Genomic DNA, 230,686 nt, shown 5'->3' on the forward strand with positions numbered 1-230,686 from the left:
CCAATCCCGCGGCCGTTGCGCAGACAGGGTCTGACCCTGCGGGTCAGACCCAGACTTTCCGGTTTTAAGGAAGCTGTAAGCAAGTTAAGTTACCCTCTGGTATATTAGTCCTAACACGTACTATCTACCAAGGGTCACAATGGAACGCTACACACGAACTGCTATCGCGCTGCACTGGCTGATCGCCCTGCTGATCGTAGCCGCGTTCATTCTCGGCCTGGTGATGACCGACATCCCCGGCCTGACCCCGACCAAGCTCAAATACTATTCCTGGCACAAATGGATGGGCATTACCGTGCTCGCCCTGGCTGCCGGCCGCCTGCTGTGGCGCCTGAAGCAGCAACCACCCGCCTTCCCCCGCTCCATGAGCCAGAGCCAGGTGAAGGCCGCCGAAGCCGGCCACTGGTTCCTCTACTTCCTGATGTTCGCCGTGCCGATTTCCGGCTACCTGTACACCACGGCCGCCGGTGTGCCGGTGGTCTACCTCGGCCTGTTCAAGATCCCATCGCTGTTTGAAGCCAGCCCGGCCCTCAAGGCAATCCTGAAACCGGTACATTACTGGCTGAACATGCTGCTTGCCGCCGTCGTCATCGGCCATGTCGGCGCAGCGCTGAAACACCAATTCATCGACAAGGACGGCCTGCTCAAGCGCATGCTGCCATAACCTGGAGCCACACCCATGAAGAAAAGCGTATTACTGGCCGCCCTGCTGGCCGTGGCGGCTGCAGCCAGCGCCGCAGTCCTGAAAGCCGATCCTGCCAAGAGCAGCGTATCGGCCGTGTTCAAGCAAATGAACGTGCCGATCGAATCGAAGTTCAAGAAGCACAATATTGTCATCGACTACAACGCTGCCGCGCCGGACACTTCCAAGGCCACGGTCGAAATCGAAACCGCCAGCCTGGACCTGGGCGAAGCCGAGATGAACGCCGAAGTGGCCAAGAAAGACTGGTTCAACTCGGCCCAGTTCCCTAAAGCCACCTTTGTCTCGACCGCAATCAAAAGCGCCGGCCCGGGCAAGCTGAATGTCAGCGGCAAGCTGACCATCAAGGGCAAGGCCGCCGACGTCACCTTCCCGATCACTGTCAAAGCCGACGGCGGCAAGCAAGTGTTCGACGGCGCGCTGCCGATCAAGCGCCTGGCCTTCAACGTTGGTGAAGGCGAATGGAAAGACACCGGCATGGTTGCTGACGAAGTGACCATCAAGTTCCACGTAGTTGCTCAATAACCCCCTGGAGACACCATGAAACTGAAGTTCCTGACCGCCGCCCTGCTGGCCGTATCCGCTGTTGCCGCCAACGCCGCGACCTACAACATCGACCCGACCCATACCTTCCCAAGCTTTGAAGCCGACCACATGGGCCTGTCGGTATGGCGCGGCAAGTTCGACAAGACCAGCGGCACCATCCAGATGGACCTCGCCGCCAAGACCGGCAGCATGGACATCACCATTGACGCGGCCTCGATCGATTTCGGCATGGACAAGATGAACACCCACGCCAAGTCGCCTGACATGTTCAACGTCGAGAAATTCCCGACCGTGACCTACAAGGGCAAGAACTTCAAATTCGAAGGCGACCAGCTGGTAGCCGTGGAAGGCGAACTGACCATGCTGGGCGTGACCAAGCCGGTGACCCTGAAGGTCAACAAGTTCAAGTGCATCATGCACCCGCGCTACAAGCGCGAAGTCTGCGGCGCCGACGCCTCGGCTGAATTCAAGCGCACCGACTTCGGCCTGAACTACGCCACCCCAGCCTTCGCTCCCGAAGTGAAGCTGGCAATCCAGGTCGAAGCCATCAAGGCCGACTAATACTCCAGCCCGTGTCACACCCGAGAGCCTGACCCCATGGTGTGACACGAACGCGGCCGTTACGGGAGTTCCCGCTCGTAGGCCGCGCGCACCGCATCCCTGGCGTGTTCCCATGCCATGCGCGATTTGCCCTTCACCGTTTCCCAGTCACGTTCCAGCTGGTCTTTCAGCTCCTCCCACGTGCCGCGATAGCGTTGGCGTGCGGTGTAGCCGAGCATGTAGGCTGGCTCGTAATCGTCGTAGTCGAAGGTCGGGTTGAAGTAGGCTTCGTTGCGGTAGTGGTCCTGCCAGTAGACCCGTTCTTCGCTCGGGTTGAGCAGGGTGCCGATGCCCTGGCCTGCCATGCCGCCTGCCAGCGCGCCGATGGCGCCGCCCGCAGCCATGCCGACCGGCCCGGCCGCCGCACCGGCTGCAATGCCGGCTGCCGCTCCGCCGCCCGCACCGACGCCGGTGGCGAGGTTGTGGTCATCCTCATCGTCCTCCGCTTTCGGGTTGACGATTTCCGCCGTCCCCTTGCCGACAAAGGCGCCCGCTACGCCGCCGATCACGGCGCCGGCCACCATGCCCGGCAGGCCCGCAGGTGAGCCGGCAGCAGCGCCAGCCAGCGCGCCGCCGGTGGTGCCGACGCCGACGCCCACCACGTGCTCGCCTTCACTCTCTTTCCACGCGCTTTCAATATCGGCCGCGTCGACCGAATCGCGCGTATGCACGCCCATCAGGATGCCGCCGGAGCGGATGCCTTCTTCATAGTGCTTGATGCGTTCTTCAGGGATGCCGGCGCCGATCAGGGCGCCCACCAGGCCGCCGGCCACGCCGCCAGCGCCGGCGCCTGCCAGCGCGGCTGCCAGCGGACCAGCCACCACGACGCCAAGGCCGGGCAGCACCAGAGTGGTGCCCATGGCCGCCACGGCAGCGAGGGCGGCGCCGATCGCACCGCCAACGCTGGCGCCAATGCCGGCGCCTTCCCCTGCTTTCGAACCCAGCTCCGTACCCGGCTCGCCGCTGAAATAGCGCTGGCGAGTATCGTCGCTCATGACGACGTTGATGTCGTCCTTGCCGTAACCGCGGGAGGTGGCGTGCTGCCAGGCACGCTCGGCGCTGTTGCGGTCACGAAACAGGCCGGTCACCATGCGGGATTGCTTGTCTGCAGTGTTCATGGGAATTCCCCCTTTTTGCATGAGTCCCGGACACGATAGGCCGCGGCGCCCTGCATATCTGTACGTTCGCGCACGGAATATCCGTCCGCGCATGTCCTACACTGGAATCATCAACAATAAGGGGGGCGGATATGAACTTCATTATCTGGATTGTGATTGGCGGCATCCTGGGCTGGCTGGCCAGCCTGGTCATGAAAACGGACGCGCAACAGGGCATGTTCCTCAACGTGGTGGTCGGTATCGTCGGCGCTCTCCTGGGCGGCTGGCTGTTGTCGCCGCTATTCGGAACAGGCACCATCAATACGGACGATTTCAGCGTACTGTCGCTGGCGGTCTCGTTCCTCGGGGCGGTGATCCTGCTGGCGATCGTGAACCTGGTCTTCCGCGGACGGGTCAGATAGGGCGTAAAGATTCCTCACAGGCCAGCGCTGCGGCGCTGGCTTTTTTTTCGCCTTTGCGGAACTTCCCGTGGTATCTGGCGTCCCACGCAGCACCAATAGCAAGGGAGGCTGCGATGGCACAGGGACCGACGGAGCATGACCGTATCAGCAATGTCGAAAAAGCGCTTGATGGACAGAACTTACTCGGGAGCAATTTCGAGACATCCTGAAGCGGATGGATGCTGCGCAAGTGCAGGCCGACGCGAAATACGAGCGCCAGTTAGCCCGGATGGATGCCGAGCACGCGCAGGGCGAAGCGAAATTTGAACATCAGCTAGCACGCAGCGATGCCCTGAATGCGGAAGGGCGGCGGCGCCACGATGAGCTGATTGCGCGAATGGATCGCAAATTCGACCGCCTGACGATCCTGATCCTTACCTCCTGGCTCTCGACGCTAGCCACCGAACTCTACCTCCACTTGCGCTGATACAACCAATGCCGCAGCGCAACAATTCAACATCCCGGCAAATTTTCTTCAGTTTTGGGCCGCTTTTTTGGTGTTGACGCCAGGCGCTGCCGTGCCGATACTCTAGGGCGCCTGCAACAAAGGCCGCTACAACAACCAATTCAAGATCCATGAAAAAATCACTCCTCGCGCTCGCCGTCCTGAGCACCACCTCCGCAGCTTTCGCAGACGAAGGCATGTGGATGCCGCAGCAACTACCACAAGTAGCCAAGCAACTGAAAGCCGCCGGCCTGAAGCTGGACCCAGCCTCGCTGACCAAGCTGACCGAGTTCCCGATGAACGCCATTGTCAGCCTGGGCGGCTGCTCCGCGTCCTTCGTGTCGCCGCAGGGCCTGGTCGTGACCAACCACCACTGCGTGTACAACAGCGTGGCGGTCAACTCGACCAAGGAACGCGACCTGCTGGCCAACGGCTTCGTGGCGCACAGCCTCGACCAGGAACTGCCGGCCGCGCCGGGCAGCCGCGTGTTCGTGACCAAGGAAGTGCTGAACGTCACCGACAAGATCATCACCCCGGAAGTGGCCAAGCTGCAGGGCAAGGCGCGCGTGGACGCGATCGAGAAGAACCAGAAGGCCCTGGTAGCGGAATGCGAAAAGGATGAAGGCCACCGCTGCACAGTGTCGTCCTTCTACGGCGGCCTGGAGTTCTACCAGATCAAGCAGTTGGAAATCCGCGACGTGCGCCTGGTGCACGCGCCGGCAGCCGGCGTCGGCAAATTCGGCGGCGACACCGACAACTGGATGTGGCCGCGCCACACCGGCGACTACGGCTTCTACCGCGCCTACGTGAGCAAGGACGGCAAGGCCGCCGACTACTCCAAGGACAACGTGCCTTACCAGCCCAAGTCGTTCCTGAAGCTGGCGAAGGAAGGCGTGAAGGAAGGCGACTTCGTGATGGTGCTGGGCTACCCTGGCCGCACCAACCGCCACCGCCTGCCGTCCGAAGTGTCGAACACCTTCGGCTTCGAATACCCGGCCTTCATCCAGAACTCGAACGAGACCCTGGCCATCATCGACCGCGAAACCAAGGGCGACCGCGATGCGGCCCTGAAGGTAGCCGGCCGCGTCGCCAACATCAACAACTACTACAAGAACCGCAAGGGCATGTTGAACAGCTACGAAGGCAGCGATGTCCTCGAGCGCAAGACCGCCGAACACGCAGCACTGAAGGCATGGGTAAACGCCGACGCCAAGCGCAAGGCAAGCTTCGGCGCCGACCTGGAAGCCGTGGAAAAGCTGATCGCCCAGCGCGACGCCGAGAACAAGCGCGACTTCTTCTACGACCGCTCCTCGCCAGCCATGCTGACCGTGGCGCGTGCGATGTACCGCCTGGCCAACGAAAGCACCAAGCCTAACGCCGACCGCAAAGCCGGCTACCAGGAACGCGACGTCAAGCGCATCGAGCAATCCGTCAAAGGCGTCAACAAGACGTATGTGGCCAAGGTCGACAAGGCGATCGTGCTGAACAACCTGAAGCAATACAACGCACAGCCGGCGGCGGAGCACAACGCTGTATTCGACTCCGTGCTGGGCATCAAGGCCGGCATGAGCGAAGCCGAACTGTCGGCGGCGCTGGACAAGCTGTACGCCGGCTCCAAGCTGGAAGACGGCGAGTTCCGCGCCTCCTGGCTGGGCAAGAAGCCGGAAGACTTCAAGGCCAGCGACGATGCCTTCATCAAGGCAGCCGTGGCACTGTACGACGAAGGCATGAAGCAGGAAGCCGCCAGCGAAGAACTGGCCGGCAAGATCCAGCAGTCCTACGCGAACTACATGAAGGCCAAGATCGCCTTCATGAATTCGAAAGGCCAGGCGGTATATCCTGACGCGAACAGCACCCTGCGGGTGACGTTCGGCAAGATCGCCAGCCGCGCGGAAGGCGCTGACGGCACCACCGGCTGGTCCGCCTTCACCACCGTGGCAGGCGTGAAAGCCAAGGCCACCGGCGAAGGCGAGTTCAACGCCCCGCAAGCGCAGCTCGACGCGATCAACAAGAAGCAGTTCGGCAAATACGTCGATCCCAAGCTGAAGTCGGTGCCGGTGAACTTCCTGGCCACGCTGGACATCACCGGCGGCAACTCCGGTTCCGCCGCGCTGAACTCGAAAGCCGAGCTGGTAGGCCTGGCGTTCGACGGCACGCTCGACTCGATCATCTCGGACTGGGACTTCAACAAAGCCAAGACCCGCGACATCCAGGTCGACCTGCGCTACATGCTGTGGAACATGAAGTACATCGACAAGGCCGACAACCTGCTCAAGGAAATGAACGCCGAGTAATCCACGGCCCAGCTCGTGTCACACCTTGGGGTCACACCCCAAGTGTGACACGAACACAAGCATTACACGGCTGAGCCCGTGTCACTCTCGGGGTGTGACCCCATGGTGTGACACGGGCTCAGCCGTTTGTGAGCTTGAGGCCGGCGATGCTGGCGATGATGGCGGCGATTAGCAACAGCCGCAACGGTGTGGCACTTTCGCCGTATGCGACGATTCCTACCAGGGCGGCGCCTGCCGCTCCAATTCCCGTAAAGACCGCAAACGCTGTGCCGACCGGCAGTTGGCGCAGGGCCATCGCCAGCAGCACGATCGCGCCGTTGGCGAACGCCAGGCCGAAGAGGCTGGGCCAGAGCCGGGTCCAGCCTTCGGCGTGCTTGAGCGCTACGGCCATGGCGATGTCCACTAGCGCCGCTGCCAGCAACAGGCCCCACGCGGCAATCATGGCTTTGCTGCGGCCAGGCCGCGCTGCACGGCCGGACGCGCGCCTATGCGCTCGACCCAATCCGCCACCGCCGGGAAATCAGCCAGCGTGACGCCCAGCTCGTGGTGCGAGCGTATCCACGGGAAGCTGGCAATATCGGCAATCGTGTATTCGTCGCCCGCCAGGAAGGCCTTGTCGTGCAGGCGTTCTTCGAACACACCCAGCAAGCGCAAGGTCTCGCGGCCGTAGCGTTCCAGCGCCTGCTCGTTGCGCGGACTTCCCTTGGCAACGCCATGGCGGAAGAACCACAACTGCCCTAGCATCGGCCCGATATGTCCCACCTGCAGGAACAGCCATTGCAGCGCCACGCTGCGCTCCACGCCGGAGGCCGGCAGCAGCTTGCCGGCCTTGTCGGCCAGGTGGATCAGGATCGCGCCCGATTCGAAGACCGGCGTGGTGTCGTCCACCAGCAGCGGAATCTTGTGGTTCGGGCTCATGGCACTGAACGGCGGCTGGTGTTGCTCGCCCGCGGACAGGTTCACATGGTGTACCTTGTGCGGCAGGCCCAGTTCTTCCAGCGCGATGGTGATCTTTTGCCCGTTGGGCGTGTCGGCGGTGTACAGGGTTAGCATGGTCGGCTCCTTTCGTGTTTTGATGGAGCCCAGTGTATGCCCCGCAAAAACGCATTAAAATTCCCTAAAACAGCAGAACGGTTAAGCAAATATGCAGAAACTTGACTGGGAGGACTTGCGCTACTTCGCTGCCGTCGCGCGCGGCGGTTCCATCTCGGCCGCAGCCCGTGAGCTGGGCGTCAACCATTCCACCGTGCTGCGCCGGATCGATAGCCTGGAGCAGTCGCTCGGCGTGCGTCTGTTCGAACGCCTGCAGTCCGGCTATGTGATGACCGGCGCTGGCGAGACCCTGCGCGGCCGCCTTGGCCCCATCGAGGAGGAAATCGGCAGCGCCCAGCGCGAAGTGGGCGGCCTGGATGAAGAACTGCGCGGCGCCATCCGCCTGACCACCACCGACACGCTGGCGCATGGCCTGCTGATGCCTTACCTGCACCGCTTCCAGGAAGCCCACCCTGCGGTGCAGCTGCAACTGGTTGTCAACAACAGCTTCCTTAACCTCACCCAGCGCGAAGCCGACATGGCGCTGCGTCCGTCGAACACGCCGCCGGCCAACCTGGTCGGACGCAAGGTGGGTGCCCTGGCGACGGCGCTGTATGCCTCCCACGCCTACCTGCGCCGCGCCGATCGCGAGGGCATCGCACGCGATGACTGGGCGGCGCACCGTTGGGTGGCGCCGGACGACAGCCTGTCCCACCTGGCGGCTGCCCAATGGCTGGCCGAGCGCGTGCCGCCGTCGCAAGTGGCGGTGCGCACCGACAGCCTGGTGACCATGGTCGACGCCGCGCGCAACGGCATGGGCGTGGCGCCCCTGCTGTGCATGCTGGCCGACCGCGAGCGCGCGCTGGAGCAGTTGGCGCCGCCGGACCCGCGCTTCCACACCCAGCTCTGGGTCCTGAGCCACCGCGACTTGCGCAACGTGGCACGGATCAAGGCCCTCAGCCAGTTCCTGTACGACACCCTGCGACAGGACGCGCATGTTTTCCCCGCTTGATGTACATTGTCTGTTTTACAAGGAGCTACACCATGACCAAGAAAATCGCCCTCATCGTCGGCAGCCTGCGCAAGGATTCGCTGAACCGCAAATTCGCCAACGCGCTGGTGGAAGTGGCGCCAGCCGAGCTGCAATTCGAGTTCGTCGACATCGGCGACCTGCCGCTGTACAACCAGGACCTGGACGACGCCAACACTCCGCCTGCCGCCTGGACTGCCTTCCGCGACAAACTGCGCAATGTGGACGGCGTGGTCTTCGCTACGCCGGAATACAACCGCGGCACGCCCGGCGCCCTGAAGAACGCCATCGACGTCGGCTCGCGTCCATGGGGCAAGAGCATCTGGGCTGCCAAGCCGGTAGGCGTGATTTCCGCCTCCATCGGAGCGGTGGGTGGTTTTGCGGCCAATATGCAGGTGCGCCAGTCCATGGTGACGCTGAACGCGCCCGTCATGGCCGGCCCGGAGGTCTACATTGGCACCGGCCAGAACCTGCTCGGCGAAGACGGCAAGGTCAATAACGACAAGACCAGGGAAGTGCTGGCCGGCTGGGCCGCCGCTTTCGCGAAATGGGTGGAGGCTAATGGCCGCAAGGGCTGAACCTGGGGCCAAATGGTAAAATCGCTGATCCCCCCACATGCAGAAACCTGAGATCCAGACCATGCAAGAAATGCTCACGCCTTACGAAAAAGGCAATAAGAACCAGACTACCCTCTGGACCGAGTGCATCGCCTTCTACGAAGAACTGGCACGCCGCTTCCCGAATATCCTGAAATTTGAACAGGCAGCCGTGTCGGACGGCGGCATCCCCCTGCATGTGGGCGTGGTCAGCGCCGACGGCGTTTTCGACCGCGAAACGATCAAGCGTGAAGGCCGTACGGTCTTCTTCAACAACAACGGCATCCATCCTGGCGAGCCGGAAGGCATCGACTCCTGCATGGCGACCGTGCGCGACCTGTGCTTCAAGCCGGAGCTGCTGGCAAGCCTGGGCAAGACCGTGCTGCTGTTCGTCCCGGTCTATAACGTGGACGGCTGCCTGAATCGCCAGAACACCTCGCGCGCCAACCAGGACGGCCCGGAGATGTTCGGCTTCCGCGGCAACAGCCGCCACCTGGACCTGAACCGCGACTTCGTCAAATGCGACACGCTGAACGCGAAGTTCTTCAACCAGCTGATCACCGCCTGGGATCCGGACGTGATGGTCGACACCCACACTTCCAACGGCGCCGACTACAGCTACACCATGACCCTGATCCACACCCAGTGCGACAAGCTGGGTGGTGAACTGGGTGCCTTCCTGCGCGACACCATGCTGCCGCAGATCTATGAGGACATGGCCGCCGCCGGCTGGCCGACCTGCCCTTACGTGAACCCTGTGGTGGAAACCCCGGATGACGGCATCGCCGACTTCCTGGAAACCGCACGCTTCTCGACCGGCTTCACCGCCCTGCATAACATCATCGGCTTCATGCCGGAGACGCATATGCTGAAGCCTTACGCCGACCGCTACGAGTCGATGCGCGCCCTGGTCGACACCGTGCGCAACTTCACCGTCAAGCACGGCGAACAGATCAAGGCCTTGCGCGCGGCCACCAAGGCCGCGCAGCGCAAGCAAAAGGAATGGGCCGTCACCTGGCGCATGGACGAAGAGAATCCAGGCACCTTCCACTTCAAGGGCTACGAGGCGCAGCGCAGCCCGTCCAGGCTGGGCGACTACATCCGCCTGTCCTACGACCGCAGCAGGCCATGGGCGCGCGACATCAAGTGGTTCAACCGCTTCCCCGCCGATGCAGTGATCAGGGCGCCGAAGGCCTACGTCGTGCCGCAGCAATGGCGCGAAGCGGTCGAGCGCCTGCAGTGGAACGGCGTGCAGATGACACGCATCGAAGCGCCGACCACGGTGCAGGCCCAGTACTACCACATCAACAGCGTGACATCGCGCCCGACCGCCTACGAAGGCCACATGTTCCACGACGAAGTGGAAGTCGAAAAGCGCGAGGGCACGTTCGAGCTGAGGGCCGGCGACTGGTACATCTCGCTGGACCAGGACAACGCGCGCTACGCCGTCGAGACCCTGGAACCGCAAGGCCACGATTCCTTCTTCCGCTGGGGCTTATTCAACTCCGTCCTGGAGCGCAAGGAGAACATCTCCGACTACGTGTTTGAAGACCTGGCCGCCGACATCCTGGCTGCCGAACCGGAAACCAAAGCCAAGTTCGAGAACTGGAAAGCCGCCAACCCGGCGCTGGTGAAGGACAAGGACGCAGTGCTGCACTTCATCTTCCACAACTGCCAGCGACAGCGCGAGCCGGAATGGCGCCGCTACCCTGTCCTGTCGATTGTGTAAGACGGGGACCATGCACTACGCACTAGACCCCCGCACCTTCTTCTACAGTCACTACTTCCACCTGGGCCTGCGCTTCGGCGCCGGCCTGGTGGGCGTTATTGCGCTGGCCATGTGGCTGACCGACACGCATACCGCGATGTCGATCGGCATTGGCGCGCTGTGCACTGCGTTGATGGACATGCCAAGCCCGCTGCGCCACAAATTCAACGAGATGATGGCATCGGTGCTGCTATGCACCGCCGTCACCCTGCTGATCAGCCTGTGCGGGCCTTATTACTGGCTGCTGATGCCGATGCTGGTGGCGGTGAGCTTCTTCGCCAGCATGATGGTCGTGTATGGCAAGAAGTCGATGCCGCTGCAACTGGCGACGCTGTTCATCATGACCATGTCGACCGAGCATGTGCTGACGCCGGCCCAGTCGTTCGCGCACGCCGGCCTGTTCATGCTTGGCGCACTGGCTTACCTGGCCTATGCCATGGGCATTGCCTGGGTGCTGCGCCACCGCATCAAGCAGCAGGTGCTGGCGGAGGCGCTGTTTGAGCTGGCGGCCTATATCGACATCAAGGCCGACTTCTACGACACGCGCTACAACCTCACCGAGCAGTTCAACAAGCTGGTGCGCCACCAGGCCCTGCTGGCGGACCGCCAGCAGGCCTCGCGCGACCTGATCCTGCGCGCGCACAACAACCGCAAGGATGCGGTGGTGGTGCAGATCCACGTCTGCATGCTGGACCTGTACGAGCAGGTGCTCGCCACGCACACCGATTATGCGTCGCTGCGTACCCACCTGCTCGACTCCCCCGCGCTGCGCACCCTGCACGACTTGGCGTACAAGGCGGCGCGCGATATCGAATCCGTCGCGTATGCCGTGACCCGCAAGCGCGCTTCCTACCCGGAAGTCGACTACACGCCCGAACTGGCGGCGCTCGAGCAGCAGATCGCCGGCCTGCAGGACGACCTGGATGCCGGCAAGCCGCGGCGTGAAGCGGTCACCGTGCTGCGCGCGCAGCGCAACAAGATCACCGCCATCATCCGCATGATCGGCGAGCTGCACGTGTCGAGCCAGAAGGTCTACGAAGACACGCCGTTCTGGCGCGACATGGACATGCAGCCCTTCCTGTCGCAGCAGAAGTACGAACTGCAGCTCATGCTGTCGCACTTCCGCATGGATTCGCCGATCTTCCGTTTCGCCTTGCGGGTATCGATGGCGATTGCCGCCGGGCTGGCGATCGGCGCGATGCTGCCGTACAAGGCACACAGCTACTGGATCGTGCTGACCATCGTTATCATCCTGAAGCCCAGCTTCAGCATGACCAAGCAGCGCCGCTCGGACCGCATTGTCGGCACCATCATCGGCTGCATCATCACGGCCGTGGTGCTGAAGTTCATGGACCACCCGGCGGCAATCCTGACGGTGCTGGTGCTGTCCTGCATCGCCACCCCGACCTTCATCTACCTGCGCTACCGCTACGCGGCGATTGCAGTGTCGGTGATGATCCTGCTGTGGATGTACCTGGTCGCGCCAAGCAGCAACCTGATCTCCGAGCGCCTGGTGGACACCTTCGTCGGCGCCGCGATCGCGACTGCCTTCAGCTTCGTGCTCGCGAACTGGGAATACCAATCGCTGCCGCACCTGATCAGGCAAGTGCTGTCGGTGAACCTGAGCTATATGGAAGCCAGCTTCGACCTGCTGCAAGGGAAGTACCGCAACGACTTCATTTATCGCATCCAGCGCAAGCGGCTGATGGATTCGCTGGCCGCGCTGAGCGCCGCGCTGGTGCGCATGCTGGATGAGCCGGAAAGCAAGCAGCGCGCGGCGGAGGACATCAACCTGTTCATCGTGCAGAACTACTTGCTGGTGGCGCACGTTGCCGCCCTGCGCGCGATCCTGCGCCGCCACGTGCGCGACATCCCGAGCGATGCGGTAAATGCCATGCTGGATGCCAGCCACGCCTCCGTATGCCGCACGCTGACGGTGGCACTGTCGCGCCATACCGGCGCCACGCCTCCGGCAGCACCGCTGCGCCGCGAGCCGCTTGCCGAGCCGGAAGTCGCCTGGTCCGGCTGGCCGCTGGTGCAGCGACGCATCCGCCTGCTCCAGGCAGATGCGGATAAAATCATCGTTCATAGTGAAGCGATTGTTCGCAACGTTGCAAACGGTGATTGAGGAATGGGATGTCGCACTGCCAAAGCTGCGGCGCATGCTGCGCCAGTTTCAGGGTTTCGTTCTACTGGGGCGAAGCTGTTCCCGCACACCTGACGGTACCCATCACGCCTCACCGTGCCGCCATGCGCGGCACGGAATCCAGGCCGGTGCGCTGCATCGCGCTTGAAGGGGAGGTGGGCAAGGCTGTCGGCTGCAGCATCTACGCCGAACGCTCCTCCACCTGCCGCGACTTCACCGAATACACCCCTGAATGCAACAAGGCCCGCGCCATGCACGGGCTTCCGCCAATTTGAGGACATCATGAAAAGCCAGCTTGAGAAATCGAAGGAGTTCGAAGCACTGCATAGGAACGGCGCCTGTTTTGTCATTCCCAACCCGTGGGATTGCGGCTCGGCGCGATTGCTGCAGCATCTCGGCTTCAGGGCGCTGGCCTCCACCGGCGCCGGCTACGCTTTTTCCCAAGGGCGCAGCGACCTGAGTGTCGACGCGCAGGCCATGATGCCGCACTTGGCCGAGCTGGCCGCCGCCACCGACCTTCCAGTCTCTGCGGACCTGCAGAACGGCTTCGGAGACGCACCGGAAGCGGCAGCCCGGGCCATCATCGAAGCTGCCAGGGCGGGTGTGGTCGGCGGTTCCATCGAGGATGCCAGCGGCAATGCCGGCCAGCCGGTCTACGATATCGGCCTGGCTGCCGAAAGGATTCGCGCAGCGGCACAGGCAGCCCGGTCGCTCGGCTTCAAATTCATGCTGACGGCTCGCGCGGAAAACTACCTATACGGGCGCCCGGACCTCAGGGACACGATCCAGCGCCTGCAGGCCTACCAGGAAGCGGGCGCGGACGTGCTGTTCGCGCCTGGCATCCAGTCGAAAGACGATATCCGTGCCATCGTGTCCTCAGTTGACCGGCCGCTGAACGTGATCATGGGATTCCAGGGTGTCCAGCTCACTGTTGACGAACTGCGCGAGCTTGGCGTGGCCCGCGTGAGCCTGGGCGGTTCGCTGGCCCGCGCAGCTTATGGCGCCTTGCTGCGCGCGGCAACCGAAGTGCAGTCTTCCGGCACTTTCAGCTATGCAGAAGAGGCCATTCCGGCCAAAGAGATGAACCGCATCTTTTCTGCCGGCGACTTATTTGCCCGCTAGCCGTTCGCGAATCTTGCCGTCGACATACAGGGTCCGCTTCTCACCGGACACGACGTATTTGATCTCGCAGTCGCGGGGAACAGTGCCGAACGAGCGCCCGTTGACGTAGACGATACGGTCCTTCAGCTCCACCGTTTCGCCGTTCATGACTGCGATTCCGGTCTCGCCGCGGATGACCGCCACGTTGTCGCCATGCTCCTGGCGAATCGATGCCGAGTTTGCCGCCGGCTCCGCCGCATGTGACGGCAACAAGGCGAGCGCCAGGATCAACGCCGCAGGATGGACAATTTTCATTCGGTTTCCAATCAAGCCTTGTTCGGTGCGACGTACAACTTCCCGCCTTTCACATCAAACACAACGCGATGACCGCGGAAAAAGGGCGCGCCCAGGATTCCGTCAAACGGTGCGCCATCGAGGTTGGTGTGATAGACCTTCATATCCAGCATCAGCGATCCGCTGATGTCGCGCAACTCGCAAGCCTGAGCCGTGTTGCAAGCCAGGCCGCGCTTGACAAGGTTGACCTGCGCGCCGGTATCCAGCACGAACTTGAGCTGCTTGCCGCCCGCGACCAAGGTTACCACCGGACCTTCTCCGCCGTATCGCAGATCAAGCGAGCGCCACTCCGGCGTCCCGAGCAGGGCCGCCTGTTCGGCATCGAGGATCGACATGGTCCGCCTCTTGTAATCGAACAGCAGCGGGAAGTTGGCGAATGCCTCAAGGCCGATCGAACCGCCTTCACGCGCCCGTGTCAGTTCAGCTTCGGGTCCTTCCGGAGCGCCTCCCCATGTCGTGTGGACCTGGCCGGCCACCGGCGCGAGCAGGGTCGAACCAACAATGACTTTTTCAGCCAGGAGGCGCGGCACCTCATAAACGTTACCGTGAATGTCCTTGAACTTCTTCTTTTCGTCGAGGACCTTGACCGTGCCCGCCTTCTCGATGACCGCGGCAGGCAGCGATATGCCAAGCTTGCCGCCGGAATCGAACATGGCACGGGTCGATGCAGCCCCGACCGCGACGTTGATGAATGGAAGTCCGTTAATCAGTTCGACCGGAACGACATCAGGCGCTGCGAAAGCATGCTGGCTGATTGCTGCGGCGAGAACAAAGCTTGAGACGATACGCACTGGTTCGTGTCCTATGCATTGATGAAAGGGCAAGGATACCACCTGGCTTCAAGCGTGGCAGACCCGGTTGCGGCCCGATTCCTTTGCGCGGTAAAGCAGCGCATCAGCCTTTTGCAGCATGGTCTCGGCGCTGCCGGCCGCGATGTCGGCGTAGACGCCCATGCTCATGGTCACCTTCAGGTCCGGATGTACTTCATGCCATGGGAAGCCCTCAATCAGCGCACGCAGCTTGTCGCATAAGGCAACAGCTTGCGGTCCTCCGGTTTCGGGGAAGGCCATGACGAACTCCTCGCCGCCGTAGCGCGCAACCAGGTCCGACAGGCGCATATGCTTGCGCAAGATGCTGCCGACGTGGCGCAGCACAGTGTCGCCGGTGGCATGCGAATAAGTGTCGTTGATCTTCTTGAAGTGGTCGATATCGCAGATGACCAGCGCCAGCGGGCGCTTGTGCCGCACCGCCTGGTTGAACAGGGTGTTGGCCTGCTCGTCGAAGTGACGGCGGTTATAGAGTTGCGTCAGGGCGTCGCGGATACTGAGTTCGCGCAGCTGCTCCGCCTGTTCGAGGATAGTGGCGTGCGAGGTATTGAGCTCTTCGTGGCTGTGCGCCAGTTGCGCGCTCATGGCGTTGAAGGCAGTTGCCAGTGCGGCTACTTCGTCCTTGCCCTGCACCGGCACCTCCTGCCGCAGCTCGCCTTTCTGCATGCGCTTGGCGGCCCTGGTAAGGCCGCTCAGGCTGCGCGACAGGCCGCGGCTCAGCAGCACGCCGAGCAGCGTTGCCAGGCCTGCCGCGGCGGCAATGCCCCACAACAGCGAGTTGTACAGGGCATCCAGGTATTTCTGTTCCTGCGGCGTCGGTGCCAGCGTGCCCTCCGAGGACATGTAGGCGACGGTCTGGTTCTTTACCACGATGGCACGCGCCGAAGAACGCAGGTTTTCGGGCAGTGCTTCGCCATAGTGGAGCTGCCCGCCGCCAAGCAGCACACGGTAGCCAGCATCGGTCAGGATGAAGCGGAACGGAGGCGGTCCGTCGCGGCGCGGCGGCGGACCGGGAATCTCGCCCGGCGGGTGCTGCTCTCGCGCTTCCGGCATAGGACCAAAGCCATCGCGCGGCGGGCGCCGGACAGCGGGCAAGGTGGGATCTGGCGGCGCACCGCGATAATCAGGCGGCGGGAAGCCTCCATCCGGTGCGGGGGTGCCGCTGCTGCGGCGCGCGGCAGGCAAGTTCGGATCCGGCGGTGGTCCGCCGCCTTCGCGCGGCACATAGATGCCGGCCTGCGGCGGCGGCGCATATCGCGCCTGGTTGTTGATGCGCGGCGGCATGCGCTCCAGCATTTCGCTGGGCAGCTCGGCGCCGCCACGCCGCTCGCCTTCCTGGCGCCGCACGAAGCGGTCGAAGGATTCCGTTGCGATGGCGGTCTGCCAGTCGCCATACTCGGCCAGGTAGGCCGTCATGTAGGTATGGAAATGCTCTGCCGCCTGCTGCCGGCGCAGCGAGTCGACCTTGTAGTTTACGCTGACGTAGGCCACCGCGCCCACCAGGGCCACAGAACCAAGCCCTGTCGCCAGCAGGGCCGTCATCATCTTGTACCGCAATCGCATCGCTCGCTTACTCGCCCAGGTAACGTCCAAACCATTCGATGGTGCGCTTGCGCAGGTCCTGCTGGTGCTCCGGCTCGCGGATGCTGTGGCCTTCGCCCTCGTAGATCACCAGCGAGGTCGGCACGCCCATCGCCTTCAGGCCGTGCCAGAACTCCATCGACTGCACGGGCGGGCATTCGACATCGCGTTCTCCGACGTACACCAGCGTTGGGGTGCGCGCCACCTTGATCGACTCGATCGGCGACAATTGGCGGTAGATCGCCGGGTCGTCGTAAGCGGAAGCTCCGAAGAATGGAATCATCCACTGGTCGATGCCGTTCTGGCCGTAGTAGGAGATCCAGTTCGCGATGCCGGCGCCGGCAACGGCGGCCTTGAAACGCTGCGAATGCGTCACTCCCCACATGGTCATGAAGCCGCCGTAGGAGTGGCCCATGAGCCCCAAGCGATTGGCATCGACCGGTGCCGCATCCGCCGCGGCGTCGATGCCGGCCAGGATGTCGCGCAGGTCGCCGCCGCCAAAGTCGCGGCGATTGGCGCGGGCGAAGTCCTGGCCCTGCCCGAAGCTGCCGCGCGGATTGGGCAGGAAGACGAAATAGCCCTTCTCCACCAGTTCGCGCAGCAGCGGGTTGCCCTGCTCGCCCGGCGATATGTAGCGCGGCGATGCCGCGGCAGCAGGACCGCCGTGCACCTGCACGATCATTGGATATTTCTTTCCCGGCACCAGGGTGCGGGGACCGATCAGCCAGCCCTGTACGTTAAAGCCTTCGCTCTTCCAACTGATATTCTGTACCGCGACTTGCGGTGCCAGGTGGGCATTGTCGTCGGTGATCGCGCGCATGGCGCCAACCGGGCCGGCCACGATGGCGGGTGCGTGCTCGAAGTCTTCCTGCAGTGCGGCGGCCTTGCTGCCGTCGTCGCTGAACGACATGCGTCCGTCGCCTGCGCCGGTCGACGCGGCGACGGAGCGCAGGATCGTGCTATGGCCCTGCGGATCCAGGGACAGCACGGTCGACTTCTCGCCCATCAGGGCATTGGCCAGCAAGTCCTTGCCGCGCCATGCGAGCGTATTGAAGGTGCCTTTGAAGCCAGGCGTCAGGTTGACCGGCTCGCCGCCCGCCAGCGGCACCGTGTAGACGTCGCCGCCCACAGAGCCGAAGTCGCTCATCAAGCCGCCAATGAAGGCCACGGTGCGGCCATCGGGCGAGACCCGCGGCATGTTCAGCTGCGTGGCAGGGCTGGCCACGATGCGCAGTGCGCCGCTGGCGGCATCAATTTGGGAAAGCTTGGCCATCCACCAGTTGTTGTCTCCATTGCCTTTGGCGCTGCTGGCAATGAAACCCTTGCCGTCCGGCGTCCAGTCGTATTCGTAGATGAAGGTATCGGCAGGCGACACCAGCTTGAGCGTGCCGCCAGCGGCCGGAATGGTGGCGATGCGCTGCGCATCTTCCTCTGCGCCGATCTCTCCTACCAGGCGCGCGCCGGCAGCCGTCGCGCCGGTTTCCTTTTTCGCGCCGATGGTGGCCAGCAGCGATAGCGTACGTCCGTCCGGAGACCAGCGCGCGGTACTGGCGACACCTTGCACGGTGGCCAGTGCTCGCGCCTTGCCGCCGGTTGCGATGTACAGCCACGCCGAAGAAGCGCGCTTGTCGCTGGCGACAAAGGCCAGCGCCTTGCCGTCCGGCGACCAGGACGGCTTGTCATAACTGCATGTGGAGCAAGGATCGAATTCGGCGGCGATGGCGCCGGTCGCGGCATTGCGAACGACCACGGTGGGGTGCGGGCGCTTGCCATTGCCGGTGTCGATGGATTCCAGCGACACGACGCGGTCGCCGGCTGGGGAAATCGCAACCGAGCGGTAGTCGCGGATGGCGGAGCCCGGAGACCCCGCCTGGGCAACCGCCCCAGAGATTATGGCCGTAGCCAGGAATGCTGTGTGGGCGATTGCTTTGACCTGCATTGTTTATACCTTGTTAAGCCTGGAGTTCCGGATTCCGTAGATGAAGTAGGTTAGCACCGCAACGACCATCCAGATAGTGAAAATCATCTTGGTGGCGTGCGACAGGTTGATCATCAGGTAGCCGCAGGCGACGATGCTCAGGCCCGGCACGAAATACGGGCCGAAAGGAACGCGGAAACCGCCCTTCTTGTATGTGCCAGCTGCGCGCTCCTGCGAACGCAGCACCGGCACCGCAATCGATACCACGATAAAGGCAGTCAGGGTGCCCATCGATACCATGTCCCACAGGAAGGTGGAATCGACGAGGCCGGCGACAATGCCAACCACCACGCTGACGATCAGCGTATTGGCAACAGGCGAATGGGACTTTGGATTCACGCTTTGGAATGCCTTTGGCACCAGGCCATCCTTGGCGATCGCATACAGGATACGGGTCTGGCCGTAGATCGTTACCAGGGTCACGGAGAAGACCGAGATCACGGCGCCGGCCGACAGGATCAGCGCAGGCCAGGCCTTGCCGGTCACGTTCTGCAGGATCACGGACAGGCCGGCGGCCTGGCCTTCGAACATATGGGCCGGCTGCGCGCCCATGGCGGCCATGGCGACCAGCATGTAGAACACGGTCACCAGCAGCAGCGCGGCAATGATGCCGATCGGGACGTTGCGCTTCGGGTTGCGCACTTCCTCGCCGGCGGTTGCGATGGTGTCCAGGCCGATAAAGGAGAAGAACACGGTTCCTGCTGCGGCGGCAATGCCGCTGGCGCCCGGCAGCCATTCGCCTGGCGTCGGCTTCAGGAATGGCGTGAAGTTATTGGTGTCGAAGCCGGTAAAGGCGACGGCACAGAAGAAGATCAGGATCGCCAGCTTGATCATCACCATGATGGCGTTGGCGGTAGCCGATTCCTTGGCGCCGCGCACCAGCAGGAAGCAGCACAGCGCCACCAGGATCACTGGCGGCAGGTTGAAGTGATCCATATGCCACACCGTTCCGTTCGGGGTGGAGACGATCATCGGCGAGCGCAGGTTTTCCGGGATCTGCCAATGGAAGGCGTTGACCAGGAAGTTGTTCAGGTAGTCGGACCAGCCAATCGCCGTTGCACTGGCGGCAAGCCCGTATTCGAGCAATAGGCAAAAGGCGACGATGAAGGCCATGAACTCGCCCAGCGTGCGGTAGGCGAAAGAGTAGGCGGAACCGGCTGCAGGCACACGGAAGGACAGCTCGGCGTAGCACAGGGCGGTCAGGCCGGCGGTCAGCGCGGCCAGCAGGAAAGACAGCACGACGGAGGGGCCAGCTTTCGGCACCGCTTCGACCATGGTGAAGAAAATACCGGTGCCGATCGTGGCGCCGACGCCAATCATCGTCAGCGAAAACAGCCCGATGGAGCGGCTAAGGCCCTCCCCGTGCAGGCTCGTGCCGGCATCCGACTCCACCGGGACCGGCTTGGTACGGGTCAGCTTCTGGACCAGCGATTGATTCACAGGCATATCCTTCAGGACAAAAAAACCCCACGATTATAAGACCTCGCAGTTGCTGTACCTAAAGGATTTTGATGCCGGAATGGCAACCGTGGCGGGCGCCCCACGGAGCCACGTGTTTTAACGCTGCCCGAGGCGCGTTTCGCCGAACAGGTTTGTCAATTCCCGGGGCTGGGAGCGCCAGTACTGCGGCGGTGCAGCAACCTGGGCGCCCAGGGCCGCCGCCGCATGCCATGGCCAGCGCGGGTTGTACAGCATGGCGCGCGCCAAGCCCACCATGTCGGCCTGGTTGTTGGCGATGATCGCTTCAGCGTGCAACGGCTCGGTGATCAGGCCCACGCCAATGGTTGGCATGCCCGTTTCAGCCTTGATGCGCTGCGCAAAATGAACCTGGTAGCCGGGACCGAGGGGGATCTGCTGCAACGGCGAAACGCCGCCGCTGGAGACGTGGATAAAGTCGGCGCCGCGCCGTTTCAACTGATGCGCCAGCGCTACGCACTGTTCGATGTCCCAACCGCCTTCGACCCAGTCCGAGGCCGAAACGCGCATGCCGATCGCCACTTCGCGCGGCAGGGCGCCGCGCACGGCGTCGAACACCTCCAGCGGGAAGCGCATGCGGTTTTCCAGCGAACCGCCGAACTGGTCGCTGCGCTGGTTGGCCAGCGGCGACAGGAACTGGTGCAGCAGGTAGCCGTGGGCGCCGTGCAGCTCGATCGCTTCGATGCCGAGGGCATGCACGCGCAGCGCGGAACTCACGAAATCGGCCTTGACCTTGGCCAGGCCCGCTTCATCGAGTGCCAGCGGCGCAGGATCAGCAGCCGCATGCGGCAGCGCGGAAGGCGCAACCGTCTGCCAGCCGCCGCCCTGCCCCGGCGCCAGGGCCTGCCCGCCTTCGAACGGCGGCGCACTGGAGGCCTTGCGGCCCGCATGCGCAAGCTGCACGGCCAGTTTGATCGGCGAATGGCGGCGAATCGCCTGCACGATGGGCGCAAGCGCGCGCTGGTGCTCGTCCGACCAGAGCCCCAGGTCGGCCGGCGAGATGCGGCCTTCCGGCGAGATGGCTGTCGCTTCCAGGATCAGCAAGCCGGCGCCGGACAGCGCCAGGTGGCCGTAGTGGATCATGTGCCAATCGGTCGCAAGGCCGTCGTTGGCGGAGTATTGGCACATGGGCGCGATGGCGATGCGATTCGCCAGGTCCAGCGGGCCCAGGGCATAAGGGGAAAACAGATGGCTCATAAAGTTACAAGTGCTTACTATTGATACAGGCTTGCGCCTAGCTCGGCGGGGCATGCATTGATAAGCTGCGAAGCATGCAAAACCGCTACTGAGAAGGAGCCTGCCATGTACCGAAAAATCCCGACCGTTTCGACCCGCTTCAATCCGATGAAGGCGATTTCAGTGAGCGTGCTCCTGCTGACCATGGCCGCAACCTACGCCCTGCACGTCAGCATTTAACCCTCGTAAGGCCCCAGGTAATCGATCTTGCCGATCTTGACGCCCTGGTTCCGCAAGATGTCGTGCAGCGTCACGACATGGAAGTAGAAATTCGGCAGCGCGAAAGTCAGCAGATAGCTCTCGCCAGTAAAGGTTGGCCTGAAGCTGCCGAAACTCAGTGCCACCTCGCGCGTTTCGCTGTTTGCGAAATGCTCCTCCCCCACGCTTTCAATGTAAGCGATCGTGTTCGCGATGCGCTGCTGCAGCTGCTCAAAGCTGGCTTCGTTGTCGGGGAATTTCGGTGCGGCGATGCCGCTCAGGCGTTCGATGGAGAGTTTGCTGGTATCGCTGGCGCGCTGGACCTGGGCGGCCAGCGGCAGCATGTCGTCGGCCAGCCGGGCCGACAATAGCGTTTCCGGCACTTTGCCGGTTTCCTCGGCGTGGGCTTGGGCCTTGCGCAGCAGGCCTGCCATCACGTTCAGGCCGCGCACGAAAACGGGCGCGGAAACTTTATACATGGACAGCGACATGCGCTACTCCTTTCCGTTGAGTGTCCGGAAAGTGTAGCGCAATCCATCAATTCACGCGCGTGACCATCATTCCGGCCCGCAGGCCGATGCGGACGTCGGGGTTGGGGAATACCACCAGCTCTTCGTCGTGCTGCACGGTGTAGACGGTATCGCCGTCGCGGGCAATTTCATCGCCCTTCTTCAGCGCGGTGAAATTCTGCGTCTCCTTGCCGAAGGCCATCTTGAAGTTGTCGCTCAGCTTGATGATGTTCTGGGCCACCTTGAAGACGTGCGGTTCGCTGGCGGCTTGCAGCGGCGCCTTGCCGCGCAGCAGGCGGTCCAGGGCCAGCTTGGCGTCTTCGAACTGCGTGAGGTCGTTCTGGCCCAAGGTGCCAATGCGGCCCAGCTCAATCGTGGTGCCGGCGGCGGCGTGGTGCTCGGCGCTGTAGTAGCTGTAGGTGCCTGCCGACGACGGGTTCATGATGATGGCGCCGATGGCAGCTTCGCCCAGCCAGCCGACCAGCTGCTGCTTGGCGTCGTCCGCAATCAGGTCGGGGACGATGGCGAAGGTTGGGTAGACGCTCGGGCGGATGGCCGTGTGCAGGTCGAGGTGCCAGCGTTGTTTGCCGGCACTTTCGAAGAATTCGGTGGTGGCGGCGATCATGACGTCGGCACGTGCGGCTTCGGCGGTACCGGCCAGGGTGCCGCGTTCGGTGCGGAACATGCGGTTCAGGTCCGCGTCGATGAAGCGCTTGGCCTGGCGGATGGCGCCGATGTTGCCGACGCAGAGCATCAGGTCGACTTGCAGCGCTTGGGGTTCTTGCGCGAGGGCGTCGAGCAGGTAGGCTACCAGTTCGATCGGGCCGGTTTCGTCGCCATGCACGCCGACCGAGACCAGGATCGCTGGACGGCCTTGCTGCTTGCTGCGGATGGTGAGGATGCCGTCGGCGGGTTGGGCGACCGCGAAGCCGGCCTGTTCGAAACTGCGTGCAACCGCGCTGAAGTCTGCTTCAGCGAGGGCGCGGACTGCGGGGGGTAAGGTTTGGTTATCTGCCATTCTTTTGTTGCTGTTTACTTTCTGCTCCGCTAAAACCGGTAAACCAGTGTCAGACCCGCAGGGTCTGACACTTATACGCGGCGGCCGCATACTTGCATTGAGGGACGGGGGCTGGACCCAGGGCCAGTCCCCGCCGGTTTACCGGTTTCAGGCCGCCATGCCGACCGCGTTGACCGCTTCCGACAACGCCCACACGTCCAGCATTGCCTGTTCCAGGTCCGCCGACGCCGCGTAGCCCGAAAGGCCCAAGGTGCAGGTCACCAGCTCGACCGCTTCGACCGCGTCATGCCCGTTGGTCGCACGAGCCAGCACCTGCGACAGCAATTTCTGCTGCGTACGGCGCAAGGCCTGCTGCGCGTAGCTGCGCAGGTGTTCCTGCGACTTCGACACAGCCGGCAGTTTCAGCCCGCGCTCCAGCGTATCGATACCGGCCTGCGAACGCAGCGCCATGCCAACCGCCAGGAAGCCCGGCAGGTCCATGCCCGCCGGACGCTTGACCGACAGCGCGGCGAACACGAACGCCGCCACGCCTTCCAGCGCATCGACCGCATTCCACGCCTGCACGAATTCAGCGCGCAGCCCGCTGTGGGTAGCCGCTTCCGACTGCACGTCGGCCGCCATCTTGCGCACGGTGGAAGGATCGGCGAACAGCTTGGTCAGCTCGGCGATACCGGCACCGCGCAGTTGATCCTTCGGCACGCCCAACACGCCTTCCATCACCGCCTTCAACATGGCACGGGTGCGCGCATCGACGCGCATCGCCACGTTGCGCGGCACATTCAATGCATCGGCATCCAGATCGTCGAAGACCGGCGCCAGGTCCAGCGCGGACCATGCCTGGCCCCACGCCAGGATCACGTCCTGCTCGCTGCAGTTGTTGGCAGCGGCCAGGTCGCGCATCATCAATGGGCCGCAACGGTTCACCACTTCATTCGCCAGCACGGTCGCCAGGATGGCATTGGACAGCGGATGGTTCAGCGGTGGACGGGTCGCCACCAGTTGCTCAGGGAAGTAGGGACGCAGCACCTTCTCCGCCCAGCTTTCGTCCGTCAGCGGCATAGCCGACAGCAGGCGCTTGTAGCGGTTCTTCACGTTGGCGATCACCACCGCCAGCTCCGGCGTGGTCAGGCCGCGGCCATCGGCCTTGCGACGCGCCAGTTCGGCCACGCTTGGCAGGTGCTCCAGTTCGCGCGACAGCGCGCCTTCTTCTTCCAGGTCGGCGATCAGGTCGGCATAGCCGTCCTGCACATGGGCTTCCGACTGGGCCTGGAATTCGCGCACCAGCAGACGGGTTTGCTGAGTGTTGTCGCGCAGGACCAGGCGTTCCACTTCCATGGTCATGTCGTTCAGAAGCTGGTTGCGGTCTGCCTCGGTGGTCTGGCCGGCGTTGACTTCCACGTCCAGCCACATCTTGCAGTTCACTTCGTGGTCGGAGCAATCCACGCCAGCCGAGTTGTCGATCGCATCGGTGAAGATGCGGCCGCCGGCCAAGGCGAATTCGATACGGCCGGCCTGGGTCGCGCCCAGGTTGCCGCCTTCCGCCACGACCTTGCAGCGCAGCGCATTGCCGCTGACGCGGATATTGTCGTTGGCGCGGTCTTTCACCTGCGCGTGGGTTTCACTCGAGGACTTGATGTAGGTGCCGATACCGCCGTTGTAGAACAGGTCCACTGGGGCCAGCAGGATGCGGTGCATCAGTTCTTCCGGCGTCAGCGAGGTTTCCTGGATGTCCAGCGCGGCGCGCACTTCAGCCGAGAGCTCGATGGTACGGGCGGTACGCGGGAACACGCCGCCACCTTTCGAGATCAGGTCCTTGTTGTAGTCCTCCCACGAGGAGCGCGGCAGCGCGAACATGCGCTGGCGTTCGGCGAAGGATTTCGCGGTATCCGGGTTCGGGTCGAGGAAGATGTGGCGGTGGTCGAAGGCCGCCAGCAGCTTGATCTGGTGCGACAGCAGCACGCCGTTGCCGAACACGTCGCCCGACATGTCGCCCACGCCCACCACGGTGAACGGGGTGGTGTTCATGTCGTGGCCCATCTCGTAGAAGTGGCGCTTGACCGCTTCGAACGCGCCCTTGGCGGTAATGCCCATCTTCTTGTGGTCATAGCCGTTGGAGCCGCCCGATGCGAAGGCGTCACCCAGCCAGAAGCCGCGCTTCACCGCGATGCTGTTGGCGATGTCGGAGAAGGTCGCGGTGCCCTTGTCGGCAGCCACCACCAGGTATGGGTCGTCGTTGTCGTAGCGGACGGTGTCCTCAGGCGGAACGATCTTGCCCAGCACGCGGTTGTCGGTCATTTCCAGCAGGCTGGCGATGAACAGGCGGTAGACTGCTTCGCCTTCCGCTGCCACCACGTCGCGCGGCGCGTCTTTCGGCATCTGCTTGCAGACGAAGCCGCCTTTGGCGCCGGCAGGAACGATCACGGCGTTCTTCACCATCTGCGCCTTCACCAGGCCCAGCACCTCGGTGCGGTAGTCTTCCATGCGGTCAGACCAGCGCAGGCCGCCGCGGGCGACCGGGCCGCCACGCAGGTGCACGCCTTCGAAGCGGCGCGAGAACACATAGATCTCGCGGAACGGACGCGGTTCCGGCACCAGGTGCAGGCTGCTGGTGTCGAACTTGAAGATGATCTTGTCGCCCTGTCCAGCATTCTGGAAATAGTTGGTGCGCAGGGTTGCCAGCATCAGGTCGATCATGGCCGCGAAAATCACTTCGGAGTCGGCGTGGTTGATCGAGGACAAGCGGCCCTTGATGGCCAGCAGCTTGTCCTTGGCTGCGGTGCGGGTCGCTTCCGGCAGGGCCGGATCGAAGCGCTCTTTCCATGCGTCGACCAGCTCCTTCACCAGCGCTGGATGGCGGCGCAGGATCTCCGCCATGTAGCGCACGGTGAACTGGGTGCCGGCCTGGCGCCAGTAGCTCATGTAAGCGCGCACCAGCTGCACTTCGCGCAGGCGCAGGCCGCCTTCGACAACCAGGCCATTCAGGCGGCCGTCTTCGGCTTCGTTGTTGAACAGGGCGTTGAACAGGTCTTCCGCCACCTGCACCACGCCAGGGCGGGACAGTTCGAGCGCGCTTTGCGCATCGACAGCCAGGCTGGTCACGTAGTGCTTCTTGCCGTCCGCGGTGCGGATGGTATGCGCCGATTCACGCTCGATCGCCACGCCGGCGTTGTGCAGCGCTGGCAGGATCGAGGACAGGGCCGGTACGCCGTCCACCGAGTACAGGCGGATGGTGGTGGCGGCGTTGCCTTCGGATGGCAGTTCGACGCGCACGGCGACGCGCTCGTCCACGCCATTGCGCAGGATCTTGTCCAGGTCGTGGAAGGCAACGGTCGGCGGCGTTGCGGCCACATAGTCGACCGGCAGGGTGGAGCACAGCTTGCGCAGGCTGTTGCGCAGCGGCTCCTCGCCGACCTTGTCGGCCAGCTCGGAGAACTGGTCATGCCAACCGTCCAGCACCGTCAGCAGCGGACGCTGGATATCGCTTTCCAGGTCCAGCGGATAGCGCGCTGCGTGGGCAATCAGGTAGAGGCGGGCCAGCGGACCGTCCGACACCAGGGTTTGCGAGCTGACATGGGTGGCGCCGGAGCTTTCCTGCAGGGCGCGCGCCAGCGCGTGCGCCACGGAGGCCGAATAGCGTTCGCGTGGCAGGTAGACCAGTACGTTCAGGTGGCGGGCGTAGACGTCGCGGCGGGCGAATACCTTGGCACGCGGCTGCTTGTACAGCGACACCACGGCGCCGCAGACTTCGGCCAGCCATTCCGGTTCCGCTTCCAGCGCTTCGGTGCGCGGCAGCGATTCCAGGATCTCGATGAATTTCTCGGCGCGGAAACCGGTTTCGCGCACGCCGGCGATCTTCAGCACTTGCGCGATGCGGCCGCGCGCGAATGGCAGGCGGGCCAGCGGGGTCAGGTTGGCGGCGCGGGTGAACAGGCCGACGAAGCAATGCTCGCCCAGGATGGCGCCCTTGCCGTCGGTGTGGCGCACGCCGATGAAGTCCAGCGACTGGTCGCGGTGCAGCGTGCCGCCCACGTCGGCCTTCACGATCGACAGGGTGTGGGCGCGCTTGGACAGGGTGTCGAAGTCGCCGGGGATATTGGCCAGGCAGGTGCCGTAGATCGGGTGCGCGGTGTCCTGCAGCACGCCGATGCGGCTAGGGATGTCGCGTTCCAGTTCGCGTGCGCCCGGCTTGACCTGGTAGTAGGCATAGCCGTGCACTTCGAAGCCTTCGTCGCGCGCCCACTGCAGGAAAGCTGCGACTTCCTGGCCTTCTTCGCCGTGGCCGGCCGAGTCGGTAGAGACGGCGGTGAGGCGGTCCTTCATTGCAGCCAGGTCGCGCTTCACGACGGCGGCGTCGCGCGCCACCATCTCGATGCGGTCGATCAGTTCTTTCAGTGCGCCGTCTTCCAGCTTTTCGGACAGCAGGCACAGGACCATCGATTCGAGCTTGTCGCCTTTCTGGCCGACGGCTTCCACGCTGCCGTCGGCGCTGCGGCGCACCGGCAGCACGGCGTTCAGCACGCCGTTGGAGCCGACGCGCAGCTTGCGCATGGCGATCACGATGGAGTCGACCAGGTATGGCATGTCGTCGTTGACGATCAGCAGCGCGGTGGCGTGGCCGCCGCGCGCTTCTTCGTATTGGAGCTTGGCGATCTGGCAGCCGGAAGCGGTGCGCTTGGCAAGCTGGGTGAAACCTTCCACAAGGACCGGGGCCAGGCTGCCGGGGGACAGGTCGGCCAGGTCTTCGTCGTCCAGGGAGCCGAGCCAGGCTTCGATCAGTTGGGCGATCGGGCCGCTGGCCTTGACCAGTTCGAGCGTTTGCTTGCGCAACTCTTGTGGCATTTGTTTCATCTGCTTCTCCAAATACGTTGTGGGTATCTTCTTTCTTAAAACCGGTAGCTCGCAAGCCGTTGGCGCTGTTTGCACGACGGCCTTTGCGCAGACAGTGCCTGACCCTGCGGGTCAGGCACTGGTTTACCGGTTTTTACAGATCGTACAGGCCGGGTAAGCCCAGGATCTGTTCCAGCTCTTTCAATGCGGTGTGCACTTCTACAGCCAATTGCGGATCTGCCAAATCTTTCGGTTCCAGATGGTCGCGGTAGTGCTTCTCTACCCACGCGACCAGGCTATGGTACAGCGTTTCGGTCATCACCACACCCTGGTGCATGGCCGCTGCCTCTGCCTCGGTCAACGCCACGCGCAGGCGCAGGCAAGCCGGCCCACCGCCGTTGCGCATCGACTGGCGCAGGTCGAAGTGGATCAGCTCATCGACCGGGCCGCCGGAAGCGACCAGCTTTTCCAGGAAGGCCGCCACGGCCGGAATTTCCTGGCACTCATGCGGCGTGACCAAGGCCATCTTGCCGTCAGGCTTGGACAGCAGCTGCGTGTTGAACAGATAGGAAGAAACCGCGTCGGCCACCGACACCTCGGCCGTCGGTACGCGGATCGCCACCAGCTCGGCGCCCACGTCCTGCATGGCGGCGCGGATCGAAGCCAGCGCGCCCTGCTCGTCTGCGAAAGCCTGCTCATGGTAGAACAGCACATTGCCATTACCCACGGCGATCACGTCGTTGTGGAACACACCCTGGTCGATCACGTCAGGATTCTGCTGCACGAACACGCAGCGCGCCGGATCGAGGCCGTGCAGGCGGGCCACGGCCTTCGATGCTTCCAGCGTATGGCGGGCCGGGAACTTCTTCGGCGCCGGCGCGCTCGGGTCGAACTCCACGCGGCCATATACGAACAGTTCGACGGCCGGATTGCCATGCTGGTCGCACAGGCGGGTATGGTTGGCCGCGCCTTCATCACCGAAGGCCGGAGTACCAGGCAGTGCGTCGTGCACGGCGAAGAAGCGTTCGTCCTTGAAGATGGCGCGCAGGGCGCGAGCCGACTGCACGTGCTCGAACGCGCGGTGCAGCTTGTTGTTCAGGTTTGCAGCGGTGAAGTGCACACGGCCATCGCGCGTGTCGGCCGACGGGCTGACGGTGGCGGCATTGGCAGTCCACATCGGCGAAGCCGAGTAGGCGCACGCCAGCACCACCGGCGAGTCGTTGTACGCCTGTGCGATCACTTCGGCATCGGTGCCGGCGTAGCCCAGGCTGCGCAGCAGGCGGAAATTCGGACGGTCCTGCGGCGGCAGCAGCGCCTGCGCGAAACCGCGCTTGGCCAGCTCGCGCATTTTGGCCAGGCCCTGCAGGGCGGCCTGCTTCGGATTGGACGCGCTCTTGACGTTGTTGAACGAGGCGACGTTACCGAACGACAGGCCGGCGTAGTTATGCGACGGGCCAACCAGGCCGTCGAAGTTGTATTCGCGTGCAGTAGGCATGGCCATCCTCAGAAGTTCATGCCAGGCGACAGCTTGGCAGGCATTTCAAGGGCGCCGTTCTCGATCGAAGCGACCGGGTAGGCGCAATAGTCCGCCGCATAGTATGCGCTGGGACGATGGTTGCCGGACTTGCCGACGCCGCCGAACGGCGCCGAGCTGGCCGCACCGGTGGTCGGGCGGTTCCAGTTAACGATGCCGGCGCGGGCGCGAACCTGGAACTTCTGCCACAGCGATTCGTCGGTCGACAGCAGGGCTGCCGCCAGGCCGTAGCCGGTATTGTTGGCGGCCCGGATAGCGGCGTCGAAATCGTCGACGCGGATGATCTGGGCCAGTGGACCGAACCATTCTTCGTCAGGAATGCCTTGAGCGTCGGTGGTGTCCACGATGCCGGCGGAAACAAAGCCGGTGCCCGGTTCCAGCTGGCGCATTTCCAGCAGCATCTTGCCGCCCTTGGCCACCATGTCGGCCTGCGCCTGCACCAGTTTTTCGGCCACGGCGGCGGAAACCACAGGCCCCATGAACGGCGCCGGTTCGGCAGCCGGAGCGCCTACGCCCAGCTTGGACGCCACCTCCACGAAACGCTTGACGAAGGCATCGCCCTGCTCGCCCTTCTGCACGATCACGCGGCGCGCGCAGGTGCAGCGCTGGCCGGCGGAGATGAAGGAAGACGAAATCGCCATGAATACGGCAGCATCGATGTCCGTCGGGTTCCAAACGATCAGAGGATTGTTGCCGCCCATCTCCAGCGCCAGCAGCTTGCCCGGCTGGCCGCCGAACTGCTTGTGCAGCGCCGCGCCGGTCTGGCTGGAGCCGGTGAACAGCACGCCGTCGATCTCCGCATTCTGGCCCAGCGCGATGCCGGTTTCACGGCCGCCGTTGACCAGGTTGATCACGCCCGCAGGCACGCCGGCCTTTTCCCACAGCGCGACGGTCTTGATGGCGGTGCGCGGTGCGTACTCGCTCGGCTTGAACACCACGGTGTTACCGGCGATCAGCGCAGGCACGATGTGGCCGTTCGGCAGGTGGCCCGGGAAGTTGTAAGGACCGAACACGCCGAACACGCCGTGCGGACGGTGGCGCAGCACGGCTTCGCCATCGGCAACCTTGTTGCGCGATTCGCCGGTGCGGTTGCCGTAGGAAGTGATCGAGATGTCCACCTTGTTGGCCATGGTGGTCACTTCGGTGCGCGCTTCCCACAGCGGCTTGCCTACTTCTTCCGAAATGGTCTGCGCCAGTTCTTCCGCGTTTTCCTTCAGCAGGTCGCGGAACCTGGTGACGATGGCGATGCGCTCTTCCAGCGGACGGTAGGCCCAGGATTCGAAGGCGGCGCGCGCAGCATGCGCAGCTTCCGCCACGTCATCGGCAGTCGACTCTTTCGACGAGTAGATATGCTTGCCGGTGGCCGGGTTGGTGGTCACGATGGTCTCGCCGTGGCCAGCTTTCCATTGGCCGTTGATGAAATTGCTCAGTTCAGACATTCTGGTTCTTCCTCACGTTGAGAGACAGGGTGCGCACGGTGTCGCCGGCATGGCAATGCAGCAGCGCTTGTTCTTCGGACGACAGGTCAATGCCGCCGTCGGATGGATTGGCGTCGGTCAGGATCATGCGGAAGTCCTGCATGACGGTGTTCGACACCAGGTATGGTTCGGTGGTGTGCAGCGCGCAGGCATGCGCGGTATCGGTATCGCGCGTGACGGATGCCAGTTCGCTGTCGCGCATCGCGCGCAGTTCGGAGACGCGGGCTTGCAGCACCGGGCCGGCGTCGAAGATGTCGACATAGCCTTCGTAGTGCAGGCCTTCCTGCTCCAGCAGGCGGCGCGCCGGCGCGGTAGCCTGGTGAACCTTGCCGATCGCTTCCTGCGCATCTTTCGGCAGGTAGTCGACGTACAGCGGCTGGCGCGGCATCAGCTCGGCGATGAAGGACTTCTTGCCCAGCGCGGTCAGGTCGTCCACATGGTGGAAGTCCATCTTGAAGAAGTAGCGGCCCAGGCCTTCGTAGAAAGGCGAGCTGCCGTCTTCCGCCTGGTAGCCGCGCATCTCGGCGATGATCTTCTGCTCGAACAGGTGCGGGAACTGGGCGATGAACAGGAAGCGGCTCTTGGACAGCAGCTTGCCGTTATTGCCCTGGCGGTAGTCCGGGTGCAGGAACAGGGAGCACAGCTCGGAGCAGCCGGTCAGGTCGTTGGACAGGTACAGCGTGTCCATGCGGGTGAACACGTTCAGCTCGCGGCTGGAGTGCACCAGGGTGCCGATGCGGTAGTTGTAGAAAGGCTCGGTCAGGCCGACCGCGCCCTTGATGGCGCACACGCCGGCCAGGCGGCCGGTGTCGGTGTCTTCCATCACGAACATGTAGTCGCGTTCTTCCGGCGGGATGGTTTCGGCGAAGGACGCCACCGCCACGGCGACGCGGTCGCCCATCATCTTCATGTCCGGCTTGAGGGTGGTCATGCCGGTGCCCACCTGGCTGGCCAGGTTGAACAATCCGTCCAGGTCACTCGCTTTAATGGCGCGTACAACTAGCATAGGTTTTCTCGTTCTTAAATGCGGACGCAGGTCACGGTGTCGCCCTCTTCCACGCGCAAGATGTCCTGGGCGTTCTTCGACAGGCAGACGGTATCGGTATTCTCCAGCGGTGCGCAGTTGATGGTCACCGCGCGGAAGCGCTGGTCAGGGCCGGTGGACACGGCGTAAGTCGCCACCGCGTCGCTGGCTTGCGTGCCTTCGGCGCTGGCCACGCGGCGCGGCAGCGAGGTGGTGAAGGTACGCAGCGCATGCTTGTGCGCCTGCAGGATCGGGCCGCCGTCAAAGATGTCGATGTACTCGTCGGCTTCGAAGCCTTCGGAGGTCAGCAAATTGAATGCCAGTTCGCCGCTCGGGTGGATCTGGCCCATCACGGCTTGCGCATCGCCCGGCAGCAGCGGCACGTAGACCGGGTAGTGCGGCATCAGTTCCACGATCAGGGTGCGGTTGCGGGCGCCGCCGATCACGCGTTCGGCATCCAGGAAGTCCATCTTGAAGAACTTGCGGCCCAGCGCATCCCAGAATGGCGAGCCGCCGTTTTCATCGGTCAGGCCGGCCAGCGGCACGAAAAAGCGGTCGCCGAAACGGTGCGGCGCCTGCACTGCGTACAGCAGGCGGGAACGCGACAGCAGGGCCGCTTCCGGACGCTGCGCCACGCTGGCGTCGACGTAAAAGCCGGACAGCTGCGAGTAGGCGGTCAGCTCGGAGCACAGCGTCAAGGCGTGCACGCTGTGGCTGATGTTCAGGTCGCGCGAGACTTGCTGGATAACGTCATTGCGGAAGGAGAAGTAGGTGCCGTTCGAGCCTGCGGAGGCGTGGATGGCGGCGGTGCCGACGATCTTCCTGTCGGCCAGCGACTCCATCACGAACATGTAGGACTCTTCGCTCGGGATGTCGACGTGGGCGGAGAAGGAAGCGATGGAACGCTCGACTGCCTGCTCGATCTTTTCACGCGTCTTCGGCAGGGTATGGACACCCGGCATGCTGACCGCGGCCAGTGATTCGAGGGCGGCGATGTCGGCGGTTTCTACCGGACGGACTACGTACATGGGTGCTCCTCTTTTATTCTTCTCTAAAACAGCAAAACCGGTAAACCTGTGTCAGACCCACGGGGTCTGACACTATGGGTGTCTGACCCTGCGGGTCAGACACCGGGTTACCGGTTTCAGGCCTTGGTCAGCTCAGCAACCGCCAGGCGAATAATGCGATCTGCCTCATCGATCTGCGCATCCGACACCACCAGCGCCGGGGCCAGACGCACCACGTCGGTACCGGCGATCAGGATCATCAGGCCCTGTGCTTCAGCAGCACGCTGGATATCCTTGGAACGGCCCTTGAACGGCTCGGCCACAACCAGGCCCAGCAGCAGCCCGGCGCCGCGCACGGCGGAGAACACCTGAGGGAAATCGCGCACCAGGCCTTCCAGCTTGCCGATCAGCTTCTCGGAAGCCTCTTTCACGCGGGCCAGGAAGGCTGGCTGGTTGATGGTTTCCAGCACGGTCAGCGCCACGGTGGCAGCCAGCGGGTTGCCGCCGTAGGTAGTGCCGTGGGTGCCCACTGCCAGGTGCTTGGCCAGTTCGTCGGTGGTCAGCATGGCGCCGATCGGGTAGCCGTTGCCCAGTGCCTTGGCCGAGGTCAGGATGTCCGGGGTCACACCGTAGCCCTGGTAAGCGAACAGGGAACCGGTACGGCCCATGCCGCACTGCACTTCGTCGAAGATCAGCACGGCGTTGTGCTTGTCGCACAGCTCGCGCAGAGTCTTCAGGTATTCTGGATTGCCCGGCATCACGCCGCCTTCGCCCTGCACCGGCTCAACGATCACGGCGCAGACGTCGTCGCCGATGGCAGCCTTGGCCGCTTCGATATCGTTGTAAGGGATGTGGTCGATCGATGGCGGCAGCGGCTCGAAACCTTCGGTGTACTTGGCCTGGCCGCCGACGGACACGGTAAACAGGGTACGGCCGTGGAAGGAGTTCAGGCAGGACACGATGCGCGGCTTCTTGTCGCCGAACTTGGCGTGGGCGACTTTACGGGCCAGCTTCAGGGCCGCTTCGTTGGCTTCGGCGCCGGAGTTGCAGAAGAAGGCGCGGTCGGCGAAGGTGGCTTCGGTCAGGGCCAGGGCCAGGCGCAGGACCGGCTCATTGGTGTAGCCATTGCCCAGGTGCCACAGGGTGTTGGCTTGGCGGGTCAGGGCTTCCACCACGACCGGGTTGCAGTGGCCCAGGGAGGCGACGGCGATGCCGGAGGTGAAGTCCAGGTAATGCTTGCCGTTCTGGTCCCACAGGTCCAGGCCCGCTGCTCGCACTGGCACCATCTGGGCAGGTGCGTAAGTCGGGACGATTACCTCGTCAAAAGTGGCGCGGGTTACAGGGCGGGTGGTAACAGTCGAGTCAAGCTTGGCGTTCATGGCAAATCCCCATCAATGGTAAGGTGTACTGCATTGTAAAAGCGGGGATGCTAAAACTCTTTTGAATCTGCGACAAGGATTTTCAAAATTGTCCAAGCAGCTTGAAAGTCGGGGTCAGGTCTGGCAATCCGCCACTTTTTCCGCAATGCGGAAAAAGTGGCGGATTGCCAGACCTGACCCCGACTTTAACCTTGCAATTTGCGCTGTCGCTCTTCGCGTGGCGTGTTGCCAAATAAGGTGCCAAAAGCGGTCGAAAAGTGCGACCCCGACGAGAATCCGCACATCAGGCCGACCTGCACTATGGAATGATTTGTTTCTAAAAGTAATTGCCGTGCCCGTTGCAGGCGCAGCTCCAGGTAGTAGCGCGAGGGCAGCGAGCCCAGGTACTGCTTGAACAAACGCTCAAGCTGGCGCCGCGACAAGCCCACCAGCCCGGCGATATCGTCGGTCGACAGCGGCTCTTCGATATTCGCCTCCATCAGGGTCACCGCCTCCGACAGCTTGGGCTGCAGCGCCCCGAAACGCGCCTGCAGGGCCACCCGCTGCCGCTCTTCCGACGAACGCACGCGGTCGATGCACAAGGCTTCCTTGATCTCGGCCTGCACATTGGCGCCGAACAGCGCCTCGATCAGGGTCAGGGAAAAGTCGAGCGAAGCCGCCCCGCCGCAGCAGGAAATCAGCCGCCCATCGATCTCGAACAAGTTCGGTGTAAGTATGGCGCGCTCGGTGACATCCTCGGTTTCCGCATATAGCGCCCATGGCAGGGCAATGCGTGCGCCGCCCGCCGCTCCAGTCTGGGCCAGCCACAACACGCCGGCGCCGACCCCGCCCCAATATTCCGCCTCGCGGCAACACTCGATCACCGCGCGCAGTTCGGCATCGGCCGGGCGAGCCGCCCCCTCGTCCGCGACCAGCAGGGCCAGTTGCCAGTCGCCGGCCAGGCCGGATGCAGCGGCCAGCTGGGACGGCGTCATCACGTCGAGCTGGAAGCCGCCCTTCAGAAGGCGCTGGGCCAGCCGCAAGGGCTGCGCCAATCCGGACCAGGCCAGGCTGTCCGGTTCGCCTGCATTCACCAGCAGCATGCGCAGCGGCTGCTCCCGGGTCAGGCGACTAAGTTGGGCAAATGACATCTTCTATTCAGGGACAAGCGCCGACGCCGGGCGCTCAGGGGTATTCCATTGGCTGACAATCATACCGGAGATCAACAGTACCGCCCCCAGCAGCTGCATCACGCCCATCGTCTCGCCCAGCCAGAAGTAGCCGAAGATGGCAGCGCTGGCGGGTTCGAAGGCATAGATCACTGCTGCCTCGTTGGCGGTGGCGTGGCTCTGCCCCCACGTTTGCAGGGAAATGATGGCCGCCGTGGCGATCACGCCAAGATAGGCCAGGTTCCATTTATAGGTCGCCAGGCCTTGCCAGATGTAGGTGTAGTAGTCCTGCGCATCATGCGGCACGTCGATCACCCCGCGCGGCACTTCACGCAGCAGTATCCACAGCCCGGCAAACAGGGCCACGGTCCAGATCTGGGCCACGGTGAGCGTCATCAGGCGGTCCACCTTGCGCGAGAACTGCTCCATGACCTTGATGTAGAGGCCGAACAGGAAGGCCGCCGCCAGTGCCAGCGAGTCGCCGCGGCTCCAGCTGAAGCTGCCCTCCCAGCACAGGGCGAACAGGCCGCCCACCGCCAGGACCAGGGCCAGCACGATGCGCTTGTCCGGCCACTTGCCCATGGCAATACCCAGCAGCGGCACCACCAGCACGTTCAGGCCGCAAATGAAGGCGTTGCGGTTGGAAGAAGTCAGGCTCAGGCCTTCGACCTGGGTCAGGTAACAGAAGAACAGCAGCACGCCGGCCAGGAAGCCATAGTGCAGGTCACGCCATTTGGCGCGCAGCAGGAAGGGGGACAACAGCACACCGGCAATCGCGAAGCGCGACAACACGATCCAGTTGGCCGACAGGTTGTCGGTCATATCCTTCATGGCCGGGAAGGTGGTGCCCCAGACAATGGTCACCACCAGCAGGGCAAGGATACCGCGTGCGTGCAGGGGCATGGCGTTTAGTACATCTTGTTATGAGTTTGCATATAGTAACCGATGGAGGCCGAGGCTGGCGGGCGCTATAATCCGGTGTCATGGGCGAACGATATTTGAAAAGCATCCGGCTGCTGGCCGAGTGCATGCAAGGGTTTGAGAGGTGGTCCGGCGAACACGTTCGCCAACTTGGCCTCACCCACGCGCAATTCGATATCATTGCCACACTGGGCAACACCCCAGGCATGAGCTACAAGGAGCTGGGCGAACGCACCCTGATCACCAAGGGCACCCTGACCGGCGTCATCGAACGCCTGGAACAGAAGGGCCTGGTGGAACGGGAACGCAATGCCGACGACAAGCGCTCCTTTTTCGTGCGCCTGACCCCGGCGGGCGAGCAGCTCTTTGCCGAAGTGTTTCCTGTTATCGTCGCTAAAGGCGTACAGTTGTTTTCGGACTATAGCGACGCCGATTATGACGCCCTGGAACGCACCCTGGCCGGGCTGAAGGCCACAATCAGTGCCGGTACACCACTATAAAGAACGAGAAGAATGTTAAAGACCACCCTGCTGGACGGCATCAAGCCAGCCAAATTCGACAAGCAAATCACCGGCAACCTGCTGCTGGAAAACACCAGTGCCGACCTGGTGCGCAAGGAAAAACTGCTGATTGGCATCCGCAATGAAGACGGCGAGATCTACCGCCTGATCGGCGCCACCAAGCACAACAGCTTTACCAATGCAGTGGAAGAACTCGAAGACCTGGAACTGGTCGACGAACTGGGGGATGTCGAAGGCACCGTGGAAGGGTGCGACGCCATCTTCGGCGAAGGCTAAGCTGGGCGTATAGCCAGTTTTTTCATCAAAATAACCACCCTGTCCTAGTTCCAAAGGGCAATTTCTGCATATAATTTTCGCATGGACAGACTGGAAGCCTTCAAAGCAATTGCAGCCCAAGCCGGCCGCGGTGAGCTTACATTCCCCACCAATATCGACGCGTCGATCAAGCTTCAGCGCGCGCTGAACGATGACAATTGCCATATCGACCTGGCAGCCAAGCTGGTGCAGGCCGACCCGCTGCTGGCGGCCCGCACGGTGGCCATTGCCAACTCGGTGGCCTACAACCGCTCCGGCATGGAGATTTCCAGCGTGAAGACGGCTGTGCAGCGCCTTGGGGTGCGCACCCTGCAGTCGCTGGTAACCTCGGTGATCGTGCGCCAGCTCGGCACCAAGATCCGCAATCCCCTGCTCAAGGCCAAGGCCAACCAGCTGTGGGAGCACACCGCCCACGTGGCGGCGCTGGCGCAGGTGATTGCGCGGCGCGTGTCCCACGTCGATCCCGATACCGCCATGTTTGCCGGCATCGTGCACGAGGTGGGCGGCTTCTACATGCTGTCGCAAGCCGAAGCCTATCCGGAAGCGATGGAAGGCGATCCGGAAGAATGGACCACCTACGGCGAAGTGCCGATCGGCCGCGGCGTCCTGCAAAAGCTGATGATTCCCGAGAACGTGATGAAGGCCGTGGAAGCCATGTGGGAAGGCATGCGCGCCCTGCCACCCGAAAACCTGGGCGACACGCTGCTGTTGGCCAACGACTTGTCCCCGATCGCCTCGCCGCTGCACGCCCGCCCGGGTGCAACCTCGGTGGCAGCCGCCAGCACCATCGACTTCGCCGTCGGCGACGGCACGCTGGCCAGCATCATGGAAGAGTCGGCGGAAGAAGTGAAATCCCTTACCTCCGCCCTGCTTCACTGAGACGTACCCCTTAAAAGGGGTACGTCCCCATTTATTTTATAAAGTAACCGGAGACGCGCCAGTTGCCGTCCGGCCCTTTCATCGGGGTCACGGTTTCCACGGCGCTGGCCTTGTTCTCGAATTGGGTGGCGAACTGCAGGACGAAGTAGTCGCCTGCCGGGGCGCCCGGCAAGCTGTGCGTGAACTGGGCACTGGCCAGGCGGCGCGACTTTACTGTTCCCAAGGGCATGCGCACATTGCGCAGCGCCTGCTCCCAGCCCGGCTTGCTGATCGCGCCTTTGAATGCCGGGGCTGCCTTGTCCCAGCTCGCACCGTAGCTGCCGGCATCGGTCAGCGCCAGCCATTCGCTGGCGGCGGTTTTGGCGGAATCGCCTGACGGTGCATCTTGCGCAAACACGGCGCCAGACAGCAATAAACCAGCAATCAGCAAAACCGCGCGCATCGTCGTTCTCCAACACTGTTGAGGATTGCCAATTTTACATGCAGGCGCGGGCGATCGTGGCGGCGAATTGACGCAGTTCAGGCACCGCAGTCGCCTCCCAGTAGCCGGCCCGCAGCCAGGGGCCGATGTAATACAGGCCTGGCGTCGGTTTGCCGTCTGCGCCAAGCACGGTGCAGCCGGCGCCGGTTTCCACGCCGAGTCCCAGCGCGTCGGCCTGCATCAGGCCATCGGCCAGGAGCTGTCGCACCAGAGGCATCGATGCGCGGCGCGGGCTGGCGCAGCTGCCGGTACAGTTGATGATGCGGGCGGCGCGCAGTTCGACGACTGCTTCGCTGCCGCGCGGCTGCACCGCCAGGACCGCCAGTTCCACCTCGTCGCGGATGCCCATGACGCGTCCTGCCGACACGCGCAGCGCGCCGCGCTCCAGCGCCGCCGCCAACTCCTGCTGCACCATTGGCGGCAACTGGTGCCGGTGCACGTCCCAATACGGCCGCACATGGCGCAGGAAGCGGCGCCGCTCGACCGCGGGCCAGGCTTGCCAGATGCCCGCGGACTGGTGGCGCAAGGCTGCCAGCGCATCGTGCCAGTCCAGGCCCGCCGCTTCAAGGCGTTCCACCTGCCGCATGAAAGCGTGCAAGGCCGCGCGAACGGTTGGCGCTTCGTCGCGCAGCAGCGGGCTGCCTGCCAGGTGGCCGCAAGGCGGCTTGCTGGGCTGCGGCAGCAGGCCATGGCGCGACAGCGCATGCACGCACTGCGAGGGATTGCGGCGCAGGAGCTGCAGCGCGATATCGACCGCCGTCAGGCCGCTGCCCAGCAGCAGCACCGGGTCGTGAACGCCAACGGTGGACAACAGGTCTGCGCGCCATGGATCCGGCACGTAATGCGCACTGTCGGCCAGCGTGCCGTGCGCCATTTCCGGGGGTGGCGCGGGAAGGTGTCCGAAGGCCAGCACCACCCGGTCCGCCTCGATCCGGCGGCCGTCTTCCAGCATCGCTTCCAGCCTGCCGCTAGTTTCGGTTTGCAAGCGGCATACGCTGCCGCTGATGCAATCGAGGCTGGCGTGGCGTGGCGCCTGGTCTTGCGCCTGGCGCAGTGCCCATTCCAGATAGTCGCCGTACACGCTGCGGGCGACGTAGGAACTCCCGGTCACGCGGCTGTCGCGCAGCGCCGCATAGCGCAGGAAGTGTTCCGGATCATCGGGCAGCACGCTCATTTTTGCCGCCACTACGTTGAGCAAGTGCTGCTGGCTTTGCGTCCCGTATGCCATGCCGCGCGCCAGCCGTCCGCTGCGGTTCAACAACAGCAGGCGCAAAGGCTGGCGTCCCGCGAGGCGCAGCATCTGTATCGCGCACGCTACACCGGAAAAGCCTGCACCTACGATCAGCACGGTGCGCATGCTGCCCTCCTGCATCGCGTATATAGTCGCATCATGGACTCCTTGATCATATCGCGCCGCGAGCGCGAAGAAATGCATGGCCATCGCGGCGCGGTAGTCTGGTTCACCGGCCTGTCCGGCGCCGGCAAGACAACACTGGCCCGCGCCGTCGAACAGCGCCTGTTTCATGCCGGCTGCCAGGTCGTGCTGCTGGATGGCGACAGCCTGCGCCAGGGCTTGTGCGCCGACCTTGGCTTTTCTCCCGAAGACCGCAGCGAGAACCTGCGCCGAGCCGGCGAAACCGCCCGCCTGTTCGCCGAATCCGGCATCATCGTGCTGGCGGCCTTCATTTCGCCGCTGCGCGCCGACCGCGCCCGCGTGCGCGCCATGCAGGCCGGAGACGACTTCATCGAAGCATGGTGCAAATGCCCGCTGGAAGTCTGCGAACAGCGCGATGTCAAAGGACTGTACCGCCGCGCACGAGCCGGAGAGGTGAAACAGTTCACCGGCGTGTCCGCCCCTTACGAAGCGCCGCTGGCGCCCGAACTGTCGCTCGATACCGCGCGCGCGCCCCTGGCCGATTGCGTCGAGCTGGTACTGGCCGGGTTGCGCTCGCGCGGCGTGCTGCGCGCGCCGGGCAGCAGCTCGTCCAGCAGCTCCAGGCAGATGCGGGCAGCCTGGTCGCCCGCGTCCAGTTCCGCGTGCCAGGCCGATACCGACACGGCCACCAAGGGGTAGTCGCGCAGGCTGCGGAACAGCTCCGCCATCTCTTCCACGCGCGGTCCCGCCGGTACATGGTATTTGAGCGCTGGCATGCGCTGGGCTTCGTCCAGCACGTCGGTATCGAAATGCACGTAGAGGGTCTCGTGCGTCGACAGCTTGCCCAGCACCTGGTCCAGGGTGCAACGCACGATCGTCGATCGCTCCAATGCCACGTCTTCGCCAGGGTCAAGGTCGCGCGCATCGGACAGCAGCACCAGCTCTTCCGGGTAGGGACGCATGCCCACCGCTTCGCGCAACGCGGTGATGCTGTCGCGACGGTTCTGGCGCCGGTCCTGGCGGCCGACCAGCATGGCCAGCGGCATGCCGCCCAGGTATTGGGTGTGCGTGGTGGCCCAGGTGTGGAAGTCGCCGTGCGCGTCCAGCCACAGCATGCGTTGCGGTTCGCGGCCGGCACGCTGCAAACCTGCCATCACGCCCATGGTCGAGACGCAGTCGCCGGAAATGCTGACCGGCAGGTCGCCGGCCGCGGCCGCCGCGGCGACCTGTTCGGCCAGCACGGCATACACGCGGCCCATGCTGCGCATCTGTTCATCCTTGTCCACCAGTTCGGTGGCCGTCGATTGCGGCGACTGCAGCACAGCCCAGGGCTGCGAGTCGAGCAACTGCACGCGCTGCAGGCCGTCGCGCCGCTTGCCCATCAAGTAAGGCACCAGCAGGCGGCGGATCATTGCCACTGCTCCGGCGCCGCGCCGTAGCCCAGCGCGTGCATCATGTCGGCCACTTCCGCGCGCCGCGCCAAAGGCAGCAACTGGCTGCTGCGCTTGCGCCAGCGGCCGGGCGCGGGGGCTTCGGTCGCCATCGTCACCGGCAGCTCGGGCGGCTGCGGCATCGGAGGCAGGCCAAGCCATTCGCAAGTCCGCTCCAGCACGCCCGCAGGGTCGGACAGGAAGGATTCGAAGCGCACCGGCAGCGCCGCCACGCCGCTATCGACAATATGGCGGTGGCAGGACAGCCACTGGTTCAGGCACACCTCCTCCAGCGGCGCATTGATAAAACTGCGCCAGTTCGGCGGCAGGTCGAATTTCCACCAGCGCTGGCCGCCCTCGCACTGTTCGGAATAGCCGTGGATGGCCAGCGTCACGCCGTGCTTTTGCATGTCGTGCGCATGGAAGCCGAGCGGCGACAGCCAGCCGTCGATCAAGCCGTTGACGCAGGCGGCAACGCTGCGGACCAGGTGCACATAGCGCACCTGCGCATGCGGGAACAGTTGTTCATAGAAGCCGTGGCGATAAGCGTCGGAAGGGGTCTTGAACAGCAATACCTTGCTGGCGGCATCATCTTCGGTGAAATGCCGGGCACGCATGGCGGGCGAAACAAAGGGCGGCTCTTCGATCTTGGCGGCCTCGTTGAATGGCCGCCGTTCGCCCGGTCCGCGACCGCCGTCGTAGTAATCGCGCCGCCACGGTTCGCGCCAGAACACGGCGCCCAGCACGGCATGCTGCAATTCGTGCTCGCCGGGCGCGTCGGTGCCCTGGCTGGGCAGCAGCGCCTCGTCGAGGGCACGCTCCATCTGGGCAAAGGCCAGCGGTTGCGCGAACAGCGCAGGGAACTGCAGCAGCAGGCGCTTGCGCCAGCGCGCTTTCAACTCCGGCAACGGCGCCATGCCGCCTTCGGGCACGGTCAGGCTGTCGAAGATCTCGTCGGCCAGCGCATCGGGATTGCGCAGGCGTGCGATGGCATCGCTGGTGCATGCTGGATCGTAGCCGAAGCCGTCGCCGCTCAAGGCAAGGAAGGGCTCCGCTTCGCCGTCAAGGCTGGCGATGCCGGGATGGCGCGCCAGCACCGCCTTGAACAGCGTCGACCCGGAACGCGAACTGGTGAGGATGACGGCGACACGCCTTACCTGCGCACGCCAAGGCGCATGCGGCACTGCCCGCAACTGGCGGATGGTGTCAATCAGCCCGTCCATGCCCTGCCACCGGCTTGATCAGGAAAGCAAAGAACTGGCGCTCCTGGTCGCGTTCGGCCGCGCTGCGCGCCATCAGCCGGATGCTGAAGCCGGCCTGTTTCGCCAGCCGCCGCACCTCGTCCACCGCGCCGAAATTCGAGTGCGCGAAGTAGATGCGCCCGCCCGGCTTCAGGTAGCGCGCCGCCTGCTCGAAGAACTGGGTATTGGTGCGGAAATCGGTATCCCACTGCGAGCGCGCCACCACGTCGGGCGCCGGCTTGTCGCGGAACGGCAGGTTGGCGGTGATGACGTCGAACTGTTCATCGCCCACATTCTCGAACAGGTCGGAACGGCGCACCTCCATCACCCCCTCGAATCCGTGCGCCTTCAGGTTGTGGCGCGCGCTTCGGATGGCAGCCGGATTGACGTCCAGCGCCAGCACGCGCGACGCGCCCTGGTAGCAGGCGAAGATCGCAATCACGCCCGAGCCGGTGCCCACATCGAGTACGCTCTCCCCCGGCTTAATGCGGAAATTGCGCACCAGCGGCTGGCTATCGAGGAAGGGCCAGAAAGTATTCGGATAGACGTGGAATTTCTTGCCAAGATAAGTGATGGTGCGCCCGCCCTCCGGTACAGCCTTGAAGGCCTTTTGACGCGTGGCTTGCCAGCGGTCGACTTGTTCTGGCGTGGGAAGTGCAGATGTTCGCATACCTGTCCCCTTGTCTGATGCTTGCCATGCTATCGAGTCTGCCAGGCAAGGGCAAGCACGGATGAACCCGTGCGCGCGAACTGTTGGAACCTTACATTGCTCTCCGGTTGAAAGTCGGGGTCAGGTCTGGCAATCCGCCATTTTGGCGGATTGCCAGACCTGACCCCGACTTTCATCAAGGCAGCCACGCGGCGATGGCGCGGCCGATGGCTTCGGGGTGGTCTTCCTGGATGTTGTGCGTGCCTTCGCCGAGTTCAACCAGCTTGCAGTTTGCAAACTTCTCGGCGTAGCGCTCGGCGACCGGACGTGGCGTCAGCACGCCGTTCGGGCTGAACAGGATCAGCTTCGGATATTGAGCCGTGGCCATGATTGCTTCGTTGCGTTCGATCAGCTGGTACACATCGGCCGGCTCCCCGGCAATCGGCATCATGCGCGGGAAAGCCAGCATCGGCTTGCGCGATGCGGGCGTCGGGAATGGCGCGCGGTAGGCATCCATCTCTTCCGCCGTCAGCGGGCGCAGCGCGCCTTTCGGCAGCATCTGCTCGATGAAGAGGTTCTGCTGCAGCACGAACTCTTCGCCGCTGCCCGGTGCGCGCATCAGCTTGAAGCGCTCGCGCGCCTGTTCGAGCGGGTGGAAGTCTTCCCATGTCGGGCTGGGACGCACGAACTCCATCAGGGCCACGCCGCGCACCTTGGCCGGGTAGCGCGCCGCCAGGTGGATGGCCAGCGCGCCGCCCCAGTCCTGGCCGACCAGCGTGAACTCCTCGATCTCCATCTGCTGCAGGAAGGCCTCGAGGTAGGCCGCGTGTTCGAGGAAGCTGTAGGCGATATCGGGCTTGCCGGAAGCGCCGAAGCCGATCAGGTCGGGCGCCAGGCACCAGGCTTTGACGGCCACGTGCGGCATGATGTCGCGCCAGATGAAGGAGTGCGTCGGGTTGCCGTGCAAGAAGATCACGGCGTGCTGGCTGCGTTTGCCGAGCTCGCGATAAGCGATGGTGGAATTCAGTACGGGGAGGTTCTGCATGAGGTCTCTCTCAGAAAAAAATGCCCACTCCAAAGAGTGGGCCAAGTCCAAAACTAGGGATGTCCTGAAAGAGACGGTTCCATCTTATGTTCGGGACTGGCCGCACTCTGTGCGTCAACTCACACAAGCCTTAAAAAGGCCATGGGGTCTCGGTCTGCTGCCATGCAGGCAGTTGCTGCACCCGTTCGAACCAGGCCAGCAAATGCTGGTATTGCTCGACTGGAATTTTGGCGCGGCTCACATACATCATGGGCGCTGCAACGGCGAAGTCGGCCAGCGTGAGCTTGCCGCCGCTCAGCCACTGGCGTGTGGCCAGGTGCTTGTCGAGCACTGCCGCGTGCTGGTGCACGAAGGTTTCGCCTTTCTTGATCTCGACCGGATCAGGGTCCTGGCCGGTGACGAACTTCTTCCACAGGTACTCCCAGGTCAGGATGCCAATCGCCGGTGCAAAGTGCTGGGCGGCGAAGAACATCCAGCGGTTGACGTCGGCGCGCTCTTTCAGGTCGCGCGGATAGACGTCGTTGGCGCCGGCCTTGTCAGCCAGGTACTGCATGATGGCGCAGGATTCCCACAGCAGGAAGCCATCGTCTTCCAGCACCGGCACTTTGCCGCAGATGTTCACCTCGCTCAGGCGCTTGCGGTCGGCTTCGCTGGCCAGGTCGATGAAGACTTCCTCCAGCTTGATGCCGAGCTGGCTAGCCGCCAGCAATACACGGCGGGCGTTGGAGGACAGTGGGTTGTGATAGAGGCGCATCGCTAATCTCCTTGGTGGTTTGATCGAATGCGCCTATCGTAACCAAGGTCCCCTGACAGTTCCTGTCAGGAGTCGTCCTTAATCGCGTTTTCTTCGCGCCAGACTTTGAGCAATTCGTGGCGCGGTGCAGGGTAGCGTTCTGCAAGTGCTTCGGCGTGCGCGATGCGGTCGATGCGGAAGTGGCGGTTGGCCTTGCGCATCTCGCACCAGGCGGCAAGGATGCGGCGCCCTTCGAAAAAAGCCAGCGCAAACGGCCACACAGTGCGCTCGGACGAAAAACCGCTTTCGTCCTTGTATTGGATGCGCATCTTGTGATGGCGACGGATTGCTTCGCGCGCGGGCTGCACGAATTCATCGTGCTCCGGCGTGTCGCGCATCAGCGGCACCCACAGGCTGGTGTCGGCCATGTCGTCGCGCAGGTCTTTCGGCGTGGCGGTGGCGATCTTGGCCAGCGCGTTGGCTGCGGCTTGCGCCAGCGCCGGGTCGCCCTGGCGGCGCACCCAGCGCGCGCCCAGCACCAGCGCTTCCAGTTCGTCCGTGTCGAACATCAGCGGCGGCAGGAAGAAGCCGCTGCGCAGCAGATAGCCAAGGCCGGCCGAGCCTTCCACCGGCGCGCCGAGTTCGGCCAGGGTTTGCATGTCGCGGTAAATCGTGCGTTCGGATACACCCAGCTTTTCCGCCAGTGCGGCCGCAGTCACCGGACGGCGGCTGCCGCGCATGGCATCCATGAGCTGGAACAGGCGGCCGGTACGGCTCATTGCTGCTCCCCATTTTACGAGGCGTGCAGCTTAACATAGTTATAATCTGGGAATGAGCAAGAACCTCCCTACCAAGAACCCTGCCACCAAAAGCCGCGCACTCGGCAAAGTCACCCTGTCGGATGTCGCCGCCCTCGCCGGCGTCGCCCCCATGACGGCGTCGCGCGCCATCAATCAACCGGAGCTGGTGTCCTCTGTCCTGCGCGAGCGCGTGGAGAAGGCGGTGCAAGATCTCGGCTATGTTCCGAACCGCGCAGCACGCGCCCTGGCCTCGGCGCAGTCGAGGGTCATCGTGGTGCTGGTGCCATCGCTGGCAAACACGGTGTTCACCGCGGTGCTGGCGGGCGTGCAGGATGCGCTTGACCCGTGCAACTATCAGATCCTGATCGGTAACACGCGCTATTCGGATGCGGAAGAAGAGAAGCTGCTGGCGACTTATATGCAGTCGAACCCGGACGGTATCCTGCTGTGCGGACTGACGCACAGCCCGCGCGTGCAGCAGATGCTGGCCACTTCGCGCGTGCCTGTGGTGTCGATGATGGACCTGTCCTCGGAACCGGGCGCAATGTCGGTCGGCTTCTCGCAGGAGGATGCCGGCTACACCATCACGCGCTACCTGATCGAGAAGGGCCGCAAGCGCATCGGCTACATGGCCGCCCAGCTCGACGAACGTACCTTGAAGCGCGGCGATGGCTACCGCAAGGCCATGGAGGAAGCCGGCCTGGCCGACCCGATGCTGGAGCTGATGTGCCCGGACCCGTCCACCATCGCCCTGGGCGCCGAGCTGCTGGGCCGCATGCTGGCCAATATGCCGGGCCTGGACGCGATCTTCTGCTGCAACGACGACCTGGCGCACGGCGCCATCTTCCAGTGCCAGCGGCGCGGCATCAAGGTGCCGGAGCAGCTGGCGATCTGCGGCTTCAACGACCTGCCGGCTTCTGCCTGGATGAAGCCATCGGTCACCACGGTCGGCACGCCGCGCTACCAGACGGGTTTTGAGGCCGCCAACCTGCTGCTGGCGACCATCCGCGGCAACGACGTGCCGGCGCGCCGCATCGACCTTGGCTTCACGCTGATGGCACGCGAGAGCGCATAACGACATCAGTGCAAATAAAAAAAAGCAGCCTCACGGCTGCTTTTTTTTCGAGCGCGGTTGTTTAAACCACCGCGCCGTCGGTCTCGTCTTTTTCCTTGATCGGCTTGATCAGGTCTTCGCGCTTCACGCCCAGCCACATGGCCACGGCAGCAGCAACGAACACGGAAGAGTAAATACCGAAGCAGATACCGATGGTCAGCGCAATCGCGAAGTAGTGCAGGGTCGGGCCGCCCAGGAACAGCATCGACAGCACCATCATCTGGGTGCAACCGTGGGTGATGATGGTACGCGAGATGGTGGAAGTGATTGCGTTGTCGATCACTTCATGCACGGACATCTTGCGCTGCTTGCGGAAGTTCTCGCGAATCCGGTCGAAGATAACCACCGATTCGTTGACCGAGTAACCCAGTACCGCCAGCACGGCGGCCAGCACGGTCAGCGAGAATTCCCACTGGAAGAAGGCGAAGAAGCCCAGGATGATCACCACGTCGTGCAAGTTCGCGACGATGGCGGCCACTGCGAATTTCCATTCGAAGCGGATGGCCAGGTAGATCATCACGCCAACCACCACCATGATCAGGGCGTTCAGGCCGTTCTGCGCCAGCTCATCGCCGACCTGCGGGCCGACGAATTCAACCTTCTGCAGCGACACGCCTTCGGAACCGTCGGCATGGATACAGGCGCTCTTCATTTCATGGGCGCCCTTGTCGGTCACCTTGTCGACCGACTTGACGCTGCCCTGCTCGGCCTTGCACAGCTCGCCGAACACCTTGGCAGCGGTATCGGCAGCGGTGGTGCCTGCAACGTTCGGCAGGCGGATCAAGGCATCGCGCGCCGTGTCGATGCTCGACACCTCAGGGTGGTAGCCCAGGCCATTCAGGGTCTCGCGCACCTTTTCCAGGTTGGCTGCCTGCGCGTACTTCACTTCCATCACGGTACCGCCGGTGAACTCCACCGAGAAGTGCAGGCCCTTGGTGGCCAGGAAGAACACTGCTGCCACGAAGGTCAGCGCCGAAATCACGTTGAAGACCAACGCGTGGCGCATGAACGGGATGTCTTTACGGATGCGGAAAAATTCCATCTCTATTCCTTAGTTCGCAGGTTTCCAGACGGTGCCGATCGACAGCGACTGCAGTTTCTTCTTACGGCCGTACCACAGGTTCACCACGCCGCGCGAAACGAAGACTGCGGAGAACATCGAGGTCAGGATGCCCAGGCTGTGCACCACGGCGAAGCCGCGCACCGCACCGGAACCGAACACCAGCAGCGCGATACCAACGATCAGGGTGGTCACGTTGGAGTCCAGGATGGTGTGCCAGGCGTGCTCGAAGCCGGCGGCAATCGCCGACTGCGGGTTGGCGCCATTGCGCAGCTCTTCGCGGATACGTTCGTTGATCAGCACGTTGGCGTCAATTGCCATGCCCAGCGCCAGCGCGATTGCCGCGATACCCGGCAGGGTCAGCGTGGCTTGCAGGCGGGACAGCACAGCGATCAGCAGCAGCAGGTTCACTGCCAGCGCCAGCACGCTGAAGGCGCCGAACATCATGTAGTAGATGATCATGAAGGCCGCGATGGCGGCAAAGCCGTACATCGTGGAGTGGAAGCCCTTGGCGATGTTTTCAGCGCCCAGTGCAGGACCCACGGTACGCTGCTCGATCACTTCCATCGGAGCGTACAGGGCGCCGGCGCGCAGCAGCAGCGCCAGTTCGGCGGAGTTCTCCGCGCTGCCCATGCCGGTGATCTGGAAGCGGCTACCCAGTTCGCTCTGGATGGTCGCCACGGACAGCACTTCGGCCTTCTTCTTCTCGAACAGCACGATGGCCATCTTCTTGCCGACGCGGTCGCGGGTTGCGTCGCGCATCTTGCGGCCACCGTCGCCGTTCAGGTCGATGCTGACGGCAGGCTGCTGGTTCTGGTCGAAAGTGGCGGTTGCGCTGGAGATGTAATCGCCGGTCAGCACCACGTCCTTGGACAGCACGACAGGCACGCCTTTGCCGACGGTGAACAGCTCCGAGTTGTACGGAATGGCAGCGTTCAGCTCAGTGCCAGGGGTGACGGTTTCGTCGACCATGCGTACTTCCAGGGTTGCGGTACGGCCGATGATGTCTTTCGCGTGCGCGGCATCCTGCACGCCTGGCAGCTGCACCACGATGCGGTCAGGGCCTTGCTGCTGGATCACCGGCTCGGACACGCCCAGTTCATTCACGCGCTTGCCCAGGGTGGCAATATTCTGCTGCACGCCGTTGTCCAGGGTGGCTTTCAGGGCGGCCGGCTTCAGGGTCACGACCAGGCGCAGTTCGTCGCCTTCGGTGGCGTCAACCACGTCCATATCCGGCTGCTGGTCCTTGATGATGCCCTTGGCCTGCTGGCGCAGTGCGTCGTCGCGGAACTTGACGATGATGGTGTCGTTCACGCGATCGATGCCTGCGTGGCGCACGTTCTTCTCGCGCAGCTGGTTCTTGATGGCAGCCTGGGTACCCTGGATACGCTTGGTGACCGCAGCCTTGGTGTCAACCTGCATCAGGAAGTGCACGCCGCCGCGCAGGTCCAGGCCCAGGTACATTGGCAGTGCGCCTACAGCGCGCATCCAGTCCGGGGTATTCGACACCAGGTTGACGGTGACGATATAGGTCGGGTCGTTCGGGTCCGGGTTCAGGCCTTTTTCAAGTGCCAGCCGGCCTTTGAACTGGGCGTCCGTGTCGGAGAAGCGCGCGCGCACGTAGGTGTGCATGCCGGCGCCGTCCAGCGCTACGCCGTCATTCTTGACGTTGGCTTGTTTCAGGAGCGTGTCCACCTGGGTCGCCAGGGCATTGGTGACCTTGACGGTGGCCTTGGCGCTGGTGATCTGCAGTGCAGGTGTCTGGCCGAAGTAGTTAGGCGCCGTGTACAGGGCGCCAAGCAGCACCACCACGACGATAAGGATGTATTTCCAGATTGGATAACGATTCATAGTCTTCAGCGTTCAGGCTATAACAAAACGGGCGGCACTGGCCGCCCGCGCCGGTTATCACAGGCTCTTCAGGGTGCCTTTCGGCAGCTGGGAAGAGATGGCGTGCTTCTGCACCCAGACTTCGGTGCCCTGCGACACTTCGATAGCCACGTTCTGGTCGTTCACCTTGGTCACTTTGCCCATGATGCCGCCGATGGTCACCACTTCGTCGCCCTTGGCGAGGGCTTCCATCATGGCTTTCTGCTCTTTCGCGCGCTTCTGCTGCGGCCGAATCATCAGGAAGTACATCACCACAAACATCAGGATCAGTGGTGCGAAGGTGGTCAGGCTGCCCATGGCGCCGGCGTCGGCTGCGGTTTGGGCGTATGCGTTGGAAATGAACACGGGGACTCCAGATTCTAGTTAGGTAAAACTTATTGGGTAAAAATCAAGCGGTGTATTCTAGCACCCGCCACGCTGCCGACCTACATAAGGGCGGCTTGCCGCTTTTTAAATACCACGCGCGCGATCTGCGTGGAATTGCTGCACCCAGTCCGGGAAACGGTCGGCGTCGAGCGCGTCGCGCATCTGCTGCATGATGTCCAGGTAATAATGCAGGTTGTGGATGGTGTTCAGGCGCGCGCCCAGGATCTCCTGCGCACGGTGTAGGTGGTGCAGGTAGGCCCGGCTGAAGTTGCGGCAGGTGTAGCAGGAGCAGGTCGGGTCCAGCGGTTCCTTGTCATCCTTATAACGGGCATTCTTGATCTTGACGTCGCCGAAGCGGGTGAAGATCCAGCCGTTGCGGGCATTCCGGGTCGGCATCACGCAGTCGAACATGTCGACGCCGTTGGCCACGCCGTTCACCAGGTCTTCCGGAGTGCCGACGCCCATCAGGTAGTGCGGCTTGTTCTCAGGCAGGCGCGGGCCGACGTGCTGCAGGATGCGCATCATGTCTTCTTTTGGCTCGCCGACGGACAAGCCGCCGATGGCCAGGCCCGGGAAGTCGATTTCCTGGAGGCCTGCCAGCGATTCATCGCGCAGGTTTTCGTACATGCCGCCCTGGACGATGCCAAACAGCGCGTTCGGGTTCTCGCCCGCCTTGAACTCATTCATCGAGCGTTGGGCCCAGCGCAGGGACATGCGCATCGACTTCGCCGCTTCTTCCAGCGTGGCAGGACGGCCATCGATTTCGTACGGGGTGCATTCGTCGAACTGCATCACGATGTCGGAATTCAGCACGCGCTGGATCTGCATCGAGATTTCAGGGGACAGGAACAGCTTGTCGCCGTTGATCGGCGAATTGAAGGTCACGCCTTCCTCGGTGATCTTGCGCATTTCGCCCAGGGAGAACACCTGGAAGCCGCCGGAGTCGGTCAGGATCGGCTTGTCCCAGCCCATGAAGCCGTGCAGGCCGCCGAACTTGGACATTACGTCGTTACCGGGGCGCAGCCACAGGTGGAAGGTGTTGCCGAGGATGATCTGGGCGCCGATTTCCTTCAGCTCCAGCGGCGACATGGCCTTGACGGAGCCGTAGGTACCGACCGGCATGAAGATCGGGGTCTGCACCTCGCCGTGATTGAGCTTGACCGTGCCGCGGCGGGCGTGGGTCTTGCCGGTGGTGTCTTTTTTGATGAGTTTAAATTCCAGCATTTCAGTACTTGTTCAGGTTTGTTAAACACCAGCTAGGGTGAGATGATTGATCGCTCGTTGCCAGTCGCTGCAGAGCTTTCGGAATGAGCGGCTGTTCGCGTGCGCACGCTCAAGGTCAATTCCCGCCGAAAATGCCGGCTGGCCTATCACCTCGCGGTAAGAGCCATTCTGGACTTGGGCACTAATCCATTGTTTAGCTGCGCGCACCGACTCTGCGTCTGGAATATCGGGCGGACATACAAAGTCGCGGCAGCCAGTCAATGTCTCCGCCGACGCAATAAACCATGCTTCATATTCGCGATTAGCCAACACCACGGACACGAAATGATTCGGAACGATCGCGGCTGCTCGCTGGAGAATGATTCTTGACAATTCCATGGGGCAGTCATCGTCAGCATCCAGCAAAATCAAGATCCATCCTTCATCCAAACACAACCCTGCCGCCAAACGTAGTTGTTTTTCAAAGACTTCCGCCTTGTTCAGGAACTGGTCACGCCGGACTCTAATCGGCCGCCCGACGTTAATGTATTCGCCTGGAGACAACCATTGGGCCATACGACGCAATAAAACAGGAAGTGCCTCGACTTCACCATCACCTTCAACGATTGACACTACTGATTTCATCAGCGTGGCTCACCAAACAGTTCAGCTTGTTTGAGCGCAGGAGTATCAGGCGAAACGGGATCCGGATTCAGTTGATTCAGGCGCAAAAGTTCGCCGGCCGAGCATAAATGTTGGCGCATGACTTCACGTGAACCTTTACCTAGAGGAACGATTCGAGTAACACCTTCCTCGGCCGCTACGACCAAAAGCGATTCAGGTTCGATCTTCATGTCATCCAGAAGATCCGGGCTATGGCTCGTGACAATCACTTGGGTGCGCTCAGAGGCACGCTCCAGCGCTTCGCGTAGCGCAGCGGATGCGGCTGGGTGCAAAGCAGTTTCAGGCTCTTCGATACCGATCAGCGATGGCGAATGGTCGCTATTACCCTGGAACAGGGCCGTTAATATGCCCAATGCCCGCAGCGTACCGTCCGACATATTTTGGGCAAGGAATCGCCACGGATTCTTGTCGCCTGCCATGTCTTGTTTAAAACTAAGGGACTCCATTGGGCCGACGGTTTCGCGCTCAACGCCATGAACCATTGGCACGACCGCATGCAAATAGTCTTCGATCACCTGTTTGGATGTCGGATTGGTACGAGCCAAGTGGCCAATGACGCTTGAGATGTTTTCGCCAGAGGGCTTCAGCAAACGACCGTCCTGAGGTTTCTGCAACTCGCGAATCACCTTTGGATTCAAATTGTAGAAACCCATTGCGATCAAGGCATCGTACACAGGCCTAAACGCCGAGAGGCCAGAAGCGCTGACCAGCGCAAGCCTGTCCGCAGTCACAGCAGGGAAAGCTGTCTCACTCGACTTGATTATTCTGCCGCGTTCGAGTTCAAAGAAAGGGCCTTTTCCAATGCCGCCAATGCAGCACTCCTCACGTTGAACTTCGTAACCGCTCGGTACAGCGCCCACCGTAAACGCATAATGGCCCGGCTCTCCTGTTGGCAGTTCGAATTCGAGACGGATTCCAAAATGCGTAGGGTGGCCGCGCGAACGACGCCGAACCTCGGAGAGGCCACCGCGTTCGTTCATGGCATTATCTAATGAACCACTTAGGGCATCGCGCACCAAATGCAAGGCATCGAGGAAATTACTCTTGCCCGAACCATTTGCGCCGACTAAATATGTCAACGGCGAGAGTCTTACGTCGCAGCTGGCGATGCTCTTGTAATTGCGAAGACTTACTCGCTTCAGAAATATCGAAGATCTCATTAGTCGCTTTCTATCTTGTCGAAATCACATTCTTGATAGCCATTGTACCTTCGCCGCCCCCGACAGACTGCAACATCAAGTCCGGTTGTGCGTCGTCAGCAGCATGGCGTCGCCATAGCTGAAGAAGCGGTATTCGTTCGCGATCGCGTGCTGGTAGGCGTGGCGGATCTCGGTAAAGCCTGCGAAAGCGCTGACCAGCATCAGCAGGGTCGATTTCGGCAGGTGGAAGTTGGTGATCAGCCGCGTCACCGTCTTGAATTGGTAGCCCGGGGTGATGAACAGGCTGGTGTCGCCGCTGCCCGCTTCCAGGCTGCCACCTTGGGAGGCCGACTCCAGCGCGCGCAGCGAGGTCGTGCCCACCGCCACCACGTCGCGGCCGGCGGCGCGCGCTTCACGCACGGCGTCCACGGTTTCCTGCGGCATGGTGTACCACTCGGTATGCATCTTGTGCTCGGCCAGGTTTTCGGTGCGTACCGGCTGGAAGGTCCCGGCGCCCACGTGCAGGGTGACGTAGGCGAATTTCACGCCCTTGGCACGCAGCTTGTCGAGCAGCGCTTCATCGAAATGCAGGCCGGCGGTCGGCGCCGCCACGGCACCCGGCACCTTGTTGAACACCGTCTGGTAGCGCGTTTCATCCACTTCGCCCGGCGCGTGTTCAATGTAGGGCGGCAGCGGCAGGCGGCCATATTGCTCGATCAGGTCGAACACATCTGCTTCGAAATGCAGGGTGTAGAACTCGCCGGCGCGCTCTCCGACCGTCACGTCGAAGGCATCGGCCAGGCGGATCTTCACGCCGGGACCGGGCGACTTCGAGGCGCGCACCTGGGCCAGCACGGTGCGGGTGTCCAGCACGCGCTCAACCAGCGCCTCCACCTTGCCGCCGCTGTCCTTGACGCCGAAGAAACGGGCCTTCAGCACGCGGGTGTTGTTCATCACCAGCAGGTCGCCAGCCTGGAGCTGGTCGACGATGTCGGTGAACTGGCGGTCGTGCAGGATCTTGCCGTCCACGTGCAGGAGGCGCGACGCGCTGCGGTCCGGCAGAGGAAATTGCGCAATTCGCTCTGGCGGCAAGTTAAAATCGAAGTCGGATAACGAGTACATTGACGGACCACTAAAACTGTTGGGCAACCCTCTATTTTACGTCATTTGCCCAAATTTCACGCAAAAATAGCTCCCGTCAGCGCGGCCTGCCTTGTTTGACGTCCCGCCGGTACCTGGCGCCGAGCGCCGGGTCAACGGCTTCAATCCCGGCAATCAGTTCCTCAATCTCGCCCTCGTACGCCGGCTTGACGCTGAAGTAGACGAACATCCCCACCAGCGTTTCCTTGAAATACGTTCCAGGACACTTGGCGGCAATGCGCGCCCACTTGAAATCCAAATCGTATTTCCCGAGGGCGCCAAACATGTCGTAGGAGGCCAACCGGCGCGCCGCCGCGCAGTCGCCGCGGCTGGCGCGCGCCTCCAGCGAGGGAAGCTTCAAGGCAGGGATACCGTAGACATGGTTGCCCTGGTCGTTCGGCAAGTCTTCGCGCGCCCAGTCGAGCGCCTGCTCGCGCGCGGCTGGCGCCAGGCCGGCAAATTCCTCCGAGCGAATCAAGCGCGCGAAATCCTGCTGCAGCGCCAGTTCGTCTGCCGCCGACACTTCGACTGGTCCACCGCGCAAGATCATCATCCTGTAGAAAGCCATCCGGTCGGCGAATGGAAGCTGCTGCGCATCGACAGCCCGCCCAGGACTGCCCCAGAATTGCGCGCGGAAGACTGTGCGTGCAGCCTTGTTCGCCGACAGCGATGGGCTGCCGGTGCCCCGCGTGATATAGAAGTCCAGTGCGGCGAATCCGCAAAACGCGGCGCCGACAATCACCACTGCACTGTTCAGGCATAGCGAACGCAGGTCAAGTCTCATCGTCTTTCAGTTAGAATCCAAGCCTGGTGTTTATACCATGCCCAACATGCCGGAAACGAAGCCGCCCGCCAAAGCAAAAAAACCAGCCGCCACCGCCGAGAGCAAGCTTGCCAAGCTAGGCCTGCGCACGGACATGGACCTGGTGCTGCACCTGCCCATGCGCTACGAAGATGAGACGGAAGTCCTGACGATCCGCGAAGCCTGCATGCGCGGCGGCGAGGTAGCGCAGGTGGAAGGCGTGGTCACGTCGAACGAAATCGCCTACAAGCCGCGCCGCCAGCTGCTGGTCCATATCGCGGACGAGACGGGCGATATCCAGCTGCGCTTCATGAACTTCTACGGCAGCCAGGTCAAGCAATTGGCGGAAGGCACCCGCGTGCGGGCGCGCGGTGAAGTGCGGCATGGCTTCTTCGGCGCCGAGATGGTGCACCCTGCCTACAAGATCGTGAACGAGGGCGCGCCGCTGCCGACTTCCCTGACACCGGTCTACCCTTCCGGCGAAGGCCTGTCGCAACTGGTGCTGCGCCGCGCGATTGCAGACGCGATGAAGCGCGTGGACTGGACCGACACCCTGCCGCCGGAAATCCTCAAGGCCATGCGCCTGCATCCGCTCGAGTCGGCCGTGCGCACCTTGCATTACCCGCCGGCCGAGATCGATGAGAATGCCCTGATCGATCGCAGCCACCCGGCCTGGACGCGCGTGAAGTTCGACGAACTGCTGGCACAGCAGCTCTCACTGAAACGCGCGCAGCGCGCACGCCGCGCCAAGGGCGCCGCGGTACTGCGCAAGGCCGGCTCGCTGTCGTCGGCGTTTGAAGCCTCGCTGCCGTTCAAGCTGACGAAAGCCCAGCAGCGCGTGCTGAAGGAAATCCGCGCCGACATCAAGCAGCCCTACCCGATGCAGCGCCTGCTGCAGGGCGACGTCGGCAGCGGCAAGACCATCGTGGCCGCGCTGTCCGCGGCGCAGGCGATCGACAGCGGCTACCAGGCCGCCCTGATGGCGCCGACCGAGATCCTGGCCGACCAGCATTTCCGCAAGATTGCCGCGTGGCTGGAACCGCTGGGCGTGAAAGTCGCATGGCTGACCGGCAGCCTGAAAAAGAAAGAAAAGGAAGCCGCTTACGCGCTGGTGGAATCGGGCGAGGCGCAACTGGTGATCGGCACGCATGCCATCATCCAGGACACGGTGCAGTTCGCAAAACTCGGCCTGGTGATCGTGGACGAGCAGCACCGCTTTGGCGTCGGCCAGCGCCTGACCCTGCGCAACAAGGGCAATGGCGACAACGTGCCGCACCAGTTGATGATGTCCGCTACGCCGATCCCGCGCACGCTGGCCATGACCTACTATGCCGATCTCGAGGTATCGGTAATCGATGAGCTGCCGCCCGGCCGCACTCCGATCGTCACCGCCGTGGTCGACCAGAACCGGCGCGATGAGGTGATCGCCCGCGTGCATGCCGCCGCGCTGGAAGGCCGCCAGGCTTACTGGGTCTGCCCGCTGATCGAAGAATCGGAAGCGCTGCAGCTCCAGACGGCAACCGAAACCTACGAGACCCTCGCAGCCGCCCTGCCCGACCTGCGCGTCGGCCTGGTGCACGGCCGCTTGAAGCCAGCTGAAAAGGCGGAGGTGATGGACGCATTCGCCGCCGGCGACATCCATGTCCTGGTCGCGACGACCGTGATCGAGGTCGGCGTCGACGTGCCGAATTCCTCCCTGATGGTGATCGAGCACGCCGAACGCTTCGGCCTCTCGCAACTGCACCAGCTGCGCGGCCGCGTGGGCCGAGGTTCGGCAGCGTCGGTCTGCCTGCTGCTTTACCAAAGCCCGCTCGGCCCGATCGCCAAGCAGCGCCTGATGACGATGCGCGAAACCACCGATGGCTTTGAGATCGCGCGCCGCGACCTGGAAATCCGCGGCCCCGGCGAATTCCTGGGCTCGCGCCAATCCGGCCAGGCCATGCTGCGCTTCGCCGACCTGGAGACCGACGGCTGGCTGGTCGACCAGGCGCGCGACGTGGCGCACGCCCTGCTGCATGAGGCGACGCCCGCCAACAAGGCCACGGTGGAAGCCCACCTGGAACGCTGGCTGGGCGGCAGGGAAGAATTCCTGAAAGTCTGACGAAACGTGCGCCCGGCACCTGGGCCTGCTGATAAATTCTCCACGCGCTTCAAGCGAGGAGTGAATATGCTGATGAAATCGATCTGCGGCATCCTGCTGGCCGCATCAACGACATTAGTGCAGGCCGAGCCGGACCGCTGGGACTTTACCTGGGGCGGATTTTACGACTATATGCAAAACCGCTTCATCGACACTTTGGTCCACGGTTCATTCGAGGGCGTCGATGCAAACGGCAATGCAATCCTGGAGGCATCCGAGCTGACGACCTTCAAGGTAGACGGCCGCGAACTGCTTGGCTGCACTACCACGGCACCTTCGCCGTGCGGCGTCAGCGCATTCTCCTATGCTTTCAACGGCGACCTGTCATTCCGCGCCAACCATATTTCGTACACGGACTACGGTGGCTCGGACTGGTACTGGTCGGAAGTGCGATACGACACCGGCAGCGGCGTGGCCTTCATCACCCGTGCGCAGCAGCACTATGAGGAGAGCGGTTGGATGACGACGCCGCAAACCTTGCTGGCGGTTTCGCCGGTACCGGAACCACAACCCTACGTCATGCTGGCGGCGGGCCTGCTGCTGTTGCCGCTGCTTGCCGGGCGCCGCAACTGGCCGGGTCAGCGTTCGAAAATGCAGCCGACGTAGACCTGCACGACAGCCTGCATGCGATCGGTATTGCCGATCTGCCCTGGGAATCGCGCTGCCGTCTGGTTCGCGCAAAGGTCGCCGCGCTTGCGGATCCGGTCGATGCATTCGGCTTCGGACAGGCCGTACTTATTCCGCGCGCAGGACCTTTCCAGTTTGCTGCCTATGTCCTTCAACATGCTGACGTCGGCGCCGGATACCTGCAGCACTGCATTCGCGGCCGCTTCGCCGGAGCCTGCTTGCTGTTCGTCCTCGAGGACTTGTACTTCTTCCGTCTCGGCAGCTTGCTGGCGATGCTTGACCGCTGTGTTCAAGCCCCATCCCAGCGCAACCAGGACGGCCACTTTGGCCACCAGGCCAATGTTCCAGCTGTGCTTGACCGGGACGGGTTCCGGCGCTGCCCGCATGCGCTCGCGCAGGCCCGGATCCGGCATCGCTTGCGCCGGACTGACTGCCTTGGAATAGCAAACCCCGCAAGCAGGGCACTGCCACTCCGGATTGGTCGCGTCCTGGGGACGCACATGATCGCACTTCGGACAAATGACTTGCTTATCCATGGGCTTCCATTCAGTTCCTGCCGGTCGGCGTGGCGACCAGGGATTCAACTTCCGCGGTCAGGGAGATGATGCGGGGCACGCCGTCGACCAGCGCGATCTCGGCCTTCTGCTTGCTGAGCGACTCCATGCGCTCTCCCGGCAGCAGCACGACTTCTTTCGCGACGTCGCGCGCGGTGGCGCTGTGGCCATTGGCGGCCAACGATACTTCGCGCTTGCTGACCTCATAAGTCGACTGCAGCTGAACTTTCCACAAGCCTTCCAGCATGGCCTTGTACTCGTCCACGCTCATGCGCGAAAGGCCGCCGCCCCGGCCCGGCATGGAGACCATGATCATCGCGTTGGGCGCGAAATTAGCCATCAGGCGGTCGGAATCGTGGCGCTGGACCGAAGTTTCCACGTTTCCCATCACCGTGAGCACTTCGGCCTCGGTCAGCCGTTTGCCACTGCAAGCAGTAGTGGCGGCAAGCACTGTGATAATTGTTGCAATCTTTTTCATATACGCAATGATACATTATGTGACACGTGTCGCATAAACTCCTTGCCTTCGCGCGACACATGTCGCAGAATGCCGTCATACGTCACAAGGAGCTCCCATGGCCATTCCATCCATTACCGAATTAACGCTGCTCAAGGCACTTTGGAAACAGCATCCGCTCAGCGCCCGTGAAATCCATGACCGCGTGGAGGAAGAACTGGCCTGGTCCTTCTCTTCCACCCGCAAGACCCTGGAACGCATGCTGGAGAAAGGCATGATCAGCCAGCATTCCGCCCATGGCATGAACGTATACGCGCCAGTGGCCGAAAAGGTTGAAACGCTGGCTGAATTTGCCCACGATTTCAGCCATCGCGTGATGGAAATGAACGCGCCGCTGCCGGTGAACATGTTTACCGGCTCCAAGCTGGTCAACCAGCATGAGTTGAAAGAGCTGGAGCAACTGCTCAGCGAATGGCCGGAAGACAAGGAGTAAACGATGTTCGCCCTGGTATTCCTGCAGGCGAGCATCGTTAGCCTGCTAGCTGGCGCCGGCGCCTGGCTGTTGCTGCATGCCGCCGCGCGCGCCTGGCCCGGACTTGAGGCGAGGCGCACGCCGTGGCTGCTGGCCGTCGCCGCCATCGCCGGCACCCTGGCGCTCGGCCTGCTTCCCTCGGCCGCCCGGCCGAGCATCGTCCCCGCCATCGAGCTGCCCGGAGTGCGCGCCGCCGCCAATCCCGGTCCCGGCCCTGCCGGCGTGCTGGCCACCGACCAGGGCGCAGCCGGCAACGATGCCGGCTTCGACGACGGCGATGCCGCATTGATCGCGCCGTCCCCCGCCCTGCTCTGGCTCGGCTATTCCTGGCTGGCCCTGTACACCGCCGGACTCGCAGCAACAGCAGCAAAATGGCTGCGCGCCAAGCGTCACCTGGACGCGCTGTTGGCCGCATCGACGCGTCTTGACCGTTCAGCCCTTGCTGCCCATGCAGGCTTTGAATCCCTGCACCGCGACCTGCCGGAAGTGCGCGAAATCGACGCCCCGATCGGCCCCATGCTGGCGGGCCTGGCGCGCCCAGTCCTGCTGCTGCCGCGCCACCTGCGCGACTTCGATCCGGCACAACAACGCCTGGTGATAGAACACGAACTCACCCACCTCGCCCGCCGCGACCCGCTTTGGATGCACGCCAGCTTCCTGCTGCAAGCGATCCAGTGGTTCAACCCGATTGTGGCCCGGCTTGGCAAGCGGCTGGCCTGGGCGCAGGAACTGGGTTGCGACCGCAATGTGCTGCAGGGTCTTCCTCCCGCACAGCGCCGTCACTACGCCGCAGCCCTGGTGACGCAAATGCGCGCGCAATCCTTGCCCGACCACGGTACTGCCCTGGCCTTCGGTAGCCGCACGGTCGATGCCGTCGCCGCCCGCATCCGCATGATCCGCGACGGCGTGCCCGCCATGCCGCGCACCGTCAACTCCGCCCTGAGCTACGCCGTCCTGCCTGCAGTGTTGGCCGCCAGCGTATTGCTGCAGCCGGCGCTGGCGTGGCGCCTCGACGATGCCGTCCCGGCTGCCCAGCCAGCGCCTGCCGCAGCTGCGCAGCCTGCCAGCCTGCCGCATTGGCAAGCCCCCATGGAAAGCATGCGTGTCAGCGCGTTCTTCGGCATCCTGCACGCTCCCACGGGCCGGCTGCACAGAGGCATGGATTTCGCAGTCCCGACCGGCACCCGAATCGTGGCGCCCGCCGAGGGCGTGGTCATCGCCTCGACCAATCACTACGCGGGCGAGGACAAGTGGGGCGAACTGATCGTCATCGAACACGCGAACGGCCTGCGGTCCTTGTACGCCCACATGGACAAGCGCATGGTCAGGCTGGGCGAACGCGTCGCCGCCGGCCAGCAAATCGGCACTTCCGGCGCCAGCGGCAAAGCCACCGGTCCTCACCTGCACATGGAAGTCAGCCTCGATGGCGATAACATCGACCCGCAAGCCGTGCTAGGCAAGCTCGAAGGCAACGCCACCACGACCGCGCTGCGACGCCTGAAGGCAAGCCGCGCCAGCTAATCCACCCCGCCGCCACTGAGCACATGCCGCGCGCTGCCCGGCAGTGGCGGCGCTCGTCCCAAGGAAACGCGATGTATAAGATTTTCATGCTTGCCGCCGCGCTGGCAAGCCAGGCCGCATCCGCACAACAGGTCATCGAGATCAAAAGCGCAAAGCTCGACCAGCGCAAGGAAGACACGGCCAGCACCGTCGTCCTGAGCCGCGAGGAGCTGGCCGCGCATGGCGACCGCACCGTGGCCGACGCCTTGCGCCGCCTGCCCGGCATTACCATCGGCGACAGCGCCGGCATTCGCATGCGCGGCCTTGGCAAGGGCTATACGCAAATCCTGCTGAACGGCCAGCCCGCGCCCAATGGTTTCTCGCTTGACAGCCTGCCGCCGGAAGTGATCGAGCGGGTCGAAGTGCTGCGCACCGCGTCCGCCGTGCTAGGCACGCAAGGCATCGCCGGCACCATCAACATCGTGCTGCGCAAATCCGTCAGCCGCGGCAACCGGGAAATACAGCTCGGGATGGACAGCCTGCACGGCGCATGGTCGCCGCGCCTCGCCGTGCAATCCACCGGCAAGGCGGATGGCTGGTCGCATAACGTCAGCGCCGTACTGTCGCGCAGCAGCACGCCTGCCGAGCGCAGCATCACCGACAGCGCACCCGGCATGCTGCGCACCATCCGTTCACACGAGAACAACGTCGGCGACTCGCTCAACCTCAGTCCGCGCCTGGGCTGGACCAGCGCCGGTGGCGACAGCTTCGCCCTGCAAACCATCGCCACCGTGAACCGCCGCGACATCGGCTACCACTCGCAAGAGGCGGTGCAGCTCGGCGCATCGGGCGACTTTGCGCAGGTGCACAGCCGCTTCCGCATGCGCGGCCATTTCCTGCGCAGCGAGCTGACATGGCAACGCAGCCTGGCCAGCGGTGCGCAATGGGAGCTCAAGATAGGCGGCAACACCGCGCCGCGCGATACCGATTTCGATTTCGTCGGCTTGCCGCTGGCCGGCCCTGGCCCGACCGTGCGCCATGTTGACGGCGACATCCGTGAACACGGCTTTAACTACGGCGGCAAGTATTCCCACCCACTCGGCAACGGGCATGCGCTGGTGGCAGGCTGGGACGGCTCCGCTCTCGATCGCATGCAGACACGCATCGAGCATGAATACAACCATGCCGGCGCGCTCAACTTCCTGCGCGACGACCGCTACGATGGCCGCATCGGGCGCCTGGCGGCTTTCGCGCAGGATGAATGGAAGCGCGATGCCGATTCCTGGTCTGCCGGCCTGCGCTGGGAAACCATGCACACCGAAGCCCGCGGCCGCAACACGGCGCCGGTGCGCCAGCGCAGCACGGTGGTCAGCCCCGTGCTGGAATGGATGCGCAAGCTGCCCGGCGACAGCCAGTTGCGCGCCGGCGCCAGCCGCAGCTACAAGGCGCCCAATATGCTCGACCTGATCCCGCGCCGCTTCACCTCGGACAATAACAACAGCCCGACCAATCCCGACACCCAGGGCAATCCCTCCTTGCGCCCCGAACTGGCCTGGGGCCTCGATGCCGGCATCGACTACTACTTCGCCAAGGACAGCCTGCTCAGCGCCAGCATCTACGCGCGCGATATCGACAACGTGATCCTGCCCACGCTGTACCGCGACGGCGACCGCTGGGTCAGCATGCCGGCCAACCATGGCGGCGCGCGCGTGCACGGCCTCACGCTGGAGTTGCGCAGCCCGCTGACGGCTTCGCTCACCATGCGCGCCAATGCCAGCTTCAACCGCTCGCGCCTCGACAGCGTGCCCGGTCCCGACAATCGGCTCGCGGCACAAACCCCGCTGAGCGGCAGCGCCGCCCTCAGCTACCGTCACGCCGCGCTCACGCTCGATGCCGAGTTCTCCTGCGAAGCCGGCGGCCCAAGCCGCGATTCGGCCAGCTTCGTGTCCAGCGCCCCCTGGCAGCGCAAGCTGGACCTGCGCGCCAGCTGGAAACTGTCGCCGCGCCAGGAACTCCGCCTGGCCCTGTCCGACGCGCTGCATCCCGACCGCGCCAGCAGCGACCGTTACGAAGGCCTTGCCTGGCGCCAGACCACGATCAGCACGCGCGGCGGCACGACCTTGCGGCTGAACTACAAGCAGAACCTCAACTAACGAAAGAAATATTGTCTGTTACTTACGAATTTGCCAGAAAGCACGCTGTTATGCGAAACTCGCCCGCTATGCCAAAGATCACCAACATCCTCCTGATGGCCATGCTGGCCGCCGCCAACATCGTGCAACCCGCCGCCGCAATGCCTGAGCCATTGGACATTCCGCTGCCGCAGGTGGAGAAAGAGCCGAAAGAGTCGCTGCTGCAGCAATGGCGCCTGCCGCTGGAAGGGGGCCGCGTCAGCAGCTTCTTCGGCGCAGCGCGCGGACGCCGCGCGCATGGCGGCATCGACTTCTCCGTGCCGCACAATACGCCGGTGATGGCAACCAACGACGGCACCGTGGTGGCATCCGGCATGGGCTACCTGGGCGACCGCAAATACGGCAACGTGGTGGTGATCGAACATGAAGGCGGACTGCGCTCGCTGTACGCCCACCTGAACAAGCGCAATGTGAGCGTGGGCGACACCGTGGCTGCCGGAGAATTGATCGGCCTGTCCGGCGCCACTGGCCACGCCACCGGTCCGCACCTGCACCTGGAAGCGTACCAGGACGGCACCCGCATCGACCCGAATCGCTTCATGCTGGCCAACCTGGAAGACAACGCCCTGCCGTCCGCGATGAACGCCAAGCGCACCGGTGTCGAAGAAGTCCCGCCGGCGCCGCACAAGGCCGGCAAGGGCAGGAAGGGCAAAGCCGCGCGCGACGCCGGCGACAGGTCTTCAAAGAAGAAAACCCAGGTGGCCCAGAAAACCGGCAAGTCCCGCAAGCAGGCTTAACGGGATTTTGCCTCGTTCAGGGCGGCAATCAATTCGTTATAGTCCAAGCCCTCATGCAGGCGCTTGCCGCGCACGACGAACAGGGGGAAGCCGGTTCCGTGCAAGCGATCGAACCGGTCCTTGCAATGAAGGTCGCCTTCAACGTCGCACTCGGTAAAAGGGATGTCGTTGGCGGCGAAGGTCTCTTTTGCAGCCTTGCAGTAGCCGCACCAAGGCGCGGAATACAGCATGATGTCGGCCCGTTTTGCTCCCGCAGCTGCGGCCTGCAAGCGTTCGTCAACAGTCTCCATGGCCGTGTTGCCCTCAGCATCCGGGCCGCGCATTTGCGAAAGGTACTTGGTAACGCCCCATCCAGCCGCGACGAATAGAATGATCTTGAACAGTGGCCCCCAATTCCAAGCTTGCTTCAGTTGCACAGGCGCAGGAGTATAACGCGCTGCCGCGGAGGCAGAAGGTTCATTGGCCTTGGCATAGACAACGCCGCATGAAGGACATTGCCACTCGGGATTGGTGGCGTCCGGTGGCCGCACCTGGCTGCACTTCGGGCAAATAATGGTCTTGGACATACAGGCTCCGTATAAAGTAACTAGAGTTCGGCCCTCAGGCTGCCGCGTACCGCAAACCGGTGCGCCAGCCCCAGTGCATTGACGGGCGTGTCGCTGCAGATCCTGAAACCGACGTAATCGCCAGCCGGCTCCAGCCAGGCCTGCTTTTGCGCGTCGACTACCCGCCAGGCGCCGTCGATATAAAGTTCGGCCCAGTTATGATAGTCGCCGGGCACCGGCGCCATATCCCGCGGCGCCACATATCCGCCCAGTACGCGCGATGGAATCCCGCTCGCCCGGGCCAATGCGGCCACTAATTGCGCATATTCGGTGCAATCGCCGCGCCGGTGTTCTAGCGCGTACAATGCCCCGTAATCGTCCGACAAATAGCCAGCATAATTCAAATTGTCGCGCACCCACTCGAAAATCGCGCGGGCAGTCGCCAATGGCGCGGCTGCATTCAGCTGCTGCGCAAGTGCTTGGATGGATGGGTGGCTGGTTTCAATATACCGCTCGGTTCGCAGCCATTCGCCTGGCTGGACTGGCGGCGAGGGCATCGATTCATTCGCAATGTCGACAGTCACGGTCAGTCCCAGTTGCTTGCGGCCATAGGGCGGGAACGAGTCCAGGTTAAGCTCCAGCCAATTATGCCCCAGCCGGTCGGTCTGCAGCTTATGCGGTGCCGCCAGGTCGACGCTGCGCAGCTTCTGGCCCCGCTCCAGGTTCGCCGGCAGGTAGCACAGGAACTGCTGCGTCCCAAGCGCCTCGCCGCCAGGGTTGCTCAGCGCAAGGCTAAAGCGCAGGCGGCGCGTCGCACTGGCTGCAATGGCCGGCCCAGCGGGCAGCGCCAGCAGCACCAGCGCTGCTGCCGAGAATACAAGTTGGCGCCTGTGCATGGCGCGTCAACCGCGGCATGGCGGCTTGCGCGGCCCACGGGCGTGCGCCTGCCAGACAGCTTGCTGCTGCCGCAACTGCAGCGCAAATTCGTCTTGCCCGCCCGTATAGGCCAATAGCGGTACCGGCGCCAACGCCTGCCGCAAGGCCTGGATTTCGCCATCTGTTGTCGCAGGAGGCATCGCCAGGACAACGGCATTCAGCGGGCCGCCTTTGGTTTCCTTCTTGCGCCGTTCAAGCACGGCACGGATTGCCTCCGGCGTTGCCTTGGCAATCGGCACCGCAAAAGACAACTCGCGCTTGAAGCGTTCCGGCGGCACTGCCAGCAGCACGACATTATCCAGGTCCTGTCCTTCGGCCCAGAACTCCTCGGCACTTAGCCGTGCCAGCGAGGCAGCCGATGGGGCTGAACCGTTAACGGGAAGGCCGGCATCCATCCAGGCCGGCATGCCGCCCCGCAGGACCCGCACCTGGCTGTAGCCATTGGCACGCAAAACCGCGCAGGTTCGGAAGTCATCGCCCTCCGCCTTGCCTGAGCCAATCAGAAGGACCGGCTTGTCGCGCCAGTGGTTCTGGGTGCGCAACTGGGAAGCCGTGACCCCGATCGCATCCTGCGCATGGAAACGTTCAAATTCCGAGGACGCCCGCAAGTCGGCCAGCACCAGGCCAGGCTGCCGCAGGTAGTTCGCTGCCGCGGCTGGTGCAAGCGCACAAGTGAAGTCCGGCTGCTTTGCCTGGGCCGCCCCGGCTTGCCCTGCAGCCCCTGTCGGTGCTTCCTGGTTCCCGCGGCAGACGGCTGGTGGAATGCCCTTCAACGCGTCCGGCATCTCGCTGCCGGGGCGCACTTGCGCCTGCGCGTCGAAGGAAAAGTGGAACAGCACTGCGGCCAGAAGGCTTCCCGTGTTACGTGCAATCTTCATTTTTTCTCCTGAACCTGCGGTTTTGCTGCCTGCCCTGGCACCGCCGCCTCGTTGAAGTCAGCCGGATAGGTGAACACCCACTCGGAATATTTGCTACGGCCCGCAAAGCCAAAGTCATCCGCCTCGAAGTTGGCTTGCTTGATCGGCCGCCGTTCCGACAGCGAGTGCACGCCGACAATACGCCCCGCCACCTTGAGCAGCCCCCATTCGGCGCGGCCCGTCATCGGGTCGACGAAGACCTTGCGCAAATGGCGGCGCACTCCCGGCACACGCGGATCGGTCAGCAAGTCCTCAAGCGACGCGGGGTACTCCTTCACGTTGCTCGCCTCGTGGTAACGCTCGATCGCCGTGCGGAACTGGCGGCCGATGGCCAGCAACTGCTGTTCCCTGTCGCGCTGCGCGGCGGTAGCGTCGATCTCGGCCGCGACTGTCAAGCCAATGCCCATCAGCGCCACCAGCAACAGCACCCACAGGTAGCTGAACCCGCTTTGGCGCCGCGCCTTAGAAACTCTCATACGGCGTTCCATCCTTGGCCGCTCCCCCGGCGCCGCTGCGCACGTCGCCAATGCCCTGTTCGCCGGGATCACGCGCCGGCAGCGTGACCCAGGTCAGCGCCGAATCGGTCACAGGGTCGACCGGCACTGCGCGCAGGTAGCGGCGCTCAACCAGCTGCTCCAGCGAATCGGGATAGCGGCCGTAGTCCGCGTGGTGCTTGTCCAGCGAGGCACGCAAGACTTTCAGGTTTTCCTTGAGCGCCACCTCGCGCGAGCGGTCAACGGAGCCGAGATAGCGCGGCAAAGCTACAGTCAACAGCACGGCAATGATGGCCAGTACTGTCAGCAACTCGACCAGGGTAAAGGCGCCCTGGCGGGCAGTATGCGAAGTATTCACCATTGCTTGTATGGCACTCCATTCATGCCGACCTTTTCGGAGCGCGAATAGACATCGAATACGTCTTCGCCCGCACGCGGGTCGTCGGGTGGCGATGCATAGCTGCGCAGTCCCCAGCCGTTTGCCAGGCCGTCCTGCATTGGATCGCCAGGCAGCCGGCGCAGGAAATAGAGCTTGCGTCGTCCCAGGCTGCGCTGGTCATCCACGCCTTCCACCAATTGTTCCAACGTCTTGGGATAGCCCGATTCGCCCAGGCGCACGAGGATCCTGCCCTGGTCGGCAGCGCGCTTGTAGGCGTCCAGCGCGTCGCGGATTTGCGTCAGAGCCGCGCGCAACTCGCGCTCACGGTTGCGCTGTGCCGCGACCTGGGCCATCGGCACCGCCACCAGCACCAGCACCGCCATGATCGCCAGGGTCATGAGCAATTCGACGAAGCTAAAGCCGCCCTGCCTGCGCATGGCATGCCTCATTGTACGATGCGCAGCACGTGCTCGACCGGCAGCGGCGCCAGGCTTGCGGGCGCCGGTTCCGGGCTGGCCGACAAGAGCTGGACGCGGCTGTCGCCAGCGCGCAGCGCCTTGAAGGTCACCGCAACCAAGGTTCCCATGCCGTTCACGCCGGCGTCCTTGCCGCCTTGCGACTGGCGCACCGTGGCCGCGAAGATCTTGCCTTGCGCAGCGTCGAGGCGCTGGTTGAAACTGGTCTGGCCCTTGTCCTGGCGGAAGAAGTCGCCTTCCTGTACCCCAGCCACCTGCAATACTTTCGGATCGAAGCCGAGCAGCAGCGGCATGCCGCGCAATGCGTGCTGGCTGGAAGTGCGCAGCACCACGGTGAACTGCTCGCCCACCTTGACCTGCGGCGGCCCTTGCCAGTTGAAGTTCAGCCCTACCGGGCCGCTAGCCGCCGGCTGCGCGCCAGGCGTCGCCGCGGCAGGCGAGGCAGCCGGTACTGCGCCGGCAGATCCTTCGGCCGCCGGTGCCTTGCCGTCCGCCGCAGGTGCCGGCTCCACCTCGGACAGGGACAGCGACGGCGCTCCGACGTTCGCCTCCGTGCCGGAATCGAATTCGGCCGACAGCATGTCCGGACGGCGGATCGCCCGCACCACGTGCGGCGTGATCGACAACAGGATTTCACTACGCTGGGTGTCATCCTTCTGGGTGCCGAACAGGCGGCCTGCGATCGGCAACTGGCCCAGCAACGGCACCTTGTTGCCGCTGGAACGGTCTTCGTCGCTGATCAGGCCAGCCAGTACCTGGGTTTCGCCGTCCTTCAGGCGCAGCACCGTGTTGGCGCCGCGCGTGCCGATCTGGTAAGTCAGCGTGCCGGTCTTGCTGATGATCTCGCGCACCAGGTTGGATACTTCCAGGTTGACCTTGATGCCAACTTCGTCATCCAGGTAGATCAACGGTTCCGCTTCAAGTTTCAATCCGACGTCGACGTAGCTGACCGACTCCGTGACGAAGCCCGTCGCCAGAGAGGTGGTGGTAATCACCGGCACGCGGTCGCCGATCTGGATCTTGGCCTTTTCCTTATTGCGCACACGGATGCGCGGATTGGCGAGGATGTTGCCGTTCTGATCCTCCGCGCGGGCGTTGACAGTGACGCCGCCAATGGTGGCGCCGATGGAGTCGCTGTTCAAGCTACGCAACTTCGACAAGGTCAACGGATTGGTGGCGGACTGGAGCGGCGCCAGGCTTAGCTGGCCCGGCCACTGGATGCCGAGTTCCATCAGGCGCGATCGCTTCACTTCCATGATCTCCACATCCAGAACGACTTCCGGGTCGGCAAGGTCATGCAGCGCCACCAGCTTCTCCGCCATCTGGATCGCTTCCGGCGTATCGCGCATGACGATCACGCCCAGGCGCTCGTCCACCACCAGGTCGCGCGTCTTGAGAATGGTCTTGATCGAGTTCGCCATGGTCTTGGCGTCGGCATTGGTCAGGAAGAAGCTGCGCACGGCCAGGGTCTGGTAGTCCTTCTGCTTTTGCTGCGTGCTCGGATAGATCAGCACCGTATTCTGGTTCAGTACTTTCTGTTCCAGCTGGTTGGTGACCAGCAACACGCGCAGCGCGTCCTCGGTAGTGGTCTGCTTGGCAAACACTGTTACCTTGAGGTCGGGCCGGATATCCTTGTCATAGAAGAAGTTCAGGCCCGACACCTTGGCCACCACTTCCAGCACGGACTTGAGCGGCGCCTCGCGGAATTCGAGCGAGATCGGCTTGCGGAAGGCCGGACCCAGCTTGCCCTCGCCCTGGCGCTCCTTGGCGCGTGTTTCGTCGATGCGGGTCTTGAGCTGCAAAGCTTCGCGCTGCAGCGGATTTTCAGCCAGGACCGGGCGCAGCTTGTCCAGCGCGGCCGTCATGTCGGTGCTGCCGCCCTTGCGCACCAGGGCATCCACTTCAGCCAGCACCAGCTTGTGCCGACGCGCCATGACCACGCTTTCCATGCCCTGGCGCGCCATGGCGTTCTCGGGATCGAAAGTCTGCAATTCACGGTATGCCTTTTCCGCTTCGCTCAGGCGCCCTTCGCGGCGAGCGGTTTCGCCCGCCGCCAGCAAGCCATGGGTTGCCGCCGAACGCTGGCTCGCCAGTCCAATCCTGTATTCCGCATTTTTCGGCGACAGTTTGACCGCTTCCTCCAGCCGGGCCAAGCCCTGGGCATGCTTGCCTTCAGCCAGCAAGGCATTGCCATCGCGGTAGGCCTGCATGGCGCCGCACCCGGCCAACAGCACGGCGGCGAGGAAGGCAACGCACAGGCGCGCCAGGTGGGGGTATGGCATTTTCATTCTCGTATTCATCGTTTACAGCGAACCGCCAAGGTCCAGCGATTGCAATTGATTCAGCGGCAGGTAGCGCAGTTGCATGGTTGTCGGGCCGATGCTTTCCACTTTGTAGTGCTCGGCCACCGTGTCGCCCACCTTCACCGCCAGGTTCTGCTCCTGGTAGAACAGGAAAACAGTCGCCACCGTCCCATCCTGGTGACGGCCAAAGACTTTGAAAGGCAGCGGCGGCATGGACGGCTGCGGCGGCGGTGCGGCGGCGGCCGGAACCGGCGGACCGGGCTGCGCCGCAACCGGCAGCGCATTCCATGATGGCGCCGCGAACAGCGCACGCTCGTCCTGCTCCGCGTCTTCACCGTCGCGCGAGCGCAGCGCCAGCACGTCAAGCTCGGCGCCCTGGGCCGCAACGGCAGGGCGCTCGCTGCGCGCGGTGCGGGCGGCCGGAGCCGATACCGCATTGGCCGGTTCTTCATCCGACGGTGCGAACCACGCCGCCAGCAAAGTCGCCGCGAGGGCGCCGCCCAGCATCATTTGCTTCCGCGTGGCCTTCATCGCGCACCTCCCGGCGGTGCCTGCACCAGCAATACCCACTCCATGCGCGTTTCCAGTTGCAGCGAGTCCGACTGCTGGCGTTTGTATTGCAGCGACTCCAGCGCCAGCATGCGATGGCGGCGCAAGGCTGCCGCGACAAAATTGTTCACGGCCGGTGCCGTGCCCACCACGGGAAGGCTCAGGCGATAGCGTGTAAAGCCTCCCGCGCTGTCATCCTGCAAGCGATACTGGCCGCGTTGCAGGACCAATCCTTCTGCAGCGGCCAGCGCCAGCAGGTCTTCGACAACTTGCGGCGCCTCCTGCACCGGTTTCAAGCCGCTGTCGAAAGCGCGCAAGCGGCTGCGCGCATCGTCCACAGGCGCCTGTACCAGCGGCGCCGCCGGCTTATCCTGCTGCCGCGACTGGAGCTGCGCCAGGTGCGCCGCAACTTGCTGCCGGCCATGCCAGGCCCCGGCAGCCAGGGTTGCGCCCACGATGGCAGCCACGCCGGCCCAACCGGCAATGGCCAGGCCGCGCGCCGCAAGGCGCCGCCCTTCCCACACCAGGCGGGCGCTGGCCTGCCCGAGTTGATACTGCATGTTCATTCCCGCCATACGGCCTCCACGGTGAAGCGGTACGGTTGTCCGGGAGCTTCCGGCGCCACCTGGTGTTCGCTCAAATAGGCATCCTTGAAGTGCTGGCCTTGCGCAACAAAGGCAGCGTAGCGCGCCATGTCGGCGCCGGTCCGGGCTTCGGCCTGGATGCGCAGGCGTCCAGCACCTGCAGCCTGTCCGCCGCCGACGTCGACCCCGAGCACAGCCACTTGCAGTTCCTGCGGCGGCACCAGGGCGCGCAACACCGGGCCTACTGGCTGGTTCAGCTGGCGGATGGCGGCATTGACCGCCGGAATCCGCGCCAGTTCATCACGGTTCCACGCAACTGGCGCTGGTGCGCTGCGCTGCGCGGCGCGCGCCGCCAATTGCTGCTTTGATTCCAACTGCTGCGCGGCCTGCCTGACCTGCCATGCCTGCTGTCCCCATGCCCCAGCCAAGGCCACGCACACCATGGCAACCAGCCATGCCGGGCGGGTGTCCCCTGGCCGCGCAGCGACGCCATCGAGGCTGCCCGCATGCTTCGAGCGTGCCGCCAGCACCAGCGCCGGCGGCACGCCGTCCATCCCTGGCAGGGCTGCCGCTTCAAATGGGGAACCTGGCGCGATCGTGCCGCCAAGGTCGAACAGGCAAACCTGCTCCAGCGTTGCCAGCTGCGGATCGCGCAGGCACGACCTGCGCCATAAGGCCGACAGTTCCTGCCCAGCGCCGGCAGCTCCTGCGGCACGCGTCGTCACCTCGAGGATGTTGCGTGCGCCATGCACCAGCGTCATCGCCGCCCCCTCGAGCACGGCCAAGGCAGCGGGTCCCGTGCCGCGCTTGCGCGGCAGTTGCGACCAGGCCGCAAGCGAGCGAGCCTGCACGGAGCGCAAGGGAGCGCCTGTCCGAGCCGCGAACTGGCGCAGCGCTTCCATGACTTCGGCTGGATAGCACAGCACCATGCGGGGCGCTCCGAACGGCGCATCGTCCAGCACCACGGTGTCGGCCGCCCCGGCCTCGATCCCGGCCTGCACCAGGTGCTGGCGCGCCAGTTGCGCCGCGTGCGCAGGCACTGCCACGACGGAATTCCAGGGCATGACGGCCGAGCCCAACCAGCTGTCCAGCAGGACAACGTGAATGGCTGCCGGCACGGCGCCGGGCTCAAGGGACTCCAACGCTTGCGCCAGGAGCGCGGCGTGGCTCAGCGCAACGCCATCCATCGCAGCAAACGGCAAATGGCGCACGCTGTCGGCCTGCCAGCCATTCGCAGCAGTCACGCCAAGGTCGATGCCTTGCCCGCCGACCGCCAGCACCAGGGTGTTTGGCTTAACCTGTAACACGGCCCACCTCCTCCAGCGTGGTTTCACCGTCCTGCACGGCCTGCAGCGCCGCCGAGCGCAGCGAGATCAGCCCGCTCTTGGCCGCCTGCTCCTTCAGTGCGGAAATCGGCGCCTGCGCCACGATCATTTCGCGCAGCGTATCGTCGATCAGCATCACTTCCGCCACCGCCTTGCGCCCCTTGTAGCCGGCGCCGCGGCACTGGCCGCAACCGCAGCCGGCGCGGAAGCGCCAGCCGTGCACGTCCTGCGGGGTCAAGCCCGCTTCCGCCAGTTGCGCGGCATCCGGCGTCACGTCTTCGGCGCAATGCGGACAATTCACGCGCAGCAGGCGCTGCGCCACAATGCCGTTCAGGGCGGCCGCGAAACTGTAGCCATCCACGCCCATGTGCAGGAAACGTCCCAGCACGTCGAACACATTGTTGGCGTGCACCGTAGTGAACACCAGGTGGCCGGTCAGCGCCGCTTGCACGGCAATCTGCGCCGTTTCATCGTCGCGGATCTCACCCACCATGATCTTGTCCGGATCGTGACGCAGGATCGAGCGCAGGCCGCGTGCGAACGACAGGCCCTTCTTCTCATTGACGGGAATCTGCAGCACACGGGGCAGGCGGTACTCCACCGGGTCTTCGATGGTGACGATCTTGTCGCGTCCGGTGTGGATTTCGGTAATCGCCGCATACAGCGTGGTGGTCTTGCCCGAGCCGGTAGGTCCGGTCACCAGCAGCATGCCGTGCGGCTTGGCTGCCAGCCGGCGGATTGCGGCGATGGCCGGCTGGGCAAGGCCCAGGTGTTCCAGTCGCAGCGCACGCGCCTCTTCGGTCAGCGATTGGCGGTCCAGCAAGCGCAGCACCGCATCTTCGCCGAAGATGTTCGGCATGACCGAGACACGGAAGTCGATCTCGCGCGCGTTGACGCGCACCTTGAAACGTCCATCCTGCGGGACGCGGCGCTCGGCGATATCCAGGTCGGCCATGACCTTGATGCGGGAAACAATCTGCTCCGCCATGTCCTGGCCCTGCACCTGGGTAATCGGCACCAGCACGCCGTCGATGCGGTACAGCACATGCAGGCAGCCGGCGTCGCACTCGAGGTGGATATCGCTGGCCTGCAGCTTCAAGGCGTCGTACAGCGTGGAGTTGACCAGCTTGACCACGGCGCTCGATTCACTGTTGATGCTGGCCAGGGTAATAACGGCCGCGACTTCTTCATCATCGTCGCCGGCATGGTCGGCCTCGAAGCCGTCCATGGCACGCAGCTGCTGCTCCTGCCGCACGAAGAAGGCTTGCAGCTCTTCCGGCAGCACCAGGGCCGGCGCTGGCGCAGCCTGGCCACAACGGCGCAGCGCCCACTCCTCGGCCGCGCCGTCGAATGGGTCCGACAGCAGCAACCAGCGCTGGCCACCGACATCGCTGGCGACGGCCAGGCCGCGCTGCACGCACTCGGTGTATGGAACCAACTCGAAATCGGGCTCCATGGCCTGCAGCTCCGCCATGAAGACAGCGCGATAGCCGAATTGCTGCGCCAGCGCCGCCAGCACCACCTGTGCCGACCAGCCCGAAACCTGGGCCAGCGCAGCGGGCAAGGACATATCCTGCGCGGCGCACAAGGTGCGCGCCTGTTCGAAATGCGCAGCGGTGAGCTGCAGGGGCGGGGCTTCACGCGTCACTGCAAACTCCCCGCCAGGTCAAAGATAGGCATGTACATCAACACCACCACCGAGCCGATCACCAGCCCGATCACCATCATCAATACCGGCTCGAGCAGGCGCGATGCCCAATCGACCCAGCGCGAAAATTCATCGTCGGCAAAGCGCGCCGCACGCTCCAGCATGTCGCCCATCTGGCCGGAACGCTCGCCGACCTTGACCAGCGACTCGGCCACTTCACTGGCCAGTCCGGCCGCCACCAGGGCCACCGACAAGCTTTGCCCCTGTTCGACCGCCAGCCGGCAGCTCGCCAGCCTTGCCTGTTGTTCAGGCCCCAGCAAGCCTTGCACCATGCCCATGGCACGCGCCAGCGGGATGCCGGCCGCCAGCAGCAGGCTAAGCGCGCGGTAAAAACGGGCCAGCCGGAATTCATTGGCGCGCGCCGCCAGCCATGGCATGCGCAGCACCTGTTCCAGCAGCCAGCCACGGCCCTGTGGCCGCGCCAGCGTCCAGACCGCGGCGGCAATCACAGTCGCCAGCACAGCCAGGCCGCCCTGCCAATGCTGGTAAAGCGTCTTGCCGAACGCCAGCAGCATGGCCGACATCCACGGGATCTCGCGCCCGGAGGATTCGTACACCACGGAGAAGCGCGGCACCACGTAGCCAAGCAGGAACAAGGTAACGAAGCCGCCCACGCCCAGCAGCATGGCCGGGTAGATCGCAGCCGACACCAGCTTCTTGCGCAGGGCCTCGAACTGCACCTGGTAGGCGACGTAACGCGTCAGCGCCTGCGGCAGGTCTCCGGTGCGCTCGGAGGCGCGGACGGTCGCTACATAAACTTCGGAAAAATGTTGCGGCATGCCCGACAGGACGTCGGACAGGTTGCGCCCTTCGCGCAGCGCCTCCAGCAGCTGGCCCAGTACGGCGCGATGGGCCTCATGGCGCTCCTTGGCATGCAGCGTGGTCACCGCCTCGGCCAGGTTCATGCCGGCCTCCAGCAAGGCCAGCAGCTCCTGGCTGAAGCGCACCAGCGGGAACGGTGCGCGCGATGAGGTGCCGCCGGCAACCTCCGCCAGCGGCGTTTCGATCGACAGCACGCGCAAGCCTCGTCCCGCAGCGCGGCGCACTGCCTCTGCTTCGGAGAGATCGGTAAATTCCAGCGACTGCCGCCGCCCATCCGCGCCCTGGACTGTCAGGAGCAGGCGGGAGCTGCGCACACCGCCGGCACCAGGACGACTGCTTGCTTGCATCTTGCCAAATATAATTACAAAATAGCAAAGATTATACGCTATCTGTGGCTAGCTCAGCGAGTCACTTGGACGCTCCATTTCAATCCCTTGAGCAAGATTCCAACAATTCCCCCAGCACCTGGGCGTCCCTTGACCGTCACCGTTGCTTGCGTCGCCCCCGTATCCATGGAACCAATCGCACCGAAGGTTAGAGTCCCCGACGCTGCAGTCACGCCAGTGGCGGTCAGGCCCGAACCAGGTACCGGCACAGGCGTTGCGACGGCTCCCGTCAGCGCCGGCCCAAGGTTGCTCAAGCGGCCAGTCACCGTAAATTCAGACTGAGTGGCATCAATTTTACGTTCCGAGATCACCTTGATTTCGCACATGCGCAAGGTTTCATCACCGGTATTCGATGCAATAAAGCTCCAGCTGTTGAATGGGATGTCGACGATACGGCCAGCTACGGCCGTGTCTTCGGAATAGACGCGGAATCTGCTGCCCACCTGGTTTTGCTGCTTGCTGCATTGGTATGGGAAGATCATCGCCGCCGCCATGCTGGTGCTCCCGCTGGTGTTGTAAAGATAGTTATAACTAACGAGATAGGCGGGCCCGCTCGTAGCGTATGAAATATCTTTTCCGGCTTCGATCGTCTGGCTGAAGCCATAGGTGGCCGATAAACCTTCAAAAGCGACACTCGAGCCGCCGATCTTGATTGTCGACGTGCCAGTTGAAGCTGGCACCACCACCGAGCCCGGAGCATAGGCCTTTGCTACGCTCTGTCCATCCTGTACCACCATAAATAGTTGGTACGCACCCGGCGGTGGGGGATTTTGCGTAGGGTTGGCCAAATTCCAGGAGTAACGGCCGCCCGTGGCACCACGGGGCTGACGCAGACCTTCAACTATCGGAGTGCCGACGAAGTCACCACGGGTGGTGCCGTAATACAGGGAAACCAGTTGCTCACGTTCCGGATCAAGCCCCTCCCAGATCAGTTCTTTCGAAACCGTTCCGCGCCGTGCTGGCGTGATCAAGGATGGTGCTGCGAGCTGCATAGGCCCGGACTGGATCGTGAATTGTGCGGTTGCGCTCCATGCACTGGCCATGCCCTCGGCATCGATTGCTCGTGCACGCCACCAGTAGGGAGATTTGTCCTGCAGCGATGCCGGGCAAATCAGGCCGGTGCTACTGGAAATCCCCCCGCACACTCGCTGCGTCAAGCCAGCGTCCTTGTACAATTCGAACTCATAGCGCACAGCGCCGCCTTCCGGATCGCGCGCAGGGAAAATTTCCATAGTCGGCTGCAACTGCGAAGTCCAGGCGCCATTGCCAGGGTTCTTCAATACCGGGACTGAGGGCGCGTCGTTGGCTGCACTAACAAAGAAATTCGCTGTGCCCCAGTCAGACTCCGCCTTGCCGTCACTTGCCTTCGCACGCCACCAGTAACGGGTATTTTCCTGCAGGCCGTCGACGATCCATTCCGTGTTACTGCTGCCCGCAGCGACCGCGCCCGAGACGCGCTTTGCGGCCGAGTCGAAGGTCTTCACATTGTCGATCTCGAAGATATATGTCAATGGAGCACCCTCTGGATCGACCGCGTTTGCCACCGACAAGGCCACGCTATTCGTACCAAGAACACTCCCGGCCAACGGAGCATTAGTCTTCGGGGTTGTTGGCGTTTTATTGCCCGTACGAACTGTAAATGCCCGCGCAGTCGAGACGCGGCGCACACCGTCAGCTGATGCGATAACGCGCCAGTAATAGGTAGTGTTGTCGGTCAGGGTGCCGAACTGAATACCCCCGCTAGCGATGTCGTCCGACGGCTCATGCCCCATGGGATCTGCCATTACGAAGCCGGTTCGAGCAATGGTCGTCAGCGCCGCATCCTTATAGACCTGGATCGTATATTCCGTCGCCCCCATCAAGCCAGTTTGCTTGGGCCCGGTTCTGAACCATGTAAAGCCTGGCGAGACGCTCGACACTTCGGCACCGGGAGCCGGGCTGACCAAGTTGAAGGGAAGCAGTTCGTCATTGACGACAGGATTCTCGAAGCGGCCATAGAGCCATGGGCTGTACAGCGTTCCGTTAAAGCTACGCACACGCCACCAGTACTTGGTCGACATGTCGAGATCCACCGGCACGGTCCAATTGGTTGCAGCAGGAACCACCGTACCGCCAGCATCGCTAGCGAAAGGCGCTTTGTCAACCATGGCTGTTGCCAGCAATTGAGTATGTCCTGCGTCGGCGTAGAGTTCAAACTGAAGCTTGGTGGTGGAATCATCCGGCTTGGTACCCGGCATAACCGCGAAGGTCGGCTTTGCCAGGCCCACGTGAGCGCCAGGCAGCGGAGACACGATCGTTGGCAGCGCTGGGCCCGCAGTGACAGGGGCGGCGGTAACGGTGATCGCCGCCGTGCGCTGTGCAGTACGGGCACCGTCGTTGGCGGTATAGGTGATCACGTAGTCACCTTTGCTGCCGTTGGCGGGAGTCCAGTCAAACACGCCACGCGCCAAGCCTGGATACTGCGGATCGGCAGGCTGCTGGGTGAAGCGGGCGCCTGCCGGCAGCGGTGCAGCGCTCAGCGCAACCGGCTTGCCCGCAGCGCTGCTGCCTTCAACGATAAAGGAAACCTGCTTGCCCTCTTCCACAGTATGGTCCGCAATGAACTGCAGCTCTGGCGGGCGGTCGTTGGCCGATGGCGGATCGAAGTCGGTGCTATACACGCCGGTGGTCGCTACGTCGAAGAAGTTGACGTAGTACTCCCACTTCTTAGTGTCCTTGTTGCGGGTCTTAGACAGCCATGCATTTTCCGGCGCCATGATTTTGGCGTCCGAGCGGATGATGCGGCCAATTGGACGAGTGCCATTGTACGGATCTTTCAGGCGCACGTAGGCAAAGCCCGGCGTCGCAGGGAAATTCAGCGCGTAGGTATCGACACCGTTGGCACTTGGGCCGACGACCAGGCTTGCTGCGGCACTGCGATCCGTTACGTCGGAATCAGGGCCGTTGGACTCGAACACTTTCACACCGGTCGGCTCCGACGCGAGATAGTCGCGCACCGCGTCGCGCCCCGGCAGGTCAACGCGCACGTCGTGCAGCAGGATGTGCGCGTTCGTGGCCTGCATGAGCGAGGTCAGCGAACCGCCCAGTTCATCGGCGTGCGAGAACTTGGCGCCGAACTCGGTGAATTTGCCGGCCAGCGTGGTCTGCATGATCCAGCGTCCCATCTTGCTGGTGCCGCCGGCGATATCGCCAAACTTCATCAGCAGGGAATTCTGCGCGGGCGAATCATCGACGAAGCTGCCCAGCAGCTGGAAGCCGATCAACAGGCCTTGGTTGTTCTCAACGATTTTCGGCTGTGCCGAATCAATGGTCAGGTTGGCGGCCTTGGCCAAGCCGGTGTTCTTTACACGCACGCCAAGGGTAAATGGCTCGGCCGATTCGATGATTGGCGTCAGCGGATCGTCGGCCACCACGTCCTGGGTCATGAAGTAATCCAAGGTCAGCGAAGGCAGTGGCTTGACGGTGATCACGTCCGGATCGACTTCCAGCGTCTGCACTTCGCCCTGGAATTTGTACTTCAGGGTGGCGCCGACCAGGTACTTCTTGCCAAAAGGCGTGGTGCCCGCTGCACCTGGAGCGGGGATCATCAGCCAATCGATGGTGGCCGTTGTCTTCGGCTGGACGACACCGGTGCCATCGACCGAAGCAATGCCGTCCAGGTTCGAAATACGAACGAAGAACTTTGCGCTGGTGTCGCTCGAATTCGATGTAACGGCAACCGGCAAGCCCAGTTCATCGGTCACCCGCATCGACACGCTGATGTCGGAGATCTGGTCACCGTCAACGTTGTTAGTGATGCGCATGGTCGCATCAAACGCCTGCCTCTCGAGCGTCAACTCTTGCTTGATTTCGATTTTGACTTTGGCGCACGAAGTCTCCTGCGCACGAAGGGCGGGGGCACAGATTAGAACGATTGCGCCTGCGAATCCAAGGAATGTATTACGTGACCAGCTAAAATTCATCATTATCAGCAATTAAAAACTATCTTCAGAAACGCTTAAGGTCGGCTACAGAGAAAAATAGCTAACAAGAAGGAAAGAATCGCCCAAAGCCGTACTTCCTATAAATTCATGCGACGACTTGGCGATAGCCATCTCATCCTCACAGTTACTATTCAGGACCACATAAACCATGAAGCTATTACGGCAAACGCCGACGATATCAATGCAATCTGAGTCAAGCGAGCTCCACTACCTTTTGCGGTTTTTTCAATGGATTTCCACACACCCCAAGCGGTTACAACTTGGAAAATTATGAACATCAATAACGTTAGTAATGCGCCGATATCAATTTCCGCCAATCGAAATCCCGTTGCGCCGACCTTCGCATAACGGCCTGTAAGGATCGAAATAGCGCAAAATGGAAGATAATAGCCAAAAAGCGCCAATTGCGGAGACAATCGGCCGGCCAACAATTTTTCCATGTAATTTTCCGAATCTTTGCCCGGGCTCGGGCGGGCGCGCTCCTTGCTCCCTTTGGCAATTCCTACCCCAAGAGAAACCAGAATAATACAGGGTATAAATCCGAGTAGATATTGGGCAAGATCGAACGAAATGTTATGCCCCAGGCACCAATCGCGCAGCGGAATGCTGATAAATTCCTTAAATAAAACTACGTAAATTGCCCCAAAAAAAATCACGAGCAATCCTCTTAAAATCTGCATATCTCGTCTTTCTTTCTACAGATATTCCTTTTCGGAAAATAGAGGGAAATCATACCCGCTGTGAAATCTTGCGCAAGCCCTCCCACGAATCCGCCCCGCACACCCACCCAGGCATTTTGGATGAAATTGCCGCCCCTGTTCAATCCGTATGGACTCGCTGATTCAGCAATTCCAGCGCCAACACCACCGATAAATCCACCAATAGCTCCGCCAACCGCATTTTTAAAGTCACCCGTATTAGCTGCGTCTCCGCCCATATAGTTCCCAATACCGCCTGCCACTGCCCCGCCAATCCGCCCGGCCCAGCTTCCTGTAATAGCGCCGCCAAAGCCCGAACCAGCGCCAGCAGCGGAGATTCCCCCAGGGTTGGAACCTGAACTGTCACCTGACGTCAAATAACTGCCTGCAGCACCCAATATGCCGCCGGCAATTGCCCCCCATGGTCCGCCGCCACCAGCAAATCCCCCCACTGCGCCGCCAACGCCACCAGCTATGGCATCCAGCACTCTTTGGCTCACACACCATAAACCCATCGGGTCAATATTATTTAAAGGGTTTCCAAACACGTAGGTGTAGCGATTTTGTCCACCAATCAGGCCGGCTGGATCGTTTGTTATATATCGGCCAAGGTCAGGATCGTAGTAGCGGTGCCAGTTATAGTGCAATCCTGTTTCAGCATCCTCAATCTGTCCCGGGAGTCGCAGATTATTTTCAATAGTGACGCGGTCAGCTGTTGGCGGAGGGGAAGTGATTGTTGCTCTGCCAAAAGCATCATAGTCGGCAGACCAGACCAAATTGCTCTGCTTGTCAAACGCCTGGATCGGCGCTCCCACTCCATTATGGTGAAAATATGCAAAGATAGGGTTACCATCACTTCCCCTAGTCTTCATGAAAAGAGCACCAGTAGTGAATTCGCTACCTGGGCGTGGGCCATATTGCGAAACGATAGCCGGTGAATTAACGTCGGTAGTTGCTCCATCTCCTCCAAGGACGATTTCCTGTTCAGCCTCAGCAATTAATCCTTCATCCGCGTATAGGTAGAGAGTACGCTTAGCTTTCGGCAAGCGACTAAGATCCTTGGCGCGGAACTGCTCACGCCAGACTCGACGATTCAACGAGTCATAACCGTAGCGCGCAATCAATTCGGCATTGGCGCCGAGGACTGCGATTAAGCGGTTTCTAGCATCGTACGAATATGTGGTGAAGGCTCCGTCGGCTTCGATCTTTTTGACTAGATTTCCAGCGTCATCATATTCGAAGCGCACGGCACTTAAGTCTCGGCCTTTTCTCAGCAGGCGATCATTCGCGTCATACGTCCAACTCCCTGAAGTAGAACTATCCCAAATGCGGTTACTTAACCCATCGTAATCGAATGCTTGCGACATCGCCCCAAACAATCCCCCATTGTCGGTCTTAACCTTTATGAGACGATCAGTCGCGTCAAACTCAAAAGATCTGGCTTTAGCCGAAACTTTACCGTCCACAATATCGGTTTTGTTTTCAGAGATAGGGCGCCGGCGCGAGTCAAAAGCGTAAGCCAAGTTAAGTGTTGTTTGCTGATCAACTGTGGCTGACAAGACTTCGAGACCTAAGAGCCCATCATATCGTTGTTGTCGACGAAGCCCGCCCGGAAATACAGTTTCGGTAGGAGCATCTACCTTATAAGCCGAAAACTGCAAATTGCCCTCGCTGGGAATCGTAACATTCTCCAGGACAGAATGCTGGGAGTATCTATATGTAATGAGGGTGCCGTCTGGCCAGGTAAGGTTGGTTTTAAGGCCGGCTGCACTATAGCCATATTCATAGCTGAGTTTATAACCGTTGGGATAGGTTACGGTTGCGCCAGCTTTTCGCCCAAGTTCATCATATGCAAACGTGGCATCATTTACCAAGTTGCGGAAGTGATCAGTCTCCCGGTAGGAAGCAAGAGTGTTATCAAGGTTCCAGAAGAATTGCGTGGTTGCCGACTTTTCCCCATCGGGTCTGGCTGAAATGGATTGGATAAGCCGATTTAGCTCATCATAAACATAATCCGTCCGGCTTCCATTTTGGTCAATTATTGATTTAACATTCCCTACCTCATCGTAATGCACCAGCTTTGATTGCCCAAGTGGCAACACCTCCTTCACCAAACGCCCGTTGCGATCATATTCAAATTTGGTGACACGTCGCTCTGCGTCTTCCAATTGAATGGAATTTCCCCTTGCATCCCGTACAAATTTTGTCACCTTGCTGAGATGATCGGTCAGCTCAATTGGTTGTGCAAATGCATCATATGAATAACCAGTGAAACTATTTCCCTGAATCGTACGATTTAACAAACCACGTCGATCATATTCCTGTTTTTTTACAATTTCCTTGATACCATCTTGTGTGTCGAATTTAGCTATGGTGCGGACCACGCGGTCCGCCGCGTCAAGTTCCAAATTTGTCGTGAATGTCGGTGATACGATTTCAATTGGCAGCCAATTGATCCCTGCTACTACATTGGAGGACGGGTCGGACTGCGCGGTCCGTTGATAGCGATATTCTGTCGCATTGCCAATACCGTCAACGACTTTAACCAGACGGTCCAGGTTATCATATTCAAACACGGCGGCACGGCCGTCAGCGTCGACCGCTCGCGTCTTTTCTCCGGCATTGTCATATTCGTATTTAACAATGCCTTCCTTCGCGTCAATACGCTGTACTAGACGCCCGTTCGTATCATAAGTGAGGCGGGTAGTTCGGCCTAACGGATCGGTTTGGGTAATAAGGTTGCCGGCCTTATCGTACCCGAAAGTGGTGGTTTGGCCGAGCGGTGCTCTGACGGCAAGTGGACGGCCAACACCATCGAAATCAAACAGCGTTTTGTTATTGCGCGCGTCTACAAATTCGGCGACAGTCTCATCAGGCCTGACCATGTACTGTTTTGAAAAACCTTCCGGATCTACGGCGGTCCGCACGCTCCCCCTGCTATCGTATGTAAAATGCCAAACAGCATCGGGCGTTACCGTACCTGTCGATTCTGTCCGGCCATGCGTAGTTACAGAAAGTGGAAGGCCATTCGCATCGTTAACGTAAGTAGTCACCCGTTCGGAGGACGTGCCGGATGCTTGTACGTATTTGACAAGATTGCCTTTTTCATCATATTCATAGTTGGATATCACTCCAGCTGCATCAACTTGCTTTGTAATCCGCAGATTGGACGGCGAGTACTCCATCGAAACACTGGTGGAGTCTGGACTATCGATACGAGTTACCATTTCGTATTCGTTTCGTGTTGTCCTGGTCGTACGCCCAGCTGAGTCCACGCTGATTAACTCACGTTCATCGTCCTTAACAGAGCCTGCGAACTGGCCATTTATCTCTTGGCGAATTCGCCTGCCATCCGAGTCGTAGATTTCTTCCAAAATGCGGCGACCTGCCGCGGTTGGCGGTAACGTACTACGAACCGTGTATAGCTTTTTTGTCTTATCGTAGCTGTACTCAAAGGTAGTTTCGGCACCATCAGCGGCGACTTCCTTGACCCTGCGACTGCTTTTACCCTGATACGCGATATGGCTGGTATGTCCTTCACCATCAGTCGTCGAAGTCAGTCGATACATCTCGTCATAGCCAAAGGACGTGGGATTGCCTGCCGCATCAGTGACACTGGTCAGCAGGCGCGCGCCGCTAGCCTCATGGCTGAAGTCATAGTCGTACTTGACCACGCGGGGCGTAAAGTTTTCGCCAGGAAGCAATACCTCTCGCACCTCGCGAACCGCAGTTGGATGTGCCTGGTCATAGACGAAGGTAAGCACGACGTTGCCATTACGATCCTTGACCGCTTTCAGCCTCTTGCCTTTCCTGCCGTTGATGGCAGGTCCGTCCTCGTATTCCATAGTGGCCGTCAGGCCATTGGCATTCCCGTAAGAATCAATCCATCCTTTGACGTCATATATGAGCCACTCACCGGCCCGGTCTTGCCATCGATAGAAAACCCCTTCACGGCCTGGAATGCTGATGCTCTCGATAAAGTAGCGGCCAGAGGTGGTGCCTGTTTGCTGGAATAAGTTGGATTTTTCAACAGCCTCAAATTCTGCGCCATTGCGAATAATCCGGTCTAGCGATGCAAGCGGAACCGAAACAAGGTTAGGATCGGGTTCATACACTACAAACGAGCCGACATAACCAAACGATTCCGGCACTGGCGCGGGCGGCATTGGCGTAGCCACGGAAGTACCACCGCCTCCGCCACTGCCACCTCCACTACCCGATCCCATCCCAAGGACCATCAGTTTGCCATCAAAGCGCAACGGCGACAAATGCGGCGAGAATCTCCAGCCATTACCGTCGTACGTGCGGCTCCAGGTGAAATAGCCATTGGCGATCTTGATGCGCATATCCACCGTGTTGACGGTGAATTTCCCGCCCGGCATATTCGCGTTGATGCGAAGGCTTTCTTCGTAAGCGGCGAGTGGATCTACGGTGCTAGTCTGCTGCGCGCCGCATACGGGCGCGAGTGCCACCATGGTTGCCAGTCCGACGATTCGGCAAAAATTGTATTTGTTCTGCTTGTTCATATTCTTCAATTTCTCACTGATGCGTCACAGACGGGGGCCGTTACCACCGGCTCCGCCGCCGCCGCCACCGCCGCCACCACCACCGGGGCCGTTACCGCCGCCGCCGCCGCCGCTGCTACTGCAAGTGCCAGCACCTGGGATACAGCCGGAAGGGGAGCCAATCGTCTGGGGCGCGGTCGATACACCACTTCCGCCCCAGCCGCCGCCGCCACCACCGCCGCCGCCCCCACCACCACCGCCGCCGCCGCCGACTGAGCACACGCCGCTCTGGCCAAACCAGGAGCTGGTCGCGAAGCCAGTGGTTACCACGCCGTTTTTACAGGTGCACTGGTGGCTGGTACTCATCGAAGTGCTGTAGGTCGAGCAACCGCCGCCCGATGCCGTGCCGATGTTGGCCGCGCCATCAAGCGACTGCAATGCCACCACGCGGTAGTGCAGCGTCACACGCTGTTTCGCTTCCAGTGTTTCCGGTACGTCCTCCAGGAACTCAAAGCGGAAGTAGTTATCCGATGCAGGCAGCTTCGGTTTCACCTTGTCCGCGCGGAGCAAGCCGTAGTTGGTGATATTCAGCTCGCCATGGAACACATCACCTGGATTCATCTTCGGCAGGTTGGTGCTGAGCGGCTCGATCACCACCACTGCGGTCGGCACGTCGGTCTCGTAAGTCGCATTCAATACGATCTCGTAACGGTCCTGCAGCGTGATCTCCTTCACGCTCCACTCCACCGTCACCGAGGTGTAATCAAGGAAGACCGGCATCGTGGTCGTCATGCCCGGCTTCACCTGCACGCGGCCGCCCAGTTCCTGGTGGTTGGCTGCGCGGATGCGGTACTTGTAGCGGCCGGCCGGCAGGTTGGCGCTCATTGCCTCGCCCACCACGTCGGTCTTCAGGTCGGCCATCACGGCCGGCACGTCTTCGTTCTGCAGCGTGATCGATGCATTCGCCAGGCCTTCAATCAGCTTGCCGTCTTTGCCCACCGTCGCGGTGTAGATGTCCGATGCCTTGAACAGCAGCTTGCCTTCACCGCTCTGGGTCAGGTTTACGTACACGTTCAGTGCTTGCTGGCCAAAGTTGTCGCCAACGATATTGAGCTTGTACTCGTAGACACCTTCGACAGCATTCGCTGGCGGCGTGAACGACAGGTCGATCGCGCGCGCTTCGCCGACTGGCAGCGTGCCGTCGGCCTGGCTGGCGATGGTGACCCATGCCGGTGCCGGGCTGCCGTCCGCTTTGCTGAGGGTAAAGCGCAGGTTCTTCGCATCCTGCGTACCGTTGTTACGCAGCGTGAACGATTCGATCTGCGTGCTGCCTTGCGCCAGACCGGTCTCCACGAAGGTCGGGGACGCGATCAGGAATGGCTTCGCTTCGGACAGCGTGTAGTTCACGTTGACCTTGCCGATCGGCGTACCCATGCTTTCGTCGCTCACCACGTCGAACACCAGGCTGCCGGATGGTTGCGCCGTTTCGCTGGCTTTGAAGGTGACAGGCGTATTCAGGGTCTGGCGTTCACTCAGGGTGACCGGAGCTGCGGTCTGCACTTCAATACCATCCGGCAGCGTGCCAGTGGACTGGCTTGCTGCATTCAGCACCAGGCGCACATTGGTGGCGGAGGTGCCGGAGCCTGCCTTGGCTACGAATGGAATCGTGAACGGCATGTTCTTCGCCAGGTCCAGCTTATAAGGCGTTGGGCCGACAGTCACGCGGTTGATGGTAAAGGCCTTTTGCTCCGGACGATCGGTGATGTCCGGGTGCACGGCGCTGACCTTGAACAGGCCCGCATCAGTCACGGTCGGCGTGAACTCGTAGCGGAAGTTGCCGGAGGCATCTGTCATCACCGAGAAGTTACGCTCGAAGCCTTGCTGGTTGAAGATCACCTTCAGGCGGGTGAACGGCAGCGGTGCGCTACCGGCGCGGTCCAGTGCACGGCCGCTGACGGTGATCTTGTCGCTGCCAAAGGAGCTGACCGGCGAGACGCTGGTCACTTCACCGACATACATGGTGTCGACCAGAGAGATCGCTTTCTCGCTGCCGCGGCCGCTGACAATCACTTCGTCTGCCTGGCCGGTGTGGTAGCGCAGCTTGTCCACTTCCAGGCGCACGCGCACCTTGGTCGGGCTGGATGCCGGAATATTCAGTTCGAATACGTCCGACACGTAGCTTGCGCCAGCAGGAATCCGGGCGACAGTCATGCCGTTCGGCAGGGTCACTACGTTGGCGCCCAGTGCCTGCTTGTATGGCTGGGTGGCCAGGATGTTGCCGTCGTTGTCGACAATCTTGAAGCGCAGTTCGGATGACGGATCGGTGCCGTTGGCGATAGCCGTCAGCAGTTCCACGTCCACGGCACTGGTGTTCTCAATGGTCAGTTTCAGCTTGCCGGTACCGCCGCGCGTGAATTCGTCGGTCGACATGCCAACCACCAGCGAGCCTTCCAGCACGTCGATGGCCTGGTCGCGCGCGATCTTCACTTGTTCGCCTTCGTTCGGCGCAATCTCCAGGCCGACCACGGCTTGCGGTGCGCCCGGCATTTCGGCGTAACCGCCCACGATCACCGGCACCAGGCGGGTTTCGTTGGCAGCCAGGGTGAAGACATCGGATTTATGGTCCTTGAACTGCGTCGCTTCCTTGTTGACCGGCACACGCACCGTGGCGCGCACGCCCTGGATGGCGCTGGACGAGGAATTGCCAACCTGTACCTGCAGCTTGTTCATGATGCCGCGCTGCAGTGGCAGGCCACCGGCGATCTGCGCGAACACGTTCGGCATGGTCAGGCTGCGCGCCAGTTCCATATTGTTGGCATCGACTGCGGCAACGGTGTAACGGCGTTCGCCGCTGGTGTAGCCGGTGTCGGTCAACGTCGTCGCAGTAATCGGCGCAGGGGTCAGCTTGACCTTGCTCGCATCCGGACCGACATAGACCTGGTAGCCCTTGATGTTGCCGTTCGGCGCCAGCCAGTTCAGCACCGGCAGGTTATTGCCATACTGTTCTACGCTCAGGTTACGCACTGGCAGCAAGCTGGCGTTCAGGTAGTCCGAATTGGAGATCGCGGACTCGTTGCCGGCTGCGTCAACTGCGGTCACCACGTAAGCGCCTTCGGTCGGCGACGGGTTGCCGTCAACGGCTGCGGTGCCCTTGATGCCGGTCTTGATCGGCGTCAGGCCTGTGATGCTGCCAATGCTGGTGCCGCTGCTGCGGTACAAGCGATAGCTGTCGACCGTGCTGGCCACTGGCGCCTGCCAGCTCGCCTGGATACCCTGGCCGGTGAGCAGCAGGGACAGATTCTGCGGTGCGCCTGGCGGATTGGCAATGGCAGTGACTTCGGCAGGAATGCTCTGCTCGGACAAGGCTTCCTGGCCGTTGGAGGAGCGCACCGAGGCGACTGCGTAGGTGTACACGCCGTCTTGCGCAACCTGGTCGATGTACTCGGTGCCGCTGCTGCGTACCAGGGCTTCCAGTGCTCCCTGGTTCGGGGCGCGGCGGTAGATCTGATAGGACAGCGCGTCCGGCACGGCTTTCCATGCCAGCTGTACTTTACCGCCCGGCAGTGCCTTGGCAGTGAAGCCGAATGGCGATGCCAGTGGCGGCAGGCTGCCTTGATAGACCTGGAAGCGGTTCAGTGCCGACACGGTGGTCGATACGTTATTCAGGTCGTCACGCGCTTCGTTGGAGAAGCTCAGGGTTTCCAGGCCGGCGGCACCGGCGTCGGAAGGCAGCGTGAAGGTGACCTTGTAGGTCGTTGCGTTCACAGGCACCAGGGTGCCCACGCTCTGGTAGGAGCGCACAGGGCCAGACAGCAGGTATTTCACGACCGGCGTGCCGGTTGGTGCCTTGTTGTAAGTAAAGGTTGCCTGGATGGCCGGCGAACTTTCATTCTTGATCGGCGATGCCGGGTTCAGGACGATGCCGCTCAGTGCCGGACCCTGGGTATCGATCTTCAGCGTGGCGCCCTGCTGGATTTCGGTGCCGCGGTTGCCGGCGGCGTCACGTGCCGAGAACAGCGCATTGGCGGTACCGGCCGGGGTCGACGCGTCAATCGTGAAGCTGCCGGTGTAACGCGTGTCGCCGGCCTTGAACAGGGTCACCGTGATCGGCGCGCCGCCTTGCGGCACGATCGACAGGTATGGCATCGTCGGCAGCACTTCGCTGACGGTCATTTCCAGGTTGACCTTTCCCTGGCCAATACGGCCGGTGGATGCATCGACCATGCCCAGCGGAGTATAGGTGATACTCACCGCTTTCGGCGCGGTCGTATCCGACGTTGCCGCCACGACGTTGCTTGGTGCCGATGGCGTGCCGATGCTGTTGACCGCGACAACGCGGTAATACCATACGCCGTCAGCTGGCGGCATGTCTTCATACGATGCCGTGGTCAGTGGGGCGCCATTGATACGGGTGGCACTCTCAATCGTGGTGAACGCGTAGTTGCCGCGGTAGACGTGGTAGCCGACTGCGTTGGCGTCCGTGGTGCGCACCCAATTCAGTTGCACCTTGCCGGCTGCCTGCACGGTTGCCGACAGGCTACCTGGGCTGGATGGAACGCTGCGGTCCAGCGTCATGCGCAGTGCGCCGGAGGCGGTGCTGGTGCCGTATTGGTCGTTGGCGGTTGCAGTAATCAGGTTCTCGCCGTCCACCAGGTCGACGGTGGCGTTGAAGCGGCCATCGCTGCCGGCCTTCACGGCTGCGCCGGATGGCTGGCCGTTGACCAGCAACTGGATGTTGCGGCCTGCCTGGGCGGTACCGCTAATGCCTTGCGTGACGTTGCGGGTCACGATGCCGTTGCCGGTCATCGACAGCACCGGTGCATCCGGTGCCGCGTGGGCGACGGTCACGCTGTAATTCAGCGTGCTGGAATTACCCAGCGAATCGTAGGCGCGCAGGCCAAGCGCATGGGTGCCGTTGGCGACATCTTCAAGGTTCAGCGACAGCGAGAACGTGCCGCTGCCACTCGCTTGCGTGCGCACCACACCGTCCAGCAGTAATTCAATGCGCGAGACGCCGCTTGCATCGGTCGCGGCAAGCGCGATGGTGCCATTGCGGGCCAGGATGGCGCCTTCTGTCAGGTCAACACCGGCAATCTTGATGGCGCTCATTTCCGGGCCAGCGGTGTCCGGTGGCACGACCACGTGCGACACGGTGACCGGCACGCTGCGTTCGGTGCTGCGGCCTGCCACGTCGTTGGCAATGACCCTGACGGTATGGTCGCCATCGGCGACGCCTTCGATGTCCCAGGTATAGGTGTATGGCGCGGCGGTGCGCGTTGCCACCAGCGTGCCGTCGATGTAGATCAGCACATTGCGCATGCCGCCCACATCGCTCGCGTTGGCGGTAATGGTGGTGTTGCGCTTGATGATGGCATTGGCCATTGGGCTGGCCAGCTCCAGCACTGGTGCCGAGGTGTCGACCAGTTGGGCAGGCAAGGAGACGGCACCAATCTCGCCGTTCGCGCTGCGGTACTGGACGGTGATGTTCTTGCTGCCGTCGCCAGCCGAGGTGTCGAACGGGATTGCCGTGCCGTCTGCAGGCATCGGCAGGAAGTTCACGCCCGCAAAGGCGCCATTCTCGGCGATACGGTATTCAACTGCATTGACGCACGCCAACGCCAGCTGCATGCGGTGCTGCACATGGTATGGAGCAGGATTCAGCAGCGTTACGCGAGGATTCAGCAGCGCTGCTGTCGCAACGAAACTGCCAAAGTTGACGCCAGCCGAAATCTTGTCGCCCTGGCCGGACGGGTTGGCGGTGGCATTGCTTGGACCGGTGGAATTGCCCCACCAGTTGCCGGTCGCCTGGATGATGGACGCCGGGGTTTTGTTCTCAATGGCGGCCGTCGTGTTGCCGACGAACTGGCCGCCCGTGATGGATGCAGTGGTGTCGTATGCTTCGACACCGGTGGCGTTGCGCATGAAGCTTGCGCCGCTCAAGACCGGGTTGGCGCCTGCGGCAAGGCGCAGGCCCAGCACGTTGTCGTTCAGCTGCAGGAAAGGAACGGTCGGGCTGACGCCGCGCAGGTTAAGCGCAGCATTGCCGTCGGCGCCAGCGTAACGCACCAGCATGCCGGAACCCATTTGCACGCCCAATGCCTGCGCGGATTTCTCGATGCTGATGCCGCGCCAGTCGCCGGCACGCGGCGCTTGCGAAGAAGGATTAGTACGCCCGCCGGCCGCGTCGTCGTTCTGGCTGGTGAAGGTGGCGTTGTTGCCGATCGTGATCTGGTCACGCACGACCAGTTGCGCGTCCGAACCGAACTTGATGACCACGCCATCGGCGATCCGCAGTTCGGCGGCACCGCTCCACTGGGTCGCGAAGGCGGCCCCAATGCAAACGGCCAGGATTGGGCGGCGCCAGTTCGCCGGCACGCGTTTCAGCCGTGTAGCCAAGGAAACGGCGCGCTCGGCGCCGTCGAGACGGATCTTTGTCATTACCACTCTTTTCTGCATATGACGAACTTTTTGTTCTTTTCCTTAGCTGCACGTGCTGGATCGCGGATCAAATACCTGCGAGGGATGCTGCCGGGACCTTGTATTCCTTGCCGCTGACGGTGATCAGGGTGGCCAGTTGTTCACCGGCGCCCAGAACGGATTCCAGGCGGATCTGGGCAACTTGCTCGTTGCCGGCCATGGGAGCCAATGCCACAGCGTTAGCCTGCGAAACGGTGAAAGTCACGGAAGCCTGGACCACGTTTGCGCCACGGCCAAGATCGACGTTGACGGAAGTCGTGCCGTTCTCATTGGTTCCTGTTGTTGGCGGGGCTGTGAACAGGACGGGATTGCCAATTGGCGGCAGAAGCTTCACCACCACCGTACTGCCTACAGGAATAGCCTTCGTAGAAATAGTCACGGGCAAAGTATTGGTAGGGCTCGATAAGATCAGGTCGTTGTAGCCGTTTGGATTGGCCGGTACTGCTTGGCCAGCCACACTTGCAATCGACAGCATCGGCACCCCACCAGGCATGACGATTGGGCCTGGAACGTCACTGGTGTAGGACGGAGAAGTGTTACTTGTGAACTGCAGATTCACCGCTTCCAGGCGAATCCGGCCAGGCGAACCATAAACGCTTCTTGGGTCTGCTGAACAAACGTTATACCTGGTTCCCGCGTTTTCCACATTTGCGTAACTAGCGATGTTCCCACCGCCTCCGTCCGCTTTCAACGTACCAGTGCCCGAGATGGTCGTTGCCACTAAGCGAATTGCGCCACCACTACCGCCCCCCCCGCGCGAACCAGGTCCGGGGCCCGTAGCACTTGTAGTGAATTCGCCGTTGCCGCCGTTCGCGGAAATCACACCGGTGATATTGATCGTCCCGTCAGCCGCGATGAGGAGTGCCCCGCCGCCGCCGCCGCCGCCGCCGCCCGGCAAGCGCGCACCACCCGCACCACCGCCACCGCCAGAGCCGCCGACCAACGGCATCAGGTTGCTATTGCTGTATGCAGTCACGCCTGGGGTCGTACAGTTATAGGTGGCATTACCAAGAGCAGGAATGTTGCTGCCGAATGCGGCACCGGTTGCAGGGCTAACGTGTATATAGTCTTGTTGCCCCCATCCGAATGCCCCGGGTTTAATTGCGGTCCCAGGCATGCCACCGCCAGGGCCAAAGCCGGCGCGCCCTGTATTGGGACTCTGTCCTCCAAAAGTCCACAACGATGCATCTGCAACAGCCCCGCCTTTGCCGCCGTCATAACCTCCAGGTCCCGCAATTCCGCCGATGCTATAGTTAAAGACGCTAGTTGGGGTTGCACCGTCTATCGATATGGTGCCAGCGATAGTGGCGTCGCCGGAGATCAGCATGGTGACCGGTGTGTTCCGGCCATTCTTCTTGAACGTAACAGTGACGCCGGCGGGAATATTCATGCTCGTGTAGTTCAGCACACCGTTTTCAGGCAATTGCACACTAACGTTGGCCGTTGGGTTGAATGCGCCGTCCGCGCCGGTGCTGCCGCTCGTTACGCCAGCCAAGCTAACGCTCGCGCTCGACAACAGTACTGCGGCCAGGCTGACTTTGGCTATTGGCATGCTTGTTTTCATCTCTGTTCCTTTTCCAAATATTCTGTAATTCATTCGCGCAATTCGACGCTCACTGGCGGCGAAACGATGGTCGTATCGGAGTTGCTCAAATCGCGCAAGAGCACCACGCCAACCGGGCTGGCGTTAATCACGCCTCCTGGCGCGGCCCCCTGATGGAGCAGGACAACACCGACTGGCGGGGCAATTGCGACACCATCTGGTTCAAAGTTCTTCATCAGCACCACGCCAACCGGCCGCGCGAGCACTGGGTCAACGAGGGTGTTATCGGCAACGCTGCCGACGTAGATCTGATAGCTGATCGGCTGCAGCGTGGCCGACGTCATGTTCAGCAATGTGGTGCCCACCTTCAGGCCGGTAACCTGCACGGTGGCCTGCAACTGGCCACGCGGGACAGTGATTGACGCCGGCGTCACCGTGGCGATAGTCGGATCGGACGAAGTCAGTGCGATGGTGTTGTCGATCAAGTCGGCGGCGGAGAGGCGGATCGTTACCGTGTTGTTCTTCCCGTTCGGGAACAGCGAGATCGGTGATGGGTCGGTGTTGATGCGCGGTGCGCCGTCGATGATGGTCAATGCTGCGGTGGCGGTGGAATCTGGCACCGAAGGGTTTGCCACTTGCAGGACTCGCTGGCCCGACACCGCATCTGCAGCGGCTGCAAGCGTGAAGGTTGCCTGCGTTTCGGTCGTCTGCAGGCCAGACAGCGTCAACCCGGAATTCGCCGGCAAGGTTACCGTGGCGCCGTTCAGGTAGGTACCATCCATGCGGAAGCTGCCGCTCTCGCCGCGGCGCAGGACGGATGGCGTCAGCCCTGTCACGCGCACAGTCGGTTTGAATGGCACCACCTCCAATCCTGCCGGGAACTTGACCAGGCCGGAGCTCGTCTGCAGCGACAGGCTAACCTTTCCGACCGGTTGCTCCATTGTTGCGGAAATGCGTATCGGTACCGTCGCAGCCGTTGCGCCGGGGCGAAGAGTCGCAGTGACGCCGGCAGCATCGAAGGAAGCGGTTTCAACGCCGCCCACGCGAAAACCGGTAACAACTGCATCGATGGTCTCGCCCTGCTGGATGGTTGCCGGGACAATGCTGCTGATCGAGGGACGCAGGCCAACCGAGACTTCGCCGCTCGCCACCACGTAAGGAATGCCGCGCAGGTTCCATTTCACATTCCCCGTGATATCGCCAGCCGGCACGCTGATGCCGTTCACCGCATTGCCGGAAGCCTGCAGGCCGACGCCGCTAGGCGACGAGTTCAAATCCACCTGGATCGCGGCGCCGCTGCTATTGCGGATATCGACGTAGTTCAGGATCGGCGACGCGCCCTGGATGCGAATGCCTTTGCCGTAATTGACCTGCACCCACTCCAGTCGCGTGGAAGATGCGGCGCCTTCCATGAAGGTGAGGTTGCCCCATGCGCCAGGAGCGGGACTGCCGCTCGGCACATCGCTGGCAGAGGTCAGGACAATTGGCGTTGCCGCAGAGCCTTCCGCACGCAGGGCGCCATCGCTCACCACCAGGTTCGCGTTCGCACCCAGGCGCACCGTCACGCCAGGCTCAATCGTCAGGACTGCGCCTGCTTCAATCGCGACGTCGGCATCGACAATGTATGGGCTTCCGCTGGCAGCCCATGTCTGGTTCGTGCGGATGGGTCCCGACACGGTGGTCTGGGCATGCGCCAGGCCGGTCAGCAGCAACGCGCCGATCGCGGCCCGCGCCGGTGGCCGCAATGCGGCCCAGATGACTTTCAAAACCAACCAACACCTCGAATTCCGGCCCGAAACGGGCATCCCTATGCGCAATAGATATGTCTTACGCGCAAAAAGTTGCAAAATTCAAAATGCTAGATATTTAGCAATATTTCGTCAAGGAAAAAGATTTAATTTTTGCATCTGTTTTATGCAATTCTCGAAATTGCAACAAAATTACAACTTCGCCTGAAGACAGAGGTAATGCGGGTTGGCCAGGTAGGGGAGCACCAAGCCTGATGCCCCCATTCCCTTATCGGTTCACTTGGACGCTCCACTTTACAGCGCCGCGCAGGATTTGCCCCACTCCGGTATTGCCCGCCTTGGCCTTCACGATCATCGTATTCAGCGCAACGCCGGTTTCGAAGGTATTGATGGCACCAAACTGCAGTGTGCCCGAAACCTCGGTACCGGCAGCCGGCGCCAAGGTCGACGAACCGGGTGCCGGCAGCGACGGCGTCGCGCTCGCGCCGAGTAGCGACGAACCCAGGTTGCTCAGGCGGGCACGAACCGTAAACTCCGACCAGATAGCATCCAACCGGCGCTCGGATACGATCTGGATGTCACAGATACGCAAAGTCTCATCGCCAGTGTTTGAACTCGCGTAAGAAAATCGGCCGGCGTTGCCCATCACCACGCGCCCGGCAAAGTTCAGGTCCTCCGTCAGGATCGGCCCAAACTGGCTGGCAAAGGGCACCATTTGCTTATGGCAGAGCGGCTCACCGAACGCGCCGAACAGCATGGTTCCGCTCGCCCGTGGCTCGGACTGGAACAAGAAATCATAGTTGGCTGTTGAGGCTTTGCCACCGAATGGGAAATGCATCGGTTTGCCGGACGCGCCAGTCCAGGCGAGGCCAAGCGTGGCCGTGCTGCCCTCGTAGATCAGCCCCGGATCGCCTAACGTCAACGTGCCCGTCTGCACCGGGTTGGGAACCACAACCATGCCCGGGGCATAGGTCTTGCTGACGCCCTGGCCATCCTGCAGCACGACGAAGATGCTGTAGGCACCGGGCGCCAGTGCTGATATGTCCCATTCATATCGTCCACCGGTTGCGCCCAGCGGCTGCCGCAAGCCTTCAACCACAGGCAAGCCGCTGAAGCCGGATTTGCTCAGGCTGTAATACAGTGACACCAGAGGCTGGCGGTTCGGGTCCGCCCCTTCCCATGCGATGGTGGCGAATTTCCTGGCTGTCGTGCCGGTCCCGTTAATGACCGGCAAAACTACGCGCGCCGGCTGTACCAGTTCCAGCGCAGCCGGTTGCGCCACGCCGCCATGTACATAGAACCGGGACGGGGCACTCCAGGCGCTAGCCGTACCGCTGCCATCAATGGCGCGCACACGCCACCAGTACCAGGACTTGTCCGGCAAGGCACTAGGGACGATCAAAGCGCTGTTGTGCGAAACACCTTCCGTCACCTTTTGCGTCAAGCCCGAATCCTTGAACACCTCGAAACGGTACTGCACTGGCGAGCCTTCGGGATCCAGAACGGGGCTTGCCTCCAGGCTCGGCTGCTGCAGCGAGGTCCACGCACCATTGCCCGGATTTCGGACCAGCGGCACAGGCGGCGCTTCATTGGTGGTATTCACCATGAACTCACCGACGACCCAAGGCGACTCCGCCTTGCCATCGCTTGCCTTGACGCGCCACCAGTAGCGGCCGTTCTCGGCCAGGTCGGCGACGCTCCAACTAGTGGAAGTGCTTCCTGCCGGCACCACGCCAGACACGCGCTTGGCGCCGGAATCGAAGGTGTTGGTCCTGTCGAGCTCAAACACATAGCTGACTGGCGAACCCTCCGGATCAACGGCGTTGTTGACCGTCAGGCTGGCACTGGCCTGGTCCAGCACGCTGCCCGGCTGCGGCAGCACTAATGTCGGCGTTCCGGGCGCCTGGTTGGTCGTGTTGACCGTAAACGCGCGTGGAATCGCGGTCTTCCATCCCCCTGCGCGGGACTTGGCTACGACGCGCCAGTAATATCTGGTCCGATTGTCCAGCGGGGTTGGCACCGTCCAACTGGTGTAACCGCCGGGCATTTCCGCGATGTCGGCCGACTGCGCTGCAATCGTGGCGAGCTCGGCATCCTTGTAGACTACTACCGCGTATGCCGTCGGCGACCCGTCGACCGATTGCGCATTGGTCCACGACAAGGTTGGTGTAGCGCTCGGCACTTCAGCATCGACAGCCGGGCTGGTGGCGTTGAACGTTGTCGGCTTCACCAAGGCGGAAGCGATCGTGAACCGACCGTACACCCACGCGCTATACAAGGTGCCGTCAAAGCTTCGCACACGCCACCAGTACTTGCCGCTATAGCCGAGCTCGAGCGGCGGCGTCCAAGTCGTCGGTTGGACGACGGTCGCGCCGTTTGCATCCACGGTGGCCGCCGCCTTGTCGACGATACCGGTAGCCACCAGTTGGGCATCCTGTGCATCGGCATACAGTTCGAACTGCACCTGTTTGGTCGCATCGTCCAGCGCACTAGATGTCAGGACTGCGAAGGTCGGCTTCATGGCGCTGATGGCGCCCACCACGCTGCCGGACAACGGCGCGCTGATGGCTGGCAGGCCTGGACCTGCCGGTACCGCTGCGCCGGTAACCGTGACCGTCGCGACCCGCTGTGCATTACGCGCGCCATCGTCGGCGGTGTAGGTGATGACATAGTTACCAGCCGAACCTTTTTCCGGTGTCCAGTCGAACACCGCGCGTGCCAGGCCTGGATACTGCGGATCGGCTGCCTGCTGGGTAAAGCGGGCGCCTGCCGGCAGCGGTGCAGCGCTCAGCGCAACCGGCTTGCCCGCAGCGCTGCTGCCTTCAACGATAAAGGAAACCTGCTTGCCCTCTTCCACAGTATGGTCCGCAATGAACTGCAGCTCTGGCGGGCGATCAATGGCCGATGGCGGATCGAAGTCGGTGCTATACACGCCGGTGGTCGCTACGTCGAAGAAGTTGACGTAGTACTCCCACTTCTTAGTGTCCTTGTTGCGGGTCTTAGACAGCCATGCATTTTCCGGCGCCATGATTTTGGCGTCCGAGCGGATGATGCGGCCAATTGGACGAGTTCCGCTATACGGATCTTTCAGGCGCACGTAGGCAAAGCCCGGCGTCGCAGGGAAGTTCAGCGTGTAGGTATCGACACCGTTGGCGCTTGGACCGACAACGAGGCTTGCGGCGGCACTGCGATCCGTTACATCGGAATCAGGGCCGTTGGACTCGAATACTTTCACACCTGTCGGCTCCAGCGCGAGATAGTCGCGCACTGCGTCGCGCCCCGGCAGGTCAACGCGCACGTCGTGCAGCAGGATGTGCGCGTTCGTGGCCTGCATGAGCGAGGTCAGCGAACCGCCCAGTTCATCGGCGTGCGAGAACTTGGCGCCGAACTCGGTGAATTTGCCGGCCAGCGTGGTCTGCATGATCCAGCGTCCCATCTTGCTGGTGCCGCCGGCGATATCGCCAAACTTCATCAGCAGGGAATTCTGCGCGGGCGAATCATCGACGAAGCTGCCCAGCAGCTGGAAGCCGATCAACAGGCCTTGGTTGTTCTCAACGATTTTCGGCTGTGCCGAATCAATGGTCAGGTTGGCGGCCTTGGCCAAGCCGGTGTTCTTTACACGCACGCCAAGGGTAAATGGCTCGGCCGATTCGATGATTGGCGTCAGCGGATCGTCGGCCACCACGTCCTGGGTCATGAAGTAATCCAAGGTCAGCGAAGGCAGTGGCTTGACGGTGATCACGTCCGGATCGACTTCCAGCGTCTGCACTTCGCCCTGGAATTTGTACTTCAGGGTGGCGCCGACCAGGTACTTCTTGCCAAAAGGCGTGGTGCCCGCTGCACCTGGAGCGGGGATCATCAGCCAATCGATGGTGGCCGTTGTCTTCGGCTGGACGACACCGGTGCCATCGACCGAAGCAATGCCGTCCAGGTTCGAAATACGAACGAAGAACTTTGCGCTGGTGTCGCTCGAATTCGATGTAACGGCAACCGGCAAGCCCAGTTCATCGGTCACCCGCATCGACACGCTGATGTCGGAGATCTGGTCACCGTCAACGTTGTTCGTAATGCGCATGGCCGCATCAAAGGCCTGCCGCTCGAGAGTCAGCTCTTGCTTGATTTCGATTTTGACTTTGGCGCAGGTGGTTTCCTGCGCATGGAGGGAGGGAGTACAAGCCAGAACAATTGATCCTGCAATTCCAAAAAGCGCGCGACGCGACCAGCTATATGTCATCATTTTAAAGAAAGATTAATCTCTTGGACGGAAGAGACGATTCGATTTATTGCGAATCAAATTCGGCGTTTAATATTCAGGCCGCCGAAGGCCGCCGCAGCAAGTGCAGTGTTTCGAAATTACAAATGGTCAACAGGACGCAGTGTCTTAGCCGGATGAAAAGACTCAAATGTTGTACCCGGCTTTCCCTCCCATAGGTCAAGCTCATTAACCTTTCGTCGTATTACCTTACAGTGCCATGCGACAGTCGTACGTGTAGGTACCTCACGGAGAATTGCAGTGGCGGCAATGGATCCATTGATAACTGCTTCGAGCCCTGTTTTTGTTCTTATCAGACCAACTTGATGAATAGTGTTTTCACCCCAAACGTAACCACCGTCAGTCAACCAGAATAATCCGCCATACGTAAAATAACTGCGCAACACGGGTACATGCTCAACTTTGCCAAGAGGCATAGCGGCCTTTATGGGTGCAAGTTCCAGCGTCGCTTTCCACAGTTGCGATCTGTCTGAATTAGATAAGTCCTCCCAGGCGCGAATAGACAACACAGTGCGTGCGCCCGCACCGATCTGGTGACCTACATTGGCGCGCCCATATGGCGGTTCCTCAAAGCTTTTAATTAAAATGGACGCATTTTCAACAAGCACGCATGTTATTGGCAGCTTGGGAGCGGGTTGTTCCTCAACTTTAGCCCCGAGGACATGAGTCGGCCATATTGTTAAAAACATGGCGAAGATCATCAAATGAACTTCCGATCCAATGGATAAACTGGCCATCATTTTTTGCATTTGCAGAGTCTATCTCGCAAGTCCTTGAACTTGTTCCAGCTTTGCTCAGCCTGCGCTCTAGCGAACGGGCGGATAATGTCGTGATAAGAATTCGGCCAAGTAAAATGCCCAGCCTCATGATAATACGTTTCCAAAATCTTGAATTGCATACCTTCGTTTAATGGCTCGAGAAACATCGTATTTATGTGTATATAGCCATCGAAACCAGGTTCACGCCCGGGAATTTGCGCCTCTCCATATGCTGCCATTCCGGTAATATCCACCTTGGGATGGCCCTTACCGAAATTCATGTTGGGCTGGAGCTTTTTCGCGGTTTGCTCGGCAGCATCAATATCGCATTGTTCCAGCCCCCAAGGATCGATTCGGCTTGCCGGGTTGCCGCTCACATAACTATACGTGTTAATCCCCCCACCCAAACCAATCGGATCGCTCTGCACATACCTCCCCGTCTGTGGATCATAATCCCTGAAGTAATTGTAATGCAGTCCAGTCTCGGGGTTTTCAATTTGCCCAGGAAATCGCAGGTTATGGGTAATCGTAGAACGTTCGGGCGAGGCCACGGGCGTGGTAATTGTTGCTTTACCATAGACATCGTAGTCAGCGGACCAAACCAACGTGCCACGTTTGTCAAACGCCTGAATCGGTGCATTTAGTCTATCGTGTTGAAAATACGCAAAGACATCCTTGCCGTCACTGGCTTTAGTTTTAACAAAAAGCAATCCGGTGGCGAAAGTGTTATTGGGGCGTGGGCCAAATTGCGTCACCAGGACCGGTGAGTCAACACTAGTGATTGCCCCATCATTGCCAAGCGCAATGTCCTGCTCCGCTTCAGCTATGACGCCTTCATCACTGTAGAGATATAGCGTGCGCTTCGCTTTAGGCAACTCGCTGAGATCTTTGGCACGAAATTGCTCGCGCCAAATTCGACGACCTAGCGGGTCATAGCCGTAACGGGCGATTAATTCATCATTGGGGCCGTTAACAGCAGTCAACCTGTTTTTTGAGTTATAAGAGAACTTCGTAAAGACGCCATCCGGTTCGATTCTTTTGACCAGATTACCGACATCATCGTATTCATATCTAACAGCTTCAGGATTACTACCCTTTTGCTTCAACCGGTTATTGGCATCGTACAGCCACTTTCCGACAACCACACCATCTGAAACACGGTTATGTACATCGTCGTAACCAAATATTTGAGTGTTCGACGCAAACAATCCACCACTCTCTGTCTTTACCTTGGCAATTCGGCTAACCGAATCGTATTCGAATGACCTGGATCTTGTCGAAATTGCGCCATCTACGTTATCTATTCGATTACTAGATGCGAGCTGCATTCGATCGTTATAGGAATATGCCAGGTCAAGTACTGACGACTGCCCCATTCCAACAGTCAAGCCTTCGAGATTTGAAATCCCGTCATACGTACGTTGCTGGCGAAGACCGCCGGGGAATACAACCTCAGTAGGGCTATTCCACTTATAACCTGAAAACTGGATGGATCCCTCTCCGGGGATGGTGACAGTCTCCAGGCTGGCTAGCTGCGAATAGCTATACGTAATTGGAGTGCCATCTGGCCACGTCAGGCGAGTCTTTCGGCCAGCCGCACTGTAGCCGTAGCCGTAACTGAGCTTATAACCGTTTGGGTAGGTAACTGTTACGCCGGTAACCCGGCCAAGTTCATCGTATGTAAAGGTGGCGCCATTGACAAGGTTTAAAAGGTGATCAGCGTCGATATATGATGCCAAGCTATTGTCTATATTCCAGGAATACGTCGTTGTCGCTGCCTTGATTCCGTCGGCCTGGACCGAAGTCACCTGAATCACACGATTTAATGCATCGTAGTCGTACTCCGTTCGGTTTCCATTCCGATCCACCACAGCCTTGATATTACCTGCTTCGTCGTGTTCATATTTTTTTTCCTGACCTAGCGGCAGGATCTCCTTCACAAGACGGTTATTTGGATCGTATTCAAATTTCGTGATACGACCAACCGCATCAACCACTTGAATAGGATTGCCACGAACATCGCGAACAAATTTTGTTACCTTATTCGCCTCATCGAATATTTCAACGGATTGCGACAATGCATCATACGCGTAACCAATTTGCCCATCCATTTTTTTGAGGCGAACTAATAGGCCATTTCGATCATAATCGAAGTTAGTAACTGCCTCCTTCGAACCAGTCTTGGAGCCGTAGCTGGTCGTAGTGCGAGTTATACGCTCTGCAGCATCACGCTCTACGTGCCTCGTGAATGTCGGGAGTATAAATTCCGTTGGAAGCCAATTAATGCCTCGCGCCGCGTCGCCAATCTGATCGGCCTGCCCCGGCAATTCGTATCGATATTCGGTGGTATTACCCATTCCATCGACATTTTTTACCATGCGGGTCAAGTTGTCATATTGGAACGAGTCGATGTATCCATCCGCGTCTATCGATCGAATCCGCGATCCTGCACTGTCATATTCGTATTTAATAAGACCATTCTTTGCATCAGTGACTTGCACCAATCGATTCATTACGTCATAGCTGCGGCGCATTGTTCGGCCAAGCGGATCGGTCTCCGTAATGTGATTACCAGCCTTATCATAGGTATAAGTTGTGCTTTGGGATAGCGGCGCTCTTTTTGCGAGTATTCGGCCGACACCATCAAAATCAATTACGGTTTTGTTATTACGTGCGTCTATATATTCGGCGACATTTTCGTCAGGTCTGATCAAATAATGTTGTGTAAGACCATTGGGATCCACGACAGTTCGCAAACTGCCCCGACTATCGTATTCAAACCGCTGAACGGCATCAGGCGTCACCATGCCGTTGGATTCAGTCCTGCCATGAACCGTTGACGAGATTGGAAGGCCGTTAGCATCGTTCACATATGTGGTCACTCGCTCAGCCGGCGTGCCGACAGCCTGTATTTCTTTGAGTAGATTGCCTTTCTCATCATACTCATAGCTGGATGCTACACCGGCAGCATCAACGCGCCTGATCATCTTTAAATTTAATGGCGAATACTCCATCGACTCGCTGGAAGAATCTGGATATTCAATTCGTGTGACCAGATCGAACTCGTTGCGAGTCGTTTTGGTTTGACGCCCGACCGAATTCAGTTGAATTGACTCACGGCCATCTTTAGCGAACGCCCCGAAGAGTTGACCATTCATTTCCTGGCGAATTTCGACGCCGTCCGCGTCGTAAATTTCCTCCACGACACGGTTCCCAGCTGCAGTTGAAGGTAAAGTACTCCGAACCGTGTATTGTTTTTTGGTTTTATCGTATGAGTAGGCAAAAGTAGTTACGGCGCCATCAGCCGAAATTTCCTTCACCTTACGGCTAGTCTTACCTTGGTACTCGACTCGGTTGCCATGACCTTCACCATCGGTCATCGAAGTGAGACGACCGATTTCATCGTAGCCAAAAGTCGTGGGATTACCGGCCGCGTCAGTGACTTTAGTGATTGGACGAATTCCATCAGAATCTCGGCTGAAGTCATAGTCGTACTTGACCACGCGGGGCGTGAAGTTTTCGCCAGGAAGCAATACCTCTCGCACCTCGCGAACCGCAGTTGGATGTGCCTGGTCATACACGAAGGTAAGCACGACGTTGCCATTACGATCCTTGACCGCTTTCAGCCTCTTGCCTTTCCTGCCGTTGATGGCAGGTCCGTCCTCGTATTCCATAGTGGCCGTCAGGCCATTGGCATTCCCGTAAGAATCAATCCATCCTTTGACGTCATATATGAGCCACTCACCGGCCCGGTCTTGCCATCGATAGAAGACCCCTTCGCGGCCTGGAATGCTGATGCTCTCGATAAAGTAGCGACCAGACGTGGTGCCAGCTTGCTGGAATAGATTGGATTTTTCAACAGCCTCAAATTCTGCGCCGTTGCGAATGATCCGGTCTAGCGATGCAAGCGGAACCGAAACAAGGTTAGGATCGGGTTCATACACTACAAACGAGCCGACATAACCAAACGATTCCGGCACTGGCGCGGGCGGCATTGGCGTAGCCACGGAAGTACCACCGCCTCCGCCACTGCCACCTCCACTACCCGATCCCATCCCAAGGACCATCAGTTTGCCATCAAAGCGCAACGGCGACAAATGCGGCGAGAATCTCCAGCCATTACCGTCGTACGTGCGGCTCCAGGTGAAATAGCCATTGGCGATCTTGATGCGCATATCCACCGTGTTGACGGTGAATTTCCCGCCCGGCATATTCGCGTTGATGCGAAGGCTTTCTTCGTAAGCGGCGAGTGGATCTACGGTGCTAGTCTGCTGCGCGCCGCATACGGGCGCGAGTGCCACCATGGTTGCCAGTCCGACGATTCGGCAAAAATTGTATTTGTTCTGCTTGTTCATATTCTTCAATTTCTCACTGATGCGTCACAGACGGGGGCCGTTACCACCGGCTCCGCCGCCGCCGCCACCGCCGCCACCACCACCGGGGCCGTTACCGCCGCCGCCGCCGCCGCTGCTACTGCAAGTGCCAGCACCTGGGATACAGCCGGAAGGGGAGCCAATCGTCTGGGGCGCGGTCGATACACCACTTCCGCCCCAGCCGCCGCCGCCACCACCGCCGCCGCCCCCACCACCACCGCCGCCGCCGCCGACTGAGCACACGCCGCTCTGGCCAAACCAGGAGCTGGTCGCGAAGCCAGTGGTTACCACGCCGTTTTTACAGGTGCACTGGTGGCTGGTACTCATCGAAGTGCTGTAGGTCGAGCAACCGCCGCCCGATGCCGTGCCGATGTTGGCCGCGCCATCAAGCGACTGCAATGCCACCACGCGGTAGTGCAGCGTCACACGCTGTTTCGCTTCCAGTGTTTCCGGTACGTCCTCCAGGAACTCAAAGCGGAAGTAGTTATCCGATGCAGGCAGCTTCGGTTTCACCTTGTCCGCGCGGAGCAAGCCGTAGTTGGTGATATTCAGCTCGCCATGGAACACATCACCTGGATTCATCTTCGGCAGGTTGGTGCTGAGCGGCTCGATCACCACCACTGCGGTCGGCACGTCGGTCTCGTAAGTCGCATTCAATACGATCTCGTAACGGTCCTGCAGCGTGATCTCCTTCACGCTCCACTCCACCGTCACCGAGGTGTAATCAAGGAAGACCGGCATCGTGGTCGTCATGCCCGGCTTCACCTGCACGCGGCCGCCCAGTTCCTGGTGGTTGGCTGCGCGGATGCGGTACTTGTAGCGGCCGGCCGGCAGGTTGGCGCTCATTGCCTCGCCCACCACGTCGGTCTTCAGGTCGGCCATCACGGCCGGCACGTCTTCGTTCTGCAGCGTGATCGATGCATTCGCCAGGCCTTCAATCAGCTTGCCGTCTTTGCCCACCGTCGCGGTGTAGATGTCCGATGCCTTGAACAGCAGCTTGCCTTCACCGCTCTGGGTCAGGTTTACGTACACGTTCAGTGCTTGCTGGCCAAAGTTGTCGCCAACGATATTGAGCTTGTACTCGTAGACACCTTCGACAGCATTCGCTGGCGGCGTGAACGACAGGTCGATCGCGCGCGCTTCGCCGACTGGCAGCGTGCCGTCGGCCTGGCTGGCGATGGTGACCCATGCCGGTGCCGGGCTGCCGTCCGCTTTGCTGAGGGTAAAGCGCAGGTTCTTCGCATCCTGCGTACCGTTGTTACGCAGCGTGAACGATTCGATCTGCGTGCTGCCTTGCGCCAGACCGGTCTCCACGAAGGTCGGGGACGCGATCAGGAATGGCTTCGCTTCGGACAGCGTGTAGTTCACGTTGACCTTGCCGATCGGCGTACCCATGCTTTCGTCGCTCACCACGTCGAACACCAGGCTGCCGGATGGTTGCGCCGTTTCGCTGGCTTTGAAGGTGACAGGCGTATTCAGGGTCTGGCGTTCACTCAGGGTGACCGGAGCTGCGGTCTGCACTTCAATACCATCCGGCAGCGTGCCAGTGGACTGGCTTGCTGCATTCAGCACCAGGCGCACATTGGTGGCGGAGGTGCCGGAGCCTGCCTTGGCTACGAATGGAATCGTGAACGGCATGTTCTTCGCCAGGTCCAGCTTATAAGGCGTTGGGCCGACAGTCACGCGGTTGATGGTAAAGGCCTTTTGCTCCGGACGATCGGTGATGTCCGGGTGCACGGCGCTGACCTTGAACAGGCCCGCATCAGTCACGGTCGGCGTGAACTCGTAGCGGAAGTTGCCGGAGGCATCTGTCATCACCGAGAAGTTACGCTCGAAGCCTTGCTGGTTGAAGATCACCTTCAGGCGGGTGAACGGCAGCGGTGCGCTACCGGCGCGGTCCAGTGCACGGCCGCTGACGGTGATCTTGTCGCTGCCAAAGGAGCTGACCGGCGAGACGCTGGTCACTTCACCGACATACATGGTGTCGACCAGAGAGATCGCTTTCTCGCTGCCGCGGCCGCTGACAATCACTTCGTCTGCCTGGCCGGTGTGGTAGCGCAGCTTGTCCACTTCCAGGCGCACGCGCACCTTGGTCGGGCTGGATGCCGGAATATTCAGTTCGAATACGTCCGACACGTAGCTTGCGCCAGCAGGAATCCGGGCGACAGTCATGCCGTTCGGCAGGGTCACTACGTTGGCGCCCAGTGCCTGCTTGTATGGCTGGGTGGCCAGGATGTTGCCGTCGTTGTCGACAATCTTGAAGCGCAGTTCGGATGACGGATCGGTGCCGTTGGCGATAGCCGTCAGCAGTTCCACGTCCACGGCACTGGTGTTCTCAATGGTCAGTTTCAGCTTGCCGGTACCGCCGCGCGTGAATTCGTCGGTCGACATGCCAACCACCAGCGAGCCTTCCAGCACGTCGATGGCCTGGTCGCGCGCGATCTTCACTTGTTCGCCTTCGTTCGGCGCAATCTCCAGGCCGACCACGGCTTGCGGTGCGCCCGGCATTTCGGCGTAACCGCCCACGATCACCGGCACCAGGCGGGTTTCGTTGGCAGCCAGGGTGAAGACATCGGATTTATGGTCCTTGAACTGCGTCGCTTCCTTGTTGACCGGCACACGCACCGTGGCGCGCACGCCCTGGATGGCGCTGGACGAGGAATTGCCAACCTGTACCTGCAGCTTGTTCATGATGCCGCGCTGCAGTGGCAGGCCACCGGCGATCTGCGCGAACACGTTCGGCATGGTCAGGCTGCGCGCCAGTTCCATATTGTTGGCATCGACTGCGGCAACGGTGTAACGGCGTTCGCCGCTGGTGTAGCCGGTGTCGGTCAACGTCGTCGCAGTAATCGGCGCAGGGGTCAGCTTGACCTTGCTCGCATCCGGACCGACATAGACCTGGTAGCCCTTGATGTTGCCGTTCGGCGCCAGCCAGTTCAGCACCGGCAGGTTATTGCCATACTGTTCTACGCTCAGGTTACGCACTGGCAGCAAGCTGGCGTTCAGGTAGTCCGAATTGGAGATCGCGGACTCGTTGCCGGCTGCGTCAACTGCGGTCACCACGTAAGCGCCTTCGGTCGGCGACGGGTTGCCGTCAACGGCTGCGGTGCCCTTGATGCCGGTCTTGATCGGCGTCAGGCCTGTGATGCTGCCAATGCTGGTGCCGCTGCTGCGGTACAAGCGATAGCTGTCGACCGTGCTGGCCACTGGCGCCTGCCAGCTCGCCTGGATACCCTGGCCGGTGAGCAGCAGGGACAGATTCTGCGGTGCGCCTGGCGGATTGGCAATGGCAGTGACTTCGGCAGGAATGCTCTGCTCGGACAAGGCTTCCTGGCCGTTGGAGGAGCGCACCGAGGCGACTGCGTAGGTGTACACGCCGTCTTGCGCAACCTGGTCGATGTACTCGGTGCCGCTGCTGCGTACCAGGGCTTCCAGTGCTCCCTGGTTCGGGGCGCGGCGGTAGATCTGATAGGACAGCGCGTCCGGCACGGCTTTCCATGCCAGCTGTACTTTACCGCCCGGCAGTGCCTTGGCAGTGAAGCCGAATGGCGATGCCAGTGGCGGCAGGCTGCCTTGATAGACCTGGAAGCGGTTCAGTGCCGACACGGTGGTCGATACGTTATTCAGGTCGTCACGCGCTTCGTTGGAGAAGCTCAGGGTTTCCAGGCCGGCGGCACCGGCGTCGGAAGGCAGCGTGAAGGTGACCTTGTAGGTCGTTGCGTTCACAGGCACCAGGGTGCCCACGCTCTGGTAGGAGCGCACAGGGCCAGACAGCAGGTATTTCACGACCGGCGTGCCGGTTGGTGCCTTGTTGTAAGTAAAGGTTGCCTGGATGGCCGGCGAACTTTCATTCTTGATCGGCGATGCCGGGTTCAGGACGATGCCGCTCAGTGCCGGACCCTGGGTATCGATCTTCAGCGTGGCGCCCTGCTGGATTTCGGTGCCGCGGTTGCCGGCGGCGTCACGTGCCGAGAACAGCGCATTGGCGGTACCGGCCGGGGTCGACGCGTCAATCGTGAAGCTGCCGGTGTAACGCGTGTCGCCGGCCTTGAACAGGGTCACCGTGATCGGCGCGCCGCCTTGCGGCACGATCGACAGGTATGGCATCGTCGGCAGCACTTCGCTGACGGTCATTTCCAGGTTGACCTTTCCCTGGCCAATACGGCCGGTGGATGCATCGACCATGCCCAGCGGAGTATAGGTGATACTCACCGCTTTCGGCGCGGTCGTATCCGACGTTGCCGCCACGACGTTGCTTGGTGCCGATGGCGTGCCGATGCTGTTGACCGCGACAACGCGGTAATACCATACGCCGTCAGCTGGCGGCATGTCTTCATACGATGCCGTGGTCAGTGGGGCGCCATTGATACGGGTGGCACTCTCAATCGTGGTGAACGCGTAGTTGCCGCGGTAGACGTGGTAGCCGACTGCGTTGGCGTCCGTGGTGCGCACCCAATTCAGTTGCACCTTGCCGGCTGCCTGCACGGTTGCCGACAGGCTACCTGGGCTGGATGGAACGCTGCGGTCCAGCGTCATGCGCAGTGCGCCGGAGGCGGTGCTGGTGCCGTATTGGTCGTTGGCGGTTGCAGTAATCAGGTTCTCGCCGTCCACCAGGTCGACGGTGGCGTTGAAGCGGCCATCGCTGCCGGCCTTCACGGCTGCGCCGGATGGCTGGCCGTTGACCAGCAACTGGATGTTGCGGCCTGCCTGGGCGGTACCGCTAATGCCTTGCGTGACGTTGCGGGTCACGATGCCGTTGCCGGTCATCGACAGCACCGGTGCATCCGGTGCCGCGTGGGCGACGGTCACGCTGTAATTCAGCGTGCTGGAATTACCCAGCGAATCGTAGGCGCGCAGGCCAAGCGCATGGGTGCCGTTGGCGACATCTTCAAGGTTCAGCGACAGCGAGAACGTGCCGCTGCCACTCGCTTGCGTGCGCACCACACCGTCCAGCAGTAATTCAATGCGCGAGACGCCGCTTGCATCGGTCGCGGCAAGCGCGATGGTGCCATTGCGGGCCAGGATGGCGCCTTCTGTCAGGTCAACACCGGCAATCTTGATGGCGCTCATTTCCGGGCCAGCGGTGTCCGGTGGCACGACCACGTGCGACACGGTGACCGGCACGCTGCGTTCGGTGCTGCGGCCTGCCACGTCGTTGGCAATGACCCTGACGGTATGGTCGCCATCGGCGACGCCTTCGATGTCCCAGGTATAGGTGTATGGCGCGGCGGTGCGCGTTGCCACCAGCGTGCCGTCGATGTAGATCAGCACATTGCGCATGCCGCCCACATCGCTCGCGTTGGCGGTAATGGTGGTGTTGCGCTTGATGATGGCATTGGCCATTGGGCTGGCCAGCTCCAGCACTGGTGCCGAGGTGTCGACCAGTTGGGCAGGCAAGGAGACGGCACCAATCTCGCCGTTCGCGCTGCGGTACTGGACGGTGATGTTCTTGCTGCCGTCGCCAGCCGAGGTGTCGAACGGGATTGCCGTGCCGTCTGCAGGCATCGGCAGGAAGTTCACGCCCGCAAAGGCGCCATTCTCGGCGATACGGTATTCAACTGCATTGACGCACGCCAACGCCAGCTGCATGCGGTGCTGCACATGGTATGGAGCAGGATTCAGCAGCGTTACGCGAGGATTCAGCAGCGCTGCTGTCGCAACGAAACTGCCAAAGTTGACGCCAGCCGAAATCTTGTCGCCCTGGCCGGACGGGTTGGCGGTGGCATTGCTTGGACCGGTGGAATTGCCCCACCAGTTGCCGGTCGCCTGGATGATGGACGCCGGGGTTTTGTTCTCAATGGCGGCCGTCGTGTTGCCGACGAACTGGCCGCCCGTGATGGATGCAGTGGTGTCGTATGCTTCGACACCGGTGGCGTTGCGCATGAAGCTTGCGCCGCTCAAGACCGGGTTGGCGCCTGCGGCAAGGCGCAGGCCCAGCACGTTGTCGTTCAGCTGCAGGAAAGGAACGGTCGGGCTGACGCCGCGCAGGTTAAGCGCAGCATTGCCGTCGGCGCCCGCGTAACGCACCAGCATGCCGGAACCCAGTTGCACGCCCAACGCCTGCGCGGATTTCTCGATGCTGATGCCGCGCCAGTCGCCGGCACGCGGCGCTTGCGAAGAAGGATTAGTACGCCCGCCGGCCGCGTCGTCGTTCTGGCTGGTGAAGGTGGCGTTGTTGCCGATCGTGATCTGGTCACGCACGACCAGTTGCGCGTCCGAACCGAACTTGATGACCACGCCATCGGCGATCCGCAGTTCGGCGGCACCGCTCCACTGGGTCGCGAAGGCGGCCCCAATGCAAACGGCCAGGATTGGGCGGCGCCAGTTCGCCGGCACGCGTTTCAGCCGTGTAGCCAAGGAAACGGCGCGCCCGGCGCCGTTGAGACGGATCTTTGTCATTACCACTCTTTTCTGCATATGACGAACTTTTTGTTCTTTTCCTTAGCTGCACGCGCCGGAGCGCGGATCAAATACCTGCGAGGGTCGCTGCCGGAACCTTGTATTCCTTGCCGCTGACGGTGATCAGGGTGGCCAGTTGTTCACCGGCGCCCAGAACGGATTCCAGGCGGATCTGGGCTACGTTCTCATTGCCTGCAAGCGGAGCGAGGGCAGCAGCCGCCTGTCCGCCAACGGTGTAGGTGATGGAGGCCTGGATAGTGTTGGAGCCGCCGGTGAGGGCGACGTCGATCGACGTGGTCGCACTGGCTTTGGTGCCCGTGGTAGGAGCGCCAACGATCTTGGTTGCGGTGGCGAGGCCCGCCTGCGCGACGGCCAGCGTAACAATACTTCCGACCGGTACTCCGGTGGTGTTGATCACCACGCTCTGGGTACCCGGCTCGTCAAAGCTCAGGTCCCCGTAACCGGTGGGATTTTCTGGAACCGGCTTGCCGCCGATGCTGGCAATCGTCAGGCTTGGCGTACCGCCAGGAATAACGATTGGGCCTGGGAGGTCGTAGGTGAACGAAGGATTGGTGGCGGCGCTACGTTCCATGATCGCGGCTTCCAGACGGATGCGGCCTGGGCCAGCGTAGGTGTAGCTGGTGTCGGGAGACTGGCAAATTCCGAACGCTGTATCGCCTGCCGCAGCCGCACTCCCACTGCCGGTAGTGCCGTTATGCGAGCCGCCCGTGGCGTAGATGGGGCCATTGCCCCGAATGATGTTTGCAACAAGGCGTACGGCGCCGCCGCTGCCGCCTCCCCCTTCAGAGGCACCACCAATGGGGGTAGTGGCGTTGCCGCCGTTCGCGTAAATGACGCCAGTAAGGTTGATCACGCCGGATGACGCAATCAGGATGGCTCCGCCGCCGCCGCCGCCGCCGCCGCCAGCAACGCGGTTGCCGCCTGCACCACCACCACCACCCGAGCCACCAACCAGCGGAATCAGGTTCACATTGCCATATCCAGGAACTTCTGGGTGTGCGCATTTGACGGTGCTTGCCGGAAACGCCACCAACCTGCCGCCATATGCGCCACCAGTTCCATGGCGCAGGAAGGGCACTGTACCCGAACTGTTCATGCCGCTTGGGCCCGGCAGGACCACACCGCCGCCAGCGCCGCCGCCAGGACCAAAGCCCGGGCTGCCCGCATTGAAAGTTGGCTCGCCGTTGGCTTTCCATTGCGAGGCGTCGATGAACGAGCCACCTCGGCCGCCGTCAAAACCACCAGGACCACCTTTGCCGCCTTGCTGGTTGGTGTCGACCGCCGAACCGTTGATATTGATGCTGCCGGCGATCGTGACATCACCGCTCGCCAGGATGGTGACCGGCGTGTTGGCTGCGTTACGCTTGAAGACAACTGAGGAACTAGCGCCGATCGAAACGGTGGTGTAGTTCAACACGCCATCAGGCGGCAGGTCGATTGTGGTAACACCGGATGCCGTTACGACCAGCGCACCGTTGGCGCCGGTACTGCCGCTGTTGAAAGCTGCCATGCTGTTGGCGCTGATGGCAGCCATGATGCTGGCCAATACCAGCTTGACCATCGGCTTGTTCGATTTCATATTCTTTATTCCTTCTTTCGCTTACTGAGTCTTTTTAACTGTTACGCCAACAGTGCGGGAATAGGTTGAGATTTCACCCGCCGCTGCCCCTGCTGTACTGAACACTTGCACGCCGACTGGCCTGCCGCTGAACGTTGCCGTGCCTTCGTATGGATTGCCCGCCCTGAAGACCTGTACACCCACAGGCTTCCCAGTCACCGCGACACCACCGTTAAACACGTTCGGTGCAAAGAACACCCGCACGTCGACAGGTGCAGACAGGATTGGACCGATGACCGTTCCGTCAGCAATGCTGCCGACATAGACCGGGAATTTGATCGTGGCGAGGGTTGGGGAGGTAACAGTCAACATGGTCGTGCCGACTTTCAGGCCACTTAGCGTGACGGCTGCCTGCTGCGATCCGGCTGGAATCGTCAGCCGCGCAGGCGACACAGTCGCAATATCCGTGTCATCCAGCGCCAGGGAAAGGTCATGCGCCATAACGTCCACAGACGACAGTCGCAACGTGACACTGTTGGCTTGCGCGTTAGGCGCGACGGAAATCTGGCCAGGGTCGGTCGAAATGGCAGGCGCACCATTGAACACGCTCATTTTTACGGTAGCCGACGTATCCGGCGCCAAGGCATTGGTCACCAGCAGTGCCTTCTCGCCGATTGGCGCCTGTTGGACCGCTGTCAGCTTGAAGTTGGCCGTGGTTTCAGTCGTTACCAGGTCGCTGAGGGTAATGCCGGAGTCTTGCGGCAATGCGATGTTCGCACCATTCAGGTAGGTCCCTGTCATCTGGAACGATGCACTGGTGCCGATGCGCAGGTAAGACGGTGTCATGCTGGTGACGCGAACAGTCGGCTTGGCCGGAACCACTTCAAGCATCTCTGGCAGCCGGACCAGGCCTGCAGAAGTCTGTACAGCCAGGTTCACCTTGCCAGTTGGCTGGTCGCGCGTGACGGCGACGCGGATTGGCACGCTCGTATCGCTGGCGCCCGCGCTGATGGACGCGGTAACACCTGCGGCATCCGTGCTGACACGCTCCGCTCCAGCCAGTCGCGAGCCACTGAGAACCGCATCGATGGTATCGCCCTGCTGGACAGTCGCTGGCGTCACTGTATTGATGATTGGGCGTGCACCAACCGACAGCTCGCCGGTGGCCACCACGTAAGGAATGCCACGCAGGTTCCATTGCACATTCCCCGTGATATCGCCGGCCGGCACGCTGATGCCGTTCACCGCGTTTCCGGAAGCCTGCAGGCCTACACCGCTTGGAGACGAGCGCAGCTCCATCTGGATGGCGGCGCCGCTGCTATTGCGGATGTCCACGTAGTTCAGCGTCGGCGACGCGCCCTGGATGCGAATCCCCTTGCCGTAATTGACCTGGACCCACTCCAGCCGCGTGGCAGTCGACGTGCCCTCCTGGAAGCTGAGGTTGCCCCACGCACCGGCGGACGGGCTGCCGCCTGGTATGTCGGATGAAGCCGTCAGCACAATGGGAGTGGCCGCGGAACCTTCGGCACGCAGCGTGCCGTTACTCACCACCAGGTTCGCATTCACTCCCATGCGCACCGTCACGCCAGGTTGGATCGTCAGGACGGCACCCGCTTCGATCGCCACGTCGGCATCGACAATGTATGGGCTACCGCTGGCACTCCATGTCTGGTTCGTGCGGATGGGTTCCGACACGGTGGTCTGGGCATGCGCCAGGCCGGTCAGCAGCAGCGCGCCGATGGCGGCGCGCGCTGGTGGCCGCAATGCGGCCCAGATGACTTTCAAAACCAACCAACACCTCGAATTCCGGCCCGAAACGGGCATCCCTATACGCAATAGATGTGTCTAACGCGCAAAAAAAGTTGCAAAACTCGAAATGATAGTTAATTGAAAATATTTCGTCAATGAAAATAATTTTATTTATGCATCTATTTTCTGCAATTTTTAGAAATTGAACGCTCTCAAAGGCAGAGGTAAATGCGGTTGGCCAGGTCGAGCATGAAGGCCGGCCGCAGGTAAGCCATGAACGCCAGCGCCAGCACGGCTGCGCCGAGCGCCCACAGGCCGATACGGATCAGCCGCTGTTTCACCTCAAGCCGCCTTCAGGCCAGGTTCGCTGCGCAGCAGCGGGCGCTCGTCGATCGGCAGGTTGGCCAGGCCGGCGAAGATGCCCAGGCCGAGGGTTATGCCCCACACCACGTCATAGCTGCCAAGCCTGTCGAACAGGTAGCCGCCCAGCCACACGCCGATGAAGCTGCCCACCTGGTGCGACAGGAACACCACGCCCGCCAGCATCGACATATGCTTCAAGCCGAACACGCCGGCGATGATGCCGTTGGTAAGCGGCACCGTGGCCAGCCACAGGAAGCCGATGGCTGCGGCGAACAGGTAGACCGACAACTGCGACAGGGGCGCCAGCAGGAACAGACCGATCACCGCCGAACGGGCGAAATAGATCGAGGAAAGCAGGTAGCGCTTGGGCATGCGCCCGCCCAGTTGGCCGGCGGTGAACGAGCCGAAAATATTGAACAGGCCAATCAGCGCCAGCGCCGTCACCGCCACGCCCGGCGTCGCAATGCCCTTGTCCTTCAGGTAGGCCGGCAGGTGGGCGCCGACAAAGACCAGCTGGAAACCGCACACGAAATAGCCCGCCACCAGCAGCAGGAAGGAACGGTTGCCCATCGCTTCGCGCATGGCCTCGCCCACGCTCTGGTGGGCGGCGCCGCTTGCCACTTCATGCTTCGGCTCGCGCATGAAACTCGTCATGGGGATCATCAACAGGAACACCACGCCCGCCAGTGCGTAGAAGGCATGCTGCCAGCCAATGGTGGAGATCAGCTGCTGCTCGACGGGCATCATCAGGAACTGGCCGAAGGAGCTGGCCGCACCCGAGACGCCGAAGGCCCAGGAGCGCTTTTCCACCGGCGCGGCCCGGCCGATGATGCCGCTCACCGCGCCGAAGGCGGTACACGCCAGGCCAAGGCCGATGAATACGCCGGAGCCGATGATGAACAGCGTCGGCTGGGTCACCGTGGCCATCCACAGCAAGCCAGCCATATAGGAGATGGCGCCGGCGATCACTACGCGCGGGGTGCCCCAGCGGTCCGCCACCATGCCGGCGAAGGGACCGAAGGCGCCCCATAGCAGGTTTTGCAGCGCCAGCGCCAGCGAATAAGTTTCGCGGCTCCAGCCATTGGCCTGCGAAATCGGCTGCATCCAGAAGCCGAAGCCATGGCGCACGCCCATCGACAGCGTCAGCACGACGCCGGTAGTGAGCAGGATCGTCTTGAGATTGAGTTGGCGGTCGTTGCTTGGCATGGCGTGCATCCTGGCTGGCAAAGAAAGCCAGTGTAAAGGATGCCGCCGAATCCTGCTGGCGGCCCGCCAAAACGCTCTAACGCTTCCAGTAGCTCACGCGGCCGCTCATGGTGATCGTGCCGGCGCCGGTCATCATGTCTTCGGTGCCCTGCAACTGGCCGCCGCCGCTGGCGAATATGTACTGGCCGGTGCCGCCGACGATCTGGAAGGTGGCGCCGCTGAAGACGTAATTGGTGCCCTGGCCGGTCGGCACGAACTGGCCGCTGTAGTTGGCGTAGATCTGGTCGCCCGACAGCGTCATGATGATGAAACGGCCGCGGCTGAAGTTGTAGATGGCGCCGTCCTGGGTGATGCAATCGTTGGCGACGAAGGCGACACGGCCCAGCAACGTGCTGCTGCCGTGGCCGGTGATGGTGCCGCCGAACTGGGAGGGGCAACGGGCCGACGGTCCGGGCACTTCCTGGATCACGCCCGTTACTTGAAGATCAGTAGTGACCCATTGTGCCGAAGCGGCGCTGGATGCCAATGCCAGCGCTGCCCCGCCCGCCAGCTTCAGGATTGCTTGATGCATACCACCCTCCCACCAAAGTTAAAAATACGATAATAACTTTATGATAAATGAAAGGGCCAATGGTTTTTTGTAAAGAGTTGTCGCGTGTGGCGCGGGCGACAATCGAGCTTCAATTCCCCGCTTCAATCCACGCTATAGCGCACGCCCAGCTGGGCCCGCAGCGCATCGAGCACGCCCATCAGCTCGACGGTTTCATCGAGCGGCATTTCCGGGCTCTCCAGCAGGCCTTCGCGCAGGCAGCGCCCGACTTCCATCGCCTCGTGGGCATAGCCGTTGCCGATGCGCGGGAAGTGGAATTCGCGCTCGCTGCCATCGTTCATGGCGATGGTGAAGCGTTCGGCGTGGTGGAAGCGGCCGTGCAGGCGCAGGAAGCCCTTGTCGCCGCACACGCTCAAAGTGGCCGGGGTGCGGGTGTTCAGGCTGCAGCTACAGGCGGAAAGCGAGCCGTCCACGTGGTTCAGCACGAAATTGGCCTGCACGTCGACGCCGTTCGGCGCCAGTTCGCCAAAGCCGCGCGCCGCCTTGACCGGGCCGAGGAAGAAGGCGGCCATCGACAGCGGGTAGATGCCCAGGTCGAGCAGCGCGCCGCCGCCCAGGGCAGGATTGAACAGGCGGTGTTCAGGACCGGCATCGGCCGCGAAGCCCAGGTCCGCCTGCAGGTTTCGCACATTGCCGATTTCGCCCATGTCGATCATGCGCTTGGCTTCCAGGATGGCGGGCTGGAAGCGGGTCCACATGGCTTCCATCACGAACAGCTTGCGTTCGCGCGCCAGGTCCACGATTTCCCGGGCCTCGCGGCGATTCAGGGTGAAGGCCTTTTCCACCAGCAGCGCCTTGCCGCCCTTCAGGCACATGATGGCGTTCTCGTGGTGCATGGCGTGCGGGGTGGCGATGTAGATCACGTCCACGCCGGGGTCGTCGGCCAGCGCCTGGTAGTCGCCGTGGGCCCGTGTGGCGCCATATTCCCTGGCGAACTCGGTAGCGCTATCTACGCTGCGCGAGGCAACGGCCGCCAGTTCGATATCGGGGACGTCGCGCAGCGCCGTGGCGAAAGCCTTGGCGATCTTGCCGGTGCCGAGGATGCCCCAGCGGATAATCTTGTCCATTCAAAAGCTCCTTTCAAGCGGGCTTCCGCTTTGGGCGGAATACCGTGTCGTCTGCGTAAAAAGCGTCGTCCTGCTGCGGCCACCAGCCGGGAATGCCCAGCACCGGCAACGGCGTGAAGCCGCCCTTGCCCAGTCCCTCGCCGGCCAGGCGCGCGGCCTCGTCGCGGTCCAGCCATGCGCGGCGGCCGGCTTCGTCCAGCGCCCAGTAGCCGTCGCCGGCCAGCACCACGCGGGTGTGGGCGGTGATCGCCTTGTAGGGCGCCACCAGCTTCTCCATCAGCGCGTGGCCGAACAGCCAGGCTTCCGCGTCGCGGCCGAACATGGCAGAGCGTTCCAGGAAGGCTTCGCGCCAGCGGTGGTTGCGCAAGGCGTCCACCAGGGCCGCGCCTTCGACATCGTCGCGCACAACCAGCAGCGCCGAGTTTTCGTCATAAATAGTAGCAGCATCGCGCGCGGGGCCGCGCGATTTGCCCACGCCATCCTGCGCAATCTGCGCAGCCTGCAGGGCGTTGAGCTGGCGTTTGATGCGGGGGAATGTCAGCCACACCAGGCCGTTGAAGAAATCGTGCAGGTTGTCGCGGGTCGGCACCTGGCCGGTGGCGCCGATGAATTCTTCGTAGGCGGTGCCTTCCGGCAGTGAAGCCTGCGGCACGAAGCGCAGCGGCCGGCCTGCGTGGTTGACCAGCGCCAGGGCGGCCGCTTGTTCGCAGAAAGGCTGGACGACGCTGGGCAGGGAGAGGTCGATGCGGGAAGCGGCATCCCGCACCGAGGCGTACCAGGCGCGGGACCAGTCGATCTCCTGGAACACTTAGGCCATTTTCCAGTTGATCGTTTCGCCGGCGTTCAGCGGGATCAGTTTCGAATCGCCGAAAGGCAGGTCGGCCGGTAGCGTCCACTGCTCGCGCTTCAGGGTGATGGTGCCCTTGTTCGGCGCCAGGCCGTAGAAGGCCGGACCGTTCAGGGAAGCGAAGGCTTCCAGCTTGTCCAGCGCGCCGGCGCGGGCGAAGGCTTCGGTGTACAGCTCCATCGCGTGCAGCGCGGTGTAGCAGCCGGCGCAGCCGCAGGCCGCTTCCTTGGCGCCTTGCGCGTGCGGCGCGGAGTCGGTGCCGAGGAAGAAACGCTCGTCGCCGCTGGTCGCCGCGGTCACCAGGGCCAGGCGGTGTTCTTCGCGCTTCAGCACAGGCAGGCAGTAGTAATGCGGGCGAATGCCGCCCTTGAAGATCTCGTTGCGGTTGTACAGCAGGTGATGGGCGGTGATGGTGGCGGCGATCGGGCCTTCCGCTTCGGCCACGTATTGCGCCGCATCCTTGGTGGTGATGTGCTCGAACACGATGTTCAGGGCCGGCAGGTCCTTGCGCAGCGGGCGCATCACGCGCTCGATGAAGACGGCTTCACGGTCGAACAGGTCGATGTCCTGGTCGGTCACTTCGCCGTGCACCAGGAAAGGCATGCCTACCTCCTGCATGGTTTCCAGCACCTTGTAGCACTTGGCCAGGTCGGTCACGCCGGCGTCGGAATTGGTGGTGGCGCCGGCCGGGTACAGCTTGACCGCGTGCACGAAGCCGCTGTCGGCGGCGCGGACGATTTCGTCCGGCGAGGTGTTGTCGGTCAGGTAGAGCGTCATCAGCGGCTCGAAGTCCATGCCCTGCGGCAGGGCGGCCAGGATGCGGTCGCGGTAGGCGGCGGCCTGCGCCACGGTGGTGACAGGAGGTTTCAAATTTGGCATCACGATCGCGCGGCCGAACTGGCGCGCGGTGTCCGGCAGGACGCTGGCCATGGTGGCGCCGTCACGCAGGTGAAGGTGCCAGTCGTCTGGGCGGGTGATGGTGATGCTGTGCGGGATCTCGAAGTCACTCATGGCGGCAAGGCTTTCTTTTAAAACGAATCCCGCCATTTTACCTGTTGAACCCCACCTGCCGCGAGAATGTGCGATATTGGCGCTTCCCCCCGCAATCCCTTGAGGAGGCAAGCGATGGCTAGCAAGAATACAGTCTGTCTTTGGTATAACGGCGACGCACTGGATGCCGCCACCTTCTACGCAAAAACCTTCCCGGAAAGTGCCGTCGGCGCCATCAACCGGGCGCCGGGCGACTACCCGGACGGCAAGCTGGGCGACGTCCTCGTGGTCGAGTTCACGGTCGCCGGCATTCCCTGCATCGGCCTGAATGGCGGTCCCCTTTTCAAGCACAGCGAAGCCTTTTCATTCCAGATTGCGACGGACGACCAGGCGGAAACCGACCGCCTGTGGAACGCCATCGTCAGCAACGGCGGCCAGGAGAGCGCCTGCGGCTGGTGCAAGGATCGCTGGGGCCTGTCCTGGCAGATCACGCCGCGCGCCCTGATGGAGGCAATTTCCGATCCGGACCGCGCGGCTGCCAAACGCGCTTTCGATGCGATGATGGACATGAAGAAAATCGACATCGCCAAGATCGAGAAAGCGCGGCGCGGCGCCGCTTAAGCGCTGGGCGGCGCCGGATGCTGGTCCGCGTAGCGGCGCGCGGATTCCAGCATCGTATCCAGCTGGCGGCGGTCGTAGACCTTGCCGTGGCTGACTACCATGCGCACCTTGCGGATGTTGGCGATGTCCTGCAGCGGATTGGCGTCCAGCACGAGCAGGTCGGCTGCCTTGCCTTTGTCCACGGCGCCGTAGCGCTCCTGCTTGCCGAGGAAGCGCGGGCCGTTGATCACTGACGCCTGCAGCGCCTGCTGCGGCGTCAGGCCGTATTTGACGAAGATGCCCAGCTCGTCGTGCAGGCCCCGGCCCGGATAATCGAAAGAATTCAGGAAGCCCGCATCGGTGCCGGCGATGATGTTGACGCCTTCCTGCTGCATCAGCGGCAGCAGCGAGGCTGCCTTCTCGTAGGCGGCATGACGGTAGGCGATAGCGGCCGCATCGTCCTTTGCCGCGCGCTGCACGCGCCACTCGTACGTCTTGCGCAGGCCCTGGCCGATGTATTTCAGGTAGGGGTCGCTGGCGTGGTTGTCCTGGTCCAGATAGGCGGTCACTTGCGAGCCTACCAGGGTCGGCGTGATCGACATGCCGGCTGCCGCCATGCGGCGGAAGGTAGCGCGCGCGGTCGCTTCGTCAAAGCTTTCCAGGCTGGCGCGCATCGCTTCGCGGCCAGTGATCTTGCCCTCAGCAACTTGCGCCGTCAGTTCGGCTTCACGCGGCGTTGAGCCGCGCAGCGCATAGGATTGATGTTCGATGCTGCCCAGGCCAGCCTGCATCACCTGGTCCAGCGTGAGCTGCACCGGCAGGTGGCCGGAGGTTTGCATGCCGCGTGCCTTGGCCTGGCGCACCGCTTCCAGGAAGATCTCCGGCTTCATGGTGTTCTCGGTGATCTTCACGAAGTCCACGCTGCGCGACTGCAGGTAGTCCAGCGCCTTGCCGACTTCTTCCGGCGTGCCGACTTCAATGGTGCCTTTCCACAGCGGCTTGTAGCCTTCCAGCTTGGGGCCGGAGGCGAGGATGGTTGGCCCCACCAGCTTGCCCTGGTTGATCAGGTCGCGCCAATCGAGCACGGTGTCGGACAGGTCGCCCGCACAATCGCGCACCGTGGTGATGCCGTGAGCAAGGTAGAGACCGAGCAGCTGCCTGTTTTCTTCGATCAGGGCGGGGCCGCCGCCGAAGTGCACGTGGGTATCCCACAGGCCCGGCATCAGGTACCTGCCAGGCAGTTTGACAGTGCGCCTGGGCGAGTAGTCTTTCAACTTTGCGTTGTCGACAACGGCGATGATGTCGCCACCTTTCAGCAGCACGGCCTTGCCCTGCACCAGTTGGCCGGATGCCACGTCGACAATCACCGCCTGCGTCAAGGCCACATCTGCAACCACGCGTCCCGCAGCTTGCGCGCTGCCGAGCGCCCCCAGCACCAGCAAGGCACCAACCGAAAGTTTCGTCGTCTTCATGCACCACATGGTACACAGCGGGCAACGCACACACTAGCCTAGAAAACAAAGCGCTACATCCCTGCTACATGCCGAAACATTGCGAAAGGCCAAAACCGGCAGGGCTTTCGGTGTGGCTTGCGCACCCCGTCTGTGGGAAGTGCCGAAATTGCCCATTTTGGCGTGCTGAGCAAGCCATTTTCAGCAGTTTTCAGCACCTAAAACAGCGATTTCAGCACCTCCCCCAGACAGCCGGTGCACGGTCACCGGATAATGGCGATGCGGCGCTGCATGCGGCGTACCAGCCAGGACATCAGCGTGCACAGGACGAAATACACCAGCGCTACGAAGATGTACATCTCGACCAGGCGTCCGTCGCGCTGGGCGATCTTGCTGGCTGCGCCGACGAAGTCAGGGATGGAAAGCACGTAGACCAGCGACACATCCTGGAACAGGACGATCGTCTGCGTCAGCAATACCGGCAGCATATTGCGGAAAGCCTGGGGCAACACGACTTTCCACATGGTTTGCCAGTAGTTCATTCCCAGCGCCTGCGCCGCCTGGACCTGTCCTTTCGGAATTGCCTGTATGCCGCCGCGCATGATCTCGCAATAATAGGCAGCCTGGAACAGGGTGAAGGTAATCAGCGCTGACAGGAAGGTCCCTACCTTGACCGGCTCCGACGCGCCGATGATCCAAGCGGCGATATAAGGCACCAGGAAGTAGAACCAGAAGATCACCAGCACCAGCGGCACTGCACGCACCAGGTTCACATAGCCCGCCGCGGCCAATGACAGCACGTGCAGCGACGACAGGCGCGCCATCGCCAGCAAGGTACCCAGCGCCACGCCGCCCAGCATGGCCAGCACGGTCAGCTTGAGCGTGAACACCATGCCGACCTGGAACAGGTAGATCCATGAATTGGCGATCACGCTGAAGTCAAAGTTCGAAAACATCACGCGGCCCTCCGCGCTTCGCCGCCGATCGTGCCTGGCAGCGCAAGGCGCCGCTCGAGCACGGCCATGCCGGCTACGACGATGATGTTGGCGATCACGTAGATCACGGTGGCGGCGGCGAACGCTTCGAAGAACTGGAAGGAGAATTCCTGCATCGAACGTGCGCTGGCAGTCAGTTCCATCAAGCCGATGGTGAGCGCAACGGAGCTGTTCTTTATGATGTTGAGGAACTCGCTGGCCAGCGGCGGCAGCACGATGCGCAAGGCAAGCGGCAGCAGCACGAATTCATAGGCCTGCACGCGCGACAGCCCCAGTGCAAGTGCCGCCAGACGCTGCCCGCCGGCCAGCGCGTTGATGCCGGCCGCCACCTGCACCGCAACGCGGGCAGACGTGAAGAAGCCAAGGCATAGCACGGCCGTGACGAAGGGCGCGTTGGGCAGGGCCTTGAGCCAGTCGCCGGCGGCACGCGGCAGCAGCTCGGGCAGCACGAAGAACCACAGGAACATCTGCACCAGCAGCGGAATATTGCGGAACACTTCCACCCAGCAGATGGCGAAGCGGCACAGCCAGCGATTGGGCGCGGTGCGCAGCGTACCGACCGCCACGCCCAGCGCCAGTGCGATCACCCAACCTGCCAGCGAGGTGGCCAGCGTCCACGCCAGGCCGGACCACAAGGTATCCCAATAACTGTGCACACCGTCCGGGGACAGTTCCCAGAAGATGTGCCAGTTCCAGTTGTAATGCATGCTATCTGTATGCAGCGGGGTCCGGCGAATCGGTCGGCTTGGCCAGTACCGCCTTCAGCGTGGCCGGCATGGGGAAGTTCAGGTTCACGCCGCGCGGCGGGATCGGGCTCATGAACCACTTGTTGTAGATGCGCTGGATCTCGGCGGACTGGTAAACCTTGCGCAAGGCCTCGTCCACCGACTTCTTGAACGGCATGTCGTTCTTGCGCATCATGATGCCGTAGGGTTCAATCGACATCGCCTCCTTGCTGACGGCGAAATCGACCGGCGCCTTGGAGGTCGCCACCTGCGCTGCCAGCAGGATGTCGTCATTGGCCTCGGCTTCGGCGCGGCCCGTCTCCAGCATCAGGAACGATTCCGGATGGTCCTTGCCGATCAGGATCTTCATGCCGAGCTTGCGCTCGTTATTCATGATCGTCATCTGCTTCAACGTGGTGGTGCCGGCAGTAGCGACCAGCACCCTGCCCTTCATGTCGTCCATCGACTGGATATTGGCCGATTTCTTGGCCAGCAGCCGGCTGGAGATCACGAACATGGTCGGCGCGAACGCCACCTGCTGCTGGCGCTCCGCATTATTGGTGGTGGAGCCGCATTCGAGGTCGATGGTCCCATTGGCCATCAGCGGAATGCGGTTGGCGGAGGTGACCGGGTTATAGGCCACCTTCAGCCCCGGCATCGCGAGCTGCGTTTTCAGGTGTTCGACGACTTTCAGGCACAGGTCCACGGAATAGCCCTGGTACTGCTGCTTGTCATCGAGATAAGAAAAAGGGATGGAGCCGTCGCGTACGCCCAACACCACCTGGCCGGTGCGTTTGATCTTGGCGAGGGTGCCGGTGGGCTCCTGGGCGCTGGCCGCGGCGGCCAGGCAGAAAAGGGGAAGCAGGCGCAGAAAGGTCATGGTGTCCTCCGCTGGCGGGGACGATGACCCGCCCTGTTAGTGGATGATACGCGCTAAAAAGTCCCGTGCGCGCTCGGATCGCGGGGCGCCGAAGAATTCGTCCTTGCTGCAGTCTTCCAGGATGCGGCCCTTGTCCATGAAGACCACGCGGTTGGCCACCTTGCGGGCGAAGCCCATTTCGTGGGTCACCACCATCATGGTCATGCCGTCCTGCGCCAGCCCGACCATGACGTCCAGCACCTCATTGATCATTTCCGGGTCCAGGGCGGACGTCGGCTCGTCGAACAGCATGGCGATCGGGTCCATCGCCAAGGCGCGGGCGATAGCCACGCGCTGCTGCTGGCCGCCCGAGAGCTGGTTGGGGAATTTGTCCTGGTGCGCCAGCAGGCCGACGCGGTCGAGATACTTCAGGCCTTTTTCGTTGGCTTCGTCCTTGGAGCGGCCCAGCACCTTTACCTGGCCCAGGGTCAGGTTGTCGCGCACGGAAAGGTGCGGAAACAGCTCGAAATTCTGGAATACCATGCCGATCCGGGCACGCAGGGCCGATAAATCGGTGCCTTTGGCGCCGACCGAGGTGCCATCGACAATAATTTCACCCTTCTGGAACGGTTCCAGCCCGTTGACCGTCTTGATCAGGGTCGATTTGCCCGAGCCGGACGGTCCGCAGATCACCATGACGTCGCCTTTGGCCACTTCGGTACTGCAGTCCGTGAGCACCTGAAAGTTGCCAAACCATTTACTTAAGTCTTTAATTGCGATCATCTTTTTCCGGTTTCAGCAGTTTTATTCTTGCTTGACAGTGGCCTAGAACCGCAAGGATACTTCGGGACTTGCTTAATAGCTCATCAAATAGCTATTCATTCTAACGGCAAATCCGCCCTACTTCAGGAATCTTGCTTATGGCCAACAAAAACCGCCTGACCACTTATATCCTCGTCGGCCTGGCGTTGGGTATCCTCACCGGCTACGCCATCAATGTCTCGCAAGCGGCGCCACAAGCGGCCGGCTTTGCGGAGTACATGACCCTCATCACCACCCTGTTCCTGCGCCTGATCAAGATGATCATCGCGCCGCTGGTGTTCTCGACCCTGATGGTCGGCATCGCGAAAATGGGCGACACCAAGGAAGTAGGCCGCGTCGGCATCAAGACCCTGGGCTGGTTCTTCATTGCGTCCGTGCTGTCGCTGACGCTGGGCCTGATCATGGTCAACCTGTTCCGTCCAGGCGACGCCCTGCTGGGCCACATTCCGGCCGATGGTGGTCTCGCTGCCGCTACGCTGCAGACTTCCAGCCTGTCGCTGAAAGAGTTCATCACCCACCTGGTGCCATCCTCGATCATTGACGGCATGGCCAAGAACGAGATCCTGCAGATCGTGGTGTTCTCGCTGTTCTTCGGTACCGCGGCCGCCGCCGTGGGCAAGAAAGCCGAACCGCTGATCGACGCCGTCGACGGCATTGCGCACATCATGCTGAAGGTGACCGGCTACGTGATGCAGTTCGCACCGTTCGCCGTGTTCGCCGCTGTTGCCGGCACCATCGCCAAGAGCGGCGTCGGCGTGCTGCAGACCTACGGCGTATTCATGGCCGAGTTCTACCTCTCTATCGGCGTACTGTGGGCGATCCTGATCTTTGCCGGCTTCCTGTTCCTGGGCAAGCGCGTGCTGAAGCTGCTATCGGAAGTCAAGGAGCCGACCCTGCTGGCCTTCTCGACTGCCTCTTCCGAAGCCGCCTTCCCGAAAACCCTGGAAGGCCTGGAGCGCTTTGGCGTGCGTAACCGCATCGCCGCGTTCGTGCTGCCGATCGGCTACTCCTTCAACCTGGATGGCTCGATGATGTACTGCACCTTCGCGACGGTGTTCATCGCGCAGGCTTACGGCATCAATATGGACCTGGGCACCCAGATCACCATGATGGCCGTGCTGATGCTGACGTCCAAAGGCATGGCCGGCGTGCCGCGCGCGTCGCTGGTAGTGATCGCCGCCACCCTGACGCAATTCAAGATCCCTGAAGCGGGCCTGGTCCTGCTGCTCGGTATCGACCATTTCCTGGACATGGCGCGTTCCGCCACCAACGTGATCGGCAACTCCATCGCTACTGCTGTCGTGGCGAAATGGGAAGGTGAGCTGACCACCACCGACGACCGCGAACTGTCTGACCGCCCGCTGCCGTAAGGCATCTGCGCCCCAATGAAAATGCCGCCCACCTGGGCGGCATTTTTTTTCACTTGCGGGAACTCCAGGTCAACAGCGTGATCAAAGCAGTCACCCCACGCCAAAGGAGCCTAAAATGAACGCACCTACTCCGAAACCATCAGGTGACGATCTGGAATCCAGGGTCACTGTACTGGAGAAGAAAGTGGATGTGCAGCATCACGAGTTCGTCTCCTTGAAGCAATACATTGACAACAGCGTTGCCCAGTCGGAGTTACGCGTCCGCAACGAAATCCAGGCTGCTGAACAAAGGCTTACGATTCACATCATCAATCGAAACGACTTCACGCAAAAGCGGCAGGAGGAGCAGTTCCGGTGGCTCTTCGGTATGCTCATTGTCATTTTCCTGAGCAATTCAGCGATGATCGTTACTTTCATCAGCCTATTAATGAAACGCTAGGCGCTGTTTTTCAAAAGCTGGTGGTAGAAACGGATCATGTCCGCATAGCCCTTCACCGACATGCGCTCATTGGTGCCGTGGAAGCGCGGCAGGTCTTCCGGCTGGGCGCGCACGGGGCCGAACTTCAGCACGCTGTCGCTCATGCCATCGAAGTAACGCGAGTCAGTGGCGCCAATCATCAGGCCCGGCGCGACGACGACGTCCGGGAATACCTGCCGGATGGTGCGATTCACCGCCGCAAAGGCTGCGCCGTCCTGGCGCGCCACGCGCGAGGCTTCGGTATTGAAGTCGCCGTCCGGCGCGATACGGACCTTGTCGTTGCCGATCACCTGGCGCATGTGCTGCTCAACGCCCGCCAGCGTATCACCCGGCAGCAGGCGGAAGTTGACGGTGGCGCTGGCGGTGCCCGGCAAGACGTTGTCCTTCACGCCGGCGTTGACGATGGTCAGCGCGGTGGTCGTGCGGATCAGCGCATTCGTGCTCGGGGACTTGGCCAGCATCCGTTCCAGCATCGGCTTGAACAGCCAGAAGTTCGACAGCGCCACGCGGTTCATGCCGGTCATTTCCGGCGCCATCATCTCGAAGCTTTGCTGCGGCAGGCCGGCCATGCGCACCGGCATCGGATTCGCTTCCAGCGCAACCAGCGCCTTGCTCATCATGCCGATGGCGGTGTCCTGCGGCGGCATCGAGGAATGGCCTGGCGCCGTCTCCAGTTCCAGCTTGTAGCTGGCATATCCCTTTTCCGCTACGCCAACCATGGCGGCACCTGGTTGCAGGCCGGGCACCATGCCGTGCACGATCATCAGGCCCTCGTCCAGGACGTAATCGAGCTTGACGCCGCGCGACTTCAGCAGCTCGGCGATCTTTGCCGCACCGCGCTTGCCGCCGACTTCCTCGTCGGCGCCGTAGGCCAGGTAGATGGTGCGGCGCGGCTGGAAGCCGGCGGCCAACAACATTTCGATGGCTTCCATCTGGGCGTAGAGGTTGCCTTTGTCGTCCCACGAGCCACGGCCCCAGATGAAGCCATCACGCACCACGCCGGCGAATGGTTGCTGTTCCCAGTTCTTTTCCGTGCCGGGCGCGATCGGCACGACGTCCTGGTGCGCCATCCACATCACCGGCGCGGCCTTGGCATCGCTGCCCTGCCAGGTGTAGAGCAAGGCCTTGCCGTTGATGTTCTCGCGCTTCAGGGCGGCGTGCAGGCGGGGGAAACTGGCTTGCAGGTGGGCGTGCAGCTTGTCGAATTCGGCGGCGTTGGCGTCGGCATTCTTGTAGTCGGAAATGGTGACGAAGCGCAGGGCTTCACCCAGGCGCTGCGCCGCTGCCGCCTCGTCGATCGCCAGGACTGGCACTTTCTCCACCACCAGCTGCTTGCTGCCGCTGCGCGCCGTGTTGACGCCGACCGCAACAGCCAGGACTCCAATTGCCGCAAGGGCTACTGCCAGAACCTTCTTCACCGCCATCCCCATCCTCCTGTCAGTTGACCAATTCGCCGCTAGACGGCGAAACCTGTTCCTGCTCGCCGCGCGCTTGCTGGCGTTCCCACATCTGGGCATACAGGCCTTCGCGCGCCAACAGTGCCGCGTGCGTGCCGCGCTCCACGATCCTGCCGTGATCGAGCACCAGGATCTGCTGGGCGTCGGCGATGGTCGACAGGCGGTGGGCAATCACCATCGTCGTGCGGCTCTTCGCGATCTCCTTCAACTGCGCCTGGATCGCCTGTTCAGCCCTGGAATCCAGCGCGGAGGTGGCTTCGTCGAAGATCAGGATGGCAGGATCCTTCAACAGCGTGCGGGCGATCGCCACGCGCTGCTTCTCGCCGCCGGACAGTTTGAGGCCCCGCTCGCCGACCATGGTGTCGTAGCCGTCCGGCAGGCTGGCGATGAAGTCGTGGATCGATGCCGCGCGTGCCGCGGCGATGATCTCGTCCTTGCTGGCGCCGGGCCGGCCGTAGGCGATGTTGTATTCGATGGTGTCGTTGAACAGCACCGTATCCTGCGGGACGATACCGATCGCATGGCGCAGCGAGTGCTGCGTGATGTCGCGCAAATCCTGGCCGTCGATGGTGATGCTGCCGCTATTTACTTCATAGAAGCGGTACAGCAGGCGCGATAAGGTCGACTTGCCCGAGCCGCTGTGGCCTACCACGGCTGTCGTGGTGCCGGCCGGGATGGTGAAGTCGACGTCGAACAGGATCTGGCGCTTCGGATCGTAGCTGAAGTCCACATGGTTGAAGCGTACCTCGGCACCCTGCGGCTGCAGCGGCCTGGCGTGCGCGGCGTCATCCACTTCGCGGTTCTCGTTCAGCAGCGAGAACAGGCGCTCCATGTCGGCCAGGCTTTGCTTGATCTCGCGGTAGATCACGCCGAGGAAATTGAGCGGGATGTAGAGCTGGATCATGAAGGCATTCACCAGCACCAGGTCGCCCAGCGTCATCGTGCCGTCGATGACGCCCTGCGTCGCGCGCCACAGGATCAGCGTGACCGCAATCGCGATGATGGCCGACTGTCCGGTGTTCAGCAAGGACAGCGAGGTCTGCGATTTCACCGCCGCCTTCTCGTAGCGCTGCAAGCCCTCGTCGTAGCGATTGGCCTCGTAATCCTCGTTGCCGAAGTACTTGACGGTCTCGTAGTTCAGCAGCGAGTCGATGGCCTTGGTGTTGGCCTTCGAGTCGAGGTCGTTCATGGTGCGGCGGAAGTGCGTTCGCCAGTTCGTCACCACGATGGTAAAGGTGATGTAGATCGCCAGCGCCGAGAAGGTGATCACCGAGAACCAGATGTCGTAATGCGTGACCAGGTAGCCCAGCACCAGCGTGATCTCGACCAGCGTCGGCAGGATGTTGAACAGCGTGTACGAAATCAGCGAGCTGACGCCGCGCGTGCCGCGCTCGATATCGCGCGTCATGCCTCCCGTCTGGCGGTTGAGGTGGAAGCGCAGCGACAGCGAATGCAGGTGGCGGAATACCTTCAGCGCAATGGTGCGCACAGCGCGCTGCGTCACGCGCGCGAACAGGAATTCGCGCAGCTCGGTGAACATGGTGGTGGACAGGCGCAGCAGGCCGTAAGCCACCAGCGTTGCCAGCGGCAGCACCAGCAAGGCGTGCGGGTCGCCCGGCTTGATGGTCATGTCGTCGACCAGCTTCTTCAGCACGACCGGGACGCCGACGTTGGCGGCCTTGGCGCCCACCAGCGCCAGCAGGGCGGCCAGCACGCGCCATTTGTACACCCAAAGATAGGGCAGCAATGTTTTCAGAGTGGCAATGTCGCCGCGCGCATTGCTGCTGGACTTGCCCGGCGGAGGTGGTGGGGTATTCGAATAGCGTCGCATACGTGCGTGGGCTGGCTGGTTTAAAATCCCATCAATTGTAGTCCTTCATGAGAATTTGCGATGACCTCCCAAGAACAAACCTCCCGCGGCCTTCCTCCTGGAAAAATGCCTGAACTGCGCGTGATGCCCTCGCCGTCCGACGCCAATGTGTATGGCGACGTATTCGGCGGCTGGATCATGGCGCAAGTCGACATTGCCGGCTCCCTGCCTGCCACCCGCCGCGCCAACGGACGCGTCGCCACCATCGCCGTGAATTCCTTCCTGTTCAAGCATCCGGTCTTCGTCGGCGACCTGCTGACCTTCTACGCCGACATCGTCAAGGTCGGCAACACGTCGATTACCGTCAACGTGGAAGTCTATGCGGAGCGCAACCGCCTGCAGGCCAATATCGTCAAGGTCACCGAAGCCACGCTGACCTACGTCGCCACCGGCCCTGACCGCAAGCCGCGCCCGGTGCCGCCGCTGGAAACGCTGCTGTAATCCGATGCACGACAAGCGCCGCCTCCTGCTCCAGGCTGCGGCCCGCGTCGCCACGCTGGCAGTGCTGGCGCCCCATCTCCCCGCGCAAGCACGCAGCGCCGCCAATGGCGCCTACCCTTTCACGCTGGGCGTCGCCTCCGGCGCCCCCTTGCCCGACTCCGTCATCCTCTGGACCCGGCTGCTGCCCGATCCGCTGAACGCGGCTTCGATGCCGCCGATCGCCCAGCAGGTGCGCTGGGAAGTGGCGCACGATGAAGGCTTCACCCGCATCGCAGCGAAAGGCGCGGCCGTTGCCGCGCCTGCGCTGGCGCACAGCGTCAACGTCGACGTGCGTGGGCTGGAGCCGGACCGCTGGTACTGTTACCGTTTCATGCTCGGCGATGCCGTCAGCCCCGTCGGCCGCACCCGCACCGCGCCAGCCCCCGGCAGCATGCCGGCCGCGTTGAAGCTGGCAGTCGCCTCCTGCCAGCACTGGGAATTCGGCCACTACGCCGCGCACCGCCACATTGCGCAGGCCGCGCCCGACCTGGTGGCCTTCCTTGGCGATTACATTTACGAATGGGGGCCCTACAGCCTGCAGCATCCCGCGACCGTCCTGCGCCGCAACGAGAGCTTCACGCTGGCCGAGTACCGCGCGCGCTATGCGCAGTACAAGAGCGATCCCGACCTTCAGGCCGCGCACCATGCCGCGCCCTGGCTGCTGACCTGGGACGATCACGAAGTGGCCAACGATTACAGCCCGACGCGCGATGAATTGTTGTCGCCGGACTTCGTGCAGCGCCGCGCCGCTGCCTACCAGGCCTACTTCGAACACCAGCCGTTGCGCGCCCAGCGCATCTACCAGCGCTATGACTGGGGGCAACTGGCGCGCTTCCACGTGCTCGACACGCGGCAGTACCGTTCAATCCATGCCTGCCAGCCGACGGGGCGCGGCGGTTCAGCTCGGTCTACCGCCGCTCCTGCGCCGCACTGGCCGACCCGCGCCGCAGCATGCTGGGCAGCGAGCAGGAACAATGGCTGGGGCAAGGACTGAAGGAATCAAGGGCGCGCTGGAATATCCTCGCGCAGCAAACCCTGATGGCGCAGATGTCGCAGCTTCCCCTGGCCAGCGACAGCGACGGCCGCTTCTGGACCGATGGCTGGGACGGTTACGCCGCGGCGCGCGGCCGCCTGCTTGAATCCGTGCGCAGCGCGCGCAACCCGCTGGTGCTGTCGGGTGACGTGCATACATTCTTTGCCGCCGATTTGCGGCGCGATCCCGCGCGCGCCGCCGGCCCCGGCAATGCGGTGGTCGCAACGGAATTCTGCGGCACTTCCGTCACCTCCAGTTCGCGCCCCCAGGCGCGCACGCAGCAATACGTCGACATGAACCGCGACATGCATTTCGGCCGCAGCGACAAGCGCGGCTTCATGCTGCTGGACTTGCGCCCCGAGCGTGCTGCGGTGCTGTTCCAGGGCCTGGACAATGTGCGCGACGCGAACAGCGCGCTGTCCACGCTGGCGTCGTTCTCGGTTGCCGACGGCAAGCCCGGCCCGCGCAGGGAGAGCTAGGCGCGGAAAGGTGCGCTTTCTTCCTTGCGCCGTGCCGCCAGCCCGGCATGCGGCACCAGGCGGCCTTCGACAGGCGCGCTGATATTGCGCAGCATGGCCTCTGCCGCGCCATCAAGGTCGCCGCAATCGATGCGGCGCAGCACCAGCATCGCGCCGCCAGCGCCGAGATTGTGCGTATAGCTGACCAGCGCATCGAACTGCGCCTGCGTGAGGGGGTGATGGCTGACCTGGCGCTGCACGGCGCGTTCTGCGCTGCGCACCGACAGGTCGAACGCTGCTTCGACCTGGTCGGGCGTCATGCCGGGACGGGAGACTTCGTAGTAGCCGCGCAGGCCTTCGCGCTGTCGCAGCGCGCGGCGGCCTTCGGTGCTGAGGGTGAGTGCGAAATTGTAAAGAAGGCCCATATGGTTTCCGGTGGCTGCCAAGGTGGTACGTTCCACTCTACAGCCGGTCCGGAGCCATATTCTGCGCCAGATCAAACTTGCCGGCTTATGCTGCTTTCTTTTCGTCGCGCAGTTGGCGGCGCAGGATCTTGCCGACGTTGGTCTTCGGCAGTTCATCACGGAACTCAATGTACTTCGGCTTCTTATAGGCGGTCAACTCGTGTTTGCAGAACTCGAGCAGCGCTTCCGCCGTCAGGTTCGGGTCCTTGCGGACGACGAACAATTTCACCGCTTCGCCGGAGTTCGCATCGGGTACGCCAACGCAAGCCACTTCCAGCACGCCCGGGTGCGCAGCCACCACGCCTTCCACTTCGTTCGGGTACACATTGAAGCCCGAGACCAGGATCATGTCCTTCTTGCGGTCGACGATGCGTACGAAGCCTTTCTCGTCCATGATGCCGACGTCGCCGGTCTTGAAGAAGCCTTCAGGAGTGATCGATTTCGCGGTTTCGTCAGGACGGTTCCAGTAGCCCGCCATGACCTGCGGGCCGCGGATCGCGATTTCGCCGGCGGAACCGAGCGGCACTTCCTTGCCGTCGTCGTCCAGGATCGCCAGTTCGGTCGATGGAATCGGCACGCCGATGGTGCCGGTGAATTCCTTGATGTCGACGCGGTTGGCGGTAGCCACCGGCGAGGTCTCGGACAGGCCATAGCCTTCGATGATCGGGGTGCCGGTCACTTTCAGCCAGCGGTCAGCCACCGACTGCTGCACGGCCATGCCGCCGCCGTTGCAGATCTTGTAGCTGGAGAAGTCCAGCTTGGAGAAATCAGGATTGTTCAGCAGCGCGTTGTACAGCGTATTCACGGCCGGGAACACGGTCACAGGGTACTTGGCCAGCTCTTTCACGAAGCCAGGGATATCGCGCGGGTTCGGGACCAGGATGTTCATGCCGCCCAGCTTCCAGCCCATGAAGCAGGAAATGGTCAGCGAATAGATGTGGTACAGCGGCAGCGCAGCGACGAACACCATCTGCTTTTCGCTGGGCGCCATCTGCAGCCAGGCTTCGTTCTGCAGCATGTTGGCCACCACGTTACGGTGCAGCAGCACGGCGCCTTTCGACACGCCGGTCGTGCCGCCGGTGTACTGCAGGAAGGCGATATCGTCAGGCTTCTGGTCGGCCGGCTTGAGGGTCAGGCGCGAGCCTTCGGACAGCACCTGCTTGAAGCTGACGTGGCCGGGGATGTTCCAGGCCGGCACCATCTTCTTCACATTGCGCACCACGAAGTTGACGATCATGCCCTTCAGGCCGCCCAGCAGGTCGCCCATCGACGCCACGATCACATGCTTGACCGGGGTCGACGCCACTACCTGCTGCACGGTGTTGGCAAAGTTTTCCAGCACGATCACGGCTTCGGCGCCGGAGTCGTTCAGCTGGTGCTGCAGTTCGCGCGGGGTGTACAGGGGGTTGACGTTGACCACCACGTAGCCGGCGCGGATGATGCCCGCCAGCGCGACCGGATACTGCAACACGTTAGGCAGCATGATAGCGACGCGCGCACCCGGCTTCAGGCCCTTGGACTGGAGCCAGGCGCCGAATTGCTTCGACAGCTGGTCCACCTCGGAGTAAGTCAGGAACTTGTCCATGCAGACGTATGCGTTGCGGCTTGCGTACTTCTGGAACGATTCCTCCATCAGGTGGGTCACGGAGCGGTATTGCGAAATATCGATCTCCGCAGGAACGCCTTCAGGGTAAGACTTCAGCCAGATTTTTTCCATCATGTTGCCTTTCGTGTGCCTTGCCGCTTACGCGGCCTTCTTGTCGTCCGCAGGCTTCTCGTCGCGCAGCATGCGGCGCAGGATCTTGCCAACGTTGGTTTTAGGGAGCTCGGTGCGGAACTCGATATATTTCGGCTTCTTGTAGCCGGTCAGGTTTTGCTTGCAGTGCTCCATCAGCGCTTCCACGGTCAGGTTCGGGTCTTTCTTCACCACGAACACTTTTACCGCTTCGCCGGAATGCTCGTCCGGCACGCCGATGCAGGCGCATTCCAGCACGCCCGGATGGGCCGCCACCACGTCTTCGATTTCATTCGGATAGACATTGAAGCCGGAGACCAGGATCATGTCCTTCTTGCGGTCCACGATCTTGACGTAGCCGCGCTCGTCCATCACGCCCACGTCGCCGGATTTGAAGTAGCCGTCGGCCGTCATGACCTTGGCGGTTTCCTCCGGGCGGTTCCAGTAGCCGGCCATCACCTGCGGGCCGCGGATCGCGATTTCGCCCGGCGTGCCAAGCGGCACTTCGCTGCCTGCATCGTCCAGGATTGCCACTTCGGTGGAAGGAATCGGCAAGCCGATCATGCCGGAGAATTCGGTGCTGTCGAAGCGGTTGGCAGTTGCCACCGGCGCGGTCTCGGACAAGCCGTAGCCTTCCACGATGGTGACGCCGGTTATCTTGAGCCAGCGGTCGGCCACGGCCTTCTGCACCGCCATGCCGCCGCCGTTGGCGACCTTCAGGCCGGAAAAGTCCAGCTTCGTGAAGTCGGGATGGTTCAGCAGCGCGTTGTACAGCGTGTTCACGGCCGGCAGCATGTTGAAGCGGTACTTGGCCAGCTCCTTGATAAAGCCGCCGATATCGCGCGGGTTCGGGATCAGCACATTCAGGCCGCCCTCGCGGATGCCCCACATGGCGCACACGGTCAGCGCGAAGATGTGGTACAGCGGCAGCGCGCAGATGATGGTGCGCTCGTCCGGCGGCAGGTCGGCCAGCTTCGGCGCCGACCAGGCCTGCATCTGCAGCAGGTTGGCGATGATATTGCGGTGGGTCAGGGTCGCGCCCTTGGACACGCCGGTGGTGCCGCCGGTGTACTGCAGGAAGGCGATGTCTTCATGGCGCAGTTCGACGGGCGTCAGCTTCATGCTGCGTGCGTGGCCCAGCGCGTCCTTGAAGCGCACCGCGTTCGGCAGCGAGAACGGCGGCACCAGCTTCTTCACGTTGCGCACCACGAAGTTGACGATCATGCCTTTCAGGCCGCCCAGCATCTCGCCCATGTTGGCGACGATGATGTGCTTGACCTGGGTGCGCGGCAGCACCTGTTCCAGGGTGGTCGCGAAATTCTCGAGGATGATGATGGCTTCCGCGCCGGAGTCGTTGAGCTGGTGCTCCAGCTCGCGCGGCGTGTACAGCGGGTTGACGTTGACGACGGCGTAGCCGGCGCGCAGGGTGGCGGCGATGGCAATCGGGTATTGCAGCACGTTCGGCATCATGACGGCCACGCGCGCGCCCTTTTTCATGCCGCGGCTTTGCAGCCATGCGCCCAGGCGCCTGGAATGCTGGTCAAGGTCGGCATAGGTGATGAATTTGTCCATGCACACGAAGGCATTGCGCGACGCGTACTTCTGGAACGATTCTTCAAGCAGGTGAACCAGGGAGCGGTATTGCGTGGCGTCGATTTCGCTCGGGACGCCGGGGGGATACGACTTCAACCAGATTTTTTCCATCCTGTGCCTCTTTGTCTCAGTTTTATATGTTTTATTTGCGAAAATAGAACGGCCGTGCTTTCCCGCACTCTAGATGCTATCGTGCAGCATGACACAGGGCAAGCTATTTTCCGGGTTTGGAACGGGTACTCTAGCGGGCCTCCGTGCTGCAAAGCAGCATAGATTGTGCGTCAATTGACGGCGCCCGGTTCCTTGGCAGCGGCGGCCGTCGTGGTCTCATTGGCTTGCGCCATAGAGCGCGCCAGTTCGTGCAGCCTGTCATGCCGTTCCACGGATGGCAGGTTGCTCATGCTCCGCACCGCAGCATAAAACTGTGGGAATGCTTTTTCCTTCACCAGCAAAGCGCGGAAACCTGGCAGCAAATCATTATAGGTTGCAACAGATGCCAAATGGGCATTATTCAACGGTTCCGCAAAGAATCGGTCATAGCCGTTGTAGCCACCCCAGTTGGCCTTGAGGACTTTGTACTCTTCCTGCAAGGCGGCAAAGATGCGCACCTTTTCCTCGCGCTTCTTCCTGGCGCTGGCCTTGCTCGCATAATTGTCTGCCAGCATCTGGCGATGCTTCACCAGCAGGTCCATGAAGTCCTGTCGCCGCACGTTGTAGCGAGCATAGGCTTCGCGCATGGCATCGTTGCCATACAGCTCGAGCCAGTGGTTGACGCCGGCCTCTTCCACCGCCGAGGCAAAGGCTTCGTTGAATTTGGAATCGCCCTGCACGTACACCACCTGGTGCGCCAGCTCGTGGAAGATCAGGCGCGCCAGCTCGGCATCGGAGTGGTTGATGAAGGTCGACAGCAACGGGTCGCTGAGCCAGCCCAGCGTGGAATAAGCGGGCACGCCGCCGACCTGCACGTCGTTGCCTTCCTTGCGCAGCTCTTCGGCATACGCTTCGGCATCGGCCTTGTCGTAATACCCGCGGTAGCTGACGCAGCCTGCGATCGGGAAACACCATTGCACCGGGCGCAGCGACAGTTCGGGCGTGGCGACCACATTCCACAACACATACTGCCGGTTCAGGGGGGCGTAATTCTTGTAGCTGGCGTTGTCGGGCAGCCCAAGCTCCTTGACCGCGAATTTGCGGATCAGCTTGGCCTTCTCGAGGCGGGCTTTGAGCTTGGGATCGGTGGACGGGTCGCCGATCCAGTCGTCGACCGGACGGGCGTCAGACCAGAGCGCGTACTGGCCCTGGGCAGCCTGGAAGTAGTACTTGAATTGCGCACAACCCGCCAAGAGGCCGGCGCACAGACCCGCCGTCGCCAGGTATCTGGCGCGCAGTTTCAGGTGTGCTAACGTGCGCATAAATCATTCTCAGGCGGCTTTCTCGACTTGGACCAGTGTATCGTAAAAAGTCGGCGCGCGACCCATGTCAGTCAGCCGTTGGCTGGTGACCTCATTGGCGTTCTTGCCATCGCCGGCCAGCTTCTTCCACCAGATCGACAGCCCTACCACAAGGCCTTTGCGGGCCTTCGGCGTTACGCGGGCCTTGCACACGAAGGAACCGCGATCGTTGAAGATGCGCACCATATCGCCGTGGTTGATGCCACGTGTTGCCGCATCGTCAGGACTGATGTCGAGCTGCGGCTCGCCCTCCGTGGCACGCAAGCTTTGCACGTTGACAAAGGTCGAGTTCAGGAAGTTGCGCGCTGGCGGAGATATCATCGCAAGCGGGTATTTTGCCGCCAGATCGGGGGCAGATGCTGCAGATTCGTAGTTCGCGATATAGGTTGGCAGCGGGTCCAGGCCATCCTTCTTCATGCTTTCTGAGTAGAACTCACATTTTCCGGAAGGTGTGGGGAAATTGCCGCATGCAAAGGGGGCATCGGGAACTTCCAGTTTCTGCCAGCCCTTCTGCTTGAGTGACTCCCAGTCGAATTGCACGAATGCCACCGATGCCAGCGCGTCATCGCTGTCGCGGAAACAAGGGTCGTCAAAGCCCATGCGTGCCGCCAGCAGGCGGAAGATCTCGGTGTTCGGCTTGGCTTCGCCCATTGGCGCGATAGCCGGGTTATTGGCCATCATGTACAGGTGGCCGTAGGCGCCGTGAGCATCGGTATGCTCGAGCTGCGTGGTGGCTGGCAGCACGATGTCGGCATAGTCGGCGGTGTCGGTCTGGAAATGTTCCAGCACCACGGTGAACAGGTCTTCACGCGCAAAACCCGCCTGCACCTTGGACGAATCAGGCGCCACCGCCAGCGGGTTCGAGTTGTACACGATGACCGCCTTGACCTGCGGGCCAAACTCGGGCGACGCCGGACGCAGCAGGTCGTCGCCGATGGTCGTCATATTGATGGTGCGCGGCTGTTTCGCCAGCAAGTCCGGGCGCTGGAGCGCCGCCAGGTTTTTCCTGAAGGTGCCGGATGCCGACAACTGCACGCCGCCCGCCGCGTGGCGCCAGGCGCCCACCAGGGCAGGCAAACAAGCAATATTGCGCACCGCCATGCCGCCGCCATGCACGCGCTGCACGCCGTAATTCATGCGGATGGCGACCGGCTCGCCGCGCTTGGCGGTTTCCCCATATTCGCGCGCCAGGCCTTCCACTTCCTCGACGGTAATGCCGCAGGTGGCCGCCACGCGCTCCGGCGTCCATTCCGCCACGCGCTGGCGCAGCTCTTCGAAGCCGATGGTGTAGTCGGCAATGTATTCATGGTCCAGCAGGTCCTCGCGCATCAGGATGTGCATCAGGCCCAGCGCCAGCGCCGCGTCCGTGCCCGGCAGCAGGGCGATGTGCTGGTGGCATTTCTCCGCCGTCAAGGAGCGGTAGGGGTCGATGGCAATCAGCCTGGCGCCGTTGCGCTTGGCTTCCTGGGCCCGGGTCCAGAAATGCAGGTTGGATGCAATCGGGTTGCCGCCCCAGATGATGAGCAGCCTGGCATGCTGGAATTGCTCGATATCGGTGCCGATCGAGGCGCCGACCGTGTATTTGTAGCCGGTGGCGCCGGCGGTGGCGCAGATGGTCCGGTCCAGCAGCGAGGCGCCGATCTTGTGGAAGAAACGGGACGACATCGATTCGCCCTGCACCAGGCCCATGGTGCCCGCGTAGCTGTAGGGCAGGATGGCTTCCGGCTCGGCCGCAGCCAGCGGTTTCAGGCGTGCCGTGATCTCGTCCAGTGCCTGCTCCCAGCTGATGCGTTCGAACTTGCCCTCGCCCTTCCTGCCGACGCGGCGCATCGGGTACAGCAGGCGGTCCGGCGAATAGGTCCGTTCGGTATAGCGGGAAACCTTGGTGCACAGCACCCCGGCGGTCGTCGGGTGATCCGGATCGCCTTTCACCTCGGTCGCCACGCCGTCTTCGACGGTGACGAGCAGGGCGCAGGTATCGGGGCAATCGTGCGGGCAGGTGGCGCGGACTTGTGTGGTTGACATCTTGATCTGGGTTAGCGACGGCTGAAAACAGTATCGTAAACGATTCCGGAAAACCGCACCGGGAGGCTAGAATGGCAAGACCGATGGAGAACAACAATGAAACTGATCGACCCGATTATCGCGTTTCAGTCCGAGTTGCAGCAGATCCGACGCGACCTGCATGCCCACCCGGAACTCTGCTATGAAGAAGAACGTACCGCCGATGTCGTTTGCGCCAGGCTGACCGAATGGGGCATCCCCTTCGAGCGCGGCCTGGGCAAGACCGGCGTGGTTGGCATCATCCGTAACGGCGCCTCCGAACGCGCCATTGGCCTGCGCGCGGACATGGACGCCCTGCCGATGCAGGAAATCAACACCTTCGCCCACGCCTCGAAGCACCCTGGCAAGATGCACGCTTGCGGCCATGACGGCCACACCGCCATGCTGCTCGGCGCGGCCCACCACCTTGCCAGGCACCGCAATTTCGACGGCACCGTTTACCTGGTGTTCCAGCCGGCCGAAGAAGGCGGCGCCGGCGCGCGTGAAATGATCAAGGATGGCCTGTTCGAGCGCTTCCCGATGGATGCGATCTACGGCATGCACAACTGGCCCGGCATGGCGCAAGGCGCGCTGGGCGCTTGTGAAGGGCCGATGATGGCCTCTTCCAATGAGTTCCATGTGACCGTGCGCGGCAAGGGTGCCCACGCGGCGCAGCCGCACAAGGGCATCGACCCGATCATGATCGCGGTGCAGATTGCACAGGCGTGGCAGACCATCGTCACGCGCAACAAGAGCCCATTGGATACGGCCGTGCTGTCGATCACGCAGATCCACGCCGGCAGCGCCACCAATGTGATCCCGGACGATGCCAGGCTGGTCGGCACCGTGCGCACCTTCACCACCGAGGTGCTGGACATGGTGGAAAAGCGCATGCAGTCGCTGGCGGAAGGCATTGCCGCCGCCTTCGAGGCGGAAGTGGAGTTCACCTTCCGCCGCAACTATCCGCCGCTGGTGAACCACGCGAAGGAAACCCGCTTCGCGCTGGACGTCATGAAGTCGGTGGTCGGCGAATCGATGGTCGATGCCAACGTCGAACCGACCATGGGCGCCGAGGACTTTGCCTTCTTCCTGCAGGAAAAGCCCGGCTGCTACATCTTCATCGGCAATGGCGAGGGCGAGCACCGGGATGGCGGCCATGGCCTCGGCCCCTGCGTGCTGCACAACGCCAGCTACGACTTCAACGACCGCTTGCTGCCGATCGGCGCCAGCTTCTGGGTGCACCTCGCAGAAGCGGCACTGCCGCAAGCCCGTTAAGGAAGCTTGTCGGCCTGCGCGCCGAGTCGCACGCCATCGTTCAGCCGCTCCAGCGCCAGCAGCGCGGCGGAATGATCGGCGCGCGGATAGACATCCTTGATCGACTCATAGCGCTCCGTCACCAGGCTGGTGACGGGCAGCGCCACGCCTGCCGCTGCAGCGGCAGCCAGGATATTGTGCTGGTCCTTCAACTGCGTCAGCACCTGCCCGCCCGGCAGGAAATTCCGCTCCAGCATGCGCTGGCCGTGCACTTCCAGCACGCGGCTCTCGGCAAAGCCGCCGCGGATCGCCTCGCGCACCGCCACCGGGTCTGCTCCCGCCGCCTGCGCCAGCAGCAAGGCCTCCGCCACGATGTTGATGGTGCCGCCGACGATCAACTGGTTGCACAGCTTTGCCACCTGCCCGCTGCCGGCCGGGCCAACCAGCTTGGGCTTGCCCATCGCTTCCAGCACCGGCCGCGCCGCCTCGAAATCGGCCGCACTGCCGCCCGCCATGATGGCCAGCGAACCCGCTTGCGCGCCGCCGACACCGCCCGACACCGGAGCATCGATGAAGCGATGCCCGCGCCCGGTCAGCAGCGCGTGGAATGCCTGTGCCTCGTCCTGCCGCGTCGAGCTCATGTCGATCCACAGCGTGCCGGGACGCAGCGCATCGAGCGCAGCATCGATCACGCCGCCGACTGCATCGCCCGCCGACAGCATCGATACCACCACCGCCGCATCGGCCACCGCGTGCGGCAGCACGTCGTCCGGGTCCGCGCCGGCGGCCGCCAGCACGCCGGCCTTGCCCGCTGTACGGTTCCAGGCCGTGACCTTGAAACCTGCCGCCAGCAGGCGCAGGACCATCGGCTCGCCCATCAAGCCGATGCCAAGAAATGCAATTCGCAGAGGATGCGTCACAATAAGCTCCAGATATGCCAATATTGCAGTGATTCTAACAATTAAGGGGTCGCCTGAAAAAAATTCAGAACGAAAGTAAAATTGCCGGCATTGCCTCAGCAAATATGAAGACTGCGGCAAGGACTAGAGAGAAAAACATGCAAATCAAAAAACTGTTCGCTATTGCTGCCGCTGCATTTGTAGCGCAATCCGCTTTCGCCTTCGACACCAATTCCGCCTACGTGGAGGCCGGCTCCGCTTCCAAGATCCGCATGGTGCGCCTGGGCGCCACGCAGGACTTCAACCCTGAATGGAGCTGGTTCAATTCCAACGGCACCCACGTCACCGGCTACTGGGACGCCAGCATCGGCTTCTGGCAGGCCCGCCAATGGCTCAACGTGCCCGGCGACAAAGAGAACCTCTTCGACGTCGGCTTCACCCCGGTCCTCCGCTACGAGAATACCAGCAAGAAGGGCTTTTACGTGGAAGGCGGCATCGGCGCGCACCTGCTTTCCAAGACCTACAAGAACAACGATGACGGCCTGTCGACCGCCTTCCAGTTCGGCGACCATATCGCCGTCGGCTATGTCTTCGACAACAAGTGGGAAGTCGCCCTCAAGGCGCAGCACTACTCGAATGGCGGCATCAAGAAGCCCAACAGCGGCGTCGACGTCATCATGCTGAAAGCAGCTTACCACTACTGATTCACTTCTTGCGGTAGCGCTGCACGCCCTTTGGCAGCAGGTTAAACACGCGCACCATCGCGTGCAGCTGCCAGGGGAAGATGCAGCGCGCCTGCCTGCCCGCGATGGCGCGGGTAATGCGGCGCACGGCCTCTTCTTCGGTCTGCAGGAACGGCTTGCGCTGCGCGCTTCCGCCATTCAGGTCCCTCAGCTTCTGCGTATCGACATACCCCGGAACCACTGCCGTCACGTCGATTCCGTGCGGCGCCAGCGCCTTGCGATAGGAATCGCTGATGGCAATCGCGGCGCGCTTGCTCGCGCTGTACAGCGAGCCGTTCGGATATTCGTGCAGCAGCCCGGCAATCGACGCCACCACCACCATCTGGCCGCATCCACTGTGCAGCATGGCCTGCGCTCCCGCATCGAAAGCATGGCATAGGCCGGAGACATTGGTGCGCACCACAGGCAGGCTGCGCATGCGGTCCTGCGCCAGCGCCGCGGCATCGGCATACTGTCCTGCTGTGACGATCAGCAGGTCCAGCCCTCCTTGCGCGAAATCGCCGACCGCATCGAACACTGCCTGGCGGTCGCCGATGTCGAAGCCATAGCGCAGCAAGCCGGCTTGCGCGGCGATGGGGTGCCCGTCCAGGCGCGACGGATCGCGCCCGCACAAGGCCAGCTCGGCGCCCTGCTGCGCATAGTGCCCGGCCAGGGCCAGCCCGATGCCGCTGGTTCCGCCGATGATCATTATCCTCATTGTCTTCCCCTGTTGAACCTCGTTGCGTGGCGCAGGCGCAGCCCCGGACTGGCATACGCCTCCATGCCGCGCTGGTAACCGTACTGCCATTGCGCCTCGACGTCGTTCGCATACTCCGCCAGGCTGGGCGGCATCACCAGCCTGATGCGGTTGCCCAGCCAGTCGATGCGCTTTCGCATGCCGCTGCCGCGCAGCGCGCTCGATATGTCGCTGGTGTCGACCCAGGCATGGGCATGCTGCGCGTGCACGTGCTTCAGCCGCGCGTTGCCATCGATGCCGAGAACCTTGCGCAGCGCCGGAATTGCCAGCGCCTGGCCGAACGGCGGCTTGGCTTCCATCGTCACGTGCCGTGCCAGGCCATGCGCGATCTCGATCGGGAACAGGTCGATCACGCCGCCCATATAGTGTTCGCCGCCGTGCTGGTGGCAGGCGAAATAGAGCATGTCCGTGATCGAGCTGCGTACGGCGTCGGCAACCGGCATGGCGCTGTCCAGCAGCAGCCCGGGCGCGACCGCGCCGCAGCTCCATGCGGGTGAACTGGCCGGCGCCTGCCATCCTTGCAGCAGGCTGCATGCGCGGTCGGGGCCAAGCAGGACTTCCGCGAACAGGGCGCGGTCGCCGCGCGCCTGGCCCGCCTGCTCCCGGCCGAACAGCAGTTTCGCAGCGACGATGGCAAGTGCCGGGGACTGCGGGCGCGCCGCCGCCGGCAACGGCAGCGCGCCCGGCAGCTCGAACATGTAGTCGTCGAACACGTCCGGTACACGGCTGGCCCGCCCGCGCGACAGGCCGCGCAGCAGGGCCGCTCCCAGCACCGGCAGCGCACGCACGTGCGGCGCCGCGCGCATGCGGCACAGGAACTGGTACATCTCGGGAGAGGCAAGCCACTGCTTGCGCTGCGCGGCATCCGGCAGGGCATGGATGATGGCTGCCGCCAGCGAACCCCCGCAACTGGCGAGGATGATGTCGGGCGCCATGCCGCTGTCTTCGGCCGCAGCGTGCATGCCAAGGTAATAGCCGAAGCGAAATCCTCCTCCCGCCATCACCATGCAGCGCTCGTACTTTTGATCTTCACTCATATCACGTGACATAATGCCATGAATGCAACTCCTGCACCTGATCATCAACGCCCTGCTATTCGGGCTTTGCTACACGCTCACGAACCTTGCTGCCGAAACGGCGCAGGTCCAGCGCACGCTGGCGCTTCCGTTCGAGCAAGCCATCCCGTTCCTGCCGTGGATGATCATTCCCTATGCCAGTTCGGGGCCCTTGCTGGCCTGGGCTTTCTTCAAGGTCCGCAAAGGAGACGCGCTGCGTGTTTATAGCCGCCGCCTGATGCTCGCCACCGTCGCCGCCAGCCTGGTGTTCGCGATTTTTCCTGCCCGCTTCCCGTCCGCCAGGGTGCTGCCTGAGCACGCGTTCCTGCAGCTGGCCTATGGCTTGCTTGACGCCTCGGACCGGCCCTACAACCAGTTCCCGTCCCTGCACATCACCTACTGCATCCTGCTGTGGCTCGCGCTGCGGCCAGCCATTGCCAGCCGGACCTGGCGCATTGTGCTGGCTTGCTGGCTGCTGCTGGTTGGCGCCAGCACGCTGCTGACCTGGCAGCATGCCGTGGCCGATATCGTCGGCGGCATCGCCCTGGCGGCCGCCGCCTGCCATGCAGTGCGCGCCGGCGCCACCGCCCGCCAAAGCGTCGCGTTCTACTACGCCATCATGGCAGGACTGGCGCTGCTGGCCGCCAGCCTGTTCGCGCCCGCGTGGCTCTGGCTCTACCTGGCCGCCAGCCTGCTGCTGGTGGCCCTGGCATACGTCCGCCGCAACGCGGCCTTCCTGCGCAAGAACCAGGGCCGGCATCCACCCTGGATCTGGCTGCTGTTCTGGCCCTACCTTGCCGGCTACGCCGTCACCTGGCTGCTGGTGCGCTGGCGCCAGCATGGCAAGCCGCCTTTCGCGCAGGCGACCGATGGCCTGTGGGTAGGCCGCCGCCTGAGCGCCAGCGAAGCGCAGCAACTGCCGCCGGGCTGCAGCATCATCGACCTGAGCGCAGAACTCAGCGAAACCGAACTGCTGCGGCGCGGCCGTTACCGGCACCTTCCCCTGATGGACCTGCAGGCCCCAAGCCGCCAGCAGGTTCGTACCATCCTTGCCGCTATCGACACCGAACGCAGCCAGGGCCGCCCGGTCTACCTGCACTGCGCGATGGGTTACAGCCGCAGCCTTTTCATCGCCCGCATCTACCTTAACTCCTACACTTCATGAGCATTTCGATCTACCAGCTTAAACCGCGTTTCCAGCAACTGCTGCGTCCATTCCTCAACCTGCTCACCCGGCTCGGCATTACGCCGAACCAGGTCACCCTGGCAGCCATGGTGCTGTCGGTAGGCTACGGCGCGGCGCTCGCATTGGCGCCGCAATGCCTTGGCCTTTGGCTCGGCCTGCCCTTCTTCCTGCTGTTGCGCATGGCGCTGAATGCCATCGATGGCATGCTGGCCAACGCGACCGGCAACAAGACAGCCCTGGGCGCTTTGCTGAACGAGCTGTGCGACCAGGTGTCCGACGTTGCGCTGTACCTGCCAGCGGCCTTGCTGGCGGGCGTCTTCACGCACCTGCTGGTGCTGGTCGTGGTGTTTGCACTGCTGGCCGAATTCGCCGGGGTGCTGGCCGGCAGCATCGGCGTCGCGCGCCGTTTCGATGGTCCGATGGGCAAGAGCGACCGCGCCTTTGCCTTCGGCCTGCTCGGCCTGCTGGTCTGGGCAGGCGTTGCGCCGGTCTGGCACAACGCCTTGCTTGCGGTGGTGCTGCTGCTGTCGCTGGTGACGGTGTTTAACCGCCTGCGCCAGGCGCTGCGCCTTTCTCCGCAAGTGAAACAGTAAAGATACCTTCCAGCCCGATCATTGTTCGCAGCTTGCGGCAACCGGCCAGCGCGACCAGGCCGTCCATCTCGGCCTGCGCACGCGGGCGCATACGCCACGGCTCGCCGCGGTGGTTGGTCAGCGTGTAGGCGATCATGTCCAGCTGCGGGTGCCATGGCTGGCCGGTGTACAGCAAGCTGCCGCCTTCACGCAAGCTGGCCGAGACGCCACGCAGCGACTGCAGCACCATGGTGTTGTCGCTGAACAGCTCGTAGAGGCCCGATACCACGGCGATGTCGTAGCGGCCTTCCTGGCCCTGGTAGCTGTCGGCGCTGAAGGCATCGCGGCGGCAGTATTCGATGCGGGCGCTGACCTGCAGCTTTTCCGCCAGCTTCCTGGCCTGGTCCAGGTTGTGCTGTTCGTAGTCGCACAGCGTGACTTCGATCTCGCGGTCCTGGAAGCGCTTGACGGTCTCCAGCACGTAGCGCGCGGAACCTGCGGCGATGTCGAGGATGCGCACCGGACCAGGGCCCTGGTGGGCCGCGATCTGCTGCGCCAGCATCTGCTGCATCTGCACCTTGCGCAGGCGGATGCCGCGCCATCCCACGGCATCCAGGTAGCCGCGGTCCATGATGCCGCCGAAGCCAAGCTTGCCGCCCGCCTGGTTGCGATAGACATAGTCCAGCGATTCGCCCGAATCAAATCCGTGGCGCAGGCCGATCTTCATGCCATCGCTCAGCGGGCCCATTAGCTTCAGCATATTGCGCTGCAAGCCGAACCAGGCGCGCGTCAGCGCATTGCCGGTCCGGTTGTCCTGCAGCGCGGCGTAGTGCTGCGCACCTTGTCCTTCCCGGTCGGCAGCCGCGAAACGCACCGGCGATGCCGGCTGCGATGCGTAACATTCGTCGATAAAGCTGCGGCTTGCCTGCATCGCAACGGAAGTGTCTTCCTCGTAGAAGATGGCGTGGCGGCAGCGCTGTAGCCTGACATAACGCTTCATTTGCGAAGACAGGCGCTCGAAGAACAACTTCTGCGGCGCTTCATGCACGACATAGTCCTGGTCGGCGGCCAGCATCAGCACCGGCGTGTCGATGGCGGCGGCATCGTGCACGATGCGTTGCGCCGTATCGGCAAGCTCCAGCAGGATCTGGGCCGAGATGCTCTTGGCGATCAGCGGGTCTTGTTCATAGGCGCGCGCCTGCTCCGCCGAATGCGTCAGCATGGTCGAACGAATATAGCTGGTCACGAACAGCTCCGGCTTGAAGCGCCGCGCAAAGCGCAGGCCCGGCTTTGCCAGCGGCACATACAGCTTGATCGCAAAGGCCGCGGCAGCCATGACCAGGCCGCGCACGCGCGGAGCATAGTCATGCAGCCAGGTCGCCGCCACGACAGCGCCAACGCTGTTGGCGATGACCAGCACATCCTCGATCGCAAAGCCATGCTTGCTGCAGAGATGGCGCACGAAGGTATCCAGGTCTTCCACCATGGTGGCGAAACTTGGCGCGGAGCCGCGCTCACCCGGCGAATAACCGTGTCCGCGCGCATCGTAAGCAAAAGCCCAGTCGCCGTGGAAGCCGAATTGCTCGACCAGCGTGCCGATACGGCCGGAATGTTCATGCCCGCGATGCAGGAATACCAGCGCACGTGGCGCTCCGCTACGCGGCGCCAGCGGCATCCAGCTACGGTAGAACAGGCGCGTGCCGTCGGCCGCTTCAAATCCGGACTGGCTCTCACTCCAGGCAAGGCCTCGTTCAATCTTCATTCTTTTTTCCTTATCGATAATTGAGCAGCAGGTAAAGCAGTGGCGCCGTCACCACCAGGCTATCGGCGCGGTCCAGCATTCCGCCGTGGCCGGGAATCAGGTTTGAAAAGTCCTTGATGCCAAGCTTGCGTTTCGCTGCGGAGAACATCACGTCGCCGGCAAAGCCGCCAAGGGACAACAGCACCGCGATCGCCGCCATCCAGGCTGGCCGGCCCAGGCCGAAGTAGGCGCCCATGGCGAGCGACAGCAAGACGGAAACCACGACGCCGCCCAGCAAGCCCTGCCAGGTTTTCTGCGGGCTAATCAGTGGCACGATTTTCTGCTTGCCGAACAGCTTGCCACTGGTGAACTGGGCGATGTCATTCAAGGCCGTCACGATAAACAGGTAGAACAGCCAGGACAGGTTTTCCCTCGGCCCGAAAGGCAGCTGGACAAAGGCGGGGACGAAGCTGATGCCGAAACAGGTCAGCGCAAACAGCAGCCAGGGCAGGGCAGCCAGTTCGCGGGAGTGCAACAGGTACACAGCAGCGGCGCCAGCGGCCAGGGCGAATGCCATGGGCAGGAAAGCCGGCGCGTAAGTGCCCGCGCATGCGGCCATGAACAGGCTGGCGATGGCAGCGGTCCGGAAGCGGCCGGACGCCTGCCCGCAATAGGGTGCAAGCTCCCGCGCAGCCAGGCCGCAAATGACGAGTGCAAGCAACGGCGCCCCAACCGGATAGAGGATCAGGCCGCAGCTGACAATGGGGAAGATGAACCACCAGGCATTCACCTGGTCACGCAACTGGCTGGTACGCGAGCCAAGCGCCAAACCCACACCCGTTGAAACGATACCCAGCAGCACATACAGGGCAGCCATTGCGTATCCAAGCTGCGCATTGAAGATTCCATTCATGACTTGCATTTTGCCAACAAGTGGACGATGCACAATCACACATTGTCACGACGCGCAAAAAAAAACCGCCAGGTTGCCCCGGCGGTTCCTGTGCATCGCTGCGCGGCTTATTCTGCCACGTCGGCGCCCACGTTAATGGCAGCGTAGGCGCGCTGGACTGCTTTCGCTTCGGCGCTATTGGCGCCGTATAGTTCCTGCGCTGCTGCCAGCACTTTCAAACGAGCGTCCGCGTAGTTGGTCGACGACGTGAACTTGGTGGTGTTCGCGCGGAACCAGATGCGGTAAGCCTTGTCGATGCCGATACCGGTCATGTTCTTAGGCTGCTGGGTCAGGTATTGGGAGTAGTAGTCGCTGCTCGAATTGGAGCTCGAACCCATGGCCAGGAAGTAGAACATGCGGTTGTTCGGGCCGCTGCTGTAGTGCACATCCAGGCGCTTGATGGTGGACTTCCACGCATCAGGCGACTTGCCATCCTTGCTTGGCTTGTACAGCCAGCGCAGCGGCTGGCCGTTCTTGGAAATTTCCTTGCCCATCACCCAGTCGTTGCCCGATGGGACAGGCAGCGAAGTACCGGTGCCGCCAGCGCGGGCGTAGGCTTCCACCGCTTCGCCCGAAATGTCGGACGAGGACTCGTTCAAGCCGCCGGATTCGCCGCGGTAGGTCAGGTTGGAGGTGGCGGCGGTGATGCCGTGGCCCATTTCGTGGCCGATCACGTCGATCGAACCCAGGTTATTGAAATAGGATCCGCCGTCGCCGATGAACATGCACTTGCAGCTGTCGGAGTAGTAGGCGTTGTCGTAGGCGGTGTTGACGTGCACCGCGATATAGGTCGCGGTATTGTTACCGTCGAGCGAAGACCAGTTCAGCACATTCTTGTGCATGTCGTAGGTATTCATCAGGCCCCACAGTGCATTCACCGCAGCGGTCTGGCCGTTGGCGTTGGTGGTACTGCCGCCGGAAATGTATTGCTTGCCGTCGCCCCAGATATTGGTGGCGTTGGTGTACACCGCGCCGGCGCTGGTGCCGTGATTGGCGTTGGTGATCGCCATGGCGCCGAAGGTACCGCCGGTGCCGCGGCTGCCGTCGATCATCTTGTACACGCCGCCGGACAGGGTGGTGTTGATCGGCACGTCGCCGTTGTACTGACTGTGACCGGTGCCGACCACGTTCTGCATTGCGCTCCACTGATCGAGGATACGGCCATCGCGTGCGCTGACGACGGTGTCATGGAAGGCGCCGTGCTTGCGGGTCTTCACAATATAGGCCAGCTCATAGCCGGCAACGACGTCCTGCACGTCAACCGCGTTCAGGTCAGCCTCAGCCTTGTTCTCGGCGCCTGGGGCGCGCACGGTCTTCATCAGCGGGAAAATAACCAGCTCGGCGGATGGCGGATCGATCTCCGCGCCGAAGGCCGACACGCTGCGGCTGGCCTTGGCGATCGCGGCTTTACTGCTGATGGAAGGCTTTACATCGAAACGCTTACCCGACAGGCCCTGGCGGCGTTCGCCGACCGATTCGCTGACGATATTGCCGCCCTGGTCGGTGACCACAACGGTTTCGGATTCAAAGATGCGCACGCCCTTGTAGGTGTGGTTGATGCGGCTGATTGCCCTGCCCTGCTCGCCAGGGTGCTGGCTGGCGATGGCGTAGCCGTGATCGGCATCCAGGCCATATTTGCCCCGCTCACCGTTCAGGGTGGAGACCAGGCGTGCTTTCTCCTGGGCGGAGAAGGCAACAGGGCTGGCCATCATGCTTGGGGCGGCGCTGGCTTGTGCAGCAACCATGGCGATCGCGGCTGCGATCAGGCTTTTGCGAAATTCCATTTTTGTCTCCAAATGTCCCGATGAGGTAGGGTGTTGATGGGAATCTAACACTATCGGGGCCTGGAGGCTGAGTCAAAATTTCTACAAATTGAGACATATTTTTGTTGCTTGTCTCGGATACAACTTTCGAAAGCAAAAAGGCCCGCTAGCTTATGCTTAGCGGGCCTCTTCTAATAAGAGCCTGACGATAACCTACTTTCACACTGGTTGCAGCACTATCATCGGCGCAGAGTCGTTTCACGGTCCTGTTCGGGATGGGAAGGGGTGGGACCGACTTGCTATGGTCATCAGGCATGACTTGTCAACAATCCGGGAAGAAGTAAAGTGGGGTAGTGTTCTCAAACACTGTAAGTGCTACATAACCGTCAAGGTTATAGGGACAAGCCGTACGGGCAATTAGTATCAGTTAGCTTAATGCATTACTGCACTTCCACACCTGACCTATCAACGTCCTGGTCTCGAACGACCCTTCAAGGAGCTCAAGGCTCCGGGAAATCTCATCTTAAGGCAAGTTTCCCGCTTAGATGCTTTCAGCGGTTATCTCTTCCGAACTTAGCTACCCGGCAATGCCACTGGCGTGACAACCGGTACACCAGAGGTTCGTCCACTCCGGTCCTCTCGTACTAGGAGCAGCCCCCTTCAAATTTCCAACGCCCACGGCAGATAGGGACCAAACTGTCTCACGACGTTTTAAACCCAGCTCACGTACCACTTTAAATGGCGAACAGCCATACCCTTGGGACCGGCTACAGCCCCAGGATGTGATGAGCCGACATCGAGGTGCCAAACTCCCCCGTCGATATGAACTCTTGGGAGGAATCAGCCTGTTATCCCCAGAGTACCTTTTATCCGTTGAGCGATGGCCCTTCCATACAGAACCACCGGATCACTATGTCCTACTTTCGTACCTGCTCGACTTGTCGGTCTCGCAGTTAAGCACGCTTATGCCATTGCACTATTAGCACGATGTCCGACCGTACCTAGCGTACCTTCGAACTCCTCCGTTACCGTTTGGGAGGAGACCGCCCCAGTCAAACTGCCTACCATGCACTGTCCCCGATCCGGATCACGGACCAAGGTTAGAACCTCAAACAAACCAGGGTGGTATTTCAAGGATGGCTCCATAGGAACTGGCGTCCCTACTTCAAAGCCTCCCACCTATCCTACACAGATTGGTTCAAAGTCCAATGCAAAGCTACAGTAAAGGTTCATGGGGTCTTTCCGTCTAGCCGCGGGTAGATTGCATCATCACAAACACTTCAACTTCGCTGAGTCTCGGGAGGAGACAGTGTGGCCATCGTTACGCCATTCGTGCAGGTCGGAACTTACCCGACAAGGAATTTCGCTACCTTAGGACCGTTATAGTTACGGCCGCCGTTTACTGGGACTTCAATCAAGAGCTTGCACCCCATCATTTAATCTTCCAGCACCGGGCAGGCGTCACACCCTATACGTCCACTTTCGTGTTTGCAGAGTGCTGTGTTTTTATTAAACAGTCGCAGCCACCAGTTTATTGCAACCTTTTCGCCCTTCCACAGTAAAGTGGTCAAGCTACCGAGGCGTACCTTATCCCGAAGTTACGGTACCAATTTGCCGAGTTCCTTCTCCCGAGTTCTCTCAAGCGCCTTAGAATACTCATCTCGCCCACCTGTGTCGGTTTGCGGTACGGTCTCGTATGACTGAAGCTTAGAGGCTTTTCTTGGAACCACTTCCGATTGCTTCGCGAGCAAGCTCGCTCGTCCCAGTCCCTTGAATTACGCGCCCGGATTTGCCTAAGCGCCTTCTATGAACCAGGAACTGCCTATTCCAACAGGCAGACAACCTTCCGCGATCCGTCCCCCCATCGCATCATACGACGGTGCAGGAATATTAACCTGCTTCCCATCAGCTACGCATCTCTGCCTCGCCTTAGGGGCCGACTCACCCTGCTCCGATGAACGTTGAACAGGAAACCTTGGGCTTACGGCGTGCGGGCTTTTCACCCGCATTATCGCTACTCATGTCAGCATTCGCACTTCTGATACCTCCAGCATCCTTTACAAGACACCTTCGCAGGCTTACAGAACGCTCTCCTACCATATCCTTGCGGATATCCGCAGCTTCGGTGACTGGCTTAGCCCCGTTACATCTTCCGCGCAGGACGACTCGATCAGTGAGCTATTACGCTTTCTTTAAATGATGGCTGCTTCTAAGCCAACATCCTGACTGTTTTAGCCTTCCCACTTCGTTTTCCACTTAGCCAATCTTTGGGACCTTAGCTGGCGGTCTGGGTTGTTTCCCTCTTGACACCGGACGTTAGCACCCGATGTCTGTCTCCCAAGCTCGCACTCAACGGTATTCGGAGTTTGCAATGGTTTGGTAAGTCGCGATGACCCCCTAGCCATAACAGTGCTCTACCCCCGTCGGTGATACTTGAGGCACTACCTAAATAGTTTTCGGAGAGAACCAGCTATTTCCAAGTTTGTTTAGCCTTTCACCCCTATCCACAGCTCATCCCCTAATTTTTCAACATTAGTGGGTTCGGTCCTCCAGTGCGTGTTACCGCACCTTCAACCTGGCCATGGATAGATCACTTGGTTTCGGGTCTACACCCAGCGACTGGCGCCCTGTTCGGACTCGATTTCTCTACGGCTCCCCTATCTGGTTAACCTCGCCACTGAATGTAAGTCGCTGACCCATTATACAAAAGGTACGCCGTCACCCCTTACGAGGCTCCGACTGTTTGTATGCACACGGTTTCAGGATCTATTTCACTCCCCTCCCGGGGTTCTTTTCGCCTTTCCCTCACGGTACTGGTTCACTATCGGTCGATTACGAGTATTTAGCCTTGGAGGATGGTCCCCCCATGTTCAGACAGGATTTCTCGTGTCCCGCCCTACTTGTCGTACGCTTAGTACCACCGCCTGGATTTCATGTACGGGGCTATCACCCGCTATGGCCAGAGTTTCCAATCTGTTCCATTATCCAAACGACTATCACGTACAGGCTCTTCCCATTTCGCTCGCCACTACTTTGGGAATCTCGGTTGATTTCTTTTCCTGCAGCTACTTAGATGTTTCAGTTCGCCGCGTTCGCTTCACACACCTATGTATTCAGTGAGTGATGACCTATAAGGCCGGGTTTCCCCATTCGGAAATCTTCGGATCAAAGCTTGTTTGTCAGCTCCCCGAAGCTTATCGCAGACTTCTACGTCCTTCATCGCCTGTAATCGCCAAGGCATCCGCCATGTGCACTTATTCACTTGTCCCTATAACCTTGACGGCTACAGGTTCAAGCACTTACTACTGTGTTTGATGAGTTTTACTACTACCCTAAGTAATATCTTTCGATATCGCTTAATAAAACTTTTACTTCTTCCAGATTGTTAAAGAACGATGAACATTTAAGCGTTCAAACCTAAGCGGCTACGCTTACGTTTGAAAACTTGGTGGAGGATGACGGGATCGAACCGACGACCCCCTGCTTGCAAAGCAGGTGCTCTCCCAGCTGAGCTAATCCCCCATTGGTTTGGTAGGGCTGGTTGGGCTCGAACCAACGACCCCCGCGTTATCAACACGGTGCTCTAACCAGCTGAGCTACAGCCCCAACATTGCTGTTCTTCGTATTACAACAGTCGATAAGTGTGAACGTTTGAGTCTGATGCCGACTCTAGAAAGGAGGTGATCCAGCCGCACCTTCCGATACGGCTACCTTGTTACGACTTCACCCCAGTCACGAATCCTACCGTGGTAAGCGCCCTCCTTACGGTTAAGCTACCTACTTCTGGTAAAACCCGCTCCCATGGTGTGACGGGCGGTGTGTACAAGACCCGGGAACGTATTCACCGCGACATGCTGATCCGCGATTACTAGCGATTCCAACTTCATGTAGTCGAGTTGCAGACTACAATCCGGACTACGATACACTTTCTGGGATTAGCTCCCCCTCGCGGGTTGGCGGCCCTCTGTATGTACCATTGTATGACGTGTGAAGCCCTACCCATAAGGGCCATGAGGACTTGACGTCATCCCCACCTTCCTCCGGTTTGTCACCGGCAGTCTCATTAGAGTGCTCTTGCGTAGCAACTAATGACAAGGGTTGCGCTCGTTGCGGGACTTAACCCAACATCTCACGACACGAGCTGACGACAGCCATGCAGCACCTGTGTGCAGGTTCTCTTTCGAGCACTCCCAGATCTCTCCAGGATTCCTGCCATGTCAAGGGTAGGTAAGGTTTTTCGCGTTGCATCGAATTAATCCACATCATCCACCGCTTGTGCGGGTCCCCGTCAATTCCTTTGAGTTTTAATCTTGCGACCGTACTCCCCAGGCGGTCTACTTCACGCGTTAGCTGCGTTACTAAGTCAATTAAGACCCAACAACTAGTAGACATCGTTTAGGGCGTGGACTACCAGGGTATCTAATCCTGTTTGCTCCCCACGCTTTCGTGCATGAGCGTCAGTTTTGACCCAGGGGGCTGCCTTCGCCATCGGTGTTCCTCCACATCTCTACGCATTTCACTGCTACACGTGGAATTCTACCCCCCTCTGCCAAACTCTAGCCTCGCAGTCTCCATCGCCATTCCCAGGTTAAGCCCGGGGATTTCACGACAGACTTACGAAACCGCCTGCGCACGCTTTACGCCCAGTAATTCCGATTAACGCTTGCACCCTACGTATTACCGCGGCTGCTGGCACGTAGTTAGCCGGTGCTTATTCTTCAGGTACCGTCAGCAGTCGTGGATATTAGCCACGACCTTTTCTTCCCTGACAAAAGAGCTTTACAACCCGAAGGCCTTCTTCACTCACGCGGCATTGCTGGATCAGGGTTGCCCCCATTGTCCAAAATTCCCCACTGCTGCCTCCCGTAGGAGTCTGGACCGTGTCTCAGTTCCAGTGTGGCTGGTCGTCCTCTCAGACCAGCTACTGATCGTTGCCTTGGTGAGCCTTTACCTCACCAACTAGCTAATCAGATATCGGCCGCTCCAGGAGCACAAGGCCTTGCGGTCCCCTGCTTTCATCCTTAGATCGTATGCGGTATTAGCGTAACTTTCGCTACGTTATCCCCCACTCTTGGGTACGTTCCGATATATTACTCACCCGTTCGCCACTCGCCGCCAGGCCGAAGCCCGCGCTGCCGTTCGACTTGCATGTGTAAAGCATGCCGCCAGCGTTCAATCTGAGCCAGGATCAAACTCTTCAGTTCAATCTCTGTTTTTCGGTATTGCTACCGAGGTCACTCACTCAAAATACTGACGAAATCTCTTTCGAGATTTACGTTTATTTTGTGCGAGCGTTATAACGTATATTTTGAGCATCGAGCCCGAAGGCCCGGGCATATCGTCAAACGCCCACACTTATCGACTGTTGATTTTTAAAGATCGCTGCCTGTTTGTTCGACGAAGCGTTGTGTTCGTCAGCAGCAGAGAAGCGAGATTATGCGGTACAGCGTGCAACTCGTCAACCCCTTCTTTTTCTCGTTTCGCTTTACTGATTTGTCAGCGCTGCGTTGCGAGGGACAGAACTATAACCAAACGCCTGGTGTTTTGCAAGTAAATAGTTCGCCATCACGACTGCGCAAGCGATCCAGGCCGACCACAATGTATGCGTAAGGAAGTGGGCACCGCGCAGTTGCTGCACAAAGCCGACCCCTAATGCAAAGGCCATCGTCAAGGCGCCGACGCCAAAGGCCTTGCGCGGCTGATCCGGCCACCAGAAGGCCGACAATGCAATCAGCCACAAGGCGCTGGACGCGTGCCCGCCCGGCAGGCAGTGGCCCGCTTCGACACCGGCCGGCATCAGTTCGAGCAAGCGGATATAAGGCGCGTGGCCGCCATAGCGTTCCAGGTCCCACGGGCAGTGCGAGGTGCTGGCGCGCTTCAGCAGGCTCACCACGACCGGTACACTGATGGCCGACATGCCTAGAACCCTTACGCCCAGGCGCTGTGCAGGAACCCAATGCAGCTGCGGACGCCAGATGTCCCACAGTGCCAGCACCACGGCGCCGCCGGCCATGCATGACAGCAGGGCCTTGAGGATGACATGGTTGAATTGCTCGGTAAACCAGGTGTGCTGCAAAGGGAAGACACCACGCGCGCGGTCGTACACCAGGTCTGCCAGGCGCAAGTCAACGTCCGTGAACTGGCCGAGCAGCAGGATCAGGACGGCCGACGCTGCCAGCGCCAGCAATCCCCAGGATTTCTTAAGCATCATTGATACACGCATGGAACATGTCTAACTTGGGGTTGTAAACAGCGGTATTCACATTCAGCATGCCGAGCGTGGAATGGAATACGTTATCGTGCGAGAACGGCTGGCTGCTGCGCGCGGCCAGGCAGTTGCGGTCAAGGTGGAAGCGCTGGCTGAAACCGTCCGACAGCCACAGCATCATCGGCACCTTGCGCTGTTCCTCCGGCGAAAAGATGTACGGAGCACCATGCAGGTACATATTCTTCTCACCCAGCGATTCGCCATGGTCGGAGAAATACAGCATGGAAGCCGGCACCCCCGACTCTTTCAGCACCTTGATGGTCTTGTCGAGGAAGTAATCGGTGTACAGGATGGTGTTGTCGTAGGCTGCCGTGATTTGTTCGCGTGTGCACTGCTCCAGTTCATTGGTCTGGCATACCGGGCCGAACTTCTTGAATTCGGGCGGGTAGCGCTTCCAGTACGCAGGGCCATGGCTACCCTTCTGGTGCAGCACGATGACCAGGTCCCTCCTGGCGTCGCGGATCAGCTCCGGCAGTCCTTCGAGCAGGTGTTCGTCGTAGCACTCTTCGGAATTGCACAGCGCATTGCCGGCGACAGGCTTGGACATGTCTTCAAAGCGCACACGGTCGCACACTCCCTTGCAACCGGAATTATTGTCGCGCCAGATCACCTCGAGCCCGGCGTGCTGCAGCACGTCCAGCAGGCCTTCCTTGCTGCGCGCCTTGTCTTCCGAATAATCCTCGCGCGTGAGGTCGGAAAACACACAGGGGACCGAGACCGCCGTGGCAGTACCGCACGAGCTCACATTCGTGAAGTTGACCAGCGACTGCACTTGCGCCAGGCGCGGGTTGGTTTCGCGCCCATAGCCGTTCAAGGAAAAATTCATGGCGCGCGCAGTCTCGCCGACCACGATGATGGTCACCGTACGCTGGCTGGTGCCCGCCGCGGCCCACAAGCTGCCTCTGGCGGCATCCGTGCCGAGGGGCGCAATCACGGTCGCCGTCGCCCATTTGCGTTTGAGGTAGCTGTTCGTAGCCTGGAACACATTGGTAGGCGTCAGCATGAAGCGCAGTTCGCGGTGTTCGCGAATGGCCGGCGCCAGGGTTTTGAACAGCACGATCAACAAGCCGGCAGCAAGCAGCAGCGAACCGGCCACCAGCCCAGTATTGACCAGCACCTCGCGACGCAGGGAACCATAGCGCACCGGCAGCCGCCAGATCAGCCACGACGGGATCACGCCCAGCAGCAGCACCGATTGCACCAGTTTCCAGCTAAACAATTCGCCGGCTTCGCGCACATCGGTTTCCACCACGTTCTGCACCATGGAGGCATCGACCACGATGCCGTACTGGGACATGAAATAGGCCGTCAATGAGGACAGCAGCAATAGCGCGATCACAACAGGCTTGAACAGGCCGCGGAAATTCACCAGCGCCAGCACCCCGTTGAACACCAGCACCAGCAGCAGCGCGGATCCAAGATAGACCAGCAGGTTGGCGAGCTGGAACCCGCCCGTAGCCGACACGAAGCCCTTCCAGAAGCTGATGTTATAGATCAGGACCAGGAAGGAAGCTGTGGCAAGGGGAAGAAAGGCGGAATGAATGCGAGGAAATTTCATCCTCGCACGATAGCTTGCAGTAGGTAAAGGCTACGTCAAGGCGGCGTTAAGATTGCGTTAAATCAGCTGGGAAGCCGATGGAGAAACGGGTACCGCCGCCCTCGCGTTGCTGGACATGCAACTCGGCGCCAAGATACACACAGATGCGCTGCACCAGCCCCAGGCCGAGGCCGGTGCCGGACGAGGCGCCATCGCCTTCCGGGCCCGATTCGCCGCGCAGGCGCGCCAGCGCTGCCGCAGGCAGGCCTGGCCCGGTGTCTTCCACCACGATCGAACGCTGCTCCAGGCGCAGCACGACTTCGCCCCGCTCCGTGTAGGCGCATGCGTTGCGCAGCAGGTTTCCGATCGCGGCCTGCAGCAGCTCGCGCGAGCCGTGGACGGTGAAGTCGGCTCCATCCAGATAGCGCAAGGTGACCGGCTTGCCGGCCACCAGGGGCTGGCAACGCGTGGCTTCGTATTCCGCCAGCTCGGCAACCGACTGCGGCGGCGCTTCCAGGCCTTGCGGCGAACGGGCCAGGCGAAGCAGCACGCTGGCCACGTCGCTGGCTTCGCGCGCGGCGCGGTAGATCCGTTCGGCCGGCGCTTGCAAGCCAGGCTCGCCCTCGGTACGCGCGATCAGCACTTCCGCCGCGCCGCTGATCACGGTCAGGGGCGTGCGCAATTCGTGGCTTACGTCCCCGGTGAAGAAGCGTTCACGGTCAAGGAATTGCTTGAGCTCTCCGGTGCGGCCGGCAAAGGCGCGCGCCAGCACGCCCAGTTCGTCGTTGCGCTCAAGGCAGGGCAATTCTTCCTGGCGCTGTTCGACCGCCTGCGAGAGCAGCGTCATCGGCGTGACAATACGGTTGGCGAGGAAGCGCGCCAGCACCAGCGAACAGATGACAAAAGTGAGGAAGCCTGCAGCGAACATCGAATAGACCACGATCTCGATCGTTTCATATTCGCTATCGTGATCCACCACGACGAATTCCCCATGGCCATCGTTCCCGGCCAGCACGTGCAGGTCGGTTCCATCGACTGTGATCTCGCGCACGCCATGCGGCAGCCCGCGCAGCGAGCGCGGGATGTCGGCGCCGTGGTGGAAGGTCAGGCCGGCCGGCATCTGCACCGGCATGCCGCCGGTATGGCGCGGGGCGGCCCATAACGCCACTTCTTCCAGGCGCTCGTCGACCAGTTTTTCCTCGATGCCTTCCACTGCCAGGGCGGCAATAACGGCAAACACGGCGGAGACTGCGACCGCGAAGGTCATGTAGGCGCCGACGATGCGTCGGCGCAGCGAATCAGTTTTCTTCATCTGCGTTCACCAGCTTGTAGCCGATGCCCGGGATCGTGCGCAGCATGGCAAAAGGATAAGGTTTGTCCAGCGCCTGGCGCAGCGCATGGATGTGGGTGCGCAACGCGTCGCTGTCGGGACGCTCGTCGCCCCACACCTCATGTTCCAGCGCATCCCGCGTAACGACGCGCGGTGCTTCCTTCATCAGGCTTTTGAGGATGGTATAGCCGGTGCGGGTCAGCCCCAACGGGCGTCCGGCGCGGCGCACCTCGTAATTGACAGTATCGAAAGTCAGGTCGCCGAACTGCAGCACCGGCGCCGCTGCCTGCACGCCGCGGGCGCGCCGCACCAGGGCGCGCAGCCGGATTTCCAGCTCCACCAGTGAAAAAGGCTTGACCAGGTAGTCGTCGGCGCCGCTCTCGAAGCCTGCGACCTTGTCTTCCAGCGTGTCGCGCGCGGTCAGCATCAACACCGGCGTGGCCTTTCCAAGCTCGCCGCGCAGCTTGCGACACAGCTCCATGCCGTTCAGGCCGGGCAACATCACGTCCAGCACCACGGCGTCGTATTCATGCTCGGTTGCCAGCGCCAGCCCACCGTAGCCATTGGCTGCCGTATCCAGTACGTAGCCCTTGGGCTCAAGGAAGCCGTACAGGTTGGCGACAATATCCTTATTGTCTTCAATGATAAGTATGCGCATACGGGCATTATAATTCCGCGATGACCATCCCACACATCACCCCACTCAAAGACGAAGCGCTCGCGGCCCGGCTGGATAGCGCCATCAACAACAAGACCAAGCCACTGGGCAGCCTGGGAGCGCTGGAGGCGCTGGCACACAAGGTCGGCATGATCCAGCAGACCACCAGCCCGCAGCTGCGCGAGCCTGCCATCCTGGTGTTCGCGGGCGACCATGGGGTGGTGGCGGAAGGGATTTCCGCCTTCCCGCAGGATGTGACCTGGCAGATGGTGGAGAACTTCCTTGCCGGCGGCGCCGCCATCAATGTCTTCGCGCGCCAGAACGGCTGCGCGCTGAAAGTGGTGGATGCGGGCGTCAAGCATGATTTCGGGACGCGCGAAGGCCTGGTTAACCGCAAGATCGCCCCAGGTACCGCCAATTTTGCGCAACAGCCGGCCATGTCGGTGCAGCAGTGCATGGAGGCGATCGAGTGCGGCATGGACCTGGTGGCCGAGCTGCCGGGCAATGTGCTGGGCTTCGGCGAAATGGGGATCGGCAATACCACCTCCGCCGCCGCGCTGATGCATCGCCTGACCGGCACTCCGGTCGCCGATTGCGTTGGTGCCGGCACCGGCCTGGCGCCGGAAGGCGTGCTGCACAAGCAGCACGTGATCGAAGCCGCCATGGCCCTGCACGCCGATGCGCAGGGCGGGCTGCAGGCGCTGGCTGCTTTCGGCGGCCTGGAAATTGCGATGATGGTCGGCGCCATGCTGAAGGCAGCCGAACGGCGCATGGTGCTGCTGGTTGACGGCTTTATCGTCACCAGCGCCCTGCTGGTCGCGTCGCGCGTGCAGCCGGCGGTGCTGGATTACTGCGTGTTCTCGCATTGCTCCGACGAGAATGGCCACAAGCGCATGCTGGACTTCCTTGGCGGCCGCCCGCTGCTGAACCTCGGTTTGCGCCTGGGCGAAGGCACAGGCGCCGCGCTGGCCGTGCCGCTGCTGCATGCCGCCGTCAACTTCCTGAACCAGATGGCGACTTTCGAGTCGGCCCAGGTCAGCGAGAAGTCCGAGTAAGCGCCCATGCAGCAGTTGCGCCTGTTCTTCATCGCACTGCAATTCTTCACGCGCCTGCCTATTCCTCGCTGGGTCGGTTTCGAGCCGGCCTGGCTGCACCATGCCTCGCGCTACTTCCCTGCCGTGGGACTGGTGGTGGCGGCGATTGCGGGCGGAGTGTACGCGGCGGCGGCGCTGGTGCTGCCGCCGCTGCTTGCCGTGCTGCTTTCCACGGCCGCCGGCATCTATGCCACCGGAGCCTTCCACGAGGACGGTTTTGCCGATAGCTGCGATGGCCTGGGCGGCGGTCACACGCGCGAGCGCGTGCTGGAGATCATGAAGGATTCGCGCATCGGCGCGTATGGAGCCATCGGCATCGGCCTGATGCTGGCAACCAAGGTGGCGGCGCTGGCCAGCATGCCGAAGCTGGCGGTGCTTGGTGCCCTGCTGGCGGCCCATCCGCTGTCGCGCCTCATGGCCTGTTCGCTGATCTGGCGCATGGAGTATGCGCGCGCGGAGGGCAAGGCCAAGCCGCTGGCGCAGGAAATGCGCGGCGGCGAGTTCGCCATCGCGACGCTGACGGCCGCGCTGCCCGCGGCGGGCGCGCTGGTCGTGGGCTGGCTGCCGCCGGCTGCATTGGGCGCCGGCCTGGCCGGCATGCTGCTGGCGACGCTCTGGCTGGCGCGCAAGTTCCGGCAACGCCTGGGCGGCTATACTGGCGACTGCCTTGGCGCTGTCCAGCAATTGACCGAAGCCGTGTTCTACGTCGCGGCACTGGCCTGCATGTGGAACTGATCCTCGTCCGCCATCCGCAGCCCGATGTCGCGCCCGGCCTGTGCTACGGCAGCAGCGACATTCCGGCAGCAGCGGACGCCCTGGCCGCCGGCCACGCCGCCCTGGCGCCGCAACTGGCCAGCGCCCTCGCCCGCGGCTACCGCCTGTACTCCAGCCCCCTGCGGCGCTGCACGGCCCTGGCCTCCCTGCTGGGCGCCTTCACGTCCGACCCGCGCCTGGTGGAAATGGATTTCGGCGCCTGGGAGCTGCGCAGCTGGCCCGACGTCGCGCGCGCCGAGGTCGATGCCTGGGCCGCCGACCTGCTCGATTACCGCCCTGGCGGCGGAGAAACCGTGCGCGAGGTGGCGCGCCGCGTGCAGTCCTTCCTCGATGAGTTGCAGCACGACGCCATTGTCGTCTGCCACGCCGGCACCATGCGCCTGATGGCGGCCATCGCCGCCGGTGAGCCCTTGCAGCAGGCGGCCGCCAAGCCAAACCACATCAAGTATTGCGGGATCCTTCGCTTGTCCTGGCCAGCCAAGTCCGTATAATGGCGGGGTTTTGGTGCCCGCAATCGAATTCTCGAATGCAGTTAAACGGGAAACACGGCGCTGTCCCTGACAGCCAACGTGTGCTGCCCCCGCAACGGTAAGCAAGTGCCGCCTTCAATGTGCGGCAGCGACCTCCCGGCCACTGTGCGCAAGCATGGGAAGGCCAGGCCGCCAGACTTGCCAGCCCGGATACCGGCCAGACCAGGTGGGAACGCGCCCTGCGCCCGTTCCTGTTCATGCCGGCTTACGGGGACGTGGGCCGGCGGCTCGTTACGAAAGTTGTCATGTCCTTTCCCCTTACCCGGCAAGCGGCCATCGCGTCGCTGGCACTGGCCGTTGCCGCACCTGCCGTCGAAGCACAAACCCAGGCTGCCGTACTGAATTCCGTGCTGATCACCGCCACCCGCACGCCGCAAGCAGCACGCGACATCATCAGCGACACGCTCAGCATCGGCCCAGAGGAAATCGCGCGCAGCGGCGCCGGCTCCATCACCGAACTGCTGCAGCGCCAGCGCGGCATCGAAGTGAGCCGCAACGGCGGACCGGGCACCAATGCCAGCGTGTTCCTGCGCGGCTCCAACGGCAACCAGGTCATCGTCCTGATCGACGGCGTACGCATCGGCTCCGCCAGCAGCGGCGCGGCCGCCTGGAATGCCATTCCGCTGTCCGCCGTCGACCATATCGAAGTCGTGTACGGCCCGTTGAGCACCCTGTACGGCGCCGATGCCATCGGCGGCGTGGTGCAGATCTTCACGAAGAATGGCCACGGCAGCCCGGCGATCGATGCTGGCGTATTGGCAGGCACTTACGGCACCCGATCCGGCACCGCAGGCATTGCCGGCAGCGCCGGCGCCTTCAACTATGCCCTCAGCGCGGGCAAGGAACGCTCCGGCGGCTTCTCCGCCACACTGCCGGCCAGCTCCAGCTACAACAGCGATGACGACGGCTACGACCGCAAGCACGCCAACGGCCAACTGGCCTGGCAGGTCGCGCCCGGCCACGAGCTGGGCGTGCAGTTCCTGCATAGCGACCAGGAAGCGGATTACGATAGCGGCACCAAGGTGCGCGCCTGGAGCACGCAGAAGCTCGACACCGCCGCGCTTTACTCGCGCAACCGCCTGAGCGACGCCTGGCAGATGACGACGCAAGCCGCGCAATCGCGCGACAAGTCCGGCAGCTTTGCCGCCACCGCCAGCCAGATCGATACCAAGCAGACCCAGTTCAGTTGGCAGAACGATATCGCGCTGGGCACCGACAGCCTGCAGCTGCTGGCCGAACACCGCAAGGAAGAAATCGAATCCAACACCGCCGCCCTGGTGCGTGAGCGCAGCACCACTTCCTGGGCCGCCAGCTACAACATGAAGCGCGGCGACCACCTGCTGGCCGCCGCAGCCCGAAACGACGACAGCTCGCCGTATGGTTCGAAGAGTACCGGCTCGCTGGGCTACGGCTACCGCATCACGCCGGGCCTGCGCGTCAACGCCAGCTACGGCACCAGCTTCCGCGCGCCGACGTTCAATGAGCTGTACTACCCCGGCTACGGCCTGCCGGCCAATCGCCCGGAAGAAGGCCGCAACCGCGAAATAGGCGTCCACTTCGAACAGGGCGGCACAGCGCTGGGCGCCGTGGCATACCGCAACAAGCTGACCGACCTGCTGGTGAACATCGCCCCTTGTCCGCTGCCCGGCTTCCGCTTTGGCTGCGCCTACAACGTCAACCAGGCCACGCTGGAAGGCATCTCCCTGTCGGCACGCCAGCAGCTGGGCAGCAATTTCACGCTGTCCGCGAGCGCCGACCTGCAGAACCCGCAGGACGACGTCAGCGGCAAGCTGCTGGTGCGCCGCGCCAAGCGCCACGGCAACCTAGCGCTGGAATATACTGCGGGCAGCCTGAGTACCGGCGCCGAGTGGCAGCTTTCCGGCTACCGTTTCGACGATACGGCCAACCGCAACCGCCTGGGCGGCTACGGCTTGCTGAACCTGTATGCGGCCTGGGAATTCGACCGTTCCTGGACTGCCACCCTGCGCTGGAACAACGTGGCCGGCAAACACTATGAACTGGCGCGCAATTACGCCACCGCCGGTTCCACCGTGTATGCTGGCCTGCGCTTCAGCTACAAATAAATGAGATAAGCTGCCCGCTATGCATCCACTTTCCGCCAACCTGCGCATGCGCGCCGTCACCGTCATCATCCTGCTGGTGCTGTTATCGCTGGCCAGCCTGGTTGCCGCCGGCATGATCGGTTCGGTCAGCATTCCGCTGGCCGACATGCCTGGCGCGCTGCGGGAGTTCATCAGCGGGCAGCCTGCCTCATTGCCCGGCCACCTGCTAGGCCTGCGCGCCGAACGCGCGGCGACGGCTTTCGTGACCGGCGCCTCCCTGTCGCTGGCCGGCGTGATGATGCAGGCCTTGCTGCGCAATCCGCTGGCCGATCCTTATGTGCTGGGCATTTCGTCCGGCGCATCGGTGGGGGCACTGGCGGCATTACTGTTCATGTGCGCGGCGTGGATGGTGGATGCCGCCTCCTTCGCCGGCGCGGTCGTGGTATCGATGATGCTGTACTTCCTGGCGCGGCGCGACCTGCGCGGCGGCACCGCCGCGGAAGGCGGCACTGCCCTGCTGCTATTGACCGGGGTGATCCTGTCTTCGGGCTGCATCGCCCTGGTCACCCTGATGCTGTCGATTGCGCCGGAAAGCCGCCTGCGCACCATGGTTTTCTGGCTGATCGGCGACCTGTCCGGTTCCCCGATCCGCTGGCTGCCGTGGATTGTGCTGGCCGGCGGGATGGCGTTCGCCCTGCGCGCTGCACGTTCGCTGAACGTGATGGCGCTGCATGCGGAAGCGGCAGCCACCCTGGGCATCCGCGTGAGCGCGCTGCGCAAGGGCCTGTTCTTCTGTTCCGGCCTGCTGACCGCCAGTGCTGTAACAACGGCGGGCAGCATCGGCTTCGTCGGCCTGATCGTGCCGCACGCTTGCCGGTTCGCCTTCGGCCCCGACCATCGCCTGCTGGTGCCAAGCGCCGCGCTGGTCGGCGGCGCCTACCTGGTGCTGGCCGATACTGTGGCGCGTACCATCATCGCGCCGCAGCAACTGCCTGCGGGCGTGGTCACTGCGCTGGTGGGCACGCCGGTCTTCCTGTACCAACTGCACCGGCTGAGGAAATAAGATGATCGGCACCCATCAACTACGCCTTGCCATGGGCAAGCGCACCCTGGTCGACAGGCTGGACTGGCAGGTCGGCGACGGCGAATGCTGGAGCGTGATCGGCCGCAACGGCGCCGGCAAGAGCACCCTGCTGCGCACCCTGGCCGGACTGCGCCAGCCGGAAGCCGGCCATGTCAGTATCGACCGCCGCGCACTTGGCGAATGGCCGCTGCAGGAACTGGCGCTCAAGCGCGCCTTCCTGGCGCAGGCCCGCAGCGATGCCTTCTCGTACTCCGTGATCGAAACCGTGCTGTCGGCGCGCCATCCCTACCACGACAACCGGTATTGGGAAAACAGCGACGACCACCAGGCCGCCATTGCCGCCCTGGCCGCAATGGAAGTCGACCACCTGGCGGCACGCGACGTGCGCACGCTGTCCGGCGGTGAGCGCCAGCGCGTGGCCATCGCCGCCATGCTGGCGCAGGATACGCCGCTGCTGCTGCTCGACGAACCGGCCAACGCGCTGGACCTTGCGCACCAGGTCAGCGTGATGTCGCTGCTGTCCAGGCTTTGCCGGGAGCAGCGCAAGACCGTGGTGATGGTTGGCCATGACCTGACGCTGGCGCACAGCGTCTCTTCCCACGCACTGCTGCTGATGGGCGACGGGCGCTGGCTGGCGGGCCCGGTCGAGGAAGTGATGCAGCCCGCTGTCCTCAGCGAATACCTCGACCATCCAATCGAAACCGTCCGCCACGGCGAACGCACCATCTTCATTCCCGGGAGCCCCCAATGAGCGATATCAACGACCGCCACCGCGACCGCATGGCGCGCAAGAAGGCCATTATCGACGCCAAGATCGCGGCAGCCGACAAGAACATCGGCGTCCTGATCGTCAACACCGGCAATGGCAAGGGCAAGAGCTCGAGCGGCTTCGGCATGGCGATGCGTGCCATGGGGCACGGCATGAAAGTGGGCGTGGTGCAGTTCATCAAGGGCGCCATGTCGACCGGCGAAGAACAGTTCCTGCGCCGTTTTCCTGAAGAGTGCAGCTTCCACGCCATGGGCGAAGGCTATACCTGGGAAACGCAGAACCGCGAGCGCGATATTGAAAAGGCGCAGCAGGCCTGGCAGCAGGCGCGCGCCTTCCTGCGCGATCCATCCTACGGCATGGTGGTGCTGGATGAACTGAACATCGCCCTGAAGTACCGCTACCTGGACGTGCACGACGTGATTGCCGACCTGCTGGATCGTCCGGAGATGCAGCATGCGGTGGTTACCGGCCGCGCCGCGCCGCAGGAACTGATCGACGTCGCGGATACCGTCACTGAAATGACCGTGGTCAAGCACGCGTTCAAGGCCGGCATCGCAGCGCAGCCGGGCACGGAATGGTAGCCCGCGCCGTCCTCATTGCAGCCGCCGCATCCGGCCAGGGCAAGACCACTGTCACGGCAGCGCTGGCGCGCAAGCTGGCGAGCGCCGGGCGCCGCGTGCGGGTCTTCAAGTGCGGACCGGATTTCATCGACCCGATGGTGCTGGCGCGCGCTTGCGGCTCGCCGGTCGAATCGCTCGACCTGTGGATGGTGGGCGCTGAACGCTGCCGCGCCCTGCTGGCCGAGGCGGCGGAGCAGGCCGATGCGATCCTGGTCGAAGGTGTAATGGGCCTTTACGATGGCACGCCTTCCGCCGCCGACCTGTCGCGCGAATTCGGCTTGCCGGTATTGGCCGTGATCGATGCCGGGGCCATGGCGCAAACAGCCGGGGCGTTGGTGCACGGCTTGCGCGATTATGGGCCGGTGGCCATGGCTGGCGTGGTGGCGAACCGCATCGCCAGCGCTGGACATGCGGCCATGGTCGCGGCCTCCCTGCGCGACATCCCTCTGCTGGGCACCCTGCCCAAGCAGGCCGCATCGCTGCCCGAGCGGCATCTGGGTCTTGTATTGCCGGACGAAGTCGCCGGCCTCGATGCATTGCTCGACACGCTGGCGGACCAGCTGACGCTCGATCTCGCAGCCTGGGACGCCTTGCCAATCATTTCCATTGCGGCTGGCGCCGACGCTGCTGCCGGCAACGGCGCGCCAGGACGGCCTCTTGAAGGCTCCCGCATTGCCATCGCACGCGACGCGGCCTTCATGTTCCTCTACCCGGCCAACCTGTCGACGCTGGAAGCGCTCGGCGCGCAGCTCGACTACTTTTCGCCGCTGGCCGACGAGCCGGTGCCGCGCGAAGCCACGGCCGTTTACCTGCCTGGCGGCTATCCCGAACTGCACGCCGCAGCGCTCTCCGCCGGACAGCGCTGGCAGGCATCGCTGCGCGCCGCGCATGCCGACGGCCTGCCCATCGTCGCCGAGTGCGGCGGCATGATGGGGCTCGCAGACTCGCTGCAGGACAAGGAAGGCAAGGAGTGGCCGATGGCCGGCCTGTTGCCCGGCAAGGTCGCCATGCAGGCCCGCCTTGCCGGCCTGGGAGCGCAAGCGATGCCTACCGCGCAGGGCTCGCTGCGCGGCCATACCTTCCATTACTCGCGCCTGGAGACCTCGGTGCCCGCCGCCGCGACGACGCAAAAGCATCCAGGCGGCGCCGCGGGCGAAGCCGTTTACCGCGTGGGTTCGCTGCAAGCGTCCTACTTTCACGGCTATTTCCCGTCCAACCCGGCCGCGGTGGCGGCCCTATTCTTGCGGAGCGCTGCATGACACGCACACTGGTCTTTGGCGGCGCCCGTTCCGGCAAGAGCGTCCACGCCGAGCAGCTTGCGGCGGCTTCCGGCAAGGAGGTGGTCTACATTGCCACAGCCGCAGCGGGCGATGCCGAAATGTCGGCCCGTATCGCCCAACATCGCGCGCAGCGGCCCCAACACTGGCGCACCGTCGAAGAGCCGGTCGCACTTGCTGCCGCATTGGCCGAATGGCGGGCGGCGCACCGCCTGGTGCTGGTCGATTGCCTGACGTTATGGCTGTCCAATCTGATGTTCAGCGACGGCACGCAATACCCGGAAGTCGGCACGATCGAGCTTCCGGCGTGCTTCCACGAACAGCGCGCGGCCCTGCTCGGCGAGTTGGCGGTCGAGCGCGGCGAGGTCGTGCTGGTGTCGAATGAAGTCGGCATGGGCATCGTGCCCTGGGGCGCCGTCTCGCGCAGCTATGCCGACGAAGCCGGCCGCCTGAACCAGTCGGTTGCCGCCGTCTGCGACCGGGTCGTCTTTGTCGCGGCGGGCCTGCCGCTGATGCTGAAAGGCGCCTGATGCTGCTGGCTGGCCTGGACTGGACCACATTCGCTGCCGCACTGCTGGCTGGCGTGCTGCTCGACGCCATCCTCGGCGAAGTCTCGCGCCTGCATCCGCTGGTCGGCTTCGGCCGCCTGGCCAACGCAATCGAGGCGCGCCTGAACCGCCCCCGCGCCGCGGCCCCGGCTGCACCCATCGCCCGTTTCGCGCGCGGCGCACTTGCCTGGGCACTCGCCGTACTGCCGCTCACACTGCTGGCAGGATGGACCTTCGCACAGCCGCTGCCCGCCGCAGCACAGGCGGCCCTGCACGCCACCCTGCTGTACTTCTGCCTTGGCCTGCGCAGCCTGCGCGACCACATGCTCCCGATCGGCCGGGCCCTGCAATCCAAGGACCTGCCGGCCGCCCGCGCCCTGACCGCCCGCATCGTCAGCCGCGACACCGAACAGGCCACCGTTTCCGAACTCGCCAAGGCCGCCACCGAATCAACGCTGGAGAACGGCAATGACGCCGTCTTCGGCACCCTGTTCTGGTTCGCCATCGCCGGCGGGCCCGGCGCCCTGCTGTTCCGCCTCGCAAACACGCTCGACGCCATGTGGGGCTATCGCACTGAACGTTTCAACCTGTTCGGCCGCAGCGCGGCCCGCATCGACGATGCGCTCAACTATCTGCCGGCGCGCCTGACCGCCATGAGCTACGCCCTGCTGGCGCCCGGCGCCGGAAGCACGCGCCGCGCATTGGCCTGCTGGCGCAAGCAGGCTCCGGCCTGGAGCAGTCCCAACGCGGGGCCGGTCATGTCTACTGGAGCCGGCGCGCTCGGCCTGCAACTGGGCGGGGCAGCAAGCTATGGCGGCCAGGCCGAACAGCGCCCGCCGCTCGGCGAGGGCGCTGAAGCGTCTGCCGCCGACATTACGCGCGCCTGGCGCCTGGTGCGCAATACAAGCGGGCTATGGATTGCCGTCATGCTCGCCATCGCCTATGGAGTACATCATGCTTGAACACGGCGGCAAGCTGCGCGAAGCAGCGCAACGCTACGGCCGCAACGACTGGCTGGACTTGTCGACCGGCCTGAATCCGGGCGGCTATCCAGCGCCAGCCTTGGCCTCCGACGCCTGGCATCGACTGCCCGAGAACGACCCGGCCCTGCTGCAAGCCGCACAGTGCTACTACCGCGCACCGCGCATGCTGGCAGTCGCGGGAACACAGGCGGCAATCCAGGCCCTGCCCCGCCTGCGCGCGCCATCGCGCGTGGTGGTCGCCAGCCCAAGCTATGCCGAGCACCTGCATCATTGGTCGCAGCATGGCCACCGCACCAGCCCAGTTCCTTACAGCGAACTTGACGCCGCCGTGGCCACGGCCGACGTTGTGGTGGTCTGCAACCCGAACAACCCTACCGGCGCCTTCGTACCGCGCGCAACCCTGCTCCGGTGGGCGGAAGCGCTGGCAACTCGCGGCGGCTGGCTGGTCGTCGACGAGGCCTTCGCCGACACCGATGGCGCCCACAGCCTTGCCGACGCCACGCAGGCCGCTGGCCTGGTCGTGCTACGCTCCGTCGGCAAGTTCTTCGGCCTGGCAGGCTTGCGCCTCGGCTTCGTCGCGGCGCGCGACGACATCCTCGCGCCGCTGGCCGACATGCTCGGCCCCTGGGCAGTCAGCGGACCGGCGCAGCAAGTCGCGCGCGCCGCGCTGGAGGACAGCGCATGGCAGGGCGCCGCGCAGGAAAAGCTGCACGCTGCCGGCACCCGGCTGCGCGCGCTGCTGGCCAGCCACGGCATCGCCAGCAACGGCACCTCGCTGTTTCAATGGTGGCCTGAACCGCTTGCCGAAGAATTCCACGACCACATGGCGCGCCGCGGCATCTGGGTACGCCTGTTCCGCGAAGCGGCGCGCGGCATCCGCCTCGGCCTGCCGTCCGACGAGGCAGGCTGGCAGCGCCTTGAACTGGCATTGAACGAATGGACGAACCGATGAAAAGTTACCTGCTGATCTCCGCACTGTGCGCCGCCCAACTGCAGGCGCACGCCGCCATCACCGTCAACGACGATGACGGCAAGCCGGTCACCCTGCAAAAGCCGGCGCAGCGCGTCGTCGCACTGGCGCCGCACGTCACGGAACTGCTATTCGCAGCCGGCGGCGCCGAAAAAATCGTGGGTGCGGTCAGCTACAGCGACTATCCCGAAGCCGCCAAGCAGATTCCCCGCGTCGGCGACAATCGCCAGGTCGACATGGAGCGCCTGCTGGCGATGAAGCCGGACCTGCTGGTGGTCTGGCGCCACGGCACCTCCGAGCGCCAGATCGACCAGCTGCGCCAGCTCGGCATCCCGATGTTCCACAGCGAGCCGAAAAAACTGGACCAGATCGCCGACAACCTGGAAAAGATGGGCAGGCTGCTTGGCACCGAGCCCGCCGCCAACGCGGCAGCGAAGGAACTGCGCCAGAAGCTGGCTGCCCTGCGCGCGCAATATGCGGCGCGTCCGCCGGTGCGCACCTTCTACCAGGTATGGGACAAGCCGCTCTACACACTGAACGGCGAACACATCGTCAGCGACGCACTGAAAGCATGCGGCGGCCAGAACATCTTCGCCGACCAGAAGGTCACGGCGCCGGTAGTCAGCGTGGAGGCCGTGCTGCAAGCCGATCCCGAAGCAGTCTTCGCCACGGCGGAAAAGGACTATGGCGGGGTCGGCCTGTGGCGCCCTTACAAGACGCTCAAGGCGACCAGGCAGGACAACCTGTTCACGATCGACGGCAGCCTGCTCAATCGCGCCGGTCCGCGCATGATCGCCGGCACCGCAGTGCTGTGCGAAAAGCTGGAAGAAGCGCGCAAGCACCGTCCTGCAAAATGAGCTTCCCTTACCGTACCCTGATGGTCCAGGGCACCACGTCCGACGCCGGCAAGAGCACCATTGTCGCGGCCCTGTGCCGCCTGCTGAAACAGCGCGGCGTGCGCGTCGCGCCCTTCAAGCCGCAGAACATGGCGCTCAATAGCGCGGTCACCGTCGACGGCGGCGAAATCGGACGCGCCCAGGCGCTGCAGGCGATTGCCGCCGGCATTCCGTCGCACACCGACATGAATCCCGTGCTGCTCAAGCCAAGCAGCGATATCGGCGCCCAGGTCATCATCCACGGCAAGGTGCGCGGCGACATGAATGCGCGCGACTACCACCAGTACAAGACCGTCGCCATGGCGGCCGTCCTGGAATCCCACCAGCGGTTGTCGGCACAGTATGAGACCGTGGTGGTGGAAGGCGCCGGCAGCCCGGCGGAAATCAACCTGCGCGACCGCGATATCGCCAACATGGGCTTCGCGGAAGCCGTCGACTGCCCCGTCATCCTGTGCGCCGACATCGACCGCGGCGGCGTGTTCGCCCACATTGTGGGCACCCTGTCCTGCCTGTCGGAGAGCGAACGCCGTCGCATCATCGGCTTCGTCATCAACCGCTTCCGCGGCGACATCAAGCTGCTGGAGCCCGGCCTGGACTGGCTGGAACAACAAACCGGCAAGCCGGTGCTGGCAGTGCTGCCCTACCTGCATGGCCTGTACCTGGATGCCGAAGACGCGGTGCAGGCCGTGCAGGCCGAGCGCGGCGCCTTCCGCGTGGTGGTGCCAAGCCTGCCGCGCATGAGCAACCATACCGACTTCGATGCGCTGCGCGCCCACCCCGGCGTCGACCTGCGCTTTGTACGCAAGGGCGAAGCAATCCCGCCTGCCGACCTGCTCATCCTCCCGGGAAGCAAGAACACGCGCGACGACCTGGCCGCGCTGAAGGAAGGCGGCTGGCCGCAGGCGATCGCACGCCACCTGCGCTATGGCGGCAAGGTGATCGGCATTTGCGGCGGCTTCCAGATGCTGGGCACCCAGGTGGACGATCCGCACGGCGTGGAAGGCCGGGCCGGCAGCGAGACCGGCCTGGGCTTGCTGGACATGCGAACGGAGCTCACGCGCCACAAACGCCTGGCGCAAGTCTCCGGCCAATGCGCCTTCAACGCTGCGCCGGTCAGCGGCTACGAGATCCACATGGGCGTGTCGCACGGCCCCGCACTGGCGCAACCAGCCTTCTTTATCGACGGCCGGCCGGAAGGCGCCGTCTCGTCCGACGCCCAGGTGCTCGGCACCTACCTGCACGGGCTGTTCGACCACCCGCAAGCCGGCCGCGCCTTGCTGCACTGGGCCGGCCTGGCAACGCAGCACACCGTCGATACCAACGCCTTGCGCGAAGCTAGCCTGGATCGGCTGGCTGCCGCCTGCGAACCGCTGCTGGAGGCGCTGCTCAAGACGGCGTAGGAATTGCTTTATTTGCAAACACTTACAAGATTGGCTAACATCGTCCTGTTGAGTAACCGGATTTCAAGTCAAGGCCCGCACTACAGTGAAGCTGATTCGGAAAAGCAGCCTGGTTCGCAGGCAAAAAGACGCCACCATCCATTGCGAGATTGAGCTCTGCGAAGCGGCGGGCGCAGTGGCAGGATCTCCTGGCCGCTACCTGGTCAACCTGCGCCAGGGCCGCACCGGCGAAGAGTGGCGCGAAAGCACGCGCACTCCGCAGCCGGTCGACTGGCAAGCCGCCGAAACCCTGTTTGAACTGGCGCTGATCGAACGCGCTGCGCAAGGTTTCGTCGACCCGGCAACCGCGCCCGAACCGGCCCTGCCGCAAAACGCAGCGTCCGTTCCAGCCCCGGCGCAAACGCCATCCGATCCTGCCGCCGTCGCGCTGCTGCAGCAACTGCAAGCGGGAAACTGGAAAAAGCTGGACCAGCACCACCGCAACCGGGTCATCTGGCGCATCGGCGAACGCCGCCTGCGCGGCGCCGTCCCCGCCATGGTCGACCTGATAGCGCGCGGCGACGTCATGCAGGATTACTGCCTGGCCTGGGCGATCGGCCGCTGCGGCGATGCCGGAGCCGCCGTCGCCATGCAGGAGCTGCACGCGCGCGGCCGCAGCGATGCCGTGCGCCGCATCGCCCTGCAAGCCTGGCTGATGCTGGCCGACGGCGCCGCACTGCAGGCGCACGCGGCCCGCTTGCTGGCCGACTGGCCGGCAGTCCTGCGCAACGCCTGGGACCAGCAGGATGAAGAAAAACTTCTGTCGATTGCCGCCGGCGACGACGAGTGGCAAGGCCTGTCGAAGTCGGACTGGCTGGAGCAGTTGCACCAGGTGGCCCTCAGCCAGCCGATGGCGCGCCGCCTGCTGCGCACCCACCTGAAGCGGATGCGCCTGCGCGCCGGGACTTTCCGTGCCGTGCGCCATATCTACAAGGCAGCCGAGATGGCCGGCGATGCCGAGCTGTGGGGCCTGATCCAGCAGCGCTTTGACACCGATACCCATACCAGCAGCAGCCAGTGGATTTATGTGCGCCGCGCCTACGTCAAGTACGCGGAGGAAGCCTCGCGTCCCGACAGCAAAGTGGCTTACGGCCTGCGCACGCGCGACTACCTGCGCCGCCGCGGCTGGCGCACATTGCGCCGGCTTGCGGAGGACGGCGACGCGGCCTACGTCCGCATGGCGCTCGGGGTCCTGGCTGCGATGGATGACAGCGACGCCGGCCAGGCAAGCGCCCGCGGTGGCCGTTTCTACGACAGCTACAGCTACTGGATGGTCTTCAACCGCATGCTGCGCGCGCGCGGCCATTGGCTTAGCAACCGCCCGGGCACGAGCTGGTACCAGCCGCACCCGATCCAGCCCGACGACAGGCGCCAGGAAGCCTTCCCCGAGCTGTGGGATGCGCAGCCGCAGGCCTTGCTCTCGCTGATGCAGCAAAGCCGCTGCGCCGGCGTGCACGAATTCGCGGCGCGCGCGCTGGCCGACAACAAGGCCTTCTGCGCCGCCCTGGAGCCGGACGTGATCCGCGAGCTGTTGCGCAGCCCCTACCTGTCGACGGCACGCTTTGCCTTCCAGGTGGCGCGCCAGCGCTTCGAACCGGGCATTCCGCCAACCGAGTGGCTGCTGCTCCTGATCCAGTGCACCTTGCCGGAAGCGACCCAATACGCGCTGGACTGCATCGTGCGCGACCCGCTGAACTACGCTGCCGACCCGCTGCTGGTCGCGACCATCGCCTGCGCTCCGCTGGAGGCGGTACGCCGCCAGGGCCGCATGTTGTGCCAGGTCGCTGCGACCTTGCCAGGCCAGGCTCCGGCCATTGTCATGCAACTGCTTGACTGGCTGGACAACTGCGCCGACATCGACGATGCGCGCAACGCCGTGCCGCCGATTGGAGCCGACCTGCATTGGCTGATCGAGAATCCGCTGCGCGATGCCGCGGCAGGCGCACCGTACGAACGCCTGCTGCAACTGCTTGGCCACGCGCTGGCTGCGGTGCGGCTCCTGGCCTGCCAATGGCTGATCTTGCATCCCGCGCCCACCGGCATGCTGCCCGGCTCCAGGCTGGCCATGCTGCTGAAGGATGAAGATGCCGAAGTGCGCGGCGCAGCGGTACGCCTGTTCGGCACGCTGCCGGACCAGGTGCTATGCGCGCAGTCGGAGCTGATCATCGCCTTTGCCACCAGCGCCGAGGCAAGCGTACGGCGCGGCGTCGATCCGGTCATCCAGCGCCTGAGCGTCGCCGATGCCGGCTTCCGCCAGGCGCTGCTGGCCGGCCTGCTCGACGCGCTGTTCCGCAGCGAAACCGGCGAAGGCATGCATGCCGACCTGGTGGCCTGGGTCACCGGTCCCCTGAAGGATGAGGAACAACTGGCCGATACCGCCTTGCTGGCGCGCCTGCTGGCTGCGCGCAGCAAAGGCGCCCAGCTGCTCGGTGCGCGCCTGCTGCCCGGCTTCCGCCCCGAACAGTTTGACGTCGCGGCCTGGGCCGCTTTCGGGCGCAACCCCACGGCCAGCGTGCGGCAATGGGCTTTCCAGGCTTATCGTTCCGCTCCTCAGCGCGTACGCAGCCAGATGGAGGCGGCGCTGCGCATTTTCGACAGCCGCTTCGACGACAGCCGCGAGTTCGCCTCGGCCTTCTTTACCGAGGCCTGCACCCGCGACGACTGGACGCCGCTGCTGCTGGTAAACCTGTGCGACCACCAGGACCCGGCGGCGCAACGCTTCGGCCGCGCCATGATCACCAGGCATTTCGACGTCGGCGACGTGACCGAGCTGCTGGATAAGCTGAGCCAGCACCCTTCCGCCAATATGCAGCTGTTCGTCAGCTCCTGGCTGGAAAGCGCCTGCGCCGGCGACGTGCACAAGCTGCAGCGCATGGAACCTTACTTCCTCAGCGTGCTGTCGCAAGTGAATCGCGGCCGCGTCGTGAAAAGCCGCGTGCAGGCGTTCCTGCGCGCGCAGGCCGAACTGTCGGAGGAAATCGCCGCCTTTGTGGCCAGGGTATTTGCACGCCAGGTGCTGACAGTCGCCATCGCCGACAAGGCGCAATACATCGAAGGCCTGCGCACCATCCAGCAGCGTTATCCCGGGCTGCCGGCAGCCATCACGATCCATACGCCAGCAGCCATCGCCGGCCGGGGAAGCAAGACATGAGATTCCAGTACCGCTACTACGGCGAGACCTACGTCAGCAACAGCGCCGCGTCGACCGATATGCGCTTCGTGCCGGATACCCTGCGCGCACCGACCCACTTCGTCGCCGACATCAACAAGCACATTCCTTTCCGCGAGGCGATCTCCGCCCTGCACGATGTCGTGGTCGCCGACCAGCGCTACCAGCCCAAGGACAAGACAGCCTACAAGGAATGGGTAGCGCAAAACGAAGGCATGATGCTGGCGCAGTTCCAGGCCCGCGGCAGCGAGCTGAAAGAGCAGTTGCAGCCGCTGCAAGCTGAAATACGTGCGCTGCGCGAGCGCAAGTCGAAGCTGATGAAGCCCTTCTACGATGCGCAAGCGCGGTACTACAACTACCTGTACCAGACCAACCGCGAACTGTGGATCGCGCTCGACCCGGTCATTACCGTGCATCCGGACCGCGTGTTCTTCGAGTGCTTCAGCCGCGACGAATCGAGCTACGCCTCGCTCAGTTGTAGCCACAATGTGTTCGACCACATCGGCGACTTCGCCTGCGGCACCACCAATATCGACTACTCGGAAAGCCTGTACGGCGAATTCCAGAAGATCCGCGACTACAAAAGCACCAGGCTGTCGATCGATCCGGGCGGCTTCCAGGTCAAGACCGCCGACGATCCCGAATTCATCGAAGAGAAAATCGACGTGCCCGACACCTGGGTGCGCGGCTTCCTGCAGGTCAGCAGCGCAATGAACATGGTGGCGCGCCGGCTGGACCTGCACCCGATGGACGTGCACAACTTCTGCCTGCAGATGCGGCGCAAGAAGGAGCGCGTCGGTCCGCGCTCGATCCGTTTCGTGCTGGCGCCGGGAGAACCGGTGCGCGCGGTGTTCGAACCTTGGAACGAGGAAGTGGTTTGCCGCCGCTCCATCTATCAGGGCAACGTGGCGGAAGAAGTTCGCGTCTGGGGCCGCCGCCGCCTGATGCTGCTGGAGCGCCTGATTCCCGTCGCCCAGAGCTTCACTGTGCACCTGATGGGCAGCGGCCTGCCAAGCTTCTGGATCGCCAATATGCCCGGCATGCAGTTCACGCTTGGGCTTTCCGGCTGGACCGCCAACGACTGGTCGCATGCCGGCCAGTTCGATTTGCTCGCGCCGCGCGGCGAGATCGACAACGACAGCAAGAAAAAAGTCTTTGCCGCGCTGGGCAAGCGCTGGTTCGCCACCAGCGCCCAGTTGTCGCTCGACACCGGCCTCGATCGCATGCTGGTCGAACGCGCGCTGACCCTGTACACCCAGGCCGGCCGCGTGATCTACGACCTGGTGAATGAAGTCTACCGCCTGCGCGAACTGGCGCGCGAGCCGCTGCCGCTGGACACGCTGCGTTTCGCCAGCCCCGAGGAGGAGGAGGCCCGGAAGCTGGTCGCCCTCCATGCAATGAGCGAACACGCCGTGGAAGCGGTTGCAGACGGCAGCATCCGCCTGAGCGCACAGGCAAAGCAAGGCGACCGCCAGTACCAGGTCATGCTGCGGCTGGATGCCGACGAACGCATCGTCGATGGCGCCTGCCAATGCAACTTCTTCACGTTCAACCGCATGCACAAAGGTCCTTGCGCGCACATGCTCGCGCTGCGCATGTCGCGGCAGCAGGCGGCTTGAGGATGACGATCGATATGAAAAAAGCAAATGAACTGATATACTCGTTCCAGCAAACACGGCGGGATGGCTCTTGCAACCCGAACGGTGGATCGCCGTTCACGTATTCAGCTCTTCCCATGCGCCACTGGCACGCTCTTCACAGTGCCATACTGACACCGGTGCCGCAAGACGGTGTGACTGCCCTGCAGTCCATTCGCAGCACCGGTGTCGTATGGCATCGAGTGGAGCGCCCCAGTCTTAAAGGCTCTTCGATGACAATCCCGCCGTGTCTGCATCTTTCGCGCTCGCCTCGCCAGGAGACCATGCAATGAGCGCCACCGAATCCAGCCCAGTCACCACGCGCGCAGAATTGATGGAGCGCCTGCGTAACAGCTCGCGCCAGGAAGTCGTGCTGGGCGAGATGCAGCGCCTCGGCTTCTGGCCTGCCAATACCGGCGAGCCTACCGAACTGGAAGAAGTCGTCAAGCGTGAAGCTGAACTCAGCAGCGCCCTGCACCGCCTTGGCCAGGAACTGCGCACCATCCAGGACCCGGAACAGGCTCTCAAGGCGATGCGCAAGGAGCGCATGGCCAAAGCGCGGCAACGGCGGGAAGAGACCCGCCAGAAGCGTGCGCGCGAACGTTTTGAACGCGCGACGGCCTGGCATCAGCGCCAGTCCACCGAACTGCTCTACCTGGGCGAAGGCGTTTCCGCCGGCCTGAATCACGCCGAGAGCAATGCCGAAAAACTGGCGCGCTGGTCGCTGCCTGCAATGAACAACGCGAGCGAACTCGCAACCGCCATGGGCATCACGCTGCCCGAGCTGCGCTTCCTGAGTTTCGAGCGCCGCGTATCGCGCATCAGCCACTATCGCCGCTTCGCCATGCCGAAGAAAACCGGCGGCGAACGCATCATCTCTGCGCCGCTGCCGCGCGTGAAGCGCCTGCAGTATTGGGTGCTGGACAACATCCTGGCCAAGGTGCCGCTGCACCCTGCCGCGCATGGGTTCATCCCAGGCCGTTCGATTGTCAGCAATGCCCACCCCCACGTGGGCAAGTCCGTGGTCATCAACCTGGACCTGAAGAATTTTTTCCCGTCCATCAGCCTGCCGCGCATCAAGGGCGTGTTCAGGGAGCTGGGCTACAGCGAACAACTGGCCACCACGCTCGGGCTGGTTTGCACGGAGACGCCCGTTGAAGAAGTCAGCGTGGACGGCGAAAGATTCTTTGTCGCCACCGGCGAGCGCGCCCTGCCCCAGGGCGCTCCGAGCAGCCCGGCGCTGACCAACATCCTGTGCCGGCGTCTCGACGCTCGCGTGCAAAGCTGCGCCGCAAAGCTTGGCTTCACCTACACCCGCTATGCCGACGACCTGACCTTCTCCGGCGATGCCGCCGCGCGCAAGCTGGCCGGCAAGCTGCTATGGCGCGTCAAGCAGATCATTGCCGACGAAGGCTTCACGCCTCACCCGGACAAGCAGCATGTCATGAGCGATGCGCATTGCCAGAGCGTGACCGGCATCGTGGTCAACAAGAAGCTGTCCCTCGACCGCGATACCTTGCGCCGCTTCCGCGCGACCCTGTTCCAGGTCGAAAAAGACGGCCCGGCCGGCAAACAATGGAACGGCAATGAAAACGTGATCGATGCGCTCGAAGGTTACGCGCAGTTCATCAAGATGGTCGACGCCGAGAAAGGGGCACCGTTACTGCAACAGGTGCGGGCAGCCCGCGCGAAATGGACTGCGCAAGCGCCGGCAGCAAGCGCACCTGTCGCCCGCCGCAGCAGCGGCTTCCGCGCTTTGTCGGCGCAAGGCAAGGAACCGTGGGCCGGCTTCTGGCAAGCGGCAATACCGGCTGCGCCCGTGCTGGAGAAAACGCAGGAGCAGTTGACGCAGGCAAAAGCCGCTGCAAGGCAAAAGCCTGCTGCGCCCACAGGCTCTCCTTCGAGGCCGGCGGCAAGGCCGGCTACCACGCCGCAGCCTCCTACGCGCGAAAGCCGCGGGATGTTCACCGGACGTCCATGGGTGGCTATCCTCATCCAGCTCTACTTCGCCACGACCTTGTGCCTGAACTTCCGCACGCCGATTCCATTCGTCGCCGCCGTGGTACTTGCAGTGCTGGCATGGCGAAATTTCAGTGCCGGCTGGCCGCGCTATTTCTTCACCATGTTCGTAGCGGTGATTGCGACGGTCGTGCTGCGGCACGCTTAAGCCGAAAAAAAAACCGCCAGGTCACCCTGGCGGTTCTCATGCAGGGACGCGCAGCTTATTCAGCGACGTCTGCACCCACGTTGATCGCGGCGTAAGCGCGCATGGCCGCCTTGGCCTCAACGCTGCCAACGCCATACAGTTCCTGCGCTGCTGCCACGACTGCTGCACGTGCGTCAGCATAGGTCGAGCCGGAAGTCAGCTTGGTGGTGTTGGCCTTGAACCAGATGCGATATGCCTTGTCGATGCCGATGCCGGTCATGTTCTTCGGGGCCTGGGTCAGGTACTGGGAGTAGTAGTCGCTGGTGGACACCGAGCTCGAACCCATGGCCAGGAAGTAGAACATGCGGTTGTTAGGGCCGCTGCTGTAGTGCGGGTCCAGGCGCTTCAGGGAAGTGCTCCATGCATTCGGGCTCTTGCCGTCCTTGCTTGGCTTGTACAGCCAGCGCAGCGGGGTACCGGTCTTCGAGATTTCCTTGCCCATCATCCAGTCGTTGCCGGCGTTGACAACGCTGCCGGTGCCGCCGTTGCGTGCGTAGGCTTCCACCGCTTCGCCGTTGATGTCGGACGAAGATTCGTTCAGGCCGCCGGACTCGCCGCGGTAGGTCAGGTTGGACGTTGCAGCGGTCACGCCGTGGCCCATTTCGTGGCCGATCACGTCGATCGAACCAAGGCTGTAGAAGCTGGAACCGTCGCCGATGTACATGCACTTGCAGGAATCGGTGTAGAAGGCGTTGTCGTAAGCGGTGCCCACGTGTACGGCGATGTAGGTTGCGGTGTTGTTACCGTCCAGCGACTTCCAGCCCAGCACATTGCTCATGGTGTCGTAGGTGTTCTGCAAGCCCCACAGCGCATTGACGGCAGCGGTCTGGCCGTTGGCGTTGGTGGTGCTGCCGCCGGAAATGTAGTTCTGGCCATCGCCCCAGACGTTGGTGCTGTTGGTGTAGATCACGCCCGGAGTCGGGTTGGAAGTCGAAGCGTGGTTGGCATTGGTGATTGCAGCACCGCCGAACTGGCCGCCGACGCCGCGGGTGGAATCGAGCATCTGGTAGGTGGTACCGGACAGGGTGGTCTGGATCGGCACGTCGCCGTTGTACTGGCTATGGCCGGTGCCGACCACGCTCTGCACCATGCTCCACTGGTCCAGCAGGCTGCCGTCCCTGGCGTTCACGATGGTATTGTGGAAAACGGCTTCCTGTCCCTTGGTCATGCGGGTCTTCACCAGGTAGGCGAGCTGGTAGCTGCCCACCACGTCTTTCACGTCCAGTGCATTCAGGTCGGCTTCGGCCTTGGTTTCGGCGCCGGCAACGCGCACGGTCTTCATGACGGGGAAGATGATCAGTTCAGCGGACGGCGGGTCGATGTGGCTGGCGGCTGCCGGCAGGGTTGCCATTGCCTTGGAAATGGCGGCGCTGCCCGACAGGGTTGGCTTCACGTCGAAGCGCTTGGCAGACAGGCTGGCGCGGCGGTCGGTCACCGATTCGCCAACGATACTGCCGGCCTTGTCGGTCACGATCACGGACTCGGATTCGAAAATGCGCACGCCCTTGTAGGTATGGCTCATGCGGCTGATCGCCTGGCCCGAAGCGCCCGGATGCTGGGAGGCGATGCTGTAGCCGTGGTCAGTATCCAGGCCGAACTTGCCGCGCTCGCCGTTCAGGGTTGCCAGCAGGCGTGCCTTTTCCTGGGCGGAGAATGCGACTGGGCTGGCCATCATGCTGGCGGCGCCAGCCTGTGCTGCTACAAGGGTGATCGCTGCCGCGATCAGGGTCTTGCGAATCTTCATTTTTGCTCCATTAGTCCCGTGATTGTCTTGTGTTTTGTCGTCCGGTTTCTCCGGCTCGAATACCAACACTAGCTAGGTTGCATGGAGCTAGTCAACGTTTGCACAAAATTGAGACAACCTTCTGTTGTATGTCGTATTTGAGACTTTCGAAAGAAAAAGGCCTGCCTTGCCTTCATTCGCAAGACAGGCCTGGACCAGTTTGCGGCCCGCGTCAGTGCGGCACCATTCCGGGGAACACATAGGCCTGCAAGACCGTCATCAGGCCCACGATGGCGGCAAACAGCAGACTGTGTTTGAGCGTGAAGCGGAACAATTCGGACTCCCGCCCGACCAGGCCCGTGGCTGCGCAGGCAACGGCAATCGACTGCGGCGAAATCATCTTGCCGGTCACGCCACCGGTAGTATTCGCGGCCACCAGCAAGGTATCGGATACGCCGACCTGGTGCGCGGTGGTGTTCTGCAGGGAGCAGAACAAGGCATTCGACGAGGTATCGGAGCCGGTCAGGAACACGCCGAGCCAGCCGAGGAAAGGCGAGAAGAACGGGAAGGCCGCGCCGGTCCCGGCCAGCACCAATGCCAGCGTGGAGGACATGCCCGAGTAGTTGGCGACGAACGCAAACGCCAGTACCAGCCCGATCGACAGCACGGGACGGCGCAGTTCAAGGACGGTGTCACGCAAGGCCCGCAAGCCGTTGCCCAGGCTAAAGCGCAGCAAGACCATCGACAGCAATGTCGAAACCAGGATCGCCGTGCCGACGGCCGAGACCAGGTCCAGCTTGAAGACCGCCTCATATGCCTTGGGCGCTGCGACGATCGGCGCCATCTTGACCACCATCATGTCCAGGTATGGGACGTGAAATTTCAGCACTGTGCCGGCCAATGCGCCTTTGGCAGCGAACAGCGCCTTGAACTGCGGCAGGCTCCACACCGTCACCACGGCGGTCAGCAGGCCGAATGGCGCCCAGGCACGCACCGTTTGCGCGGTGGTGTATGGCGATTGGCTGCGGCTGCGCGGCTGCGTGCCCGCTGCCGCAGCACCGCCGAACGGCGACATGGCCGCCGTGCCGCCGCCCATCGAAATGGTATTGCGTGCCCCGGCCTTGGCGCTGGCGGGTTGCCATACCTTCAGGAAGCCGGTCAGGGCGCCCAGGCTGACCAGGGCGGAGGTGATGTCCGGCAGTTCCGGGCCTATATAGTTGGAGGTGATGTACTGCGTGACGGCGAAACTGCCGCCGGCCACCAGCGCTGCGGGCCAGGTCTCCTTGATGCCGCGCTTGCCGTCCATCATGAACACCAGCCAGAAAGGCACCAGCAGCGACAGCAGCGGCAGCTGGCGGCCGGCCATGGCGCCGATGTTCATCGCGTCGAGGCCGGTGACCTGCCCCGCAACGATAATGGGAATGCCCATGGCGCCAAAGGCTACCGGCGCGGTATTGGCAATCAGGCACAGGCCGGCCGCGTACAGCGGATTGAAGCCCAGGCCAACCAGCAGCGCGGAAGTGATCGCCACAGGTGCGCCAAAGCCTGCCGCCCCTTCCAGGAAGGCGCCGAAGGAAAAGCCGATCAGCAGCATCTGCAGGCGCTGGTCGTCCGTAATCGATACCACCGACGCGCGGATGATTTCGAGCTGGCCGGTACGCTCAACCACCTTGTACAGGAACACCGCGCTGATAATGATCCATGCGATGGGCCACATTCCGTAAGCAAAGCCGTAGCCCGCAGCAGCCAGCGCCTGCGGCACCGGCATGCCATAACAGAAAATCGCGACCGCAAGCGACAATGCCAGTGTCACGGCGGCGGCGACATGGCCTTTGAGGCGCCAGACCGCCAGCGCGACAAAGAAAAAGAGAATGGGAATGGCGGCGACCAGGGCCGACAGCCCCAAGCTGCCCAACGGGGCATAGATCTGGTTCCAGGTTTGCATTTGACTCTCCTCCAATGGTTTGAAATTTTTCTTATGCCGGCGCCAGGCGCCGTAATGGGTGCAACAATCCTTATTCCGCCTGCCCCCTTTTCCGCAACAGGTCGGACAGGCTGCGCCTGGCCGGCACCAGCGGTGCACGGTGGCGTGTCCACCCCAGTTGGGAGGACGGAGCGAAGTCTCGCAGGCGGGTCGCCAGCCAACGGAACCAGCGATAGGCCGAGGGGCGCGCGAAGGCGCCGCTCCAGAAGCGCCACACCAGCCGGTCACCGCGGCTGAAGCTGGCCCCCTGGCCGCGCAGGGGATGCTCGACCTGCTGCGCAGGATCGCGGTTCGCCTCGGTGCGCAGCCGTACCAGCAACGACGGAATCGGAATGCGCACCGGACATACTTCGGCACAGGCGCCGCACAGGCTGGAAGCTGTCACCAGGTCGGCCGTCTCCTCCAGTCCCAGCAGATGCGGGGAGATGATCTTGCCGATCGGCCCCGGATACGTGGTGCCGTATGCATGTCCGCCCACCCGCTCATATACCGGGCAGTGGTTCATGCAAGCGCCGCAGCGGATGCACTGCAAGGTGGCGCGCAACTGCTGGTCGGCATAGGCCTGTGTGCGGCCGTTATCGAGCAGAACCACGTGCATTTCGCGTGGGCCATCCAGTTCGCCGGCCCGGCGCGGACCGGTGATCAGGTTGAAATAGGTGGTAATGGCCTGGCCGGTGGCCGAGCGTGTCAGCAGGCTCGCCAGCGGCACAATATGCTCCAGCCTCGCCACCACCTTCTCCATGCCCATCAGGGCGATATGCACATCCGGCACCGTGGTCGACAAGCGGCCGTTGCCCTCGTTCTCCACCAGCCACAGGGTGCCGGTATCGGCTGCCGCAAAGTTGACGCCGGACAGGCCGATATCCGCATCGGCGAATTTCTGGCGCAGGCTGCGCCGGCCTGCCAGGATCAGCGTGTCGACATCTTCGGTATAGGGCGTGCCGGGCAGGTGGCGTTCGAACAGGGCGCCAATCTCGGCGCGCGTCTTGTGCAGGGCCGGCATGACGATATGCGAGGGTTTTTCCTGCGCCAGCTGCACGATGTATTCGCCCATGTCGGATTCGATACAGTCGATGCCGCGTTCAGCCATGTAGTGGTTCAGTTCCACCTCTTCGCTGGCCATCGACTTGCCTTTGACGATGCTGCGGGCACCGTGGCGCTGCGCGATTTCATGGATGATGGCGTTGGCTTCGTCCGCCGTGGCGGCCCAGTGCACGTGCACGCCTAGCGCCTGCAGGTTGGATTCGAACTGCACCAGCAGGTCCGGCAGGTTGGCCAGCGCATGCTGGCGTATCGCTTCGCCCAGGTCGCGCAGCTGTTCCAGTTCGCCAGCGTCGGGGAATTGCTTGCTGCGCTTGGCCTGCAGGAAATCCATCGCGCCGCGCATGCTGGAGCGCAGGGCCTGGTCCTGCAAGGCTCCGCTGACCCGCTCACGAAAATCGGCAGGCGAAACAAAGTGCATTGGCCGCGCGTTCATGCCTGCACCTCCCTGTCGTCATCAACGATCACCACCCACAGTGCGGCTGGCCCGTGCGCGCCGTAGGCCAGGGTTTGCTGGATATCCGAAGTTTTTGAAGGGCCCGATACCAGCACCAGGTTGGTCGGCATGCCTGCGCACCAGCGCTCGGCGTGCACGGCCGCATGCAGGTCGGCATGCAGCGTGCTCGCATACACCAGCGCCACGTGCAGCGGCGGCACAAGCGATACGGTACGCGGCGTTCCCGCATCGGGCGCCAGCACCAGCGTGCCGGTGGTGGCGATTCCGGAACGCGCCACGGTAAAGCCTGCATCCACCGAGGAGAACAATGAATCCTTCCATGCTTCCAGCGGCTGCGCGAACGAGAGAGCCTGCATGCCGGCTGGCAGTGCGGCGGCAAGCGCCGTGCCTTCGGCTGTGGCATGGTCGAGCAGCAAGCGCTGCACGCCGGCCCGCCCAAGCTTGTCGGCCAACAGTGCGGGCCATTTCGCGGCGCTGCTGCGCCAGACTTCCGTGCGCACCGAAGCCATGACGCGCTCCATGACGTCCGCTCGCTGCTTCGGAGAGGCTGCGCGCAGGGCGCCATGTGCATGATGCTGGCTGATGCGCGACTCCAGGTCGCGGCTGTCCGGCGTCGCGGCCGGCACGGCAATGCGCAAGGCGCCCAGGATGCGCTCGCGGCTACCCATGCTGCTCATTGCGCACCTCCACCCTGCTCCGGCGCGGCGGCAAGGCCGTTCAGGCGCCGCCACAGGAAGCTGGCCATATGCTCCACTTTGAGCGGCGCTCCCTGGTGCTGGGCCGCATGACCAATATTCAGCAGGCAGCCGCAGTCGGCAGAAACCAGGCGCGTGCAGCCTGTCGCGCAGGCCGCAGCGATCTTGTCGGCGACCATCGCGCCGGAAATGTCGGGATGCTTGAGCGAGAAGGTGCCGCCAAAGCCGCAGCACTCCGATTCGCGCTGGTGCTCCACGCGTGTCACGCCAGGCAAGGAGTCGAGCAATGCCACGCCATGCTCCCTGGTGCCCATTTCGCGCCGGGCGCCGCAAGAGGAGTGCAGCACCACCTTTTCATCGCCCTGCGCAGGCGCAGCCTGGAAGTCGACGTGCAGTACATGCAGCAGGAATTCGCTCAGTTCGTAGATCCGACCTGCAAGCTCGCGTGCCTTGGCGGCAGCCTCCGGATCATCTTTGAACAGTTCGGGCCAGTGATGTCGCATCATGCCCGCGCAAGAGCCGGACGGCACGACGACAGGCCATGGCTGCGGAAACAAATCCAGCTGCGCGCGCGCCACGGCTTGCGCCTGCTCAGGGTTGCCGCTGCTGTAGGCAGGCTGGCCGCAGCAGCTCTGGCCGCGCGGGAAGTGCACGGTCACGCCTTGCTGCTCGAGCAGGCGTACCGCATCGAGTCCCGCTTCCGGCATGAACAAGTCGATCACGCAGGTACCGAACAGGTACACATGTTGATGGCGCTGGCTTGCCAGCGATGGGTAGTGTCGGGGCCTCATGGCGCGTCTCCTCTGTTTTGCTTATTCCGTCGACAGGTCCCATAATTCCCGCATGCCGGCGGCGCCGCAAACTGGTTGGACCATGCGCCGCAAAAGGAGATCGCCAAGATGAAAACAAGCGGGCTGGTAGAAGAGGTTCAACGCCAACTGGAAGTGGCGCTGCTGGATGGCCGCTATCCCGCCAACGCAAAGCTGCCGTCCGAGCGCGTGCTCGCCGAGCAGTTCTCAGTGTCGCGCAATACGATACGCGAGGCGCTGCAAAGAATGGTGGCACGAGGCCTGCTGCGCAGCCGCCCTGGCGCGGGCATGTTCGTGGGCGATCAACTACGCACCGGCAGCGCATCGCCGTGGGCGCAACTGGTCGTCGATCATCCGGTGCTATTGAGTGAGGTGCTGGAGTTTCGCCGTGTGCTGGAAGGCGCTACGGCCTATTACGCCGCACTGCGCGGTACTGATGAAGAGTATGCCGGCATTCGCGCCCTGCTGGCGGGACTTGAGCAAGCGCGCCAGGACGATCACGCCGCGAAGGAAGCGGCACTCGACGCGGAACTGCATGAGGCCATCGCACTGGCATCTCACAACAGCATGTTCCTGCACCTGCATGCCAGCGTGCTGGGAATACTGCGCGAACACATTACGCTGAATGGCTCCAATTTGCGGGCACTGGATGACGAGGTATCCGGCCAGCTATTGCAGCAGCACCGCGCAATCTGCCAGGCCATTTGCGCGCGCAAGCCCGAGGCGGCGCGCACCGCGATGCAAGCGCATATCGACTACGTGGCGGGCAAGCTGGAGGCGGCCTGACTGGTCCAACCAGTAACCCATCGGACGCGCAAAACAAAAAGCCCGCCGGCATTCATGCCTGGCGGGCTTTTCTAATAAGAGCCTGACGATAACCTACTTTCACACTGGTTGCAGCACTATCATCGGCGCAGAGTCGTTTCACGGTCCTGTTCGGGATGGGAAGGGGTGGGACCGACTTGCTATGGTCATCAGGCATGACTTGTCAACAATCGTGGAAGAAGTAAAGTTGGGGTAGTGTTCTCAAACACGGTAAGTGCTACATAACCGTCAAGGTTATAGGGACAAGCCGTACGGGCAATTAGTATCAGTTAGCTTAATGCATTACTGCACTTCCACACCTGACCTATCAACGTCCTGGTCTCGAACGACCCTTCAAGGAGCTCAAGGCTCCGGGAAATCTCATCTTAAGGCAAGTTTCCCGCTTAGATGCTTTCAGCGGTTATCTCTTCCGAACTTAGCTACCCGGCAATGCCACTGGCGTGACAACCGGTACACCAGAGGTTCGTCCACTCCGGTCCTCTCGTACTAGGAGCAGCCCCCTTCAAATTTCCAACGCCCACGGCAGATAGGGACCAAACTGTCTCACGACGTTTTAAACCCAGCTCACGTACCACTTTAAATGGCGAACAGCCATACCCTTGGGACCGGCTACAGCCCCAGGATGTGATGAGCCGACATCGAGGTGCCAAACTCCCCCGTCGATATGAACTCTTGGGAGGAATCAGCCTGTTATCCCCAGAGTACCTTTTATCCGTTGAGCGATGGCCCTTCCATACAGAACCACCGGATCACTATGTCCTACTTTCGTACCTGCTCGACTTGTCGGTCTCGCAGTTAAGCACGCTTATGCCATTGCACTATTAGCACGATGTCCGACCGTACCTAGCGTACCTTCGAACTCCTCCGTTACCGTTTGGGAGGAGACCGCCCCAGTCAAACTGCCTACCATGCACTGTCCCCGATCCGGATTACGGACCAAGGTTAGAACCTCAAACAAACCAGGGTGGTATTTCAAGGATGGCTCCATAGGAACTGGCGTCCCTACTTCAAAGCCTCCCACCTATCCTACACAGATTGGTTCAAAGTCCAATGCAAAGCTACAGTAAAGGTTCATGGGGTCTTTCCGTCTAGCCGCGGGTAGATTGCATCATCACAAACACTTCAACTTCGCTGAGTCTCGGGAGGAGACAGTGTGGCCATCGTTACGCCATTCGTGCAGGTCGGAACTTACCCGACAAGGAATTTCGCTACCTTAGGACCGTTATAGTTACGGCCGCCGTTTACTGGGACTTCAATCAAGAGCTTGCACCCCATCATTTAATCTTCCAGCACCGGGCAGGCGTCACACCCTATACGTCCACTTTCGTGTTTGCAGAGTGCTGTGTTTTTATTAAACAGTCGCAGCCACCAGTTTATTGCAACCTTTTCGCCCTTCCACAGTAAAGTGGTCAAGCTACCGAGGCGTACCTTATCCCGAAGTTACGGTACCAATTTGCCGAGTTCCTTCTCCCGAGTTCTCTCAAGCGCCTTAGAATACTCATCTCGCCCACCTGTGTCGGTTTGCGGTACGGTCTCGTATGACTGAAGCTTAGAGGCTTTTCTTGGAACCACTTCCGATTGCTTCGCGAGCAAGCTCGCTCGTCCCAGTCCCTTGAATTACGCGCCCGGATTTGCCTAAGCGCCTTCTATGAACCAGGAACTGCCTATTCCAACAGGCAGACAACCTTCCGCGATCCGTCCCCCCATCGCATCATACGACGGTGCAGGAATATTAACCTGCTTCCCATCAGCTACGCATCTCTGCCTCGCCTTAGGGGCCGACTCACCCTGCTCCGATGAACGTTGAACAGGAAACCTTGGGCTTACGGCGTGCGGGCTTTTCACCCGCATTATCGCTACTCATGTCAGCATTCGCACTTCTGATACCTCCAGCATCCTTTACAAGACACCTTCGCAGGCTTACAGAACGCTCTCCTACCATATCCTTGCGGATATCCGCAGCTTCGGTGACTGGCTTAGCCCCGTTACATCTTCCGCGCAGGACGACTCGATCAGTGAGCTATTACGCTTTCTTTAAATGATGGCTGCTTCTAAGCCAACATCCTGACTGTTTTAGCCTTCCCACTTCGTTTTCCACTTAGCCAATCTTTGGGACCTTAGCTGGCGGTCTGGGTTGTTTCCCTCTTGACACCGGACGTTAGCACCCGATGTCTGTCTCCCAAGCTCGCACTCAACGGTATTCGGAGTTTGCAATGGTTTGGTAAGTCGCGATGACCCCCTAGCCATAACAGTGCTCTACCCCCGTCGGTGATACTTGAGGCACTACCTAAATAGTTTTCGGAGAGAACCAGCTATTTCCAAGTTTGTTTAGCCTTTCACCCCTATCCACAGCTCATCCCCTAATTTTTCAACATTAGTGGGTTCGGTCCTCCAGTGCGTGTTACCGCACCTTCAACCTGGCCATGGATAGATCACTTGGTTTCGGGTCTACACCCAGCGACTGGCGCCCTGTTCGGACTCGATTTCTCTACGGCTCCCCTATCTGGTTAACCTCGCCACTGAATGTAAGTCGCTGACCCATTATACAAAAGGTACGCCGTCACCCCTTACGAGGCTCCGACTGTTTGTATGCACACGGTTTCAGGATCTATTTCACTCCCCTCCCGGGGTTCTTTTCGCCTTTCCCTCACGGTACTGGTTCACTATCGGTCGATTACGAGTATTTAGCCTTGGAGGATGGTCCCCCCATGTTCAGACAGGATTTCTCGTGTCCCGCCCTACTTGTCGTACGCTTAGTACCACCGCTCTGATTTCGTGTACGGGGCTATCACCCGCTATGGCTCCTATTTCCAGAGGATTCCACTATCAGAACGACTATCACGTACAGGCTCTTCCCATTTCGCTCGCCACTACTTTGGGAATCTCGGTTGATTTCTTTTCCTGCAGCTACTTAGATGTTTCAGTTCGCCGCGTTCGCTTCACACACCTATGTATTCAGTGAGTGATGACCTATAAGGCCGGGTTTCCCCATTCGGAAATCTTCGGATCAATGCTTGTTTGTCAGCTCCCCGAAGCTTATCGCAGACTTCTACGTCCTTCATCGCCTGTAATCGCCAAGGCATCCGCCATGTGCACTTAGTCACTTGTCCCTATAACCTTGACGGCTACAGGTTCAAGCACTTACTACTGTGTTTGATGAGTTTTACTACTACCCTAAGTAATATCTTTCGATATCGCTTAATAAAACTTTTACTTCTTCCAGATTGTTAAAGAACGTTACTACTCAAACCTAAACCCGAAGGCTTACGTTTGACCAGTACCTAACAACAGCCGATAAGTGTGAACGTTTGAGTCTGATGCCGACTCTAGAAAGGAGGTGATCCAGCCGCACCTTCCGATACGGCTACCTTGTTACGACTTCACCCCAGTCACGAATCCTACCGTGGTAAGCGCCCTCCTTACGGTTAAGCTACCTACTTCTGGTAAAACCCGCTCCCATGGTGTGACGGGCGGTGTGTACAAGACCCGGGAACGTATTCACCGCGACATGCTGATCCGCGATTACTAGCGATTCCAACTTCATGTAGTCGAGTTGCAGACTACAATCCGGACTACGATACACTTTCTGGGATTAGCTCCCCCTCGCGGGTTGGCGGCCCTCTGTATGTACCATTGTATGACGTGTGAAGCCCTACCCATAAGGGCCATGAGGACTTGACGTCATCCCCACCTTCCTCCGGTTTGTCACCGGCAGTCTCATTAGAGTGCTCTTGCGTAGCAACTAATGACAAGGGTTGCGCTCGTTGCGGGACTTAACCCAACATCTCACGACACGAGCTGACGACAGCCATGCAGCACCTGTGTGCAGGTTCTCTTTCGAGCACTCCCGGATCTCTCCAGGATTCCTGCCATGTCAAGGGTAGGTAAGGTTTTTCGCGTTGCATCGAATTAATCCACATCATCCACCGCTTGTGCGGGTCCCCGTCAATTCCTTTGAGTTTTAATCTTGCGACCGTACTCCCCAGGCGGTCTACTTCACGCGTTAGCTGCGTTACTAAGTCAATTAAGACCCAACAACTAGTAGACATCGTTTAGGGCGTGGACTACCAGGGTATCTAATCCTGTTTGCTCCCCACGCTTTCGTGCATGAGCGTCAGTTTTGACCCAGGGGGCTGCCTTCGCCATCGGTGTTCCTCCACATCTCTACGCATTTCACTGCTACACGTGGAATTCTACCCCCCTCTGCCAAACTCTAGCCTCGCAGTCTCCATCGCCATTCCCAGGTTAAGCCCGGGGATTTCACGACAGACTTACGAAACCGCCTGCGCACGCTTTACGCCCAGTAATTCCGATTAACGCTTGCACCCTACGTATTACCGCGGCTGCTGGCACGTAGTTAGCCGGTGCTTATTCTTCAGGTACCGTCAGCAGATCTGGATATTAGCCAGACCCTTTTCTTCCCTGACAAAAGAGCTTTACAACCCGAAGGCCTTCTTCACTCACGCGGCATTGCTGGATCAGGGTTGCCCCCATTGTCCAAAATTCCCCACTGCTGCCTCCCGTAGGAGTCTGGACCGTGTCTCAGTTCCAGTGTGGCTGGTCGTCCTCTCAGACCAGCTACTGATCGTTGCCTTGGTGAGCCTTTACCTCACCAACTAGCTAATCAGATATCGGCCGCTCCAGGAGCACAAGGTCCGAAGATCCCCTGCTTTCATCCTTAGATCGTATGCGGTATTAGCGTAACTTTCGCTACGTTATCCCCCACTCTTGGGTACGTTCCGATATATTACTCACCCGTTCGCCACTCGCCGCCAGGCCGAAGCCCGCGCTGCCGTTCGACTTGCATGTGTAAAGCATGCCGCCAGCGTTCAATCTGAGCCAGGATCAAACTCTTCAGTTCAATCTCTGTTTTTCGATATTGCTACCGAGGTCACTCACTCAAAATACTGACGAAATCTCTTTCGAGATTTACGTTTATTTTGTGCGAGCGTTATAACGTATATTTTGAGCATCGGACCCGAAGGTCCGGGCATATCGTCAAACGCCCACACTTATCGACTGTTGATTTTTAAAGATCGCTGCCTGTTTGTTCGACGAAGCGTTGTGTTCGTCAGCAGCAGAGAAGCGAGATTATGCGGTACAGCGTGCAACTCGTCAACCCCTTCTTTTTCGCTTCGCTGCGTTGTCGTTTGACTGCGCTGCGTTGCGAGGGACAGAACTATAGCCGACCGGCTCCCAGAGCGCAAGGGGTATCTGGCATCTTGTTTGCTTGCTTAACAATGCAACGCGTCTGGCAATCTGCTTTTGTTCAGTTTTGACACAGGTGCTACATTAAAGAAAGCCGCAAAGGCTGCTGGGGGAGACATGCAACAGGAAACTGTTCCAAATGTGAACAACGCAATCATCGAGACTGCGCACCTGCGCTCACGCACTTATGGCCTCGATCCGTGCAGCGACGTAGACCTGGGCCCCATCGACCGCTGCTCCCTATCCAATATCATTGAGCAGAACCGCTTGTTGCACACGCATGCCGTGCCGGCAATGGAAACGCTCTACCAGCAGATCGTGAACACTCACAATATGGTGATCCTGACGGACGCCAAAGGTGTGATCCTACACTCCCTTGGCGACGAGGACTTTTTGGAGAAGGCCAATCGGGTCGCCTTGCAGGCCGGCGCCACCTGGTCCGAGCAATGTAAAGGCACCAATGCGATCGGCACCGCCATCGCCGAAGCCAAGCCGGCCCTGGTGCATGCTGATCAACATTTCCTGCAAGCCAACCACTTCCTGACCTGTTCCGCGGCACCAATTACCGACCATGCCGGCAATGTGATTGGCGTGCTCGATGTCTCGGGCGACCAGCGCTCCTTCCATAAGCACACCATGGCCCTGGTACGGATGTCGGCCCTGATGGTGGAGAACCAGCTGTTTGCCGCCGCTTTCGAAGACGTCATTACCCTGCACTTCCACGCCCGTGCTGAATTTATAGGCACCCTGATGGAGGGCATCGCCTCATTTACCCCCGGCGGCCGCTTCATCGCAGCCAACCGCGCCGGCCTATTCCAGCTTGGCCTGTCGTTCGCGGCGCTGCAGTCCCATACTTTCAGCTCCCTGTTCGGCCTTCCGGTGTCGGCGCTGTTCGACCATTACCGCACTGCGGCGCCGGGACTGCTGGACCTGTGCCTGCATAGTGGCGTGCGCGTGTTCGGCCGCGCCCAGCTTCGGTTGGCCAACAACCACTTCCAGCACCCGATCATTTCGGCGCGCGAGGAAAGCCACCCGGCGCAGACCAATCCGGCCCACACGGCGCGCCGCCTGTCCGGCCTGCGCTACCTGCGCACCGGCGACCAGCAGCTTGAGGCGGTCATCGACAAGGTCACCCGCGTGCTGGGCAAAGACATCCCGATCATGATCATGGGGGAGACTGGCACCGGCAAGGAATTGCTGGCGCAAGCCATTCACAACGACTCGCCGCGCGCCCAAGGGCCATTCGTGCCGGTCAACTGCGCCTCGATTCCAGAGACCCTGATCGAGTCGGAACTGTTTGGCTATGAGGACGGGGCGTTCACCGGTGCGCGCAAGAAGGGCGCAGTCGGCAAGATCCTGCAGGCGAATGGCGGCACCCTATTCCTCGACGAAATTGGCGACATGCCCTTCCCATTGCAAGCCCGCCTACTGCGCGTGCTGCAGGAACGGATGGTCACGCCACTGGGCAGCGACAAATCGATTCCGGTAAATGTGGAAGTAATCTGCGCCACCAACCACAACCTGCGCGACCGCATGGCCAAGGGCCTGTTCCGCGAAGACCTGTATTACCGCCTGAACGGGCTGGTTGTGAAATTGCCGCCGCTGCGCGAACGCACCGACCTCGAGACCGTGGTCAACAAGATCCTGACGACCGACAGTGGCGGCAAGCGCTATACCGTCGCGCCAGACCTCATGCAGCTCTTCCTGCGCCATAAATGGCCGGGCAACTTCCGCCAGCTTACCAACCTGCTGCGCACCGGCGTGGTCATGGCCGGCGACGAGGACGAGATCGGCCTGCAGCATATGCCGGACGATTTCCTCGACGACATGCGGGAGGCCCAGGTGGAGTTTCCTGTTGCTGCTGCCGCTGCCCCTGCCGCCGCCAGCGTAGCCGCCACTGCGGCCACCATGCCTTGCACCGGCGCGCGGCTGGAAGACATGGAGCAGGCCCTGATCGTGCGGACCCTGGAAGCGCATGGCGGCAATGTCTCCGCCACGGCACGCGCCCTGGGCGTTTCGCGCAACACGATCTACCGCAAACTGCCCCATCTCAAGTAGGCCGGTTAGAAGAACAGGATGCCGCCGAAAGCGGCGCCATTCATCTTTGCCTCGCCACCGGTGAAGGATTTCGAGCGGGTCTGCCCCACTTCGCCCACCAGTGTTATTGCGCCGGTCAGCGCGTAATAGGCGCCAGCCGTGAGGTTGGCGTTCGACTTCAACCCGTTCGTTCCCGCAGTGTTGTCGTCGTTCTTGCTGATGCCATACCCTAGGCCCAGCTTCAGCTTTTCGCTAGCCTTGAACGTGCCCTGCAACAGCCAGTGCTTGCTGCGCACATTCCCCTGGTCCGCATCCGACAGCACACCGAGGCCCTTGCCGCCCTCGTAGTTCGCCAGCAGTCCGAAGGCACCCTGCTGGAACGAAGCTCCCGCCTCCCATCCGGACATGGTGAAGTCGCTGGCCCCGACTGCGACCGCCTTGAACTTCTGCGACTTCGCCCCGATCCACGCCTTCAGCAGGCCATCGGCGTAAGTCAGCTGGGCCTGGACCTGCGGATTGGAACGCGTCGAATACTGTGCCGCAGACACGATTGGTGAATCCGCCACCGGATTGAACACGCCGGCATCGACGCTGAACCCGGACAGCTTGGGCGAGCTGTATGCCATTTGCCCGTAGTAGCCAACGTAGGCATAGCCCGCACCGATATGGCCCAATGAGACCCGGCCGCGCTGGGTAGCCTGCACCGGTGCGCCGGCGCCGATCAGCGTCATGTCGCCGAAGATGGCGTTGGCGCCGAAGATGCCGTTGTCCCGCCCCAGCTTGAAAGTCCCCAGGTCAGCATTCCCGAAGCTGAAATACGCCTGGCGCACGTCGACTTCACTGTTCTGCGCGATGGCGCTGTCGGTTGCCGTTGCGTGATAGATGCCAATGTGCGCCTTGATGTCGAAGCCGGACTGCTTCGTGGTGGCTGAAGTAACCAGTCCATTCGGCAGCAAGCCGTTGCCGATGGTGGTGCGGCGATCTTCTCCACCGCAGCCGATGCCTTCAGTCGCCAGCGCCAGGCCGCCCACTGCATCGCCGCTGCACGACACATACGTATAGTACGCGTTGACGATGCCGCCAACATTCACGTTCCAGTCGCCGGCCTTGATATCCACGGCATGGACTGCAGGGGCCAGCATTGCGCCGGCAGTGGCGGCAAGCACGATCTTCTTCATTGTTGTCTCCTCGGTTTGATTGATGGATGCTGCACAAGGGACAGGGCAATTTGCGTGCCGGTTCGGCGCGCTAGGGAGCGTATGAAGAATTCGCTCCGACCTGCGCAATATCGGATCAGCGCTGTTCAAAAAAAAAGCGGCCCGCAGGCCGCTAATGCAACACATGGAGATCGTTTATTTCGGCGCCAGCTTGAAGACCCACACCGAGCCACCCTGTTCAAGCAGATTGACTTTCTTCGCCACTTCGCCGCCCCACAGCGGCACCGCACCGCCCCAGCCGGAAACCACGGCCACATATTGCGTGCCGCCGTCCTGCCAGGTAATTGGCGGCGCCACCACGCCGGAGCCGGTCTGGAACTTCCACAGTTCCTTGCCGGTCTGCGCATCAAGCGCCTTCAGGTAGCCTTCCGGCGTGCCATAGAACACCAGGCCGCCGGCAGTCGCCATCGCACCGCCCCACAGTGGAGCGTTGTTCTTCACTTCCCACTTGATCTTGCCGGTTTTCGGATCGATCGCGCGCAAGGCGCCGATGTAATCGTCGAACAGCGGCTTGATGGTGAAGCCAGCGCCGAGGTAAGCACCGCCTTTCTTGTAGCTGATCGGCTCATTCCAGATATCCATGCCCCATTCGTTTGCCGGAACATAGAACAGCTTTGTCTGCGGGCTGTAAGCCATCGGCTGCTGGTTCTTCGCGCCAAGGAAGGCCGGCGCCGCGAAGACCGATGCGCCTTTCTTGCCTTCTTCGCCTTTGGTCGGGTCGCCTGGACGGCCTTCGACGATGTAGTTCGGACGGCCGGTCTTCAAGTCGATTCCGCTAGCCCAGGTGATCTTGCGAACGAAGGGGAAAGCGTTCTGCAGCTTGCCGTCGTTGGCATCGATCACATAGAAGAAGCCGTTGCGGTCGGCCTTGCCGCCATAACGCTTGCCATCCATGTCGAAGGTAACGAACTCGTTGGCGCCATCGAAGTCCCAGGCGTCGTTCGGCGTATTTTGGTAAGCCCATTTGATGGCGCCAGTCTTCGGATCAAGTGCCACGGTGGACGAGGAATACAGATTGTCGCCGGGGCGCAGGTGGCTGTTCCATGGCGCCGGATTGCCGGTGCCAAAGTAAGCCAGGCCAGTCTTCGGATCGTAGGTTCCGCCCATCCAGGTAGACGCGCCGCCGGTCTTCCACAGCTCGCCCGGCCACGACTGGTTGACCGAGCCGGTAACGCCGGTCTCCGTTGCCTTGCCTTCGCTGTCGTACTTGTAGCCCATATGCCCCTCGACCGTCGGGCGCATCCACAGCAGCTCACCCGTCTTCGGGTCGCGGCCTTCCACACGGCCGACGATGCCGAACTCGCCGCCCGAAACGCCGGTCAGCAGCACGCCATTGGCGACCAGCGGCGCGGCAGTCATCGAATAGCCCGCTGCGTAGTCGTCCACCTTTTCCTTCCAGACTACCTTGCCGGTTTCCTGGTCCAGTGCGACCAGCTGCGCATCCAGCGTGCCGAAGATCACCAGGTTGTCATACAGCGCCGCGCCGCGATTGACCACGTCACAGCAAGGCATGATGGCGTCCGGCAGGCGATGCTCATACTTCCACAGCTTGCTGCCGGTCTTGAGGTCGATGGCGAAGATGCGCGAGTAGGACGCGGTCACGAACATCTTGCCGTTGTAGATCAGCGGCTGCGATTCCTGGCCGCGCTGCTTCTCGCCGCCGAACGAGAACGACCACGCCGGCACAAGGCGGCTGACGTTCTGCGTGTTGATCTGCTTCAGCAGCGAATAGCGCTGCCCTTCCGAGCCCATGCCGGAGGAAAGCACGCTGCTGGTGTCCTTCGCAGCGTTATCCAGCATTGTCGTGGTCACGCTGGCAGCCTGCGCCAGCGTCGCCGCCCCCAGCAGCATTCCGATGGTGATGTATTTCACGTCCTGTCTCCTTTTTTATGGTCTATTTGCCCGAGTGCCGTGCACTCCTCGTCGGTGAACAGGCGCGAACGAAGCAGGAAGCGTTTGCCGGTGCCGTTATCGAGCGAGAACATGCCGCCGATGCCGGCCACCACATCCACGATCAGTTGGGTGTGTTCCCAGTACCCGTACTGTTCAAGCCCGATATAGAAAGGCGCGCCGCCCAGGCTGCCGAGGTAGACGTCGGTCTCGCTGACGTCGAACTCACCCGCCGGATAGCACATCGGCGCGCTGCCGTCGCAGCAGCCGCCCGACTGGAAAAACATGATCGGTCCGTGCCGCTGGTGCAGCTGGTCGATGAATTCCAGCGCCGGTGCGGTCGCCGTGACCCTGGCAATTGCGTTATCCATGCTTCGCCCCGCCTTTCCTGCCTCAGAAGAAGCCCAGCGCGTTAGGGTTGTAGCTGACCAGCAGGTTCTTGGTCTGCTGGTAGTGGTCGAGCATCATCTTGTGGGTCTCGCGGCCAATGCCCGACTGCTTGTAGCCGCCAAACGCAGCGTGGGCCGGATAGAGGTGATAGCAGTTGGTCCAGACGCGGCCAGCCTGGATGGCGCGCCCCATGCGGAAGGCGCGGCTGCCGTCGCGGCTCCAGACGCCGGCGCCCAGCCCGTAAAGGGTGTCGTTGGCGATCGCCAGCGCTTCGTCTTCATCCTTGAAGGTAGTGACCGATACCACCGGGCCGAAGATCTCTTCCTGGAAGATGCGCATGGTGTTGTCGCCTTTGAATACGGTTGGGCGCACGTAGTAGCCGCCTTCCAGGTCGCCAGCCAGCACTTGGCGCTCGCCGCCTGCCAGCAGTTGTGCGCCTTCCTGGCGGCCGATGTCCATGTAAGACAGGATCTTTTCAAGCTGCTCCTGCGAAGCCTGGGCGCCGATCATGGTGCCGTGGTCCAGCGGGTTGCCTTGCTTGATCGCTGCCACGCGTTTCAGCGCGCGTTCGATGAAGCGTTCGTAGATCGATTCCTGGATCAGCACGCGCGATGGGCAGGTGCAGACTTCGCCCTGGTTCAGCGCGAACATGGCGAAACCTTCCAGGCATTTGTCGAAGAAGGCGTCGTCGGCCGACATCACGTCTTCGAAGAAGATGTTGGGCGACTTGCCGCCCAGTTCCAGCGTGACCGGGATCAGGTTCTGCGCCGCATAGCCCATGATCAGGCGGCCGGTGCCGGTTTCGCCGGTGAAGGCCACCTTGGCGATACGCTTGCTCGAAGCCAGCGGCTTGCCCGCTTCCAGGCCGAAGCCGTTCACCACATTCAGCACGCCAGGCGGCAGCAGGTCGCCGATCAGCTCCAGCAGCACCATGATGGAGGCCGGGGTTTGCTCGGCTGGCTTGAGCACGACACAGTTGCCGGCGGCCAGCGCAGGGGCCAGCTTCCATACCGCCATCAGGATCGGGAAGTTCCATGGAATGATCTGGCCGACCACGCCGAGCGGTTCATGGAAGTGATAGGCATAGGTCTCGGAGTCGACCTGCGCGACCGTCCCTTCCTGGGCGCGGATGCAGCCGGCGAAGTAGCGGAAATGGTCGATCGCCAGCGGAATGTCTGCCGCCATCGTTTCGCGGATCGGCTTGCCGTTGTCGATGGTTTCAGCGGTCGCGATGAGCTGCAGGTTCTGCTCCATGCGGTCAGCCATCTTGTTCAGGATATTGGCGCGCTCGGTCGGCGAAGTCTTGCCCCATGCAGCCTTGGCGGCGTGCGCGGCGTCCAGCGCCAGCTCGACATCCTCGGCGGTGGAGCGTGCGATCTCGCAGAAAGGCAGCCCGGTGATCGGCGTGATATTGGCGAAGTACTCGCCTTTGACCGGCGGGACGAATTTGCCGCCGATGAAGTTGTCGTAACGGGTCTTGAAGGGATTGGCGACGCCCAGTTTGCTGATGTCGGCGAGATTCATGTCGTCCTCTATATTGAGTGGTTGTGGGTACTGCCTTATTCGCAATTGCCGTGCCAGCGGGTTTTGCTCCTCGGCCGAAGCGACGTGCAACAACAACTGCTCCAAACTTGAACAACTGTTGCGCAATTCAACGGATCACCACGCCCCAGGGCAGCTCACCGACCGGGATATCGGCCACCTTGCGTGCGCTGGCGGTATCGATCACCGAGACATTGTTGGAGCGGCCGTTGGCAACATAGAGCTTGCTGCCGTCCGGAGTGATAGCCATATTCCAGGGACGCTTGCCGACTGCAATCGTGGCCGTGACTTCATTGCGGGCGGTATCGATTCGCATCACGCTGCCGTCCATCCCGTTGGAGACGTACACGCTACGCCCGTCCGGGTGGACGGCGATGCCGTTTGCATTGCGTCCGGCGGGAATGGTGGCCAGCGTGCGCAGCGTGGCCGGGTCGATCACGTACACTGCATTCGCCATCTCGCACGCGACGTACACCCGGCTGGAATCGGGCGCGAAGCCGATCCCGCGCGGGCGCAGGCCTACCGCGACGGAGCCGGACTGGCGGCGCTGCGCCACGTCAATCACGTCGACCTGCTCCGCCTCCTCGGCGCTGACATAGAGGTAGCGGCTGTCCGGGCTGAAGACTGCGTGCTCCGGATTGCGGCCTTGCACCGGGATATCCGCCAGCCGCGCGTGGGTGACGGCATCGAACAGCGCCACGCTATTGCCCTCTTCCACGGCTACCGCCACCAGCTTGCCGTCCGGCGAGACGCTGACGCCCTCCGGCGAGCGCCCCAGCGCCAGCGTTACGCTGCTGCCCGCCATGCTGTCGATGGCCAGCAGGCTGCCGCTGGAGGCATCGCTGACAAAAAGCTGGCGCCCGCCCGGATCAATGCCGATGCCGCGCGGCCGTTTTCCGGCATTCAACTGGCGTACCACGCTATCGGTTGCGGTATCGATGACGCTGATGGTGCCGGACTTCTCGTTCGGCACATAGGCGAATGGCGCGGCAAAAGCGAGGCTGGCGGCGCCTGCAGCACACAATGCTGCGAACGGGTTTGCCTTCATGATGTCTCCTTTGGTATGGTGTGTGCCCGTTAGTTATGCAAGCGATATGCCAGCAAACGTGCGGCCTGTCGTTGGCTTGGCAGGCATATTGCTTATGTGATCGGGAGACCCGCGCAGCGGGCACGCTGAACCGATCCGAGGAGACTGAACATGAACCCCATTCGCTTGAACGCCATCGCCGCCCTGCTGGCCAGCCTGTTTTCCCCCATGCTGGCGCATGCTGCGTCGGCCGAAGCCACGCCGGAAGGCGCTGCGATCGCCGACGTTGTCGTCATCAGCGGCAGCCGCGTCGAGCATTCCAGCTTCGACCTGCCGGCCGCGATCAACGTGCTCGATGCACAGCACATCCGTGACGGACAGTTGCGCGTGAATGCCTCGGAGTCCCTGGCCGCCGTTCCAGGCGTGGTGGTGCAGAACCGGCAGAACTACGCACAGGACTTGCAGGTTTCTTCGCGCGGGTTTGGCGCCCGGTCGGCTTTCGGCGTGCGCGGCGTGCGCCTGATCACAGATGGCATCCCGGCCAGCATGCCGGACGGCCAAGGCCAGGCCGCTACCTTCAACCTGGACATGGCAGAGCGCATCGAGGTGCTGCGCGGCCCCTACTCCGCCATCTACGGCAACCATGCCGGCGGCGTGATCCAGCTCTTTACCCGCGACGGCGAAGGTGCGCCGACGGTGGAAGCCAGCTTTGCCGCTGGCAGCGACGGCCTGCGCAAGACCGACCTGAATGCGCAAGGAAGCGCTGCCGGCATAGGCTATGTGCTGGATGCCTCGCGCTTCGATACCGATGGTTACCGCGACCACAGCGCCGCCCGCCGCGACCAGGCGATGGCCAAGCTGACCATGCAGCCGCTACCCGGTGCGAAGCTGGTGCTGGTCGCCAACGGTCTGCGCCAGGAGGACACGCAAGACCCGCTGGGCGTAACCTGGGCCACTTGGCAACGCGACCCGCGTGCCGGCGAAATCGATGCCACCGACACGCAAGTACCCAAGCGCACGCTGGCGGAGCGCTATAACACCCGCAAGAGCATTGACCACCAGCAGGGAGGCGCCAGCTGGGACCAGCGCTTCGAGTCAGGCCGGCTGCACGTCGGCCTGTGGGGCGGCAATCGCCGCGTGACGCAGTTCCAGGCGTTTTCCAAAGGCTTCCAGGCGCCGGCCAGCCATTCGGGCGGAGTGGTCGACTTCGACCGCGATTTCTACGGCACCGACATCAACTGGCAGGACATGCGCGAACTTGCCGGCGGCAGGCTGACGACCACGGTGGGCGTCGAGTACGGCCGATCGAGCGATGACCGCAAGGGGTATGAGAATTTCATCGGCAATACGTTCGGCGTGCAGGGCAAGCTGCGGCGCGACGAGAACGACGTGGTGTCGAACACCGATCCCTACCTGCAAACGGAATGGCAGGGCGAACGCTGGCAGTTCACCGCGGGCCTGCGCCACAGCCGCATGCGAGTATCAGTGGACGACCATTTCCTGGGCAATGGCAATGACAGCGGCGCCCTGCGCTACAGCCGGACTACGCCCCTGCTGGGAGTTTTGTACAAGCTGTCGCCGGCGGTGAACCTGTATGCGACGGCGGCGCGCGGCTTCGAGGCGCCAACCTTGAATGAGCTGTTCTATTCCGGCACCGGCGCCGGTTTCAACTTCCAGTTGCGGCCAGCGCGCAGCACACACATCGAAGCAGGCATCAAGGCACGTGCCGGCGACACCCGAATCGATGCCGCATTGTTCCAGGTGCGCACGCACGATGAACTGGTGGTCGATGCTTCGAGTGGCGGCCGCACCAGCTACCGCAACGCCAGCGAAACCCTGCGCCAGGGCGCCGAAGTATCGTTGGACAGCAAGCTGGGGGCTGGCTTCAGCGCGCGCGTGGCAGCCACCTTGCTGAAGGCGACTTACGAAAAGCCCTTTGGCAGCGTGCGTGAAGGCGCCCGTTTGCCTGGCGTGCCGCGCGCCAGCCTGTTTGCCGAACTGGCATGGAAGTCCAGCGGCGAGCACTTCACTGCAGCGTTGGAATCGCTTTCGGTGGCGAGCGTGTATGCCGAAGATGCGAATGCCGACAAGCCAGCGCCTGGCTACAGCATCCTGAATGCGCGTGTGGTCGCAAAGCAGTCGACAGGCGGATGGCGCATCAGCGAATTTGCGCGCCTGAACAACCTGGCCGATCGCCGTTACATCGGTTCGGTGATTGTCGGCGACAGCAACAAGCGCTATTACGAAGCCGCTCCCGGACGCAACTGGGTGATGGGCGTCAGCGCCCAGTACCAGTTCTAGTAATTGATGCGCAGCCCGGCTGTCACCGTGCGTGGTGCGCCGGGCGCCACGAAGCGGGCCTCTTGCGCCGGGCCTGTGGAGAAGAAGTCGGCAGCCATCGCGCCGAAGGTTTCATATCGGCGATTGGTGGCGTTATTGATACGCACCTGCCATTCCCATTTTTCATTCGGACGGTAGCTGGCTTGCAAGCCAAGCAGGGTATGGCCGCCAACGCGCCAGCCCGGCCGCGCGCCATCTTCGTTGCCAAGGATGGCCATGCTGGAGGCGGCGTGCAGGGTAGCGCTCAATGACAGTGCCTCCGACACGTGCCAATCTGCGCCAAGCTTGAAAGTGTGGCGCGGCAGGCCTGCCATCCGTGTGCCTTTCCGTACCGTCACGTCGCGGCTACCGGTGAACAGGCTGCCATCTGCGCCGTACACGGCATCGAGGAAGCTGTAGACAATCGTCAACTGCACACTGGCGGCGCGCAAGCTGGCCGTGATGTCTGCCCCTTGATGCCGTGTGCGGGGAAAGTTGGCAAAGTAGCCGTGCTGGGAGACGCCGGCTGTGCGGAACAGGATGTCGTCCCTGTTTTGCGTGCGATAGATGGCCAGCGAAGCTTGCTGACCATCCTGCTTCCAGCGAGCGCCAGCTTCCACGGTACGTGAAAAGACCTGCTTCAGGTATGGGTCCGATTGCAGGCCGACTGGCAAGCGGCAGGGTTGCTCGGGGTCCGCGCATCCCAGTTCGATCACGGTCGGTACGCGGTTGCTTTGGGAGGCATTGGCGAACAGCGTGAGCTTCGGGGCCGCCTGGTAGGTCACGCCGAGCGCTGGATTCAGCTTACGGTAGGTGAAGCGTTCGTGCTGCCCCGCGCCGTCATCGTGCCGGATGGTGTTTGACAGGCGCGACCAGGCGTAACGCGCGGAGGCGGTCAGGGACCAGTCACTGCCAAGCGTCCAGGTATCGCTGGAGAACAGGGAAGCGCTGCGTGCCATACCATCGACAGCTGCTTCCAGTTCCGGCTCGCTGCCGGGCAGCGCCAGCACTTCGCGCCGTGCGCCGAACTCCCCGGCCTGGCTGAACTGCGCGAAGGATACGCTGCTGCGGTCAAACGTCGTCCCAAGCGCCAGCCGGTGCGCACCGAGTGTACGCTGCCAGCTCGCATTTGCGCCCTGGCTGCGCTGCCGTGTCACGGCCGTGTTGAAGCTGGCGGGTACCGGATCGCCGCTACTGCCGTCTTCTGCGTCGTCGCCGACATCGCCGTTCACGCCATCGCGCCGGCTACTGCGGGCGTAAGCGGACAAGGATAGCTGCGCTCCCCCATCGAGATGCCTGAGCAGGCTGGCCTGCACCTGGCGCAACTGGTTGCGGCTGCGGTCAGGACTGGTGTACACCGCCCGCCGGTCGGCTTGGTACAAGCCGTCCGGCAGCAGGCCGTTCCCCACCAGCCGACTGCCGCCTGCCAATACCGATATGTCCCATTCGAAAGGCCCCGCGCTGCGCCCTGCCTTGGCGAACAGCCTGGCCAACTGCCCCCGCGAGTCGGCCCGCCAGCCGCGGTCGTGGAACAAGGTGGCCGCCACATAGCTGTGCCATCCGCCATCGCTATGCGCTCCGTGCGACAGCTCCACTTGCCGACGTCCATAGCTGGCGCCAGTGACGCTGATGCTGCCGCCCGGATCATCCCGTCCATTGCGCGTCACCAGCACCAGCGCCCCGCCCAGCGTATTCAGTCCATACAGCGGGTTCGATCCCGGCGCCAGCAGCACTTTCCCGATGGCGGCTTCCGGCAGCATGTCCCAATTCACGACATCGCCGAACGGCTCGTTCACCCGCACGCCGTCGAGATAGACCGACAATCCCTGCGCAGTGCCAAGCAGCGGCGACGCCCGGAAGCCCCGATACGTCACGTCATGCTGGTAGGGACTGCCGGAAACCTCATTCAGGTTGACGCCCGCTAGCGTGCGCGCCATGGTTTCCGCCAGGGTCTCGCCCTGCAGCGGTACTGCGCCAAGCTGCACGGCATACGGCAGCAGACGGCGGTCGGTGACGAGGGCGGCAACAGGTGCAATGCCGACGATCTCCACCGACGGAATTCCGCCGCCCGCACCGCCTCCCTCGCCACGCGCTGCCGCCGCAAGGAGCGCCAGCAGCCCGCCCAAGGCGCTGCGCTTCATGGCTTTGCCAGTTGCACGCCATGGCGCGCAAAGATCTCCTTCAGCTCACCGCTGGCAGCCAGTTCATTCAAGGCCGCCTGCAGTTTGCGCGCCGCCTCAGTATTGTCCTTGCGCACCGCCATGCCAACCGCCCACCCGGCGCGCGGCAGGCGCTGGAAACTGACCTGCTCCACCGGGAAAGCAGGGTCGCCTCGCAATTCGGATTCGATCTCCGAGCGCGTCGCCAGCACCGCATCCAACTCACCGGCCTTGAGCTTTTGCAGAGCCTCGGCCGCCGTGTGGAACAGATGCACCTGGTCGCGGAAACGCCCATTCCCCTCCCCCAGCATCACCATGCCCGCCAGGGAAACCTGCTCCACCCCAATGCGCTTGCCCGCGAGGGAAGCCATGCCATCGAACACGGGAATGCTGCGTGCACTGCGCACCAGGCGCACTGCCTCCACGTGGTAGGGCGCGAAGATCTCCACCTTGTCGTTGGACGCCATCAGCGCGCGGTCCACCGGTACGTGCAGCATGACGTCCGCCGGGCCGTAGCCCAGGTAGTGCCCCTTCCATACCATATTACGCAAGTCGTCGTTCAGGTTTTCACCCGCAGGGAAAGGCAGCAGGCTCAGTTTCAGCGACAGCTTGCGGGCCAGGGCCGCAGCCAGGTCGACATCGACGCCATGGCCTTTGTCGGAGAACGGGGCGAACTCCTGGTAGACGGCGACCTTCAGGATGCCGGTTTCAGCATGTACCGGCAGTGCAGCCACCAGCAAGGCGCAGCAGATCAGCAGCATAGCGCGGAGGCCGCGCAGGCGCAGGATAAGCATGGCGGCCTCGCGTCAGTTGGTAACGCGACGGGTTTCCAGGTAGGTCTTGATGGCCCACATGGCTTCCTGGTTGAAGACCCCTTCGAACGGCGGCATGTACACGGCGCCGTTACGTACCTTGCCGCCGCGGATCGAGGTCAGGAAGTAACGGTCGATCTCTTTGTAGCACGCCTGCTTCTTGGTCTCGTTGCGCATGCCGACGCAATCGCGGTCCAGCATGCGCAGGTCGGGGGCAATGCCGCCGGAAACTGCTTCCAGGCCGTGGCAGCGGGCGCAGTTCTGGTTATAGGCGGAAGAGCCGATCTTCAGCGCCAGCTTGTTGTCTTTGTAAGGGTTTTCATCGCGCCATTTATCGCCGAGGACTGGCAGGCCGGTCGTGTCGACGCCCTGCGGCGTCACATTTCCGTGTGCGACGGCGAACAATGAGGTGGTAACTGCGGCCGCTGCGGCAACGGCAAGGATCAGGCGTTTCATGGATGTCTCCTGCATGGTGTGGTTGTAATACCCATGCAGGAGCAAACGGCGTGCCATGATTTTCCGCCTTGTGGGGCAGGACAGCTGCTCCAGTTTGGAACACCTGTCACAGGCCAGGTGTCACATCAGGGATAGACGAAGGACTTCACCAGGGTCAGTTCGCCCGCGGCACGCAGCGGCACCATGAAGGTCTGCTGCTTTTCGCTCGGCGTGTTCTCATTGGTGATGATCGAGACGGTGGCCACGGTGATGACCTGCTTCTCGGAGTTGCCGCCGAAATAATTCACATAGACGTGGTAGTTGCCCTTGGCCGGCGCCGGGCTGGAATAGATCTCCGGGCCATAGCCGCCGGTGACGTCGACATCCAGCCCGCTGCCGTCGGGCAGCATGCGCTGGCCAAACCAGGAGTGGCCGCCACTCGGCGTGATCACGTGCAGGTCGACATCGGTGCCCGGACTGTCCCAGGACAGCACAACCCGCAGGCGCGACTTGGTCTTGCCGCTGTAGCTGTCGTAGAACTGGCTGCGCGCGCGGCTCTTGCCGTCCGGCGAACGCACCTCGACGCCGTTCGAGCCGGGGCCGAAGATGTAGGGACGCGCAAAGCTGCCATCTTCCTGCAACTCGACCGGCATGGCGACGCCGTTGACAATCAGCTTGGCCGGCTTGTTCCGGCCGGCGCCCGCGATCTTGCCGCGGATCTGCGCCGTTTCGGCCTGCCCTGGCTGCATGTTCACGACCGATGCCGGGTAATTTACGGTCTGGGTGTACTGCTCCTCGCTGCCGCCCGAATGGCGCCAGCCGCTCTTGGGCGATTCAATGCTCACTTGCGCCATGGCGCAGGCGGGCAACAGCAACAGCGGGAGGCAGAGTTTCTTCATGTGCTCAATATACAAAGGATTTAACAAGGGTCAGGTCGCCGATTTTGCGCAGGGGGACAACGAAATCCTGCCGCTTCTCGCTAGCGGTGTTTTCGTTGAATACCAGGGTGATGCGCGTCGTGATGATGGGGCGCTGGCGCGTAGCTTCGTCAAAGTGGTAGCCCGAGCTGCCAAAGTTGCCCCAGTAGTTCACCCATACCTGGTAGGTGCCGTGCAAGGGCGAGGTCATGGTAAACATTTCCGGACCGGGCCCGTCCACGCTGTCCGCATCCAATCCTCCGCCATTGGTGAGGAATGGGTGCGCAAAGAAGGCGTGCTGGCCATCCGGCGTAATGATGTGCAGGTCGATCTCGGCCTGGTTATCGTCCCAGGCGCCGATGATGCGCAAGCGCGGCTGCGGACGGCTGGTGTCCGCCTCGTAGAACTGCATGCGCTTCAGGGACTTGCCGTCCGGCGAACGGATTTCGACGCTGTTGGAACCGGAACCAAACGCATAGCCGCGCGCATAGCGGCCTTCGTCGTCCGTATACAGCGGCGTCGGGTTGCCGTTCACGATCAGCTGGTGGAAGGGTCGCTTGGTGCTGATCTTGGCCAACTGGCCGCGAATCATGGTGCGGTTTTTCTGCGCGCCGCGGTCGATCAGCGAATATGGATAGCTGACGGCGAGCTCGCCGGATTTGTCGGTCATGCCGGCACGATTCCAGCCACCGACGGGTCCCGTCAGCGTCTTGTCCTGCGCCAGCAAAGGCGCGGCGGCCAGCGCCAGCATCAGTGCGGAACTTAATTGGATGCGTGTTTTCACATAGCCTCCTGTGAGAGGTCATTCAGGCGGCGCGCCAGGCGCTCCACGTAGTCTTCGTCCTGCCCGCGCGGGTGGCGGCGCAGCCCGATGTGCAGGTATTCGTGCGCCAGCGTGATGCGGTCTTCGCGCGTCGCCAGCGGCCGCATGAAGATGCGGTTGCGCGACTGTTCGGAATACGGCGAACCGGCCGTCAGTGCGCACACGGCTGGCAGCTGCGCCGGCGCTTCGTAGCCATCCTCGCGGCGCAGCATGCGCTCCCAGCGCGGCAGCGCATAGGCCAGCCACTGCTCGTTCTTTGCGAGCCGCGCACAGGTGGTTCCGGTATTTCCCGCAATGGCGAGGGTTGTGTGGGGGTAGGCTGCGGCCAGGATGTCGTCAAAACCTTTGCCGGCGCGCGCCTGCGCCTGCGCGTCGCTCCAGGCCAGGACGTTGGCACTGCCTTTGGTGCTGTGGTACTGCACCTGCGCGCCATCGAGCACCAGCTGGTCCGTCCAGCGCGCCACTTCCAGTGCGGCGGCGCTAGCCGGATTGGGACTGACGCGCTGGGTGGCGCTGCTGTCTGTAATGTACTGGCAGGACTCAGCGCGACGCGCGTTCTGCTGCAGGTAAGTCCGGGCCGCGATCGCGAAGGCACGCGCAGCTTCCGGCTCGGTGGTGCCGGCCTCGCGGTCGATCACGCGCGCAACGTATTCGTTCACGCCCATGCGGCCGCGAATCTGCGACTTGCCGTTCGCACCGGTAGCCAGCGTCAGCTCACCGCTGCTGCGGATCGGCAGGCTCTTGCCGTTTTCAAACTGCACCACGTAGCGGCCATTCAGCGCACCGGGCGCCGCCAGGCCTTCCGCTGTGCGCACGGAACGCACCGGGTAACGAGCGAAATAGTCGACCACGACGCAGCCGCTGTCTTCCGCTGCCTGCATGGGCGGCAAGGCTGCGGCAATTTGCGGCGCCCATTTCTGGAAGATGCCGGTGCTGCTGTCGCTGCCGCCAAACCATACCGGCGTGCCGTCGGCAAGCCAACCGGCCGCACCGCCCAGCCTTGCATCCGCGCGCTTGGGGTGATGCCATGAGTAGGTCTTCACGCGCAGCTGGCTGCCGAACCAGCGCACGCTGCCAGCGCCGCGGCCGTCCAGCACCACACGCAGCAGGGCTGCTTCCGCTTCCGTGCGGCTCGCGGGCGGAATGCTGCCCAGCACGCGCAACAGGCTGTCGAGCGTCACAAGGCGGGCCGGCTCCAGGCGAGCTGGATCGGCCAGCCAGGCGAATTCACCGGCGGGCGCGCTGCCAAGCCGGCGCGTCCAGTATTCCTGCCACGGACGCTGTGCGATTCCAAGGCGTTCCGGCGCGAAGAACAGGCCGCAGGATTGGGCCAGCGCGGCGTCCCGGCCGATGCTGCCGCCGGCTTCGCAGCAATATACTTCCTCCTGCTTGCGGCCGCCGCAGTTGTAGTCTGGAGTGGGCAGCTTGCTGTCCACCGCGTACACGTAGACAAACAGCTTCCACAGGCTGCCAAGCGGGATCTCGGCGCTGGCGGCCATCGCTTGCGCCGCCGATGCGCTGCGCTGCTGCAGCTGCACTGCCTGTACCTTGCCGTCGCGCCACCATGCCAGGTCGAGCGAGGCCGCCGCCGCGACAGGCGCAGCGCAGGCCAACAGCAAGGCGGGCAGCAGGCGTGGCAGCATTACTCGACTTTCAGCGTACGCGTGGTCTTGCCGCCGCCTTCAAAGGCTTTTTGCTCCGGCTGGTACATGCGATGGAAGCGGCTCGGCGGCAGGGTGTAGCTGCCCTTCTGGCCGAAGCGCAGCAGGTGGCGCACGACCACTTCGCCGCTCAGCGGCTCGATCGGCACGGCATAGCCGTCGCGGCGCTCGACGTGGCGTGCACGTTCCAGTTGCACAGGCTCGTCGCCTGCCAGCTTCATGCCCCAGGTGGTCGATTCGACCATCGCGCCCGGTGGCAGGGCCACCTCCAGCAAGCCAAAGCGGTGCGTCGCGCTGCCGGCTTTGAGCTTGATCTCGTCCATGTAGAGTTCGTCCGTGCGCAGCGCTTCACCCGGCTTGACCAGTTCCATGGTGTAGCCCTTGGAGCCGGCTTTCATGCGCAGGATGCGGCGCTCGATGCCGACATCCAGCGAATGCGCTTCGACGGCGCGGCTGTCATATTGCACGATCGCGACGGTACCGGCCGGCGCGGCCTGCGCCAGCTTCAGTTGCTCCGGCAGGGCCTTCGCATCGGTCCAGCGCCATACCGGCTGGCCGCTGCGGCTGTCCATCTGCTGCCATGCGCCTTCCAGCGCCGCCACAGGCGGCCTTGCGGCAGGCGATCCACCCAGTTTCTTCTGCACCCAGACCAGGGTCAGGGCACGGTCCATGGTCGGCATGTCGGCACGCACGGCCGACAGCACTGCGTCGGGCTGCGTTGCCGGCAGCTCACCAGCCAGCATCAGCAGGGCCTGGGCCACCGGCGCCGGCGAGACGCGCAGTGCTGCCCATGCCTGCGGCAATTGCTGCTGCAACTGCGTCGGCAGGGCAATGCCGTTCTGCGCTGCGACGACGGACGTCAGCCCGATCGCCATGGAACGGGTCACGCTGTCCTGGCCATCAGCCAGCAGCACGCTGCTGGTGACGCCTTGCTTGCGCGGCGTAGCGCCGACTTCCAGGCTCGACGCATCCGCTACCAGGCTTTCCGCCAGAGTCTTCGTCGGCAAACCCATTTCATGCATCATCCACAGGCTCATGGCGCGCTCCAGCGGCGCGTTGTTCTTGCCATGCTCGCTGTAGACGCTGACCAGGTTGTTCCAGTGCTCGCCCGGCAGCTCCAGGCGCAGGGCGCGCGAGGCATACCAGTCGGCGTAGTAAGCGTAGGACGTCATCAGCGCGTCGCCCTGGGTTGCCGGGCCCCACCAGCTAAAGACGGCGTTCGGACCGGCCATGGATACCAGTCGCAGGCGCTGCGCCTGCATGATGGCCATCAGGCGCTCGCGTACCAGGCCGGCATCCGCCGGCATGCTTTGCGTTGCCATGGTCAGCGGGATCAGGCGGCTGGCCGTCTGCTCCACGCAGCCATACGGGTAGTCGATCAGGTCATCGGCAATGCGGGCGAAGTGGCTCGCCGCGCCTTGCGCGAAGGAGACGCGGATATTGCGTGCATCGGCCGGCAGTTTCAGCGCGTTGTCGGTGCCGGTCAGCGCGACGCTCATGCTGCGCGGGCTGGTCCAGGCGGCAGGCTGCTCCTGCACCTTGGTGTCCAGCGCATCAACCAGCTTGCCGTCCTGCTTCACCTCCAGGCGCAGCGGCGCGGTGCCGACGGCAACCGGGAATTCGACGTAGTTCACGCCCGGCTTGGCCGACAGCTTCTCCACTTTAGGCTGCGGACCGCCGGACAGCGTCACCTCCAGGGATTTCGTATCGCTGGTCTGGTTGAAGATGGCGACGGAAGCGCGCGGCGCGTCGCCGGTGCGCAGCCAGTCCGGCGACGTCCACTTGGCGTAGAACGATTTGTCCGAGCGCAGGTAGCCGGTGCGCTGGCCGACGCGGCCCTGCGCATCCATGGCACGGCCAGTGATGCGCCAACGGGTCAGCGCATCCGGCATGGTGAAGGTGACGCGCGCCTTCCCGTCCGCATCGGTCTTCAGCGACGGCGCCCAGAACGCGGTATCGATATTGTCGCGGCGCGGGCGTTCCAGCACTTTCACGCCACGTTCGTTGTAGTTGTGGCGTGCCGGTACGTTCTCGCGACGGGCTTGCGCCATGTCGTAGCTGATGAAGGACAGGCTGGCCGTGGTGCGCACGTTATTGCGGCGAGGGTGGTAGAAGAAGTCCGCGATATCGGGGGCGATTTCCGGCTGCAGCACGTAGATCATTTCATCCACCACGCCCAGCGCCACCAGGGTGGACAGCGGCTTGCCGTCCAGCTGTGCCGTCACATCGAGCGTGACTTTTTCCCCCGGCTGGTAGACCTCCTTGTCGGTCTTGAAGGTCAGCGCAATGCGCGGCTCAATCACCTGCAAGCCGGCGTTCTGGAACACAAAGTCGCCATTGCGGGTGTACGCCACGGAGAAGGTCATGTTCGGCCCGTGCTCCTCCTTGACCGGAATGCGTACGCGCCACTGGTTCTTCGCCACGCGCTTGGCCTGGTACCAGTCGGCGCTGCCGCCCATCAAACCGTATTGCTCCACCTTGTCGCGTTCCATGGTCAGCAGGGCCTGGTCGACCGCGTCTGAGAAGGTTACCAGCGCTTCGGCAGTTTCGCCTGGGCGATAGCGCACCTTGTCCATCACGATCTCGATGCTGCCTGGTGCCGCCTGCAAGCCTTCGCCGCTGACCCAGTGGCTGGCGCCCGCCAGCAGGTTGCCGCGCTCGTCGCGCAGCGAGAGCTGGTAGGAGCCTGGCTTGGCGAAGTTCACGTCCCAGCCTTTGGCGGCAGGATCGAATTTCCCTTCGGTCTTTTCCTGTTTCTCGAGCTGCACCATCTCCCACCGCACCGGGCGCGCCGCGCCCTGGCCGTCCGCCACCAGGTCGAAGTGCACCTGCTGGCCCGGTTCGGAGAAGGAGCGTGCAGCCTTCAATTGGTAGCTGCTGATGGAGCGTTCGATCATCAGCTCGTGCGTCGCCTTGACGCGGTAGGCCGCGCCGTCGGTCGCCATCACGGTCAGCACATAGCGCGACGGATCGGCGGCCGGCGGCAGCGTGAACGAGTAGTCGCCGCTGCGGTCGGTCTCCGCTTCCTCAGTCTTCAGCTGCACCGGGAACATGCCGCTGTAGCGCAATTCGCCCTCCACCATGGTGTTTTGCTGGCCGCGCAGGGACAGCGACAGCTTGGCGTTCTTTACAGGCTTGCCGTCCGGGTAGCGCAGAGAGATCGTGCCGCTGACTTTTTCGCCGGTCTTGAATTCCGGCTTGGCCGGCTGGACGTTGATCTCGAAGTGAGGCTTGACGTATTCCGCCACGCGGAACGCAGCACCGTACAGGCCATCCTTGTAGCTGAAGCGCAGCTCATAGCCGCCAGCGGTGGCCTGCTCCGGCAGGCGGAAACGGGTTTCCGTGCCAGTTTCCGGCGACAGTTGCAGGGTTTGCGTCAGCACCGGCGTGCCGTTCGGATCGAACACGGTCAGGCCGATCGGCGCCGCAGCGGCAGCCTGCGACAGGCGCGCCGATTTGAATTCGCGGCCGAGGAACTTGACGTTCACTTCATCGCCAGGACGGTACAAGGGACGATCCGTCACCGCATAAATCTTGGTGTTATAGATCTCGCTGTCGTAGTAGAAGTTCTCCGACACGAACACGCCGCCACTACGGTCTTCGCCGATCACATAAGTGTGCTCAGGGCTGCTGCGCTCCATCGACACTACGCCGTCCTTGGCGGTCGTGCCGGATTGCAGAACGCCGGTGCCGTCGGTCCACATCACGTTGGCATCGGCCACGGCGGCGCTGTTGTCGCGGCGCGCGGCCCATACCAGCATCTGGCCGGATGACACCTTGGTCACCGCCATGGTGTCGGACACGAATACCAGCGTGGTCGCACGGTGCTCGCCGATGATGGCTTCCACCAGGTACAGGCCCGGCTTGCGCTTGCCGACCGGGATCATGACATTGCCGCTATTGCCGGCAATGAATTCGCTGCTGGAGCCGTCCATCTTGACACCCTTCGGCGGCTCGATTGCCTTCGCCTGCCAGATCGGATAGCGGAAGCTATCCACCATCTCGAAGCCCTTGATCGGCTTGTACTGCGGGTTGTTGGCGAATACGGTGGCGCGCTTCATCGCTTCGCCGTTCGTCGCCAGCTTGGGCTGGTTGGTGGTCACCGCGTGGCGGGCTTCGGACGAGAAGATCCGGCGCCATGCCAGGCGCGATTGCTTCCACCAGCTGTCCCACAGGAAGCTCAGGGCATTGGCAATGCCCTCGCCCTGGTAATTGCCGTCCACCTGCACCCGGTGCAGGTTGCGCTGCTTCTTCAGGAATTCCAGCGGCTGCGGCACGCGGTACACCACGATGTCCGCACCGGAATACTGTTCAAGCTGCGAGCGGCCGAAGTCGCGGCCGGGCACTTCCAGACGCACGCGCGCCTCGTCCGTGCTGCCATAGCTGGCATCGGACAGCAGGAAGAACGGCTCGCCCTTGAACAGCGTATAACCGCTGGACGGCGCCTCCTGTGCCGACGCGCCGGCCAGCGCGGTCAGCGCCAGCAGGCCTGCGAGGCACAGCTTCAGGACAGAAATGACAGCCGGAACACGCCGGCGAAGTTGGGATTGTTGACCGCTGGTTGCCACCGCGTGTCCTTCCATGTCGTTAGTTGTTGAATATCGACGGTACGGAGACCGTTATCTGTCGGGGTGACGGTGCCAGTGTGGTAAGCGATATGCGCCCCCATCCACACCATCAAATGTTGTTCGTCGCCCTGGTCGTAGAACAGCAGGTCGCCGGGAAGCGCCTGGCTGATTTCCCGCGCCACAAAGCGGCTGTTGTGCTGTACCAGCGCCAGCGCCGTGACGAAGTGGCCTACCTTGCCCTCGCCTTGCACCCAGCGGTTGCGCAGGGCTGCCTGTTGCGGCGTCAGGTCCAGTTCCGGCGGCAGGCGCCGGTCGCTGGCGATGCCGTTGGCACGCATCCACCTGGCGTCGTGCACGGACAAGGCTTCGTTGACGGCAAAGCGCACCAGGCCCGCGCAATCGCGGTGGTGCCAGCGCGGCGAAGGCCCTTGTTCGACCTGGGCGCTGATGATGCGCAGCATCCACGCCTGGAAGGCGCGCGACTGTGCCTGCGACAGGCGTACCTGCGCATCATTGGCACTGGTCAGCGCCAGCACCCGTGGCGCCGCTACAGCAGCGGCGCACGCGGCCAGCAAGCGCAGCGTACTGCGACGCTTCATTTGCCCGCCGCCTGCCATTCCAATGGCTGCCACGCAACGCCTTTGCTTGGCACGGACTTGAGAACCATGCGGTAAGGCGGATACTTCTTCAGCGCCTGCAGGCGCTGCACCAGGTGCGCGTCGACTGCGCCGCGCAGGACCGGCTCGCGCTGGCTTGGCAGGGTATTGAAGCTCTCTTCTTCGATCAGCTTGGCCAGCGAAGCCGGTGCGATCAGGCCCACGGTATGCTTGGCATCCGGCAGCAGGTCCGAGGCGGCAGGCAGTTCCTTGCGCTTCACAGCCAGTACCTGGTCGACCAGCTTGGCGTCAGCCGAGAAAACCACGGTCTTGCCGCTGATCGCCAGCGTCGGCGTGGTATCGCCCTGCGCGGTGGAAACCGCGCCGCTCCAGCGCAATTCACCCTTCTTGCCTTGCTGCTTCTCGATGCCCTTGCCGTCGCGGATCGCCGTCTGGAACAGGCTTTCGAACAGCGCCTCGTTGCCGCCGGCGCGGTTGGCCACGAATACCGGCGTATGCAGGCGGGAGTTGCCATACCAGCAGGCGGCAACCGGACCACTCAACTCGGTTGCCAGCGGCAGCACCGGCTGGCTGGTCTTGCCGCTGATGCTTTTCAGCACCGGCTGCAGGCTGTTCCAATCCACCGGCAGCGTGAAGCAGCTGCTTGGGTTGTAGGGCAGCGCGCTCCACAGGGCGCTGCTGTCATAGCCCTCTTTCGGCAGCTTGGCCGCATCAAGCAGCACCTGCGAGCGCCACGCGCCCTTGCTGAAATCGAAGCGCAGCGCTTCCAGGCCACCGAAGAACGGCTGGTAGCCGAAGGACAGGAAATCTGCCTTGATGGCGATGCTATGGCCGTCCTGTGCGGCTTTCTCGAAGTGGAACTGGTCGTGGAAGACCTTCTGCTGCGCGGAATCCTTCCCCAGCAGCTTGGCGACCGTGGTCTGCGCCTTATCGTCGCTCACCTTGCGGTCGGAGCCGTACAGCATGCCGGGGTGGGACAGGATCACCATGCGGTCGCCGTGGGCTGCGAACAGCAGGTTGCGCTGGTAGGCATAGTTCAACGCGTACACCGGCACCTTGTCGCCATCGACGCGCAATTCGCCGGCGACAGTGAGCTGGGTATCCTTCAGCGCCACCTTGCCCGCTTCTTCCAGCACGCGCGCCAGCTTGCCCCGCGAGACGGAGATCACATAGTGTTTGAGGGAGCCATCGGCATCGCGCCACATGGCCACTTCCGCCGGCTCGTCCAGCACCATGCGGATCAACTGGTCGCCCCATCCCAGCTCATGCTCGTAGGCGATGCGGCGCAGGCTGCCCTTCAAGCCCAGGCGGTCTTCGGTCTGCTCGTAATAGAACAGGAAGTCCTCGCGCAGCACGTCGCGCGCCAGCGGCACGGTCAGCAGATCACGCGGCAGGCTGGAAAGGCTTTTGGTAACGACCAGGGCATCCGGCTTGGATAGGTCGATCTTCAGGCTGTTGACAGGGCCAGTCATGGCGCCCCAGCCAAAAGCCCGGTAGGCGAAAACGCCGCCGGCAACGACAGCAACTGCCGCGGCGATCTTGGCCAAAGTCTTTTTGTTCATGGCGGGTCCGGCAAAGTTATATTAAATACAACGACGCCGAATTTTGCCATGGAGTAATCAAATTAGCTAGTCAAATTCGCAATCGTGCGGGCAGATTGCAGCAATCGCTGGAGCGCCTGGGTACCGTCGTACTCAGGAATCTGCCGCAAGGCAGCGTTTTTTATCCTTCCCAGATGGGACAGGTTTTTCAGTTTCCCTTGCTGGAACAAGAAGATGCAGTCATCCACGAAATACATCATCTCCTTACGTGACAGCGCGTCGCGCGCTTGCAGCTCCGCGTAGCGATCCATACGGCGCTTCGCTGCGTGCTGCTTGCGGCGGCACTCGACGCAACGCACGCAGTCGGCGTCAATGCAAAAGCCTAGCGTCTCGTACCAATAGCGCTGCTCGCGCGCATAAAAGATAAACGTACGGGAGCAATCCTCGCAGGTCTTCAGCATGTCCACATAGTATGGACGCGGATAAATTGTGTAGAGCTGCACGCTCACGTCTGCGCGAAGGGCTGTCTGCGGAAGAATCTGCGCGCTACCGTAACGCCAGTATGATTCGCGCACCTCCTGGTCGGTGAGATTGAGCGGCGAGCGGCGCGGCTTCCCGCGAAATCGCGGGTGCGGCACCACCTTATCCACGCTTTACCTCGCAATGGCAGCATGCATCGCGTTTATCGAAAGTGATCGCCACCGGCAGGAAGCGCGCGATCACTTCCGCGTTGGTGCGGGTGTGCTGCGACAGCACGTCCATGGTGAAGCTGCCGCCGCCGGCCAGCGCCATCGGAACCAGCAACTGGTCAGCCAGATGTTCGCTGACCGCAGCGCCCGATGCGATGAAGCGGCGCGCCTGTGCCACGGCGTCGCGCGCCACTTCTTCAGCGCGCCGGGCTTTTTCGCCGAAGGCGACGAAGACTTCCGTTACGTGCTCGTGGTCCAGCGTGATCAGCAGCGCGTTGCCTGGACCCCAGTTGTCCGGCAGCGTCTTGAAACGCAACTGGTCGCCAGACCAACCCATGGCACTCGCCACGCAATCCAGTTCACGCTTCGCAACACCACCCGGTACGGCAGCAACCAGGCTCTCAGCGAAGGCTTCGCGCCGTTCGCCGCGCGCATCCAATGCCAGGTGGCGCCAGGCTGCCAGCGGTTTCACGGTCGCCCGTACTGCGCCGCCGCCTGCAGGATAGAAGCCCGTGCGCTCCAGGTGGAATTCAAGCTGCGCGCCCATATCGGCCATGGCGCGGCCATAGGCGCGCTGCAGGAATTCGGCGGGCGGCGCCTTGGAGTTATGGGTGCCACCGCTGACGCGTACTACGGACTCACCCGGCGCATACAACAGCGCCGGCACCACGGTTTGCAATACCAGCGTGGAACTGCCGGCCGTACCGATCTGGAATTCATACACGCCGGCCTTGATCGCACCTGGCACGAACGACAGGCTGGTCGAGCCAAGGGCGTCGCCCTCGACTTTCGCGCCGGAGATTTCCGCGGCCGCCTTGACCGAAGCAAGGTGCTGACGCATCAAGCCCGGTTTCGAGCGGTTGGCGCGGATGTTCGAGATACGGAACGGCTGGCCAGTAATCATCGAGAGCGTCAGCGCGGTGCGCAGCACCTGGCCGCCGCCCTCCCCTTGGGATCCATCAATTTCAATCATTCTTGTTCTTATCCTTGTTCTTACCCTTTGACGCACACCACCTGCTTCAGGGTATGCACGACTTCAACCAGCTCTTCCTGCGCCTTCATGACCGCCTCGATGTCCTTGTAGGCCATCGGGATCTCGTCGATCACGCCTTCGTCCTTGCGGCATTCGACGCCTTCGGTCGCCTTCACCTGGTCTTCCAGCGAGAAGCGGCGCTTCGCCTCATTGCGGCTCATGGTGCGTCCGGCACCGTGGCTGCAGCTGTTGAAGCTCTCCGGATTGCCTCTACCGCGCACGATGAAGCTCTTCGCCCCCATCGAGCCCGGAATGATCCCCAGCTCGCCTTCGCGTGCCGACACCGCCCCCTTACGGGTCACCAGCACGTCCTTGCCGAAGTGGCGCTCTTTCTGCACATAGTTGTGGTGGCAGTTCACTGCTTCCACGTGCGTCTGGAACGGCTTGGTGATGACGGTGCGCACCGAGGCAATCAGGTTCTGCATCATCACTTCACGGTTCATGCGGGCGAACTTCTGCGCCCAACCCACCGCCTCAACGTAGTCGTCATAGTGCTGGGTACCTTCTTCCAGATAGGCCAGGTCCTTGTCCGGCAGGTTGGCGATATGGGTACGCATATCCTGCTGCGCCAACTCGATGAAGTGGGAGCCGATGGCATTACCCACGCCGCGCGAACCGGAGTGCAGCATGAACCACACCGAACCTTCTTCATCCAGGCACACTTCAACGAAGTGGTTACCCGAACCCAGGGTACCCAGGTGGCGGTAGTTGTTGGTGTTTTTCAGCTTCGGCGTTTTCTCGCAGATCACGTCGAATTCATCCTTCAACTGCCCCCAGGCGACGTCCACGGCCGAAGGCGGGTTTTCCCACGAACCGCGGTCGCGGCCGCGGAACTTCGGGGTCAAGCCGTGCGGGATCGCTTTTTCGATCGCGCTACGCAGGGGACCCAGGTTATCCGGCAGGTCACGCGCATTCAGCGTGGTCTTGGCGGCCATCATCCCGCAACCGATATCCACGCCGACTGCCGCCGGAATGATCGCACCGAGGGTCGGGATCACGCTACCGATGGTCGAACCTTTACCCAGGTGGACGTCCGGCATCACCGCAATATGCTTGTAGATGAAGGGCATCTTGGCGGTATTGGCCAATTGCTCGCGGGCTCCCGAATCAACCGGCACGCCCTTGGTCCACATCTTCACCGGGCTACCACCCGACACTTCCATCACTTCGAATTCTTTATCTTTCATCATAATTCTCATCTTCTAACGATTAATCTGCGCCGACAAGGGTGGAGACCACGCCATTCCACACCGTGCGGCCTTTGCCGGGGAGCGGCTCGGCATGCCAGCTGAGGGTGGTGTGGCGGCGGCTGGTGGAAATATTCATCGCCGCGTGCACGCCGCCGTAGCTGCGTTTTACGGGTTTCCTGCCGACTGCGCCGGCACTGATGGTCCAAGCCTTGATATTTGATTCCGCCATTTTGATCTCCTTTCGTCTTTGCGTATCTCTTCTATTGCAAAGGGTGTGCCAGCTTGCTAAGTCATTGATAAATATAGATTCATGGAAATCAATGATTGTGGTAAATTATCTGTAAAGATAAATATTTATACGCAATGAAAAAGAAGATCGTCATCCTGGGTTTCCTCGGTTCGCAACTGGACGGCGGCCCGCGCACCCCGGCGCGCTGGGAGAAATGGCGTCCGAGCATCTCCCTCCTGCAGCACGAAGACCTGGTGGTCGACCGCTTCGAGCTGCTGGCCAGCGCCCACCACGACAGCCTGGCGCGGCAGATCGAGGAAGACATGCACGCCATTTCGCCCGAGACTGTCGTGCAGCGCCACACGCTGCCGATCAGCGACTGGTGGGATTTCGAGGACGTCTACAGCCAGCTCTTCGACTTCGCCCGCAATTACCGCTTCGATACCGAGAACGAGGAATACTGGGTACACATCACGACCGGCACCCACGTCGCGCAGATCTGCCTGTTCCTGATGACGGAAGCGCGCTATTTCCCCGGCCGCCTGCTGCAAACTTCGCCGCCACGACGTGCAGTTCCCGGCAAAACCGGCGACTACGTCCTGATCGACCTGGACCTGTCTCGCTACGACCAGATCGCGCAGCGCTTCTCCAACGCGCAGCGCGAAGGCGTGGAATTCCTGAAATCCGGCATCGCCACCCGCAACCCCCATTTCAACCTCCTGATCGATGAGATCGAACATGTGGCGGCACGTTCGCGCGCGCCAATGCTGCTGATGGGGCCAACCGGCGCCGGCAAGTCTTTCCTGGCGAGGCGCGTGTACGAGTTGAAAAAGGCACGCCACCAGGTCGATGGCGCCTTCGTCGAGATCAACTGCGCCACGCTGCACGGGGACGGCGCCGGCTCAACCCTTTTCGGCCACGTGAAGGGCGCCTTCACCGGCGCTGCATCGGACCGTCCAGGCTTGCTGCGCACTGCACACAAAGGCTTGCTGTTCCTCGACGAGATCGGCGAGTTGGGACTGGACGAACAGGCCATGCTGCTGAAGGCAGTCGAGGAGAAGCGCTTCCTGCCAATGGGCGGCGACCATGAAGTACGCAGCGATTTCCAGCTGATCGCCGGCACCAACCGCGACCTGGCGCGCGAAGTGGCAGCTGGCCGCTTCCGCGAAGACCTGTTCGCCCGGATCAACCTGTGGACCTACTCCCTGCCCGGCCTGGGCGACCGGCCGGAAGACATCGAGCCCAATCTGGACTACCTGCTGGCGCAGTTCGGCGCAGAGAACGGTTCGATGGTGCGCTTCAATACGGAAGCGCGCCAGCAGTACATGCGCTTTGCGGCATCGCCGGACGCGCTATGGAACGGCAACTTCCGCGACCTGTCCGCTTCGGTCACGCGCATGGCAACGCTGGCCGATGCAGGACGCATCACGGCGCCGATCGTCGCAGCGGAAGTCGCGCGCCTGCAGCGCCAATGGCAGCCGCTGGCAGAAGGCGTGAAGGCCGTTGTCACGCTCGACGGATTGTTCGGCCAAGAGGCGCTCGAGCAGATCGACCTGTTCGACCGCATGCAGCTTGAATCCGTGATCGCCATTTGCCGCCAGTCGAAGACCATGTCCGACGCCGGCCGCAAGCTGTTCGCGGCCTCGCGCCTCGGCAAGGCAAAACCGAACGACGCGGACCGCCTGAAAAAGTACCTGGCCCGCTTTGGCCTTGCGTGGGAACAGGTCAGCTAGACCTTCGCGCGCACGTGGCAGGTGTTGAAGCGTTCGCCCTGCTCGAAACCTATCGTCACCGGCAGGAAATGCGTAATGACTTCCGCATTGGTGATGGCGTGCTGAGACACGTGGTCCAGCGTGTAGGCGCCTCCGCCTGCCAACGCCATCGGCAGCATTACCTGGTCACCCAGATGCTCCCCCACAGCGGCTCCCGAGGCCAGGTAACGCCGCGCCTCCAGCGCCGGCTCGCGTGCGACTGCCTCGGCGCGGACACCGCGATCCCCGATCGCTGAGAACACTTCCGTCACGGTCTCGCTCTCAATCGTCAGCATGATTGCGTTGCCTGGGCTAGCCGACGACGGCGACAGCACTTCGCGCAGTTGTTCGCCTTCCCACCCCAGCAGGTTACGCACGGTCGCGTATTGGCGTTGCGCCACCTGAGCCGGCAGGCGCGCCGCAATCGCCTGCGCGTAGGCTTGCAGCAAGCCGCCACGGTCGAGGAGGTCGAACCGACGCAACTGCTTGCAGGGCCAGACATTGGCCGAGATACCGCCTCCGCCAGCCGGATAGAAGCCATAACGTTCAATATCAATCTCGACGTCCGCCCCCATGGCCGCGAGCACGCGGCAGTAGGCTCGTTGCAGGAATTCGGCTGGCGGCGCCTTGGGATTATGCGTGCCTCCCGTGACCGTCACGACGGTCGGCTGTTCAGCGAACAGCAAGGCAGGAATCAGGGTTTGCAGCACCAGCGTTGTGCTGCCGGCAGTGCCGATATCGAAGTCGTATACGCCCCCGGTCACACGGCCGGGTGTGAATTCCAATGACGTTGAGCCGACTTCGGCGTGGGTGACAGTCGCTGCGCAGGCAATAGCTGCTGCGCGTACCGCCGACAGGTGCTGGCGCCGCAAGCCGGGTGGCTGGCGATTGGCGCGGATATTCCGGATGCGGAAAGCCTGGCCGGTGATCATCGACAGAGTCAGCGACGTGCGCAGGATCTGCCCACCACCTTCGCCCGTCGAACCGTCCAGTTCAATCATCGCGCACCTCCCTGCCGGCATTATGCTGCTGCCGGAAGGGAGGCGGCGCACGAACATCAGTAAGTGTTAAGTGCCTTCGAGAACTTAATCAACCACAAGCGGCTTGGACGCTCGCGGTCATCGCCGCGCGCAACACGGATCGTGTTGGCCGCGTTGCAGCCGGCTGCATTGCTCGTGATGATGGTGCCGTTCGCATCGACATTGCACTTGGTGACGTCGGCATCCGCAACAGCGTCGCCGGATGGCGTGAAGATCTTGGTCTTGAGACCGAAGTCATTGTCATTGGCCAGAGCCAGCGTGTTGCCGTCAACGATGGTCAGGCCTTCCGCCTTTTCAGCCAGCCAGCCGATGGCGTTCAGATCCAGCAGAAGGGTTTTCTTCAGCGTGACCACCTTTGACCAGTCGGCGCCATTGACCGCCACTGCGCCCATCGAACTCTTTTCCAGGTCGGAGGTGGCCGGGTTGTATGCAGCGGCGTTGATGTCGGTCGCGCCGCCGATTTCCACCAGCATCAATCTGTTGAATACCTTGCCGCCCGGTGCTGCGCCTTGCTCGATCACGATGAACTTGCCGTTGCCCAGTGCGACCATATCGCCCAGCTTCGCGTTGCCCGTGCGGCCATCCGCGTAGTCGGCACCATTCAATGGATAGGCAAACATGCGGCCAGTCGTACCGGTGGCTGGATCGAATTCGATCCAGCGGGTGAAGCGTGCAAAGCGTTCCACCTGCTCGTTCTTGCCGGTCACCGAGTACAAGGCGCTGCCGTCGGTCAAGGGGCTTTGCAGGAAGCCGTGCAGCTTGTCGGTCGCAGTGTCGAGCGCCATGCCCTCCATGCCGCGGTTGGCGCGGCGCTTGGCAAGGATCGCAGGCAGGCCGCTGCCTGGAGCATAGCGCGACTGGATCACGCCGTTCGCGGCATCGATCTTCACGATGAAGGGACCGTATTCATCTGACACCCACAGCGCATTGCGCTTCTTGTCGAAGGCGATGGCTTCGGTATCGAGGCCATTCACGCTATACACCGCCTTGGTCGTGGCATCGTATTTCATCGCATCGAAGACCGGCACTTCAGCGGAGTTGCCCAGCGTGCCGGCCGGGATGGCCAGGCCGGAGCTGTTGGTATTCGCAGAGACCTTGATCGGCAGCGTGGAGTTCAGCACCGCGCCGCCCTTGCCGACCGTGATGACGCCGATCGATGGCGTGAAGCTTGGCGAAGGGAAGATCTTGGCGCCCATGGTGCCGCTGCCGCCGGGATTAGGGACGTTCGGACCATCGCCATTCGGACCGCGGTCGGTCAGGCCATAGAATTCCAGGTCACCGTTAGCGGTCGTGCCTTTGAACGCCAGTGCAGAGCCGTAGGACGGCAGGAAGCCCAATGGGAAATCGGCCTTCACCTTGGCATTGCTGCCTTCGTATGGAATGTAGAAGCTGTTCGCAGCCTGGACCTGGTAGCGCGTTACGGTGACCGTGGCACCCGCCTGGGTAAAGGTTTCCTGCACCGGCGTGCCGACCCTGGATGCCAGCGTGTCTTCGAAGTGTTCGCGCACCAGTTGGCGGCGGTCGTCATCGACGCCGCGCGCAGCATACGCAGTGCCGGCAGCAACCAGGTTGGCAGCCATGGCCTTGTTGAAGTCTGCTGTCGCGGCGCCGAAATCGGCCGACTTGCCGGCCAGCGCAGCCTTCACTTCGGCCGTGATCCTGATGCCATTCGAGGGATCATTGTCTTCATCCAGCAGCTGCAGTGCCAGCAGGCGGTTCACGACCTTCACATCCTTGACGTCGGACGCGCCGGCCAGTTGCAGCGGGGTGATGATGGGCGCGCATGCAGCGCTGCCCAAGGCAAGGCCGCCTACGCTGAAGCTGACGGTGTCGCCTTCCTTGCAGGTGAACTCGCCTTTGGCGCCGGTTGCAGCCTTGGCAGCCGTGCCGGCCACGTAATCCGCGCCTTCCACGGCGCCGTCGACGAAGGCACCGTTGACCGAGAGTTTGACGGGTTCATTGCTGCCGCCGCCGCCGCAGGCGGCAAGTGCGACAGCAAGGGGAAGGAGCGACAGGGATTTCATGCTGGCCTCTGGAGTTTAAAAGGCGCAGCTTAACGAGAGGAAGTGACCTGCCGATGACACAAAAGCAAAAAGGCCCGCTATTCAGCGGGCCTTTTTGGCTTGTTACTTAGTCTGACGATAACCTACTTTCACACTGGTTGCAGCACTATCATCGGCGCAGAGTCATTTCACGGTCCTGTTCGGGATGGGAAGGGGTGGGACTGACTTGCTATGGTCATCAGACTGACCGGTACTTGGTTCGCGCTTGGCGCGTCACCAGGAATTATTAGCTTGACGATAACCTACTTTCACACTGGTTGCAGCACTATCATCGGCGCCAAGTCGTTTCACGGTCCTGTTCGGGATGGGAAGGGGTGGGACCGACTGGCTATGGTCATCAAGCATGACTTGTGTGCAGCGCCTTATGTGAATAAGCGCGCCGCGCAATCTGGGAAGAAGTAAAGTTGGGGTAGTGTTCTCAAACACTGTGTAAGTGCTACATAACCGTCAAGGTTATAGGGACAAGCCGTACGGGCAATTAGTATCAGTTAGCTTAATGCATTACTGCACTTCCACACCTGACCTATCAACGTCCTGGTCTCGAACGACCCTTCAAGGAGCTCAAGGCTCCGGGAAATCTCATCTTAAGGCAAGTTTCCCGCTTAGATGCTTTCAGCGGTTATCTCTTCCGAACTTAGCTACCCGGCAATGCCACTGGCGTGACAACCGGTACACCAGAGGTTCGTCCACTCCGGTCCTCTCGTACTAGGAGCAGCCCCCTTCAAATTTCCAACGCCCACGGCAGATAGGGACCAAACTGTCTCACGACGTTTTAAACCCAGCTCACGTACCACTTTAAATGGCGAACAGCCATACCCTTGGGACCGGCTACAGCCCCAGGATGTGATGAGCCGACATCGAGGTGCCAAACTCCCCCGTCGATATGAACTCTTGGGAGGAATCAGCCTGTTATCCCCAGAGTACCTTTTATCCGTTGAGCGATGGCCCTTCCATACAGAACCACCGGATCACTATGTCCTACTTTCGTACCTGCTCGACTTGTCGGTCTCGCAGTTAAGCACGCTTATGCCATTGCACTATTAGCACGATGTCCGACCGTACCTAGCGTACCTTCGAACTCCTCCGTTACCGTTTGGGAGGAGACCGCCCCAGTCAAACTGCCTACCATGCACTGTCCCCGATCCGGATCACGGACCAAGGTTAGAACCTCAAACAAACCAGGGTGGTATTTCAAGGATGGCTCCATAGGAACTGGCGTCCCTACTTCAAAGCCTCCCACCTATCCTACACAGATTGGTTCAAAGTCCAATGCAAAGCTACAGTAAAGGTTCATGGGGTCTTTCCGTCTAGCCGCGGGTAGATTGCATCATCACAAACACTTCAACTTCGCTGAGTCTCGGGAGGAGACAGTGTGGCCATCGTTACGCCATTCGTGCAGGTCGGAACTTACCCGACAAGGAATTTCGCTACCTTAGGACCGTTATAGTTACGGCCGCCGTTTACTGGGACTTCAATCAAGAGCTTGCACCCCATCATTTAATCTTCCAGCACCGGGCAGGCGTCACACCCTATACGTCCACTTTCGTGTTTGCAGAGTGCTGTGTTTTTATTAAACAGTCGCAGCCACCAGTTTATTGCAACCTTTTCGCCCTTCCACAGTAAAGTGGTCAAGCTACCGAGGCGTACCTTATCCCGAAGTTACGGTACCAATTTGCCGAGTTCCTTCTCCCGAGTTCTCTCAAGCGCCTTAGAATACTCATCTCGCCCACCTGTGTCGGTTTGCGGTACGGTCTCGTATGACTGAAGCTTAGAGGCTTTTCTTGGAACCACTTCCGATTGCTTCGCGAGCAAGCTCGCTCGTCCCAGTCCCTTGAATTACGCGCCCGGATTTGCCTAAGCGCCTTCTATGAACCAGGAACTGCCTATTCCAACAGGCAGACAACCTTCCGCGATCCGTCCCCCCATCGCATCATACGACGGTGCAGGAATATTAACCTGCTTCCCATCAGCTACGCATCTCTGCCTCGCCTTAGGGGCCGACTCACCCTGCTCCGATGAACGTTGAACAGGAAACCTTGGGCTTACGGCGTGCGGGCTTTTCACCCGCATTATCGCTACTCATGTCAGCATTCGCACTTCTGATACCTCCAGCATCCTTTACAAGACACCTTCGCAGGCTTACAGAACGCTCTCCTACCATATCCTTGCGGATATCCGCAGCTTCGGTGACTGGCTTAGCCCCGTTACATCTTCCGCGCAGGACGACTCGATCAGTGAGCTATTACGCTTTCTTTAAATGATGGCTGCTTCTAAGCCAACATCCTGACTGTTTTAGCCTTCCCACTTCGTTTTCCACTTAGCCAATCTTTGGGACCTTAGCTGGCGGTCTGGGTTGTTTCCCTCTTGACACCGGACGTTAGCACCCGATGTCTGTCTCCCAAGCTCGCACTCAACGGTATTCGGAGTTTGCAATGGTTTGGTAAGTCGCGATGACCCCCTAGCCATAACAGTGCTCTACCCCCGTCGGTGATACTTGAGGCACTACCTAAATAGTTTTCGGAGAGAACCAGCTATTTCCAAGTTTGTTTAGCCTTTCACCCCTATCCACAGCTCATCCCCTAATTTTTCAACATTAGTGGGTTCGGTCCTCCAGTGCGTGTTACCGCACCTTCAACCTGGCCATGGATAGATCACTTGGTTTCGGGTCTACACCCAGCGACTGGCGCCCTGTTCGGACTCGATTTCTCTACGGCTCCCCTATCTGGTTAACCTCGCCACTGAATGTAAGTCGCTGACCCATTATACAAAAGGTACGCCGTCACCCCTTACGAGGCTCCGACTGTTTGTATGCACACGGTTTCAGGATCTATTTCACTCCCCTCCCGGGGTTCTTTTCGCCTTTCCCTCACGGTACTGGTTCACTATCGGTCGATTACGAGTATTTAGCCTTGGAGGATGGTCCCCCCATGTTCAGACAGGATTTCTCGTGTCCCGCCCTACTTGTCGTACGCTTAGTACCACCGCCTGGATTTCATGTACGGGGCTATCACCCGCTATGGCCAGAGTTTCCAATCTGTTCCATTATCCAAACGACTATCACGTACAGGCTCTTCCCATTTCGCTCGCCACTACTTTGGGAATCTCGGTTGATTTCTTTTCCTGCAGCTACTTAGATGTTTCAGTTCGCCGCGTTCGCTTCACACACCTATGTATTCAGTGAGTGATGACCTATAAGGCCGGGTTTCCCCATTCGGAAATCTTCGGATCAAAGCTTGTTTGTCAGCTCCCCGAAGCTTATCGCAGACTTCTACGTCCTTCATCGCCTGTAATCGCCAAGGCATCCGCCATGTGCACTTATTCACTTGTCCCTATAACCTTGACGGCTACAGGTTCAAGCACTTACTACTGTGTTTGATGAGTTTTACTACTACCCTAAGTAATATCTTTCGATATCGCTTAATAAAACTTTTACTTCTTCCAGATTGTTAAAGAACGGTACTACTTAAACCTAAGCGTTTGCGCTTACGTTTAACCAGTATCTAACAACAGCCGATAAGTGTGAACGTTTGAGTCTGATGCCGACTCTAGAAAGGAGGTGATCCAGCCGCACCTTCCGATACGGCTACCTTGTTACGACTTCACCCCAGTCACGAATCCTACCGTGGTAAGCGCCCTCCTTGCGGTTAAGCTACCTACTTCTGGTAAAACCCGCTCCCATGGTGTGACGGGCGGTGTGTACAAGACCCGGGAACGTATTCACCGCGACATGCTGATCCGCGATTACTAGCGATTCCAACTTCATGTAGTCGAGTTGCAGACTACAATCCGGACTACGATACACTTTCTGGGATTAGCTCCCCCTCGCGGGTTGGCGGCCCTCTGTATGTACCATTGTATGACGTGTGAAGCCCTACCCATAAGGGCCATGAGGACTTGACGTCATCCCCACCTTCCTCCGGTTTGTCACCGGCAGTCTCATTAGAGTGCTCTTGCGTAGCAACTAATGACAAGGGTTGCGCTCGTTGCGGGACTTAACCCAACATCTCACGACACGAGCTGACGACAGCCATGCAGCACCTGTGTGCAGGTTCTCTTTCGAGCACTCCCAGATCTCTCCAGGATTCCTGCCATGTCAAGGGTAGGTAAGGTTTTTCGCGTTGCATCGAATTAATCCACATCATCCACCGCTTGTGCGGGTCCCCGTCAATTCCTTTGAGTTTTAATCTTGCGACCGTACTCCCCAGGCGGTCTACTTCACGCGTTAGCTGCGTTACTAAGTCAATTAAGACCCAACAACTAGTAGACATCGTTTAGGGCGTGGACTACCAGGGTATCTAATCCTGTTTGCTCCCCACGCTTTCGTGCATGAGCGTCAGTTTTGGCCCAGGGGGCTGCCTTCGCCATCGGTGTTCCTCCACATCTCTACGCATTTCACTGCTACACGTGGAATTCTACCCCCCTCTGCCAAACTCTAGCCTCGCAGTCTCCATCGCCATTCCCAGGTTAAGCCCGGGGATTTCACGACAGACTTACGAAACCGCCTGCGCACGCTTTACGCCCAGTAATTCCGATTAACGCTTGCACCCTACGTATTACCGCGGCTGCTGGCACGTAGTTAGCCGGTGCTTATTCTTCAGGTACCGTCAGCAGTCGTGGATATTAGCCACGACCTTTTCTTCCCTGACAAAAGAGCTTTACAACCCGAAGGCCTTCTTCACTCACGCGGCATTGCTGGATCAGGGTTGCCCCCATTGTCCAAAATTCCCCACTGCTGCCTCCCGTAGGAGTCTGGACCGTGTCTCAGTTCCAGTGTGGCTGGTCGTCCTCTCAGACCAGCTACTGATCGTTGCCTTGGTGAGCCTTTACCTCACCAACTAGCTAATCAGATATCGGCCGCTCCAGGAGCACAAGGCCTTGCGGTCCCCTGCTTTCATCCTTAGATCGTATGCGGTATTAGCGTAACTTTCGCTACGTTATCCCCCACTCTTGGGTACGTTCCGATATATTACTCACCCGTTCGCCACTCGCCGCCAGGCCGAAGCCCGCGCTGCCGTTCGACTTGCATGTGTAAAGCATGCCGCCAGCGTTCAATCTGAGCCAGGATCAAACTCTTCAGTTCAATCTCTGTTTTTCGATATTGCTATCGAGGTCACTCACTCAAAATACTGACGAAATCTCTTTCGAGATTTACGTTTATTTTGTGCGAGCGTTATAACGTATATTTTGAGCATCGGACCCGAAGGTCCTGGCACATCGTCAAACGCCCACACTTATCGACTGTTGATTTTTAAAGATCGCTGCCTTGTATTGTCGACGAAGCGTTGTGTTCGTCAGCAGCAGAGAAGCGAGATTATGCGGTACAGCGTGCAACTCGTCAACCCCTTCTTTTTCGCTTCGCTGCGTTGTCGTTTGACTGCGCTGCGTTGCGAGGGACAGAACTATAGCCGACCGGCGGCGTCCGCGCAAGGGTAAAATGTCAGGTTTCGCAAATCGGTTTCGCTGCTGTCATGACTATCCTGCTTTCCACCCTCAACGCGCGCTACACCCACGCCTCGCTCGGGCTGCGCTACCTGCTCGCCAATATGGGAGAGTTGCAGGCGCAGACGCGCATCCAGGAATTCGTGATCGGCGCGAAGACGACCGAGATGGTGGAGCGCATTCTGGCGGCGCAGCCGAAGATCGTCGGTTTCGGCGTCTATATATGGAACATCGAAGAGACCTGCCGCCTCGTTGCGACGCTGAAGCGCGTGGCGCCACACCTGGTCATTGTTCTCGGTGGACCGGAAGTCTCTTATGAGACCGGCGAACAGGAAATCGCGCGCCTGGCCGACTACGTCGTTACCGGCTGGGGCGACGTGACCTTCCCTAAATTGTGCGGCGAAATCCTGAACGGCCCGAAGCCCTTGATGAAGGTGCACGCAGGCGTGCAGCCGCCCATGGCGGAGATCAAGCTGCCATATTCGATCTACTCGGATGAAGACATCGCGCACCGCACCTTATATGTAGAAGCCTCGCGCGGCTGTCCGTTCAAGTGCGAGTTCTGCCTGTCGTCGCTGGACAAGACCGCGTGGCCATTCAATATCGAGACATTCCTGGCAGAGATGGAGGCGCTGCACGCCCGCGGCGCCCGCACCTTCAAGTTCGTAGACCGCACCTTCAACCTGAATATCAAGACCAGCCTGAAGATCATGCAGTTCTTCCTGGATAAGCTGGCCGCCGCGCCAGACGATCCCGTATATGCCCACTTCGAGCTGGTGCCGGATCATTTGCCGGATGCGCTGAAGGAAGGCATCGCGAAGTTCCCACCCGGGACGCTGCAATTCGAAATCGGCATCCAAAGTTTCAACCCTGTGGTGCAGGCGAACATCTCGCGCAAGCAGGACAACGCAAAGGCCGCCGACAATATCCGCTGGCTTTGCGAGCATTCGGACGTGCACATGCACGTCGACCTGATTGCCGGCCTGCCGGGCGAAACCGTCGAGAGCTTCGCGGAAGGCTTCGACAAGCTGTGGGCCTTGGGCCCGCATGAAATCCAGTTCGGCATCCTCAAACGGCTGCGCGGCACGCCGATCATCCGCCATACGCAGGAATTCGGGATGGTGTACGACCCCTACCCGCCATATACGATCCTGGCCAACCGCGATGTTGATTTTTCAACCATGCAGCGCCTGGTGCGGTTCGCGCGCTACTGGGATCTTGTAGCGAATTCGGGACGGTTCACGCATGCCGTGCCTGTGCTGCTGGGTGACACTCCGTTTAAATCGTTTATGGCGTTTTCTGATTGGCTTTATGCCAACACGGACGCGACGCACAGGATTGCGCTGGACCGGCTGGCAGTGATGGTCGGGCGCTGGCTGGGGGTTGCCGGCATGGACGCTGCGGCGGTA

At 62.0% G+C, this 230,686-nt stretch carries 167 protein-coding genes, 2 tRNA genes, 10 rRNA genes, 1 pseudogene and 1 riboswitch (1 of these 181 running past the window's edge); of the genes and pseudogenes, 54 read left to right on the top strand and 126 right to left on the bottom strand.

The window, feature by feature from the left end; genetic code table 11:
* Positions 1–139: 139 nt before the first annotated feature.
* From ACN9MW_RS30100 to ACN9MW_RS30110, 3 genes are read left to right on the top strand one after another with little or no spacing between them, the layout of a single operon-like run.
* Complete coding sequence (locus ACN9MW_RS30100) at positions 140–664, top strand: cytochrome b (RefSeq protein ID WP_426165861.1); 525 nt, start codon at positions 140–142, stop codon at positions 662–664.
* Between the two features lie 15 nt (positions 665–679).
* Positions 680–1,225, top strand: a complete 546-nt coding sequence (locus ACN9MW_RS30105; protein ID WP_426165862.1) for a YceI family protein — start codon at positions 680–682, stop codon at positions 1,223–1,225.
* A gap of 15 nt (positions 1,226–1,240) precedes the next feature.
* The gene (locus ACN9MW_RS30110; RefSeq protein ID WP_426165864.1) at positions 1,241–1,807 is read left to right on the top strand and encodes a YceI family protein; all 567 of its coding nucleotides are present in this window, start codon (positions 1,241–1,243) and stop codon (positions 1,805–1,807) included.
* 59 nt (positions 1,808–1,866) lie between these two features.
* Here the strand turns inward: ACN9MW_RS30110 and ACN9MW_RS30115 are convergent, their stop codons facing one another.
* Positions 1,867–2,964 carry a hypothetical protein gene (locus ACN9MW_RS30115; RefSeq protein WP_426165866.1) on the bottom strand — a complete coding sequence of 366 codons (1,098 nt, stop codon included), beginning with the start codon at positions 2,962–2,964 and terminating at the stop codon, positions 1,867–1,869.
* A 131-nt stretch (positions 2,965–3,095) separates the two neighbouring features.
* Between ACN9MW_RS30115 and ACN9MW_RS30120 the strand changes: the two genes are divergently transcribed.
* From ACN9MW_RS30120 to ACN9MW_RS30130, 3 genes are all read left to right on the top strand, one after another.
* Positions 3,096–3,365 carry a GlsB/YeaQ/YmgE family stress response membrane protein gene (locus ACN9MW_RS30120; protein WP_130309989.1) on the top strand — a complete coding sequence of 90 codons (270 nt, stop codon included), beginning with the start codon at positions 3,096–3,098 and terminating at the stop codon, positions 3,363–3,365.
* A 214-nt stretch (positions 3,366–3,579) separates the two neighbouring features.
* Positions 3,580–3,831, top strand: a complete 252-nt coding sequence (locus ACN9MW_RS30125) for a hypothetical protein (protein ID WP_426165868.1) — start codon at positions 3,580–3,582, stop codon at positions 3,829–3,831.
* Positions 3,832–3,980: 149 nt separating this feature from the next.
* A complete protein-coding gene (locus tag ACN9MW_RS30130) occupies positions 3,981–6,143 on the top strand; it encodes a S46 family peptidase (RefSeq protein WP_426165870.1) in 2,163 nt (720 codons plus the stop codon).
* Between the two features lie 118 nt (positions 6,144–6,261).
* Here the strand turns inward: ACN9MW_RS30130 and ACN9MW_RS30135 are convergent, their stop codons facing one another.
* Both ACN9MW_RS30135 and ACN9MW_RS30140 read right to left on the bottom strand, forming a co-directional pair.
* The gene (locus tag ACN9MW_RS30135; RefSeq protein WP_426165872.1) at positions 6,262–6,585 is read right to left on the bottom strand and encodes a DMT family transporter; all 324 of its coding nucleotides are present in this window, start codon (positions 6,583–6,585) and stop codon (positions 6,262–6,264) included.
* A complete protein-coding gene (locus ACN9MW_RS30140) occupies positions 6,582–7,196 on the bottom strand; it encodes a glutathione S-transferase family protein (RefSeq protein WP_426165874.1) in 615 nt (204 codons plus the stop codon). Before ACN9MW_RS30140 ends, ACN9MW_RS30135 begins: the two co-directional genes overlap by 4 nt.
* Positions 7,197–7,287: 91 nt before the next feature.
* On the opposite strand from ACN9MW_RS30140, the gene ACN9MW_RS30145 reads away from it, so the two are divergent.
* Genes ACN9MW_RS30145 through ACN9MW_RS30170 form a run of 6 tightly spaced genes read left to right on the top strand, consistent with a single transcriptional unit; the run spans position 7,288 to position 13,837 of the window.
* Positions 7,288–8,187 (top strand): LysR family transcriptional regulator, encoded by a 900-nt coding sequence (locus ACN9MW_RS30145; protein WP_426165876.1) that lies wholly within the window; start codon positions 7,288–7,290, stop codon positions 8,185–8,187.
* A 32-nt stretch (positions 8,188–8,219) separates the two neighbouring features.
* The gene (locus ACN9MW_RS30150) at positions 8,220–8,783 is read left to right on the top strand and encodes an NADPH-dependent FMN reductase (protein ID WP_426165878.1); all 564 of its coding nucleotides are present in this window, start codon (positions 8,220–8,222) and stop codon (positions 8,781–8,783) included.
* A 37-nt stretch (positions 8,784–8,820) separates the two neighbouring features.
* The gene (locus ACN9MW_RS30155; protein ID WP_426165880.1) at positions 8,821–10,530 is read left to right on the top strand and encodes a M14 family zinc carboxypeptidase; all 1,710 of its coding nucleotides are present in this window, start codon (positions 8,821–8,823) and stop codon (positions 10,528–10,530) included.
* A 10-nt stretch (positions 10,531–10,540) separates the two neighbouring features.
* Positions 10,541–12,697, top strand: a complete 2,157-nt coding sequence (locus ACN9MW_RS30160) for an FUSC family membrane protein (RefSeq protein ID WP_426165882.1) — start codon at positions 10,541–10,543, stop codon at positions 12,695–12,697.
* An 8-nt stretch (positions 12,698–12,705) separates the two neighbouring features.
* Entirely contained in the window at positions 12,706–12,990 is a 285-nt protein-coding gene (locus ACN9MW_RS30165) for a YkgJ family cysteine cluster protein (protein WP_426165884.1), read from the top strand.
* 7 nt (positions 12,991–12,997) lie between these two features.
* Positions 12,998–13,837, top strand: coding sequence for an isocitrate lyase/PEP mutase family protein (locus ACN9MW_RS30170; protein ID WP_426165886.1), 840 nt, complete (start codon positions 12,998–13,000; stop codon positions 13,835–13,837).
* Here ACN9MW_RS30170 and ACN9MW_RS30175 read toward each other — a convergent pair.
* The 16 genes from ACN9MW_RS30175 to ACN9MW_RS30250 all read right to left on the bottom strand — a co-directional run bounded on the left by ACN9MW_RS30175 (position 13,823) and on the right by ACN9MW_RS30250 (position 36,293).
* Positions 13,823–14,131: a hypothetical protein gene (locus ACN9MW_RS30175; RefSeq protein WP_426165888.1), complete on the bottom strand. Its 309-nt coding sequence runs from the start codon at positions 14,129–14,131 to the stop codon at positions 13,823–13,825. The genes ACN9MW_RS30170 and ACN9MW_RS30175 overlap by 15 nt on opposite strands.
* An 11-nt stretch (positions 14,132–14,142) precedes the next feature.
* Positions 14,143–14,961, bottom strand: coding sequence for a hypothetical protein (locus ACN9MW_RS30180; protein ID WP_426165890.1), 819 nt, complete (start codon positions 14,959–14,961; stop codon positions 14,143–14,145).
* Between the two features lie 48 nt (positions 14,962–15,009).
* Positions 15,010–16,560, bottom strand: a complete 1,551-nt coding sequence (locus ACN9MW_RS30185; protein ID WP_426165892.1) for a diguanylate cyclase — start codon at positions 16,558–16,560, stop codon at positions 15,010–15,012.
* 7 nt (positions 16,561–16,567) lie between these two features.
* Positions 16,568–18,517: a S9 family peptidase gene (locus ACN9MW_RS30190; RefSeq protein ID WP_426165894.1), complete on the bottom strand. Its 1,950-nt coding sequence runs from the start codon at positions 18,515–18,517 to the stop codon at positions 16,568–16,570.
* Positions 18,518–18,520: 3 nt separating this feature from the next.
* Entirely contained in the window at positions 18,521–19,996 is a 1,476-nt protein-coding gene (locus ACN9MW_RS30195; RefSeq protein ID WP_426165896.1) for an APC family permease, read from the bottom strand.
* A gap of 117 nt (positions 19,997–20,113) precedes the next feature.
* Complete coding sequence (locus ACN9MW_RS30200; protein ID WP_426165898.1) at positions 20,114–21,229, bottom strand: NADH:flavin oxidoreductase/NADH oxidase; 1,116 nt, start codon at positions 21,227–21,229, stop codon at positions 20,114–20,116.
* A gap of 215 nt (positions 21,230–21,444) precedes the next feature.
* Entirely contained in the window at positions 21,445–21,957 is a 513-nt protein-coding gene (locus tag ACN9MW_RS30205; protein WP_426165900.1) for a DUF1993 domain-containing protein, read from the bottom strand.
* Between the two features lie 46 nt (positions 21,958–22,003).
* Entirely contained in the window at positions 22,004–22,993 is a 990-nt protein-coding gene (locus tag ACN9MW_RS30210; RefSeq protein WP_426165902.1) for a succinylglutamate desuccinylase, read from the bottom strand.
* Between the two features lie 147 nt (positions 22,994–23,140).
* The gene (locus ACN9MW_RS30215; RefSeq protein ID WP_426165904.1) at positions 23,141–27,841 is read right to left on the bottom strand and encodes an NAD-glutamate dehydrogenase domain-containing protein; all 4,701 of its coding nucleotides are present in this window, start codon (positions 27,839–27,841) and stop codon (positions 23,141–23,143) included.
* Positions 27,842–27,974: 133 nt separating this feature from the next.
* The gene (gene astB / locus ACN9MW_RS30220) at positions 27,975–29,315 is read right to left on the bottom strand and encodes an N-succinylarginine dihydrolase (protein WP_426165906.1); all 1,341 of its coding nucleotides are present in this window, start codon (positions 29,313–29,315) and stop codon (positions 27,975–27,977) included.
* Between the two features lie 8 nt (positions 29,316–29,323).
* Complete coding sequence (astD, locus tag ACN9MW_RS30225; RefSeq protein ID WP_426165908.1) at positions 29,324–30,793, bottom strand: succinylglutamate-semialdehyde dehydrogenase; 1,470 nt, start codon at positions 30,791–30,793, stop codon at positions 29,324–29,326.
* Positions 30,786–31,838, bottom strand: coding sequence for an arginine N-succinyltransferase (astA, locus tag ACN9MW_RS30230; RefSeq protein WP_426165910.1), 1,053 nt, complete (start codon positions 31,836–31,838; stop codon positions 30,786–30,788). Before astA ends, astD begins: the two co-directional genes overlap by 8 nt.
* A 14-nt stretch (positions 31,839–31,852) precedes the next feature.
* Positions 31,853–32,884, bottom strand: coding sequence for an arginine N-succinyltransferase (locus ACN9MW_RS30235; protein ID WP_426165912.1), 1,032 nt, complete (start codon positions 32,882–32,884; stop codon positions 31,853–31,855).
* 116 nt (positions 32,885–33,000) lie between these two features.
* Positions 33,001–34,242, bottom strand: a complete 1,242-nt coding sequence (locus ACN9MW_RS30240) for an acetylornithine/succinyldiaminopimelate transaminase (protein ID WP_426165914.1) — start codon at positions 34,240–34,242, stop codon at positions 33,001–33,003.
* A gap of 185 nt (positions 34,243–34,427) precedes the next feature.
* Positions 34,428–35,372 carry a GlxA family transcriptional regulator gene (locus ACN9MW_RS30245; RefSeq protein ID WP_426165916.1) on the bottom strand — a complete coding sequence of 315 codons (945 nt, stop codon included), beginning with the start codon at positions 35,370–35,372 and terminating at the stop codon, positions 34,428–34,430.
* A gap of 3 nt (positions 35,373–35,375) precedes the next feature.
* Positions 35,376–36,293 (bottom strand): DMT family transporter, encoded by a 918-nt coding sequence (locus tag ACN9MW_RS30250; RefSeq protein ID WP_426165918.1) that lies wholly within the window; start codon positions 36,291–36,293, stop codon positions 35,376–35,378.
* Between the two features lie 80 nt (positions 36,294–36,373).
* Here ACN9MW_RS30250 and ACN9MW_RS30255 point away from each other — a divergent pair, with 80 nt between their 5' ends.
* The 3 genes from ACN9MW_RS30255 to ACN9MW_RS30265 all read left to right on the top strand — a co-directional run bounded on the left by ACN9MW_RS30255 (position 36,374) and on the right by ACN9MW_RS30265 (position 38,026).
* A complete protein-coding gene (locus ACN9MW_RS30255) occupies positions 36,374–36,811 on the top strand; it encodes a MarR family winged helix-turn-helix transcriptional regulator (protein WP_426165921.1) in 438 nt (145 codons plus the stop codon).
* A 12-nt stretch (positions 36,812–36,823) separates the two neighbouring features.
* Positions 36,824–37,108, top strand: coding sequence for a hypothetical protein (locus tag ACN9MW_RS30260; RefSeq protein WP_130309964.1), 285 nt, complete (start codon positions 36,824–36,826; stop codon positions 37,106–37,108).
* An 81-nt stretch (positions 37,109–37,189) separates the two neighbouring features.
* The gene (locus tag ACN9MW_RS30265; RefSeq protein WP_426165925.1) at positions 37,190–38,026 is read left to right on the top strand and encodes an HDOD domain-containing protein; all 837 of its coding nucleotides are present in this window, start codon (positions 37,190–37,192) and stop codon (positions 38,024–38,026) included.
* A gap of 31 nt (positions 38,027–38,057) precedes the next feature.
* Here the strand turns inward: ACN9MW_RS30265 and ACN9MW_RS30270 are convergent, their stop codons facing one another.
* Together ACN9MW_RS30270 and ACN9MW_RS30275 are read right to left on the bottom strand one after the other, a co-directional pair.
* Positions 38,058–38,468, bottom strand: a complete 411-nt coding sequence (locus ACN9MW_RS30270; RefSeq protein WP_426165928.1) for a DUF4019 domain-containing protein — start codon at positions 38,466–38,468, stop codon at positions 38,058–38,060.
* Positions 38,469–38,502: 34 nt separating this feature from the next.
* Complete coding sequence (locus ACN9MW_RS30275) at positions 38,503–39,864, bottom strand: FAD/NAD(P)-binding protein (RefSeq protein ID WP_426165930.1); 1,362 nt, start codon at positions 39,862–39,864, stop codon at positions 38,503–38,505.
* A gap of 72 nt (positions 39,865–39,936) precedes the next feature.
* On the opposite strand from ACN9MW_RS30275, the pseudogene cysC reads away from it, so the two are divergent.
* Positions 39,937–40,413: pseudogene (cysC, locus tag ACN9MW_RS30280) on the top strand (adenylyl-sulfate kinase); the annotation flags it as partial.
* Here the strand turns inward: cysC and ACN9MW_RS30285 are convergent.
* The 6 genes from ACN9MW_RS30285 to ACN9MW_RS30310 form a co-directional block, all read right to left on the bottom strand.
* Complete coding sequence (locus ACN9MW_RS30285) at positions 40,365–41,294, bottom strand: arginase family protein (RefSeq protein ID WP_426165933.1); 930 nt, start codon at positions 41,292–41,294, stop codon at positions 40,365–40,367. The pseudogene cysC and the gene ACN9MW_RS30285 overlap by 49 nt on opposite strands.
* Entirely contained in the window at positions 41,291–42,535 is a 1,245-nt protein-coding gene (locus tag ACN9MW_RS30290) for a hypothetical protein (RefSeq protein ID WP_426165936.1), read from the bottom strand. The genes ACN9MW_RS30285 and ACN9MW_RS30290 overlap by 4 nt, the downstream gene beginning before the upstream one ends.
* Positions 42,519–43,223 (bottom strand): methyltransferase, encoded by a 705-nt coding sequence (locus ACN9MW_RS30295; protein ID WP_426165939.1) that lies wholly within the window; start codon positions 43,221–43,223, stop codon positions 42,519–42,521. Before ACN9MW_RS30295 ends, ACN9MW_RS30290 begins: the two co-directional genes overlap by 17 nt.
* A gap of 175 nt (positions 43,224–43,398) precedes the next feature.
* Positions 43,399–44,247: a haloalkane dehalogenase gene (locus ACN9MW_RS30300; RefSeq protein WP_426165942.1), complete on the bottom strand. Its 849-nt coding sequence runs from the start codon at positions 44,245–44,247 to the stop codon at positions 43,399–43,401.
* Positions 44,248–44,377: 130 nt separating this feature from the next.
* A complete protein-coding gene (locus tag ACN9MW_RS30305; RefSeq protein WP_426165944.1) occupies positions 44,378–45,001 on the bottom strand; it encodes a glutathione S-transferase family protein in 624 nt (207 codons plus the stop codon).
* A gap of 65 nt (positions 45,002–45,066) precedes the next feature.
* Complete coding sequence (locus ACN9MW_RS30310) at positions 45,067–45,759, bottom strand: helix-turn-helix transcriptional regulator (protein ID WP_426165947.1); 693 nt, start codon at positions 45,757–45,759, stop codon at positions 45,067–45,069.
* Between the two features lie 52 nt (positions 45,760–45,811).
* Here ACN9MW_RS30310 and ACN9MW_RS30315 point away from each other — a divergent pair, with 52 nt between their 5' ends.
* The gene (locus ACN9MW_RS30315; protein WP_426165949.1) at positions 45,812–46,855 is read left to right on the top strand and encodes a LacI family DNA-binding transcriptional regulator; all 1,044 of its coding nucleotides are present in this window, start codon (positions 45,812–45,814) and stop codon (positions 46,853–46,855) included.
* A gap of 61 nt (positions 46,856–46,916) precedes the next feature.
* Here ACN9MW_RS30315 and secF read toward each other — a convergent pair whose 3' ends face one another.
* From secF to ACN9MW_RS30355, 8 genes are all read right to left on the bottom strand, one after another.
* Complete coding sequence (gene secF / locus ACN9MW_RS30320; RefSeq protein ID WP_426165952.1) at positions 46,917–47,936, bottom strand: protein translocase subunit SecF; 1,020 nt, start codon at positions 47,934–47,936, stop codon at positions 46,917–46,919.
* A gap of 9 nt (positions 47,937–47,945) precedes the next feature.
* Positions 47,946–49,805: a protein translocase subunit SecD gene (gene secD, locus ACN9MW_RS30325; protein WP_426165955.1), complete on the bottom strand. Its 1,860-nt coding sequence runs from the start codon at positions 49,803–49,805 to the stop codon at positions 47,946–47,948.
* A gap of 57 nt (positions 49,806–49,862) precedes the next feature.
* Positions 49,863–50,189 carry a preprotein translocase subunit YajC gene (gene yajC / locus ACN9MW_RS30330; RefSeq protein WP_090445410.1) on the bottom strand — a complete coding sequence of 109 codons (327 nt, stop codon included), beginning with the start codon at positions 50,187–50,189 and terminating at the stop codon, positions 49,863–49,865.
* Between the two features lie 105 nt (positions 50,190–50,294).
* Positions 50,295–51,434, bottom strand: coding sequence for a tRNA guanosine(34) transglycosylase Tgt (gene tgt / locus ACN9MW_RS30335; RefSeq protein ID WP_057262553.1), 1,140 nt, complete (start codon positions 51,432–51,434; stop codon positions 50,295–50,297).
* Positions 51,435–51,455: 21 nt separating this feature from the next.
* Positions 51,456–52,046 carry a DUF4276 family protein gene (locus ACN9MW_RS30340; RefSeq protein ID WP_426165958.1) on the bottom strand — a complete coding sequence of 197 codons (591 nt, stop codon included), beginning with the start codon at positions 52,044–52,046 and terminating at the stop codon, positions 51,456–51,458.
* Positions 52,047–52,057: 11 nt separating this feature from the next.
* Positions 52,058–53,257 carry an AAA family ATPase gene (locus tag ACN9MW_RS30345; RefSeq protein ID WP_426165960.1) on the bottom strand — a complete coding sequence of 400 codons (1,200 nt, stop codon included), beginning with the start codon at positions 53,255–53,257 and terminating at the stop codon, positions 52,058–52,060.
* A 75-nt stretch (positions 53,258–53,332) separates the two neighbouring features.
* On the bottom strand, positions 53,333–54,358 hold the full coding sequence (gene queA / locus ACN9MW_RS30350) for a tRNA preQ1(34) S-adenosylmethionine ribosyltransferase-isomerase QueA (protein WP_426165963.1): 1,026 nt from the start codon (positions 54,356–54,358) through the stop codon (positions 53,333–53,335).
* 76 nt (positions 54,359–54,434) lie between these two features.
* Positions 54,435–55,160 carry a hypothetical protein gene (locus ACN9MW_RS30355; RefSeq protein ID WP_426165966.1) on the bottom strand — a complete coding sequence of 242 codons (726 nt, stop codon included), beginning with the start codon at positions 55,158–55,160 and terminating at the stop codon, positions 54,435–54,437.
* A 46-nt stretch (positions 55,161–55,206) separates the two neighbouring features.
* Between ACN9MW_RS30355 and recG the strand changes: the two genes are divergently transcribed.
* Positions 55,207–57,279, top strand: a complete 2,073-nt coding sequence (gene recG, locus ACN9MW_RS30360) for an ATP-dependent DNA helicase RecG (protein WP_426172340.1) — start codon at positions 55,207–55,209, stop codon at positions 57,277–57,279.
* Positions 57,280–57,345: 66 nt separating this feature from the next.
* The gene (locus ACN9MW_RS30365; protein ID WP_426165969.1) at positions 57,346–57,924 is read left to right on the top strand and encodes a hypothetical protein; all 579 of its coding nucleotides are present in this window, start codon (positions 57,346–57,348) and stop codon (positions 57,922–57,924) included.
* Here ACN9MW_RS30365 and ACN9MW_RS30370 read toward each other — a convergent pair.
* Together ACN9MW_RS30370 and ACN9MW_RS30375 are read right to left on the bottom strand one after the other, a co-directional pair.
* Positions 57,897–58,481 carry a hypothetical protein gene (locus tag ACN9MW_RS30370; RefSeq protein WP_426165971.1) on the bottom strand — a complete coding sequence of 195 codons (585 nt, stop codon included), beginning with the start codon at positions 58,479–58,481 and terminating at the stop codon, positions 57,897–57,899. The two genes, ACN9MW_RS30365 and ACN9MW_RS30370, sit on opposite strands and share 28 nt — an antisense overlap.
* A gap of 10 nt (positions 58,482–58,491) precedes the next feature.
* Complete coding sequence (locus ACN9MW_RS30375; protein WP_426165974.1) at positions 58,492–58,977, bottom strand: hypothetical protein; 486 nt, start codon at positions 58,975–58,977, stop codon at positions 58,492–58,494.
* Positions 58,978–59,074: 97 nt separating this feature from the next.
* Here ACN9MW_RS30375 and ACN9MW_RS30380 point away from each other — a divergent pair, with 97 nt between their 5' ends.
* The 4 genes from ACN9MW_RS30380 to ACN9MW_RS30395 all read left to right on the top strand — a co-directional run bounded on the left by ACN9MW_RS30380 (position 59,075) and on the right by ACN9MW_RS30395 (position 63,917).
* Complete coding sequence (locus ACN9MW_RS30380; RefSeq protein WP_426165976.1) at positions 59,075–59,449, top strand: BlaI/MecI/CopY family transcriptional regulator; 375 nt, start codon at positions 59,075–59,077, stop codon at positions 59,447–59,449.
* A 3-nt stretch (positions 59,450–59,452) separates the two neighbouring features.
* Positions 59,453–61,009 carry a M23/M56 family metallopeptidase gene (locus ACN9MW_RS30385; protein ID WP_426165979.1) on the top strand — a complete coding sequence of 519 codons (1,557 nt, stop codon included), beginning with the start codon at positions 59,453–59,455 and terminating at the stop codon, positions 61,007–61,009.
* 71 nt (positions 61,010–61,080) lie between these two features.
* A complete protein-coding gene (locus ACN9MW_RS30390; protein WP_426165981.1) occupies positions 61,081–63,141 on the top strand; it encodes a TonB-dependent receptor plug domain-containing protein in 2,061 nt (686 codons plus the stop codon).
* Between the two features lie 68 nt (positions 63,142–63,209).
* On the top strand, positions 63,210–63,917 hold the full coding sequence (locus ACN9MW_RS30395) for a M23 family metallopeptidase (protein ID WP_426165984.1): 708 nt from the start codon (positions 63,210–63,212) through the stop codon (positions 63,915–63,917).
* Here ACN9MW_RS30395 and ACN9MW_RS30400 read toward each other — a convergent pair.
* From ACN9MW_RS30400 to pyrC, 30 genes are all read right to left on the bottom strand, one after another.
* On the bottom strand, positions 63,914–64,483 hold the full coding sequence (locus ACN9MW_RS30400) for a glutaredoxin family protein (RefSeq protein WP_426165987.1): 570 nt from the start codon (positions 64,481–64,483) through the stop codon (positions 63,914–63,916). The genes ACN9MW_RS30395 and ACN9MW_RS30400 overlap by 4 nt on opposite strands.
* Positions 64,484–64,503: 20 nt before the next feature.
* Positions 64,504–65,358, bottom strand: a complete 855-nt coding sequence (locus ACN9MW_RS30405) for a transglutaminase-like domain-containing protein (RefSeq protein WP_426165990.1) — start codon at positions 65,356–65,358, stop codon at positions 64,504–64,506.
* Positions 65,359–65,364: 6 nt separating this feature from the next.
* Positions 65,365–66,276 carry a rhodanese-like domain-containing protein gene (locus ACN9MW_RS30410; RefSeq protein ID WP_426165992.1) on the bottom strand — a complete coding sequence of 304 codons (912 nt, stop codon included), beginning with the start codon at positions 66,274–66,276 and terminating at the stop codon, positions 65,365–65,367.
* Complete coding sequence (locus ACN9MW_RS30415; protein ID WP_426165995.1) at positions 66,273–66,791, bottom strand: type II secretion system protein; 519 nt, start codon at positions 66,789–66,791, stop codon at positions 66,273–66,275. The genes ACN9MW_RS30410 and ACN9MW_RS30415 overlap by 4 nt, the downstream gene beginning before the upstream one ends.
* Positions 66,778–67,170: a type II secretion system protein gene (locus ACN9MW_RS30420; protein WP_426165997.1), complete on the bottom strand. Its 393-nt coding sequence runs from the start codon at positions 67,168–67,170 to the stop codon at positions 66,778–66,780. Before ACN9MW_RS30420 ends, ACN9MW_RS30415 begins: the two co-directional genes overlap by 14 nt.
* Positions 67,164–67,625 carry a type II secretion system protein gene (locus ACN9MW_RS30425; protein WP_426165999.1) on the bottom strand — a complete coding sequence of 154 codons (462 nt, stop codon included), beginning with the start codon at positions 67,623–67,625 and terminating at the stop codon, positions 67,164–67,166. Before ACN9MW_RS30425 ends, ACN9MW_RS30420 begins: the two co-directional genes overlap by 7 nt.
* Before the next feature lie 8 nt (positions 67,626–67,633).
* Positions 67,634–69,946, bottom strand: a complete 2,313-nt coding sequence (locus ACN9MW_RS30430) for a secretin N-terminal domain-containing protein (protein WP_426166002.1) — start codon at positions 69,944–69,946, stop codon at positions 67,634–67,636.
* 21 nt (positions 69,947–69,967) lie between these two features.
* Positions 69,968–70,498: a hypothetical protein gene (locus ACN9MW_RS30435; protein ID WP_426166005.1), complete on the bottom strand. Its 531-nt coding sequence runs from the start codon at positions 70,496–70,498 to the stop codon at positions 69,968–69,970.
* Positions 70,495–71,076, bottom strand: coding sequence for a hypothetical protein (locus ACN9MW_RS30440; RefSeq protein WP_426166007.1), 582 nt, complete (start codon positions 71,074–71,076; stop codon positions 70,495–70,497). Before ACN9MW_RS30440 ends, ACN9MW_RS30435 begins: the two co-directional genes overlap by 4 nt.
* A gap of 2 nt (positions 71,077–71,078) precedes the next feature.
* On the bottom strand, positions 71,079–72,407 hold the full coding sequence (locus tag ACN9MW_RS30445; protein WP_426166010.1) for a hypothetical protein: 1,329 nt from the start codon (positions 72,405–72,407) through the stop codon (positions 71,079–71,081).
* Positions 72,394–74,073, bottom strand: coding sequence for a GspE/PulE family protein (locus ACN9MW_RS30450; protein WP_426166013.1), 1,680 nt, complete (start codon positions 74,071–74,073; stop codon positions 72,394–72,396). The genes ACN9MW_RS30445 and ACN9MW_RS30450 overlap by 14 nt, the downstream gene beginning before the upstream one ends.
* Positions 74,070–75,302 (bottom strand): type II secretion system F family protein, encoded by a 1,233-nt coding sequence (locus ACN9MW_RS30455; RefSeq protein ID WP_426166016.1) that lies wholly within the window; start codon positions 75,300–75,302, stop codon positions 74,070–74,072. Before ACN9MW_RS30455 ends, ACN9MW_RS30450 begins: the two co-directional genes overlap by 4 nt.
* A gap of 53 nt (positions 75,303–75,355) precedes the next feature.
* Positions 75,356–79,144, bottom strand: coding sequence for a putative Ig domain-containing protein (locus tag ACN9MW_RS30460; RefSeq protein WP_426166019.1), 3,789 nt, complete (start codon positions 79,142–79,144; stop codon positions 75,356–75,358).
* 311 nt (positions 79,145–79,455) lie between these two features.
* The gene (locus tag ACN9MW_RS30465) at positions 79,456–80,004 is read right to left on the bottom strand and encodes a hypothetical protein (RefSeq protein WP_426166022.1); all 549 of its coding nucleotides are present in this window, start codon (positions 80,002–80,004) and stop codon (positions 79,456–79,458) included.
* Positions 79,992–84,548 carry an RHS repeat-associated core domain-containing protein gene (locus ACN9MW_RS30470; protein ID WP_426166024.1) on the bottom strand — a complete coding sequence of 1,519 codons (4,557 nt, stop codon included), beginning with the start codon at positions 84,546–84,548 and terminating at the stop codon, positions 79,992–79,994. The genes ACN9MW_RS30465 and ACN9MW_RS30470 overlap by 13 nt, the downstream gene beginning before the upstream one ends.
* A gap of 24 nt (positions 84,549–84,572) precedes the next feature.
* Entirely contained in the window at positions 84,573–90,965 is a 6,393-nt protein-coding gene (locus ACN9MW_RS30475; RefSeq protein ID WP_426166026.1) for an Ig-like domain-containing protein, read from the bottom strand.
* A 67-nt stretch (positions 90,966–91,032) separates the two neighbouring features.
* Positions 91,033–92,568, bottom strand: a complete 1,536-nt coding sequence (locus ACN9MW_RS30480) for a hypothetical protein (protein WP_426166029.1) — start codon at positions 92,566–92,568, stop codon at positions 91,033–91,035.
* 29 nt (positions 92,569–92,597) lie between these two features.
* On the bottom strand, positions 92,598–94,313 hold the full coding sequence (locus ACN9MW_RS30485; RefSeq protein ID WP_426166032.1) for a hypothetical protein: 1,716 nt from the start codon (positions 94,311–94,313) through the stop codon (positions 92,598–92,600).
* Between the two features lie 250 nt (positions 94,314–94,563).
* Positions 94,564–98,370, bottom strand: a complete 3,807-nt coding sequence (locus ACN9MW_RS30490; RefSeq protein WP_426166034.1) for a hypothetical protein — start codon at positions 98,368–98,370, stop codon at positions 94,564–94,566.
* A gap of 278 nt (positions 98,371–98,648) precedes the next feature.
* On the bottom strand, positions 98,649–99,317 hold the full coding sequence (locus ACN9MW_RS30495; RefSeq protein ID WP_426166037.1) for a hypothetical protein: 669 nt from the start codon (positions 99,315–99,317) through the stop codon (positions 98,649–98,651).
* On the bottom strand, positions 99,305–103,681 hold the full coding sequence (locus ACN9MW_RS30500) for an RHS repeat-associated core domain-containing protein (protein WP_426166039.1): 4,377 nt from the start codon (positions 103,679–103,681) through the stop codon (positions 99,305–99,307). Before ACN9MW_RS30500 ends, ACN9MW_RS30495 begins: the two co-directional genes overlap by 13 nt.
* A gap of 24 nt (positions 103,682–103,705) precedes the next feature.
* On the bottom strand, positions 103,706–110,098 hold the full coding sequence (locus tag ACN9MW_RS30505; protein WP_426166041.1) for an Ig-like domain-containing protein: 6,393 nt from the start codon (positions 110,096–110,098) through the stop codon (positions 103,706–103,708).
* A gap of 67 nt (positions 110,099–110,165) precedes the next feature.
* Complete coding sequence (locus ACN9MW_RS30510; protein WP_426166043.1) at positions 110,166–111,698, bottom strand: hypothetical protein; 1,533 nt, start codon at positions 111,696–111,698, stop codon at positions 110,166–110,168.
* 21 nt (positions 111,699–111,719) lie between these two features.
* Positions 111,720–113,462, bottom strand: coding sequence for a hypothetical protein (locus tag ACN9MW_RS30515; RefSeq protein ID WP_426166046.1), 1,743 nt, complete (start codon positions 113,460–113,462; stop codon positions 111,720–111,722).
* 176 nt (positions 113,463–113,638) lie between these two features.
* On the bottom strand, positions 113,639–113,767 hold the full coding sequence (locus tag ACN9MW_RS30520) for a hypothetical protein (RefSeq protein ID WP_426166048.1): 129 nt from the start codon (positions 113,765–113,767) through the stop codon (positions 113,639–113,641).
* Position 113,768: 1 nt separating this feature from the next.
* On the bottom strand, positions 113,769–114,995 hold the full coding sequence (locus tag ACN9MW_RS30525) for an MFS transporter (RefSeq protein ID WP_426166051.1): 1,227 nt from the start codon (positions 114,993–114,995) through the stop codon (positions 113,769–113,771).
* A 76-nt stretch (positions 114,996–115,071) separates the two neighbouring features.
* Positions 115,072–115,566, bottom strand: coding sequence for a hypothetical protein (locus ACN9MW_RS30530; RefSeq protein ID WP_426166054.1), 495 nt, complete (start codon positions 115,564–115,566; stop codon positions 115,072–115,074).
* 122 nt (positions 115,567–115,688) lie between these two features.
* Positions 115,689–116,672, bottom strand: a complete 984-nt coding sequence (locus ACN9MW_RS30535) for a Gfo/Idh/MocA family protein (RefSeq protein WP_426166056.1) — start codon at positions 116,670–116,672, stop codon at positions 115,689–115,691.
* 13 nt (positions 116,673–116,685) lie between these two features.
* A complete protein-coding gene (locus ACN9MW_RS30540; protein WP_426166059.1) occupies positions 116,686–117,480 on the bottom strand; it encodes a DUF3025 domain-containing protein in 795 nt (264 codons plus the stop codon).
* On the bottom strand, positions 117,481–118,530 hold the full coding sequence (pyrC, locus tag ACN9MW_RS30545) for a dihydroorotase (protein WP_426166062.1): 1,050 nt from the start codon (positions 118,528–118,530) through the stop codon (positions 117,481–117,483).
* A 114-nt stretch (positions 118,531–118,644) separates the two neighbouring features.
* Here pyrC and ACN9MW_RS30550 point away from each other — a divergent pair, with 114 nt between their 5' ends.
* The gene (locus ACN9MW_RS30550) at positions 118,645–119,130 is read left to right on the top strand and encodes a VOC family protein (RefSeq protein ID WP_426166065.1); all 486 of its coding nucleotides are present in this window, start codon (positions 118,645–118,647) and stop codon (positions 119,128–119,130) included.
* On the opposite strand, the gene ACN9MW_RS30555 is transcribed toward ACN9MW_RS30550, so the two are convergent.
* The 5 genes from ACN9MW_RS30555 to ACN9MW_RS30575 all read right to left on the bottom strand — a co-directional run bounded on the left by ACN9MW_RS30555 (position 119,127) and on the right by ACN9MW_RS30575 (position 123,922).
* The gene (locus tag ACN9MW_RS30555) at positions 119,127–120,581 is read right to left on the bottom strand and encodes an amidohydrolase family protein (protein ID WP_426166068.1); all 1,455 of its coding nucleotides are present in this window, start codon (positions 120,579–120,581) and stop codon (positions 119,127–119,129) included. The genes ACN9MW_RS30550 and ACN9MW_RS30555 overlap by 4 nt on opposite strands.
* Before the next feature lie 242 nt (positions 120,582–120,823).
* Positions 120,824–121,516, bottom strand: a complete 693-nt coding sequence (locus ACN9MW_RS30560; protein WP_426166071.1) for an amino acid ABC transporter permease — start codon at positions 121,514–121,516, stop codon at positions 120,824–120,826.
* Positions 121,516–122,262, bottom strand: coding sequence for an amino acid ABC transporter permease (locus ACN9MW_RS30565; protein ID WP_426166073.1), 747 nt, complete (start codon positions 122,260–122,262; stop codon positions 121,516–121,518). Before ACN9MW_RS30565 ends, ACN9MW_RS30560 begins: the two co-directional genes overlap by 1 nt.
* Position 122,263: 1 nt before the next feature.
* Entirely contained in the window at positions 122,264–123,160 is an 897-nt protein-coding gene (locus ACN9MW_RS30570) for an amino acid ABC transporter substrate-binding protein (RefSeq protein WP_426166076.1), read from the bottom strand.
* A 36-nt stretch (positions 123,161–123,196) separates the two neighbouring features.
* Positions 123,197–123,922, bottom strand: coding sequence for an amino acid ABC transporter ATP-binding protein (locus ACN9MW_RS30575; protein WP_426166079.1), 726 nt, complete (start codon positions 123,920–123,922; stop codon positions 123,197–123,199).
* Positions 123,923–124,059: 137 nt separating this feature from the next.
* On the opposite strand from ACN9MW_RS30575, the gene ACN9MW_RS30580 reads away from it, so the two are divergent.
* Together ACN9MW_RS30580 and ACN9MW_RS30585 are read left to right on the top strand one after the other, a co-directional pair.
* On the top strand, positions 124,060–125,331 hold the full coding sequence (locus ACN9MW_RS30580; protein ID WP_426166081.1) for a dicarboxylate/amino acid:cation symporter: 1,272 nt from the start codon (positions 124,060–124,062) through the stop codon (positions 125,329–125,331).
* A gap of 115 nt (positions 125,332–125,446) precedes the next feature.
* Complete coding sequence (locus tag ACN9MW_RS30585) at positions 125,447–125,770, top strand: hypothetical protein (RefSeq protein WP_426166084.1); 324 nt, start codon at positions 125,447–125,449, stop codon at positions 125,768–125,770.
* Here the strand turns inward: ACN9MW_RS30585 and ACN9MW_RS30590 are convergent.
* Positions 125,767–127,233 carry a M20 family peptidase gene (locus ACN9MW_RS30590; protein WP_426166086.1) on the bottom strand — a complete coding sequence of 489 codons (1,467 nt, stop codon included), beginning with the start codon at positions 127,231–127,233 and terminating at the stop codon, positions 125,767–125,769. The two genes, ACN9MW_RS30585 and ACN9MW_RS30590, sit on opposite strands and share 4 nt — an antisense overlap.
* 13 nt (positions 127,234–127,246) lie before the next feature.
* Entirely contained in the window at positions 127,247–129,097 is a 1,851-nt protein-coding gene (locus tag ACN9MW_RS30595) for an ABCB family ABC transporter ATP-binding protein/permease (protein ID WP_426166088.1), read from the bottom strand.
* 60 nt (positions 129,098–129,157) lie between these two features.
* Between ACN9MW_RS30595 and ACN9MW_RS30600 the strand changes: the two genes are divergently transcribed.
* From ACN9MW_RS30600 to ACN9MW_RS30610, 3 genes are read left to right on the top strand one after another with little or no spacing between them, the layout of a single operon-like run.
* The gene (locus tag ACN9MW_RS30600; RefSeq protein ID WP_426166091.1) at positions 129,158–129,577 is read left to right on the top strand and encodes an acyl-CoA thioesterase; all 420 of its coding nucleotides are present in this window, start codon (positions 129,158–129,160) and stop codon (positions 129,575–129,577) included.
* A gap of 4 nt (positions 129,578–129,581) precedes the next feature.
* A complete protein-coding gene (locus tag ACN9MW_RS30605) occupies positions 129,582–130,610 on the top strand; it encodes an alkaline phosphatase D family protein (RefSeq protein WP_426166093.1) in 1,029 nt (342 codons plus the stop codon).
* Positions 130,568–131,128, top strand: coding sequence for an alkaline phosphatase D family protein (locus ACN9MW_RS30610; RefSeq protein WP_426166095.1), 561 nt, complete (start codon positions 130,568–130,570; stop codon positions 131,126–131,128). Before ACN9MW_RS30605 ends, ACN9MW_RS30610 begins: the two co-directional genes overlap by 43 nt.
* On the opposite strand, the gene ACN9MW_RS30615 is transcribed toward ACN9MW_RS30610, so the two are convergent.
* The 5 genes from ACN9MW_RS30615 to ACN9MW_RS30635 form a co-directional block, all read right to left on the bottom strand.
* Positions 131,125–131,532 (bottom strand): lysozyme, encoded by a 408-nt coding sequence (locus ACN9MW_RS30615; protein ID WP_426166098.1) that lies wholly within the window; start codon positions 131,530–131,532, stop codon positions 131,125–131,127. The genes ACN9MW_RS30610 and ACN9MW_RS30615 overlap by 4 nt on opposite strands.
* An 85-nt stretch (positions 131,533–131,617) precedes the next feature.
* A complete protein-coding gene (locus tag ACN9MW_RS30620) occupies positions 131,618–133,288 on the bottom strand; it encodes a long-chain-fatty-acid--CoA ligase (protein ID WP_426172341.1) in 1,671 nt (556 codons plus the stop codon).
* 27 nt (positions 133,289–133,315) lie between these two features.
* A complete protein-coding gene (locus ACN9MW_RS30625) occupies positions 133,316–135,010 on the bottom strand; it encodes a long-chain fatty acid--CoA ligase (protein WP_426166101.1) in 1,695 nt (564 codons plus the stop codon).
* A 170-nt stretch (positions 135,011–135,180) separates the two neighbouring features.
* Positions 135,181–136,311, bottom strand: a complete 1,131-nt coding sequence (locus ACN9MW_RS30630; protein WP_426166103.1) for an aminopeptidase — start codon at positions 136,309–136,311, stop codon at positions 135,181–135,183.
* Positions 136,312–136,320: 9 nt separating this feature from the next.
* Positions 136,321–138,375: a molybdopterin-containing oxidoreductase family protein gene (locus tag ACN9MW_RS30635; protein WP_426166105.1), complete on the bottom strand. Its 2,055-nt coding sequence runs from the start codon at positions 138,373–138,375 to the stop codon at positions 136,321–136,323.
* Positions 138,376–138,471: 96 nt separating this feature from the next.
* On the opposite strand from ACN9MW_RS30635, the gene ACN9MW_RS30640 reads away from it, so the two are divergent.
* Positions 138,472–139,668, top strand: a complete 1,197-nt coding sequence (locus ACN9MW_RS30640) for a M20 aminoacylase family protein (protein ID WP_426166108.1) — start codon at positions 138,472–138,474, stop codon at positions 139,666–139,668.
* Here the strand turns inward: ACN9MW_RS30640 and ACN9MW_RS30645 are convergent.
* On the bottom strand, positions 139,665–140,513 hold the full coding sequence (locus tag ACN9MW_RS30645; protein ID WP_426172343.1) for an NAD(P)-dependent oxidoreductase: 849 nt from the start codon (positions 140,511–140,513) through the stop codon (positions 139,665–139,667). The genes ACN9MW_RS30640 and ACN9MW_RS30645 overlap by 4 nt on opposite strands.
* Before the next feature lie 191 nt (positions 140,514–140,704).
* Between ACN9MW_RS30645 and ACN9MW_RS30650 the strand changes: the two genes are divergently transcribed.
* On the top strand, positions 140,705–141,250 hold the full coding sequence (locus ACN9MW_RS30650) for an acyloxyacyl hydrolase (protein WP_426166111.1): 546 nt from the start codon (positions 140,705–140,707) through the stop codon (positions 141,248–141,250).
* Position 141,251: 1 nt separating this feature from the next.
* Here ACN9MW_RS30650 and ACN9MW_RS30655 read toward each other — a convergent pair whose 3' ends face one another.
* Together ACN9MW_RS30655 and ACN9MW_RS30660 are read right to left on the bottom strand one after the other, a co-directional pair.
* Complete coding sequence (locus ACN9MW_RS30655; RefSeq protein ID WP_426166114.1) at positions 141,252–141,986, bottom strand: SDR family NAD(P)-dependent oxidoreductase; 735 nt, start codon at positions 141,984–141,986, stop codon at positions 141,252–141,254.
* Entirely contained in the window at positions 141,983–143,062 is a 1,080-nt protein-coding gene (locus ACN9MW_RS30660; RefSeq protein WP_426166117.1) for a patatin-like phospholipase family protein, read from the bottom strand. The genes ACN9MW_RS30655 and ACN9MW_RS30660 overlap by 4 nt, the downstream gene beginning before the upstream one ends.
* Before the next feature lie 22 nt (positions 143,063–143,084).
* On the opposite strand from ACN9MW_RS30660, the gene ACN9MW_RS30665 reads away from it, so the two are divergent.
* Positions 143,085–144,245, top strand: coding sequence for a phosphatase PAP2 family protein (locus tag ACN9MW_RS30665; protein ID WP_426166119.1), 1,161 nt, complete (start codon positions 143,085–143,087; stop codon positions 144,243–144,245).
* Positions 144,242–144,859, top strand: a complete 618-nt coding sequence (locus tag ACN9MW_RS30670) for a CDP-alcohol phosphatidyltransferase family protein (protein ID WP_426166122.1) — start codon at positions 144,242–144,244, stop codon at positions 144,857–144,859. Before ACN9MW_RS30665 ends, ACN9MW_RS30670 begins: the two co-directional genes overlap by 4 nt.
* Here the strand turns inward: ACN9MW_RS30670 and ACN9MW_RS30675 are convergent.
* The 12 genes from ACN9MW_RS30675 to ACN9MW_RS30730 all read right to left on the bottom strand — a co-directional run bounded on the left by ACN9MW_RS30675 (position 144,810) and on the right by ACN9MW_RS30730 (position 159,087).
* The gene (locus tag ACN9MW_RS30675) at positions 144,810–146,600 is read right to left on the bottom strand and encodes a bifunctional alpha/beta hydrolase/class I SAM-dependent methyltransferase (protein ID WP_426166124.1); all 1,791 of its coding nucleotides are present in this window, start codon (positions 146,598–146,600) and stop codon (positions 144,810–144,812) included. The two genes, ACN9MW_RS30670 and ACN9MW_RS30675, sit on opposite strands and share 50 nt — an antisense overlap.
* Before the next feature lie 10 nt (positions 146,601–146,610).
* Positions 146,611–147,456 carry a phosphatidate cytidylyltransferase gene (locus ACN9MW_RS30680; protein WP_426166127.1) on the bottom strand — a complete coding sequence of 282 codons (846 nt, stop codon included), beginning with the start codon at positions 147,454–147,456 and terminating at the stop codon, positions 146,611–146,613.
* Positions 147,457–147,599: 143 nt separating this feature from the next.
* Positions 147,600–149,315 carry a M4 family metallopeptidase gene (locus tag ACN9MW_RS30685; RefSeq protein ID WP_426166130.1) on the bottom strand — a complete coding sequence of 572 codons (1,716 nt, stop codon included), beginning with the start codon at positions 149,313–149,315 and terminating at the stop codon, positions 147,600–147,602.
* Positions 149,316–149,494: 179 nt separating this feature from the next.
* Positions 149,495–149,607 (bottom strand): 5S ribosomal RNA (gene rrf, locus ACN9MW_RS30690).
* 83 nt (positions 149,608–149,690) lie between these two features.
* A 23S ribosomal RNA gene (locus tag ACN9MW_RS30695) occupies positions 149,691–152,562 on the bottom strand.
* A gap of 178 nt (positions 152,563–152,740) precedes the next feature.
* Positions 152,741–152,816: transfer RNA gene (locus ACN9MW_RS30700), tRNA-Ala, on the bottom strand.
* A 7-nt stretch (positions 152,817–152,823) separates the two neighbouring features.
* Positions 152,824–152,900 (bottom strand) — tRNA-Ile (locus ACN9MW_RS30705).
* Positions 152,901–152,967: 67 nt separating this feature from the next.
* Positions 152,968–154,498, bottom strand: a 16S ribosomal RNA gene (locus ACN9MW_RS30710).
* Together the 16S, 23S and 5S rRNA genes with 2 tRNA genes alongside form the textbook arrangement of a ribosomal RNA operon.
* A 281-nt stretch (positions 154,499–154,779) precedes the next feature.
* Complete coding sequence (locus ACN9MW_RS30715; RefSeq protein WP_426166133.1) at positions 154,780–155,505, bottom strand: phosphatase PAP2 family protein; 726 nt, start codon at positions 155,503–155,505, stop codon at positions 154,780–154,782.
* Complete coding sequence (locus tag ACN9MW_RS30720) at positions 155,495–157,120, bottom strand: phosphoethanolamine transferase (protein ID WP_426166135.1); 1,626 nt, start codon at positions 157,118–157,120, stop codon at positions 155,495–155,497. Before ACN9MW_RS30720 ends, ACN9MW_RS30715 begins: the two co-directional genes overlap by 11 nt.
* 46 nt (positions 157,121–157,166) lie before the next feature.
* Complete coding sequence (locus ACN9MW_RS30725; RefSeq protein ID WP_426166138.1) at positions 157,167–158,411, bottom strand: sensor histidine kinase; 1,245 nt, start codon at positions 158,409–158,411, stop codon at positions 157,167–157,169.
* Positions 158,398–159,087, bottom strand: a complete 690-nt coding sequence (locus ACN9MW_RS30730; protein ID WP_426166141.1) for a response regulator transcription factor — start codon at positions 159,085–159,087, stop codon at positions 158,398–158,400. Before ACN9MW_RS30730 ends, ACN9MW_RS30725 begins: the two co-directional genes overlap by 14 nt.
* A gap of 20 nt (positions 159,088–159,107) precedes the next feature.
* Here ACN9MW_RS30730 and cobT point away from each other — a divergent pair, with 20 nt between their 5' ends.
* The 16 genes from cobT to ACN9MW_RS30810 all read left to right on the top strand — a co-directional run bounded on the left by cobT (position 159,108) and on the right by ACN9MW_RS30810 (position 179,107).
* Positions 159,108–160,142, top strand: coding sequence for a nicotinate-nucleotide--dimethylbenzimidazole phosphoribosyltransferase (gene cobT, locus ACN9MW_RS30735; RefSeq protein ID WP_426166144.1), 1,035 nt, complete (start codon positions 159,108–159,110; stop codon positions 160,140–160,142).
* A gap of 6 nt (positions 160,143–160,148) precedes the next feature.
* Positions 160,149–160,916 carry an adenosylcobinamide-GDP ribazoletransferase gene (locus ACN9MW_RS30740; RefSeq protein ID WP_426166147.1) on the top strand — a complete coding sequence of 256 codons (768 nt, stop codon included), beginning with the start codon at positions 160,149–160,151 and terminating at the stop codon, positions 160,914–160,916.
* Positions 160,907–161,446 (top strand): histidine phosphatase family protein, encoded by a 540-nt coding sequence (locus tag ACN9MW_RS30745; protein ID WP_426166149.1) that lies wholly within the window; start codon positions 160,907–160,909, stop codon positions 161,444–161,446. Before ACN9MW_RS30740 ends, ACN9MW_RS30745 begins: the two co-directional genes overlap by 10 nt.
* Positions 161,441–161,661, top strand: a riboswitch (cobalamin riboswitch). It overlaps the preceding gene by 6 nt.
* 69 nt (positions 161,662–161,730) lie before the next feature.
* Positions 161,731–163,569 (top strand): TonB-dependent receptor domain-containing protein, encoded by a 1,839-nt coding sequence (locus tag ACN9MW_RS30750; RefSeq protein WP_426166152.1) that lies wholly within the window; start codon positions 161,731–161,733, stop codon positions 163,567–163,569.
* A gap of 19 nt (positions 163,570–163,588) precedes the next feature.
* Positions 163,589–164,611, top strand: coding sequence for a FecCD family ABC transporter permease (locus tag ACN9MW_RS30755; RefSeq protein WP_426166155.1), 1,023 nt, complete (start codon positions 163,589–163,591; stop codon positions 164,609–164,611).
* 1 nt (position 164,612) lies between these two features.
* A complete protein-coding gene (locus ACN9MW_RS30760; protein WP_426166158.1) occupies positions 164,613–165,383 on the top strand; it encodes an ABC transporter ATP-binding protein in 771 nt (256 codons plus the stop codon).
* Positions 165,380–165,982, top strand: a complete 603-nt coding sequence (gene cobO, locus ACN9MW_RS30765) for a cob(I)yrinic acid a,c-diamide adenosyltransferase (RefSeq protein WP_426166161.1) — start codon at positions 165,380–165,382, stop codon at positions 165,980–165,982. Before ACN9MW_RS30760 ends, cobO begins: the two co-directional genes overlap by 4 nt.
* Positions 165,976–167,280, top strand: a complete 1,305-nt coding sequence (locus ACN9MW_RS30770; RefSeq protein WP_426166163.1) for a cobyrinate a,c-diamide synthase — start codon at positions 165,976–165,978, stop codon at positions 167,278–167,280. Before cobO ends, ACN9MW_RS30770 begins: the two co-directional genes overlap by 7 nt.
* Positions 167,277–167,828, top strand: coding sequence for a bifunctional adenosylcobinamide kinase/adenosylcobinamide-phosphate guanylyltransferase (gene cobU, locus ACN9MW_RS30775; RefSeq protein WP_426166165.1), 552 nt, complete (start codon positions 167,277–167,279; stop codon positions 167,826–167,828). Before ACN9MW_RS30770 ends, cobU begins: the two co-directional genes overlap by 4 nt.
* A 2-nt stretch (positions 167,829–167,830) precedes the next feature.
* Positions 167,831–168,808 (top strand): CobD/CbiB family cobalamin biosynthesis protein, encoded by a 978-nt coding sequence (locus ACN9MW_RS30780; RefSeq protein ID WP_426172345.1) that lies wholly within the window; start codon positions 167,831–167,833, stop codon positions 168,806–168,808.
* A complete protein-coding gene (gene cobD / locus ACN9MW_RS30785; RefSeq protein WP_426166167.1) occupies positions 168,801–169,781 on the top strand; it encodes a threonine-phosphate decarboxylase CobD in 981 nt (326 codons plus the stop codon). The genes ACN9MW_RS30780 and cobD overlap by 8 nt, the downstream gene beginning before the upstream one ends.
* Positions 169,778–170,656 (top strand): cobalamin-binding protein, encoded by an 879-nt coding sequence (locus tag ACN9MW_RS30790; RefSeq protein ID WP_426166170.1) that lies wholly within the window; start codon positions 169,778–169,780, stop codon positions 170,654–170,656. The genes cobD and ACN9MW_RS30790 overlap by 4 nt, the downstream gene beginning before the upstream one ends.
* Positions 170,653–172,095, top strand: a complete 1,443-nt coding sequence (locus ACN9MW_RS30795; protein ID WP_426166172.1) for a cobyric acid synthase — start codon at positions 170,653–170,655, stop codon at positions 172,093–172,095. Before ACN9MW_RS30790 ends, ACN9MW_RS30795 begins: the two co-directional genes overlap by 4 nt.
* A 175-nt stretch (positions 172,096–172,270) precedes the next feature.
* Positions 172,271–175,285: a hypothetical protein gene (locus tag ACN9MW_RS30800; protein ID WP_426166174.1), complete on the top strand. Its 3,015-nt coding sequence runs from the start codon at positions 172,271–172,273 to the stop codon at positions 175,283–175,285.
* On the top strand, positions 175,282–176,922 hold the full coding sequence (locus tag ACN9MW_RS30805; protein WP_426166177.1) for an SWIM zinc finger family protein: 1,641 nt from the start codon (positions 175,282–175,284) through the stop codon (positions 176,920–176,922). The genes ACN9MW_RS30800 and ACN9MW_RS30805 overlap by 4 nt, the downstream gene beginning before the upstream one ends.
* 307 nt (positions 176,923–177,229) lie before the next feature.
* The gene (locus ACN9MW_RS30810; RefSeq protein ID WP_426166179.1) at positions 177,230–179,107 is read left to right on the top strand and encodes a reverse transcriptase domain-containing protein; all 1,878 of its coding nucleotides are present in this window, start codon (positions 177,230–177,232) and stop codon (positions 179,105–179,107) included.
* Between the two features lie 55 nt (positions 179,108–179,162).
* On the opposite strand, the gene ACN9MW_RS30815 is transcribed toward ACN9MW_RS30810, so the two are convergent.
* From ACN9MW_RS30815 to ACN9MW_RS30835, 5 genes are all read right to left on the bottom strand, one after another.
* Positions 179,163–180,890 carry a M4 family metallopeptidase gene (locus ACN9MW_RS30815; protein WP_426166181.1) on the bottom strand — a complete coding sequence of 576 codons (1,728 nt, stop codon included), beginning with the start codon at positions 180,888–180,890 and terminating at the stop codon, positions 179,163–179,165.
* Between the two features lie 211 nt (positions 180,891–181,101).
* On the bottom strand, positions 181,102–182,814 hold the full coding sequence (locus tag ACN9MW_RS30820; protein ID WP_426166183.1) for a lactate permease LctP family transporter: 1,713 nt from the start codon (positions 182,812–182,814) through the stop codon (positions 181,102–181,104).
* Positions 182,815–182,884: 70 nt separating this feature from the next.
* The gene (locus ACN9MW_RS30825; protein WP_426166186.1) at positions 182,885–184,330 is read right to left on the bottom strand and encodes a LutB/LldF family L-lactate oxidation iron-sulfur protein; all 1,446 of its coding nucleotides are present in this window, start codon (positions 184,328–184,330) and stop codon (positions 182,885–182,887) included.
* On the bottom strand, positions 184,327–185,028 hold the full coding sequence (locus ACN9MW_RS30830; protein ID WP_426166188.1) for a LutC/YkgG family protein: 702 nt from the start codon (positions 185,026–185,028) through the stop codon (positions 184,327–184,329). Before ACN9MW_RS30830 ends, ACN9MW_RS30825 begins: the two co-directional genes overlap by 4 nt.
* Complete coding sequence (locus ACN9MW_RS30835) at positions 185,025–185,837, bottom strand: (Fe-S)-binding protein (RefSeq protein ID WP_426166191.1); 813 nt, start codon at positions 185,835–185,837, stop codon at positions 185,025–185,027. The genes ACN9MW_RS30830 and ACN9MW_RS30835 overlap by 4 nt, the downstream gene beginning before the upstream one ends.
* 108 nt (positions 185,838–185,945) lie before the next feature.
* On the opposite strand from ACN9MW_RS30835, the gene ACN9MW_RS30840 reads away from it, so the two are divergent.
* Entirely contained in the window at positions 185,946–186,641 is a 696-nt protein-coding gene (locus ACN9MW_RS30840; protein WP_426166194.1) for a FadR/GntR family transcriptional regulator, read from the top strand.
* Positions 186,642–186,721: 80 nt separating this feature from the next.
* On the opposite strand, the gene rrf (ACN9MW_RS30845) is transcribed toward ACN9MW_RS30840, so the two are convergent.
* The 3 genes from rrf (ACN9MW_RS30845) to ACN9MW_RS30855 all read right to left on the bottom strand — a co-directional run bounded on the left by rrf (ACN9MW_RS30845) (position 186,722) and on the right by ACN9MW_RS30855 (position 191,541).
* Positions 186,722–186,834 (bottom strand): 5S ribosomal RNA (gene rrf, locus ACN9MW_RS30845).
* 84 nt (positions 186,835–186,918) lie between these two features.
* Positions 186,919–189,790, bottom strand: a 23S ribosomal RNA gene (locus ACN9MW_RS30850).
* 220 nt (positions 189,791–190,010) lie between these two features.
* Positions 190,011–191,541, bottom strand: a 16S ribosomal RNA gene (locus tag ACN9MW_RS30855).
* Between the two features lie 464 nt (positions 191,542–192,005).
* Here ACN9MW_RS30855 and ACN9MW_RS30860 point away from each other — a divergent pair.
* Complete coding sequence (locus tag ACN9MW_RS30860) at positions 192,006–193,946, top strand: sigma-54-dependent Fis family transcriptional regulator (RefSeq protein ID WP_426166197.1); 1,941 nt, start codon at positions 192,006–192,008, stop codon at positions 193,944–193,946.
* Between the two features lie 5 nt (positions 193,947–193,951).
* On the opposite strand, the gene ACN9MW_RS30865 is transcribed toward ACN9MW_RS30860, so the two are convergent.
* The 5 genes from ACN9MW_RS30865 to ACN9MW_RS30885 all read right to left on the bottom strand — a co-directional run bounded on the left by ACN9MW_RS30865 (position 193,952) and on the right by ACN9MW_RS30885 (position 200,012).
* Entirely contained in the window at positions 193,952–195,103 is a 1,152-nt protein-coding gene (locus tag ACN9MW_RS30865) for a porin (RefSeq protein WP_426166199.1), read from the bottom strand.
* 174 nt (positions 195,104–195,277) lie between these two features.
* Complete coding sequence (locus tag ACN9MW_RS30870) at positions 195,278–196,993, bottom strand: PQQ-dependent methanol/ethanol family dehydrogenase (protein ID WP_426172347.1); 1,716 nt, start codon at positions 196,991–196,993, stop codon at positions 195,278–195,280.
* Between the two features lie 17 nt (positions 196,994–197,010).
* The gene (locus ACN9MW_RS30875) at positions 197,011–197,403 is read right to left on the bottom strand and encodes a DUF779 domain-containing protein (RefSeq protein ID WP_426166202.1); all 393 of its coding nucleotides are present in this window, start codon (positions 197,401–197,403) and stop codon (positions 197,011–197,013) included.
* Positions 197,404–197,425: 22 nt separating this feature from the next.
* A complete protein-coding gene (gene adh / locus ACN9MW_RS30880) occupies positions 197,426–198,946 on the bottom strand; it encodes an aldehyde dehydrogenase (RefSeq protein WP_426166204.1) in 1,521 nt (506 codons plus the stop codon).
* Positions 198,947–199,073: 127 nt separating this feature from the next.
* Positions 199,074–200,012 carry a beta-propeller fold lactonase family protein gene (locus ACN9MW_RS30885; protein WP_426166206.1) on the bottom strand — a complete coding sequence of 313 codons (939 nt, stop codon included), beginning with the start codon at positions 200,010–200,012 and terminating at the stop codon, positions 199,074–199,076.
* Between the two features lie 150 nt (positions 200,013–200,162).
* Between ACN9MW_RS30885 and ACN9MW_RS30890 the strand changes: the two genes are divergently transcribed.
* Positions 200,163–202,292: a TonB-dependent receptor family protein gene (locus ACN9MW_RS30890; protein WP_426166209.1), complete on the top strand. Its 2,130-nt coding sequence runs from the start codon at positions 200,163–200,165 to the stop codon at positions 202,290–202,292.
* On the opposite strand, the gene ACN9MW_RS30895 is transcribed toward ACN9MW_RS30890, so the two are convergent.
* From ACN9MW_RS30895 to ACN9MW_RS30955, 13 genes are all read right to left on the bottom strand, one after another.
* On the bottom strand, positions 202,289–204,451 hold the full coding sequence (locus ACN9MW_RS30895; RefSeq protein ID WP_426166212.1) for a TonB-dependent receptor: 2,163 nt from the start codon (positions 204,449–204,451) through the stop codon (positions 202,289–202,291). The two genes, ACN9MW_RS30890 and ACN9MW_RS30895, sit on opposite strands and share 4 nt — an antisense overlap.
* A complete protein-coding gene (locus ACN9MW_RS30900; protein WP_426166214.1) occupies positions 204,448–205,263 on the bottom strand; it encodes a substrate-binding periplasmic protein in 816 nt (271 codons plus the stop codon). Before ACN9MW_RS30900 ends, ACN9MW_RS30895 begins: the two co-directional genes overlap by 4 nt.
* A 12-nt stretch (positions 205,264–205,275) precedes the next feature.
* Positions 205,276–205,737, bottom strand: a complete 462-nt coding sequence (gene pedF / locus ACN9MW_RS30905; protein ID WP_426166217.1) for a cytochrome c-550 PedF — start codon at positions 205,735–205,737, stop codon at positions 205,276–205,278.
* Positions 205,738–205,862: 125 nt separating this feature from the next.
* Positions 205,863–206,615 carry a YfaP family protein gene (locus ACN9MW_RS30910; protein ID WP_426166220.1) on the bottom strand — a complete coding sequence of 251 codons (753 nt, stop codon included), beginning with the start codon at positions 206,613–206,615 and terminating at the stop codon, positions 205,863–205,865.
* A gap of 4 nt (positions 206,616–206,619) precedes the next feature.
* Positions 206,620–207,417 carry a YfaP family protein gene (locus tag ACN9MW_RS30915; RefSeq protein ID WP_426166223.1) on the bottom strand — a complete coding sequence of 266 codons (798 nt, stop codon included), beginning with the start codon at positions 207,415–207,417 and terminating at the stop codon, positions 206,620–206,622.
* Entirely contained in the window at positions 207,414–209,099 is a 1,686-nt protein-coding gene (locus ACN9MW_RS30920; RefSeq protein WP_426166225.1) for a DUF2300 domain-containing protein, read from the bottom strand. The genes ACN9MW_RS30915 and ACN9MW_RS30920 overlap by 4 nt, the downstream gene beginning before the upstream one ends.
* Positions 209,099–213,685, bottom strand: a complete 4,587-nt coding sequence (locus ACN9MW_RS30925; protein WP_426166228.1) for an alpha-2-macroglobulin family protein — start codon at positions 213,683–213,685, stop codon at positions 209,099–209,101. The genes ACN9MW_RS30920 and ACN9MW_RS30925 overlap by 1 nt, the downstream gene beginning before the upstream one ends.
* The gene (locus tag ACN9MW_RS30930; RefSeq protein WP_426166231.1) at positions 213,622–214,284 is read right to left on the bottom strand and encodes a DUF1175 family protein; all 663 of its coding nucleotides are present in this window, start codon (positions 214,282–214,284) and stop codon (positions 213,622–213,624) included. The genes ACN9MW_RS30925 and ACN9MW_RS30930 overlap by 64 nt, the downstream gene beginning before the upstream one ends.
* Positions 214,281–215,864, bottom strand: a complete 1,584-nt coding sequence (locus ACN9MW_RS30935; protein WP_426166234.1) for a DUF2138 family protein — start codon at positions 215,862–215,864, stop codon at positions 214,281–214,283. The genes ACN9MW_RS30930 and ACN9MW_RS30935 overlap by 4 nt, the downstream gene beginning before the upstream one ends.
* Before the next feature lie 62 nt (positions 215,865–215,926).
* Positions 215,927–216,493, bottom strand: coding sequence for a zinc-ribbon domain containing protein (locus ACN9MW_RS30940; RefSeq protein ID WP_426166236.1), 567 nt, complete (start codon positions 216,491–216,493; stop codon positions 215,927–215,929).
* Positions 216,486–217,505 (bottom strand): RNA 3'-terminal phosphate cyclase, encoded by a 1,020-nt coding sequence (gene rtcA, locus ACN9MW_RS30945; RefSeq protein WP_426166239.1) that lies wholly within the window; start codon positions 217,503–217,505, stop codon positions 216,486–216,488. Before rtcA (ACN9MW_RS30945) ends, ACN9MW_RS30940 begins: the two co-directional genes overlap by 8 nt.
* A 20-nt stretch (positions 217,506–217,525) precedes the next feature.
* Entirely contained in the window at positions 217,526–218,752 is a 1,227-nt protein-coding gene (locus ACN9MW_RS30950) for an RtcB family protein (protein ID WP_426172348.1), read from the bottom strand.
* Positions 218,753–218,774: 22 nt separating this feature from the next.
* Complete coding sequence (locus tag ACN9MW_RS30955; RefSeq protein WP_426166242.1) at positions 218,775–218,984, bottom strand: hypothetical protein; 210 nt, start codon at positions 218,982–218,984, stop codon at positions 218,775–218,777.
* 134 nt (positions 218,985–219,118) lie between these two features.
* On the opposite strand from ACN9MW_RS30955, the gene rtcR reads away from it, so the two are divergent.
* Positions 219,119–220,717: an RNA repair transcriptional activator RtcR gene (gene rtcR / locus ACN9MW_RS30960; protein ID WP_426166245.1), complete on the top strand. Its 1,599-nt coding sequence runs from the start codon at positions 219,119–219,121 to the stop codon at positions 220,715–220,717.
* On the opposite strand, the gene rtcA (ACN9MW_RS30965) is transcribed toward rtcR, so the two are convergent.
* From rtcA (ACN9MW_RS30965) to ACN9MW_RS30990, 6 genes are all read right to left on the bottom strand, one after another.
* On the bottom strand, positions 220,714–221,736 hold the full coding sequence (gene rtcA / locus ACN9MW_RS30965; RefSeq protein WP_426166248.1) for an RNA 3'-terminal phosphate cyclase: 1,023 nt from the start codon (positions 221,734–221,736) through the stop codon (positions 220,714–220,716). The two genes, rtcR and rtcA (ACN9MW_RS30965), sit on opposite strands and share 4 nt — an antisense overlap.
* 56 nt (positions 221,737–221,792) lie before the next feature.
* Entirely contained in the window at positions 221,793–223,799 is a 2,007-nt protein-coding gene (locus ACN9MW_RS30970) for an esterase-like activity of phytase family protein (RefSeq protein WP_426166251.1), read from the bottom strand.
* Between the two features lie 109 nt (positions 223,800–223,908).
* Positions 223,909–224,021: ribosomal RNA gene (gene rrf, locus ACN9MW_RS30975) — 5S ribosomal RNA — on the bottom strand.
* 46 nt (positions 224,022–224,067) lie between these two features.
* Positions 224,068–224,180 (bottom strand): 5S ribosomal RNA (gene rrf, locus ACN9MW_RS30980).
* Between the two features lie 115 nt (positions 224,181–224,295).
* A 23S ribosomal RNA gene (locus tag ACN9MW_RS30985) occupies positions 224,296–227,167 on the bottom strand.
* Positions 227,168–227,387: 220 nt separating this feature from the next.
* Positions 227,388–228,918 (bottom strand): 16S ribosomal RNA (locus ACN9MW_RS30990).
* Positions 228,919–229,306: 388 nt separating this feature from the next.
* Here ACN9MW_RS30990 and ACN9MW_RS30995 point away from each other — a divergent pair.
* Positions 229,307–230,686: the 5' portion of a DUF4080 domain-containing protein gene (locus ACN9MW_RS30995; RefSeq protein ID WP_426166254.1), read on the top strand. It continues 99 nt past the right edge of the window; 1,380 of the gene's 1,479 nt are visible here — the first part of the coding sequence; the start codon lies at positions 229,307–229,309; its stop codon lies off the right edge, out of view.

It is taken from the genome of Pseudoduganella sp. R-34 (genome assembly GCF_049904655.1).
Lineage (GTDB): Bacteria > Pseudomonadota > Gammaproteobacteria > Burkholderiales > Burkholderiaceae_D > Rugamonas.

Excerpts from the sequence above, each read along its gene's own strand:
- ACN9MW_RS30100 (WP_426165861.1), top strand. The coding sequence starts at position 140 with ATGGAACGCTACACACGAACTGCTATCGCGCTGCACTGGCTGATCGCC.
- ACN9MW_RS30105 (WP_426165862.1), top strand. The coding sequence starts at position 680 with ATGAAGAAAAGCGTATTACTGGCCGCCCTGCTGGCCGTGGCGGCTGCA.
- ACN9MW_RS30110 (WP_426165864.1), top strand. The coding sequence starts at position 1,241 with ATGAAACTGAAGTTCCTGACCGCCGCCCTGCTGGCCGTATCCGCTGTT.
- ACN9MW_RS30115 (WP_426165866.1), bottom strand. The coding sequence starts at position 2,964 with ATGAACACTGCAGACAAGCAATCCCGCATGGTGACCGGCCTGTTTCGT.
- ACN9MW_RS30120 (WP_130309989.1), top strand. The coding sequence starts at position 3,096 with ATGAACTTCATTATCTGGATTGTGATTGGCGGCATCCTGGGCTGGCTG.
- ACN9MW_RS30125 (WP_426165868.1), top strand. The coding sequence starts at position 3,580 with ATGGATGCTGCGCAAGTGCAGGCCGACGCGAAATACGAGCGCCAGTTA.
- ACN9MW_RS30130 (WP_426165870.1), top strand. The coding sequence starts at position 3,981 with ATGAAAAAATCACTCCTCGCGCTCGCCGTCCTGAGCACCACCTCCGCA.
- ACN9MW_RS30135 (WP_426165872.1), bottom strand. The coding sequence starts at position 6,585 with ATGATTGCCGCGTGGGGCCTGTTGCTGGCAGCGGCGCTAGTGGACATC.
- ACN9MW_RS30140 (WP_426165874.1), bottom strand. The coding sequence starts at position 7,196 with ATGCTAACCCTGTACACCGCCGACACGCCCAACGGGCAAAAGATCACC.
- ACN9MW_RS30145 (WP_426165876.1), top strand. The coding sequence starts at position 7,288 with ATGCAGAAACTTGACTGGGAGGACTTGCGCTACTTCGCTGCCGTCGCG.
- ACN9MW_RS30150 (WP_426165878.1), top strand. The coding sequence starts at position 8,220 with ATGACCAAGAAAATCGCCCTCATCGTCGGCAGCCTGCGCAAGGATTCG.
- ACN9MW_RS30155 (WP_426165880.1), top strand. The coding sequence starts at position 8,821 with ATGCAGAAACCTGAGATCCAGACCATGCAAGAAATGCTCACGCCTTAC.
- ACN9MW_RS30160 (WP_426165882.1), top strand. The coding sequence starts at position 10,541 with ATGCACTACGCACTAGACCCCCGCACCTTCTTCTACAGTCACTACTTC.
- ACN9MW_RS30165 (WP_426165884.1), top strand. The coding sequence starts at position 12,706 with ATGTCGCACTGCCAAAGCTGCGGCGCATGCTGCGCCAGTTTCAGGGTT.
- ACN9MW_RS30170 (WP_426165886.1), top strand. The coding sequence starts at position 12,998 with ATGAAAAGCCAGCTTGAGAAATCGAAGGAGTTCGAAGCACTGCATAGG.
- ACN9MW_RS30175 (WP_426165888.1), bottom strand. The coding sequence starts at position 14,131 with ATGAAAATTGTCCATCCTGCGGCGTTGATCCTGGCGCTCGCCTTGTTG.
- ACN9MW_RS30185 (WP_426165892.1), bottom strand. The coding sequence starts at position 16,560 with ATGCGATTGCGGTACAAGATGATGACGGCCCTGCTGGCGACAGGGCTT.
- ACN9MW_RS30190 (WP_426165894.1), bottom strand. The coding sequence starts at position 18,517 with ATGCAGGTCAAAGCAATCGCCCACACAGCATTCCTGGCTACGGCCATA.
- ACN9MW_RS30200 (WP_426165898.1), bottom strand. The coding sequence starts at position 21,229 with ATGAGCCATCTGTTTTCCCCTTATGCCCTGGGCCCGCTGGACCTGGCG.
- ACN9MW_RS30205 (WP_426165900.1), bottom strand. The coding sequence starts at position 21,957 with ATGTCGCTGTCCATGTATAAAGTTTCCGCGCCCGTTTTCGTGCGCGGC.
- ACN9MW_RS30210 (WP_426165902.1), bottom strand. The coding sequence starts at position 22,993 with ATGGCAGATAACCAAACCTTACCCCCCGCAGTCCGCGCCCTCGCTGAA.
- ACN9MW_RS30215 (WP_426165904.1), bottom strand. The coding sequence starts at position 27,841 with ATGAAACAAATGCCACAAGAGTTGCGCAAGCAAACGCTCGAACTGGTC.
- astB (WP_426165906.1), bottom strand. The coding sequence starts at position 29,315 with ATGCCTACTGCACGCGAATACAACTTCGACGGCCTGGTTGGCCCGTCG.
- astD (WP_426165908.1), bottom strand. The coding sequence starts at position 30,793 with ATGTCTGAACTGAGCAATTTCATCAACGGCCAATGGAAAGCTGGCCAC.
- astA (WP_426165910.1), bottom strand. The coding sequence starts at position 31,838 with ATGCTAGTTGTACGCGCCATTAAAGCGAGTGACCTGGACGGATTGTTC.
- ACN9MW_RS30235 (WP_426165912.1), bottom strand. The coding sequence starts at position 32,884 with ATGTACGTAGTCCGTCCGGTAGAAACCGCCGACATCGCCGCCCTCGAA.
- ACN9MW_RS30240 (WP_426165914.1), bottom strand. The coding sequence starts at position 34,242 with ATGAACGCCAAGCTTGACTCGACTGTTACCACCCGCCCTGTAACCCGC.
- ACN9MW_RS30245 (WP_426165916.1), bottom strand. The coding sequence starts at position 35,372 with ATGTCATTTGCCCAACTTAGTCGCCTGACCCGGGAGCAGCCGCTGCGC.
- ACN9MW_RS30250 (WP_426165918.1), bottom strand. The coding sequence starts at position 36,293 with ATGCCCCTGCACGCACGCGGTATCCTTGCCCTGCTGGTGGTGACCATT.
- ACN9MW_RS30255 (WP_426165921.1), top strand. The coding sequence starts at position 36,374 with ATGGGCGAACGATATTTGAAAAGCATCCGGCTGCTGGCCGAGTGCATG.
- ACN9MW_RS30260 (WP_130309964.1), top strand. The coding sequence starts at position 36,824 with ATGTTAAAGACCACCCTGCTGGACGGCATCAAGCCAGCCAAATTCGAC.
- ACN9MW_RS30265 (WP_426165925.1), top strand. The coding sequence starts at position 37,190 with ATGGACAGACTGGAAGCCTTCAAAGCAATTGCAGCCCAAGCCGGCCGC.
- ACN9MW_RS30270 (WP_426165928.1), bottom strand. The coding sequence starts at position 38,468 with ATGCGCGCGGTTTTGCTGATTGCTGGTTTATTGCTGTCTGGCGCCGTG.
- ACN9MW_RS30275 (WP_426165930.1), bottom strand. The coding sequence starts at position 39,864 with ATGCGCACCGTGCTGATCGTAGGTGCAGGCTTTTCCGGTGTAGCGTGC.
- ACN9MW_RS30285 (WP_426165933.1), bottom strand. The coding sequence starts at position 41,294 with ATGATCCGCCGCCTGCTGGTGCCTTACTTGATGGGCAAGCGGCGCGAC.
- ACN9MW_RS30290 (WP_426165936.1), bottom strand. The coding sequence starts at position 42,535 with ATGGACGGGCTGATTGACACCATCCGCCAGTTGCGGGCAGTGCCGCAT.
- ACN9MW_RS30295 (WP_426165939.1), bottom strand. The coding sequence starts at position 43,223 with ATGCGAACATCTGCACTTCCCACGCCAGAACAAGTCGACCGCTGGCAA.
- ACN9MW_RS30300 (WP_426165942.1), bottom strand. The coding sequence starts at position 44,247 with ATGCAGAACCTCCCCGTACTGAATTCCACCATCGCTTATCGCGAGCTC.
- ACN9MW_RS30305 (WP_426165944.1), bottom strand. The coding sequence starts at position 45,001 with ATGCGCCTCTATCACAACCCACTGTCCTCCAACGCCCGCCGTGTATTG.
- ACN9MW_RS30310 (WP_426165947.1), bottom strand. The coding sequence starts at position 45,759 with ATGAGCCGTACCGGCCGCCTGTTCCAGCTCATGGATGCCATGCGCGGC.
- ACN9MW_RS30315 (WP_426165949.1), top strand. The coding sequence starts at position 45,812 with ATGAGCAAGAACCTCCCTACCAAGAACCCTGCCACCAAAAGCCGCGCA.
- secF (WP_426165952.1), bottom strand. The coding sequence starts at position 47,936 with ATGGAATTTTTCCGCATCCGTAAAGACATCCCGTTCATGCGCCACGCG.
- secD (WP_426165955.1), bottom strand. The coding sequence starts at position 49,805 with ATGAATCGTTATCCAATCTGGAAATACATCCTTATCGTCGTGGTGGTG.
- tgt (WP_057262553.1), bottom strand. The coding sequence starts at position 51,434 with ATGCTGGAATTTAAACTCATCAAAAAAGACACCACCGGCAAGACCCAC.
- ACN9MW_RS30345 (WP_426165960.1), bottom strand. The coding sequence starts at position 53,257 with ATGAGATCTTCGATATTTCTGAAGCGAGTAAGTCTTCGCAATTACAAG.
- queA (WP_426165963.1), bottom strand. The coding sequence starts at position 54,358 with ATGTACTCGTTATCCGACTTCGATTTTAACTTGCCGCCAGAGCGAATT.
- ACN9MW_RS30355 (WP_426165966.1), bottom strand. The coding sequence starts at position 55,160 with ATGAGACTTGACCTGCGTTCGCTATGCCTGAACAGTGCAGTGGTGATT.
- recG (WP_426172340.1), top strand. The coding sequence starts at position 55,207 with ATGCCGGAAACGAAGCCGCCCGCCAAAGCAAAAAAACCAGCCGCCACC.
- ACN9MW_RS30365 (WP_426165969.1), top strand. The coding sequence starts at position 57,346 with ATGCTGATGAAATCGATCTGCGGCATCCTGCTGGCCGCATCAACGACA.
- ACN9MW_RS30370 (WP_426165971.1), bottom strand. The coding sequence starts at position 58,481 with ATGGATAAGCAAGTCATTTGTCCGAAGTGCGATCATGTGCGTCCCCAG.
- ACN9MW_RS30375 (WP_426165974.1), bottom strand. The coding sequence starts at position 58,977 with ATGAAAAAGATTGCAACAATTATCACAGTGCTTGCCGCCACTACTGCT.
- ACN9MW_RS30380 (WP_426165976.1), top strand. The coding sequence starts at position 59,075 with ATGGCCATTCCATCCATTACCGAATTAACGCTGCTCAAGGCACTTTGG.
- ACN9MW_RS30385 (WP_426165979.1), top strand. The coding sequence starts at position 59,453 with ATGTTCGCCCTGGTATTCCTGCAGGCGAGCATCGTTAGCCTGCTAGCT.
- ACN9MW_RS30390 (WP_426165981.1), top strand. The coding sequence starts at position 61,081 with ATGTATAAGATTTTCATGCTTGCCGCCGCGCTGGCAAGCCAGGCCGCA.
- ACN9MW_RS30395 (WP_426165984.1), top strand. The coding sequence starts at position 63,210 with ATGCCAAAGATCACCAACATCCTCCTGATGGCCATGCTGGCCGCCGCC.
- ACN9MW_RS30400 (WP_426165987.1), bottom strand. The coding sequence starts at position 64,483 with ATGTCCAAGACCATTATTTGCCCGAAGTGCAGCCAGGTGCGGCCACCG.
- ACN9MW_RS30405 (WP_426165990.1), bottom strand. The coding sequence starts at position 65,358 with ATGCACAGGCGCCAACTTGTATTCTCGGCAGCAGCGCTGGTGCTGCTG.
- ACN9MW_RS30410 (WP_426165992.1), bottom strand. The coding sequence starts at position 66,276 with ATGAAGATTGCACGTAACACGGGAAGCCTTCTGGCCGCAGTGCTGTTC.
- ACN9MW_RS30415 (WP_426165995.1), bottom strand. The coding sequence starts at position 66,791 with ATGAGAGTTTCTAAGGCGCGGCGCCAAAGCGGGTTCAGCTACCTGTGG.
- ACN9MW_RS30420 (WP_426165997.1), bottom strand. The coding sequence starts at position 67,170 with ATGGTGAATACTTCGCATACTGCCCGCCAGGGCGCCTTTACCCTGGTC.
- ACN9MW_RS30425 (WP_426165999.1), bottom strand. The coding sequence starts at position 67,625 with ATGCGCAGGCAGGGCGGCTTTAGCTTCGTCGAATTGCTCATGACCCTG.
- ACN9MW_RS30430 (WP_426166002.1), bottom strand. The coding sequence starts at position 69,946 with ATGCCATACCCCCACCTGGCGCGCCTGTGCGTTGCCTTCCTCGCCGCC.
- ACN9MW_RS30435 (WP_426166005.1), bottom strand. The coding sequence starts at position 70,498 with ATGAAGGCCACGCGGAAGCAAATGATGCTGGGCGGCGCCCTCGCGGCG.
- ACN9MW_RS30440 (WP_426166007.1), bottom strand. The coding sequence starts at position 71,076 with ATGCAGTATCAACTCGGGCAGGCCAGCGCCCGCCTGGTGTGGGAAGGG.
- ACN9MW_RS30455 (WP_426166016.1), bottom strand. The coding sequence starts at position 75,302 with ATGCAAGCAAGCAGTCGTCCTGGTGCCGGCGGTGTGCGCAGCTCCCGC.
- ACN9MW_RS30460 (WP_426166019.1), bottom strand. The coding sequence starts at position 79,144 with ATGCGCATCACTAACAACGTTGACGGTGACCAGATCTCCGACATCAGC.
- ACN9MW_RS30465 (WP_426166022.1), bottom strand. The coding sequence starts at position 80,004 with ATGCAGATTTTAAGAGGATTGCTCGTGATTTTTTTTGGGGCAATTTAC.
- ACN9MW_RS30470 (WP_426166024.1), bottom strand. The coding sequence starts at position 84,548 with ATGAACAAGCAGAACAAATACAATTTTTGCCGAATCGTCGGACTGGCA.
- ACN9MW_RS30475 (WP_426166026.1), bottom strand. The coding sequence starts at position 90,965 with ATGACAAAGATCCGTCTCGACGGCGCCGAGCGCGCCGTTTCCTTGGCT.
- ACN9MW_RS30480 (WP_426166029.1), bottom strand. The coding sequence starts at position 92,568 with ATGAAAACAAGCATGCCAATAGCCAAAGTCAGCCTGGCCGCAGTACTG.
- ACN9MW_RS30490 (WP_426166034.1), bottom strand. The coding sequence starts at position 98,370 with ATGCGCATTACGAACAACGTTGACGGTGACCAGATCTCCGACATCAGC.
- ACN9MW_RS30495 (WP_426166037.1), bottom strand. The coding sequence starts at position 99,317 with ATGCAAAAAATGATGGCCAGTTTATCCATTGGATCGGAAGTTCATTTG.
- ACN9MW_RS30500 (WP_426166039.1), bottom strand. The coding sequence starts at position 103,681 with ATGAACAAGCAGAACAAATACAATTTTTGCCGAATCGTCGGACTGGCA.
- ACN9MW_RS30505 (WP_426166041.1), bottom strand. The coding sequence starts at position 110,098 with ATGACAAAGATCCGTCTCAACGGCGCCGGGCGCGCCGTTTCCTTGGCT.
- ACN9MW_RS30510 (WP_426166043.1), bottom strand. The coding sequence starts at position 111,698 with ATGAAATCGAACAAGCCGATGGTCAAGCTGGTATTGGCCAGCATCATG.
- ACN9MW_RS30525 (WP_426166051.1), bottom strand. The coding sequence starts at position 114,995 with ATGCCAAGCAACGACCGCCAACTCAATCTCAAGACGATCCTGCTCACT.
- ACN9MW_RS30530 (WP_426166054.1), bottom strand. The coding sequence starts at position 115,566 with ATGCATCAAGCAATCCTGAAGCTGGCGGGCGGGGCAGCGCTGGCATTG.
- ACN9MW_RS30535 (WP_426166056.1), bottom strand. The coding sequence starts at position 116,672 with ATGGACAAGATTATCCGCTGGGGCATCCTCGGCACCGGCAAGATCGCC.
- pyrC (WP_426166062.1), bottom strand. The coding sequence starts at position 118,530 with ATGAGTGACTTCGAGATCCCGCACAGCATCACCATCACCCGCCCAGAC.
- ACN9MW_RS30550 (WP_426166065.1), top strand. The coding sequence starts at position 118,645 with ATGGCTAGCAAGAATACAGTCTGTCTTTGGTATAACGGCGACGCACTG.
- ACN9MW_RS30555 (WP_426166068.1), bottom strand. The coding sequence starts at position 120,581 with ATGAAGACGACGAAACTTTCGGTTGGTGCCTTGCTGGTGCTGGGGGCG.
- ACN9MW_RS30560 (WP_426166071.1), bottom strand. The coding sequence starts at position 121,516 with ATGTTTTCGAACTTTGACTTCAGCGTGATCGCCAATTCATGGATCTAC.
- ACN9MW_RS30565 (WP_426166073.1), bottom strand. The coding sequence starts at position 122,262 with ATGCATTACAACTGGAACTGGCACATCTTCTGGGAACTGTCCCCGGAC.
- ACN9MW_RS30570 (WP_426166076.1), bottom strand. The coding sequence starts at position 123,160 with ATGACCTTTCTGCGCCTGCTTCCCCTTTTCTGCCTGGCCGCCGCGGCC.
- ACN9MW_RS30575 (WP_426166079.1), bottom strand. The coding sequence starts at position 123,922 with ATGATCGCAATTAAAGACTTAAGTAAATGGTTTGGCAACTTTCAGGTG.
- ACN9MW_RS30580 (WP_426166081.1), top strand. The coding sequence starts at position 124,060 with ATGGCCAACAAAAACCGCCTGACCACTTATATCCTCGTCGGCCTGGCG.
- ACN9MW_RS30585 (WP_426166084.1), top strand. The coding sequence starts at position 125,447 with ATGAACGCACCTACTCCGAAACCATCAGGTGACGATCTGGAATCCAGG.
- ACN9MW_RS30590 (WP_426166086.1), bottom strand. The coding sequence starts at position 127,233 with ATGGCGGTGAAGAAGGTTCTGGCAGTAGCCCTTGCGGCAATTGGAGTC.
- ACN9MW_RS30595 (WP_426166088.1), bottom strand. The coding sequence starts at position 129,097 with ATGCGACGCTATTCGAATACCCCACCACCTCCGCCGGGCAAGTCCAGC.
- ACN9MW_RS30600 (WP_426166091.1), top strand. The coding sequence starts at position 129,158 with ATGACCTCCCAAGAACAAACCTCCCGCGGCCTTCCTCCTGGAAAAATG.
- ACN9MW_RS30605 (WP_426166093.1), top strand. The coding sequence starts at position 129,582 with ATGCACGACAAGCGCCGCCTCCTGCTCCAGGCTGCGGCCCGCGTCGCC.
- ACN9MW_RS30610 (WP_426166095.1), top strand. The coding sequence starts at position 130,568 with ATGCTGGGCAGCGAGCAGGAACAATGGCTGGGGCAAGGACTGAAGGAA.
- ACN9MW_RS30615 (WP_426166098.1), bottom strand. The coding sequence starts at position 131,532 with ATGGGCCTTCTTTACAATTTCGCACTCACCCTCAGCACCGAAGGCCGC.
- ACN9MW_RS30620 (WP_426172341.1), bottom strand. The coding sequence starts at position 133,288 with ATGGAAAAAATCTGGCTGAAGTCTTACCCTGAAGGCGTTCCTGCGGAG.
- ACN9MW_RS30625 (WP_426166101.1), bottom strand. The coding sequence starts at position 135,010 with ATGGAAAAAATCTGGTTGAAGTCGTATCCCCCCGGCGTCCCGAGCGAA.
- ACN9MW_RS30630 (WP_426166103.1), bottom strand. The coding sequence starts at position 136,311 with ATGCGCACGTTAGCACACCTGAAACTGCGCGCCAGATACCTGGCGACG.
- ACN9MW_RS30635 (WP_426166105.1), bottom strand. The coding sequence starts at position 138,375 with ATGTCAACCACACAAGTCCGCGCCACCTGCCCGCACGATTGCCCCGAT.
- ACN9MW_RS30640 (WP_426166108.1), top strand. The coding sequence starts at position 138,472 with ATGAAACTGATCGACCCGATTATCGCGTTTCAGTCCGAGTTGCAGCAG.
- ACN9MW_RS30645 (WP_426172343.1), bottom strand. The coding sequence starts at position 140,513 with ATGGTCCTGCGCCTGCTGGCGGCAGGTTTCAAGGTCACGGCCTGGAAC.
- ACN9MW_RS30650 (WP_426166111.1), top strand. The coding sequence starts at position 140,705 with ATGCAAATCAAAAAACTGTTCGCTATTGCTGCCGCTGCATTTGTAGCG.
- ACN9MW_RS30655 (WP_426166114.1), bottom strand. The coding sequence starts at position 141,986 with ATGAGGATAATGATCATCGGCGGAACCAGCGGCATCGGGCTGGCCCTG.
- ACN9MW_RS30660 (WP_426166117.1), bottom strand. The coding sequence starts at position 143,062 with ATGAGTGAAGATCAAAAGTACGAGCGCTGCATGGTGATGGCGGGAGGA.
- ACN9MW_RS30665 (WP_426166119.1), top strand. The coding sequence starts at position 143,085 with ATGCAACTCCTGCACCTGATCATCAACGCCCTGCTATTCGGGCTTTGC.
- ACN9MW_RS30670 (WP_426166122.1), top strand. The coding sequence starts at position 144,242 with ATGAGCATTTCGATCTACCAGCTTAAACCGCGTTTCCAGCAACTGCTG.
- ACN9MW_RS30675 (WP_426166124.1), bottom strand. The coding sequence starts at position 146,600 with ATGAAGATTGAACGAGGCCTTGCCTGGAGTGAGAGCCAGTCCGGATTT.
- ACN9MW_RS30680 (WP_426166127.1), bottom strand. The coding sequence starts at position 147,456 with ATGGCTGCCCTGTATGTGCTGCTGGGTATCGTTTCAACGGGTGTGGGT.
- ACN9MW_RS30685 (WP_426166130.1), bottom strand. The coding sequence starts at position 149,315 with ATGGAATTTCGCAAAAGCCTGATCGCAGCCGCGATCGCCATGGTTGCT.
- ACN9MW_RS30715 (WP_426166133.1), bottom strand. The coding sequence starts at position 155,505 with ATGATGCTTAAGAAATCCTGGGGATTGCTGGCGCTGGCAGCGTCGGCC.
- ACN9MW_RS30720 (WP_426166135.1), bottom strand. The coding sequence starts at position 157,120 with ATGAAATTTCCTCGCATTCATTCCGCCTTTCTTCCCCTTGCCACAGCT.
- ACN9MW_RS30725 (WP_426166138.1), bottom strand. The coding sequence starts at position 158,411 with ATGAAGAAAACTGATTCGCTGCGCCGACGCATCGTCGGCGCCTACATG.
- ACN9MW_RS30730 (WP_426166141.1), bottom strand. The coding sequence starts at position 159,087 with ATGCGCATACTTATCATTGAAGACAATAAGGATATTGTCGCCAACCTG.
- cobT (WP_426166144.1), top strand. The coding sequence starts at position 159,108 with ATGACCATCCCACACATCACCCCACTCAAAGACGAAGCGCTCGCGGCC.
- ACN9MW_RS30740 (WP_426166147.1), top strand. The coding sequence starts at position 160,149 with ATGCAGCAGTTGCGCCTGTTCTTCATCGCACTGCAATTCTTCACGCGC.
- ACN9MW_RS30750 (WP_426166152.1), top strand. The coding sequence starts at position 161,731 with ATGTCCTTTCCCCTTACCCGGCAAGCGGCCATCGCGTCGCTGGCACTG.
- ACN9MW_RS30755 (WP_426166155.1), top strand. The coding sequence starts at position 163,589 with ATGCATCCACTTTCCGCCAACCTGCGCATGCGCGCCGTCACCGTCATC.
- ACN9MW_RS30760 (WP_426166158.1), top strand. The coding sequence starts at position 164,613 with ATGATCGGCACCCATCAACTACGCCTTGCCATGGGCAAGCGCACCCTG.
- cobO (WP_426166161.1), top strand. The coding sequence starts at position 165,380 with ATGAGCGATATCAACGACCGCCACCGCGACCGCATGGCGCGCAAGAAG.
- ACN9MW_RS30770 (WP_426166163.1), top strand. The coding sequence starts at position 165,976 with ATGGTAGCCCGCGCCGTCCTCATTGCAGCCGCCGCATCCGGCCAGGGC.
- cobU (WP_426166165.1), top strand. The coding sequence starts at position 167,277 with ATGACACGCACACTGGTCTTTGGCGGCGCCCGTTCCGGCAAGAGCGTC.
- cobD (WP_426166167.1), top strand. The coding sequence starts at position 168,801 with ATGCTTGAACACGGCGGCAAGCTGCGCGAAGCAGCGCAACGCTACGGC.
- ACN9MW_RS30790 (WP_426166170.1), top strand. The coding sequence starts at position 169,778 with ATGAAAAGTTACCTGCTGATCTCCGCACTGTGCGCCGCCCAACTGCAG.
- ACN9MW_RS30795 (WP_426166172.1), top strand. The coding sequence starts at position 170,653 with ATGAGCTTCCCTTACCGTACCCTGATGGTCCAGGGCACCACGTCCGAC.
- ACN9MW_RS30805 (WP_426166177.1), top strand. The coding sequence starts at position 175,282 with ATGAGATTCCAGTACCGCTACTACGGCGAGACCTACGTCAGCAACAGC.
- ACN9MW_RS30810 (WP_426166179.1), top strand. The coding sequence starts at position 177,230 with ATGAGCGCCACCGAATCCAGCCCAGTCACCACGCGCGCAGAATTGATG.
- ACN9MW_RS30815 (WP_426166181.1), bottom strand. The coding sequence starts at position 180,890 with ATGAAGATTCGCAAGACCCTGATCGCGGCAGCGATCACCCTTGTAGCA.
- ACN9MW_RS30820 (WP_426166183.1), bottom strand. The coding sequence starts at position 182,814 with ATGCAAACCTGGAACCAGATCTATGCCCCGTTGGGCAGCTTGGGGCTG.
- ACN9MW_RS30825 (WP_426166186.1), bottom strand. The coding sequence starts at position 184,330 with ATGAACGCGCGGCCAATGCACTTTGTTTCGCCTGCCGATTTTCGTGAG.
- ACN9MW_RS30830 (WP_426166188.1), bottom strand. The coding sequence starts at position 185,028 with ATGAGCAGCATGGGTAGCCGCGAGCGCATCCTGGGCGCCTTGCGCATT.
- ACN9MW_RS30835 (WP_426166191.1), bottom strand. The coding sequence starts at position 185,837 with ATGAGGCCCCGACACTACCCATCGCTGGCAAGCCAGCGCCATCAACAT.
- ACN9MW_RS30840 (WP_426166194.1), top strand. The coding sequence starts at position 185,946 with ATGAAAACAAGCGGGCTGGTAGAAGAGGTTCAACGCCAACTGGAAGTG.
- ACN9MW_RS30860 (WP_426166197.1), top strand. The coding sequence starts at position 192,006 with ATGCAACAGGAAACTGTTCCAAATGTGAACAACGCAATCATCGAGACT.
- ACN9MW_RS30865 (WP_426166199.1), bottom strand. The coding sequence starts at position 195,103 with ATGAAGAAGATCGTGCTTGCCGCCACTGCCGGCGCAATGCTGGCCCCT.
- ACN9MW_RS30870 (WP_426172347.1), bottom strand. The coding sequence starts at position 196,993 with ATGCTGCTGGGGGCGGCGACGCTGGCGCAGGCTGCCAGCGTGACCACG.
- ACN9MW_RS30875 (WP_426166202.1), bottom strand. The coding sequence starts at position 197,403 with ATGGATAACGCAATTGCCAGGGTCACGGCGACCGCACCGGCGCTGGAA.
- adh (WP_426166204.1), bottom strand. The coding sequence starts at position 198,946 with ATGAATCTCGCCGACATCAGCAAACTGGGCGTCGCCAATCCCTTCAAG.
- ACN9MW_RS30885 (WP_426166206.1), bottom strand. The coding sequence starts at position 200,012 with ATGAAGGCAAACCCGTTCGCAGCATTGTGTGCTGCAGGCGCCGCCAGC.
- ACN9MW_RS30890 (WP_426166209.1), top strand. The coding sequence starts at position 200,163 with ATGAACCCCATTCGCTTGAACGCCATCGCCGCCCTGCTGGCCAGCCTG.
- ACN9MW_RS30895 (WP_426166212.1), bottom strand. The coding sequence starts at position 204,451 with ATGAAGCGCAGCGCCTTGGGCGGGCTGCTGGCGCTCCTTGCGGCGGCA.
- ACN9MW_RS30900 (WP_426166214.1), bottom strand. The coding sequence starts at position 205,263 with ATGCTTATCCTGCGCCTGCGCGGCCTCCGCGCTATGCTGCTGATCTGC.
- pedF (WP_426166217.1), bottom strand. The coding sequence starts at position 205,737 with ATGAAACGCCTGATCCTTGCCGTTGCCGCAGCGGCCGCAGTTACCACC.
- ACN9MW_RS30910 (WP_426166220.1), bottom strand. The coding sequence starts at position 206,615 with ATGAAGAAACTCTGCCTCCCGCTGTTGCTGTTGCCCGCCTGCGCCATG.
- ACN9MW_RS30920 (WP_426166225.1), bottom strand. The coding sequence starts at position 209,099 with ATGCTGCCACGCCTGCTGCCCGCCTTGCTGTTGGCCTGCGCTGCGCCT.
- ACN9MW_RS30930 (WP_426166231.1), bottom strand. The coding sequence starts at position 214,284 with ATGAAGCGTCGCAGTACGCTGCGCTTGCTGGCCGCGTGCGCCGCTGCT.
- ACN9MW_RS30935 (WP_426166234.1), bottom strand. The coding sequence starts at position 215,864 with ATGAACAAAAAGACTTTGGCCAAGATCGCCGCGGCAGTTGCTGTCGTT.
- rtcA (WP_426166239.1), bottom strand. The coding sequence starts at position 217,505 with ATGATTGAAATTGATGGATCCCAAGGGGAGGGCGGCGGCCAGGTGCTG.
- ACN9MW_RS30950 (WP_426172348.1), bottom strand. The coding sequence starts at position 218,752 with ATGAAAGATAAAGAATTCGAAGTGATGGAAGTGTCGGGTGGTAGCCCG.
- ACN9MW_RS30955 (WP_426166242.1), bottom strand. The coding sequence starts at position 218,984 with ATGGCGGAATCAAATATCAAGGCTTGGACCATCAGTGCCGGCGCAGTC.
- rtcR (WP_426166245.1), top strand. The coding sequence starts at position 219,119 with ATGAAAAAGAAGATCGTCATCCTGGGTTTCCTCGGTTCGCAACTGGAC.
- rtcA (WP_426166248.1), bottom strand. The coding sequence starts at position 221,736 with ATGATTGAACTGGACGGTTCGACGGGCGAAGGTGGTGGGCAGATCCTG.
- ACN9MW_RS30970 (WP_426166251.1), bottom strand. The coding sequence starts at position 223,799 with ATGAAATCCCTGTCGCTCCTTCCCCTTGCTGTCGCACTTGCCGCCTGC.